Source organism: Granulicatella adiacens ATCC 49175 (assembly GCF_025150565.1).
Lineage (GTDB): Bacteria > Bacillota > Bacilli > Lactobacillales > Aerococcaceae > Granulicatella > Granulicatella adiacens.
The window spans coordinates 288,357-519,042 of record NZ_CP102283.1 but is presented as its reverse complement, the minus strand read 5'-3'; the positions used below and the strand labels follow the sequence as shown (position 1 = coordinate 519,042).

228 protein-coding genes, 1 tRNA gene, 2 pseudogenes and 4 other annotated features (2 of these 235 only partly in view) are annotated in these 230,686 nt (G+C 38.7%); of the genes and pseudogenes, 21 read left to right on the top strand and 210 right to left on the bottom strand.

Annotation, left to right across the window (positions count from 1 at the left end; translation table 11 throughout):
* Positions 1 to 213 carry the 3' portion of a response regulator transcription factor gene (locus NQ540_RS02675; protein ID WP_005607126.1) on the top strand. 396 nt of this gene lie to the left of the window's left edge, so 213 of the gene's 609 nt are visible here — the last part of the coding sequence; its start codon lies off the left edge, out of view; it ends in the stop codon at positions 211 to 213.
* Positions 214 to 342: 129 nt separating this feature from the next.
* Here the strand turns inward: NQ540_RS02675 and spxA are convergent, their stop codons facing one another.
* Positions 343 to 741 (bottom strand): transcriptional regulator SpxA, encoded by a 399-nt coding sequence (gene spxA, locus NQ540_RS02670; RefSeq protein ID WP_005607127.1) that lies wholly within the window; start codon positions 739 to 741, stop codon positions 343 to 345.
* A 295-nt stretch (positions 742 to 1,036) separates the two neighbouring features.
* Between spxA and trpS the strand changes: the two genes are divergently transcribed.
* A complete protein-coding gene (gene trpS / locus NQ540_RS02665; protein ID WP_005607129.1) occupies positions 1,037 to 2,032 on the top strand; it encodes a tryptophan--tRNA ligase in 996 nt (331 codons plus the stop codon).
* A 622-nt stretch (positions 2,033 to 2,654) separates the two neighbouring features.
* Here trpS and NQ540_RS02660 read toward each other — a convergent pair.
* The 9 genes from NQ540_RS02660 to NQ540_RS02620 form a co-directional block, all read right to left on the bottom strand.
* Positions 2,655 to 3,545, bottom strand: a complete 891-nt coding sequence (locus tag NQ540_RS02660; RefSeq protein ID WP_039849191.1) for an ROK family protein — start codon at positions 3,543 to 3,545, stop codon at positions 2,655 to 2,657.
* Between the two features lie 662 nt (positions 3,546 to 4,207).
* A complete protein-coding gene (gene eno, locus NQ540_RS02655) occupies positions 4,208 to 5,509 on the bottom strand; it encodes a phosphopyruvate hydratase (protein ID WP_005607132.1) in 1,302 nt (433 codons plus the stop codon).
* A gap of 86 nt (positions 5,510 to 5,595) precedes the next feature.
* Positions 5,596 to 7,125: a 2,3-bisphosphoglycerate-independent phosphoglycerate mutase gene (gene gpmI / locus NQ540_RS02650; RefSeq protein WP_005607134.1), complete on the bottom strand. Its 1,530-nt coding sequence runs from the start codon at positions 7,123 to 7,125 to the stop codon at positions 5,596 to 5,598.
* Positions 7,125 to 7,880: a triose-phosphate isomerase gene (gene tpiA / locus NQ540_RS02645; protein WP_005607135.1), complete on the bottom strand. Its 756-nt coding sequence runs from the start codon at positions 7,878 to 7,880 to the stop codon at positions 7,125 to 7,127. Before tpiA ends, gpmI begins: the two co-directional genes overlap by 1 nt.
* 30 nt (positions 7,881 to 7,910) lie before the next feature.
* Complete coding sequence (locus NQ540_RS02640; protein ID WP_039849192.1) at positions 7,911 to 9,101, bottom strand: phosphoglycerate kinase; 1,191 nt, start codon at positions 9,099 to 9,101, stop codon at positions 7,911 to 7,913.
* A 125-nt stretch (positions 9,102 to 9,226) separates the two neighbouring features.
* Positions 9,227 to 10,228, bottom strand: coding sequence for a type I glyceraldehyde-3-phosphate dehydrogenase (gene gap / locus NQ540_RS02635; RefSeq protein WP_005607139.1), 1,002 nt, complete (start codon positions 10,226 to 10,228; stop codon positions 9,227 to 9,229).
* Between the two features lie 28 nt (positions 10,229 to 10,256).
* Positions 10,257 to 11,276: a sugar-binding domain-containing protein gene (locus tag NQ540_RS02630; protein WP_005607141.1), complete on the bottom strand. Its 1,020-nt coding sequence runs from the start codon at positions 11,274 to 11,276 to the stop codon at positions 10,257 to 10,259.
* 142 nt (positions 11,277 to 11,418) lie between these two features.
* Positions 11,419 to 11,775, bottom strand: coding sequence for a helix-turn-helix domain-containing protein (locus tag NQ540_RS02625; RefSeq protein WP_083789012.1), 357 nt, complete (start codon positions 11,773 to 11,775; stop codon positions 11,419 to 11,421).
* 345 nt (positions 11,776 to 12,120) lie between these two features.
* A complete protein-coding gene (locus NQ540_RS02620; protein ID WP_039849195.1) occupies positions 12,121 to 13,749 on the bottom strand; it encodes an Ig-like domain-containing protein in 1,629 nt (542 codons plus the stop codon).
* A 182-nt stretch (positions 13,750 to 13,931) separates the two neighbouring features.
* On the opposite strand from NQ540_RS02620, the gene NQ540_RS02615 reads away from it, so the two are divergent.
* Positions 13,932 to 14,003 (top strand) — tRNA-Arg (locus tag NQ540_RS02615).
* Between the two features lie 137 nt (positions 14,004 to 14,140).
* Here the strand turns inward: NQ540_RS02615 and NQ540_RS02610 are convergent.
* From NQ540_RS02610 to hprK, 14 genes are all read right to left on the bottom strand, one after another.
* Positions 14,141 to 14,335: a hypothetical protein gene (locus tag NQ540_RS02610; protein WP_005607146.1), complete on the bottom strand. Its 195-nt coding sequence runs from the start codon at positions 14,333 to 14,335 to the stop codon at positions 14,141 to 14,143.
* Between the two features lie 491 nt (positions 14,336 to 14,826).
* Positions 14,827 to 16,779: a SpaA isopeptide-forming pilin-related protein gene (locus NQ540_RS02605; protein ID WP_005607148.1), complete on the bottom strand. Its 1,953-nt coding sequence runs from the start codon at positions 16,777 to 16,779 to the stop codon at positions 14,827 to 14,829.
* A gap of 154 nt (positions 16,780 to 16,933) precedes the next feature.
* Entirely contained in the window at positions 16,934 to 18,475 is a 1,542-nt protein-coding gene (locus NQ540_RS02600) for an ABC-F family ATP-binding cassette domain-containing protein (protein WP_005607149.1), read from the bottom strand.
* Between the two features lie 112 nt (positions 18,476 to 18,587).
* Positions 18,588 to 20,300, bottom strand: a complete 1,713-nt coding sequence (locus tag NQ540_RS02595) for an ABC transporter ATP-binding protein (protein ID WP_005607151.1) — start codon at positions 20,298 to 20,300, stop codon at positions 18,588 to 18,590.
* Positions 20,297 to 21,694, bottom strand: a complete 1,398-nt coding sequence (locus NQ540_RS02590) for an MATE family efflux transporter (protein ID WP_223429380.1) — start codon at positions 21,692 to 21,694, stop codon at positions 20,297 to 20,299. The genes NQ540_RS02595 and NQ540_RS02590 overlap by 4 nt, the downstream gene beginning before the upstream one ends.
* Positions 21,695 to 22,293: 599 nt before the next feature.
* Complete coding sequence (rpmG, locus tag NQ540_RS02585) at positions 22,294 to 22,446, bottom strand: 50S ribosomal protein L33 (protein ID WP_005607156.1); 153 nt, start codon at positions 22,444 to 22,446, stop codon at positions 22,294 to 22,296.
* Positions 22,447 to 22,557: 111 nt separating this feature from the next.
* Positions 22,558 to 27,948: a MucBP domain-containing protein gene (locus NQ540_RS02580; protein WP_005607157.1), complete on the bottom strand. Its 5,391-nt coding sequence runs from the start codon at positions 27,946 to 27,948 to the stop codon at positions 22,558 to 22,560.
* 41 nt (positions 27,949 to 27,989) lie between these two features.
* On the bottom strand, positions 27,990 to 29,015 hold the full coding sequence (locus tag NQ540_RS02575) for a branched-chain amino acid aminotransferase (RefSeq protein ID WP_005607159.1): 1,026 nt from the start codon (positions 29,013 to 29,015) through the stop codon (positions 27,990 to 27,992).
* A 21-nt stretch (positions 29,016 to 29,036) separates the two neighbouring features.
* A complete protein-coding gene (locus tag NQ540_RS02570) occupies positions 29,037 to 29,519 on the bottom strand; it encodes a hypothetical protein (RefSeq protein WP_005607161.1) in 483 nt (160 codons plus the stop codon).
* A gap of 179 nt (positions 29,520 to 29,698) precedes the next feature.
* Positions 29,699 to 30,637 carry a thioredoxin-disulfide reductase gene (gene trxB / locus NQ540_RS02565; RefSeq protein WP_005607163.1) on the bottom strand — a complete coding sequence of 313 codons (939 nt, stop codon included), beginning with the start codon at positions 30,635 to 30,637 and terminating at the stop codon, positions 29,699 to 29,701.
* Positions 30,638 to 30,733: 96 nt separating this feature from the next.
* On the bottom strand, positions 30,734 to 31,627 hold the full coding sequence (galU, locus tag NQ540_RS02560) for a UTP--glucose-1-phosphate uridylyltransferase GalU (RefSeq protein ID WP_005607165.1): 894 nt from the start codon (positions 31,625 to 31,627) through the stop codon (positions 30,734 to 30,736).
* A gap of 20 nt (positions 31,628 to 31,647) precedes the next feature.
* Complete coding sequence (locus NQ540_RS02555) at positions 31,648 to 32,667, bottom strand: NAD(P)H-dependent glycerol-3-phosphate dehydrogenase (protein WP_005607166.1); 1,020 nt, start codon at positions 32,665 to 32,667, stop codon at positions 31,648 to 31,650.
* Positions 32,668 to 32,679: 12 nt separating this feature from the next.
* Positions 32,680 to 33,537: a prolipoprotein diacylglyceryl transferase gene (gene lgt, locus NQ540_RS02550; protein WP_005607168.1), complete on the bottom strand. Its 858-nt coding sequence runs from the start codon at positions 33,535 to 33,537 to the stop codon at positions 32,680 to 32,682.
* A 13-nt stretch (positions 33,538 to 33,550) separates the two neighbouring features.
* Entirely contained in the window at positions 33,551 to 34,480 is a 930-nt protein-coding gene (gene hprK / locus NQ540_RS02545) for an HPr(Ser) kinase/phosphatase (RefSeq protein WP_005607170.1), read from the bottom strand.
* A 190-nt stretch (positions 34,481 to 34,670) separates the two neighbouring features.
* On the opposite strand from hprK, the gene NQ540_RS02540 reads away from it, so the two are divergent.
* Entirely contained in the window at positions 34,671 to 35,120 is a 450-nt protein-coding gene (locus tag NQ540_RS02540; RefSeq protein WP_005607172.1) for a DUF3290 domain-containing protein, read from the top strand.
* Between the two features lies 1 nt (position 35,121).
* The gene (locus tag NQ540_RS02535) at positions 35,122 to 35,754 is read left to right on the top strand and encodes a DUF421 domain-containing protein (protein WP_005607174.1); all 633 of its coding nucleotides are present in this window, start codon (positions 35,122 to 35,124) and stop codon (positions 35,752 to 35,754) included.
* Between the two features lie 62 nt (positions 35,755 to 35,816).
* Here the strand turns inward: NQ540_RS02535 and NQ540_RS02530 are convergent, their stop codons facing one another.
* The 5 genes from NQ540_RS02530 to NQ540_RS02510 all read right to left on the bottom strand — a co-directional run bounded on the left by NQ540_RS02530 (position 35,817) and on the right by NQ540_RS02510 (position 39,350).
* Positions 35,817 to 36,668, bottom strand: a complete 852-nt coding sequence (locus NQ540_RS02530; protein ID WP_233420212.1) for an IS3 family transposase — start codon at positions 36,666 to 36,668, stop codon at positions 35,817 to 35,819.
* Positions 36,647 to 37,201 (bottom strand): transposase, encoded by a 555-nt coding sequence (locus tag NQ540_RS02525; protein WP_005608245.1) that lies wholly within the window; start codon positions 37,199 to 37,201, stop codon positions 36,647 to 36,649. Before NQ540_RS02525 ends, NQ540_RS02530 begins: the two co-directional genes overlap by 22 nt.
* A 69-nt stretch (positions 37,202 to 37,270) precedes the next feature.
* The gene (locus NQ540_RS02520) at positions 37,271 to 37,609 is read right to left on the bottom strand and encodes a phage holin family protein (RefSeq protein ID WP_005607175.1); all 339 of its coding nucleotides are present in this window, start codon (positions 37,607 to 37,609) and stop codon (positions 37,271 to 37,273) included.
* Positions 37,609 to 37,905, bottom strand: a complete 297-nt coding sequence (locus tag NQ540_RS02515) for a PspC domain-containing protein (protein WP_039849196.1) — start codon at positions 37,903 to 37,905, stop codon at positions 37,609 to 37,611. The genes NQ540_RS02520 and NQ540_RS02515 overlap by 1 nt, the downstream gene beginning before the upstream one ends.
* Positions 37,906 to 37,910: 5 nt before the next feature.
* Positions 37,911 to 39,350, bottom strand: a complete 1,440-nt coding sequence (locus NQ540_RS02510; RefSeq protein WP_005607177.1) for a DUF4097 family beta strand repeat-containing protein — start codon at positions 39,348 to 39,350, stop codon at positions 37,911 to 37,913.
* Positions 39,351 to 39,568: 218 nt separating this feature from the next.
* Here NQ540_RS02510 and NQ540_RS02505 point away from each other — a divergent pair, with 218 nt between their 5' ends.
* Genes NQ540_RS02505 through rsmI form a run of 3 tightly spaced genes read left to right on the top strand, consistent with a single transcriptional unit; the run spans position 39,569 to position 41,521 of the window.
* Positions 39,569 to 40,333, top strand: a complete 765-nt coding sequence (locus NQ540_RS02505; protein ID WP_005607180.1) for a tRNA1(Val) (adenine(37)-N6)-methyltransferase — start codon at positions 39,569 to 39,571, stop codon at positions 40,331 to 40,333.
* Positions 40,330 to 40,653 carry a GIY-YIG nuclease family protein gene (locus NQ540_RS02500; protein ID WP_005607182.1) on the top strand — a complete coding sequence of 108 codons (324 nt, stop codon included), beginning with the start codon at positions 40,330 to 40,332 and terminating at the stop codon, positions 40,651 to 40,653. The genes NQ540_RS02505 and NQ540_RS02500 overlap by 4 nt, the downstream gene beginning before the upstream one ends.
* Positions 40,628 to 41,521, top strand: coding sequence for a 16S rRNA (cytidine(1402)-2'-O)-methyltransferase (rsmI, locus tag NQ540_RS02495; protein ID WP_005607184.1), 894 nt, complete (start codon positions 40,628 to 40,630; stop codon positions 41,519 to 41,521). Before NQ540_RS02500 ends, rsmI begins: the two co-directional genes overlap by 26 nt.
* 53 nt (positions 41,522 to 41,574) lie before the next feature.
* Here rsmI and NQ540_RS02490 read toward each other — a convergent pair whose 3' ends face one another.
* The 18 genes from NQ540_RS02490 to tetA(60) form a co-directional block, all read right to left on the bottom strand.
* Complete coding sequence (locus NQ540_RS02490) at positions 41,575 to 42,360, bottom strand: sulfite exporter TauE/SafE family protein (RefSeq protein ID WP_005607189.1); 786 nt, start codon at positions 42,358 to 42,360, stop codon at positions 41,575 to 41,577.
* Entirely contained in the window at positions 42,361 to 43,212 is an 852-nt protein-coding gene (locus tag NQ540_RS02485; protein WP_005607190.1) for a formylglycine-generating enzyme family protein, read from the bottom strand.
* 1 nt (position 43,213) lies between these two features.
* Positions 43,214 to 44,677, bottom strand: coding sequence for a manganese-dependent arylsulfatase (locus tag NQ540_RS02480; protein WP_039849197.1), 1,464 nt, complete (start codon positions 44,675 to 44,677; stop codon positions 43,214 to 43,216).
* A gap of 123 nt (positions 44,678 to 44,800) precedes the next feature.
* Positions 44,801 to 45,145: a DNA replication initiation control protein YabA gene (locus NQ540_RS02475; protein WP_005607192.1), complete on the bottom strand. Its 345-nt coding sequence runs from the start codon at positions 45,143 to 45,145 to the stop codon at positions 44,801 to 44,803.
* A 19-nt stretch (positions 45,146 to 45,164) separates the two neighbouring features.
* Complete coding sequence (gene holB, locus NQ540_RS02470) at positions 45,165 to 46,124, bottom strand: DNA polymerase III subunit delta' (RefSeq protein ID WP_005607193.1); 960 nt, start codon at positions 46,122 to 46,124, stop codon at positions 45,165 to 45,167.
* 1 nt (position 46,125) lies between these two features.
* The gene (locus NQ540_RS02465) at positions 46,126 to 46,455 is read right to left on the bottom strand and encodes a cyclic-di-AMP receptor (protein WP_005607194.1); all 330 of its coding nucleotides are present in this window, start codon (positions 46,453 to 46,455) and stop codon (positions 46,126 to 46,128) included.
* An 11-nt stretch (positions 46,456 to 46,466) separates the two neighbouring features.
* A complete protein-coding gene (gene tmk / locus NQ540_RS02460; RefSeq protein ID WP_005607195.1) occupies positions 46,467 to 47,114 on the bottom strand; it encodes a dTMP kinase in 648 nt (215 codons plus the stop codon).
* 423 nt (positions 47,115 to 47,537) lie between these two features.
* Positions 47,538 to 47,720 carry a DUF6903 family protein gene (locus NQ540_RS02455; RefSeq protein WP_065427280.1) on the bottom strand — a complete coding sequence of 61 codons (183 nt, stop codon included), beginning with the start codon at positions 47,718 to 47,720 and terminating at the stop codon, positions 47,538 to 47,540.
* Positions 47,717 to 49,957, bottom strand: coding sequence for a 1,3-beta-galactosyl-N-acetylhexosamine phosphorylase (gnpA, locus tag NQ540_RS02450; protein ID WP_005607197.1), 2,241 nt, complete (start codon positions 49,955 to 49,957; stop codon positions 47,717 to 47,719). The genes NQ540_RS02455 and gnpA overlap by 4 nt, the downstream gene beginning before the upstream one ends.
* A gap of 23 nt (positions 49,958 to 49,980) precedes the next feature.
* The gene (locus NQ540_RS02445; protein WP_005607199.1) at positions 49,981 to 50,859 is read right to left on the bottom strand and encodes a carbohydrate ABC transporter permease; all 879 of its coding nucleotides are present in this window, start codon (positions 50,857 to 50,859) and stop codon (positions 49,981 to 49,983) included.
* Between the two features lie 11 nt (positions 50,860 to 50,870).
* Positions 50,871 to 51,755, bottom strand: a complete 885-nt coding sequence (locus NQ540_RS02440; protein WP_005607200.1) for a carbohydrate ABC transporter permease — start codon at positions 51,753 to 51,755, stop codon at positions 50,871 to 50,873.
* 110 nt (positions 51,756 to 51,865) lie between these two features.
* Positions 51,866 to 53,215, bottom strand: coding sequence for a carbohydrate ABC transporter substrate-binding protein (locus NQ540_RS02435; RefSeq protein ID WP_005607201.1), 1,350 nt, complete (start codon positions 53,213 to 53,215; stop codon positions 51,866 to 51,868).
* A gap of 207 nt (positions 53,216 to 53,422) precedes the next feature.
* The gene (locus NQ540_RS02430) at positions 53,423 to 54,025 is read right to left on the bottom strand and encodes a YczE/YyaS/YitT family protein (RefSeq protein ID WP_039849198.1); all 603 of its coding nucleotides are present in this window, start codon (positions 54,023 to 54,025) and stop codon (positions 53,423 to 53,425) included.
* Positions 54,026 to 54,036: 11 nt separating this feature from the next.
* On the bottom strand, positions 54,037 to 54,216 hold the full coding sequence (locus tag NQ540_RS02425) for a hypothetical protein (RefSeq protein ID WP_005607204.1): 180 nt from the start codon (positions 54,214 to 54,216) through the stop codon (positions 54,037 to 54,039).
* Entirely contained in the window at positions 54,203 to 54,889 is a 687-nt protein-coding gene (locus NQ540_RS02420) for an NAD(P)H-dependent oxidoreductase (protein WP_005607206.1), read from the bottom strand. Before NQ540_RS02420 ends, NQ540_RS02425 begins: the two co-directional genes overlap by 14 nt.
* A gap of 1 nt (position 54,890) precedes the next feature.
* Complete coding sequence (locus tag NQ540_RS02415; protein WP_005607209.1) at positions 54,891 to 56,039, bottom strand: amidohydrolase; 1,149 nt, start codon at positions 56,037 to 56,039, stop codon at positions 54,891 to 54,893.
* Between the two features lie 156 nt (positions 56,040 to 56,195).
* Positions 56,196 to 57,935, bottom strand: a complete 1,740-nt coding sequence (gene tetB(60), locus NQ540_RS02410) for a tetracycline efflux ABC transporter Tet(60) subunit B (protein ID WP_005607213.1) — start codon at positions 57,933 to 57,935, stop codon at positions 56,196 to 56,198.
* Positions 57,932 to 59,671, bottom strand: coding sequence for a tetracycline efflux ABC transporter Tet(60) subunit A (tetA(60), locus tag NQ540_RS02405; RefSeq protein ID WP_005607214.1), 1,740 nt, complete (start codon positions 59,669 to 59,671; stop codon positions 57,932 to 57,934). Before tetA(60) ends, tetB(60) begins: the two co-directional genes overlap by 4 nt.
* 327 nt (positions 59,672 to 59,998) lie before the next feature.
* Between tetA(60) and trhO the strand changes: the two genes are divergently transcribed.
* Complete coding sequence (trhO, locus tag NQ540_RS02400) at positions 59,999 to 60,982, top strand: oxygen-dependent tRNA uridine(34) hydroxylase TrhO (protein ID WP_005607217.1); 984 nt, start codon at positions 59,999 to 60,001, stop codon at positions 60,980 to 60,982.
* Positions 60,983 to 61,267: 285 nt separating this feature from the next.
* Here trhO and glf read toward each other — a convergent pair whose 3' ends face one another.
* From glf to NQ540_RS02335, 13 genes are all read right to left on the bottom strand, one after another.
* Positions 61,268 to 62,377: a UDP-galactopyranose mutase gene (gene glf, locus NQ540_RS02395; RefSeq protein ID WP_005607219.1), complete on the bottom strand. Its 1,110-nt coding sequence runs from the start codon at positions 62,375 to 62,377 to the stop codon at positions 61,268 to 61,270.
* Between the two features lie 149 nt (positions 62,378 to 62,526).
* Positions 62,527 to 63,543, bottom strand: coding sequence for a glycosyltransferase family 2 protein (locus tag NQ540_RS02390; RefSeq protein WP_005607221.1), 1,017 nt, complete (start codon positions 63,541 to 63,543; stop codon positions 62,527 to 62,529).
* 139 nt (positions 63,544 to 63,682) lie between these two features.
* Positions 63,683 to 65,131, bottom strand: coding sequence for an APC family permease (locus NQ540_RS02385; protein WP_005607223.1), 1,449 nt, complete (start codon positions 65,129 to 65,131; stop codon positions 63,683 to 63,685).
* Positions 65,132 to 65,159: 28 nt separating this feature from the next.
* A complete protein-coding gene (locus NQ540_RS02380; RefSeq protein WP_039849199.1) occupies positions 65,160 to 66,578 on the bottom strand; it encodes a C69 family dipeptidase in 1,419 nt (472 codons plus the stop codon).
* 155 nt (positions 66,579 to 66,733) lie between these two features.
* Positions 66,734 to 66,985 (bottom strand): hypothetical protein, encoded by a 252-nt coding sequence (locus tag NQ540_RS02375; protein WP_005607227.1) that lies wholly within the window; start codon positions 66,983 to 66,985, stop codon positions 66,734 to 66,736.
* An 11-nt stretch (positions 66,986 to 66,996) separates the two neighbouring features.
* On the bottom strand, positions 66,997 to 67,356 hold the full coding sequence (locus NQ540_RS02370; protein WP_005607229.1) for a YbaN family protein: 360 nt from the start codon (positions 67,354 to 67,356) through the stop codon (positions 66,997 to 66,999).
* Between the two features lie 9 nt (positions 67,357 to 67,365).
* The gene (locus NQ540_RS02365; protein ID WP_039849200.1) at positions 67,366 to 67,644 is read right to left on the bottom strand and encodes a hypothetical protein; all 279 of its coding nucleotides are present in this window, start codon (positions 67,642 to 67,644) and stop codon (positions 67,366 to 67,368) included.
* A 164-nt stretch (positions 67,645 to 67,808) separates the two neighbouring features.
* Positions 67,809 to 68,987 carry a pyridoxal phosphate-dependent aminotransferase gene (locus NQ540_RS02360; protein ID WP_005607233.1) on the bottom strand — a complete coding sequence of 393 codons (1,179 nt, stop codon included), beginning with the start codon at positions 68,985 to 68,987 and terminating at the stop codon, positions 67,809 to 67,811.
* Positions 68,984 to 69,478: an Lrp/AsnC family transcriptional regulator gene (locus NQ540_RS02355; protein WP_005607235.1), complete on the bottom strand. Its 495-nt coding sequence runs from the start codon at positions 69,476 to 69,478 to the stop codon at positions 68,984 to 68,986. The genes NQ540_RS02360 and NQ540_RS02355 overlap by 4 nt, the downstream gene beginning before the upstream one ends.
* 152 nt (positions 69,479 to 69,630) lie before the next feature.
* Positions 69,631 to 70,638 carry a phosphate acyltransferase PlsX gene (gene plsX, locus NQ540_RS02350; protein WP_005607237.1) on the bottom strand — a complete coding sequence of 336 codons (1,008 nt, stop codon included), beginning with the start codon at positions 70,636 to 70,638 and terminating at the stop codon, positions 69,631 to 69,633.
* Positions 70,639 to 70,674: 36 nt separating this feature from the next.
* Positions 70,675 to 72,726: an ATP-dependent DNA helicase RecG gene (recG, locus tag NQ540_RS02345; protein WP_005607239.1), complete on the bottom strand. Its 2,052-nt coding sequence runs from the start codon at positions 72,724 to 72,726 to the stop codon at positions 70,675 to 70,677.
* Positions 72,727 to 73,708: 982 nt separating this feature from the next.
* Positions 73,709 to 75,394: a DAK2 domain-containing protein gene (locus NQ540_RS02340; protein WP_005607244.1), complete on the bottom strand. Its 1,686-nt coding sequence runs from the start codon at positions 75,392 to 75,394 to the stop codon at positions 73,709 to 73,711.
* A 37-nt stretch (positions 75,395 to 75,431) separates the two neighbouring features.
* Positions 75,432 to 75,794, bottom strand: a complete 363-nt coding sequence (locus NQ540_RS02335) for an Asp23/Gls24 family envelope stress response protein (protein WP_039849201.1) — start codon at positions 75,792 to 75,794, stop codon at positions 75,432 to 75,434.
* Positions 75,795 to 76,041: 247 nt separating this feature from the next.
* Here NQ540_RS02335 and rpmB point away from each other — a divergent pair, with 247 nt between their 5' ends.
* Entirely contained in the window at positions 76,042 to 76,230 is a 189-nt protein-coding gene (gene rpmB, locus NQ540_RS02330; RefSeq protein WP_006703478.1) for a 50S ribosomal protein L28, read from the top strand.
* A gap of 927 nt (positions 76,231 to 77,157) precedes the next feature.
* Here rpmB and NQ540_RS02325 read toward each other — a convergent pair.
* From NQ540_RS02325 to NQ540_RS02270, 12 genes are all read right to left on the bottom strand, one after another.
* Positions 77,158 to 77,547, bottom strand: a complete 390-nt coding sequence (locus tag NQ540_RS02325; RefSeq protein WP_005607249.1) for a bleomycin resistance protein — start codon at positions 77,545 to 77,547, stop codon at positions 77,158 to 77,160.
* A gap of 106 nt (positions 77,548 to 77,653) precedes the next feature.
* Complete coding sequence (locus NQ540_RS02320; protein WP_005607250.1) at positions 77,654 to 78,325, bottom strand: thiamine diphosphokinase; 672 nt, start codon at positions 78,323 to 78,325, stop codon at positions 77,654 to 77,656.
* Positions 78,326 to 78,336: 11 nt separating this feature from the next.
* Entirely contained in the window at positions 78,337 to 78,981 is a 645-nt protein-coding gene (gene rpe, locus NQ540_RS02315; protein ID WP_039849202.1) for a ribulose-phosphate 3-epimerase, read from the bottom strand.
* Between the two features lie 16 nt (positions 78,982 to 78,997).
* On the bottom strand, positions 78,998 to 79,888 hold the full coding sequence (gene rsgA / locus NQ540_RS02310) for a ribosome small subunit-dependent GTPase A (protein WP_005607254.1): 891 nt from the start codon (positions 79,886 to 79,888) through the stop codon (positions 78,998 to 79,000).
* A gap of 139 nt (positions 79,889 to 80,027) precedes the next feature.
* Positions 80,028 to 84,437 carry a GbpC/Spa domain-containing protein gene (locus NQ540_RS02305; protein WP_259912598.1) on the bottom strand — a complete coding sequence of 1,470 codons (4,410 nt, stop codon included), beginning with the start codon at positions 84,435 to 84,437 and terminating at the stop codon, positions 80,028 to 80,030.
* Between the two features lie 702 nt (positions 84,438 to 85,139).
* Entirely contained in the window at positions 85,140 to 86,327 is a 1,188-nt protein-coding gene (locus NQ540_RS02300) for an acetate/propionate family kinase (RefSeq protein WP_005607257.1), read from the bottom strand.
* A gap of 53 nt (positions 86,328 to 86,380) precedes the next feature.
* Positions 86,381 to 87,349, bottom strand: a complete 969-nt coding sequence (locus NQ540_RS02295) for a class I SAM-dependent methyltransferase (RefSeq protein WP_005607258.1) — start codon at positions 87,347 to 87,349, stop codon at positions 86,381 to 86,383.
* Between the two features lie 359 nt (positions 87,350 to 87,708).
* Positions 87,709 to 87,999: a 50S ribosomal protein L27 gene (gene rpmA / locus NQ540_RS02290; RefSeq protein WP_005607260.1), complete on the bottom strand. Its 291-nt coding sequence runs from the start codon at positions 87,997 to 87,999 to the stop codon at positions 87,709 to 87,711.
* Positions 88,000 to 88,021: 22 nt separating this feature from the next.
* Positions 88,022 to 88,354 carry a ribosomal-processing cysteine protease Prp gene (locus tag NQ540_RS02285; protein WP_005607262.1) on the bottom strand — a complete coding sequence of 111 codons (333 nt, stop codon included), beginning with the start codon at positions 88,352 to 88,354 and terminating at the stop codon, positions 88,022 to 88,024.
* Positions 88,355 to 88,359: 5 nt separating this feature from the next.
* Positions 88,360 to 88,668 carry a 50S ribosomal protein L21 gene (gene rplU / locus NQ540_RS02280; protein ID WP_005607264.1) on the bottom strand — a complete coding sequence of 103 codons (309 nt, stop codon included), beginning with the start codon at positions 88,666 to 88,668 and terminating at the stop codon, positions 88,360 to 88,362.
* 15 nt (positions 88,669 to 88,683) lie between these two features.
* Positions 88,684 to 88,759 (bottom strand) — a sequence feature (ribosomal protein L21 leader region).
* Between the two features lie 507 nt (positions 88,760 to 89,266).
* Positions 89,267 to 90,886 carry a chaperonin GroEL gene (gene groL, locus NQ540_RS02275; RefSeq protein ID WP_005607266.1) on the bottom strand — a complete coding sequence of 540 codons (1,620 nt, stop codon included), beginning with the start codon at positions 90,884 to 90,886 and terminating at the stop codon, positions 89,267 to 89,269.
* 14 nt (positions 90,887 to 90,900) lie between these two features.
* Complete coding sequence (locus NQ540_RS02270; protein ID WP_005607270.1) at positions 90,901 to 91,170, bottom strand: co-chaperone GroES; 270 nt, start codon at positions 91,168 to 91,170, stop codon at positions 90,901 to 90,903.
* A gap of 151 nt (positions 91,171 to 91,321) precedes the next feature.
* Between NQ540_RS02270 and NQ540_RS02265 the strand changes: the two genes are divergently transcribed.
* On the top strand, positions 91,322 to 91,585 hold the full coding sequence (locus NQ540_RS02265; protein ID WP_039849205.1) for a hypothetical protein: 264 nt from the start codon (positions 91,322 to 91,324) through the stop codon (positions 91,583 to 91,585).
* A gap of 73 nt (positions 91,586 to 91,658) precedes the next feature.
* On the opposite strand, the gene NQ540_RS02260 is transcribed toward NQ540_RS02265, so the two are convergent.
* On the bottom strand, positions 91,659 to 92,048 hold the full coding sequence (locus NQ540_RS02260; protein ID WP_005607274.1) for a DUF1310 family protein: 390 nt from the start codon (positions 92,046 to 92,048) through the stop codon (positions 91,659 to 91,661).
* Between the two features lie 293 nt (positions 92,049 to 92,341).
* Positions 92,342 to 92,710 (bottom strand): EXLDI protein, encoded by a 369-nt coding sequence (locus NQ540_RS02255; RefSeq protein WP_005607275.1) that lies wholly within the window; start codon positions 92,708 to 92,710, stop codon positions 92,342 to 92,344.
* 181 nt (positions 92,711 to 92,891) lie between these two features.
* On the opposite strand from NQ540_RS02255, the pseudogene NQ540_RS02250 reads away from it, so the two are divergent.
* Positions 92,892 to 93,080, top strand: a pseudogene (locus NQ540_RS02250) (tyrosine-type recombinase/integrase); the annotation flags it as partial.
* Between the two features lie 94 nt (positions 93,081 to 93,174).
* On the opposite strand, the gene NQ540_RS02245 reads toward NQ540_RS02250, so the two are convergent.
* The gene (locus NQ540_RS02245; RefSeq protein WP_039849269.1) at positions 93,175 to 93,804 is read right to left on the bottom strand and encodes a redox-sensing transcriptional repressor Rex; all 630 of its coding nucleotides are present in this window, start codon (positions 93,802 to 93,804) and stop codon (positions 93,175 to 93,177) included.
* A gap of 257 nt (positions 93,805 to 94,061) precedes the next feature.
* Here NQ540_RS02245 and NQ540_RS02240 point away from each other — a divergent pair, with 257 nt between their 5' ends.
* A complete protein-coding gene (locus NQ540_RS02240) occupies positions 94,062 to 96,011 on the top strand; it encodes an ABC-F family ATP-binding cassette domain-containing protein (protein ID WP_005607278.1) in 1,950 nt (649 codons plus the stop codon).
* A 91-nt stretch (positions 96,012 to 96,102) separates the two neighbouring features.
* Here the strand turns inward: NQ540_RS02240 and NQ540_RS02235 are convergent, their stop codons facing one another.
* From NQ540_RS02235 to uvrB, 5 genes are all read right to left on the bottom strand, one after another.
* Positions 96,103 to 97,848 (bottom strand): ABC transporter ATP-binding protein, encoded by a 1,746-nt coding sequence (locus NQ540_RS02235; protein WP_039849206.1) that lies wholly within the window; start codon positions 97,846 to 97,848, stop codon positions 96,103 to 96,105.
* Positions 97,845 to 99,575, bottom strand: a complete 1,731-nt coding sequence (locus NQ540_RS02230) for an ABC transporter ATP-binding protein (RefSeq protein ID WP_005607280.1) — start codon at positions 99,573 to 99,575, stop codon at positions 97,845 to 97,847. The genes NQ540_RS02235 and NQ540_RS02230 overlap by 4 nt, the downstream gene beginning before the upstream one ends.
* Positions 99,576 to 100,092: 517 nt before the next feature.
* Positions 100,093 to 101,085, bottom strand: a complete 993-nt coding sequence (locus NQ540_RS02225; protein WP_039849207.1) for an aspartate-semialdehyde dehydrogenase — start codon at positions 101,083 to 101,085, stop codon at positions 100,093 to 100,095.
* A 37-nt stretch (positions 101,086 to 101,122) separates the two neighbouring features.
* Positions 101,123 to 101,767 (bottom strand): MmcQ/YjbR family DNA-binding protein, encoded by a 645-nt coding sequence (locus NQ540_RS02220; RefSeq protein ID WP_005607282.1) that lies wholly within the window; start codon positions 101,765 to 101,767, stop codon positions 101,123 to 101,125.
* Positions 101,768 to 101,779: 12 nt separating this feature from the next.
* Positions 101,780 to 103,762: an excinuclease ABC subunit UvrB gene (gene uvrB, locus NQ540_RS02215; protein ID WP_005607283.1), complete on the bottom strand. Its 1,983-nt coding sequence runs from the start codon at positions 103,760 to 103,762 to the stop codon at positions 101,780 to 101,782.
* A gap of 181 nt (positions 103,763 to 103,943) precedes the next feature.
* On the opposite strand from uvrB, the gene rpsT reads away from it, so the two are divergent.
* Positions 103,944 to 104,198, top strand: a complete 255-nt coding sequence (rpsT, locus tag NQ540_RS02210) for a 30S ribosomal protein S20 (RefSeq protein WP_039849208.1) — start codon at positions 103,944 to 103,946, stop codon at positions 104,196 to 104,198.
* Between the two features lie 516 nt (positions 104,199 to 104,714).
* Here rpsT and NQ540_RS02205 read toward each other — a convergent pair.
* The 21 genes from NQ540_RS02205 to opp3b all read right to left on the bottom strand — a co-directional run bounded on the left by NQ540_RS02205 (position 104,715) and on the right by opp3b (position 127,343).
* Positions 104,715 to 104,993 (bottom strand): hypothetical protein, encoded by a 279-nt coding sequence (locus NQ540_RS02205; RefSeq protein ID WP_005607288.1) that lies wholly within the window; start codon positions 104,991 to 104,993, stop codon positions 104,715 to 104,717.
* A gap of 40 nt (positions 104,994 to 105,033) precedes the next feature.
* Entirely contained in the window at positions 105,034 to 106,053 is a 1,020-nt protein-coding gene (gene holA, locus NQ540_RS02200) for a DNA polymerase III subunit delta (RefSeq protein WP_005607291.1), read from the bottom strand.
* Positions 106,054 to 106,100: 47 nt separating this feature from the next.
* Positions 106,101 to 108,428 carry a DNA internalization-related competence protein ComEC/Rec2 gene (locus NQ540_RS02195; RefSeq protein ID WP_005607292.1) on the bottom strand — a complete coding sequence of 776 codons (2,328 nt, stop codon included), beginning with the start codon at positions 108,426 to 108,428 and terminating at the stop codon, positions 106,101 to 106,103.
* On the bottom strand, positions 108,425 to 109,069 hold the full coding sequence (locus tag NQ540_RS02190) for a helix-hairpin-helix domain-containing protein (protein ID WP_005607294.1): 645 nt from the start codon (positions 109,067 to 109,069) through the stop codon (positions 108,425 to 108,427). The genes NQ540_RS02195 and NQ540_RS02190 overlap by 4 nt, the downstream gene beginning before the upstream one ends.
* A gap of 59 nt (positions 109,070 to 109,128) precedes the next feature.
* Positions 109,129 to 110,172, bottom strand: a complete 1,044-nt coding sequence (locus NQ540_RS02185) for a SepM family pheromone-processing serine protease (RefSeq protein WP_005607297.1) — start codon at positions 110,170 to 110,172, stop codon at positions 109,129 to 109,131.
* Positions 110,159 to 110,692 carry a pantetheine-phosphate adenylyltransferase gene (gene coaD / locus NQ540_RS02180; protein WP_005607300.1) on the bottom strand — a complete coding sequence of 178 codons (534 nt, stop codon included), beginning with the start codon at positions 110,690 to 110,692 and terminating at the stop codon, positions 110,159 to 110,161. The genes NQ540_RS02185 and coaD overlap by 14 nt, the downstream gene beginning before the upstream one ends.
* Position 110,693: 1 nt before the next feature.
* Complete coding sequence (gene rsmD, locus NQ540_RS02175; RefSeq protein ID WP_005607303.1) at positions 110,694 to 111,269, bottom strand: 16S rRNA (guanine(966)-N(2))-methyltransferase RsmD; 576 nt, start codon at positions 111,267 to 111,269, stop codon at positions 110,694 to 110,696.
* Between the two features lie 505 nt (positions 111,270 to 111,774).
* Entirely contained in the window at positions 111,775 to 112,206 is a 432-nt protein-coding gene (locus tag NQ540_RS02170) for a NusG domain II-containing protein (protein WP_005607306.1), read from the bottom strand.
* Positions 112,190 to 112,645 (bottom strand): hypothetical protein, encoded by a 456-nt coding sequence (locus NQ540_RS02165; protein WP_005607308.1) that lies wholly within the window; start codon positions 112,643 to 112,645, stop codon positions 112,190 to 112,192. The genes NQ540_RS02170 and NQ540_RS02165 overlap by 17 nt, the downstream gene beginning before the upstream one ends.
* A gap of 159 nt (positions 112,646 to 112,804) precedes the next feature.
* The gene (locus NQ540_RS02160; RefSeq protein ID WP_005607310.1) at positions 112,805 to 113,725 is read right to left on the bottom strand and encodes an ABC transporter permease; all 921 of its coding nucleotides are present in this window, start codon (positions 113,723 to 113,725) and stop codon (positions 112,805 to 112,807) included.
* 18 nt (positions 113,726 to 113,743) lie between these two features.
* Positions 113,744 to 114,706: an oligopeptide ABC transporter permease gene (gene opp4B / locus NQ540_RS02155; protein ID WP_039849210.1), complete on the bottom strand. Its 963-nt coding sequence runs from the start codon at positions 114,704 to 114,706 to the stop codon at positions 113,744 to 113,746.
* Between the two features lie 2 nt (positions 114,707 to 114,708).
* Positions 114,709 to 115,653 (bottom strand): ABC transporter ATP-binding protein, encoded by a 945-nt coding sequence (locus NQ540_RS02150; protein ID WP_005607315.1) that lies wholly within the window; start codon positions 115,651 to 115,653, stop codon positions 114,709 to 114,711.
* Positions 115,653 to 116,654, bottom strand: a complete 1,002-nt coding sequence (locus NQ540_RS02145) for an ABC transporter ATP-binding protein (RefSeq protein WP_005607318.1) — start codon at positions 116,652 to 116,654, stop codon at positions 115,653 to 115,655. The genes NQ540_RS02150 and NQ540_RS02145 overlap by 1 nt, the downstream gene beginning before the upstream one ends.
* A gap of 310 nt (positions 116,655 to 116,964) precedes the next feature.
* On the bottom strand, positions 116,965 to 118,749 hold the full coding sequence (locus NQ540_RS02140) for an oligopeptide ABC transporter substrate-binding protein (protein ID WP_039849211.1): 1,785 nt from the start codon (positions 118,747 to 118,749) through the stop codon (positions 116,965 to 116,967).
* A 196-nt stretch (positions 118,750 to 118,945) separates the two neighbouring features.
* Positions 118,946 to 120,745, bottom strand: a complete 1,800-nt coding sequence (locus tag NQ540_RS02135; RefSeq protein ID WP_039849212.1) for an oligopeptide ABC transporter substrate-binding protein — start codon at positions 120,743 to 120,745, stop codon at positions 118,946 to 118,948.
* Positions 120,746 to 120,989: 244 nt separating this feature from the next.
* Positions 120,990 to 122,783, bottom strand: a complete 1,794-nt coding sequence (locus NQ540_RS02130; RefSeq protein WP_005607328.1) for an oligopeptide ABC transporter substrate-binding protein — start codon at positions 122,781 to 122,783, stop codon at positions 120,990 to 120,992.
* Between the two features lie 257 nt (positions 122,784 to 123,040).
* Positions 123,041 to 123,283, bottom strand: a complete 243-nt coding sequence (gene acpP / locus NQ540_RS02125) for an acyl carrier protein (protein ID WP_039849213.1) — start codon at positions 123,281 to 123,283, stop codon at positions 123,041 to 123,043.
* A 180-nt stretch (positions 123,284 to 123,463) separates the two neighbouring features.
* Positions 123,464 to 124,357 carry an ABC transporter ATP-binding protein gene (locus tag NQ540_RS02120; RefSeq protein ID WP_005607332.1) on the bottom strand — a complete coding sequence of 298 codons (894 nt, stop codon included), beginning with the start codon at positions 124,355 to 124,357 and terminating at the stop codon, positions 123,464 to 123,466.
* Positions 124,350 to 125,396, bottom strand: coding sequence for an ABC transporter ATP-binding protein (locus NQ540_RS02115; RefSeq protein WP_005607334.1), 1,047 nt, complete (start codon positions 125,394 to 125,396; stop codon positions 124,350 to 124,352). Before NQ540_RS02115 ends, NQ540_RS02120 begins: the two co-directional genes overlap by 8 nt.
* Positions 125,397 to 125,406: 10 nt before the next feature.
* The gene (locus tag NQ540_RS02110) at positions 125,407 to 126,399 is read right to left on the bottom strand and encodes an ABC transporter permease (protein ID WP_005607337.1); all 993 of its coding nucleotides are present in this window, start codon (positions 126,397 to 126,399) and stop codon (positions 125,407 to 125,409) included.
* A complete protein-coding gene (opp3b, locus tag NQ540_RS02105) occupies positions 126,399 to 127,343 on the bottom strand; it encodes an oligopeptide ABC transporter permease (RefSeq protein ID WP_039849214.1) in 945 nt (314 codons plus the stop codon). The genes NQ540_RS02110 and opp3b overlap by 1 nt, the downstream gene beginning before the upstream one ends.
* A gap of 147 nt (positions 127,344 to 127,490) precedes the next feature.
* Here opp3b and NQ540_RS02100 point away from each other — a divergent pair, with 147 nt between their 5' ends.
* Positions 127,491 to 127,808 carry a hypothetical protein gene (locus tag NQ540_RS02100; protein WP_005607341.1) on the top strand — a complete coding sequence of 106 codons (318 nt, stop codon included), beginning with the start codon at positions 127,491 to 127,493 and terminating at the stop codon, positions 127,806 to 127,808.
* Between the two features lie 40 nt (positions 127,809 to 127,848).
* Here NQ540_RS02100 and NQ540_RS02095 read toward each other — a convergent pair whose 3' ends face one another.
* The 15 genes from NQ540_RS02095 to NQ540_RS02025 all read right to left on the bottom strand — a co-directional run bounded on the left by NQ540_RS02095 (position 127,849) and on the right by NQ540_RS02025 (position 147,113).
* Positions 127,849 to 128,148 carry a YlbG family protein gene (locus NQ540_RS02095; RefSeq protein ID WP_005607343.1) on the bottom strand — a complete coding sequence of 100 codons (300 nt, stop codon included), beginning with the start codon at positions 128,146 to 128,148 and terminating at the stop codon, positions 127,849 to 127,851.
* A 12-nt stretch (positions 128,149 to 128,160) separates the two neighbouring features.
* Positions 128,161 to 129,375 carry an FtsW/RodA/SpoVE family cell cycle protein gene (locus NQ540_RS02090; protein WP_156780461.1) on the bottom strand — a complete coding sequence of 405 codons (1,215 nt, stop codon included), beginning with the start codon at positions 129,373 to 129,375 and terminating at the stop codon, positions 128,161 to 128,163.
* A gap of 12 nt (positions 129,376 to 129,387) precedes the next feature.
* Positions 129,388 to 129,660 carry a DUF1507 family protein gene (locus NQ540_RS02085; protein ID WP_005607346.1) on the bottom strand — a complete coding sequence of 91 codons (273 nt, stop codon included), beginning with the start codon at positions 129,658 to 129,660 and terminating at the stop codon, positions 129,388 to 129,390.
* A 714-nt stretch (positions 129,661 to 130,374) separates the two neighbouring features.
* The gene (locus NQ540_RS02080; RefSeq protein ID WP_039849215.1) at positions 130,375 to 132,576 is read right to left on the bottom strand and encodes a Tex family protein; all 2,202 of its coding nucleotides are present in this window, start codon (positions 132,574 to 132,576) and stop codon (positions 130,375 to 130,377) included.
* A gap of 130 nt (positions 132,577 to 132,706) precedes the next feature.
* Positions 132,707 to 134,170 carry an NCS2 family permease gene (locus NQ540_RS02075; protein WP_005607351.1) on the bottom strand — a complete coding sequence of 488 codons (1,464 nt, stop codon included), beginning with the start codon at positions 134,168 to 134,170 and terminating at the stop codon, positions 132,707 to 132,709.
* Between the two features lie 271 nt (positions 134,171 to 134,441).
* On the bottom strand, positions 134,442 to 135,290 hold the full coding sequence (locus NQ540_RS02070; RefSeq protein ID WP_005607353.1) for a MetQ/NlpA family ABC transporter substrate-binding protein: 849 nt from the start codon (positions 135,288 to 135,290) through the stop codon (positions 134,442 to 134,444).
* A gap of 107 nt (positions 135,291 to 135,397) precedes the next feature.
* Positions 135,398 to 135,652 (bottom strand) — a binding site (T-box leader).
* Between the two features lie 177 nt (positions 135,653 to 135,829).
* Entirely contained in the window at positions 135,830 to 136,777 is a 948-nt protein-coding gene (locus tag NQ540_RS02065; RefSeq protein ID WP_005607355.1) for a peptidylprolyl isomerase, read from the bottom strand.
* A gap of 179 nt (positions 136,778 to 136,956) precedes the next feature.
* The gene (locus NQ540_RS02060) at positions 136,957 to 137,736 is read right to left on the bottom strand and encodes a 3D domain-containing protein (protein WP_039849216.1); all 780 of its coding nucleotides are present in this window, start codon (positions 137,734 to 137,736) and stop codon (positions 136,957 to 136,959) included.
* Positions 137,737 to 138,114: 378 nt separating this feature from the next.
* Entirely contained in the window at positions 138,115 to 139,725 is a 1,611-nt protein-coding gene (locus tag NQ540_RS02055; protein WP_005607359.1) for an ABC transporter ATP-binding protein, read from the bottom strand.
* A gap of 110 nt (positions 139,726 to 139,835) precedes the next feature.
* On the bottom strand, positions 139,836 to 140,897 hold the full coding sequence (locus tag NQ540_RS02050) for a hypothetical protein (protein WP_005607361.1): 1,062 nt from the start codon (positions 140,895 to 140,897) through the stop codon (positions 139,836 to 139,838).
* Positions 140,894 to 142,084 carry an ABC transporter permease gene (locus NQ540_RS02045; RefSeq protein WP_039849217.1) on the bottom strand — a complete coding sequence of 397 codons (1,191 nt, stop codon included), beginning with the start codon at positions 142,082 to 142,084 and terminating at the stop codon, positions 140,894 to 140,896. The genes NQ540_RS02050 and NQ540_RS02045 overlap by 4 nt, the downstream gene beginning before the upstream one ends.
* Positions 142,085 to 142,120: 36 nt before the next feature.
* Entirely contained in the window at positions 142,121 to 143,005 is an 885-nt protein-coding gene (locus NQ540_RS02040; RefSeq protein ID WP_005607365.1) for an ABC transporter ATP-binding protein, read from the bottom strand.
* A 190-nt stretch (positions 143,006 to 143,195) separates the two neighbouring features.
* On the bottom strand, positions 143,196 to 144,311 hold the full coding sequence (rlmN, locus tag NQ540_RS02035) for a dual-specificity RNA methyltransferase RlmN (protein WP_005607366.1): 1,116 nt from the start codon (positions 144,309 to 144,311) through the stop codon (positions 143,196 to 143,198).
* Between the two features lie 15 nt (positions 144,312 to 144,326).
* A complete protein-coding gene (locus NQ540_RS02030; RefSeq protein WP_039849278.1) occupies positions 144,327 to 145,295 on the bottom strand; it encodes an asparaginase in 969 nt (322 codons plus the stop codon).
* 657 nt (positions 145,296 to 145,952) lie between these two features.
* A complete protein-coding gene (locus tag NQ540_RS02025; RefSeq protein ID WP_005607370.1) occupies positions 145,953 to 147,113 on the bottom strand; it encodes a hydroxymethylglutaryl-CoA synthase in 1,161 nt (386 codons plus the stop codon).
* A 229-nt stretch (positions 147,114 to 147,342) separates the two neighbouring features.
* On the opposite strand from NQ540_RS02025, the gene NQ540_RS02020 reads away from it, so the two are divergent.
* On the top strand, positions 147,343 to 148,533 hold the full coding sequence (locus NQ540_RS02020; protein ID WP_005607372.1) for a thiolase family protein: 1,191 nt from the start codon (positions 147,343 to 147,345) through the stop codon (positions 148,531 to 148,533).
* Between the two features lie 127 nt (positions 148,534 to 148,660).
* On the opposite strand, the gene NQ540_RS02015 is transcribed toward NQ540_RS02020, so the two are convergent.
* Positions 148,661 to 149,932 carry an Mbeg1-like protein gene (locus NQ540_RS02015; RefSeq protein ID WP_156780462.1) on the bottom strand — a complete coding sequence of 424 codons (1,272 nt, stop codon included), beginning with the start codon at positions 149,930 to 149,932 and terminating at the stop codon, positions 148,661 to 148,663.
* Between the two features lie 160 nt (positions 149,933 to 150,092).
* Here NQ540_RS02015 and NQ540_RS02010 point away from each other — a divergent pair, with 160 nt between their 5' ends.
* The gene (locus NQ540_RS02010) at positions 150,093 to 151,580 is read left to right on the top strand and encodes a DUF1846 domain-containing protein (RefSeq protein ID WP_005607375.1); all 1,488 of its coding nucleotides are present in this window, start codon (positions 150,093 to 150,095) and stop codon (positions 151,578 to 151,580) included.
* Between the two features lie 531 nt (positions 151,581 to 152,111).
* On the opposite strand, the gene NQ540_RS02005 is transcribed toward NQ540_RS02010, so the two are convergent.
* From NQ540_RS02005 to NQ540_RS01885, 25 genes and pseudogenes are all read right to left on the bottom strand, one after another.
* Complete coding sequence (locus NQ540_RS02005; RefSeq protein WP_005607376.1) at positions 152,112 to 153,182, bottom strand: ABC transporter substrate-binding protein; 1,071 nt, start codon at positions 153,180 to 153,182, stop codon at positions 152,112 to 152,114.
* A complete protein-coding gene (locus NQ540_RS02000; protein ID WP_005607378.1) occupies positions 153,179 to 154,015 on the bottom strand; it encodes an ABC transporter permease in 837 nt (278 codons plus the stop codon). Before NQ540_RS02000 ends, NQ540_RS02005 begins: the two co-directional genes overlap by 4 nt.
* The gene (locus NQ540_RS01995; RefSeq protein ID WP_005607380.1) at positions 154,012 to 154,824 is read right to left on the bottom strand and encodes an ABC transporter permease; all 813 of its coding nucleotides are present in this window, start codon (positions 154,822 to 154,824) and stop codon (positions 154,012 to 154,014) included. Before NQ540_RS01995 ends, NQ540_RS02000 begins: the two co-directional genes overlap by 4 nt.
* Positions 154,817 to 155,909: pseudogene (locus NQ540_RS01990) on the bottom strand (ABC transporter ATP-binding protein). The gene NQ540_RS01995 and the pseudogene NQ540_RS01990 overlap by 8 nt, the downstream one beginning before the upstream one ends.
* A gap of 22 nt (positions 155,910 to 155,931) precedes the next feature.
* Positions 155,932 to 156,474: a helix-turn-helix domain-containing protein gene (locus NQ540_RS01985; protein ID WP_005607384.1), complete on the bottom strand. Its 543-nt coding sequence runs from the start codon at positions 156,472 to 156,474 to the stop codon at positions 155,932 to 155,934.
* Positions 156,475 to 156,722: 248 nt separating this feature from the next.
* A complete protein-coding gene (locus NQ540_RS01980) occupies positions 156,723 to 157,565 on the bottom strand; it encodes an AraC family transcriptional regulator (RefSeq protein ID WP_039849218.1) in 843 nt (280 codons plus the stop codon).
* Between the two features lie 605 nt (positions 157,566 to 158,170).
* Positions 158,171 to 159,703, bottom strand: a complete 1,533-nt coding sequence (locus tag NQ540_RS01975; protein ID WP_005607387.1) for a metal ABC transporter solute-binding protein, Zn/Mn family — start codon at positions 159,701 to 159,703, stop codon at positions 158,171 to 158,173.
* A 151-nt stretch (positions 159,704 to 159,854) separates the two neighbouring features.
* Positions 159,855 to 160,451: a type IV toxin-antitoxin system AbiEi family antitoxin domain-containing protein gene (locus NQ540_RS01970; RefSeq protein WP_005607389.1), complete on the bottom strand. Its 597-nt coding sequence runs from the start codon at positions 160,449 to 160,451 to the stop codon at positions 159,855 to 159,857.
* A 124-nt stretch (positions 160,452 to 160,575) separates the two neighbouring features.
* Positions 160,576 to 161,301 (bottom strand): amino acid ABC transporter ATP-binding protein, encoded by a 726-nt coding sequence (locus NQ540_RS01965; protein WP_005607391.1) that lies wholly within the window; start codon positions 161,299 to 161,301, stop codon positions 160,576 to 160,578.
* On the bottom strand, positions 161,294 to 161,935 hold the full coding sequence (locus tag NQ540_RS01960; protein ID WP_005607393.1) for an amino acid ABC transporter permease: 642 nt from the start codon (positions 161,933 to 161,935) through the stop codon (positions 161,294 to 161,296). The genes NQ540_RS01965 and NQ540_RS01960 overlap by 8 nt, the downstream gene beginning before the upstream one ends.
* A 15-nt stretch (positions 161,936 to 161,950) precedes the next feature.
* A complete protein-coding gene (locus NQ540_RS01955) occupies positions 161,951 to 162,757 on the bottom strand; it encodes a transporter substrate-binding domain-containing protein (RefSeq protein WP_005607395.1) in 807 nt (268 codons plus the stop codon).
* 44 nt (positions 162,758 to 162,801) lie between these two features.
* Positions 162,802 to 163,018: a binding site (T-box leader), on the bottom strand.
* Between the two features lie 79 nt (positions 163,019 to 163,097).
* Positions 163,098 to 163,496 (bottom strand): hypothetical protein, encoded by a 399-nt coding sequence (locus NQ540_RS01950; RefSeq protein ID WP_005607397.1) that lies wholly within the window; start codon positions 163,494 to 163,496, stop codon positions 163,098 to 163,100.
* A gap of 108 nt (positions 163,497 to 163,604) precedes the next feature.
* Positions 163,605 to 164,555: a metal ABC transporter substrate-binding protein gene (locus NQ540_RS01945; protein WP_005607398.1), complete on the bottom strand. Its 951-nt coding sequence runs from the start codon at positions 164,553 to 164,555 to the stop codon at positions 163,605 to 163,607.
* Positions 164,548 to 165,381, bottom strand: coding sequence for a metal ABC transporter permease (locus NQ540_RS01940; protein WP_005607400.1), 834 nt, complete (start codon positions 165,379 to 165,381; stop codon positions 164,548 to 164,550). The genes NQ540_RS01945 and NQ540_RS01940 overlap by 8 nt, the downstream gene beginning before the upstream one ends.
* A complete protein-coding gene (locus tag NQ540_RS01935) occupies positions 165,374 to 166,108 on the bottom strand; it encodes a metal ABC transporter ATP-binding protein (protein WP_039849219.1) in 735 nt (244 codons plus the stop codon). The genes NQ540_RS01940 and NQ540_RS01935 overlap by 8 nt, the downstream gene beginning before the upstream one ends.
* Before the next feature lie 207 nt (positions 166,109 to 166,315).
* Positions 166,316 to 167,023, bottom strand: a complete 708-nt coding sequence (locus tag NQ540_RS01930; RefSeq protein WP_005607404.1) for a glucosamine-6-phosphate deaminase — start codon at positions 167,021 to 167,023, stop codon at positions 166,316 to 166,318.
* Between the two features lie 201 nt (positions 167,024 to 167,224).
* On the bottom strand, positions 167,225 to 167,347 hold the full coding sequence (locus NQ540_RS01925; protein WP_005607406.1) for a hypothetical protein: 123 nt from the start codon (positions 167,345 to 167,347) through the stop codon (positions 167,225 to 167,227).
* Between the two features lie 152 nt (positions 167,348 to 167,499).
* Positions 167,500 to 168,327 carry an ammonia-dependent NAD(+) synthetase gene (nadE, locus tag NQ540_RS01920; protein ID WP_005607407.1) on the bottom strand — a complete coding sequence of 276 codons (828 nt, stop codon included), beginning with the start codon at positions 168,325 to 168,327 and terminating at the stop codon, positions 167,500 to 167,502.
* Positions 168,328 to 168,337: 10 nt separating this feature from the next.
* Entirely contained in the window at positions 168,338 to 169,828 is a 1,491-nt protein-coding gene (locus NQ540_RS01915; protein WP_005607409.1) for a nicotinate phosphoribosyltransferase, read from the bottom strand.
* 130 nt (positions 169,829 to 169,958) lie between these two features.
* Positions 169,959 to 170,780 carry a rhamnulose-1-phosphate aldolase gene (gene rhaD / locus NQ540_RS01910; RefSeq protein WP_039849220.1) on the bottom strand — a complete coding sequence of 274 codons (822 nt, stop codon included), beginning with the start codon at positions 170,778 to 170,780 and terminating at the stop codon, positions 169,959 to 169,961.
* 165 nt (positions 170,781 to 170,945) lie between these two features.
* A complete protein-coding gene (locus tag NQ540_RS01905; protein ID WP_005607414.1) occupies positions 170,946 to 171,920 on the bottom strand; it encodes a hypothetical protein in 975 nt (324 codons plus the stop codon).
* Between the two features lie 151 nt (positions 171,921 to 172,071).
* Entirely contained in the window at positions 172,072 to 173,784 is a 1,713-nt protein-coding gene (locus tag NQ540_RS01900; RefSeq protein WP_039849221.1) for a phospho-sugar mutase, read from the bottom strand.
* Between the two features lie 87 nt (positions 173,785 to 173,871).
* Positions 173,872 to 174,804 carry a LysR family transcriptional regulator gene (locus tag NQ540_RS01895; RefSeq protein WP_005607420.1) on the bottom strand — a complete coding sequence of 311 codons (933 nt, stop codon included), beginning with the start codon at positions 174,802 to 174,804 and terminating at the stop codon, positions 173,872 to 173,874.
* A 103-nt stretch (positions 174,805 to 174,907) separates the two neighbouring features.
* Entirely contained in the window at positions 174,908 to 175,957 is a 1,050-nt protein-coding gene (locus NQ540_RS01890; protein ID WP_005607421.1) for a PTS sugar transporter subunit IIC, read from the bottom strand.
* Positions 175,958 to 175,977: 20 nt separating this feature from the next.
* Positions 175,978 to 176,925, bottom strand: a complete 948-nt coding sequence (locus tag NQ540_RS01885; RefSeq protein ID WP_005607424.1) for a 2-dehydropantoate 2-reductase — start codon at positions 176,923 to 176,925, stop codon at positions 175,978 to 175,980.
* Positions 176,926 to 177,022: 97 nt separating this feature from the next.
* Here NQ540_RS01885 and NQ540_RS01880 point away from each other — a divergent pair, with 97 nt between their 5' ends.
* Positions 177,023 to 177,907 (top strand): LysR family transcriptional regulator, encoded by an 885-nt coding sequence (locus NQ540_RS01880; RefSeq protein ID WP_005607425.1) that lies wholly within the window; start codon positions 177,023 to 177,025, stop codon positions 177,905 to 177,907.
* Positions 177,908 to 178,073: 166 nt separating this feature from the next.
* Here the strand turns inward: NQ540_RS01880 and NQ540_RS01875 are convergent, their stop codons facing one another.
* From NQ540_RS01875 to NQ540_RS01665, 43 genes are all read right to left on the bottom strand, one after another.
* A complete protein-coding gene (locus tag NQ540_RS01875) occupies positions 178,074 to 179,318 on the bottom strand; it encodes an aminopeptidase (protein ID WP_005607427.1) in 1,245 nt (414 codons plus the stop codon).
* Between the two features lie 44 nt (positions 179,319 to 179,362).
* Positions 179,363 to 180,112 (bottom strand): tRNA pseudouridine(38-40) synthase TruA, encoded by a 750-nt coding sequence (gene truA / locus NQ540_RS01870; protein ID WP_005607429.1) that lies wholly within the window; start codon positions 180,110 to 180,112, stop codon positions 179,363 to 179,365.
* A 50-nt stretch (positions 180,113 to 180,162) separates the two neighbouring features.
* Positions 180,163 to 180,960, bottom strand: a complete 798-nt coding sequence (locus NQ540_RS01865) for an energy-coupling factor transporter transmembrane component T family protein (protein WP_039849222.1) — start codon at positions 180,958 to 180,960, stop codon at positions 180,163 to 180,165.
* On the bottom strand, positions 180,950 to 181,825 hold the full coding sequence (locus NQ540_RS01860) for an energy-coupling factor ABC transporter ATP-binding protein (RefSeq protein WP_005607433.1): 876 nt from the start codon (positions 181,823 to 181,825) through the stop codon (positions 180,950 to 180,952). The genes NQ540_RS01865 and NQ540_RS01860 overlap by 11 nt, the downstream gene beginning before the upstream one ends.
* On the bottom strand, positions 181,801 to 182,652 hold the full coding sequence (locus NQ540_RS01855) for an energy-coupling factor ABC transporter ATP-binding protein (RefSeq protein ID WP_005607435.1): 852 nt from the start codon (positions 182,650 to 182,652) through the stop codon (positions 181,801 to 181,803). The genes NQ540_RS01860 and NQ540_RS01855 overlap by 25 nt, the downstream gene beginning before the upstream one ends.
* Positions 182,653 to 182,894: 242 nt before the next feature.
* Positions 182,895 to 183,275, bottom strand: a complete 381-nt coding sequence (gene rplQ, locus NQ540_RS01850) for a 50S ribosomal protein L17 (RefSeq protein WP_005607436.1) — start codon at positions 183,273 to 183,275, stop codon at positions 182,895 to 182,897.
* 32 nt (positions 183,276 to 183,307) lie between these two features.
* The gene (locus NQ540_RS01845; RefSeq protein WP_005607438.1) at positions 183,308 to 184,255 is read right to left on the bottom strand and encodes a DNA-directed RNA polymerase subunit alpha; all 948 of its coding nucleotides are present in this window, start codon (positions 184,253 to 184,255) and stop codon (positions 183,308 to 183,310) included.
* 69 nt (positions 184,256 to 184,324) lie between these two features.
* On the bottom strand, positions 184,325 to 184,711 hold the full coding sequence (rpsK, locus tag NQ540_RS01840) for a 30S ribosomal protein S11 (RefSeq protein WP_005607440.1): 387 nt from the start codon (positions 184,709 to 184,711) through the stop codon (positions 184,325 to 184,327).
* A 27-nt stretch (positions 184,712 to 184,738) separates the two neighbouring features.
* Positions 184,739 to 185,104: a 30S ribosomal protein S13 gene (gene rpsM / locus NQ540_RS01835; RefSeq protein WP_005607442.1), complete on the bottom strand. Its 366-nt coding sequence runs from the start codon at positions 185,102 to 185,104 to the stop codon at positions 184,739 to 184,741.
* 23 nt (positions 185,105 to 185,127) lie between these two features.
* Positions 185,128 to 185,241, bottom strand: a complete 114-nt coding sequence (gene rpmJ / locus NQ540_RS01830; protein ID WP_005607444.1) for a 50S ribosomal protein L36 — start codon at positions 185,239 to 185,241, stop codon at positions 185,128 to 185,130.
* A 35-nt stretch (positions 185,242 to 185,276) separates the two neighbouring features.
* Positions 185,277 to 185,495 carry a translation initiation factor IF-1 gene (infA, locus tag NQ540_RS01825; protein ID WP_005607446.1) on the bottom strand — a complete coding sequence of 73 codons (219 nt, stop codon included), beginning with the start codon at positions 185,493 to 185,495 and terminating at the stop codon, positions 185,277 to 185,279.
* 117 nt (positions 185,496 to 185,612) lie between these two features.
* Entirely contained in the window at positions 185,613 to 186,266 is a 654-nt protein-coding gene (locus tag NQ540_RS01820) for an adenylate kinase (protein WP_005607447.1), read from the bottom strand.
* 67 nt (positions 186,267 to 186,333) lie between these two features.
* Entirely contained in the window at positions 186,334 to 187,632 is a 1,299-nt protein-coding gene (gene secY / locus NQ540_RS01815) for a preprotein translocase subunit SecY (protein WP_005607449.1), read from the bottom strand.
* Positions 187,632 to 188,072 carry a 50S ribosomal protein L15 gene (rplO, locus tag NQ540_RS01810; RefSeq protein ID WP_039849224.1) on the bottom strand — a complete coding sequence of 147 codons (441 nt, stop codon included), beginning with the start codon at positions 188,070 to 188,072 and terminating at the stop codon, positions 187,632 to 187,634. Before rplO ends, secY begins: the two co-directional genes overlap by 1 nt.
* A 31-nt stretch (positions 188,073 to 188,103) precedes the next feature.
* The gene (rpmD, locus tag NQ540_RS01805) at positions 188,104 to 188,283 is read right to left on the bottom strand and encodes a 50S ribosomal protein L30 (protein ID WP_005607451.1); all 180 of its coding nucleotides are present in this window, start codon (positions 188,281 to 188,283) and stop codon (positions 188,104 to 188,106) included.
* Between the two features lie 13 nt (positions 188,284 to 188,296).
* Positions 188,297 to 188,797: a 30S ribosomal protein S5 gene (gene rpsE, locus NQ540_RS01800; RefSeq protein ID WP_005607452.1), complete on the bottom strand. Its 501-nt coding sequence runs from the start codon at positions 188,795 to 188,797 to the stop codon at positions 188,297 to 188,299.
* 21 nt (positions 188,798 to 188,818) lie between these two features.
* Positions 188,819 to 189,175, bottom strand: a complete 357-nt coding sequence (rplR, locus tag NQ540_RS01795) for a 50S ribosomal protein L18 (protein WP_039849225.1) — start codon at positions 189,173 to 189,175, stop codon at positions 188,819 to 188,821.
* A gap of 66 nt (positions 189,176 to 189,241) precedes the next feature.
* The gene (rplF, locus tag NQ540_RS01790) at positions 189,242 to 189,778 is read right to left on the bottom strand and encodes a 50S ribosomal protein L6 (RefSeq protein WP_005607455.1); all 537 of its coding nucleotides are present in this window, start codon (positions 189,776 to 189,778) and stop codon (positions 189,242 to 189,244) included.
* Positions 189,779 to 189,804: 26 nt separating this feature from the next.
* Positions 189,805 to 190,203: a 30S ribosomal protein S8 gene (gene rpsH / locus NQ540_RS01785; protein ID WP_005607457.1), complete on the bottom strand. Its 399-nt coding sequence runs from the start codon at positions 190,201 to 190,203 to the stop codon at positions 189,805 to 189,807.
* 32 nt (positions 190,204 to 190,235) lie between these two features.
* The gene (locus tag NQ540_RS01780; protein ID WP_005607459.1) at positions 190,236 to 190,421 is read right to left on the bottom strand and encodes a type Z 30S ribosomal protein S14; all 186 of its coding nucleotides are present in this window, start codon (positions 190,419 to 190,421) and stop codon (positions 190,236 to 190,238) included.
* A 27-nt stretch (positions 190,422 to 190,448) separates the two neighbouring features.
* Positions 190,449 to 190,988, bottom strand: a complete 540-nt coding sequence (gene rplE / locus NQ540_RS01775; protein ID WP_005607461.1) for a 50S ribosomal protein L5 — start codon at positions 190,986 to 190,988, stop codon at positions 190,449 to 190,451.
* A gap of 32 nt (positions 190,989 to 191,020) precedes the next feature.
* Entirely contained in the window at positions 191,021 to 191,323 is a 303-nt protein-coding gene (gene rplX, locus NQ540_RS01770; protein WP_005607463.1) for a 50S ribosomal protein L24, read from the bottom strand.
* A gap of 30 nt (positions 191,324 to 191,353) precedes the next feature.
* On the bottom strand, positions 191,354 to 191,722 hold the full coding sequence (gene rplN / locus NQ540_RS01765; RefSeq protein WP_005607465.1) for a 50S ribosomal protein L14: 369 nt from the start codon (positions 191,720 to 191,722) through the stop codon (positions 191,354 to 191,356).
* Positions 191,723 to 191,759: 37 nt separating this feature from the next.
* Positions 191,760 to 192,026, bottom strand: coding sequence for a 30S ribosomal protein S17 (gene rpsQ, locus NQ540_RS01760; protein ID WP_039849226.1), 267 nt, complete (start codon positions 192,024 to 192,026; stop codon positions 191,760 to 191,762).
* Between the two features lie 24 nt (positions 192,027 to 192,050).
* A complete protein-coding gene (rpmC, locus tag NQ540_RS01755; protein WP_005607469.1) occupies positions 192,051 to 192,257 on the bottom strand; it encodes a 50S ribosomal protein L29 in 207 nt (68 codons plus the stop codon).
* Entirely contained in the window at positions 192,247 to 192,681 is a 435-nt protein-coding gene (gene rplP / locus NQ540_RS01750; protein WP_005607470.1) for a 50S ribosomal protein L16, read from the bottom strand. Before rplP ends, rpmC begins: the two co-directional genes overlap by 11 nt.
* 2 nt (positions 192,682 to 192,683) lie before the next feature.
* Positions 192,684 to 193,346: a 30S ribosomal protein S3 gene (gene rpsC, locus NQ540_RS01745; RefSeq protein ID WP_005607471.1), complete on the bottom strand. Its 663-nt coding sequence runs from the start codon at positions 193,344 to 193,346 to the stop codon at positions 192,684 to 192,686.
* A 3-nt stretch (positions 193,347 to 193,349) separates the two neighbouring features.
* Complete coding sequence (gene rplV / locus NQ540_RS01740) at positions 193,350 to 193,706, bottom strand: 50S ribosomal protein L22 (RefSeq protein ID WP_005607473.1); 357 nt, start codon at positions 193,704 to 193,706, stop codon at positions 193,350 to 193,352.
* Positions 193,707 to 193,725: 19 nt separating this feature from the next.
* Positions 193,726 to 194,007: a 30S ribosomal protein S19 gene (gene rpsS, locus NQ540_RS01735; protein ID WP_005607475.1), complete on the bottom strand. Its 282-nt coding sequence runs from the start codon at positions 194,005 to 194,007 to the stop codon at positions 193,726 to 193,728.
* Positions 194,008 to 194,064: 57 nt separating this feature from the next.
* Positions 194,065 to 194,895, bottom strand: a complete 831-nt coding sequence (gene rplB, locus NQ540_RS01730) for a 50S ribosomal protein L2 (protein ID WP_039849227.1) — start codon at positions 194,893 to 194,895, stop codon at positions 194,065 to 194,067.
* A 43-nt stretch (positions 194,896 to 194,938) separates the two neighbouring features.
* Positions 194,939 to 195,229, bottom strand: a complete 291-nt coding sequence (rplW, locus tag NQ540_RS01725; protein ID WP_005607479.1) for a 50S ribosomal protein L23 — start codon at positions 195,227 to 195,229, stop codon at positions 194,939 to 194,941.
* On the bottom strand, positions 195,229 to 195,852 hold the full coding sequence (gene rplD / locus NQ540_RS01720; protein ID WP_005607481.1) for a 50S ribosomal protein L4: 624 nt from the start codon (positions 195,850 to 195,852) through the stop codon (positions 195,229 to 195,231). Before rplD ends, rplW begins: the two co-directional genes overlap by 1 nt.
* A 25-nt stretch (positions 195,853 to 195,877) precedes the next feature.
* Positions 195,878 to 196,510 (bottom strand): 50S ribosomal protein L3, encoded by a 633-nt coding sequence (gene rplC, locus NQ540_RS01715; RefSeq protein ID WP_005607483.1) that lies wholly within the window; start codon positions 196,508 to 196,510, stop codon positions 195,878 to 195,880.
* A gap of 25 nt (positions 196,511 to 196,535) precedes the next feature.
* The gene (gene rpsJ, locus NQ540_RS01710; RefSeq protein WP_039849279.1) at positions 196,536 to 196,844 is read right to left on the bottom strand and encodes a 30S ribosomal protein S10; all 309 of its coding nucleotides are present in this window, start codon (positions 196,842 to 196,844) and stop codon (positions 196,536 to 196,538) included.
* 422 nt (positions 196,845 to 197,266) lie between these two features.
* Positions 197,267 to 198,454, bottom strand: coding sequence for an elongation factor Tu (gene tuf, locus NQ540_RS01705; protein WP_005607487.1), 1,188 nt, complete (start codon positions 198,452 to 198,454; stop codon positions 197,267 to 197,269).
* A gap of 155 nt (positions 198,455 to 198,609) precedes the next feature.
* Positions 198,610 to 200,697 (bottom strand): elongation factor G, encoded by a 2,088-nt coding sequence (fusA, locus tag NQ540_RS01700; protein ID WP_005607488.1) that lies wholly within the window; start codon positions 200,695 to 200,697, stop codon positions 198,610 to 198,612.
* A 71-nt stretch (positions 200,698 to 200,768) separates the two neighbouring features.
* Positions 200,769 to 201,239 (bottom strand): 30S ribosomal protein S7, encoded by a 471-nt coding sequence (rpsG, locus tag NQ540_RS01695; protein ID WP_005607491.1) that lies wholly within the window; start codon positions 201,237 to 201,239, stop codon positions 200,769 to 200,771.
* A 42-nt stretch (positions 201,240 to 201,281) separates the two neighbouring features.
* Positions 201,282 to 201,695 (bottom strand): 30S ribosomal protein S12, encoded by a 414-nt coding sequence (rpsL, locus tag NQ540_RS01690; protein WP_005607493.1) that lies wholly within the window; start codon positions 201,693 to 201,695, stop codon positions 201,282 to 201,284.
* A 316-nt stretch (positions 201,696 to 202,011) separates the two neighbouring features.
* Positions 202,012 to 202,245 (bottom strand): DUF2922 domain-containing protein, encoded by a 234-nt coding sequence (locus NQ540_RS01685; protein WP_005607495.1) that lies wholly within the window; start codon positions 202,243 to 202,245, stop codon positions 202,012 to 202,014.
* Positions 202,246 to 202,366: 121 nt separating this feature from the next.
* The gene (locus NQ540_RS01680) at positions 202,367 to 202,558 is read right to left on the bottom strand and encodes a helix-turn-helix domain-containing protein (protein ID WP_223429381.1); all 192 of its coding nucleotides are present in this window, start codon (positions 202,556 to 202,558) and stop codon (positions 202,367 to 202,369) included.
* 46 nt (positions 202,559 to 202,604) lie between these two features.
* Positions 202,605 to 202,871 carry a hypothetical protein gene (locus NQ540_RS01675; RefSeq protein ID WP_039849228.1) on the bottom strand — a complete coding sequence of 89 codons (267 nt, stop codon included), beginning with the start codon at positions 202,869 to 202,871 and terminating at the stop codon, positions 202,605 to 202,607.
* Between the two features lie 174 nt (positions 202,872 to 203,045).
* Entirely contained in the window at positions 203,046 to 203,903 is an 858-nt protein-coding gene (fba, locus tag NQ540_RS01670) for a class II fructose-1,6-bisphosphate aldolase (protein WP_039849229.1), read from the bottom strand.
* A gap of 101 nt (positions 203,904 to 204,004) precedes the next feature.
* The gene (locus NQ540_RS01665) at positions 204,005 to 204,910 is read right to left on the bottom strand and encodes a hypothetical protein (protein WP_005607501.1); all 906 of its coding nucleotides are present in this window, start codon (positions 204,908 to 204,910) and stop codon (positions 204,005 to 204,007) included.
* 201 nt (positions 204,911 to 205,111) lie between these two features.
* Here NQ540_RS01665 and NQ540_RS01660 point away from each other — a divergent pair, with 201 nt between their 5' ends.
* Positions 205,112 to 206,359 carry a CapA family protein gene (locus NQ540_RS01660; RefSeq protein ID WP_005607503.1) on the top strand — a complete coding sequence of 416 codons (1,248 nt, stop codon included), beginning with the start codon at positions 205,112 to 205,114 and terminating at the stop codon, positions 206,357 to 206,359.
* A 53-nt stretch (positions 206,360 to 206,412) separates the two neighbouring features.
* On the opposite strand, the gene dltC is transcribed toward NQ540_RS01660, so the two are convergent.
* From dltC to NQ540_RS01620, 8 genes are all read right to left on the bottom strand, one after another.
* On the bottom strand, positions 206,413 to 206,643 hold the full coding sequence (gene dltC / locus NQ540_RS01655; RefSeq protein WP_005607505.1) for a D-alanine--poly(phosphoribitol) ligase subunit DltC: 231 nt from the start codon (positions 206,641 to 206,643) through the stop codon (positions 206,413 to 206,415).
* Between the two features lie 17 nt (positions 206,644 to 206,660).
* On the bottom strand, positions 206,661 to 207,812 hold the full coding sequence (dltB, locus tag NQ540_RS01650) for a D-alanyl-lipoteichoic acid biosynthesis protein DltB (protein ID WP_005607507.1): 1,152 nt from the start codon (positions 207,810 to 207,812) through the stop codon (positions 206,661 to 206,663).
* Between the two features lie 3 nt (positions 207,813 to 207,815).
* The gene (gene dltA / locus NQ540_RS01645; protein WP_039849230.1) at positions 207,816 to 209,294 is read right to left on the bottom strand and encodes a D-alanine--poly(phosphoribitol) ligase subunit DltA; all 1,479 of its coding nucleotides are present in this window, start codon (positions 209,292 to 209,294) and stop codon (positions 207,816 to 207,818) included.
* Positions 209,295 to 209,557: 263 nt separating this feature from the next.
* Positions 209,558 to 210,628: an LPXTG cell wall anchor domain-containing protein gene (locus tag NQ540_RS01640; RefSeq protein ID WP_039849231.1), complete on the bottom strand. Its 1,071-nt coding sequence runs from the start codon at positions 210,626 to 210,628 to the stop codon at positions 209,558 to 209,560.
* 150 nt (positions 210,629 to 210,778) lie between these two features.
* Positions 210,779 to 211,945 carry a M20 metallopeptidase family protein gene (locus NQ540_RS01635; RefSeq protein ID WP_005607511.1) on the bottom strand — a complete coding sequence of 389 codons (1,167 nt, stop codon included), beginning with the start codon at positions 211,943 to 211,945 and terminating at the stop codon, positions 210,779 to 210,781.
* Positions 211,946 to 212,289: 344 nt separating this feature from the next.
* Positions 212,290 to 213,153, bottom strand: coding sequence for a MetQ/NlpA family ABC transporter substrate-binding protein (locus NQ540_RS01630; protein WP_005607512.1), 864 nt, complete (start codon positions 213,151 to 213,153; stop codon positions 212,290 to 212,292).
* A 428-nt stretch (positions 213,154 to 213,581) separates the two neighbouring features.
* Positions 213,582 to 214,277: a methionine ABC transporter permease gene (locus NQ540_RS01625; protein WP_005607514.1), complete on the bottom strand. Its 696-nt coding sequence runs from the start codon at positions 214,275 to 214,277 to the stop codon at positions 213,582 to 213,584.
* A gap of 1 nt (position 214,278) precedes the next feature.
* Positions 214,279 to 215,325: a methionine ABC transporter ATP-binding protein gene (locus NQ540_RS01620; RefSeq protein WP_005607515.1), complete on the bottom strand. Its 1,047-nt coding sequence runs from the start codon at positions 215,323 to 215,325 to the stop codon at positions 214,279 to 214,281.
* A gap of 55 nt (positions 215,326 to 215,380) precedes the next feature.
* Positions 215,381 to 215,624 (bottom strand) — a binding site (T-box leader).
* A gap of 156 nt (positions 215,625 to 215,780) precedes the next feature.
* On the opposite strand from NQ540_RS01620, the gene tehB reads away from it, so the two are divergent.
* The gene (tehB, locus tag NQ540_RS01615) at positions 215,781 to 216,647 is read left to right on the top strand and encodes an SAM-dependent methyltransferase TehB (protein ID WP_005607516.1); all 867 of its coding nucleotides are present in this window, start codon (positions 215,781 to 215,783) and stop codon (positions 216,645 to 216,647) included.
* 49 nt (positions 216,648 to 216,696) lie between these two features.
* Here tehB and NQ540_RS01610 read toward each other — a convergent pair whose 3' ends face one another.
* From NQ540_RS01610 to NQ540_RS01530, 17 genes are all read right to left on the bottom strand, one after another.
* Complete coding sequence (locus tag NQ540_RS01610) at positions 216,697 to 217,263, bottom strand: hypothetical protein (protein ID WP_005607517.1); 567 nt, start codon at positions 217,261 to 217,263, stop codon at positions 216,697 to 216,699.
* Between the two features lie 123 nt (positions 217,264 to 217,386).
* Complete coding sequence (locus tag NQ540_RS01605; protein WP_005607518.1) at positions 217,387 to 218,160, bottom strand: hypothetical protein; 774 nt, start codon at positions 218,158 to 218,160, stop codon at positions 217,387 to 217,389.
* Between the two features lie 221 nt (positions 218,161 to 218,381).
* Entirely contained in the window at positions 218,382 to 219,074 is a 693-nt protein-coding gene (locus NQ540_RS01600; RefSeq protein ID WP_005607519.1) for an LrgB family protein, read from the bottom strand.
* Entirely contained in the window at positions 219,055 to 219,423 is a 369-nt protein-coding gene (locus NQ540_RS01595) for a CidA/LrgA family protein (RefSeq protein WP_005607520.1), read from the bottom strand. The genes NQ540_RS01600 and NQ540_RS01595 overlap by 20 nt, the downstream gene beginning before the upstream one ends.
* A gap of 298 nt (positions 219,424 to 219,721) precedes the next feature.
* Complete coding sequence (gene lysS / locus NQ540_RS01590; RefSeq protein ID WP_005607521.1) at positions 219,722 to 221,227, bottom strand: lysine--tRNA ligase; 1,506 nt, start codon at positions 221,225 to 221,227, stop codon at positions 219,722 to 219,724.
* Between the two features lie 94 nt (positions 221,228 to 221,321).
* The gene (gene dusB / locus NQ540_RS01585; protein ID WP_039849232.1) at positions 221,322 to 222,338 is read right to left on the bottom strand and encodes a tRNA dihydrouridine synthase DusB; all 1,017 of its coding nucleotides are present in this window, start codon (positions 222,336 to 222,338) and stop codon (positions 221,322 to 221,324) included.
* A gap of 230 nt (positions 222,339 to 222,568) precedes the next feature.
* Complete coding sequence (locus NQ540_RS01580; protein ID WP_005607524.1) at positions 222,569 to 222,886, bottom strand: hypothetical protein; 318 nt, start codon at positions 222,884 to 222,886, stop codon at positions 222,569 to 222,571.
* A gap of 27 nt (positions 222,887 to 222,913) precedes the next feature.
* Positions 222,914 to 223,192 carry a hypothetical protein gene (locus NQ540_RS01575; protein ID WP_005607525.1) on the bottom strand — a complete coding sequence of 93 codons (279 nt, stop codon included), beginning with the start codon at positions 223,190 to 223,192 and terminating at the stop codon, positions 222,914 to 222,916.
* A 15-nt stretch (positions 223,193 to 223,207) separates the two neighbouring features.
* Positions 223,208 to 223,519 carry a hypothetical protein gene (locus NQ540_RS01570; protein ID WP_005607526.1) on the bottom strand — a complete coding sequence of 104 codons (312 nt, stop codon included), beginning with the start codon at positions 223,517 to 223,519 and terminating at the stop codon, positions 223,208 to 223,210.
* Between the two features lie 16 nt (positions 223,520 to 223,535).
* Positions 223,536 to 223,814: a hypothetical protein gene (locus NQ540_RS01565; protein ID WP_039849233.1), complete on the bottom strand. Its 279-nt coding sequence runs from the start codon at positions 223,812 to 223,814 to the stop codon at positions 223,536 to 223,538.
* A 54-nt stretch (positions 223,815 to 223,868) separates the two neighbouring features.
* On the bottom strand, positions 223,869 to 224,159 hold the full coding sequence (locus NQ540_RS01560; protein ID WP_005607532.1) for a hypothetical protein: 291 nt from the start codon (positions 224,157 to 224,159) through the stop codon (positions 223,869 to 223,871).
* 13 nt (positions 224,160 to 224,172) lie between these two features.
* Positions 224,173 to 224,493 (bottom strand): hypothetical protein, encoded by a 321-nt coding sequence (locus NQ540_RS01555; protein WP_005607534.1) that lies wholly within the window; start codon positions 224,491 to 224,493, stop codon positions 224,173 to 224,175.
* Positions 224,494 to 224,510: 17 nt separating this feature from the next.
* Positions 224,511 to 224,981 carry a hypothetical protein gene (locus NQ540_RS01550; protein WP_005607536.1) on the bottom strand — a complete coding sequence of 157 codons (471 nt, stop codon included), beginning with the start codon at positions 224,979 to 224,981 and terminating at the stop codon, positions 224,511 to 224,513.
* 78 nt (positions 224,982 to 225,059) lie between these two features.
* Positions 225,060 to 226,040, bottom strand: a complete 981-nt coding sequence (locus tag NQ540_RS01545) for a ribose-phosphate diphosphokinase (protein WP_168160709.1) — start codon at positions 226,038 to 226,040, stop codon at positions 225,060 to 225,062.
* Between the two features lie 90 nt (positions 226,041 to 226,130).
* On the bottom strand, positions 226,131 to 227,510 hold the full coding sequence (gene glmU / locus NQ540_RS01540; protein WP_005607540.1) for a bifunctional UDP-N-acetylglucosamine diphosphorylase/glucosamine-1-phosphate N-acetyltransferase GlmU: 1,380 nt from the start codon (positions 227,508 to 227,510) through the stop codon (positions 226,131 to 226,133).
* Positions 227,511 to 227,645: 135 nt separating this feature from the next.
* Complete coding sequence (locus tag NQ540_RS01535; RefSeq protein ID WP_005607542.1) at positions 227,646 to 228,590, bottom strand: AEC family transporter; 945 nt, start codon at positions 228,588 to 228,590, stop codon at positions 227,646 to 227,648.
* A 12-nt stretch (positions 228,591 to 228,602) separates the two neighbouring features.
* Positions 228,603 to 230,225 carry a malolactic enzyme gene (locus NQ540_RS01530; protein WP_039849235.1) on the bottom strand — a complete coding sequence of 541 codons (1,623 nt, stop codon included), beginning with the start codon at positions 230,223 to 230,225 and terminating at the stop codon, positions 228,603 to 228,605.
* Between the two features lie 215 nt (positions 230,226 to 230,440).
* On the opposite strand from NQ540_RS01530, the gene NQ540_RS01525 reads away from it, so the two are divergent.
* A protein-coding gene (locus tag NQ540_RS01525) for a LysR family transcriptional regulator (protein ID WP_005607546.1) crosses the window boundary here: on the top strand, positions 230,441 to 230,686 show its start. Its footprint extends 645 nt past the window's final position; the window shows 246 of its 891 coding nt (coding positions 1–246); it begins with the start codon at positions 230,441 to 230,443; its stop codon lies beyond the right edge, outside the window.

Genomic DNA, 230,686 nt, shown 5'->3' with positions numbered 1-230,686 from the left:
AAGAAAACATTTGAGAAGAAATCAAGCGCTCATTTAAGCGAACGTGAAAATGAACTGCTCTATCTGGTTGCAGAAGGCTTTAACAATAAAGAAATCGCTGAGAAAATGTATCTCAGCGAAGGAACCGTTAGAAATTACTTATCCGCTTTACTCGAAAAGTTAGAGTTAAGAGACCGTACACAACTGGCTGTGTATTACTATAAAGAATTATAAAAAGGAACTTCAATTGAAGTTCCTTTTTTTACAAGCAGTTCGCTTGTGAATGATTATTTCCATCTTTTTCCAAATAACTAATTCATTTTGTGCACAAAAAAAGCCCTGAATTCTCCGGGCTAATTTTCTTTAAAAGTTGACTAAACGTTGAGCCATATCTAATTCATATGCTCGTACTTCTCTTGATAAGAAACGACGGATTTCGTCTTCGTTATATCCGACTTGGAATCTCTTTTCATCTAACATAATTGGACGACGTAGTAATCCTGGATTGTTTTGGATTAATGAAAATAGTTGATTCAAAGGGACTTCATCTAAATCGATTTTTAACTCTTGAAAGGCTTTAGAACGAGTTGAAATAATCTCTTCGGTGCCATCTTCTGTCATACGCAAGATGTTTTTAATTTCATCGATTGTTAATGGTTCTGAAAAAATGTTTCTTTCGGTGTACTCAATATTGTGCTCTTCTAACCAAGCTCGAGCTTTACGACATGATGTACAACTTGGTGAGGTATATAATGTAACCATTCGCTATGTCCTCCTTTAATATGATACTCTGGCTTTAATACGTGTATTATTATATATGATATATTAAAAAAAATCTATATGATTTTAGAAAAAATTTTTGATTTTCACAAACTTTTTGCAAAATTAATGAAAATTTTATTCTTTCAAAATAGTTTTCACTCGCTTTCATTCTGATAGAAACAGACTTTAGGAATTTGACTGTATTCACAATCCCTGAAAAATATTATTTTTATTTTTCATGAAAATCCCTTCAAAATAAGGTATAATAAAACTACAAACTTTAAGGAGCACTACTATGTCTAAAAAAAGAATTTTCTCTGGCGTGCAGCCTTCTGCAATTCCAACCATTGGAAACTATATTGGAGCTATGAAAAACTTCGTGGCACTGCAAGATGAGTATGATTGTACTTACTGTATCGTAAACCAACATGCGATTACCGTTCCACAAGATCCAAAAAAATTAAAAGAGCAAACTCGTTCGCTTGCAGCACTTTACCTTGCGATTGGTTTGGATCCCGAAAAATCAACCATCTTCGTTCAATCTGAAGTTCCTGCACACGCACAAGCCGCATGGATCGTACAATGTAATGTCGGCGTTGGTGAATTAGAACGCATGACGCAATACAAAGATAAATCTCAAAAGCAACAATCCGTTTCGGCAGGGTTATTAACCTACCCTCCGCTAATGGTAGCCGATATCGTTTTATATAATGCTGAAGTGGTCCCTGTTGGAGAAGACCAAAAACAACATATGGAATTAACACGTGACTTCGTTGAACGCTTCAACAGTCGCTATGGAAATGGCAACAAATTACTTGTGATGCCAGAACCCTTTATTCCAAAAGCAGGAGCTCGTGTCATGAGTCTTCAAACACCTACAAAGAAAATGAGTAAATCAGACGCAAACGTAAAAGAATACATCAGCATGCTCGATGAGCCCGCTGTGATTCGTAAAAAGATTAAGAGCGCGGTTACTGATTCAAGTGGTGTGATTGAATTCGACCCAGCTGAAAAACCTGGCGTATCGAACCTATTAACCATCTTCTCTGCTTTCTCTGGTGAAAGTATTGAATCATTAGTGGCACGCTTCAAAGGTGTAGGTTATGGCCAATTTAAAGAAGAATTAGCCGATGCCATTATCGCAGTTATGGAACCCATCCAAGAGCGTTATTATGAGTTGTTGAAATCTGATAAGTTAGATGAGATTTTGGATGAGGGTGCTATGAAAGCAAATTACGTAGCGAATAAAACACTACGCAAGATGGAAAAAGCGGTAGGCTTAGTGAGATAAACCAAGAAAAGTTATCTGCTGCCTTTCTAAAATAAAAAGAAAAGAGTCCTCTCGGACGTTATTATAATGACTTAAAAGGCTACACCGGGTTGAGCCACGGTCTCAACCCTACCGAGCTTCAAACAGATTCTAGAAGAATTCTCTTCAAGAATCTGTAATTCACATCGGTTGTAACCGCCATTAATGTCATTATAAAGGCCGAGGGGCTCTTTTTCTTTATGTACAAGTGAACTTTTCTTAGTTTATCTCCCATTGCAAAGAGAAGTAGGCTATTTAACAATTCTTGATAGGATCCACCTAAACCTTATAACGTTTACGGGCATTCTTTTTGATTATCTTTAAAACATCAGTTTTATTATTGAAAGAGTTATAGTGGGACACCGGTTCGAGCCTTATGTCTCTCACCTTTGAAACTTCAAAGGTGGAGTAAGGAAATCATTCCTAACTCCACCTAATTCACATTCAATGTGATTCCCCACTATCCTTTCAATAAACTGATGTTTTTTTGATAATCAAAAGGATTTCTATGAGATAAATTTACTAAAATAGTTTATCTCACACCGCGAAAAAGTTAAGGTAAATAAAAAAGCGCTAGGAAATCCTAGCACTTTTTATCGTTTGCTTATTCTACTACAAGAAGTCCCGCTCCAATAATTCCATTGTCTCCCTTAATGGTGGATGCTTTTATATTTTCTAAAATATGTTTTTGTTCGTGATGCAAGAGTTTTCCCAATTCCTCTTTAATCAATTCAATGAAGTCAGGATTGTAGTTTGAAACGCTACCCCCAAATACAATCACTTTTGGATCCAGAAGGCAAACCATTCCATGCAATGCACTTGCTAGGCCTTTTGCAGTCTCCTCAATGATTCTATTTGCCGCTTCTTCTCCAGATCTCCATTTTTCAAAAACATCTTTTGTAGTTAAGGCTACATCTTCATACAACTCTCTCCCTGTACGTTCAATAGCCACACCTGAACAAGCTCCCTCTAACGATTCTAAACATTCAAAGTACGGAACTTTTAGAAACCCAATTTCTCCTGAAAAACCTTCCCCGCGTAAAATCGTATTATTGACAATGTTAGTCGCTGCAATTCCTGTTGATACAGTGACATAACCAAACATGTCAGACGATTTTAAATGAAGTAATCGATATTCCGCATAGGCAGCCACTTTTACGTCATTGTCAATGCGTACTGGAATATCGCCGAATGTTTGTTTTAATCGTTCTACGACTGGAAAATTTGCCCAAGGAATATTATTTTGGAAAACAGCTACCCCATTTTCCACATCCACTTTCCCTGGCAAACCAACACCAATACCGTATGTATCTTGAATACGTAAATCATTTTCTTCGAGTACCTCTTGAATGAGTTGGACCACTCCCTGATACAAACCTTCTGCACTCGCAGTTTGGCTAGGTCTTTGAGAACGACTAACAATTTCTCCCTTCTCATTAATCAACGCAACAGCTACTTTTGTTCCCCCAATATCAACGCCAACTGCTACTTTCATCAAAACCCCTCCATTCATTTTGATTTCGTTTCTAAATTTATTTTACAATGAAATTCCCAAAAGCTCTTATCCTTTCTTGCGGTTTACTATAACTATTTTGCTCTCCTTCCAACATTTTGAAAAATGATAACCTGATTGATAGCCGTTTGAATATAGTGGAGTTTGTGATGGGGCACCGCCAAGAGCCTAGGTCTCTTGGTCTTTGAAGCTTCAAACGCGAAGTACGAAAAGTGTTTCTACTCCGCGTAATTCACATTCAATGCTATCCCCCATCACTCATTCCACTATAACGGCTATCCACGGTTATCATTTTTCAAACGTCCTCTTTATACTCTTCTCTTTACTGGAAAAAATAGGGTGCTTATTGACCAAGGATACGATACCAAAATATCCGTTTATAATGGATATGGTAGTGAGAACTGCATCAAATGTGAACTAGAGGGAGTTGCGAATGTATTCGCTACTCCCTCTTTGAAGCTTTGAAGCCGAAAGACCCTAGGCTTGAGGCGGTGCCTCACAACCATGTCCATTATGTAAAAACGGATATTAACCAGGTATCGTATCCTTTTCAACCAAAGGTTTTGAATGTTATTTAAAACCTCCCAATTTTTATACAAAAAAGGAGGGAAAGCAATCTGCTTTCCCTCCGTAATTCCTAGGAATTATTTATTTTTTAAGTTGTAGAACGCTGATAGACCTTGGTAAACAGCTAAGTCACCTAATTGATCTTCGATACGTAATAATTGGTTGTATTTAGCAATACGGTCTGTACGGCTTAATGAACCAGTCTTGATTTGTCCAGCGTTTGTAGCAACTGCAATGTCAGCAATTGTTGAATCTTCAGTTTCACCAGAACGGTGTGAAACAACTGCAGTGTAACCAGCTTTTTGAGCCATTTCAATTGCGTTGAATGTTTCAGTTAAAGTACCGATTTGGTTTACTTTGATTAAGATTGAGTTTGCAATACCTTGTTCAATACCACGAGATAAGATTTCAGTGTTAGTTACGAATAAGTCGTCACCAACTAATTGAACTTTACCGCCTAAACGTTCAGTTAATAATTTCCATCCATCCCAGTCGTTTTCGTCACAGCCGTCTTCGATTGTGATGATTGGGTATTTTTCAACTAATTCTGCTAAGTATTCTACTTGTTCAGCTGGAGTACGTTTAGCACCTTTTTCACCTTCGAAGATTGTGTAGTCATATACGCCATCTTTGAAGAATTCAGATGAAGCACAGTCAAATCCTAAGTAAACATCTTTACCAGGTTCTAGACCTACTTTTTTGATTGCAGCTAAGATTGTTTCTACAGCATCTTCAGTTCCTTCGAATGTTGGAGCGAAACCACCTTCGTCACCTACAGCAGTTACTAAACCACGGTCGTGTAAGATAGCTTTCAATGCGTGGAATACTTCAGCACCCCAACGTAAAGCTTCTTTGAATGTTGGCGCACCAACTGGTAAAATCATGAACTCTTGGAATGCGATTGGAGCATCTGAGTGAGATCCACCGTTAACGATGTTCATCATTGGTGTTGGTAATACTTTAGTGTTGAATCCGCCTAAGTATTGGTATAAAGGTTGATCTAAGTAGTCAGCAGCTGCGCGTGCTACAGCGATAGATACGCCTAAGATTGCGTTAGCTCCTAATTTACCTTTGTTTGGAGTACCATCTAATTCGATCATTAATTTATCGATCGCCATTTGCTCACGAACATCATAACCTAAGATAGCTTCAGCGATAATGTTGTTCACATTGTCAACTGCTTTTTGAACTCCTTTTCCTAAGTAACGAGATTTGTCGCCATCACGTAATTCAACTGCTTCGTATTCACCAGTTGAAGCTCCTGAAGGAACCATACCGCGTCCGAACGCTCCACTTTCTGTGTAAACTTCAACTTCGATTGTTGGGTTTCCACGTGAGTCTAGTACTTCTCTTGCTAATACATCTGTAATAAATGGCATGATTTATTAACTCCTTTAAATTTTATTTTGTACGTTATTATTTTAATCGAAAACCTATAGACTTTCAAGAATTCCTAAGGTTTTCTTTATTTTTCAATCAATGTTTCACCAGTCATTTCTGCTGGTTTTTCAACATTTAATAGATCAAGCATTGTTGGAGCAACGTCTGCTAAACGTCCACCCTCACGCAATGTAACACCTTTCTTCGTAACAATCACTGGTACTGGCACTGTTGTATGTGCAGTATGTGGTGTGCCTTCTGGTGTAATCATTGTTTCTGAGTTACCGTGGTCCGCAAAGATAATTGCGCTACCGCCTTTTTCAAGGATAGCATCCACGACTTTACCTAAGTTTTCGTCCACTGCTTCAATCGCTTTGATGGTTGGTTCTAACATTCCTGAGTGTCCAACCATATCTGGGTTTGCGAAGTTCAAGATGATGGCATCATTTTCATCATTGATGATTGAGTTGTATAATGCATCTCCTACTTCGTAAGCACTCATTTCTGGTTTCAAGTCGTAAGTTGCAACCTTTGGAGAAGGAATTAAAATACGGTTTTCGCCAGGGAATTCTTCGTTACGTCCACCATTCATGAAGAATGTTACGTGTGGATATTTTTCAGTTTCGGCAATACGTAATTGTGCAAGGCCTGCTTTAGATAACACTTCACCAAGAACGTTTGTCATTGGGATTGGTGGGAATGCTACTTCTGCATCCACGCTTGGATTATATAAAGTCATTGTCACAAATTTAACGTTTGTAGCACGTGCACCACGGTCAAAGTTTGTCCACTCTTTATCAGTGAACGCATTTGATAATTGGATTGCACGGTCAGGACGGAAGTTGAAGAAGATGATGGCATCATTGTCTTCTACTTTTGCCACTGGTTTGCCATCTTTAACGATTACTGATGGAATAACGAATTCATCTGTAACGTCTTTAGCATAGCTATCTTCGATAACTGCTTGTGCGCTTTCGAATTGTGGTCCTTCGCTATGAGCAATGGCATCATAAGCTAATTTCACACGTTCCCAACGTTTGTCACGGTCCATTGCATAGTAACGACCTGACACTGTTGCGATTTCTCCAACGCCTACTTCAGCTAATTTATCTTCTAATGTTTTGATGTAAGAAGGACCAGCTTTAGGGTCTACGTCACGTCCATCCATGAATGCATGAATGTACACTTTGTCGATTCCTTTTGCTTTAGCTGTTTCCACTAATGCTAATAAATGGTTGATGTGGCTGTGTACCCCACCATCAGATAATAATCCGAATAAGTGTAATGCAGAGCCATTTTCTTTTACGTGGTTAAAAGCACCGTTTAATGCTGGGTTTGATTCGAATTCACCATCTAAAATCGCTTTGTCAATACGAGTTAAGCTTTGGTAAACGATACGACCAGCACCGATGTTTGTATGACCTACTTCTGAGTTCCCCATTTGGCCATCTGGTAGACCTACATCTAATCCAGAAGCTTTTAATGTTGTATGAGGGAATTCGTTATAATAACGATCAAAATTTGGTTTTTTTGCTTGTGCAACGGCATTACCTTCAACTTCTGGTCTCCATCCGAAACCGTCTAAGATAATGATTGCAACTGGTGATTTTGCCATTATTTTACTGCCTCCAATAAAGCTAAGAATGAATCTGGTTGTAAGCTTGCTCCACCTACAAGAGCTCCGTCCACATCTGGACAAGCCATGTATTCAGCAATGTTTTCTGGTTTAACAGATCCACCGTATTGAACGCGGACTTTGTCAGCAACTTCTTGACCGAAGTCAGCTGCTACTACGTCACGAACAACTTTACACATTTTTTGAGCGTCATCTTGAGATGCTGATTTACCAGTTCCGATAGCCCAGATTGGTTCATAAGCAATCACTAATGATGATACTTGCTCGTTTGATAAACCTTTCAATGCTGCAGAAACTTGTCCACCTACGAATTCTGAAGCTTTTCCTGCTTCGTAAGTTTCTAATGTTTCACCACAACAAATGATTGGTGTTAAGCCGTTTCTGAAAATTGCATGTGCTTTTTTGTTAATATCTTCGTCAGTTTCATGGAAATATTCACGACGTTCTGAGTGGCCGATGACTACGTAGTGCACGCCCATTTCAGCTAATACTTTAGGTGAAGTTTCACCAGTGAAAGCACCAGCATCTTCAAAGTAGCAGTTTTCAGCAGCTACTTTTAATTCTGAACCTTTCGCATATTCTAATAAAGTGACTAAGTCCACTGCAGGAGCAGCGATAGCACTTTCTACGCGTTCGCCTGAAGGTAATTTACCAACAACAGCTTCCACAAAAGCTTGAGTTTCTTTTGGGTTTTTATTCATTTTCCAGTTTCCGGCAATAATTGGTTTACGCATATACACAACATCTCCTTTTAATATTTAAAATTATTTATCACTGATAGCAGCAACACCTGGTAGTTCTTTACCTTCTAGATATTCTAGAGAAGCTCCACCACCTGTTGAAATGTGAGTGAATTTGTCAGCGTAGCCTAGTGAGATTGCAGCAGCAGCTGAGTCCCCACCACCGATGATTGTAGTTGCGCCTTCAAGGTTCGCAATCGCTTCACATACACCGATTGTTCCTTTAGCAAAGTTTGGTAATTCGAATACACCCATTGGTCCATTCCATACAACCGTTTTTGCATCTTTTAAGTAGCTTGCAAATAATTCAACTGTCTTAGGTCCAATATCTAACCCTTCTTGATCTGCTGGAATCGCATCTGAAGCAACGATTGTAGCTACAGCATCGTTAGAGAATTCTTTAGCAACAACGTTATCGATTGGTAATACTAATTTGTCGCCAGCTTTTTCCATAATTTCTTTTGCTAATTCAACACGGTCTAATTCTAATAATGAAAGACCTACTTCACGTCCCATTGCTTTGAAGAATGTGTAAGCCATTCCTCCACCGATAAGAACTTTATCCGCTTTGTCTAATAAGCTGTTGATAACACCGATCTTGTCTGAAACTTTTGCTCCACCTAAGATTGCTACGAATGGACGTTCTGGGTTATCTACTGCGCCACCGATGAACTTGATTTCTTTTTCCATCAAGAATCCAGCAGCTGATTCTAATTGGCTAGCAATACCAACGTTTGAAGCATGCGCACGGTGAGCTGTACCGAATGCATCGTTAACGAATAAGTCGCCTAAAGAAGCCCAATATTTACCTAATTCAGGGTCGTTTTTAGATTCTTTCTTGCCATCTAAATCTTCGAAACGAGTATTTTCGAATAATAAAACATCGCCTTCGTTAAGTGCATTAATAGCAGCTTCTAACTTTTCTCCACGAGTTTCTGGAACGAAAGTCACTGGTTTTTCTAACAACTCAGATAAACGTTCTGCAACTGGACGTAAGCTCAATTTAGCTTTGTCTTCTTCAGATTTCACTTTACCTAAGTGAGAGAATAAAATCACTTTCGCATTGTGGTCAACTAAGTATTTGATTGTTGGCAATGCTTGAACGATACGGTTATCGTCTGTAATCACACCATCTTTCAAAGGTACGTTAAAGTCCACACGAACTAAAACTTTTTTGCCTTCAACTTGTAAGTCTGTAACGATTTTTTTAGCCATAAAATAGCCTCCTACATTTTTATTTGGAGCGAGTGCATTACTCACATTATGAAAACAGGGCGAGGAAGCGAATGCTTCCATCGCCCTGAGAAAATAGATACGATTAGCCAAATCTATAGTTTAAATTATAGTTTTGCAAAGTATTCTAAAGTACGAACTAATTGTGCAGTGTATGACATTTCGTTATCGTACCAAGCAACAGTTTTAACTAATTGTTTGTCGCCTACAGTCATTACTTTAGTTTGAGTTGCATCGAATAATGAACCATAAGTGATACCTACGATATCAGAAGAAACGATTGGATCTTCAGTGTAACCGTAAGATTCATTTGCTAATTCTTTCATAGCTGCGTTAATTTCTTCAGCAGTAACTGGTTTTTCTAAAACTGTTACTAATTCAGTTAATGAACCTGTTGGAACAGGAACACGTTGTGCAGCTCCGTCTAATTTTCCGTTTAATTCTGGGATTACTAATCCGATAGCTTTAGCAGCACCTGTTGTATTAGGAACGATGTTTACTGCTGCAGCACGAGCACGACGTAAGTCACCTTTTGCGTGAGGTGCGTCTAATGTGTTTTGGTCACCAGTGTAACCGTGGATTGTTGTCATTAAACCTTCAACAACACCGAATTTATCGTTTAATGCTTTAGCCATTGGAGCTAAGCAGTTTGTAGTACATGAAGCACCAGAGATAACAGTTTCTTTACCTGTTAAAATGTCGTGGTTTGTGTTGAATACAACAGTAGGAACGTCATTTCCACCAGGAGCAGAGATAACAACGCGTTTAGCGCCACCTTTTAAGTGTAATTCAGCTTTTTCTTTAGAAGTGAAGAAACCAGTACATTCTAATACGATATCAACGCCTAGTTCACCCCAAGGTAATTCTTCAGGATTACGGTTAGCAAGTACTTTAACTTCTTTACCGTTTACGCGGAAAGCACCATCTAACACTTCAACTTCACCGTTGAAACGTCCTTGAGTTGAATCATATTTTAACAAGTGAGCTAATTGCTTAGCGTCTGTTAAGTCATTGATTGCAACAACTTCTAATCCTTCCACATCTTGAATACGACGGAATGCTAAACGACCGATACGTCCGAAACCGTTAATACCAACTTTAACTGTCATATAGTTTTTCCTCCTAGGAATTTTTATTTTATTTTTTGCGGGTTACCCCGTTCAAAACCAACTCTGATGTCTCCTTGTCAATCACAAACCAGGTGCGATCTACCGGAGCTAATTTGGCATATGCTTTTAAAGCAGCTGCCTTCTCTTCGCCTTCCACAACGGCAATCGAATGTGGAATCGTAGATAAATCACTAAGATGCAGCCCTACTCGTGGGATTTTTAACACCACATTTCCTTCTGCATCGAAGAAACAACCGAACGCTTCGCCAATTGCTTTCTTCTCTTTTAACGTCGCCATTTGTTCTTCCAAGAGGCCACGTCTCTCTCCCATAATAATAGCACTTCCAACGCTATATAACAAACACTCCGCCTTTTTCATGAGGCCAATCGTCTTTGCGACGGAAGGTTCTTGCATTAAGGGCGTATAAGTTGCTTGTTGGACATGTTCTGGAACAAAGAGCGCTTCATGATGGGCACCAATTCCGGTTGCCATTTTTTCACTGACATTATTCGCCTGAATCAGCATCGAACCAAACATTCCCCCTCTTGCAGGAACAATCGTTAGGTCTCGGTTCACTGAAATCTCTTTTGTGAATCCTTCGCTGACACGGACCATCGTTTGACCACCCGTGATGGCAATAATGGAAGTTCCAAGCGGTAAAAGCACATCCATAATTTCTTGTACCAACTCAGATGTTTTTGCCGGATCATCTACAACTTTTACATACTGAACGCCTAAGGTTTTAGCCACCTTATGTTCCACCAGACTCATCTGAATAAAGTTGTTTTTTAAATCATCCGAACGTTCTAATATAAATTCGCCAATTTCCGTAAGATGCATTCCTGAGCCTTGCACTTCAATGAGGTCTAATTTCTTCATCGCCTCACATTCATTACGAAGTGTTCTCTCAGACATTTGGACCACTTTTGCAAGTGCCCTACGTCCAATGGGTTGATACGTTGCAATAGCTTGTAAGATACGAAAACGCGTTTGAAGTGCAACCCTGCTTTCTGGGACCAACAAATGAGATAGATTAAGATAATTCATCGAAACCTTCCTCCAATCGCTTCCTAATAGGGCCTAATTACGTCCCGCTATTTTTCTAGTATCTTTGAACGTCTATTGCTGAATACATGTATATTTTACCATAAAACAATAAAAATGCAACTATACGCATATTACAAATTGGTTAAGATCTATGATGCATAGGGACATATTTCGTCCCGATTTGCTTGTTAATCTTTTCATGGCAGGTTTCTCCGTCGTCCATCACAAAAGAAATTTCTAAATGGGCTCCGACTTTTTGAGCTATCTTCTCCAAATATAAAATCGAGGGATTATAGTGTCCTGAAACTAACCGTGACAAATGTGCTGGTTTTATCCCAACCTTTTCTGCAAACTCGGTACGAGAGAGTCCGGACACAAGTCTCAACTCTGTAATCCTTGCTGCCATTTCTTTTAGAGTAAAATCTAAATCTAAGTCTTTTTCGTAGTTCTCCCAATCGAATGACAAGCCTGCTATCGAACGCTTCAGATTTTGATCCATTTTTTAAAGCCTCCTCTTTAGTATATACAACTGGAATGTTCAATTTAGTCTTCGTTTTATTCCCCCACATTTCGAGTATCGCAGGACTTAATCCTTCCTTATCCAACAGCTTAAGAGCAGCAAGCATTTTTATCTTCTCTTTATACGGTCTACTATCCACAAACTCTAACGTTCTTGGGTCAATCTGATGTTCTATTTTCATATTTTTCCCTCCCACTTAAACATTACCATATTTGGTAATTACCATATATGGTAATGTTGCTCTCTTCGTATACTTTTTTGCTCTCTTTTCAACAAAAAAGACTGGAAATCATTCCAGTCTTTTATACAAATCATATTTTATTTTTAACGATTTACGTCTACGTCTTTACGATTCATTAAAATCGCAAATCCACCTAATACGCTAAGAGCACCTGCAATCGTAGTAAAAATAGTCGCAGAAGTTCCAGTTTTTGGAAGATCAGCTTCAGAAGTAGTCGTGGACTCTCTTGGCGTCACTGTTGTTTCTGTAGTAGATCCTTCAGTCGTACTAGTTTCTGTTGTTGTTGATGAAGATGTTGGCATTTCTGTTGTCGTAGATTCTGTTGTAGACTCCGTTGTCGTCGTTGAAGACGTTGTAGATTCAGTCGTTGTCGTTGGTGCTTCTGTTGTCGTAGTTGTGGTAGTTGTTGGCGCTTCTGTAGTCGTTGTTGTAGTTGTAGTAGTTGTAGTAGTAGTTTCTGGTTTATTCACTACCTCTTTATGAACAACGCCATTGGCTGCATCTGCTACGTTTACTGTAATCTCTTCCTCGGAGAGAACATATCCGGCTGGCGCTTTTGTTTCTTTAATCGTGTATTTTGGTTTGATTAAACTATCAAATGTTACAACGCCGTTAGCATCGGAAGTTGCGGTTTTCACTAATGTTCCTTCATAGTATAATCCGAATTCCGCACCTTGTAGTTTTTCACCAGTGTCTGATTTTTTCGTTAATTCCACTTTGAAAATATTACTTCTTGCATTACCACCATCTTCTTGGTAAACAATTTGAGCATCTGCTACCGATTTCCAACCCGTCGAATCTTCCATCGTAGCGTTGTTATTTAAAAGCATTCCATTTGCTGGAGCACCTAGTAAATCCACATCGTATTTTACATAGTAACCACGGTTTGGATTAAATGGTTTTAAACTCAACGTGAACGACTTGCCATCTGCTGAAAACTGTGGACTATAACTTGCTGTTACGTCTTCTTGATACCCTAGACGAATAGAATTGTCTGTTGTATCTGTATACCAAGTTCCAGATATCACTCTAAAGCTTGATTTATCAATCTTCGCATTTTCGTATTGAATTGTATCACCAATCATTATATCCGTAAAATTAAGATAATTTTGGTTAACATATATAATGTAATGTAACTTGCTATTATCGTTTGGATCTTGCCAACCAGATTTAGCGAAATCTTGAGGTTCCATTCCGGCAATCCCAGTATAATTGACAACTCCTGAATACATTGGAGTGTGGTTTACGGTTACTGTTAAAGGAATTTGTTGTGCTGTACGCGCTACATTGTGGTCGATACGAACCGTCATAGTGAAGTTCCCTGAGAAACTTGCACGCTGTGTTACATAGTTTGTAAAGGTTAATACAGCTTGTTTACTTGTAGAGTCAATGGTTGCATTCGCTACTACTTGTCCGTTCACATCACGAATTTCAAATGATTTTCCGACAAATATTACCTCTTCAGGCAATTGAATCGTTGCAGTATCTCCTGGCTGTACTTGACCATTATTAAATGCAAACTCTGCATTTAATCGAAAGTTCTCCCAAGAGCCAACGCCCTGTGTTAAAGGTTCTCCTTGGCTATTTTGTATATCTATTCTTGTAATCACATTATCCACAACCGCAGATTCTATTTTAGGTTGTTGAAATATTACAAAAAGAGCAACCAATAATGTCATTAAAAGAACAGTTAACTTCTTGTTTTTAATCATTTTTATCCCCTTTCTCCTTACTTTTTTCACAGATAATACGCTAAAAATTCACATAGATCTCAGGTGAAAAAAGAAAATTCAATTTAGAATAAATCTATTATACACGAATTTATTTAAAATTTAAACCCTCATCAAAACAAACTTGCATAACTCCTTAAAATTAGGTACACTATTATTCGAATGTCGCCTTAGTGTAGTGGATATCACATAAGATTCCGGTTCTTATAACAGGGGTTCGACTCCCCTAGGCGATATACTATAATGCTTCCTAGCGTTGCAAAACGTTGTAAAATCAATATTTACGTTTCCTGCTAAATCGTACAATAGTATAAAATTGAGTACAAAAAGAGTACAAATAAAGCGAGCTATCACTAGCCCGCTTTTTTAGTCTTCAATTATCCTGCTTTTGAAGCTGATCAGCATACTCGGTTAACAAGCATCCTGTTTTTATAGTCAAATTTTCGATTTTACGTTCACCTCTGACTAATCTTCCTAAAATAGATAAATTCACTCCAGTATCTTTATTAATTCGATATTGTGTGACATTACTAAGGAGCCATTCAATTTTATCTGTATCTACTTTCATATAATCTCCTACTTAAATATAAACCATATTATTAAGCTAATAAAGATAAGCCATGCAACAAATGCTTTCCAGTCGAATGCATGTTTAGTTATTTTGAAATTCAATTTCATTTTCTATTACTATATGATACAATTTCGTAAAGAAGTGAGGCTATTTGCCCCATTTGACTTCCCACTCGATTGTGAAGAATACTAAGTTTAGTTTGAAGGTTATTTTAGTTTTCTTCGTCTTGAGTGGCTTTTCTTTACCTTTTTTGTCCCATATTTTCTCCTTTCTTTATTTTTAATATGATGTTGCTTCCAATTATATTTTAAGTGCTTTAGTGTTACGTTGTAAACATTTTTTTAGTAATTTGAAAAACTACCAATTAAAGTAGGGTCAACTATTATTCTTCAAAATGGATTGCTCCCTTCTCGTATACATAGACCACATCGGCTCTACAGACATCCAATAAAAAAGAAGCAGAAATTTCTGCTTCTTTTTTTATTTATCTATTCTTTATTGAAAGCCTCTTTTTTTCTAAAGAAAAGAAGAGTTGTTGCTGAAAGAATTAGCATCATCGCTACCGTAACAGTATTTCCAACAGATGTTCCAGTATTTGGCAACTCTGAGTCCTTTTGAGAATCTTCCTTCGAAGTGTCCTCAGAAGGGATTCCGTTGATGACGCCTGAATTACTTGTTGAGTTTTGAGTAGTGTTTAGACTATCCGTTCTAGACTCCGTCGTAGTAACTGTTGTTGAAACAGATGTTGTTGTCGGAGCTTCCGTCGTTGTAGGAGCTACTGTTGTCGTTGGCGCTACTGTTGTCGTCGGTGCTTCCGTTGTTGTAGGCGCTACTGTTGTCGTTGGTGCTTCCGTCGTCGTCGGTGCTTCCGTTGTTGTTGGCGCTACTGTTGTCGTTGGCGCTACTGTTGTCGTTGGAGCTTCCGTCGTCGTTGGAGCTTCCGTTGTTGTAGGCGCTACTGTTGTCGTCGGTGCTTCCGTCGTTGTTGGAGCTTCCGTTGTTGTCGTTGTCGTAGTTGTCGTCGTAATTGGCTTATCTTTTAAGTTTAAAGACACCCCATCTTTTCCAAGAACCAATGTATATGTTTTGTCATCGATCTCATATCCAGCAGGTGCTTTTTTCTCTTTAATTGTAAAAGTTTGACCAACATATTTTGCATCAAATGCTTTTGAAGTAGCAATCCCTTTTTCATTCGTTGTTACTTCGAATTTTCCACCATCTGGATCTGTAATTTCATATACTGCACCAGCAACAGGGTTTAGTTTAAAGGTATCTACTTTTACAATTCGAATTTGATATGCAGTTGAAGCAACAATCGTCCCTGAATACAAAGAAGTGGCTGTTGCTTCAAAAGCAGTTCTTGTAACATTACTTCTTTGTGTTAATAATGTTCCATCTTGTTTAGCAAGTGTAATAACATTTTTTACCTTAGCACCATTATTTGGTGTCGTAGTATCATAAGTTACGTAATATTTTTGAGAACCATCTTTAAAAGTCACACTAAAATTCGTATAATTCTCATTCCAATTAACGGTATATTCGACCCCTTCTGTTAATAAAACCGAGTCTGACGGAGCAGCAGCCGTTCTATCTGTTATAGAAGGTGAACGGTACACTTTTAACGATTCTGGAATATATTGAATAGCTGCAACACTTGAGTCATTTGGTAAGTCATCGTTTAATACCAAGTTAGGACCGTTATCTTGACCTCCTGTATTTACACGAACTCTCCATCTTGAAAGAAACTGACCAGAACTTACTGAACCAATCTCTTTTAGCTTATCAGAAGTCCAAGAAATTTTTTGGGCTGTTCCCCCATTTTTCGCGAAATTTTCATATCCAACGGTTGGTCTTACTTGTTGTGTCGTTGTTGTATGGGTTTGTTCAAAAGTCGCTACTAACGACTTAGAATCTAATACTAATTTATGATTCGTAAGATCTTTTTTGTATAAAAAGTTTAGAGAGAAATTCCCAATAACATCTTTAACGACATTGGCACCCTTCGCTTTTAAGTAGTCATCTAGATTTTTAAGAGTAACTGTGATGGTACCCCCTTGTTCATCTCCATTATCGGTAAACTTCAAATCTGCAATGGTCACACCAGTAGTCGGATCGACTAATTCCATATCATTATTTCCATATAATGATACAGGTGCAGGAATATTTATTTTAAAATTATCCCCATTTGATAGATTTCCATTATATCTTGACAAATCAAAATTCATTCTCAAACGATATCCTTGATTCGTTCTTAATTGATACACTCCATCTTTGTCAGGTTCCAATGTATTGTCTAATTGATCTAATAAAGCAACTCCTGTCACTACTTTTTCAAGTTCTTTTACTTCTGAGGCAACGGATTGTTCCTTTGCTAAAAAAATTAATGAAAAGAGTGACATTACAGTAACAAATAACATGAGCCATTTTTGTTTTTGTTTCATATTTACCTCCCCTTCTATAAATAAACATAATAATATAGAATAATATACAATTTTATTAGAGTGAAGTCTATTGATATTATCTCGCAAAAAAGAGGTAAGAAGAATTTTCTCTTACCTCTAATCATTTTGAAACTAGTTTCTGTCTGTAGGATTCTTATAACGAAGAAAAATCCCAAATATCCGTTGCCAAACCTTCATAAAATTCTGGCTCATGGCAAACCATTAAAATGCTTCCCTTATACTCTTGTAAGGCACGTTTTAATTCCTCTTTTGCATCAACGTCCAAGTGGTTTGTCGGTTCGTCGAGTACGAGCACGTTTGACTCTTCATTCATTAACTTACAGAAGCGCACTTTTGCTTGTTCTCCCCCACTTAACACTTGCACTTGACTCTCGATATGTTTACTAGTTAAGCCACAACGAGCGAGCGCCGCACGTACTTCTGGTTGTGTCATCGATGGGAAAGTATCCCAGATTTCTTCTAAAGCAGTCTTACGGTTTCCTTTTGGCGTTTCTTGTTCGAAATACCCAAGATCAATGTAATCTCCACGTGTTACTTTTCCATTCAATGGCTTAATAATTCCTAATAAACTCTTGAGTAGTGTCGTTTTCCCAATCCCATTTGCACCGACGATGGCAATCTTTTGGCCGCGTTCCATTTCAAGATTCACATGCCCTGTTAACGGACGGTCGTATCCAATCACTAAGTCTTCGGCTTGGAAGATGTAACGCCCAGGGGCTCTAGAAGTCTTGAAGTCGAATTTTGGTTTTGGCTTCTCACTGGCTAATTCGATGACTTCCATCTTATCCAGCTTCTTCTGACGAGACATCGCCATATTACGTGTTGCTACGCGCGCCTTGTTCCGGTTTACGAAGTCCTTCAAGTCCGCAATCTCTTTTTGTTGACGGTTATACGCCGCCTCTAGTTGCGCTTTCTTCATCGCATACACTTCTTGGAACTGATCATAGTCCCCCACATAACGGTTCAGCTCTTGATTGTCCATATGGTAAATCAAGTTCACTACACTGTTTAAGAATGGAATATCATGCGAAATCAGAATAAATGCATTTTCGTATTCTTGTAAGTAACGTTTTAACCATTCAATATGTTCTGCGTCTAGGTAGTTTGTTGGCTCGTCAAGTAATAAAATATCTGGTTTTTCTAATAATAGTTTTGCCAGTAATACTTTCGTACGTTGACCACCACTGAGTTCACTCACGTCGCTATCCATCCCAAATGCTGCAACGCCTAATGCACGCGCCACTTCATCGATTTTAGCATCCAGAATATAGAAGTCATGGCTATCTAGTCGCTCTTGCAACTCGCCCACTTCTTCGAGCATCGCGTTCATCTCGTCTTCGCCGGCTTCTCCCATTGCCATATACAATTCATTGATACGTGCTTCTGCTACAAATAAATCGTCGAAGGCTTTTTGAAGGACACTGCGAACCGTCATTCCTGGTTCAAGCACCGTATGTTGGTCCAAGTATCCGACCTTTACATTTTTCGACCATTCGATTTTCCCTTCGTCGGGTTGTAATTGACCTGTCACGATATTCATGAAGGTGGATTTCCCTTCACCGTTTGCTCCAACGAGTCCGATGTGCTCCCCTTTTAATAGACGGAAGCTCACATCATTGAAGATGGCTCTTTCACCGAATCCGTGTGTTAATTTTTCTACATTTAAAATACTCATCAACGTTCTCCTTAAGTTTTCTCTGGGACATTGTATCATAGTTTGCGATAAATTCAAAAAAGCAAAAAGAAATACGGAGCAAGAAACGAATTCCTACTCCGCATTTTTTCTACTATTTAAATTGTGCTTTGTATAAAGCTGCATACGCTCCGTTTTTGGCGAGCAATTCTTCATGCGTGCCGTCTTCTGTTAATCCATCTTCTGTGACTACAATAATACGGTCTGCATTTTTAATCGTAGCAAGGCGATGAGCGATAATAAAGGTCGTTCTACCTTTTGCTAACTCGTCAAACGACTGTTGAATAAATTTCTCCGTTTGCGTATCGAGCGCACTTGTGGCTTCATCCAAGATTAAAATAGAAGGATTCTTCAAGAAGATACGAGCGATTGAGAGGCGTTGTTTTTGTCCCCCTGATAATTTCACACCGCGTTCTCCGATATGTGTATCTACTCCATCTTCTAAATCTTCAATGACTTCTTTCAGTTTCGCTTGCTCGATGGCACGGTCTACTTCCTCATCTGTTGCATCGAGTCGTCCGTACAAAACATTTTCGCGAATCGTTCCGTTAAATAGGAACACATCTTGTTGCACGATCCCGATTTGACGACGAAGCGATTGTAAGGTGAAACGATTGATGTTGGTCCCATCGACCAAGATTTCCCCTTCTTTTAAATCATAGAAACGAGGCAATAAGTTCACGAGCGTTGTTTTCCCAACTCCACTTGGCCCAACGAAGGCAACGGTTTGCCCTGGTTCAACCGTCAAGTTGATATGTTCCAACACCTTCTTATCTTCTTCGTATCCGAAACCAACATTTTTATATTCCACACGTCCTTCAAAAGCAGGCGCCGGAATCGCATCGGGTGCATCTTCGATATCGATTTCCACATTCATTAATTCTTTGAAACGACGGAATCCTGCGAACCCTTTTGGATACAACTCAATCATCGAGTTCATTTTATTAATTGGTCCCACGAACACATTGGCTAGTAAGATATATCCTACAAGTTCCCCCGGAGTTAAATCCCCAATCACCGTAAAGTACGCCCCCACGATTAAGCTGAAAAGATTAATACTACGCATTAATAGGTAGTTGAAACTACTACTTGTCCCCATTGTGCGATAGAACGCAATTTTATTCGAGCGATACTCTTGAATGAGGTCTTCGAAGAGTTGTTGCTCGTGACTTTCGTTTGCAAAGGCCTTCACTACGCGCATCCCGCTCAGTACATTTTCTAGACCAGCCGTATAGTTGGCTAATCCCTTGTAGATATTCCGGTTAATACGAGACATGCGACGATTAAATACCGCAAGAGCCACTGCAATAATCGGTACGAAGAAAATCGTCAATAGTGCAAGCGTTGGATGCACTTGGTACATTAAGAAGAATGAAGCTATCAAGGTCATAATTGCAATAAAAAATTCTTCTGGGCCATGGTGAGCTAATTCGCTAATATCGAATAAATCACTCGACAAGCGGCTCATCAATTCCCCGATTTTCATATTATCGAAAAACGAGAAGGATTGTTTTTGGACCTTCGCGAATAACTCACGGCGCATATCCGTTTCGATGTTTATCCCTAAAATATGCCCCATGTAAACTACAATAAAGTTTAAAGTCGTCGAGAAGGCATACAGCGCAAGTAACCCTGCCCCCACGAGTATAATTTGTTGCAAGTTTTGAGATGGTACGATGTTATCAATAACACTTCTCACCATCACTGGAAAGGCAAGCTCGAGAATGGCCACGATTACTGCACACGTAAAATCGAGTAAGAATAACTTCTTATAGGGTTTGTAATAATGAATAAAATCTTTAATCACGTTTTCTCTCCTTTCGCATAATGTAATGTACTCCAGTCTTTTGTCTTATAGACGATATGTCCATAAAGAACCGTTAACGCGTTTGATAATAACATGGCAATCCATACACCGGTAGCCCCGAGTGCTGTAAAGGCTCCGAGCACCCAAATAATTGGGAGGCGCAAGATCCAAAGACGTCCAACTGACATATTCATGGAATATTTCGTCACGCCACATCCTTGGAAGAATCCGTTGTACGCTGAAAATAAGCCCATGAAGAAAATAATAAAGGCGGTATAGTTTAAATACTCAACGGCATTTGCCCAAAGAACGGCATCGCTTCTGTCTTTAATAAAGATTCCAAGAATTGGAGATTGGAAGAAGAAGACAACCACACAGCCGACTGTTGAAATCATCAGCACCCATAGTAAAGCTCGTCTAAAGATGGCATGCGCACGGTCATAAAGCCCTGCCCCCATGTTTTGTCCGATAATGGCGGTTAGCGCCGCCCCGATTCCCATCTGTGGTTGCGTCAGTAAATCCGAAATACGATTCACCATCGAATACGCAGCAAGCACTGACGTTCCATAAGACTGAATCAATCCATTTAAAACCGTGAATCCTAATGCCGCTCCTCCATACCCAAATGCAGATGGCCATGCGACTTTGAGAATTTCTTTCATCACTTCTTTATCCACTTTGACATGTTTCAAATAGATTTGAATTTCCGATTCCTTACGAACAGCACGAATGGCAAGCACTAGTAACAACACTTTAGCAATGACCGTTGCCCATCCAGCCCCTTCAATTCCCCAGTTCAACCCGGTGAGTCCGACAAATGGAATGGTCGCAAAAATGAAGATAGGATCTAGAATTACATTTGAAATGGAAGAAGCCGCACTAATCATTGTAATCGTGCGTGTTCTTCCTTGTGCATTTAGCAAGGATTGATAGCCAAAGTAGCAAAAATCAAAGAAAAGTCCAATGAAGTTAATTTTCAAATACGATACGGATTTTGCTAAAAAAGTTCCCTCTGCGCCCATCCATTCCACGAATAGAGGTGCTAAGAAATATCCAATCACCGATAACAAGAATCCAAAGAAATACGTTAAAATCATCGCATTTCCCGCATAACGTTTGGCATCTCTGAACTTTCCTGCTCCAAAATATTGAGCAATGAGTGCGGTTGCTCCAACGCTTATCCCCATTCCAAGAGAAATAAACAAAAAATTCAACGGCCAAATAAACGCTGTTGCCGCAAAATCTTCTGCTGACAGTTGCGCCACATATAATCCATCCGTCAAATTGTATAAAGTCCGAATTAAATTGTTTATCATTAGCGGAGTCGCAATCGTTAAAATTACACGATTAATATGCCCCGTCGTTATAAAATTTTGTTTTTCCAAAATAATCACCTGTTCTAGTATACATGATATCCTCACCTCTGTGAACACATACCATGAACAATTGAACTTTTCTGCTTTTCTCTAAGAGTATAAATGCTCGCATTTAGGACATGGGATGTCTTCATAATAGTCGTAATAGGGCACCAGTTCGAGCCAAAGTCTCACGCCGGTACAACTATTGTAGCAACTATGGACTATTCAAATGATTCGCAAAAGACCTAAAGTCTTTTCAGTCCGTACGAAGCATCTACAATGTCGTTCTCGCCCCTCTGAGACAAAATTTCTAAATACGTTGTTCAAAGTAACAAAATGTAAAATCCAAAATATTAGGCACTACCTACTCTTTTTTATACAAGCAGGTCTGAAGAATCATTTGGCCCATAGTAGCAACAATAGCAAATGTAATCGATGCGAATTAGTAGGAGTTAGGAATTGATTCCTTACTCCTACTTTGAGGCTTGATAGGCTGTGAGACCCAAGGCTCACGCCGGTACAGCTATTGTAGCAACTATGGACTATTCAAATGATTCGCAAAAGACCTGCGGTCTGTTTACCAAAGCACAAAAAAAGAGTTAGGCACCAGCCTAACTCTTTGGAATTTCTCAAAATTATTTTTTAGTTTCTTTGAAGACAACGTGTTTACGTAATTTTGGAGAATATTTTTTTAATTCTAAACGCTCTGGATTGTTACGTTTGTTTTTGCTTGTTAAGTATAAACGTTCACCTGTTTCAGCACATTCTAATAAAATGTTGATACGCATGGATGACACCTCTCATTCAATTTATTTCATTAACTCATTGAGTTTCATACTGGTATATATTAACAAATGCCGTTCGCTTTGTCAATTCACAATACCAATGATTTTTGATTTTTATTTTCCTTCTTCCTCATCTTTTTTATGTGATTTCAGAAGGCCTAATCCCATTAATACACTAATGGCAGCAGAACTAAAGAATACACTATCTACTCCAGTTCCTGTGTTTGGTAATTCTTCTTTAGCACTTGACGGATTTGAAGGTTGAGAACTTGTAGTTACTTCCAAATGCTTCTTGAAAATATGAGTCCTATTTCCATCGTCATCCACTACCGTTTTCACATATTCATATCCTTCAATTTTTCCTTGCTCTTTTTCACCATCTTCTTTAGGTTTTAATACATTGTTATCTGTATCCACCCAAATCGTTGTCAATTGACGGTATACATTCACAACATCGCCGTTTTCTTTTGTCGTTGTTGACACCAGTTTGTATCCTAGAATATCTGTACCTTTTGTATCTGGATGTTGACCCTCTTTAGAAGGATGTAACTCTTTGCCATTAGTATCCACCCAAGTCGTAATTGTCTTGTGATATACATAAGTCACTTCTATAGGATTTTTTGTCGTAGTTCCAGTCTCTTCCCCTTTAGTTTTCGTCGGAATAAGAGTATACAGTACGACATCTTTTGTAATCGTTACTGGCTTATCAGATGTGGTGTCGTATTTTTCTCCAGTAGAAAGTTCTTTTTTCTCAACTTTATCTTGAAGAACATTTCCATCCTCATCTACATATTGAACTGTAATAGAAGTTTTCACTTCACGGTAAACATACGTTACATCGATATTTCCCTTAAGGACAATGCCAGAGACCTTATCTGCACCCTCTTTAGGAGCCTCACTAGATAATTCATAAGTCTTTCCATCTTCAGAAACAATTTCTTTCTCTCGATTTGGAGTCGTATCATATGGCGTTCCTTTAGAAGCTTGATCCATTATTTTTACTGAAGCCTTAATGGTCTTCCCTTCTATATCGACATAATGAACCGTCACAGACCCTTTCACTTCTTTGTAAACATACGTCACAACTTTATCACCTTCTACAGTTCCTGTTTCTGATGCAGAGCCTGCTTTAGGAGTAGTTGAAGTTAGTTCATACGTCTTTTCATCTTTTTCAATTTGTTGCGGACGAACCGTTTCGGTTGTCGTGTCGTAAGCCGCTCCTTTCGGCGTGTTTGCCGGAGTGATAACAGTATCTTCTTTTATCGGTTGACCATTTTCATCTTCATACTTCACCGTCACTGTTCCTGTGACTAGTTTGTATTCATACGTAATGGTTGTTGTTCCTTCCGTTAAGTTTCCTTTTTCGTTTGGAACAGCCTTTTCAACGAGTTGATATTCTTTTCCATCTTTTGTAATGGTCGATGGCTTTTGATCTGTCGTATCATACGTCGCTACAGTTCCGTTCTCATCTGAAATATAAGTAGATGGTGTATCTGTCACAGCGTCTTTAATCTCGTCCGAAGTCCCTTCAATAACATATTTAACAACGACTTCCCCTTTAGCACGTTCTTTATAGACATAGGTGACTTCTATTTCACCTTTAGCTACTTTTCCTTTTTCCTGTCCTTTGGTCAAACCTGGAACTAAATCGTAAAGCTTTCCATCTTCTGATTTGATTAGCGTTGGCTTATGGTCTGTAGTATCATAGTCCGAACCTGCAGAACCATTTTCAACATCTTTTACGGAAGCTTTGATGGTCTCCCCTTCTATATCGACATAATGAACCGTCACAGACCCTTTCACTTCTTGGTAAACATACGTCACAACTTTATCACCTTCTACAGTTCCTGTTTCTGATGCAGATCCTGCTTTAGGAGTAGTTGAGGTTAGTTCATATGTCTTTCCATCTTTTTCAATTTGTTGCGGACGAACCGTTTCGGTTGTCGTGTCGTAAGCCGTTCCTTTCGGCGTGTTTGCCGGAGTGATAACATTATCCTCTTTCAACGGTTGACCATTTTCATCTTCATACTTCACCGTCACTGTTCCTGTGACTAATTTGTATTCATACGTAATGGTTGTTGTTCCTTCCGTTAAGTTTCCTTTTTCGTTTGGAACAGCCTTTTCAACGAGTTGATATTCTTTTCCATCTTTTGTAATGGTCGATGGCTTTTGATCTGTCGTATCATACGTCGCTACAGTTCCGTTTTCATCTAAAAGATATGTAGACGGTGTGTCTATCACAGCGTCTTTAATCTCCTCCGAAGTCCCTTCAACAACATATTTAACAACGACTTCCCCTTTAGCGCGTTCTTTATAGACATAGGTGACTTCTGTTTCACCTTTTACGACTTCCCCTTTTTCCGCCCCTTTGGTGGCATCTGGCAATAAATCATACAACTTACCTTCAGGAGTCTTAATCAAGGTTAGTTTATGGTCCGTTGTATCATAAAGGTTTCCTACAGGGTCATTCGGTGTATCTACGACAGAGTCTTTGATTGTATTACCTGCTTCGTCTTGATAATTCACTTTCACAGAACCCGTTTGTACATAGACATGCGTTACATTGCCGTAAGGATCTTCTTCTGAACGAATGTACTGGACTCCTGGGAATTCTTTATCCGTTGAAGCTGCGAATTTCTTAGTAGCTTTCTTTTGTTCCACTAGATTTGCAACTTTATTTCCTGTCTTATCGAGAGCTACAAAATCTTCCGTCCAAATTCGTGGCGTCATTTGTACTGGATCTGACATGATGAACTTATCAAATCCTGACGCTTTCATTCCTACTTGCGTATATGCGACATCCTCCACTTTCAATGAATCAGTTGTCTTCACCGGTAAGATGAAATCATTATATTTCGGGAAATCATTTCCAGTTTGAACATATCTTACAGCTGTCACTTTGGAGTAATCGGAAACAGAATCCGTCCAAGTTAAGTGGTCATTATCTTGTGCACGATCTCTTGTGGGTTCATCAACTGTATACTGGACTTTAAAACCAGGAGCTGGAGTTACTGGACCTGTCAACAGTACATCATAAGTTGAGTTTTCAACACCTTTTCTCGGTAAATATTGAATTCCAACTCCTCCAGTAATAGAAGAATCATATGTGTTCATTAAAGTGGATTTAATCGTAAACTCTACATCCTTTTCCACATCCGTTTTATGAGAAGTGTAAGAGCCAATTTTATTAGAAGCACTGGTTTGAGAACCAAACGTTAAATGATTCGAAATCACATAAGTCTTTACGTTTTTTGTCGTTTCCTCATCTCCAGAAATCGGATTTCTTCCGTAAGTCGTTCGTCTAATTTCTTCATTCGCGCTTCCCCATGTTAAATACCAAGATAAATCATAGCGACCATCTTTCACATCTGGGCTTGTCGGTTTTAGTTGGAAATCAAATCTCCAAACATTATTCGCATCAAATCCAATTTCTGCAAAATCACTTAGCGCTCTAGTGTAAGTTCCACCAGACAGCGTTTCTCCAGTTTTAAGAGTCATCGTAAGCTCTGGTGGAATTGAAAATGTCACCATAGCATTGGCTTTTTCTACGATTTCATCATATTTTAACTTCACTAATTTATTAGAATTGTCTTTATAATTGGATGCTTCAATCGCAATTTGTTGAGAGTAAAATGGCGTTGAGGAATTTGTTGTATCCGTTCCCCAATAGTGTTTAGTATTTAAAATGACTTCTTGACGTTGGTATTTTGTAATAGAATTGCTCTTTCCATCTCCCATCGATATCGTATGATTCAGGGTAACAGGAGCTTTAGAAGGTAAATCTGCCTCACTCGTTGGTTGGAATCTCGTAAAGACTCTTAATCCTTTTGCTTGTGCAGCGGATAATTGCGTCATTTTTCCTGTCGGTCTTAAAATAATCCCCGAAATATTTTCCGGAAATGTTAAATTCGTAAATTTAAACAAATGGACGCTCGTAATTTTTTGCGTCGGATCATCTAATGAATACACATCAAAAGTCGCTTCATCATATTTTAAAGCCGATAAATTCACATCTAATCCTTGAATTTCATGAAAAATCGCTCTATATTTTCCAACGGTTTTCTTTTCATCAAATTTAATCACAATATCTGAGAGTTCCACAGACTTTCCTGAAGCATAGTCGCTCTCATCCATGGTAATTTCATCTCTATAAAAATCTTCAGTAGGATACTTATCAGATGCATTATACTCTTTTAAATCATTGACATACGAAGAGATTGATGCACTACCCACGCTATTTTCAGGATCTTGTGCACGTAACACTCCTGACGTATCAAACGTTTGAGTTGTCTTATATCCCATTTCATCAAGAGTATCTACTCTTGAAGTAATCGTCCAAGGTTTTCCAGAAGGAGATTTGAGCTCCTCTACCGTTCCGTAAGTAGAAGTATCAAAAGCCAACCCGGAAGTATAAACGTGAGTGAATAAGCGTTCCATTTTTGCATAGCCTTCACTCAGGTTTGCTCTACCAAAGTTTGAATTTGGCACTTCGCCTGCAGCATTGAAATAATGGTCACGAGTGACCGTATTCCCATTCTGCTTCCAACCATTTTTCTTGGAATCTTCAGTAATTTTAAATCCTTCAGGAACGGTTAAAGTAACTTTTTCAATTAACCCTGTAGTGTAATTTGGATGTTGCACTACGGAAAACGGGAGTGGAACTGAACTTTTCACTTTCCCATTAGAATCAAAACTTGTTAAATATTCCGTTTGCGTATACTTCATCGCCCAAAACTGAGGATCTGGCAGATTCGTCGTGAAGGTTTCAGTAACGCTTGTAATCACTTCCCCATTATCGACTAATTCATACGTTACATTGTAGGTTTGTCCCTGTGAAAGAAATTGAGCAAAGACCGTATTTTTAATAGAGAGTGCGTCTCCTGCTCTCACTTCACCTACACTAATTTTTGCTGTATACATTACGGTTGGGTCTTTAGCTTTATCAATTGGACTTGGAGTGTTTAAATAAGGAATTCTTTGTCCTTCCGTATTTGACGGAATCGATAAATTAATAATTTCATGCGGGTCATTACTCCAATACTTCACACGAAGTTCTGCATTCGGGCTTAAAAACTTTGGAGCCGTTACACCAATTGAAATGACAGACTGAATTTTTTGTTCATTATTTGTAATGATATGATCTGGATGAGACGGACTTTTTACCGTTAACGTAAACCCATCAGCTTTCGATTTACTACCTTCCTCCGCAGATCTTTTAGCCCTTGTTTTTGGTGCTTGAGTCTCTTCTGTTTGACTTGTTGTTGTAGTTACTTCTTCTGTTGTTTCAGAATGAGTCGTTGTTTCAACAAGGTCTTTTTCTTGAGTTGTTTGTTGAACATCCTTTTGAACTACTGTTTCAGTTGTTGTTGTCTTCTCACTATCGACTTCGCTAGAAAAAGCTACCGGACCAAAAAAGGCCATCCCTACTAAAACAGAAACTAAGCCACAATTTAATTTTCGAAGCGAGAACCTTTGTTTTTCATTCCCATTACCTTTTAAACTCATTAAAGCGATATCTCCTTTTTTTCTAAAACCCTAAGCTTCAACTACTCTACTTTTTGAATCCAACCTTCTGGAGCTTCTACGTCCCCATACTGAATTCCTACTAGTTCATCATATAAACGTCTTGTGACTGGTCCAACTTCTGTTTCTGAATAGAACACATGGAAGTCATCTCCATTTTGAATTCCACCTACTGGAGAAATAACTGCAGCTGTACCGCAGGCTCCTGCTTCAGCAAAAATATCTAACTGATCTACATACACATCTGCTTCTTTTACAGTCATTCCTAAACGGTGCTCTGCTAACCATAGTAATGAATATTTCGTAATACTTGGTAAGATGGATGGAGAGTAAGGGGTGATAAATTGATTATCTTTTGTAATTCCGAAGAAGTTTGCAGCTCCTACCTCTTCAATTTTTGTATGTGTCAATGGATCAAGGTAAATACAGTCACTGAAATGACGTTCTTTGGCTTCTTTACCTGGCAGCAAGCTTGCCGCATAGTTCCCACCGACTTTTGCAGCCCCTGTACCTACGTGTGCTGCACGGTCGTATTCAGAAACGATGAAGTTCGTTGGTGTTAATCCACCTTTGAAGTATGCTCCTACTGGCATTACAAAGATTGAGAAAATATATTCCGTTGCTGGACGAACCGCTACATTGTTTCCAACCCCAATCATGAACGGACGGATATATAAACTTCCTCCAGTTCCGTAAGGTGGTAACCATTGTTCGTTTGCCTTCACTACTTTTTTCACAGCTTCTACAAAGCGTTCTTCAGGGAATTCAGGCATAAGTAATCGACGGCAAGAACGAGCCATACGAGCTGCATTTTGATCCACACGGAATAAGTTAATGCTGCCATCTTTACAACGGTATGCTTTTAACCCTTCAAAACATTGTTGTCCATAGTGAAGTGCTGTCGCTGCTTCATCTACTTTTAATACATTATCTTCAATCAATGCGCCTTCATCCCACTGTCCATCTTTATAATAACTGATGAAGCGTAAGTCTGTCTTAATATAATCGAATCCTAAATTATTCCAATCTAAATTTACTGTATTTGTCATATTGACCCCTTCTTTCCTAAATTACTCGACTACTTTATATTCTCCGGTGAGACTATCCATCTCTTCTAGCTTATGGTCTTTAGCATGATATCTAAAAAAACCATAAATTGACGTCGAAGAACGTTCCTCATGTCGAATTTGTAAATCGATGGTATCACTTGTTTGAGCTTGAATAATAATGTCATAGTTCTCATCTAGAACGACTTTCTTTCTTTTTTCAATCTCTGCAATCGCTTGTTTCGCAAGTGTATTTCCACTTTTTTGTTCTACTGTAGTTTTTTGTTCTACAGTGGTTGTTTCAACCTTAGAAGAATCTGTTGTATCTGGAGATTTTGTCGTATTTTCTACTTTTTCTCCTTTGGCCTCTGTTGTTGAAGACTGATTATTGGAAATTTGAACACCCGGAGCAGAATTATCTGCTGTTTGTCCTGACCTATGTGAACAAGCTATTAATGTTAATCCCAAAAATGTAAATACTAGTCCTTTTATGATATTTTTGCTCATTCATACACCACCTTTCACATTTTTATTATTCTATCATAATTTTTCTGAAAAGTATTTCATTTCACATTATTGTAATTATATTGAAAAACAGACTATTTTATACTTTATAAATGGAACTCTTTTGCCGAAAAAAAGGTCCTATCATCGAATAAATGATGATAGGACCTTTCCCGTGAATATTATTGTTTTTCTTTAATTTCTTCCACGTAATTATAGACCATATGTCCTGCTTGTCCGCCATCTCCAACTGCTGTTGTGATTTGACGCAATGTTTTTTGACGAACATCGCCGACTGCAAAGATACCAGGAATAGAAGTTTCCATTTTCTCGTTTGTCACAATCCAACCTTCTGCATCTGTGATATTTAAGTCTTTAAATGGATCTGAAACTGGTAAAAGTCCCACATAGATAAAGACACCATCCGCATCATGAGTAGTTACTTCGCCTGTATTTACATCTTTTACGCGAACGCCTGTGATTTTAGAACCGTCTCCTACGAATTCTTCAACGGTTGAATTCCATAAAAAGTCGATTTTTTCATTGGCGAATGCACGGTCTTGCAATACTTTTTGTGCACGTAACTGATCGCGACGGTGAACGATAGTCACGCTTTTTCCGAATTGTGTTAAATACGTTCCTTCTTCAACCGCTGAGTCTCCTCCACCGATGACGAAGATTTTCTTATCTTTGAAGAATGCTCCATCACATACCGCACAGTAAGAAACCCCACGTCCGGCATATTCTTCTTCACCAGGAACTTCTAATTTACGGTGATAGGAACCAGTCGCAATGACAACTGCGTAAGCATAGTATGTTTTCTTGCCTGCAGTAATTACTTTAACGTCTCCGTCTAGTTCAATTTTGGAAACTTGGCCATAAGCATATTCTGCGCCGAATTGCATTGCACCTTTATACATATTGTCCGCTAATTCTGGCCCAGAAATTGTAGGGAAACCAGGATAGTTTTCTACATCTGAAGTGTTTAATAATTCTCCTCCAGGAACGCCTTTTTCTAAGATTAACGTTTTTAAATTCGCACGAGAAGTGTAAAGTGCCGCTGTCATCCCACCAGGGCCACTTCCGATAATGACCACATCATAAATTGTTCTTTCTTCCATCAGAGATTCTCCTTTTGTATAAACTAAGAGCGCTGAGACATAGTCCAACGCTCTCCTTCCATTTCAGTTTAAAATACGAACATCAATTGGGCAACTTTATTGCTCACTAGCATTTCCTTCTAGTTTCTTCCCTAATGCGATTACGTATTCTTTTAAGCTATCTTTGATTTCTGGATGTTCTAATCCAAATTCAATACTTGTCTTCATGAATCCAAACTTATCCCCCACATCAAAGCGTTCGCCTTTAAATTGCTTAGCAAACACTCTTTGGGTTAAGTTCAATGTATCAATGGCATCTGTTAATTGAACTTCTCCACCTGCACCAGGTTCTTGTTTTTCTAAAATCTCAAAAATTTCTGGTGTTAATAAATAGCGACCGATAATGGCTAAATTACTTGGCGCTTCTTCAGGGTTTGGTTTTTCAACGAAACGACGAACATTGTACAATCCATCTTCTACTTCACTTTCTGGATCGATAATTCCATATTTATACGTTTCTTCATGAGGCACTTCCATCACGGCAATATTTGAGGCATGAGTTCTTTCATAGCCTTCAATCAATTGTTTCGTTAAAGGAACTTCATCACGCATAATATCGTCTCCAAGCATGATTACAAAGGGTTCTCCACCGACAAAGGCTTTTGCTTGAAGTACCGCATCTCCTAATCCTTTTGGATACGATTGACGCACAAAGTACAAGTTAATTCCTGTTGTTTCTTGAACGAGTTCTAATAACTCTTTCTTTCCTTTGGCTTCAAGGTTTGACTCTAATTCGATGTTTGAGTCAAAATGATCTTCAATGGGACGTTTGCTCTTACCAGTAACAATTAAAATATCTTCAATTCCTGATGCTAGAGCTTCCTCTACAATATATTGAATCGTAGGTTTGTCCACGATTGGTAACATTTCCTTTGCCATCGCTTTAGTTGCTGGCAGGAAACGAGTTCCGAGTCCTGCAGCAGGGATGACTGCTTTTCTCACTTTTTGCATCTGTTTGTCCTCCGATCAGCTTATTGGTGTTCTTTGATGGATGCTTCTGATTTGTATTCACGACCCATTAGGCATTGAATTTCTTCGCGAACATCATGTCCTTTATATAACACATTGTATACAGCAGTTGTAATTGGCATTTCAATATTCTTTTCTTTTGCCAATGCATACACTGCTTTACAAGTTTCGACCCCTTCAACAACCATTCCCATATTTTCTAAAATCGTTGGAAGAGGAATTCCTTTCCCAATTTGATCCCCACATCTCCAGTTACGAGAATGAATACTCGTACAAGTGACAATTAAATCTCCTACCCCACTAAGTCCAATAAAAGTCAGCGGATCTGCTCCAAAAGCAACTCCAAGACGACTGATCTCTGTTAATCCTCTTGTCATCAAGGCCGCTTTTGCATTATCTCCATAGCCTAGACCATGAAGTGCCCCTGCTCCAACCGCAATCACGTTTTTAAGTGCAGCTCCCATTTCAACCCCAACGCAATCGGTATTCGTATATACACGGAAAAATGAATTGCTAAATAGTTTTTGCACATATTTGGCAGACTCTATATTTTCACACGCAGCAGTGATCGTCGTAATATCGCGTCTAGAAACTTCTTCTGCATGACTTGGCCCGGATAATACTACGATATCCTCGTAGCGATTACGGTCCAATTCTTCTGCTAAAATTTCTGAGATACGTTTATAGGTTTCCTGCTCCAGCCCTTTACTTGCATGAATGATCATCGGTTTATTCTTGAGCAGGTCATTTAATTGCTTAGCCACAATACGAATTGCTTTTGTTGGAAGTACAAATAAAATCGCATCCACATCTTTTACCGCTTCTGCTAAATCTAAATAACCTCGAATCGAAGGATCTAAGAAAACCCCAGATAAGAAATGTTCATTCGTATGGCGCTCATTAATTTCTTTAATTTGAGCTTCATTATTTCCCCAAAGTCGAGCTTCATGTTGGTTTTCTGCTAAAACCATCGCTAATGCAGTCCCCCATGAACCAGCTCCTAAAATGGCGATTTTTTTCATATCAAAACTCCTTTACACTTTTCCGAATAATATTGGAGATTGTGGATTATCGATAGAGACATAATCCGGAACCGCTGGAACTCGACGTCTTCTTACAATAATCAGACTAATTCCTAATAGGAATAATACGATTGAAACCAGTTGAGAAATTCTGATGACGTTAAACATCCAGAGGCTATCTGTACGCATTCCTTCGATGAAGAAACGACCAAATGAATACCAAATTAAATAGCCAGCCGCTATTTCTCCTACTTTTACCCCTTTTCGTCTGCGAAGGTAGAATAAAATAAGAACTCCAACAAACGACCAAAGCGATTCATATAAGAACGTTGGTTGGTAATAAGCTCCATTGATATGCATTTGTTCAATAATGAAGTTTGGTAAATGCAATCCTTCTAAGAAAGCACGGGTTGTAACCTCTCCATGTGCCTCTTGATTCGTAAAGTTCCCCCAGCGACCAATTGACTGAGCCAGCAATACAACAGGGGCCAAAATATCAAGAAGTAACGCAAAAGAAACTTTCTCTTTTTTAGCAAACCAATACACCGTTGCTGCCCCTACAATGACTCCCCCGTAAATTGCAATACCACCATGCCAAATTTGAATAATTTCGGCTGGATTTGCTAAATAATATTGCCATTCAAAAAGAATGTAATACAATCTTGCTCCAACAAATCCAAGAGGCACTGCCCAAAATACCAAATCAATGATAAAATCTTTTCGATATCCTTTTCTGGTAGCTTCCCTATCTGCTAAAGTCGTTGCTAAATAGATTCCAAAGGCAATAATAATGCCATACCATCGTACTTGTAATCCTCCAATTTCAAAAGCAATTGGATTAATGGTCAAAGCCATTTCTAATAAATTCATTTACTGTTTACTCCTAAACTTCTTTATTTTCTTCAATCAATTTAGATAATCGATTGGTAAAGTTTTCTGTAGCATCAAAGCCCATTTTTTTAGCGCGGAAGTTCATACAGGCTACTTCAAGAATAATCGATACATTTCGACCTGTCTTCACTGGAATACGAATTTTAGGAATTTCAACTCCTAAAATTTCGACATTTTCCATATTTCCACCTAATCGATCGTATTTCTTATCAGGGGTCCAATTTTCAAGATGAACCACTAAGTCTACTTGCTTAGAATCTAAAATAGCTCCTGCTCCAAATAGCGTCATCACATCAACAATTCCGACACCACGAATTTCAATCAAGTTATTTAAAATCTCTGGCGCTTCCCCGATTAAGGTAAGTTCATCATAGTGATACAGTTCTACACGGTCATCCGCAACAAGACGGTGTCCCTTTTGAACTAATTCTAAGGCCGTTTCTGATTTACCCACTCCACTTTCACCAGTGATGAGTAATCCAATCCCAAAGACATCTAGTAGTACCCCATGCATTGAGAAACGTTCAGCTAGTCTACCTTCTAAGAAATTTGTCACACTACTAGAAACCTGAGTCGTTTTTGAAGAAGCTTGTAAGATAGGAATCTTAGCTTTTTCTGCTGCTTCAATAAGCTCTTTTGGCGGTTCTAATTTACGAGAGATAATAAAACATGGCGTATCTGGAGTACATAAGAGCTCCATTACTTCATATCTCGCTTGCGAATCCATCTCATGCGCAAAAGACGTTTCAGTTCGTCCTAATAATTGAATTCTCTCCGATGGATAAAAATTAAAATAGCCGGCTAATTCTAATCCCGGTCTTGAAATTTCACTTGTAACAATCGGTCTATCTAAATACTCTTCTCCATGAATTGGTTTTAAGTGAATATTTTTGATTAACTCTTTCACCGTAACAGGTTTCATAACATCCCTCTTTTCTTCATTCCTTTCTACTATACCATATTTTAGCGCTTTCTTGTACGGTTTTAGATTTAATTAAACAATTCTCACTTCTATTTTCAATTCAATAACCAATAATCTAAAATCAAACTTTTTGCTATTTCCATGCATTTCTATATAATAAATTTCAGTTTCATAAAGGAGGAAACATAAAATGGTCTTTTATTCATATGATTTTTTAAAAAGTAAAGTACAACAAATCGACTATATTCAACTTGGATTGATTCTATTTGTCATTGCAGTTTTAGCAATTGCTCTCTACCGATATTTTAAAAACAAACAAGATACAAAATTCCGCGAATTAGCATTAATCGCAGTCATTGGTATTCTAATACTGGCTGGTTCTAAGATTTCTGAATTACAATCTTCTAAAAATTCAGAAAACCAATACTCTGGAGCTCTTCGTTTTGTCGAAACGATTGCTTCAGACTTACACGTCAATAAAGAAGACATTTATATTAATACAGAAGCCGCAAAAGATGGTGCCATTGTAAAAGTTGGGGACCAGTTCTATCGCGTATTAACAGGGGATAGCCCTGACCATTACCTGCTTGAAAAAATGGAAGTACATAATCCAAAAGTGACGATTAAGGAGGCTGAATAATTTGAACTTTTCATATATCGATGTCGCAATCAAACTTGCGCTTGGTCTATTATCATTAATTGTTGTTATTAACTATACAGGAAAAGGAAATCTGGCTCCTACATCTGCCAGTGACCAAGTTCAAAACTATGTACTCGGGGGAATTATCGGGGGTGTGATTTACAATCCATCCATTACAATCCTACAATACTGCATCATTCTATTAATATGGTTTGCTTTAGTATTATCACTTCGTTGGATGAAAACAAACAACAGTAAAGTGAAAAAAATGATTGACGGGGAACCATTACAATTAATTAAACGAGGAAAAATTGATGTTGAAAATGTCCGCCTAGCCGGTCTAACAGCACAAGAAGTAGCCTTTAAATTACGTGCACAAGGCGTCTACTCCATTCGTGATGTAAAAAGTGCCATTTTAGAGCAAAATGGACAATTAATTCTTACGAAAACTGGAGAAGAAAATCCAAAATATCCGCTCATTACAGATGGCGTTATTCAACATAACATTTTAGAAGTTATTGATAAAACTGAAGAATGGGTGACTGAACAACTTGCTGTCCAAGATATTCAAGATCCTTCTGAAGTATTTCTTGCAGAATACAATAACGGTCAATTGACGGTTGTAAAATATTAAATGGAATCAACAAAAAAAGCGCCTTTATGATATGTACCCAGAATCCTGGACACATTTTTAAATTAAGCTGAACACATGGATGTTTCCCTGTATAGAACAGGGGGCATCCATTTTGTTTTTTCTTGAATTCTTTTGTTATTGTAATAATCTATATATTCTTCCACAGCCGTTTGAAATTCCTTAAAGGTAGAATATTCCATTTCAAAACCGTAGAACATTTCGTTCTTCATTCTGGCGAAAAACGTTTCTATAATGCAATTATCATAACAATTTCCTTTTCGGGACATTGATTGAATAATCCCTCGTTCATTTAATGATCTTTGGTAAAATGCGTGTTGATATTGCCAACCTTGATCAGAATGGAGAATCAATCCATTAACATCAGGGAATTTTTTGAAAGCTCTATTTAGCATCCTTTGAATCTGTTCTAAGTCGGGGCTTAGAGAAAGATCATAGGAGATTATTTCATTAGTAGACATATCTAAGATTGGAGAAAAGAAACATTTTCCCCAAGAAAAAGTGAATTGAGATACATCTGTACTCCATTTTTGAAGAGGCCTTTTGGCCACAAAATCTCTGTTAATAATATTATCAGCAACTTTTCCAACACTACCACGATAAGAATGGTATTTTTGTTTAGGGCGTTTTCCAAACAAATCATTTATATGCATCAGACGTTGAATTCTTTTATGATTAACAACGTAACCTCTACGACGAAGTTCTTGGTAAATTCTTCTAACACCATATCTACCTTTATTTTCATGAAAGATTGTTTGGATTTCCAATAATAAATCCCCATTCTTTTCAGCCACAGCATCTACTTTATTTAATTCAAAATAATAAGTAGATTTAGCCATTTTCATCGCTTTAAGAAGATATTTTAGTTGGTATCCTACTTCTCGAAGTTCCTTGATGATCGCTGCTTTCGCGCCTTGAGAAGCGCAGCTTCCTGTTCTTTTCTCAAGGCTCTCAGTTTTTTTATAACAGCAATTTCAGCTTCTAAATATGCATTTCGCTCACGTAATCGAACTAATTCTTCTCGTTCGGATTCTGAAAGGTTACCAGTCACAGCCTTTTTATTCATAATAAGCTCCTTAGATAATGCTTGTCTACGTTTCTCATTCTTTAGACCATTATATCCATAAGTTAGGTACTTGTGAACCCAAGAACTTAATAATCCGCGACTAATTCCTGCTGGAAAAGAAACCTCTGAAAGAGTCTTCCCGTTTAAAACCTGTAGAATAAATGTCAATTTTTCTTCTGCTGTCCATTTTCTTTGCCTTTTAACGCGCTCTAATCCTTTAGGTCCGTGAATTTTTTCAATTTTATCCCAATCCAGTATTTTTCTTTGGAAACTCCTTTTCATAACTTTTTCAGGCGTTTCGGCCCATATTCCTTGTCGATATAATTCTACACATTTCATTTTGAATTCAAATGAGTAACGCATAATAAATACCCCCTTTACTGGTTTGTCCAGTAAAGGGGGTACATATCATTAAGGCGCTTTTTTGTTGCATTAATCTGTTAGATTTTCAACAAAGCGTTGGAAAATCGTTAATAGAATGCTCACCACTAAGGTAATCACCGGACTTGAAAATGAGAATCCCGGTCCGACAAACCATGATGTAATACTTAACATCATCGCATTTAACACAAAGCTAAAGCATCCAAACGTTACAATCGTTACGGGCAATGTTAAAAGGAATAAAATCGGTTTAACAAATAAGTTTAGTACCGCAAGCACGATACTTGCAATAAGCGCTGCTACCCAGTTTGTAACGTAAAACTGTGGAACAAACCATGCAATCACCAAAAATCCTAATGTATTAATGGCAATTTTTTTAGTAAATGACACTAAAAATCACTCCAATCATCATTATCCTCATCTTCTACTTTTCGAGCAGTTTTACGAGGACGATTATTTCTAGAAGTATAGTAGTAAGTATCTTGTCGATTACGACGACGGTACTCAGAACCCCCTTCTGGAATTATGATAGCAAGTAATATATAGAGGAAGATTGGAAAACCTGTCCAGCAAAAAATCAAGAATAGTACACGGACAATTGTTGGATCTACTTCAAAGTATTCCGCAATTCCTCCCATTACCCCACAAAAAATTCGGTTATTTCTGGATCTTCTCAACTTTTTCATTTTATTTATCCCTCTTTCTTACTATCTGTCTTTGATTGTAGCTGATTTACATGAATATTACCAGTTGTTGTTTCTGCAACTACTTGTGGCATAAATTCTTTTTGCTTACAAATCACTGCTGTTCTTTCTGTTAAATCTTTTCTTTGTTTAATAACTTCAAAGATCGTTTCATCAAAGTGGAGACTTCCTAGAGATGTTTCTAAATTCGCTTCTAATCCTAATTCTTCGGCTAAACTAATTTTTACATTCCCATTTGCTGTCTCAACATCCACTTTTTTCGTTTGTGGACTAGTAATTTCTACTTTAATATTACCATTTACCGTTTCAAATTTTGCTCCACGGAATTCTCCTTCTAAGCTAATATTTCCGTTCACCGTTTCAGAAACGATATCTTTAAAATCTAATTGTTCATATTTTAGGTTCCCATTGACAATTTCAGACTCTAATAAAACCCCTGTGACATCTTTTAGGAAAATATTTCCGTTATTACTTTCTAAGTAATAATCTTTCCCTTTTAATTCTTTTAGATGAAGCGTTGTGTTTAAGCCTTTCATCGAAACATAATCATATTCTTTTTCTGGTAAAGAGATGGTCCAATCGCAGTAAACTTGTTTACTCAAGCTCTTAATAAAGATGGTATCTTCATCTACCTCAACTTTTACACGGTCTCTAATATACGATTCCGCATCGAAATATTCTTCATCTTGAGAGGCTACTCGGCATTCTCCTTCAATTGTCATTTCATTTCCTGGAACTGACTTCACACGGATAATTCCATTTGCGACTTTAAAATCAAGGATACTTGCTTCATCAATGACTTGGTGGAAATGATAAGGAACTTTCTTACCATTTTTCGCTTGTGTATACGGTTTGTTGACTTCTACAGAGTTTATAACAGATTGAACAGTAGCTGCAATCGAATCTGTAAATTTAGCAGCCCATGAAGTAATGCTTCCTGCTGTTCTTCTTGTTTTTTCTTCCCAGTCTGTTTCTTGTACTTTCTTCTTCGCTTTTTGAATGGTTTCTTCCCATTCTTCTTTTTTCTTTGCCTTCATTTTTTCATCAGCCATTTTCTTTTCTTGAAGTAAGCTCTTATATTGATTACTTAATTGCTCCGCTTCTTCTTCTAATCGAACGAGTTCCATTTCTTCATCTACTGTTAACGATTCTAACTGGCTCGCTGTTCTGATTTCGTCGATTCGACGATCAATTTCTTTTGTTCGTTTTAAAATCGTCTGAATGGCTTCGTCTGTTTGATCACTTTCTGCTGAAAACTTAGTGAACGCACTCGCCACACCTTCCATAATAGAATCCAATTGACTTGTTGTAGGTTGTTCTTTCTCTTCTACTGCCTTGTCTCCCATTTTTTCTAAAAGGACCACTGCTTCTTCTGCTGAAATAATACCTTTATCTACTAGTTCTAAAATTCTATCTTTTTGGTTCATTGTTTTCTTCCCCCTTAAAATTTAGGCGTTTCTTGATTACATCCTTAGTGTAAAGGAAGTTAAAAATAAAAACATAGGTCCTAAGGTTGATTTTTATCCTAAACTTCTCTAAACCTAAAGTTGTATTCTAATTAAGTCTTCACTCTTTCTTTATCTTGCGCTACTGCTGTTTTGTTGATACACTTTGAATACAGTTTATAGTAGGAGTTGGAAGGAATTTGATAAAGAAGACCGTTACATTAAAATCGCATGAACGACTTGATCGACTCGAGAAAGAAAATATCGATATTATCCAAAGTCGCGAAGTGTTCTCTTTTTCTTTGGATGCCGTCCTTCTAGCGGATTTTGCAACTATCGCAGAGCGTAGAAAAGCGAACATCGTCGACCTCTGCTCAGGTAATGGAGCAGTAGCATTTCTACTTAGTCATAAAACCACTAATCCTATTACCGCTGTTGAAATTCAAGAACAACTCTATGATATGGCGATGCGCACCACTCAACTAAACGGTTTAGAAGACCGCATTACTTTTATTCATCAGGACATTCGAAATTTAAAAGGCATCATCCCTAAAGATTCGGTCGATTTCATCACTTGCAATCCACCTTATTTCAAGGTAAAAGAAACCAATCTGACAAATCTCAAGGAGGCCTATACGATTGCTCGTCATGAAGTGCACCTTCCACTAGAAGATCTACTTTCAACTATTTCTGGGCTTTTGAAGATGAAAGGAAAAGCCTATCTTGTTCATAGACCGGATCGATTGAGTGATATCTTAACAGAAGCACGACAACACAGACTGGAAGCTAAACGAGTCCAATTTGTATACCCAAAAGAAGGAAAAGAAAGCAATATTGTCCTTATTGAATTAATGAAGGACGGCCTTCCTGGTGGACTCAAAGTGTTGCCACCGATTACTGTTTTCAATGAGCAACAAGAATATACTGAAAAAATCAGAAGTATCCTCTGGGGGGACAAAGCATGAGTCAATTCTATATGTATGTTCTACTCTGCAAGGATCAAACCTTTTACACCGGTTATACCGTTGATTTAGAAAAAAGAATCGCAACGCATAATGCTGGTAAAGGTGCCAAATATACAAGGATGAGAACCCCCGTCACACTGCTCTATGCTAAAGAATTCGCCACAAAACAAGAAGCGATGAAGGCAGAAGCAGCGTTCAAAAAGTTCTCTCGCCCCAAAAAAGAAATATTTCTACAAACGATTGGCGCAAGTGTCACTCGTCCAGTGATTATCTATTTAGAAGGAGACAAGCAAGATGAGACAAAAGAGTTATCGGACTGAAGGAATTGGCAAACTTTTCCTTGTCCCTACTCCCATTGGAAACTTAGAAGATATGACATTCCGCGCTGTGAATACTCTACGAGATGTGGATTTAATTCTAGCCGAAGATACACGTCATACACAAAAATTACTCAACCACTTTGAAATTGAAACTCCGCAAAAGAGTTTTCATGAACATAATACGCAGGAACGCATCCCTCAAGTGATTGAGTGGCTCCAAGAAGGAAAAAAGATTGCACAAGTGAGCGATGCAGGAACCCCTTCAATCAGCGACCCTGGATTTGAACTGGTTCAAGCCTGTGTCGAAGCCTCTATTTCTGTCATCCCCCTTCCAGGAGCAAATGCTGGGATTACGGCTTTGATTGCCAGTGGACTCGTTCCACAGCCTTTTTACTTCTATGGATTCTTACCACGAAAGAAAAAAGAAAAAAATGAAACATTAGAACAGTTACGCACTCATAGCGAAACCGTCATCTTATACGAATCACCGTTTAGACTAAAAGATACGTTTTTGGCCATTCAAACTGTATACGGAGAAAGTCAACCCGTCGTTCTCTGTCGAGAGTTAACCAAAAGTTATGAAGAGTTCATTAGAGGTACTGCTTCTGACCTTGTTCTTTTACTCCAGGAAGAAGAACTGAAAGGCGAATGTTGTATTTTGATTGGTCATAAAAATCCTCAAGAAGTGACAACAGCACTATCTGGAGGTACTGAAGAGAACACACCAGACACTTCTCTTTCGATTACTCAACAAGTGGAATGGTTTATAGAGCACCAACAGTTATCACAAAAAGAAGCCATCAAAGCGGTCGCAAAACATCTTGGCCTCAAAAAACAAGACGTGTATAAGGAAGTTCATTCTCAGTAGAATGCTTCGACAAAAATACCGCCCAAGCACACACATCCTGCTTGGGCGGTATTTTATATTACGATAAATTTAAATACATTGAAAGCCGTCATGATAAGAAGAACCATCATTAGTCCTAAATAAAGTCTTTCAACCGTTTCATGGGTTAATCTGGCTTGAATTTTCGTTCCAATCCAACCACCTAGCACAGCAAATATCGCAATTGCTAGAATGATGAAGGAGACAGACTGATAGTTTTCGAATTCATAAATCACTGTTGTCATCTTCATCATTTGTGCAAAGAAAATCATCACAATTGAATAGGCCGCAGCTTCTTTTGCTTTCATGGAGAAGAAGTATACCATTAAAGCAATATTGAGTGGTCCCCCTCCGATTCCTAAATAGACAGAAATGATTCCAACGCATAGACCAATAGTGATAATGGCTATTAGATTCGAAACCGTTAATGTTTGAATCTTCTCTTTGTTCAGAGTGAATAAAATAATCCCTCCTAATAACACAAACAAAATGATGGATTGAGTGATGCTGACAAATTGATTCCCCATCATTTCAACAGCTTGGAGAAAGACAATATCTCCTATTTTCCCACCGATAATGGAGCCGAATGCCAGTCCAAATACAATGTGTTTATCCACTTGAAAACCTAATTTACTTCTCTTGTAAATAGAGACTAAGCACATTGTAAAGACCGCAACCGTAGAATACACGCTAATCATACTCGTCGTGTCCATTCCCACAACATCAAAGGCAGGTTTGATGATAATCCCACCGCCTAATCCGGTTATGGCTCCAATCATTGTGGCACATAAAACAATGATGCTATAAATAATGAGTTGCATTTATTGCCCTCCGAGCGGTCGAATACATCTAAATCCTAAATGACTCGCTGTAGAATTCCAAGGAGAACCATTTCTTGCTGCAACACGGTATCGATTGCAATAAGAACAATGACATAAGAACGAGCCACCTCGAATGGCATACTCTACCTCAAGATTTAGAGGAGCTTTGGCATTTGCCTCGATATCTTCAAAAGGAATCCCGCGATGGTTTATGCACCACTCCCATACATTCCCAATCATTTGATATAAGCCGTATCCATTAGGTTCAAAACTCTTTACAGGAGCCGTTCCTAAAAAGCCATCTAATTCACTATTTTGATTTGGAAACTCTCCTTGCCAAGTATTTGCATGGTATATTCCATCTTGTTCAAGTTCTTCTCCCCATGGATACTGAGTGGACGTTCCACCACGCGCCGCATATTCCCACTGCGTTTCGGTTGGAAGCCCAGCTCCAGCCCACTCGCAATAAGCCAACGCATCTTTAAGAGATACATGAACAACTGGATGATCTAATAGATTTTCAATCGATGACTCTGGTCCAAAAGGATGCTTCCAACAAGCCCCAGGAACCAACAGCCACCATGGAGAACCCGATACATGAGAATAGTTTTCTCTTTTCTCTGGAGAGACAAGCAAATGAAATACGTAAGAATCCCCGATAAGTTCTGCTGTTGTTTGATAGCCTGTCTCATCGACAAATCGTTTGAACTCTTCATTTGTTACAGTGGTCTCAGCCACTTCAAATGCTTGAACTTCTTTTATCACGCAAGGAGATTCGTGATCTTCAATAAATCCTCTATTTTCAGTATCCCCCATTTGGAAAGTGCCTGCTTTTAAAGGAATATAGTTCATGCTACTCTCCTCCTTTTAATGTAGACACAATTTTCTCTAATGGAACTGGGCAAAGTTTGCCCTCTTGAACGAATCCCTCTTCTCGTCCTTCCAAATAACGAGCGAGTTTCACTTTAAATTCGTGAATCAATGAAGTATATTTTTCTTCTGCAATCAGATTCCATTTTTCATTTGGATCTTCCGTCATATGGAATAATTGGAACTCGTTTGTCACAGGGAACCAGATAAATTTCCATTCATCGGTCAAAATATATTGGCTTGAATCAACGCCTAGGCTATGTTCACCGTGGAATTCGTTTCGCCATCCTGCAAATTCACCAAATAATAATTGACGTACACTCTTTCCATCGGTTTGTACGGTATTGCCTGTTGCCAACTCGACAAGTGAAGGGAATACGTCCTGAATCTTGATGAGTTGTTTAACACTCTTCTTAGTCCCAGCGATTAAGTTACCTGGGTCGAAAATGAATGCTGGAATTTTAATGCTTCCTTGGTATGGATATCCTTTTCTAAATAAATAATGTTCCCCTAATTGATCCCCGTGGTCACTCACAAACCAAAAAATCGTATTTTCTAATAAATCAAACTCTTCCACAGCTGTTAGGAAGCGACTTAATTGATTATCGATATGGGTGATTAACGCATAATATGCAGCAATCATTCGCTTTTGAGCATCTTTAGGAATTTTGCCACGTTTCGCATAGAGACTTGGAATTTTTTCTTCCAATTTTTCCCAGTTTCCGATATGTAAATCTAGATTTTCATCTAGCTTTTGCATATATAAATCAAAGAAGTATTGAGGAGGATTTAACGGCGCATGAGGTTTCTCAAACGACATCTTCAAGAAAAACGGAACGCTTGGGTCACGTCTCTTCAAGAAGCGAATACTCTCGCTAACAATCCAATTCGTTGGATGATATTTTTCTGGCCAATCAAATGGACGAACATCCCAAGAATTACAGTTTGCTCCATCATCAATGATATCCGCATCGCTTCCAAGTTCTTTTTTTATCCAGTCTAAATAATCACTCGAATGTTCAAATGTTTCTCCATACGCTTTATTGTACTTACGGTCGACATGTAAATACCCATCATGTAAGAGAACATGATCAAATCCTAATCGTTTACGACTTGGATACACATGCATTTTCCCGATACATTCCGTTTGATACCCTAAATCTTTAAAGGTTTGAGGAAGGGTGTTCGTATAGTTCCAAGGAACTTCATCCTCATAGCCTACACGACCATTCGAAGCTTGATCCATCCCTGTTAAAAGGGCTGCTCTTGCCGGTACGCAACTTGGTACGGGAGAATACGCATTTTCAAAGTTATAGCCCATACTAGCCATCATATCTAATGTTGGTGTAACCACTAAATCATCTTCGCGGTTTATCGACAATGCATCGGAACGCATTTGGTCCACGACAATTAAGATGACATTTGGTTTTTTATCTTGTCTTACCATCTTTTTTATCCTCCATCTATAAAACAAAGTCACTCTTATTATAACAAAAGAGCCTATCCTTCGATAGGCTCTCTTGATGACTTTATTGGTATTTTCTATGACTATCTTGCTTTCTTCCAAGATTTAATGTTCACCAAATAAGATTTCGGTGCAAAACATGCAATTCTCGTCATTTTCTCTACGTTTTCCATAATATAAATTACAAATATGGAACCCTTGATTATAAATATTCTCTAAATTAATCACAGATTGACTACGTTCTTTTTTCTCAACGACTTGATTCGAGATGTGCGTGCTTGAATTCATCGCATCCAAGCGATCTTTCAAGTGGTGATTTTCCATAATCAAATTATGATTTTCTTCTATGACCTTTTGTAATTCCAAAGAAATCTGCTCTAACTCATGCAGTTGCAATAATGTTTGTTTCGTTAATTTCTCAATTCGATCATATAACTGTCTATTTGGCATTCACGCACCTCCTCTTTCTTCATTTTGGGATTTGTAAAACCCATTGTTCTAATACGGCCTGAACTCCTACATTTGATTGTATTTTGGAGAGAGCCTTTGTCATTTTTTCATGTTCTTGAATCCATTGCTTCACACTCAGTTTTCCAGCAATGGTTTTTACGGTTGCTATCTTATCACTTTGAATCAGTTGCCCTTCTAGCCCTTGCGCACAAAGAAGTGCATCACGTATATAGAGTTGCAATAACGTTAAAAATTGCTCACTTTCCACTTTAGAAACTAACAGCGGAAGAACTTGTGATTGAATCGTAATAAAAGCCATCGCTCGATTCGTAAAGATACGAACAAACCAATTCCAACTTTCTTGACGGATTTGTCCAAAGCTTTCACTTTCAAGTAATAATAGGGCTTGATCGGCACTATTAGTTAACTGTGATACTAATTGAGCGGTCACATTAGAGGCCCCTTTTTCCTTTAAAAGGCCATTCACTGTGTCCTCTTGATTCGATTGAAACCTGATAATTTGACAACGAGATTGAATGGTAATGAGCACTTTGCTCAATTGCTCCGTCAATAAAATAAAGTGAATGTTTCCTGTCGGTTCTTCTAAAAATTTTAGTAAACTATTGGCAGCACCTGGAGTCAATGTATCTACCGCATGAATCACACAAATAATTGCACTCGATTCCATTGCTGTTTTGGTTAATTGTGACTTTAAGGCACGGATTTGATTTACTTTAATCGTCGTTCCTTCTGGCTCCACAACGATATAATCGGGAAAGTTTCCATGCTCAATTCGCAGACAATGTTCGCAAACCTGACAAGCACCTTCTCCAACGCTTCGATTCGTACAGTTTAGTATTTTAGCAATTTCTTTCGCCATTTCTGCTTTTCCAATCCCTTTTGCTCCTTCGAACAAATAGGCATGGCTGAATTGCAAATTATCAATGGTACGAATAAATGCTTCTTGCTTCTTTTTCATCTTAGAAACGTAAGAATGAGTCTACTGGTAAAACAAATACCGTAGCCCCACCTACTCGAACAGAAACAGGTGTAGCAATTGCGCTATCTAACATGCTATCAATATGAACAGGAGGAATTGTCATTTGTTCACGTGATTGGCAGTTTTCTTTAATGATGTCCAATGCTTCATCCACTCTTTCTTCTTCGATACCGATAAGGAAAGTTGTATTTCCTGCTCGTAGGAATCCCCCAGTTGTTGATAAACGAGTGGCACGAATATTAGCTTGTGCGAACTCATCTCCTAATAAATGTGCATCTTTATCTTGTACAATAGCAATTAATAATTTCATTTTTCATTCTCCTATCTTGTAAAATAATTTGGGTAACGTTCTACTAATACTTTGAAACACTCATTAACCACTTCTTCAATCGTTTGAGTCGCATCAATGGAAACCATTCTTTCAGGGTATTTCTTTAGTAATTCTAAATACCCTTCTCGAACCATCGTATGGAAACTCAATCCTTCTTGATCTAATCGGTCAAACTGACGATTGCCTCTTGCTTTATGAATTCGCTCTAAACCAACTTCGGCAGGCACATCTAAATACAGTGTCGTACTCGGCGAAAGTCCATCTGTGGCAAATCGATTCAGTTCAGCTACTTCCTCTACTCCAATCCCACGAGCAACCCCTTGATATACTAATGAACTATCTACAAATCGGTCACAAAATACAATGTTCCCTTTTTCCAAATTCGGTAAAATACGATCTTTTAAGTGCTGACGGCGTCCTGCTGCATATAAAATGGCTTCTGTTCTTTCGTCCATTTCGGTATTATTCACATCCAGAATCACTTTCCGAATATCTTCCGCGATACGACTTCCACCAGGCTCTCTTGTTGAAACGATATCCACTAAGGCATGTTTTTGTAACAAAGGAATCAGTTGATTGATGACTGTTGTTTTCCCAGCACCATCCGGCCCTTCCATTGTAATAAACAATCCTTCCATAGTTATCCTCCATCCCTTTCAATATCTTCTTTTTATTATACGCTATTTTCCTCTTATAATAAACCAAATTCCCATCAGATTTATCAGATTTCCATCCCACTTTCTTCGCAAGATACAATATTTAAAAGCACTGTGATTACGGAGAATCCTTGCTAGATTCATATAGTAGCAGTAAAAGGAAAAAGGATTAAAGGTGAATAAATGGGAGTTGGGGATTTATCCCTTACTCCCATTTTGAACTTTAAAGGTGAGAGACTACAGGCTCGAACCGGTCCCCTTTTACAGCTACTATAGAAGAATCTGCAAGGAATCGCAGTAATCACAAACCTTTGGTTTGCACTATTTTATTTTTAAATATTGTGTTTATGCACAAAAGAACAGGGGCTTGTTTGTAAACAAGCCCCTGTTCCTAGTTAAGTTTTATTACCGTTTCATCGATTTTGAGTACGGACGATTGTAATCCCATAGCAAGAGAAGTAATCCAGCTAAACCAACAAGCATTGTTGCAACGCCTTCTTTTCCAACCATCTGATGCCCCAAAATAACTACATAAAAGAATACCAACATCAATACGAAGCGGATCCAATTTTTTACTTTAGGATTCATGATATCTTCTCCCATCTAATTTCACTTGGCTCAAGTTCCACTGCTCTAGATACTCCTTCACCATCATAAACAAGTGTCGATTGTGCTTCATTCGTATTATTCACAATCGCATACACTCCTTTTTCAGGATAAGCATGTACTTCGACTAATGGATTACTTGCATACCATTTTGTTAATTCACTTTCTTTATTCGCTGCGTAGAATAACGCACGCATTAATAATCTTGTGTTTTCTGGTGTGTATGGAAGTCCTGCGATATAAACCCCACGACCTTTTCCGTATGGGTTCGCTGCAAGGTGGATTTCCCCGAATTCTTTTCCTTCGGCATTAGCTGGAAGAACGATTCCTTCTTCAACGCCTCCTGCGCTCACTTTCGGATTGCTAAACTCAAGTACTTCTGTTGCACTCGTTAAGCCATACACGTTTTTAATATTTTCCCCAAAGTCAATCTTATGAACATCTTCAATATCTTCGATAATAAAGTGCTCTTTCAATTCTTTAGTAAAATATTTATCTGTTGAAAGGCTATATCCCATTTCTCTTTCAACGCCCAAAATATCTCCAAGTTGGAAGAATCTTCCTTGGTGATGAACGGCTGTTGGTTCCCCAACTCCGATAAATCCTCCACCATTATACACGAATTCACGAATCCGTGTAATGAGTGTCTCATTCTTCCAAACCTCTCCACCGCTAAATGAAGTTCCGGCATCCCCCGCGTTGATGATGACATCGACACCCTCTGGAACTCCACCATGAATAATATCGTCAAAGCTGATAAAGCTTACGTCCACACTCGCGCCACTTAATGCTTCCATAATTCCAAGGTAAGAATAAATTTGTTTATATGGAAGTTCATGCGCTACCATGTGTGATTGCCATGTTCTTAAGCGTCCCCACGCGTTTAAGATAGCAACTTTCAAACCAGTATATGGTTTTGTATGTTTAACGATATCGTAGATTTCTCTAAATTCATCTGTTACATGTTCAATGTAGTCGACAAATTTAGGGAATTTGTATGCAAGACTTAAATAACCACCGTATCCGATACGGTCTACAGGGTTACGCATGATCGCACGTCTTGCGGATAACCAGTTTTTATTGGCTTCAATCGTAGGATCATTGCCTTCACGGAATACATCTGGGAAGAAGTATGGTAAGAATCTTCCTTCTGTATATTTTACGTGTGGAATATCTGAAATCATACGAAGAGTTGCTCCGCCGCCGACAGAACCAACCACTGCATCTAATCCGATTTGTTCGAAGTATGGTCCATATGGTTCAGTTCCAATCCAGTTATCTCCTAAGAACATCATCGCTTCTTTACCAGCATCGTGTACTTCGTCGACTAGTTTTTTGGCTTCTCTGGCAACAAATGCTTGAATGAAGTCGATATAGTCTAAGTACGCTTTACTTGGTGTACGGAATGTTGAGTTGTAATACCCTTCATCCACAATATCTTCGGCTCTTAAGCGATAGCCTTTTTCCTTGGCAAAAGCTTCTAGCGCTGCGACTGAAACGCTAGCACCATATCCGAACCAGTCCACAAATTTTTCTTTTCCTAAGTTGTTGAAAATCAATGTGAAATGATAGAAGAACGTTGTGAAACGAACCACATCTGTATCCGGATTCTCTTTTAACCATTGTTTTAAATAATCATGCATAAATTGATTTGAATGCGGTCCACGTACATCAAATGGAATATCATGAGGAACATCTCCCCAGTTATTCGTAATATGATTGTACATTTGTGTTGGATCCCAAATCGCATACACTAAGAACGACACGGTATATTCATGGAAAGGCTTTGTCCCTTGAATCGTAACCGTATTATTTTCTTGGTTAATCGACCAACGTTCTACCGGAACAACTTCTCCTGTTGTACGGTCAATGACTTCCCAATATTTTTTTGGATCATGCACATAATCTGGTTGAACTTGATCTTCAAAGTACCCTTCCATAAATGGAATCGTTAATGTTTCTTCTGTTGCTAACCAAAATTTAGACATTACGAAGATTTGTTGGCACTCTTCCATATAATCTTTAATAAAATCATTGTGATTTCGTGCTACAAAATACGTCGTATAAATTTTTGCATCTAATTGTTTGGTTGCCTCATCAAGCTTTGTCCCGTCACTATCACGAATGGCATCGGCACCCCAACGCTCGAGTAATTCTTTTGTTTGCTCTAAAAAATTAGATTCACTTGGTAGGGTTAAACGCCCTTTTGTTTTACCCATATACTCTCCTCCTGCGATGACGACTACTCTTTCGAGCCTCCCAATGTCATCCCTTGTGTTAATTTATTTTGAACTAAAATATATAAAATCAATGTTGGTAACATTACGATTACCATCCCTGCGTACATTTGACCATATTCCGCCGCACCACGTTGTGCTTGAAGTAAGTTCTTAAGTCCTACAGGAAGTGTTTGATTTTTACCTGGCATCAATGTCAAAGCAATAATGTATTCATTCCAGAAAGATAGGAAGTTAAACAAAATTACTGTGATAATACTTGGTCGTGCCATTGGTGTCATTACACGAAGCATTGTTGTGAAATATCCTGCACCGTCGATCGATGCTGCTTCTTCAAAGGTTGTCGGTAATGTTTTGAAGAAATTCGATAATAAATAAATCGTGAATGGCAATGATGTTGCTGCATAGACAACAGCTAAGACAAAAATATTATTTAGGAAGAAGCCGTTTATTCCGAGTCCTTTTAATCCTTTATCCCAGTCGAGTAACATTAAGAAGATTGGCACCACAATGTAGTTTACATTGATGAATAATCCGCCTTTTAACAATGAATTCACGAATCGACTTCCTGGGAATTTATAACGAGCTAATACATAAGAAGATGGAATCGCTACAACTACTAAAATAACCAATGCCAAAGCGGTAACAATAACGGAATTGAGCAAGTAATCTCCCATTTTCGCCTTATTCCAAGCATCTAAAAAGTTTTGCCAGTAGAAACCTTCTGGCAAGGTCCATGGCGAACCATAAAATTCTCTATTTTCTTTAATAGAAGCTAAGAAGACCCATCCGACAGGTACAATAATACTAATCGCTAATGTAATTAGCGCAACATAGATGAAAGCCTTATAAAGCTTTTCAAATGAACGTGTTTGTCCTTTCATGATCTCCCCTCCTAGTATTCAAGAATATCGCGTTTCGTAATGTGACTTACGATACCGGATAATCCAAATGAGAATATAAAGACAACTACCCCGATAGCCATACCGTATCCGTATGAAGAGTTTGTATAAGCTTGTTTGAACATGTAGCTTAAGAACACTTCCGTAGATCCGTCTGGTCCACCGTCTGTCAAGATTTGTACAAGTAAGAAACTTAAGTTAATCGTACTAATAATGAAGAATGTTAATGTTGTACGAATACTGTTCCAAATTAATGGCAATGTAACGTTAAAGAATTTTCCAATTTTTCCAGCTCCATCAAGGTCTGCAGCTTCATATAAGCTAGCTGGAATATTCGCCATCCCTGCCATGTACATTACCATGTAATATCCAATCGCTTGCCAAATGAGCGCGAATGCTAATGAATAAATAACAATACTTTGATCTCCAAGCCATAATCGATTCCATGCTTCTGGTAAAATCGCATTTAATAGACCTGCTTTTGGATCGTATACTGCTGATAAAATCCCTGCAATAACTACGATTGATAAAATATTAGGAATATAGAAAATGATTCTAAACAAATTATTTCCACGAATCTTTTCTGTTGAAAGAATCGCTGCAAAAACAACTGCTAATACAACTGTAAAGATCGTTACAACTACAATGAGTAAGATTGTATTTTGCATTGTTCTAAAGAAGTTTTCATCCATCCATAAAATTTTAAAATTATCTAAACCAACAAATTCCTTATTATTTGAAAATCCGCCCCATCTAAAAAGTGACATACGGAATACTTCAATTGTTGGATAAATCATGAACGTAAAAAATAAAATTAGTGCAGGTAATAAACACACGAGAATAAATAAATTTCTCTCTCTTTTTCTACGATTTTTCATCGTTCTGCCCTCTTTCCAACCATTTTTAGATAAAATGAGAGTGGGTGGAAGGAATTTTCACCCTTGAAAATTGCTTCGCATCCCACTCCTATTTAATTCTTTCTATCGAATTATTGAACTGCTGCTTTTAACTTTTGGCTAACTTCTTCAACAGATTTTTGCCATTCAGCAATTGTTTTTTGACCAGATGCTACAGAGTCAATTTGTCCATATAATGTATCCTTCATGCTTACACCTTCAACTGGTTTAGTAGCTACGAAGTTACCATTAATAACACCATCTACTTCATCTACAACTTTATATAATGCTTTCAATTCTTCTGGTAATTTTGCTGTTACGCCTTGAATTGGTTGTGCTGCATTGTATTTAGCAAAGATTTCAGCTGCTTTATCTGAGTACAAGAATGATAAGAATTCTTTAGCTGCTGCTTGATTCTTAGATTCTTTTGGAACCCAAATGTGTTCGAAGAATGAGTAAACGTAACGTTTGCCACCTTTTTCGATTGCTGGAGCAGCAGTCATAGCCCATTTGAAGCCATCAGCTCTAGGAGCTTTTGCCATTTCACCAACTACCCAAGTACCGTTAGGCATGAATAATGCTTTGTTGTCTAAGATTAATTGTTGGTTCTTAGTGAAGCTTTGTTTATTTGCATTTGCAACTGTTGAAGGTTCAACATTTGATAATAATGTTCCCATTGCTTCAAAAGCTTTAGTTGCTTCTGGAGAAGTGAATACACCAGTTTCATATTTCATTGCTTTGTTGAATAAATCAACACCACCAGCGTTTGCTAATAATGCTGGGAAGAAGCTATCTAAGTATCCTGTTGTTGGATAAGTGAATAGTGAAATGTTTTCTTTCTTAGCTTTTTCAGCTAATTCTTTCATACCAGCAACATCTTTTGGAACTTCCCAACCTTTAGATTTGAATAATCCTTCGTTGTAGAATAATCCTGTTGGAGCGTAGAACATTGGTGCTAAGTAGTGTTTTCCATCTCCATAAGGGTCAGTTACTGTAGATCCTAATACATTGTTTAATAATTTTTCAGAAACTTTTTTATCTTCGCCATATACTTTCATGTCGAATAAGTCTGTTAAATCAGCTAATGCTTTATCTTTAATTAAAGTTTCTGGTAATGCTTGTTTACGTCCTAATGCAAGCATTACGATATCTGGATAATCTCCTGCTTTCATTTGAGGCGTGATTTTATCTTCAATTTCTTTATCTTGAGTCAATTCCACTTTTACGTTTGGATTTGCTTCTTCATAAGCTTTGATGATTGCTGGCCACATTTCTGAACCATAACCACTTTCTAAAGCTGCTAATTTAAGAGTTGTTTTCTCTTTACTTTCTGCTTTAGTTGTTGAATCCGCCTTACTAGTGTTATTGCTGTTATTTCCGCAAGCTGCTAAAGTTACACTTGCTAATAACGCTGCACTTGATAGTAATACTTTCTTTTTCATGTTGTCTCCCCCTAGTTTCTATTACTTTTTAAGACATCTTCAGTTTACTATGGAAAAACCGCTTTCACAATAACTATTTTGCTTTCGACTTGTACTATTTTGCTGTCTTAGAAAACGATACCATCAAAATTTTCATTTTTCTTTTTGTTTATAAAAAATTAAATCCTATTTACAAGAGTACTCCTCCTGCAAATAGGATATGCTTTCTTATTTAATGGGAAGCAATTTTTTTAAAATCACCATTGTCTGGTCCATAATCACTCCACTAATTACTAGTGAAACAACTGGTCCAATCGTTGGCCATTGTCCCATAATAGCTGCGGTAATCACACAACTAGCATCAATTAAGAATTTGTTTCGTGGTATAGAGGTTTTGAATTTTTCGTGTAAAGCAAGAGTTGCGGCGATATAAGGCCCCACTCCAAGTTCTGCTAAGGCATAAACGGCACATCCTATGGCAATTAAGGCAATCCCTACAACCATCGCAATTATTTTTATGGTGATATCCATTTCGGCAAGTGCTCTAAAATCGAACAGGTCAATAAAGAAACTTTGCAAGAACATCCCTACAACCGTACCAAATCCAATATATCTCCAGTTAATACTGAGCGTAATCGCAAGAAATACAAGAGATACAATAATGTTACTCATTGCCATACTAACCCCAAAGGTGCGATTTAATCCTTCCCACACAAGAACGACAACGTCAGCTCCTAATGTACTCGAACCAGCCATCTTTGCGCCTAGCCCGATTAAAAAACAGGAAATGACTAATAAAACTAATCGAAGTCCTAATTTATCTTTTTTCAATCTCATTCTCCTTATTTAGACCAGTTTTCTGGACTCCACATCCGCCCATCTAACTCTCCATGTGCTTGTTCAATTCGTTTTGCTTGTTCTAAAAGAAGAGTTTTTGCCGCCACAAGCAAAGCGCGTTCTTTATATTCTTTTTCTTCCGCAATCCATGCATCAAGTAACCTGATCTTCTCAATAATCTCCATATTGACTCTCCTCCCAAGCACTCAGATGCATCTCGAGCTCCATTCTTTCGTCCTGGTTCTCTTTGATCCACTCTGCGATTTGTTCCCACTCGGCACCTTTCATTGATTGTGCACGTTCGATAAACCAATCTTCTGCATTTTTTAATGTTCCGTGATGTTCTTTCGTTACATATTGTAAATATTCCACGAGTAAGGCTTGTTTCGCCTCTTCCGTCTTATAATCAAATTGATGGACTTCAAAAATCGGTAAATACTTCCAACCCATTGCATTTGCTAACGCTTGGAATGGACGCATAAGTTCCGAAATCGTAAATTGCTCTTTCCCTCCTGCACGGAAGGCTTCTTCTTTCACCCCAAGTGTTACAACGATTCCGAGTTCTTTAATTTGCTTAGCAAAAGGCGCACTCTTACTCATCACCGTATCGATCCATTCCTTCATGACAGCAGGTGCTTGGTACCAATACATCGGGAATTGAAGAATGAGTCTTTTGGTTCCACTTTCTAACAGTGCTTTTTCTTCAGTCGCTCTTGTAAAATGAGGTTTTCTCTCACTCCATACTTCATCCATGTAGCGAATCGTTATAGCTTCTTCGCCTTTTAACGTTGCTAGGAAAAATTGTTGGCTCGATGAGGTTTGAATCGTTGGATGGCTAATGACCACCATTGTTTTCATATTACGCGTTTCCTTTCTGTGAAAGAACTTCTAAAAGTGCATTCGTATTGTCCACAAAATATTGAATCGCAAACGGTAATGCTGCATCATCCACCAAGAACGCTGGGTGATGCCATTCGCGAGGGCAACCTGTTCCAATAAAGACAAAACATCCTGGAACATGTTCCATATAATTGGCAAAATCTTCTGCTCCTAAAGTTACTTGTGGGGTTACCACTGTTGCAAATTTCTCAGTTGTACGTCTCACTACTTTTGTAATTTCTACGTCATTATGCACGACTGGCGGCGTTAAAATCCATTCAATACTTCCTTTTTGTCCATATACATCCGCTGTTTGAACAATCATCTTCTCGAATTGCTCCGTCATTTGTCGCTCAACTTCTTTATTAAAGGTGCGAATCGTTCCTTCAAAAAATACTTTCTCCGGAATCACATTCCATGTATTCCCTGCTTCGATATGCGATACGCTTAATACCACTGGTTCAAGTGGAGAAGTATGACGAGCGACAATCGCTTGGGCGTTAGCAATCACTTGGCAAGCCGTAACGATGGGGTCGTTTCCGTTATGCGGTGCTGCAGCGTGCGTTCCTACCCCTGTAATTTCGGCTTTAAACTGGCCGACTGCTGCCATCAGAGGTCCTTCCTTCACACCAATCGTTCCAACTGGAAGTTCTGGCTTATTATGGAATCCAATAATCGCGTCCACTCCCTCAAGCACGCCTTCAGAAATCAAAGCGCGTGCTCCTTGGTTACTTTCTTCGGCTGGTTGGAAAATAAAACGAACTTTCCCTTGTAATTTGTCTTCTTGAGCCTTTAATACTTGAATGGCTCCCAGCAAGCTTGCGGTATGGAAATCATGTCCACACGCATGCATCGCTCCTTCATTTTTCGAAGCATAATCTAATCCTGTTTGTTCTACAATCGGTAAAGCGTCGATGTCAGCACGTAAGGCTAATATTGGCCCCTCACCATTTCCAATTTCTGCGACGACTCCTGTTTTTGACTGTAAATTCCAACAGACAAGCCCCATCGCTTCTAAGGTTTCGCGTATATAGCGTGTTGTTTCAACTTCTTCTCCGGATACTTCTGGATACATATGTAAATGACGGCTGTGCGTTGTTGCACGTTCAATAACTTCTTTCGTAATCATACGTTCTCTCCTCAATCAGTTTCCTACACATTGTAACAAACTAAGAGGCGTAATGCACCATGAATTCCCTTGAAAAAACACTAAAAAAATAAAGTTGTTTGCAACGAAAGAAAAGACACTGTTTCAAAGGAAACAGCGTCTTATATTTTTTATACATTAGCCTTTTTGAAGTGCGACCATTTCGGCATATTGACCTTGCAGTTGAAGTAATTCATCATGCGTTCCACGTTCCACAATTTCTCCTTTATCCAACACAAAAATTTGGTCAGCATGAGCAATGGTAGAAAGTCGGTGAGCAATCATAAAGGTTGTACGCCCTTCTTTTACGACATTAATTGCATTCTGAATAATTTCTTCCGTCTCGGTATCGATATGCGAAGTCGCTTCATCTAAAATTAAGATTTTCGGGTCAAAGACGATCGCACGAGCAAATGAAATCAATTGACGTTCTCCGGAAGAAAAATCCATTCCTTTTTCCTTCACCTCGTAGTCGAGTCCCTTGTCACTCTTCGTGAGTAGATGGCCTCCGCCTACTTTAATGAGCGCCTCTTTAATCGTCTCAGGCTGAATCGATTCATTGTTGAGCCCTACGTTTGAAGCAATCGTTCCTGTAAAGAGGTACGGATCTTGAAGAACGATTCCCATCTCGCTTCGAACACTATGTCTGTTAAAGTCGCGTGTGTTTTTTCCATCGATGAAGATAGCACCACTCGTTGGATCGTAGAAGCGAAACAGTAAGTTCATAATGGATGATTTCCCTGAACCAGTATGACCGACAAAGGCCACCGTCTGCCCAGGTTCTACCGTGAAATTCAAGTGTTTCAACACAGGAACGTCAGGTGTATACGCAAAGCTCACATCTTTAAATTCAATCCGTCCTTCATCAAACGTGAAGAGCTCTTCTCCTGAATCCTCGCTTGGTGTATCCATTAATTCGAATACACGATCACCGGCAGCCATTGATTGTTGGAAACCTGATACGACATTCATAAAAGTTTGAATCGGTTCATATATACGGTTAATGTAGTCAATAAACGCATATAAAAGACCTGCTGAAATCCCGAGTGTTCCACCGATAAACTGCATACTGAAATAATAGATAACTCCAAAATGAGTAATGTTTCGAAGCATGCCGACAAGACTCCACGAGAAGTACGACTCAAGAATTAATTCCTTACGACCAATTTCTAGCCAAGAAGTTGCAGTTGCTTCATATTCTGAAACAATTTTTTCTTCTTTCTGGAAGGCTTGAACGATGCCTGCTCCTTGAATGCTTTCGTTTAATTGTCCACTCAACTGACTGTAGAGTTCACGATTTTCGGAATAGTATTTTTTCTGCTTCGTAGCAACGGTTCTCTGCCATAGAATCATCACAGGAACTAGGAATAATAATACGAGTCCTAGCGTTGCGTTTAATAAGAAAATGGTTATATAAACACCTACCAACATCACAATCGTACTGAAAAGCGTCGAAATCCCACTCACGTAGAAGTTTGCACGCACTGATTCTGTATCACTTGTAATTCTAGAAACCACTTTCCCAGCTGGTAAATGGTCGAAGTACGATACCGGCAAGGTTTGTACATGCTCGAACACTTCGTCGCGAATACGTTTTGCAATACGGTTTGAGAGAGTCCTCATATATACACGGTTTAAATAGGCCCCAGCAACTCCCACTAAGTTCACTGTCACGTATATACCAACCCATAAAAGTAGACCACCTGCTTTGAAATCATGCGCCTGCCCCATCGGAGTAATCACATTATCGATAATGTGTTTCGCAACGAGTGGCCCTGTTAAGGTTGCTCCTGTTGAGAGTAACAGGCAGAAGAGTCCAATCAGAACTCCTTTTTTCTCATAACGGAGGTAGCTTAATAATCGCTTCATCGTTCTCATTCGATTTCCTCCTCCATTTCTTGTGTGAGGTACTGTTCATAGTACCATCCTCGTTGTTCGAGCAGCTCCTCGTGGGTACCCCTCTCACTAATACGTCCTTCATTCATCACAATAATTTCATCCGCATGACGAATTGCAGAAAGTCTGTGCGCAGAAATGATATTCATACAACCTCCGCGTTCTTGTTGCAAGTGCGAGATAATTTCCCTTTCCGTTTTCGCATCAACTGCAGATAACGCATCATCCAATATTAAACATTCACGGTTGCGTAAGAAAGCACGCGCAATCGATAATCGTTGTTTTTGCCCTCCACTGAGCGATACCCCTTTTTCTCCGACCATCGTATCGAGCTCGTCTGGCATTCGTTTCACGTCTCCTTCAAAAGAGGCTAGCGTCAACGCTTCCCAAATTTCATCATCCGTTGCATCCTCTTTTCCGAATAACATATTCTCACGAATCGTGCGTGAGAAAAGTGTATGCTCTTGTGGTACATAGGCCAAATGCCCTGCCACCGTTTGACTATCGTAATCAATCAACGGTTCTGCGTTAATAAAGAGCTTTTCTCCTTTGTAGGGGAATTGGTGTAATAATTGCATCAAGAGCGTTGTTTTTCCAGAACCTGTTTTCCCCACGATTCCAAGAGTCTCGCCTTTTTTCAAAGTAAGATTAATTCCTTTTAATAAGGACGCCTCTTCTCCTGGATACGTAAAATGGAAGTCTTTAAACTCTATCGATTCAATCGTCTCGAGCGCTTTTGTTCCACCACGTTCGATGTCATCGTCATATCTTAATATTTCATTAATACGCTCGGTTGCCACTTTTCCGCGTTTGTAGTTCGTGATAATATCGCCAATCATAAACATCGGCCACATAATAGCCCCCATATACACTTGAAAGGCAATGACATCCCCGACGAGAATAGTCCCAGTCGATACTAAGTATCCACCGTAGAGAAGTGCAATGGTAAAGCTGATCATCATAAATAATTGTGCCAATGGAATAAAGCGAGATTCAATTTCTGACACAATGATATTTTGTTTCATAGCCTTTTTCGTTTTCGCACGAAACTCATCCATCATCGCATCTTCTTGCCCGTAAGCTCGAATGACGTAGGTACCGTCAATCATCTCCAGTACTTCATTATTTAATTGCGAAACTGCATTTTGTGCCTTGTTGTACTCTTCTTCGAGATCAAATCCCCATTTATACACGAGATATGAAAGGATTGGAAGTGGTAAAACCGCAACGATAGTCAGTGGCAACGAAATCGTTGTGACCATCATATAAATCGATACCGTCACCATCAATGTTGAGTTCATGAGTGCAAACATTCCGAACCCCATCATATCGCCAATCGTCATCACATCTTCACTGCTACGGGTAATAATATCCCCTGTTCTAAAATGCGCATAAAACGGAATTTTCTTCATCAAATTATTCTGCAATAATTTCACACGCAATTCCTTTTGCATTTCATAATAGCCCATAAAAATCAAATTTGTCCAAATACTCTCCGTAATATAGGCCACGAGAATAATCCCTACTAAAATCACGAGTTGCGTCCAGAGCCAATCGCCGTTCAGTTCACTCGCGACGATTTTATCGACTACTTGTCCCACAATTCTAGCGGGATAAACCGCAGCAATACTACTTGCAACCATCAATACAAAACTAACAAGATAGCGCATCGGATGTTTTTTTATAAAGCCTATCACTAATTTTATTAAATCGTTCATCGTTTTCCTCCATCAAAAAAAGCCGTCACCTTCCCCACGCATGGAAAAAGTAACAGCTTCATTCCTAATCTCATCTAAAAAAATGCGCTATAACTGAATCACTTGAATTGGAAGGTTCATCATTCTATTCACTCGTTTTTCTACTAAGTTGTTCATTGATTTCTCCTCCAATCTCTCAAAATTTTATGTTACATTTGAAATTATACCTTAAATCGCTGTCATGTCAATACCTTTCGAAGATTTTCACAATCGAATTCATTGATAATGGTTCTCAATACGGTTACAATAGAACCATTACAAACTAGAAAAGGATGAAAGAACTACAATATGGCAAAAGATATTCGTGTTTTACTTTATTATAAATACGTTCCCATCGAGAATGCGGAACAATTCGCTGCAGATCATTTAGCATTTTGCAAATCAATCGGATTAAAAGGACGTATCCTTGTCGCTGACGAAGGAATCAACGGGACTGTTTCTGGTGATTATGAAACTACTCAAAAATATATGGACTATGTTCACTCTCTTCCTGGCATGGAAGACTTATGGTTTAAAATCGACGAAGAAAACGAGCAAGCCTTCAAGAAGATGTTCGTTCGTTACAAAAAAGAAATCGTACACCTTGGTTTAGAGGACAACGACTTCGATAACGATATTAACCCATTAGAAACAACAGGTGCTTACCTTTCTCCAAAAGAATTCAAGGAAGCACTCCTTGACGAAAACACTGTTGTACTAGACACTCGTAACGACTACGAATACGACCTAGGTCACTTCCGCGGTGCAATCCGTCCTGACATTCGCAACTTCCGTGAATTACCACAATGGGTTCGCGATAACAAAGAGAAATTCATGGACAAACGTGTCGTTGTTTACTGTACAGGTGGAGTTCGCTGTGAGAAATTCTCTGGCTGGATGGTTCGTGAAGGCTACAAAGATGTTGGTCAATTACACGGTGGTATCGCAACTTACGGAAAAGACCCAGAAGTTCAAGGCGAATTATGGGATGGAAAAATGTATGTATTCGATGAGCGTATCGCTGTTGACATCAACCACGTAGACCCAGTGGTTATCGGGAAAGACTGGTTCGATGGTTCACCTTGCGAACGTTACGTAAACTGTGGTAACCCAGAATGTAACCGTCGTATCTTAGCTTCAGAAGAAAACGAAGACAAATACTTACGTGGTTGCTGCCATGAATGCCGTGTTCACCCACGCAACCGCTATGTACAAGAGCACAACCTATCACTAGAAGAAGTCGTTGCTCGCTTAGAAGCTATCGGCGAAGAACTAGATACAGTAAATGCTTAATTTGATTAAAATCGAAAAACATTTTTGGTTTGATTGATTGTGTATGGATTCCAAAGAATCTTGCGGATTTCATAGCCACAATAATGGGGAATCGTACTAAAGATGAATTAAAGGGCGTAGGGATTTATTCCTTACGCCCTTTTTGAAGCTTTAGAGGTGAGAGACTATAGGCTCGAACCGGTACCCCGTTATTGTAGTTATGATAAAATTCGCTAGGATTCGAAGGAATCAAATAACCATCACAACACAAAAACACCCTATATTTCATATAGGGTGTTTCTTCATTTACTCAAATTCATGTTTCACTGTTTCTAGTGCAGCGGCGATGACTTGATGCATATCGTAATAACGATACTGTCCAAGTCGTCCACCGAAGATGACTTGTGGAACCGTCTGTGCTAATTTTTTATACTGCGCATATAAGTCGTTGTTAACTTGATTATTCACTGGGTAATAAGGCTCGTCGCCCACCTTCCAATCGGCAGGATACTCACGCGTAATCACCGTTTTTGGCTGAGTCCCAAACTCGAAATGCTTATGCTCGATAATACGAGTGTATGGCGTTTCGCGGTCTGTATAGTTTACTACCGCATTTCCTTGGTAGTTTTCCACGTCCACGACTTCTGTTTCAAATCGCAATGAACGATATTCCAGCGTTCCAAGTTCATAATCAAAGAACTCGTCAATCATTCCCGTGAAGACGATTTTAGCACCACTATTTAAGTACTCGTCTTTTTTCGCGAAGAAATCAACATTCAACTCGACTTCGATATTCTCATGGTCCAGCATGGCTTCAATCATCTTCGTATAACCACCAATTGGAATCCCTTGATACGTATCGTTAAAGTAGTTGTTATCGTAAGTGTAGCGAACCGGCAGGCGGCGGATGATAAACGCTGGTAATTCTGTAGCCGAACGTCCCCACTGTTTCTCCGTGTATCCCTTAATGAGCTTGTAGTAAATATCTTCCCCAACAAGAGAAATCGCCTGCTCTTCTAAGTTTTCAGGCTCTTTGTCCCCCAAAACTGCACGCTGCTCAGCGATTTTCGCTTCGGCTTCTTGTGGCGTCACGACACCCCATAATTTATTAAAGGTATTCATATTAAAGGGCAAGTTGTAGATTTCTCCGTTGAAGTTGGCAACGGGTGTATTCGTATAGCGATTAAATGTCGCAAACTGATGCACGTAATCCCAAATCTTCTTGTCGCTCGTGTGGAAAATATGCGCACCGTATTCATGCACTTGAATGCCTTCCACTTCTTTTGTATAAATATTCCCCGCAATATGGTTTCTTTTCTCAATCACTTTTACTTTATAACCGCGTGTCGCTGCTTCATGCGCAAAAGTTGCTCCGAATAGTCCAGCCCCCACAACGATATAATCAAATGGTTTCATGTCGTTTCCCCATTTCTTGTTTAATCTTGTTTATTATACCATGGACGCAGGTTGCGTACCAAAATGATAAGGCGCTCTTCACGCAATTACCAAATATGGTAATGAACTAAAAAAACTACCAGACAAGAGCCTGGTAATAAAACGGATCTTTAGTTAAATCCGAAGAAACGTTGTGTCACTGTATAAATTCCATTCGAAAGTACTTGTACAGGTTTGTTCTTCGCCATTGTAATTCTACTTAGCACTGCTTGGCTAATCAGATGGAAGACTTCTGGATTTGCTTCCTTCAAATCCGACAGCAAAGCTTTCTTCTTCTCTTGATGCTCAAGTAGTCCACCCTTATTGAGTAGCGCACAAGAAATTACGGTTGTAATCTCTAAGTGATTTAATAAATATTTTTTCAAAACGGTCGGAAATTGCCATTCACTATGGTAGTTCGCCATCAGTAACTCGTTTACTCGAATTTGTTGGTCAATACGGCTAATCATCACTTTTTCATTAACTGATTGATCTTCACGACCGATAAAGTAACGGTAAAAATCTACATTCATATAGTATAATTTTTTGCTATATTGCAGTGGGACGAAAACAAATAAATTATCTACGTAGAAAGTATGCTCTGGCAACTGAAGTCCTGATTTACGAAGTAAGTTCATATTGTAAATGAGGGAGTGCATCATCATATATTTCCCACGACGAAGTGGCTTCGCATCATCCCAAGTAAACACTTGATTTTCAGGAAAGGCTGAAGTGTAGCGCATAATTTTCTTCGTTTTCGCGCCTTCTTTTTCGTAAACAAAGTTCGTAATGAACACATCTACTTCTTCCCCATTTTTTTCGAAGCGTCGTAATTGTTCTAAGATTTTTAGATAAGCACGCACATCTACCCAGTCGTCACTATCGACCACTTTAAAGTACTTCCCTGTTGCATTCGCCATCCCCGTATTCACGGCTCCACCATGTCCTTTATTCTCTTGATGAATCGCTCGGATAATCGTTGGATAAGCTGCGGCATATTGGTCAGCGATGCGAGCAGTGTCGTCTTTAGAACCATCGTTAATGATTAAAATTTCAACCTCTTCACCACCAGCAAGGAGCGTTTGGATAGAATAATGCATATATTCTTGAGAGTTGTAGCAAGGGACTGCAACGGTTAATAATTTCATGAGTTGTTCCTCTCGTTTCCAGTAAATTTATCTTCATTACTATACCATTTTTCTGTAAAATTGTCAGTTTGATACCCTATTACATTTTAAAAAAATAAAGCCCCCCTTTTCCAGAAGGAGGACTTTCTAAAACTCATTTTTATGCTTGTTGTTTTTGTTCTCTTCGTGCAATCCATGGAAGGACGAGTCCGAGTCCAAGAAGCGCAAATGGCATAATGATATTTGAAATTAAGACAAACCACCATTCAGATGGATTTTGCGCATAGTCCACTTGTGGCACCATTCCGAGAATACATGCAAATGCGGTGAAGGCAAAGCCCCAGAGTCCCATTAAGAATCCGAGTGTCTTATTGCTAATGTATTTATATTCGGCATTTTTATATCTGTCCCAATGACGATACAAGAACATAAAGGCGACAAATACCCACAAGAAGCACATTGGGGATACGATGGCGTTCAAGTTTGTCATCCATACTACGACTGTATCAATTTCCTTAAGCCCTAGTGCTGGCATGACAATTAATGCCCCTGTTAAAATTCCTGTAAGTAAGTATCCATTCTTTAATGTTCCGTTCTTTGTGCGTGTTCGAAGCCAGCGAGGAACATATTCTTTGTCAGCACTACCAAGGAAGATTTGAAGCGGCGCATCAATGGAGAGGGCTAGTGTAGCTGTTTGTCCGATAAATTGCGTCAATGCGTAAATCGTAACAAGAACATTCCCAATATTCCAATGCTTTCCAAGTACCGCAAACGCTTGGTAGGCCCCATTTCTCATTAAGTCCTGAGGAATATTGTTGCTATCGAAAATCATTCCCATCGCAAAGGATCCAAAGACCGCACAAATCCCCACCATGACCGCCATCGCAATCATTCCTTTTGGAAATTCCTTCGTTGGATTTTTTACCTTACGAACATAAGGAGACATAGACTCCGCTCCACCGACTGAGAAAACAAGAAGCGCAATCGTTGTAAAATAGGCGAAATCAAATTTTGGAATATACGTTTCAAGCTTATCCATATTCGCAGTCGCTAGTTGTAAATCCGGTTTAATGAGTGGAACACCCACGGCTAATAGGATGAACAAAATAGACATGACAAACATCGCACTCCCCGCAACTGTTCCTAAGAATTTCAATACCCGAATTCCTTTCGTTGAAACATAAAGAATGAAAAGAAAGAATGCTAGGCAGACCGCAACGAGTAGCGGAATCGGAAGTTCATCCACAATTCCTGAGTGTCCTTGGAATACCCAACCAAGCGCAATCAAAATCGTCTGCGGTTTTTGTGCTAAATACGGAATTTGAACCACCCAAAACGTCCATGCAGCAAAATACGCGAGTTTCTTCGTAGACGTATGTTTAATCCAGTCACTCACTCCTCCTTCGCTATCTTGGAAAGTCGAACCGAGCTGTCCAACCATCAATGAATACGGGATAAAGTAAATCACTAAAATAATCAACCACGATGTAATGACCACAATCCCTTGTTGGGCGAAGTTATTGACAACGTTCCCGAGCCCCCATACAAAATTAAATGCAATGAGAGCTATCATCAGCCAACTCAGTTGTTTTTCATTTTTTTCTTCCATGTTCTAACCTCCTAAACCCAACCTGCCATTAATCACTCACTGAATAGTGGTTGACCATTAAATTACTTGCACGAAGCAATACTTTATCGAGTAATGCAGCTGTCTTCTCTTCGATATAATCACTCATTTGTTGATTTTCCGCTTCGAAGTCGACTACTTCTCCTTTTTCAAGACGAGCATCTACTTGGGCAATCATGGCTTCTCCACGAGATAATGTATTCTTTTGATAACTTTCAATATCCGCTTGATGTTCCAAGTAATGCGCATCCGCAAGTCCTGCAATTAATCGGCTTGACCAGTAGAAGGAATCCGTTGAAACCTTCGCTGTAGTGTTGGCAAAGTACGCTGGAGTTGTTTCCACTTGCGTAAAGAAAGGAACGGCCGTCGTAAAAGGCATTGACCCATAAGAGACCCATTGAATCCCTGTTGTATCATGAGGACGATTTGGACGAATTTGTAGAATCGCCGTTTGACTCGTACGATTAATTCCTACCGTACGGAAACGACGATTGCTCTTCCCATCGCCTAAATTTCCATAAGGATCATAAGGAGTCATTTGGAAATGCGTACTCATCGATTCTTTCACATCTTCGACCGTAATTTTGCGATAAGGAACACGTGCCCATGGAATTTCGAAGCTTGTTGGAGATTGTTCCGCTTCAGGGTTAAACATGCGTTGAATATCCCAAGCACGAGGCGTGTTATAGAGACGGTCTTTATCTCGTTGTGAACCAAATGCATAACGTGGATTGAATGATTCCCCGTCAAAATTCAAATTGAGGTGGTGACGAATCATAAAGTCTTTCAAATCAGGGTCACACATAAAGTTTTCTTTATCCTCAAAATCAAAGAAGTCACTGCCGAGTTGGTTTGGATTTACGACATACGCATCATCGGGTACGCGGCGTGCCATCCAGTGATGTCCCCCGATGGATTCTAACCACCAAATTTCATTCACATCAGAAATCGCAATCCCGTTTGACTCGTATGTTCCTGCTGTTTCAAGGAAGTATCCAAGACGTTCGACCCCTTCGCGCGCCGTTTGAATATAAGGCAACACTAGAGTGAAGATGTCTTCTTCCCCAATCCCTGTTTCCACCAGCGGATCAGCCCCTAACACACGCGGATTCGTCGAAATCGTCTCTGTCGCACTGACAGCAACATTATAGGCGTTGATCCCAGCAGCTCCCCAAATCCCTTCATTATTGATGGCGTTTGGCATGGCTGTATAGCGAACTGGATTGTCCGGTAAGTCTGTTTCAAAGCCTGAAATCACTGCTTTATAGTGACGTGGTTGGTCTTCTGGACGAACGACAATGAATTTTTTTGGAGTAAACTCTCCATTACATGAATCTTCCGTACGGGCTACAAGCGTGGAACCGTCATAGCTAGCTTTCTTTCCAACAAGAATGGTTGTACAGGAATCATGTTCTTGGTCAAATCTCATAACAATTACCTCCATTTACTTTATTTCTACACTTAAATTATAGCCCTATTCGCACTTTTTCTCAAAGGGCTCCTCTCTATTTTTTTACTTAATTTCTTCCTAATGATAGGTAAAAAAAAGAACCTAGCGTAAACTAGATTCTTTTGGTTCTCATATTATTGTTTTCGTTTTCGATAAACCCATTCTGCGATGATAATTGTCGCTGCAATCACCCATAAAATGAGCACTGTTGTGAGAGCATACTGAATATTAAAATAAATAGCCGCAATGCATAAAATTAGCACTACTGCAATCACATAGCGTAAATTAAAAGGCGCTACTCGTTGCACATACCACCAGACAAAATCTTCATTTTCATTTCTTGTTACTTTATAATCTTCTATTAACGCCTTAAACTTCTCAACCATCTGAATCCCTCCTACTTTTTATCCGGAATCACCCAAAATAGATAGTAAGTAATAAACACTGTTAGTGCGGCTAGGCCAATTTTCACCCAAATAATTGGAGCAAAGTAAATAGAAATAGCCATTAAAATATAGATATAAATAATAATTTTCTTTTTACGACTACGCGCAATTGACTTCGTCTCACGGTAATCTGCGACATAAAGCTGGTATAACTTAGTTTTTTGAAACCATTCTTCAAAGCGCCTTGAACTCTTTGAGAAACAAAATACGGTTAACAAAAGAAAGGGAGTTGTTGGAAGTACCGGAAGGACAATTCCTAATAACCCTATTGCTAATGAAACCCAGGCTATCACAAAATAAATAATTCTCATTGGATTGTTCTATTCCTCCTTAGCTAATTGTGTCATTCTTCGTTGGATACAAAACTCGAGTACTTTAGTGAGTACATAGAGAACTCCAGCAAAATAGAAGAAATAAACAAAGTAACTCACGGAGACATTAACGGCTAGAAGAAAGGTCGCTACTAGCACAATCACCCAAAAAAACTTCAAGACGAACATCCATTTTTGCTTTTTCATCCATTGTTTGTCCGTTAATGTATGATCGCCTTTATCGAGTGCAATTATGGTATCAATAAACTTTGTAAAACGTTCTTTCAAGCGTTGTCTCCTTTCCTTTAAGTAAGCATAGTGTAGCATAGGATCTTTCTTTTATCAATTAAATTTTAATCATATTTTAATCAAAATTAAAAATACAACTACGCCTCTTAGGGAATCGATTTAAACGACTCCAAAAGTGGTGTAGTTGTAGTTTATTTTAATCTCTATTTTTCATTTCTTAACTTCGTAATGAAGTGCTCGATGCGATCTAACGCTGTCTTCAAATCTTCAATCGAATATGCATAAGAAATCCGTAGGAAGCCTTCACCAGATTCCCCAAAAGCGGTTCCTGGCACAACGGCTAAACGTTCTTCTTCTACCAAGCGCATAGCAAATTCTTCTGAACTTAATCCAAATTGAGAAATGTTTGGGAAGATGTAGAAAGCTCCAAATGGCTCAAAGCAAGGAATCCCTAAGTCTTTAAAACGTTTCACCAAGTAACGGCGACGTTGGTTGTAGCTTTCGCGCATCTCAACAATGTCCTCTTCAGAATTACGAAGCGCATCCACACCCGCATATTGGCTAAGCGTTGGCGCAGACATAATCGCAAATTGGTGAATTTTGTACATTTGTTCCATGATAGGCGCTGGAGCTAAGGCATACCCAAGTCTCCATCCCGTCATCGCAAATGCTTTTGAGAATCCTCCGATTAAAATTGTACGGTCACGCATACCCTCAATTTCCACAACGGAAACGTGAGGTTTTCCTGTGTATGTTAATTCTCCATATAACTCGTCTGAGACAACGATAATATCATGACGTTTTAACACATCGCAAACCGCTTCTAAATCTTCACGTTCCATAATTGCCCCGGTTGGGTTATTTGGGAAGTTCATTAGAATCGCTTTTGTCTTCGGTGTAATCACTGCTTCTAAATCTTCAGGTGTTAAACGGAATTGATTTTCCTCTTTTAACGGAAGAATCACAGGAGTTCCGTCGGCCATTGTAACCGCTGGGACATAAGAAACATAACCCGGGTCACAAATAATCACTTCATCCCCTGGGTTTAAAAGCACACGCATTGAAATATCAACGGCTTCACTTCCCCCAACAGTGATGACACATTCATGCATTGGATCATATTTTACTCCATGACGACCTTCTGTAAAAATACATACTTCTTCACGAAGCTCTTTTAACCCTGCATTGGCTGTATAGAATGTACGGCCTTCTTGCAACGCTTTAATCGCTTCTTGACGAATATGCCAAGGCGTATCAAAATCAGGCTCTCCAACCCCTAGGGAAACAATATCCTTGTATTCACTCGCCATATCAAAGAAACGACGAATTCCTGAAGGTTTCAAGTCCTTAATTTTATTATTTAACATATTTTCTAAATTCATGGAGTAACCACCTGACGTTTATCATCTGCTTTACCGACAAACATAGTGCCGTGATCTTTGTATTGTTTTAATACAACATGTGTTTTAGTAGATTGTACTTCTTCAATCACTGAAAGACGTGAAGATACGAAGTTTGCGATTTCACGCATTGGCGCTTTCTTTAATTGCACCATGAAATCATATCCGCCTGACATTAAGTACACAGCTTCTACTTCTGGGAAATGATAGATTTTTTCTGCAATACGGTCGAATCCTTTCCCTTTTTGAGGATTTACTTTTAATTCGATAATCGCTGAAACATTGACATTATCAGTTTTTTCCCAGTTGATTAATGTATGGTAGCCACAAATAACTTTAGCTTCTTCCATCTCTTTAATACGGCGTGTGACTTCTTCCACATCCATTTCTAATAGAGAGGCAATTTCTTCTGGAGTTAAACGACTATTTTTCTCAATTAATTTTAAAATTTGCTCGTTCACTTCTTTGAACATAGACTTTCCTCCTTCAGTTGCATTTGCAACATTTTGTACTTTCCCATTGTACCCTTTTTTTGTGAGAATTCCTAAGATTTTATTGCAGTTTTATGAAATTTATAATTTTCTATAAAAAAGCTCTCTTCCAATCAGAAAGAGAGCTTCATTCATTATTCCGCTGTTTGTTCAAAGTGAGCTACTAAGTCGTTGATTACTCCACTGGATACAATTGTATCGATTTGTTTCATCGCATGGTACACGCTATCTGCTTTTGAAGAACCGTGAGATTTCACGACTGCTCCCTTAAGACCAAAGAGCACCGCACCACCGAATTGTGAGTAGTCCAATGTATTCTTTAATCCGTAGAACGTATTCTTGAGTAAGAGCGCTCCAAGTTTTCCTTGGATACCTTGCCCTTTGATACCTTCTTTTAGAAGTTCCATCATCGCAAGCGCTGTTCCTTCGATTGTTTTCAATACGGCGTTTCCTGTAAATCCGTCTGTCACCACGACATCCGCAGCACCTGTTAAGATGTCACGAGCTTCCACGTTGCCGATGAAGTTTAAGCTATCATCTTCTTTCAAGAGTCCGTAAACTTCTTTTGCGAGTTCGTTCCCTTTTCCTTCTTCAGCTCCATTATTTAATAAGCCGACTGTTGGGTTTTCGTAACCAAGAACGTATTTTGAATAGTAGCTACCAAGAATACCGAATTGGTGAACATTCTTTGGTTTACATTCCGCGTTCGCACCTACGTCCATCATAATAAATTGACGGTTGTCTTTTCCAAGAACAGGCAACACTGGCATCAGTCCTGGACGGTCGATTCCTTTAATACGGCCAACCACTAATAAACCAGCCGTTAGAAGAGCCCCTGTATTTCCGCAAGAGAAGAGCGCATCTGCTTCTCCTTCTTTGACTGCTTTAGCTGCAACGACCATTGAAGCATCTTTCTTCGAACGAATCGCCTTAACCGGTTCGTCATCAGAGTTGATTTTTTCTGAACAGTGAATCACGCGAATATTTGGAAGTGATTCTTCCAAGCAGGCGTTCACTTTTGCTTCGTCTCCATATAATTGAAACTCGACTGTTGGCATTTCCTTTGCTGCAAGGACGACCCCTTGGACGATTTCTTTAGGAGCGTTATCTCCACCCATCGCGTCAATTGCAATTCTTACCATTGTTGTTCCTCCTCTTCTAGCCACGTGGCCCTGAAGTTATCCATTGATTTCTTTCGTTGTTTGTTCGATAAATGTCTTCATGCGTTTTGTCTCGGTTTTTTCTCCTGCTGGATCTTCCGAGGCATAAAGGATCGCATCTTTACGTGCTTGTTCTAGTATATCATAATCTCGTATTAAATCGGCAATCTTAAAGTCTGGAATACCGGACTGTTTCACGCCAAATACATCCCCAGAACCGCGTAGTTCCAAGTCTTTTTGACTGAGATAAAATCCATCTGTCGACTCGCACATAATGCGCATTCGCTCTTTCCCATTTTCAGTTTTTGGACTCGCCACTAGAATACACGTTGAGGCATGTTGGCCACGACCCACACGTCCACGCAATTGATGGAGCTGGGCTAAACCAAATCGGTCCGCATCCAGAATGACCATCACTGTAGCATTTGGTACATCCACTCCAACTTCGATGACCGTTGTGGAGACGAGCACTTGTAGGTTGTTGGCTTTGAAGTCCGCCATCACGACTTCTTTTTCGTCAGCTGGCATTTTCCCGTGTAAGAGTCCCACTTTGACGCGGTCTGAGAAATGCGCTGAAATCATGCGGTAAATCTCTTCAGCATTTTGCACATCAAGATGTTCCGACTCTTCGATTAAAGGCGAAATCATATAGGCTTGGCGCCCTTTTTGAATTTGTCGATCCACGAAGTCAAAAATTTGTTCCATTTCCTGCTCACGAACCCAAGTCGTCTTGATTGGCTGACGACCACGAGGAATCTCCCCAAGGATGGACGTATCCATTTCTCCAAAAGCCGTAATCGCAAGCGTTCTGGGAATTGGTGTCGCCGTCATTTGAAGCACATTCACGCCAGCTCCTTTTCCAGCTAGCGCCTGACGTTGCTGCACCCCGAAGCGATGTTGTTCGTCGATCACGACAAAAGCTAAGTCTTTAAAGTTCACATCTTGTTGGAACAAGGCATGAGTCCCGATAACGAGGTTTGCCTCACCACTCTCAATCGTTGCGAGTAACTCTTTTCGTTTCTTCTGCGAACGATTCATACTTCCGGTTAACAACACTGCTTTCAAAGATGTCCCTTGAAGGAGTTTTTCAATCGTCAGCATATGTTGTTCTGCCAATATTTCTGTAGGAACCATAAGGGCTGCTTGCTTGCCTGTCAGAGCCGTTGCGACCATGGCAATCGTCGCCACAATCGTCTTCCCGCTCCCTACATCCCCTTGCAAGAGACGATTCATCTCATAAGGCGCACGCAGGTCAAAGCAAATCTCATTCACGACTTTCTTTTGCCCATCGGTGAGTTCAAACGGTAGCGTCTGAATAAACGCCTTCAGTGCGGCATTATCATACAGTACCGCTTGCCCTTTTGTTTGCTGATGGCGCTTCTGACGCATCCATTGCAAGCGCAGTTGATATAAGAAGAGCTCCTGGTAGACGAGTTGGTATTGCGCACTCTGTCTTTCCAGTTCATCTTTTGGAAAATGCATTGCCCGTACAGCATCTCTATGCCCCATCAGATGGTGCGACGCCGTCAACTCCCCTGGTAGTACTTCTGGAATTTTATCTTCAAAACGATCCATCGCCGTTTGAACAAGTTTCAATATCGTCGCCTGCTTTAGCGATTTATTCGTGCGATAAACCGCCTCTACTTGGTCTCCTTCTTCATCCTCCACATTTCGGTTCGATAAGATTTTCATCCCCATCAAGGTAGAACGCTTTGCATCCCATTTCCCGTAGATAGCAATCTCTTCGCCTTGAACCACTTTATCTTTTAAATACGGTTGATTAAAGAACGCAACTTGGATGACTTGCTGGTCAATCGCCATGCGAAACGCTAACCGATTCTTCTTGAAGCCGTAGTAGCTGACAACCGGTTGCGTCGCTACTAGCCCTTTTAACGTGACTTTCTCTTGGTCCATGATGGTATTTACATCACGAATTTGAATATCTTCATAACGAAACGGAAAATGCGTTAACAGGTCATAAACTGTTTCGATTCCAAGCTCGGCTAATGGCTCTAATCGTTTTGGTCCAACGCCTGGCAAGACTTGCACACTTTGAAAGACTTCATTCATCCAATCACATCCTTTCTACTTTAATAAGTGTAATTCAAGTCCCGTTTAATCGTCAAGGGGAAGGAAAATGAGGGAGGAGTTAAGAAATTGTGCTAAATATTCCTTTCATCCTTTCGGATATCTTCATATTCGCGTGAATAGCTGTACCGGAAGGAGCCTACTGTCTCCTTTCCTCTCGAGCCTCAAACTGATACTAGGAAATTTTTCCAAGTATCAGTAATTCGCATCGAGTACGCTCGCTATTCATGCGAATATAGAATCCGAAAGGCTTTCCGGGAATATTTCAAGGCACTTCTCTTCTTCATTTTCCTTTCTCTCTCCTTGACTGTTACAGTGCAGGGAGTTTGGATGTGCTTTCCACAAAGTGCAGTCTTCCCAGTCTACATCGAGTAAAGCCCAAAAGAATCTTCGCTCCTTCAACTTTCCTTCCTCCCTCCTTGACCGATACAGTGCAGTGATTTTATATGTGCGTCCAACCAAATACAGAGCTTGCCCTTGCAGCACTACGATTCTTGAGGAGCACTCACTCAGTTCGTTATTTCCCATTCCGAGGCGAGTGAAGACTCAGACGCAAGCGAAATTTAGAAAGCACTCTCTATCAAAGCGAAATACCCTGATGTGAGCACGAAACCCAACCAGTACACTTACTTATTAATCGGCGAAGAAGCGAAAGACGGAGAAACTTACGGATTCTATCGAAATGGAAACTGCGCATGAAAAGCACACACCCTTCGCAGTCCCGGCCACCATATACATTTACTTATGTAAAAAAGAGTACAAAAATATCCTTACCGGATTCTATAGTCATCATCATAGCGACTAGTATTCGATGCGAATTACAGATGCTTAGAATTTATTTCTTAGCATCTGTTTGAGGCTCGAAAGGGACAAGACCAAGGCTTGTCCCGTTACAGCTTTAATGATGACTATAGAGTATATCCGGAAGGATATTTGTACTCTTTTTACTGTCTTTTACTCCTTATTATTCCACAGATAATAAGTAAGTGTATACTGGTTGATTTCCTTCATGGACTTCAACCTCTACATCAGGGTATTTCGCTTCAACAGCTTCCGTGATTTCTTCCACTTCGCTTGCGTCTGCATCTTCACCATAGATGATTGTTAGGATCTCTGAATCGTCGTTAATCATCTTATCAATCGTCGCAAGAGTTGCTTCCTTACGGTCCGCAATACTTACTAAAATCTTACCATCTACAATCCCCATGAAGTCGTCTTTTTTAATTTCAACGCCATCAATGTTTGTATCGCGAACAGCATTTGTGATTTGACCACTTGATACAAGAGCCATTTGTTCGCTCATTGCAGCTTGGTTATCCTCTAAGCTTGCCTCTGGGTTGAACGCTAATAATGAAGCTAACCCTTCTGAAATGGTACGAGTTGCAACAACAGCAACGGCAGCATCTTCAGATACTTCAGCCGCTTGGTTTGCAGCCATTTGAATGTTTTTGTTGTTTGGTAATACGATGACTTTTTCAGCATGTGCTTCTTTTACGGCTTGAAGAATATCTTCCGTACTTGGGTTCATTGTTTGACCACCGTTGATAATTGTCGTTACACCCATGCTCTTGAATAATTCTTGAACACCTTCACCTGCAGCAACCGCTACGATTCCGTATTCTGCTTTTTGTTTTTGCGCTGCTTCTTTTACTTTTGCAGTGTAGTCCGTTTTTAACACTTCTTCGTGTTGGAGACGCATGTTGTCTACTTTCACTTTCATTAATGAACCAAAGCGTTGTCCGTAGTTCATTACTTCACCTGGGCGCTCTGTATGCACGTGTACTTTGATGATTTCATCGTCTGCTACTACTAATAGAGAATCTCCAAGTTCGTTTAAGTAGTTACGGAAAGTATCGTAGTCGAAAGTATCTACGACTGTTTCACCTTCACCGATTTTCACCATGATTTCAGTACAGTAACCGAATTTGATGTCGCCTGTTGATACATGTTCGTAGTCAACGCCTGCTTCGTGGTGAGCCACTGAAGTCAAATCGATTTTATTGCTTTGTAATGATTGAACTGGAACGGCTTCCCCTGTTAATGCTTCGAAGAATCCATTGTAAATAAATACTAGACCTTGACCACCTGAATCCACTACGCCTACTTCTTTTAATACTGGTAGTAAATCTGGAGTTTTTGCTAAAGATTTTTCAGCTCCACGTAATACTGATCCCATTACTTCGATGATGTCGTTTGAAGTTTCTAGTTTGCGAACACCACGTTTTGCAGATTCACGAGCAACAGTAAGGATGGTTCCTTCAACAGGTTTCATAACGGCTTTATACGCTGTTTCCACACCGTTTGTAAATGCTTGGGCTAATTCTTCACCAGTGATGACATCTTTCCCCACAACCGCTTTAGAGAATCCACGGAATAATTGAGATAAGATAACTCCTGAGTTCCCACGAGCACCCATTAATAATCCTTTTGCTAAATCTTGCGCTAAATCCCCTACAGTTGTTGCTGTAGAGTTTGCAACACGTTCCGCACCAGATTTGAATGAGAGCATCATGTTTGTCCCTGTGTCTCCATCTGGAACTGGGAATACGTTTAATGAGTTTACAAATTCTGCATTTTCAGATAAACGCATTTCACCAATTTCCACCATTGCGCGGAAATCTTGAGCCGTAATAGTTTTCATAGTTGCCATATTTTTCTTACTTCCTCCTGACTAGAATCAACAAGCATTACGCTTCGATGATTTTAACTCCTTGAACATATACATTCACTGTGTTCGCAGAGAATCCTAACATTGTTTCTAAGTTGTATTTCACTTGTTCTTGTACGTTTCTACAAATTGCAGAAATCTTAGTACCGTATCCAACAATAATGTAAACATCAACCGCAACACCTTCATCTTCTTGACGGATTACTACACCACGAGAAAAGTTTTCTTTCTTCAAGATATCATTTAAGTTGTCACGAATTTGATTGCGGCTGGCCATCCCCACGACCCCATAGTTGTCTGTTGCAGCTCCACCAACAACCGTCGCAATGACTTCATTGCTCAGTTCAATTTGTCCATTTTCTGTTTGAATTTTTACTGTCATACGAATACCTCCCATTGAATGTATAAAGGTTTCTGCCTATTTTTAGACAGATTGACACATTATTTCTATACTATAATATCACATTCCTACACGATTACCTAGCTTTTTATCAATTTTTAAAAAGGGGTAAATCTCTATAACCGACTCACTTGCAATCTTACTTCAACTATGCTAAATTATTTAAGTATATGATTTAGTTCAAAATTATATCAGCTGATAATGAATTAAATAAAGGAGGAGAATGAAAATGGCTAAAGTATGTTATTTCACTGGACGTCGTTCTGAAACAGGTAACACTCGTTCTCACGCTATGAACGCTAACCGCCGTACTTGGAAACCAAACTTACAAAAAGTTCGTGTTTTAATCGACGGCAAACCTAAAAAAGTATGGGTTTCAACTCGTGCATTAAAATCAGGTAAAGTAGAACGTGTTTAATACAGAGCACTATTAAAAAGAGCTTAGGCGATATCCCTAAGCTCTTTTTGTTTATCTAAAAATAAATAAGCCGAAGGCTTAAAACAATAGTTTATGAATACTAGTCGCATTCCAAGCTGCTTGACGTTTTGGATAGCGGACATCATTGTAATGGTACCGGCAGGAGCCTAAAGTCTCCTTGCCTACCAAGCTTCAAACCAAGGCTAAGCGACCAGTCGCTAAGCCTTGGTAATTCACATTGGTTACTTCTCCATTACAATGACCGCTATCCGCCTCAAGCAACTTTTCATGCTTTATCATTGAACCTCAATTGTTTTAAGCCCCTCTTTTATAAAAAGAGCTTGGGAATCGCCTCAGTTTTATCTGCTTTAAACAGGGGCTCCTTTACCTGAGTTTAATATCTGGAAACCAAGGGACCATGGGTGGTGCTTTTCATGAGTTTAGAGGAATGTGCTTTTTTTGATTTATTTTTCAAAAAATTGGAGTTTGTGAAAAGGTTATAAGATAGAGGTTTGAAGCAGTCTCAAAGGAAAGAAATCTATTTTCATTATTTGTAAGTTTATCCATCTGTTGAGGTTTTATCCGCTAAAAAAAGCTTAGAGATAAGGATGATAGAGGTTCTATTATTAAAAAATAACGGTGAACGAAAAAATTCCGAAATTCACTTATAAGTGAATTTCGGAATTTCAACTAACTTTGTGAAAAAACATCGCACGAAAAGAATCATATCATTCATTTTTGGGTAAAGCATTTTGACAAACTAAGCGAAGAATATGGCCTTAATGGCTTTCAAATTTAAAATTAAGTCTCAAACTTAATGTGAATGGATTGCAATATAAATTGAAAATAGGCATGAAAAAAGACGATAGATTTTTGATTTTTCTATCGTCTTTGTGTTTTGTATTTAATTAGACAAACTGGTATTTGTTAATTTGTAAATCTCAACAAATACCCATTTGGATCTTGGATTAAAAACTCTATTTGCATTTCTTCTATTCCATTAACTTGATATATGTTTCTAGTTAGTTCTCTGTATAATTCTATATTCAAATTATTCACTAATTTATAAAGCTCTTCAATATCATCAACAGCTATTGAAAAATTTATTCCTCTTCCTAATGGATATACTAGTTCACCTATATTCCAACCATCATCGTGAATTTGTTCAAACATAAACTGACTATCTTGAAATGACATGAAAACAAATTTATCTTCAGTACGTTCATATTCAATTTTAAATCCTAATTCTCTATAAAATTTTTTAGTCCGTTCAATATCAAAAACTGACAATTCAGGAATCATCCTATTAAAATTCATGTTTCCTCCTCGACAAATTATAAATTCCCAGCTCTACAAGCGAAGGATTTAATTATTTTTTCTTTTTTGGTGTAGGTAATTCATCCTAATTGTGCGATGTTTTGTTTTATCTCCAATGATCTCGGGTTTGGGCGACTAGGATAAGTCCTTTTGTAAAGGAGATGGTCATCTTGTTACTTGTAAACTCATTGCTGACAAGTGCCACTGGGTATGCGTAGCTTTTTGAATCGAGGGTGTATTTAACATTTTGTAGAGTTAAATTTTCCACAGGAGTCATACTAATAAAGGAAAGGTACTTCGTAAAGTCCATCTTTTCAATCGTGTACGTGCCTGGCTGAATGAAATTCACGACATTCGTTGCATCCTCGAACACCACATACGGAATCAGCGGTGCTAAATCTGGTCGCATCATCGTCCACAAGGTACTAATTGCGTGGTCCACTCGTCCGCCAAAAGAACCGAGTACATGAATCGGTATACCTTCGTAATGCTCCTTCACCCATAACAAGGCTGCCTCAAAATCCGTATCGTCTTTTTCAGAAGGGAGCTGGACAATAGTACCTGCTGCTTCATGAATCAAGTCGCGCTGTTCTTTTGTGACAGAGTCAAAGTCCCCAATCGCTACTTCCATAGGAAGATGCTGATCTAATAACCGAAGAGCTCCACCATCGACGCCGACAAAGCAGAAGTCTTCATAGGCCTTACTGTATCGGTTTTTTAAGAGTGCCTTGATGTTTTCTTTGGTGTTGGGTCCTCCCAAGACAATCACAACTTCCATCTTCGTCCCTCTTATGCTTCTTTAATTGAATCAATCGCAGCTTTGATATCGTCTGCGTAGTATACATATGAACCGGCAACGGCAACGTCTACTCCTGCTGCAGCGCAAAGTTTCGCTGTTTCACCGTTCACTCCGCCGTCCACTTCGATTAAATAGTGATAGCCTTTTTCTTCGCGCAATGCGACTAATTCGCGTACTTTATCTAATGTTTCTGGAATGAATGATTGTCCGCCGAATCCTGGGTTTACTGTCATCACTAATACTAAGTCTACTTCGCTTAAAACTGCAGAAATGGCACTCACTGGTGTTCCTGGGTTAATCACGACACCAGCTTTTACGCCTTCTGCTTTAATCGCTTGAAGTGCGCGGTGAATATGTGGCGTTGCTTCCACGTGAACAGAGATGTAATCTGCTCCTGCTTTTGCAAATTGTGGAATGAAACGTTCAGGGTTTTGGACCATTAAATGGCAATCTAACACTAAATCTGTTACAGGGCGTAATCCTTCAACAATGTTTGGTCCTAATGTTAGGTTTGGAACGAATTGTCCGTCCATCGCATCAATATGAATCCAGTCTGCTCCTAATTTTTCTACTTTCTTAACGTCTTCTCCTAATGTTGCAAAATTTGCGCTTAAAATGGATGGTGCTACTTTCATGTTCTGTCTCCTCTGACTATTTTTTTCGTTTATATACTGGTTTTCTTTGGTCCAGTTCTTCATAGAAATTCAAATAATGGTCGTATCTCTCTTGCCAAATGTCTCCGGATTCCACTGCGGCAATCACTGAGCAATTTGGTTCATGTTGGTGCGAACACTCTCTGAATTTACATTCATGTTCTACTTCGACAAACTCTGGGAATAAATGTGGTAAGTCTTCCTTCTCAATCCCCATAAAATCAACCGTACTAAATCCCGGTGTATCCGCAATCCATACGCCCTCGATTTCATGAAGCGATACGTGACGGGTCGTATGACGCCCGCGCCCTAACGCGTTTGAGATCTCTCCCGTTTCTTGATTTAATTCCGGAATCATCTCATTAAGAAGCGTTGATTTCCCTACTCCAGATTGTCCAAGAAAAATCACTTTCTGACCTTTCAAAGCTTCTAGAAATGGCGTTTTATCGTTTATCACTTCTTGTCCAAAAAAGACAGGGTATCCGATTTTTTGATAATTTTTTCGGATCTCCTCAAGCTTTTCTAAACCTTGCGCTGTTAACAAATCCGTCTTGGTAACCATGATAATTGGATGCACATGTAATCCTTCAAGGTATACGAGGAAGCGGTCCACTAAATGCGTTGAAAATTCTGGTTCAACCGCAGACATCACAATAATGCCAACGTCGACATTGGCTACAGGTGGTCGGACTATTGTGTTTTTCCGTGGTAAGATTTTCGTGAGCGTTCCCTCTTGAAGATTACTACTTTCAAATTCAACCACGTCTCCTACTAGAGGCGATTGTCCTCTTTTGCGGAAAACTCCACGCGCACGAGTCTGATAAATTATTCCATCGGATTCAATGTAATAAAATCCACTCAGCGCTTTAATAATAACTCCTTGTGACATAAGTGCTCCTTAAAAGTGATTTATTCCTATTATAAAGGTTCTGAACGCTTGTTACAATTGATGTAAAATTTGACCGCCATTTCTCATGGAATAAAAGAACCCCATAAGTTAGAAACGAGTCTAACTTATGGGAATTCTATTAATGATTTGTCTTTTTAGAGCGTTTAAACACGAGTCCAAAAGCAGAAATACCAATTGCCCATCCAAATAAATTGAATACTTGTAAATCTTGGGCACTAGTTCGTGGAAGTTCAGCCTTAGGAACTTCCTCTTCTACTTTGTCTGGATCTTGCGGCAGTGTTAACTTCGGAAGATCATAGCTTGGCGCATCATTTGGCACCTCACCAATCACACCCTCTGGTAACTCTACACTTGGCGCGTCTTTTGGTTTTTCACCTACGACTAATTCGTAGTAGTGGGTTGTAATCCCATCTTCTACTTTAGTTTGTTTCGTAAAGTAGTATTTTTCACCTTGTAAGAAGGTTGGAGCTGGTTTCGTTCCTACGACCGTTTCCGCAATTTCTACTTCTTGATTGTTTTCAACCGTCACGAAACGAGTGATTTTCAACTCTTCCTTACGATTTGGATCTTCTAAAGGCTTCTCCCCTAACACTAAATCATAGTAATGAGTTGTGATGCCATCTTCCGTTTTCGTCTTCTTACTGAAGAAATATTTTTCGCCTTGTAAGAAGGTTGGCGCGGCTTGAGTACCTTCAACGGTTGGAGCTACTTCCACTTCTTGTTCATTTTCAATCGTTACAAAACGCGTCACGGCCTTTTCCTCTTTTTGGTTTGGCTCAACGGCAGGCTTGTCTCCCGTTACTAAATCGTAGTAGTGAGTCGTAATGCCGTCTTCCGTTTTCGTCTGTTTATTGAAGAAATATTTCTCTCCTTGTAAGAACGTTTTCGCAGCTTGTGTGCCTTCGACGGTTGGTGCTACTTCCACTTCTTGTTCATTTTCAATCGTTACAAAACGCGTCACAATTTTTGGAGAAGATTCATTCGGGTCACCATTAGGCTTCTCTCCCGTTACTAAATCATAGTAGTGGGTCGTGATGCCATCTTCCGTCTTTGTCTTCTTACTGAAGAAATATTTTTCGCCTTGTAAGAACGTTGGTGCTGGTTGAGTACTTTCAACAGTTGGCGCTACTTCTATCTCTTGTGAGTCTTGAAGCGTCACAAAGCGCGTCACTGCTTTTTCTTCTTTTTCGTTTGGCTCAACCGCAGGCTTATCACCTGTTACTAAATCGTAATAGTGAGTCGTAATGCCGTCTTCTGTCTTCGTTTGTTTATTGAAATAGTACTTCTCGCCTTGTAAAAATGTTGGCGCAGCTTGTGTTCCTTCGACAGTTGGCGCTACTTCTATCTCTTGTGAGTCTTGAAGCGTCACAAAGCGCGTCACCGCTTTTTCTTCTTTTTGGTTTGGCTCAACGGCTGGTTTATCTCCTGTTACTAAATCATAGTAGTGCGTCGTAATACCGTTTTCCGTCTTCGTCTGTTTATTGAAGTAGTATTTTTCGCCTTGCAAGAACGTTGGAGCTGGTTGAGTTCCTTCAACAGTTGGCGACACTTCGACTTCTTGTTCGTTTTCCAGCGTCACAAAGCGGGTCACCGCTTTTTCTTCTTTTTCGTTTGGCTCAACAGCTGGCTTATCACCGATTACTAAATCGTAGTAGTGAGTCGTAATGCCGTCTTCTGTCTTCGTTTGTTTATTGAAGTAGTACTTCTCACCTTGTAAGAACGTTGGGGCTTCTTGCGTACCTTCGACAGTTGGTGCTACTTCGACTTCTTGTGTGCCTTGAAGCGTCACGAAGCGCGTCACCGTTTTTTCTTCTTTTTGGTTCGGTTCAACTGGAGGTTTATCGCCTGTTACTAAATCATAGTAATGCGTGGTCACCCCAGAAACTGTAGTCGTAATGCCATTATAATGGTATTTTTCTCCTTGTAAGAAGGCTGGCGCTTCGTGGACTCCTTCCAATGTTGGAGAAATTTCTACTTCAGTTCCGTCTTGAACGGTAACAAAACGAGTAGTCTCTCTTTCTGTTGATTGAGTGTAAATTACATGGTATAGAACCGTTTGACTTCCATCACCCACTTCAACACCTTCTCCACCTGCGACTTCAACATTTTTTCCAGTCCATTGTGCTGGAATCTTTTTCTTATAATCTTCCATTAAATTCGCTGACTCAGGCCAGTACGCATTCGTTACCCCATAAAATGGATAGGCTGCTTTCCAACGAGTCGGTTTCCATCCAGATACTCTTGGATGAGGAACTTCTTTTGTCACTAAGCCAACAATCTGACGTTTTTCCCCTACCCGTTCTAATACTCCTTCGCTGTTCGGACGATAATTATAATATTCATACACATCATTACTCTCTTTCGCATTGACTCGCTCTCCGTTTCGAGTAATAAATAACTCCCCATTTTCATGGAAATTTCGGTATAATTCTTCCTGTTCGGCTTTTGTTAATAGTCCATCAAAATAGTAATCAGAGCTAGAATGGTGTTCTAGATCTTCTACTTTTAATTTAGTGTAAGTCTGTACATTACTTGGCGCAATTTCTCGACCTGTATCATCCGCATAAGTGATATGTTGATGGTATTCTGTCTTTTTCAAGACCTTATTAGGAACTTCCGCAATCCATCTTGTTGTTTGTACTTTCGGAACATTAATCAATTCATCGGGATCTGTTTCATCCCCTTCAGGCGTTGGAACATCTAATGTATCGTAGTTTAGATCCATTGAGACGTATTCTCCAGTTTTCCCAAAGGTCGTGCTGAAAGTAAATTGATTCGTTTTGCTTGCGACTGCTACCGTTCCGTAATACTTGGTTCTTCGGCTATTCTGCCATCCGTATTTATCAAGACTATCGCCTGCATAGTGGAAATGAGATCCATTTTCCACATACATATTATCGCCAACTGAATATAATTCATTTCCTTGGCGTGTAATAGAAGACCCTGGAATTGGAACAATTTCATCTTGTTCCCCGATTGTCACAGATTTCTTTTCGTCTATTTGTTCATAATTAAATATTGGAACATAAACGACATGCTCATATCCCTTATCTCTACTAATATGATAATGGCCTTTAACGACTCCTTGAGCATCCGTTTCAGGAATGACTTCTTCTGTTATTTCATCGCCTAAGATTGGTGTATGTGTTTCCGTCCATCCTTGCACTCGGTGGAACGTTACCTTTTGATTTTCGTCTCGACGATAGACGCTCCATTGCGACATATATGCTTGAGAATAATTCATATATTGATCTTCAATTTGATCATTGTATTGAATACGCGCCACTAATCCAGTAGGGGTATAGCTGTCTAAAACTTTACGACTGGTACCGTGCGTTAAATCACTAATCGCATATAAATTACTTCCTGTATTATTTACAATTTCGTGTCCATTTTCATCGTAGTAACGAATCTTCACATTAATCGTTAAAGGCTTATCTGTTGCACGGTCTGCCCCAGCTGTCACACTCAGTTTTCCACCTACATTTTTAATCCAAAGTAACGCTTTTTGCTCTTCGTAAGGGGAGCTAACCAATGTATACTCATGATCCATTCGAGTCACTTGCTTGCGTTCTCCATCAACGGTTAAATACGTACCTTCCAATCCTCGTTCAGAAACGGTGACAGGTTGCCCTTGTTTTAGTACCGCCACTTGTCCATTCGAATGTTCTTCTGGAGCATTTGCCGTTGTTTGCACATTTTTAAAGCTCAATTCGTCTAAACTATTAATATATTTTACAGCTTCTGCAGGATAATATTCTGAAGCGGTCACGATTGTTTTCGCGCCATACTCATATCCTCGAATTACTGTCTGATTTCTAACAGCTTGTCGTAGGTCATTTCCTTCGAATTGGTAACTTTGAAAATCTTCAAAAGCATGCTCATGTTCTTTTGATTCTCGTTCATATTGCAGACGATTTGAAATGCGATTCTTTTTATAATTTTGTAATCTTTCTCGATTATTTTCAATGAAATTTTCAATGATATTAGCTTCATATGAAGATTCTCTCGAAATATCGTCGGAACTGCTGACTACGCGATCGGTATATTCAATTTCAAATCCAGCTTTTTTCGCTTTCTCGATGGCATTATAATAAGCACTCGATAACCCGCTATTTGGAATATCATTCAAAACAAGCCGTTTAGTGGCCCCTTTTACCTCTACATCTCGAGGATCACTTACCCCTACATTTGTATACTCATTGGACTCTGGATATTCCCGGTTATCTTCAGGAATACGCGGAGTATTCGTACGATCTTTCTCCTGGTCTTCAGGACTCACCGGATCGAGATTTGGTCTTACTTGATTTGGTTGATCGTTTATAGATTTGCCCGGTTCTGGTCTGGCAACGGATTCTCTCAATTCCATTTCCGTCGTTTCGCTAGCTGAAGTCGTTGGCGTAACTTGTTCTGAAGGAACTTCATCCGCAGCAACTCCCGGAAGAAGTAGTAGATTTGCCCCAATCATGATTGAAAAAACACCTAGACTGGTTTTTCTAATCGAAAATTTTTCTTTTTTCCCTAACATTTCTTTATAACTTTTCAAGTGATTTCCTCCCATTTCTAAACTATTTTATAAAAATCCCCATCGAATCAATAACCCCTGATTCTCATCCTACCTTTTACGATTCAATCCAGTTCCCCCGTTCCCGAATAAACTATATATGTGATTCATTCACTTTAAGCAAGTGAAACTGTTTTTAAAAAATTCAATGAATCATTACACAAAATAAATTATTTTCACCAAATCTTCAAAAACACTAACAGTCCCATTTTAGTACAAATGCCTTTAAAATAAGAAATACTTTGCTTACAGCATAAAAAGGTTCCATAATTTTTAAGGTTAATGGAACTTTTCCACCCATCTTAAAAAATATAGAACCCTTTTAATTCAAAAATCTTTCCATTATTCCTAAAAAGCACTTGTAGCGTAGTTAACTGAGAAGGATTTACACAATCTCCTTTCAAGGCACTTGTCACGTACTAACTGAGGAGGATTTACGCAATCATCTGCTCCTTTGAAGAGAAACGGATAAACCTTGGATTTTATAGTAGTGATAGTAGGGAATAAGAATCGAAATGAAATAGAGCCCCACAGCGGATGTTCCGCCATGGGGCTCTTTGAATTCGATAGGTGAGAGACTACAGGCTCGAGCCGGTCTCCTACAATCACTACTATAAACAAATCCAAGGATTTAGAAGTTTCTCTTCAAACCTTCGGTTTGTATTATTATTTGCGTAAACGTTCGATGTCTCGCGCAATCTCAACCTCTTCATTAGTTGGGATGTTTAATACTGTAACTTTCGCACCTTCAGAAGAAATGATTGCTTCTGAACGAGTATCGTTACGCTCAGGATCGATATCGCAACCGAACCAAGTTAAACCATTGATGATACGAGAACGAATTGATTTAGAGTTTTCACCGATACCAGCAGTGAAGACGATTGCGTCCACACCGTTCATAACAGCAACATATTGTCCAATGTATTTTTGAACGCGGTCAACGAAGATTTCCACTGCAACTTTAGCATCTTCATTTGTTTTACTTGCAGCTTCAACATCACGCATGTCGCTTGATACACCTGAAATTCCTAATAGACCTGATTTTTTGTTTAAGATATCAACCATTTCGTTAACGTCTGTAATGTTTAATTTGTTCATTAAAAATGCTACTAATGAAGCATCGATATCACCAGAACGAGTACCCATTGTAACCCCTGCTAATGGAGTGAATCCCATAGAAGTATCTACAGATTTACCGCCATCAACCGCAGTGATTGAAGCACCGTTACCTAAGTGGCAAGTGATGATTTTTAATTCTTCAACTGGTTTACCTAACATTTCAGCAGCACGGCGTGAAACGTAGCGGTGGCTTGTTCCGTGAGCTCCGTATTTACGAGCTTTGAATTTTTTGTAGTATTCCATTGGAATGCTGTATAAGTAAGCTTTCTTAGGCATTGTTGTATGGAATGAAGTATCGAATACAGCAACACTTGTAATGTCTGGTAAGATGTGTTTGAATGCGCGCATTCCTACAGCTTCTGCTTTGTTGTGTAATGGAGCAAATTCTGCTAAGTCTTCTACTTGTTGGATAACAGTATCATCTACTAAAGCTGAATCTTTGAATAATTCTCCCCCAGCAACGACACGGTGACCAACACCAGTGATTTCGTCGAATGAAGAAATAATGTTTAAAGCTACTAATTGTTCTAATAATTTTTCTACCGCAACTTCGTGGTTTGGAATATCTTCTACCACTTCAAATTTTTGGTCGTCTCCATAGCTGATTGAGAAGATTGAATCTCCTAATCCGATACGTTCTACTAACCCTTTAGCCACCACTTCTTCTTGTGGCATATTAAATAATTGGAATTTCAAGCTTGAACTTCCTGCATTAATCGCGATTGATTTTGACATGCACATTCTCCTTTAATTTAAAATTAAGCCCGCATCTGGGTCTAACGGATTCATTATAACATTTCTTGTGCCCATTTTTCGAATGTTAGAGTGAATTTTCTGAATTTTTCTCTGTTTTTAAATTCTGGGATATCCCCTAGAAGGACTTGACTCACTTGTTTAGCAGCTTTCCCTCGTTTTTGTACAATAAGTAAAGACTTACTAAACTGCACATCTTTAAATAAATTGCGTGGGAATGCGAGCATTGCTTGTACATATGTTTCCTTTTGCAAGTAAGCCAGTAACGTTTCTCCTTCGACAGTCTCAAATAGATTTGTCGGAACGATGAATAATCCGATTCCAGCTTCCTTCAAATAACGAATATGCTGTTCGATGAGTAAATGATGGGCAAAAGAATGACCTTCTTCATTTTCTGTCTCAAAACGAGCAGCATTGGCATCAACTGGATAATATCCAATAGGCAAATCACTCACTACGAAGTCTTGAGGATCTACCAGTAAATCTTGTAATCCATCTTGCAAAGAAGTCTTCACATCCAATTGTTCTAATGCGAAGGCTTGTAAAGCTAAATGCACAAGCACTTCATCATTATCAATAGCCGTCCCTTGGGCAGTTTTACCAGCAGATTGTAGGAATAACAAAATTGTACTTAGTAAGTTCCCACTTCCTGCCGCAAAGTCCGCAATTTGTAGCGTCATATCTTTCTTCGTCATTTGGTCAATCATATACGCTACGAGTAAGCCAATCGCATCTGGAGTCATTTGATGGTTGGTTTGTAAGCCATCTTGTTTAGCAGCTTTCAAGAACGCGAATTGAATCATCCTGCGAATTTCTTCACTCGAATAACTTGTTAAATCTAATTGTTTATACGCTTTGTTTAATTCTTGGACCACTTCGTTACTTGGCAGGCCTTCGACTTGTTGCGCAGTGTTGTCATTGACAATATTTTGTAAGGTTTCCCCTAACGCTTCAACATTCGAATAGCCGATTTCTTGTTGAAGCAGCTCTACTGCTTTTGCCAATTCCTCGAACGCTTGAATTTCTTTTCCCGCTTCGATAAAAATCCCTCCTTCTATTTTTAAGAGTTTCTCTGCTTTGAATAATATGAAATAGGTTCATTCACATTTTTTGCTAACAAAACTACGCAGAACGTTCAGATTCTATAATAGTAATACTAGCGATGTACTCAATGTGAATGATTGACTCTGGAAATTCATTTCCTAGAGTCAGTTTGAAGCTTGAGAGGAAGGAAGACACAAGGCTTCCTCCGATACAGCTAGTATAGCAATTATAGAGAAATCTGGAAAGTTCGCAGTAGTTTTGTCACTTCTCAAATTTCCTAAAAAAAAGGATGTGACTGAATGTCACATCCTACTCATTATTATTCAGCAGCAACTACTGGATAAACAGATACTTGTTTTTTGTCACGGCCTTTACGTTCGAAACGTACGATTCCGTCAACTTTAGCAAATAAAGTATCGTCTCCACCTCTACCTACGTTTTCACCTGGATGGATTTTTGTTCCACGTTGGCGGAATAAGATTGAACCACCTGAAACGAATTGTCCATCAGCACGTTTAGCACCTAAACGTTTTGCTTGTGAGTCACGTCCGTTTGATGTAGAACCGCCCCCTTTTTTATGGGCGAATAATTGTAAATTCACTTTTAACATAGTTGTGCACCTCCTTGATTGATTATGCAACAGTTACAGCTAGAAAGTCTTGATATTCTGACTGAATATCTTCTAACCCTAGTAATAGACTATTTAATAAAATTTGAGTTGTAAGTTCTTGCTCTTTCGTCAAGTCCTCTACAACTTCCATATATAAGTAACCACCTTCAACCTCATCAACTTCGACAAACGGTTGATACCCTGCTAACTTTTCAATGCTGTTCACAGTTGTAATGGCCAGAGCCGATACCCCTGCGCAAACGATATCCGAACCATGTTCACTATAGTTTGCATGTCCAGTCATTTCAAAGGAAACAATTCGTTGGTTCTTTTTGTGTACAGTCACTTGAATCATCGTGATTAAGCGTTGATTGCGTCAATAACAACTTTTGTATAAGGTTGACGGTGACCTTGTTTACGGTGTGAGTCTTTACGACGTTTGTATTTGAAAGTTACAACTTTCTTTTGACGGCCTTGTTTTTCAACAGTTCCTTCAACAGTTGCACCTGCTACGAATGGAGCACCAACTTTAACGTCATCTCCACCTACAAATACTACTTCTTCGAAAGTTACTTTGTCGCCAGCTTCTGCGTTTAATTTTTCAACGTAGATTGCTTGACCAACTTCAACTTTAACTTGTTTTCCACCAGTTTTTACGATTGCGTACATATTGCACCTCCTATATTTTAGACTAAGACTCGCCAGTTTAAAGTGCCGATTCCGGTCTTTTGTACTCTAATCCGAGCGGTTGTAGCTGTGGTGCTTCACAATTACAACACGACTATTTTAGCAAAAATGTACGCCGCCGTCAACCATTGTGACTAGCCTCTTCGTAAGTTCCTTTTGAAACTTTTGAGGTGAGAGACTAGAGGCTCAAGCCGGTGCCTCATTGCAGTTACTATAAATAAACCCTTCAGTGTTCGAAGTTTCACCCACCATTTCTATTCCATCCTCTTTTTATAAAACAGTTCAAAACTGCTAAAAAAAGTGTTCAAAACGGAAAACACGAAGGATTTTATAATAGCAGTAATGGGAAATCGTATTAAATGCGAATTAATGGTCGTAGGAATTTATTCCGTACGACCATTTTGAGGCTTTAAAGTCGAGAGACTACAGACTCGAGACGGTACCCCATTACAGCTATTATAAATAAATCCTTCAGTGTTTGGAGTTTTGAACTTCGTTCACTTTTGTCGGGGAGCACCTTGCGGTGTTTTGTTATAAAAAGAAAAAGAGGGGTGAAAAACTTTCACCCCTCTTCCTTTGATTACATCATGCCCATACCCGGATCCATCCCTGGCATTGGTGGCGCTACTGGAGCTGGTTTATCAGCTACCACAGCTTCTGTTGTTAATAATAATGCTGAAACAGATGCAGCATTTTGTAGTGCAGAACGTGTTACTTTCGTTGGGTCAACAATACCTGCTTCAATCATGTTTACCCATTCATCTGTAGCAGCATTGTATCCAATGCCTTTTTCTTCAGATTTCAAACAAGCAACAATGACTGAACCTTCAAGACCAGCATTTTCTGCGATTTGACGTAATGGTTCTTCTAATGAACGAGATACGATTTTCGCACCTGTCGCTAAGTCGCCTTCTAATTCAAGAGCATCTACTACTTTTTGAACGTTCACAAGAGCGGTTCCCCCACCTGAAACGATTCCTTCTTCAACCGCTGCGCGAGTGGCGTTTAAGGCATCTTCAATGCGAAGTTTTTTCTCTTTTAATTCTGTTTCAGTAGCGGCACCGACTTTAATTACGGCAACCCCACCTGATAATTTAGCAAGACGTTCATGTAATTTTTCACGGTCGAAATCACTTGTTGTATCTTGTGCTTGTGCGCGAATTAAAGCAACACGGTTCGCGATTAAGTCTTTAGAACCTGCACCTTCCACGATTGTAGTGCTATCTTTAGAAACCACAACTTTACCAGCTGTCCCTAATTGCGCTAATGTTGCGTCTTTTAATTCTAAGCCAAGGTCTTCTGTAATGACTTGAGCTCCTGTTAACACAGCGATATCTTCTAACATCGCTTTACGACGGTCACCGAATCCTGGAGCTTTTACAGCTACCACGTTAAATGTTCCGCGTAATTTGTTTAATACTAATGTTGGTAAAGCTTCTCCATCCACGTCATCCGCGATGATTAATAACGCACGTCCTTGTTGAACGATTTGTTCTAATAATGGAATGATTTCTTGGATGTTTGACACTTTTTTATCTGTGATTAAGATAAATGGATTATCTAAAGTTGCAATCATCTTGTCGTTATCAGTTACCATGTATTGTGATAAGTAACCACGGTCAAATTGCATTCCTTCTACAACATCTAATTCTGTTTCAATCCCTTTAGATTCTTCGATTGTAATAACGCCGTCGTTCCCCACTTTTTCCATAGCTTCAGCGATTAATTCACCAACTTCAGCTGAACCAGAAGAAATTGCCGCCACTTGTGCGATGGCTTCTTTTGATTCGACTGGACGAGAAATGCGGTGTAATTCTTCAACCGCTGCTTTTGTCGCAAGTTCAATCCCTCGACGGATGCCTACTGGGTTTGCGCCAGCTGTTACGTTTTTCAATCCTTCACGAACGATGGCTTGTGTTAAAACTGTCGCTGTTGTTGTACCGTCACCGGCAATATCGTTTGTTTTGGATGCGACTTCAGCCACAAGTTTTGCACCCATATTTTCGAAATGATCTTCTAATTCGATTTCTTTAGCAATCGTGACCCCATCATTTGTAATCAGCGGAGACCCGAATGCTTTTTCTAATACAACATTACGTCCTTTTGGTCCTAATGTTACTTTTACTGTATTCGCTAAAACGTCCACACCGCGAAGCATGGCACTTCTTGCATCTTCTGCAAATTTAATATCTTTCACCATTGTGATATCCTCCTTTATTCAACAATTGCGATAATGTCTTTTTCTTTCACGATGATATATTCTTGACCATCCAATTTAACTTCTGTGCCTGAATATTTCTCGAATACGACTTTATCGCCAACCGCCACTTGACGGTCTTCTGCAGCAGTGAATTCACTTGTCGCGATTACTTTTGCAAATTGTAATTTTTCTTGAGCAGTGGTTGGTAGGAATAATCCCCCAGCAGTTTTTTCTTCTTGCTCTACCATTTGAATAACAACTCTATCTTTTAAAGGCTTTAACATATAAAATCCTCCTTTATCTATTTTAGCACTCGAAAACCATGAGTGCTAACTCATAGTTTTATAATACTCATTTGGTCAGGAAAAATCAAGAATAAATACTTGCTTATTTCTCAAGAATTATGTAAGATTTTGACAAGAAAGGATGATTGTGATGACACGAAAAAGTTTCTTTAGAAAACTATATTTTGAAATCATATTAGCCGTCCTCTTTATCTTTCTAGCAACGACGCATTATCCTGGAAATGGATTTGACTTTATCACATTATTCTGCTGTCTATTCGCAACGACAAGCATCGTAACAAGTATCAACATGCTTCGCACCTATAACGAGTTGAAAAAACTCGCCAACCTCATCGAGAAACTTCCCGATGACGAGGATTCACTAGACGATAAAGAACCAAAAGAAAAGCACTAATCACTGCATCAACGCAAACGATTAGTGCTTTTTATGTTTTTAATTCTTACTTTGTACGAAAAGTTCTCATTTCTTACTGCTTATTTTTTATCAAGTCTGAGACTTCCTTTGAGTATCCCGTTGAGGAATGTTCGAACTGTCCTGTATTTAGATTTTTAGTCAGACTAAAACTCATGCTTAATTTCTTATTGGAGTTTAAGTATATTTTAAAGTATATTCCTCCCATAGGGTTATGCTGAATAGACTCTACATCAATTTCATAGGACTCAATAGCTCCGCCTTCTTCCAACGCTTTGTTGTCTAAGTCTTTTAATTGATTTTCAATCGATTCCTTCACTTGCGCACTTTGAACTAAAGTGACCATTTCATGCTTCTTTACCAGATTCAACGTTACAAATCCACCGATGATTAACGCGATTACCGCAACGATTCCAAGCATTCCACTACTGAATTTCTTTTTCATTTTCTTCAGCCCCCTTATGCATTTAAAGGTTCTACTTGTTTTGTATAGTATATCATGAATTTTCGCATTTTTTGAATACTCTTATTTTTATACAAAAAGGTACTGGTCCTATGTCAAGATTTAGTACAAATTAAAATGAGAGGTTCTACCTGCTAAGATGCCAGAAGAACATTTGTCTTATTATAAAGTGCTTCAAGCTCGTTTCGACAAAGTGTAACAGTATAATTATCCAAGTTTCTTATAGATCAACCTGAAAAGGTTGCTTATATAATTAATTATAAGTAAATACAGTACTATATATCCAATCTTTCTACAATCTCTCCATTTTTTTCTTTCAGTATGAGCTTTTTAATAATCTTTTCATCAAGGTACTTTGAAAACGAATTTAAGTCCTGTGATACCTCAAATACGATATTTCGTTTCATTTCATTTGTATCAAAATTAGAATCATATTTTCTCTTATCACTCCAATAATTCCAATTCACATCTGTTCTTTCATAGTAAACATAATTTTTCTTTTTAGTACTATAAATCCTTTTAGAGGTCAATGTCTTTTTGTCTTCAGATGTAAATACATCAGAATACAGCTTTATTCCATAAAAAACTTTGTATTCGCTGATTTTATCATTGGAAACATTTAGTTTAATTTCTTCATAGTCCATCTTATGCTCACTCCTTATATTTAATTTTTTATGTAAAGCAGGTACTTTTTAAATCTTAATATTCAATATATTTTTTTCTTTTTATTCTAATACTACAAGTGTATAATATTTACAGCAAAAAGACAATTGGTCCTTTGTCAAGATTTAGTACAAATTAAATTGTATTAAAAATGGGTTCGAAATCATTTCTATTCATGGTTTTATGCACACTCATTGTAGCTTACATTTTGAAAGTGGCGTACCTATGAAAGATGTTCAAGAACGGTTAGGACATTCTGATATTCAAACTACTATGAATATCTATACACACGTAACAGAAAATAGCCGTGAAAATAGTGCTAAACTGTTTGCGAATTATGTGGGGTTTTAAAATATCTAAACACATACCTAAACATATTAGACAATAAAAAAGATAGGCATAATAGAAACCTTGTTATAAAGGCTTTTCTATCATGCACTATCTTCTATTTTTGATTATCGAGGAAATAAATTAGAGTTTGAAGTTCGTTTGTTAAGTCTACGTTTTGAACTCGAACGTTTTCTGGAGCATTTAATCGAATTGGTGTGAAGTTTAAAATGCCTCGAACATTTGCTTCCACAATACGATCTGCTGTATCTTGAGCTACATCTTGAGGAACGGTTAGAATCGCTACTTGAATTTGTTGAACTTTTAATTGTTCAATCATTTCATCCATGCTATATACAGGTACTCCTGTTTGAATCGTTCCGACGATATCAGGGTTCACATCAAATGCCGCACTGATTCGAACATTGTTGCTTTGGTGGAAATTGTAGTTTAATAAAGCTTGTCCTAATTTACCAACACCCACTAAAGCTACATTTGTTAAGCGATCTTGGTTTAACGTATGGCTGAAGAATTCCAATAAGTATTCTACATCATATCCATATCCACGTTTTCCTAAAGCTCCAAAATAAGAAAAATCACGACGAATCGTTGCGCTATCTACTTTTACAGCTTCACTTAATTCAGTTGATGAAATACGACGTTTTCCTGCATCATGCAAGAAACGTAAATAACGATGATAAATGGCCAAACGTTTTGCAGTTGCACGTGGCACTTCGATTTCTTTCATTTCTTTATAATCTTTCATGTCTATGACTCCTTTTCTTTTACATCCATGCGTATTCTATCACAACGATGTGAATTTTCACAAATACTTTGTTTACTCCTCACTTACTCCTATAAAATCCACTTATATACAGCAATGCTTGTACGATTTTATTCACAACCTATTGTTTGTGAATGTGAAAACAATCTTGGATTCTTTTCAATATTGTCCACCTCTTTTTTATGATAGAATGAGATGAATACTCACTGAAAGGACCTATCATGATACTACTACAAGGACAAGGACTCGCTCGAACTTTTGCAGATGAAGTCCTATTTGAAAATATTACGATTCATATTCAAGAAAATTCGCGGATTGCCATCGTTGGACGTAATGGTACCGGAAAATCAACGCTGTTAAAAATGTTGGCTGGTATCGAAGAACCTTCTCTTGGCTCTGTCTCAAAGAAAAAAGACCTATCCATCGGTTACTTAGACCAATATGCGGCCATCGATTCAACGAAAACCGTTTGGGAAGAAATGATTCATCTCTACGAAGACGTAGAAATTTTGAAGAAACAAGCACAGAAAGCGGCTGAACAACTCGGGAATCCCGACCTTCTTAGTGACCCTGCAGCCTACGAACTCGCCTTAAAACGCTATGACCAACTGCAAGAAGAATTGAACCAAAAGAACGCATATGGATACGAATCTGAAATCCGTACAGTGCTTCATGGATTCCGTTTCTATCCAGAAGACTATGACCAACCGATTCAATCGCTCTCTGGTGGTCAACGTACTCGTTTAGCCTTAGCGCGTATTTTATTAGAGAAACACGACTTACTGATTTTAGACGAACCGACAAACCACCTGGATATTGAAACCTTAACATGGCTAGAGGAGTATTTACGCTCTTCAAATTGCGCTCTTGTGATTGTATCCCACGACCAATATTTCTTAGACCGCGTGTGTAATGAGGTTTATGAAATCAGCCATAAAGCCTGTGAATATTATAAGGGAAACTACTCACACTATTTAGAGGAACGTGAACAACGCTATTTGCTCAAGCAAAAAGCTTACGAGAAGCAGCAACAAGAAATCCATGACTTAGAAGAATTCATCGCAAAAAACTTAGTGCGCGCCTCAACTACAAAACGCGCGCAATCCCGTCGTAAAAAATTAGAGAAAATGGAACGATTGGAGAAACCAAAAGGCGATCAACGCTCTGCTCGATTTGAATTTACCGTAGAACGCGAATCCGGAAACCAAGTATTACAAGTAAACGATGCTTATATTGGTTACGACCACGAAGCCTTGAGCGGTCCGATTTCCTTCCAAATTCGCAAGCGTGAAGCTATTGCCATTGTGGGGCCTAACGGAATTGGGAAATCAACCCTCTTGAAGTCGATTACGGGTGAACTTCCTTTAATCAAAGGCTCAATTGACTTAGGAGCTGGCGTTCAAGTTGGCTACTATGACCAAAACTTGGCTGGCCTTTCTACCAACCAAACAGTTCTAGAAGAGCTTTGGTCTCGTCACTCAACGATGCCCGAAAAAGATGTGCGTTCGATTCTCGGAAGCTTCCTATTCTCCGGAAGTGACGTTGAAAAAACAACCGCTCAACTCAGCGGGGGTGAAAAAGCCCGACTAGCCCTTTGCAAATTGTCACTGGAGCATGATAATTTCCTACTGCTCGACGAACCAACCAACCACTTGGATATCGACAGTAAAGAAGTATTAGAGGATGCCCTCATCGACTACGATGGTACGATTTGTTTCGTATCCCATGACCGTTTCTTTATCAACAAGGTCGCAACGGCCATTCTTGAAATCGAAGAAACAGGAAGCACACTCTACCTTGGCGACTACGACTACTATCTTGAGAAGAAACAAGAAAAAGAAGAACTCGCCGCACTGCAAGAAGCCAAGAGTGTTGAAGCAACAAGCGCTCAGCCGATGACAGAAGCCAAAGCTAGCTACCATGCCTCTAAAGAAGAGCAACGTCAAATCCGCACGCTCACTCGACGTATCGAGCAACTCGAAACAGAGATGCACGATATCGAAGAGGCGCTAGAACAAGTGCACGAGGCAATGACGCTGGAAGAAAACTATTCTGATCCAGATAAATCCGCTGCCCTCTCAACCGAAGAAGGTTCCCTTCTTGAACGTCAAGAAACGCTTCTCGCCAAATGGGAAGAAGCTTCTATAGCTTTAGAAGAATTTAATCAATAATCGTTTGAAATTATCATATATGATAATTTTCTACTTTCAGCCATTCAAAGAAGCGTAGACCCTTTTTATAGAGTCTACGCTTCTTTTTAGTTTAATGTTGCCACTGACTTTGATAGAGATTGTAGTAAAACCCACGTTGCTCCATCAAGCTGGCATGATTTCCTTTTTCAATGACATGTCCGTCTTTTAAGACAAGAATCACATCGGCTGTACGAATCGTCGACAAGCGGTGCGCCACAATAAAGCTCGTGCGCCCTTCCATCAAATGTTGGAAAGCTTCTTGAATCTTCAATTCGGTACGCGTATCGATGGAAGACGTTGCTTCATCGAGAATCAGCATATTCGGTTGTCCCATCATGACACGCGCGATGCAGAGCAATTGTTTTTGTCCTTGTGAGAAATCCCCACCGTCATCTGAAATCACCGTATCATACCCTTGCGGCAGACGGCTCACGAATCCATGAATATGGCAGAGTTTAGCGATGCGAATCATCTCTTCTTCGCTAATCGTCGGATTTCCCATCGTGATATTTTCACGCACCGTACCTGTTTGAAGCCATGTTTCTTGAAGCACCATTCCAAATCCATTTCGCAATGAATGACGGGAGATGTCTTCAATCGAATGGCCATCGATAGCTAATTTTCCACTATTAATCTCATAGAAACGCATCAATAAGTTAATTAATGTCGTCTTTCCGCTTCCGGTTGGACCGACAATCGCCACGCGTTGCCCTGGTTTGACATCCAGCGAGAAGTCTTCAATCAGCGGTTGGCCTTTCACATAAGAGAAGTCCACATGGCTAAATTCCACCACTCCATCAAAGGTTTCAGGAGAGACCGCACCTTCTCGTTCTGGACGTTCGGACGGTTGTTCCAATAGTTCAAATACGCGGTTGGCACAAGCAATCGCATTTTGAAGTTCGGTAATAACCCCTGAGATTTCATTGAATGGTTTCGTATATTGGTTGGCGTAACTGAGGAAGGCTGATAATTGACCGACCGTCACGCCACCGCTAATCACGAAGAACGCTCCGAACACGCCCACACTGGTATAGACGATGCTATTAACAAAGCGCGTTGCCGGATTGGTAATGCTCGAGAAGAAGATAGCTTTAAGCGATACATCCGTTAACTCCTTATTAATCACCGAGAAGTCCTCGATGACTTTTTCTTGTTGCTGGAAGGCCGTCACCACTCGTGTCCCCTCAATCATCTCATTCATATAGGCGGTTTGGTCTCCACGAATTTCAGATTGTTGTTTAAAGAAATGATAGGATTTTTTCGCGACAAAGCTAGCCATTACAAAGGATACTGGCGTTATCACCACTACCACGAGCGTTAGTGTCACATTCACGCTCAGCATAAACACTAAGGTTCCTAGTATCGTCATCACACCTGTAAACAACTGCGTGAATCCCATCAACAGTCCATCCGCAAATTGATCCGCATCCGCGATGATACGGCTCTCGATTTCTCCAGCTGGATGAATATCTAAATAACTGAGCGGTAATGTCTCGATTTTTTCAAGCGCGTCTCTACGAAGGTCACGCACAACCGAGTAAGTCATCTTGTTATTGCTAAGGTTCATAAACCACTGCGCAATAGCTGCCACTGCCGTAAAAAGTGCAATCTGCCATAGGATGGCAAATAGTCCTTCATAGAAGACTTGCCCGGTGTCCAGCATTTGGTCCACGGCTTCCCCGACTAATTTTGGAATCATTAACGTCCCAAATACATTCACACTTGCCAAAAGAATGGACGCTACAAAGTAAATTCGGTAGCGACGGATGTAGCGGAGGACTTTACGGACGGTTTCCCATTGAGTTTTCTGTCTCACGCTTCATCCTCCTTTGGAAATTGTGAATAGTAAATTTCTTGATAAATTTCGTTATTGGCTAATAGCTCTTCATGCGTGCCCTTGCCGACCAGATTCCCTTCATCAAGCACAAGAATTAAGTCTGCGTACTGCACAGAAGCCGCCCGTTGCGACACGATAAAGGTTGTTGGACGTGGCGTTTGGTTCTTGATGGCCTCACGTAATTTTGCATCGGTCGCAAAGTCTAATGCCGAAGCACTATCATCTAAAATTAAAATTGGTGCTTGTTTCGCAATCGCACGGGCAATCGTCATCCGTTGCTTTTGCCCACCTGATAAGTTGCGTCCATTTTGTTCAATGCCATAATCCAGTCCGCCTTCTTTCGTTTCAACAAATTCGCTGGCTTGAGCGACACCGAGTGCCTGTTCTACGACTTCACTTGAAGCAGATGCATATCCAAAACGGACATTGTCGGCAATCGTTCCACGGAAGAGTTGCGCCTTTTGCAAGACCATTCCGACTGCGCCACGAATCGATGCAAATCGGTAGTCACGAACGTTTTCCCCGAACACCTCTACACTTCCCTCGGTCGCATCATAGAAACGAGGAATCATATTCACAAGAGACGATTTTCCACTACCAGTCCCACCGATAACGCCGATGGTTTCTCCTTTTAACGCGGTAAAGGAGATATGGTTGAGCGCTGCATTTTGGTCCCCTTGATATGTCAGCGTCACGTCTTTAAACGCCACAGCCACCTCATTATCTGGATGAACGTCTTTGGTTCCTTCGACCATATCCGGTTCCATCGATAGAATATTGTCGATACGCTCAGCACTCGCAACGGATTTCGTCATTAACACGATAAGATTGGCTAATTTTACAAGTTCCACTAGAATTTGTGACATATAGTTTGTTAAGGCGATGACGTCCCCTTTTGACAACGTTCCTGTATCCACTTTTATCGCCCCACTATATAAAATGACGATGAGCGCTACATTCACAATCACAAACGTAATAGGGTTCATAGCTCCTGATAGAGCACTCACCTTTTGTTGCGCCTGATTCAACACTTCGGTATCTTCTCTAAACGACTGAATTTCTTTTTTTTCACGGTTAAATGCGCGAATCACACGAACACCCAGTAAATTCTCATGAACCAGACGCATAATCCGATCTAGTTGCCCTTGAACACGGCGATACATTGGAATCGTCCAATAAATAATCCCGAATACAACGACTGCTAAAATCGGCACCGTAATGGCAAACGTCCACGCCATTTCCACATTCACGACAAATGCCATCACAATCGCTCCGCCAACGATAAACGGCGAACGAAGCAACAGACGAAGCGCGATGTTTAACCCGTTTTGCACGAGATTCATATCACTCGTCAAACGTGTCAGTAAAGTGTCATTCCCCAGCTCATCCAGTTGCGAGAAACTGAAGTATTGAATTTTTGAAAAGAGCGCCTGTCTCACGTCCGCTGTAAATCCAGTTGCCGCTTTAGCAGCATAATATTGGGCCGTAATGGACACGACGACCCCTAAAATCCCTAGGACGATTAAAATAGCCCCTTGACCAAGGATTAAGGAGGTATCTTGGTTTCCAATCCCTTTGTCAATGATGACTGCCATTATAAGCGGTACTAATAACTCCAAAATTGCTTCGAATAATTTGAATAAAGGTGCCAATATTGTTTCTTTCAAATATGGCTTTAAATAAGGTTTTAATTGATTCACAATCATACTTCCTTTTACATCAATAGTACTTTTATTGTATCACAATTTATGCCGTGCAAAAGCAGAATCCCTCGATTCCTGTTTTTGATAATAAGAGATGTAACAATTATATTACGTAACAAAAATGTGACATTCACTTTTAAATTTCTAAAAATGCATCATTTAGAATACGTATCATAAATGATATATCAAGTTATTCCATCTTCAAGGAAACCTTTTTTAACCTAACCGTTTGGTCTAGTGGAGTAAATAATCATTAGAAGACTGGGCAACTTTTGCTTATTAGAAAGCTGATTACGAAAAATCTTACGGATTCTATAATAGCCATAACGTGGAATGGCATTAAATGCGCAAAAGGGAGCGTAGGAATTTTATTCCGTACGCTCCCTTTGAGGCTTTAAAGGTGAGAGACCTAGGCTCGAACCAGTGCAACGTTATAGCTATTATGAAGATATCCGAAAGGATTTGGAGTAATCAACATTATTCACTATACTGTCAGCCAAGTGCCCAGTCTTCTATTTCATTATTTACGTAAATTGTGCGCTTCAATGTACTCCGCAATTTGGATAGCATTGCTCGCAGCACCTTTACGAATATTGTCGCCCACACACCAGATGTGGAAGCTGTTTGGTTGTGAAATGTCACGGCGAATACGTCCCACGTACACTTCATCATGTCCAGTTGCTTGTAATGGTGTTGGATACACATTTTCCTCAGGTTTATCTAATACGATTACGCCTGGTGCTTTTGCTAATAATGCACGAATTTCTTCCGGTGTTGTATCTTTTTCGAAAGTCACATTGATTTCTACAGAGTGTGAGTTATATACAGGTACACGCACACAAGTGGCTGTCACAGCTACATCGTCTGACAAGCCAAGAATCTTGCGAGTTTCTTGAATCATTTTCATTTCTTCTTTTGTATAGCCATTTTCTAAAAATACATCGATATGAGGCAATACATTATTGTAAATTGGGTGTGGGTAGTTTGTTGGAGCCTCCCCTTTTTCCCCGTTTCTTAAATCGTTAATCCCTGCTTGTCCAGAACCTGAAACAGCTTGGTAAGTTGTATAAGCCACACGTTTTAATCCAAATGCATCATGCAATGGACGTAATGGCACTACCGATTGAATCGTTGAGCAGTTTGGATTTGCAATAATTTTGCGCTCTAATGTTGGTGCGTTACATTCCGGTACGACTAAATCAATCTCTGGATCCATTCTCCATGCGCTTGAGTTATCGATGACAATCACGCCGTCATGTTCTGCGATGGGCGCAAATTTCAATGAAGTGCCGCCTCCTGCTGAGAAGATGGCGTAGTCAATATCACGCTTGAAGGAGTCTTCCGTTAATTCTTCGACTACATACTCTTTTCCTCTAAACTGTAGTACTTTTCCTGCTGAACGTGCTGATGCAAGTAGATATAAGTGGTCTACTTGTAAATCACTTTCTTCTAAACGTTCAATCATTTTTGTTCCAACGACCCCTGTCGCTCCTACAATTGCAATATTTACCATAAAAAAATCTCCTTTTGCTAAAACGCTATGTTGAAAATTATAACGAACCTCTTTTAGAAAGTAAAGAATTGTCTTTCTTTGCAACACATTTGTAGCTGAAATAAATACACTCTTTGATGAGTGCTTCATCTGTGCATACATTCAGCGCAATTGAAATCCAATGCTTTTTATTCATATGATACACTTCAAAGAAACCTTCATTCGTTAATAGCTTTTCCTTCGTGTCTGGATCAATTTTCACATTCAAGATTAACACTCGCTCTTCACTTGCAACCCCTAATTTATGGAACGGGATTTCCGTCATCAAGGCATAGCACTTTCCTTGCTCTTCTACTCTAAACATCGTCGCTGAAGACCTTTTGAACGGTTGAGAACTAAAAGGGACAATATTGCAATGAATCCAATCCGTCCATTTTTCCTTTGTGGCGCTCAGTTCTCCTTGAAGAGGATGAATCCACTTCGTCGCTATTTCACCGGCTTCTTCTCGAAGAGCTTGGGCAATACTACTTCCTGTTGTTTCTACATCAAACAAAGTGTATCGTTCATTAAACTCATCTAAAACAATGATTTCTAATCCTTTTTCTTTTGTGGCACTGACAATATAGAAGGAGAAACCTTCTATATTGCTAAGAATTGTTTCTCCTTCATGTTCTGTCAGGTCTTCTTTTAAATTCCATTTCATTGAATAAACCTCTTATAATTTATACTCAGCTCTTAGCTCTAAAATCACATCACGCAGATCAGCCGCTTTTTCGAAATCTAGTGCTTTGGCAGCTGCACGCATATCCAATTCAAGCAACTCGATGGCTTCGCGTCTTTGTTCTTGCGACATTTTCTTGAAGTCTTTTGCGGTGCTTGGAGCATCTTCTTTTTCCACTTCATGTGTAATCGCGATTAAATCACGAATATTCTTCACGATGGTCTTCGGAACGATGCCGTGTTCTTTATTGTATGCCTCTTGGACACTACGACGACGGTTTGTTTCATCAATCGCTCTTTGCATAGAGTCAGTAATCTTATCGGCATACATAATCACTCGGCCATTCGCATTTCGTGCGGCACGTCCAATCGTTTGGACTAAAGCTCGCTCACTACGTAGGAAGCCTTCTTTGTCAGCATCTAAAATCGCCACTAGAGAAACTTCTGGTACGTCTAAGCCTTCACGAAGTAAGTTGATTCCGACCAATACATCAAATTCTCCTAATCGCAAGTTTCGGATGATTTCAGTACGTTCCAATGTCTTAATATCACTATGAAGATATTTCACTTTAATACCTACTTCTTCTAAGTAATCCGTTAAGTCTTCAGACATCTTCTTCGTAAGCGTCGTAATAAAGACACGCTCATTACGTTCGACTCGTAAATTAATTTCACTAATTAAATCATCAATTTGACCTTTGATTGGACGTACTTCCACAGGCGGATCGAGCAAACCTGTCGGACGAATGATTTGCTCAGTAACTTTTGGCGTATGTGCTAATTCATATGGCCCTGGAGTCGCCGAAATATAAATAATTTGCGGAACTTTTGCTTCAAACTCTTCAAAGCGTAACGGACGATTATCTAGCGCACTTGGCAATCTAAATCCGTACTTAATTAATTGCTCCTTACGAGCACGGTCCCCATTATACATTCCACGAATTTGAGACATTGTAATATGAGACTCATCCACCACAAATAGTGCATCTTCTGGGAAGAAATCAAGCAATGTATACGGTGGTTGTCCTGGCTTTCTTCCATCCATATGGCGAGAGTAGTTTTCAATCCCATTACAATATCCCATCTCTAGGAGCATTTCAATATCGTAATTGGTTCTTTGCTCTAATCGCTGCGCTTCAAGCAACTCATTATTGTCCCTTAATTCTTTTAAGCGGAGGGCGAGTTCTTCTTTAATCGTCGAAACCGCCTTAGAGATTTGGTCTTCATTCGCGACAAAGTGCGTTGCCGGGAAGATTGGGACATGCTCTACCGTTGCCTTAATTTCTCCTGTTAACACATCTACTTCTTTAATCGCTTCGATTTCATCTCCAAAAAACTCGATTCGAAATGCCGTCGCATCATGTCCAGCGAGGAAGATTTCGACGACATCTCCTCGAACTCGGAATGTTCCCCTTCTGAAATCATAGTCATTGCGCTCAAACTGCATTTCAACTAAACGACGAAGTAATTCATCTCTTTCTATTTCCATTCCTTCACGAAGAGACAATACATGGTCACGGTAGTCTTCTGGATTTACCAACCCGTACATAGAAGATACGGAAGCAACTACAATGACATCTCTTCTTTCCAAAAGCGCGCTTGTAGCAGAGTGACGCAACTTATCGATTTCATCATTGACACTGGATTCTTTTTCAATATAAGTATCACTAGAAGGCACATAAGCTTCTGGTTGGTAGTAATCATAATAAGAAACAAAATATTCTACAGCATTGTCTGGAAAGAATTCTTTTAACTCTCCATATAATTGCCCTGCTAATGTTTTATTATGAGCTAGCACTAATGTCGGTTTATTCACTTCTTTTATCACATTAGCAATCGTAAATGTCTTCCCAGTACCTGTCGCACCAAGAAGTGTCTGTTCTTTAACGCCCTTATTAAGCCCCTCCACTAATTCCTGGATGGCCTGAGGTTGATCTCCTTGTGGCGTATACGGAGCCACTAGTTTAAATTCATTCATACCTTCACCTCTTTTTTCGATTCTTTTCCATTATACCATCAATAAACAATATTTACCGCCAGCTTGCACCCTCCCAACCCTATACCTTGCTTGCATTTCATACTGGACTTTTGTATAATAGTCCGTGTTGGAAACAACTGATCAGTGATTATACATGTAAAATGAAAGAGGGGTGAACCCATTGCCAAATATCGCATCACAAATCAAACGTGTTCGTACTAACAAAAAGTCAACACTAGCAAACAACTCACAAACTTCTGCTATGCGTACTGCTATCAAAAAATTCGAAGCTGCAGTAGCTGAAGGTGCTGAAAATGCTGAAGAATTATTACGTGCTGCTCACAAAGCAATCGACGGAGCTGCTTCTAAAGGATTAATCCACAAAAACAAAGCTTCTCGTGACAAATCACGTCTTGCTGCAAAATTAAGCAAATAATAATTAGCCTGAGAATTGATCTCGGGCTTTTTTTATGCTCTGAAATAGAAGTGGTGCTTCTTGTTGGTTGGGTAAAATCCTTACGGATTTCTTCAAGGTAGATTTCTTTATCGGATAAACTGAAAAGAATCAGTTTTGTTATTGAAAGAGTTATAGCGGGGCAACGGCTCGAGCCTAGGTCTCTCGCCTTTAAAGCCTCAAAGCAGGAGTACAGAAGGACTTCCTACTCCTGCTAATTCGCATTTAATGCACTTCCCCGCTATTCTTTCAATAAACTGATTCTTTTTTGTTTATCCTCCATTTAGATTTTACCCGTAGAATCCGTAAGAATTTTACCCCTATGCTTGATTTCAGAGATAAAAAAGAAGTCCGAACAATAGGACTGCTCCGGGAAAGTAAAAAGTGCCCGGGGGATATGAAGTTGCTAGGAAAAAATGGCCTGAACAATGTGAAGACTCCGGGAAGAAAAAGAGAGTGCCGGGGAAGGAGGATTCCTCTCCTGGCACTCTGCTTCTGTTAGACAGATAAGTCATCGATAAATTGTTTGGCTTCGGCTAAGCCCATTCCTGTTTCGTCACGTAAGTCTTTGATTGCTTGAATAAGACGACCGTCGCGTTTTAATGTACGTAAGTGTTCTTCTAGTTCTTCTGGGATATACTCTACTTGTTCGTTAGATGAACGATTAGTATTCGAATAAGAACTTTCTCTATTAGAAACATTGTTTGTTTTTACCTTTACATAACTTAGTAATACGAACACTGCAACTGCAGCGATAATGATCATCATTGGGGTCATACATATTCCTCCTTGTTGTATTATTGAATTTTATTGTTTGCTACGCGCAAAACTGTAAGATAAACCATTCCAGTTGCATCTCTTTAATGCCTACACTCGTCTTTAGAGCATATTCTGTGTCGACCAATTGCATAAAGGCCTTTTCTAAAAGCGGTAACCCAAATCTTCTAGATTGTTGCAGGGCAATCTTCACACGGTACGGATGTACGCCCAGTGTCTTTTGGATTTCCGGCTCTTGATACCCTTCTCTTTTCAAGTAGGACACTTGAAGCAATAATCGAAACTGTCCTAAAAGAATCGCATTCATCTTCAAGGGGTCTTCTTTTTGTAGTAACATATCGTGATAGATTTGGAGCGCCTTGACTCCTTCTTTTTTCAAGATAGATTCCCCAAGTTCAAAAATATTCTGTTCCAATGTTTTAGCGACTAAACTCTCGACTAATTCCAGTGGAATCATTTTTGTATCAATGGAAGCAATCATCAGTTTATCCAATTCTTTCATACTATTCGTTAGTGAATATTGCGTTTTAACAAGTAAGGTCTCCAGCGCTTCTTCTTGGATTGAGTACTGGTGGTTACGTAATGAATCTCGAATATACTGTTTAACATCTCTCTCTGTTAGTTCACTAGCGTCTAATAAAACCGCCACTTTCTTTAACTGTTTCACGATTTTCTTTCGTTGATCCAACTTATCATACGGAGCAAAGAATACCATCACAGAACTGTCCATTGGATTTTCTAAATAGGCTTGCAACCTTTCTAATTGATGATCCATTGATTTTTTCTCTTTTTCCCCTGTAAAAAAGCTTGGATTATCAACCAGTACTAATCTTCTCTCTCCAAAAAAAGGAACCGACTCTGCATCTTGAATAGCTGTTTGAATAGAGACTTCCTCCATATTGAATCGTCCCACATTCAAGTCTTGATCTTCAGGAGCCACAATGGTCTCTAAAAACACTTTCCGCGCAAGTTCTTGTAAATAAGGTTCTTTTCCTTGAACTAAATAAACCAGATTCACTTGCCCGTTTTTAATGCGATCGAGTTGTTTCTCAAATTCCATCTTTCCGCCTCCTATCCTTTAAGTTTATCTTGAAACGTGGGCTTTGTCTATTCTTTCAATTTTTGACGTTTTTTCGAGAGTTTCGTAGAAATTTCGATCTTTTCTTTTCTAAAATCAAGACGAATTTGTCCATCTTGATCCGTTCGGAAAATATGAGCGTGTATTCCATTTAACCTTCCTATCGTCTCGATTGAAGGATGGCGATAACGATTATTCTTCCCGCAAGAAACCAAAGCAACAGAAGGGGAAGCTTTTTGTAACAATGCTTCGCTTGTAGACGTTCGGCTTCCATGATGCCCCACTTTTAAAATAGAAAAATGCAAGTTGGGAGTGTCTTTTAGAATATTGTCTTCTACTTTTTCAGAAGCATCTCCCGTGAGTAACACGGTATGCTTTTGAATCGTTAGAAGAGCTACAATTGAATCATCATTTTCTCCTTTGGAAGTGTCTTTGGGCCATAGAATTTGCCACTTCATTTGGTTCCATTTCCACTCATTTCCAGAAGAAACCAACTTCCACCGTATGGACGGATAGTCCCTTTTCAGTTGTTGCATCAATGGAATCTTCTCCATCCCTTTTCCAATCACTATTTCTTTAATTTTAACCTGTTTTGCAATTGCTTGAAGATTCCCGACATGATCTTCGTCTCCATGGGAAAGCATTACTTGCGACAATTCTGAAAGTCCTTCTGCTTGAAGAGCAGGAATGACGGTTGTGTCTCCTTGGGGTTTTCTCTTGCACCTTTTCCATTCTTCTTTGGAGGCAAAATCGCTCAATCCACCCGTATCGATTAATGTCGCTTGATTCCACCCTGGACCCATTACTAAAATCGAATCCCCTTGCCCAACATCTATCAATATTAGCTCAGTTCCCCAATGATAAGGAACTTCCACCAAAAGTAAAATAAGAGTCCCTAGACAAAAAAGTCCTTTTTTAACCGTCATCTTCCTTCGTTCAAATAGCACTAGCGCGAAAGAAAGCAGCAAAAAATAAACACCCCACTCCCATGGTTCCCAAATGCCAAATGTAAACTTTGTAAAGGTGAACTTCTGACAAAAGGTTAATAGTTGAGTGAGGGCAGAAAGAAGTGCTTCTCCCAGAAAGCAAATGATGTCCACTAAATTCCCCCACCCCGATAATACCGCAAGTAGATAAATCGTTAATAGTGGGAATAGAACCCCTTCAAACAATAGCGAAAACAACGCAGTAAGGACGATGCTAAAGGCATTCCAATAAAAGAAATACTGACAGACGAGTGGCAGAGCCATAACACTTACTCCTATTGGAATCCATAATGAAGCGTTGACTTTAGGAAGCACACTCTTTTGCCATTTGGATAATAGAAGAATCACTGCGCTAAGAGCATAACTTAATTGAAAAGCGACATTCCAAAGAATTCCTGGCCAAATGAGGAGCGATACGACAAGCATCCCTAAAAGGCTCCATAGTTGAGAGTGATGACGAAGAGGCGTCCATCGTTTCAAAAGAATCGAGAGGATCACCATTCCAATCGCGCGTGTCCCACTAATGCCCCATCCGATGACAAACCCATAGAACAGCACAAAACACATTAATACACCATCTGTTTTCTCGCGAGTGATTCCGCATCTCCAGAAAAACTTTTGCAGAACCGAAACCATTAACGAAATATGAAGCCCCGAAATCGCTAATACATGAAGAATCCCAAGTTGTTTGTACCTTTTCCAAACTTCTTCATCAAATCCTGATTTATCCGCAAGCAGCAATGCTAATGTATATTGTTTGACCTGATTTTCCTCCTGCATGCGCACTTGATGTAGCAACCAGAAACGAAGATTTTCAATAGATGCACAGATTCCTTTGACGGCGACTTTTCTACTTGAAAGACTCTCAATTTTGAAAGAATGAAGAATCCCCAAACTCAAATAGTGATTTTTCGCATCGAAATTCCCTTTATTTCTAGCTGGTTCGATTTCCTCAATACTTCCTTCGACAGATACCTTTACCACATGATCCAGTTCTAGAAATTCCTTTTGCTCCTCTTCCGAAGTAAGAGTATAGCGAAAAAATACTCTTTCACTCTGTCCTTCAGCTTCTAGAAGAGCACTTCCGGTTAACAAATCCCCATTCACTTTGAGCTGATGGGGATTTAATATCATTTGCCCATGGAGAGACTGTGAAGGGTGAAAAGGAGTTTGTGTAATAGCCTGGATATAATAAAATGAGCGAATAGAAAAAATTCCAACGACCATTAGACCCATTACTTTTTTTCGTATTGATTGTTCACGGATAAAGCCAACTATGATGAGCAGTAAAGGAAGAAACCATCCCACTTTCCCGACTGAAAAAACAACCATCGCCATCCCAATCACGCTTGCAAGAACAAAGTAAATCATTGGACAATCACTCTTTCTTGAAAGGATTCATATAATTTCTTTCCAATCCCTCTCACTTTCATAAGTTCTTCTTTGTTTTTAAAGGAACCATTTTGCTTTCGATATTCTATAATGGCTTCTGCCTTTTTCTCCCCAATCCCTTTTAATGTCTTCAATTCTTCAACGGTTGCCGTATTAATATTGACTTTGCCTTCTTTTCCAACTTCCTTTTTTTGAGGCGTGGGAGTTTGAGCAAGCTCCGAATTTACTTCTTCTCCCTTTTTCGGGACTACAATCACCATTTGATCCTCTAAGAGTTGAGCTAAATTCAACTTTTGATCATCTGCCAATGGAGTGAACCCTCCTGCAGCCTCAATAAGATCTTTCACCCTATTTTCTACTTTCATTTGATAGACTCCGGGGTGGTGAACTTCTCCTTTTACATCGACATAAATGACGGTCGAAACAGTTGTTTTATCTTCTACTTCTTGATGAAGAATGGTTGTCTCCGATAGGGATGCGGTAACTTCTTCCACCTCTTCCCCTTGCCGACTCATCCAAAAAAGCCCCATCCCGATAATGAGGCAAACAAATAAAACACTCCCTTTTACTTTCCAATTCATTACTTCCCATTTATTTCTCCATGTATCAAAAAAAGCCATTTTTCTCACTCCTTAAAAAGATTGCTCCAATTAAAGATATGAGAAAAATGACTCTCCTGTTATAGATTTTTTAGAATCTCAATCGCTTCTTGTAAAGTTTTTACAGGGTAGATTTTAATATCTGTTCCTAACTTTTCAGCTGCTTCTTTTACTTCTTCGTAATTTGTCTTGATATCTGGATAACGCTCACGCATCTCATCCGTAATTTCATCATCCGGTGCTAGGAAAACAGTAGCGCCAGCTTCAATCGCAGCTACCAATTTCTTATCAATCCCACCGATTCTCCCAACTCTTCCGTCCAGTTCAATCGTTCCCGTCCCAGCAATATTATGCCCTTTTTTCAAATGGCTGTTTGTAATTTGATTATAGATTTCAAGCGTGAACATTAAACCTCCTGAAGGGCCACTGACACCATGAGGATCAAATTCAATCGACGGATCCGAAGTTACGTCTTCATCAATCTCTCCATCAAATCCTAAACGAATTCTACCGGTACGACTGTTCATTTTTAATTGCTCTCGTATGAGTTGAGGCTTTCCATCGCGTTTGACCATCAGCGATAAATAATGACCGGGCTTCAGTGAAGAAAGATAATCTTGTAGTTCTTCAAGACTTTCATCCGTATTTTCAAGTCTCTTTCCATCAATTGTTTCAATGATATCGCCAACTTTTAATTTATCACGGAAATTAGAATTTTGATCCACTCGAGTGACAAAGATACCGTTGACTTTACTTTCTACTGACTTTCCAGCTGTTTCAAAGGCGACACGAACTGCTTTTGAACGAGCATTTCGCATACTGAACTCTTGTAATTGATTATATTCTTCTGGAGTATAGTTTCCAAATACTTTTTCTTCAGGTAAAATCTCATGATGTTTGAAAAATTGTTTTAAAGAAGTTAGGACGGTTGCTTGTTCTACATAGACAGTCAGCACTCGCAGCGTCCCCTCCTCTTCATCTTTTGTCCCATTGACCGTTAGAAATTGAGATACATCTTCAGCCGTTCCGGGAGATTCAATGACGTAAGGAATGGGAATAAATGAAATAATCGCTAACAGAATAACTGTTAAAATAATATAAAAAAATTTCTTAGACTTCGACATTTGTAATCTCCTCATCCATTCTAATTTTTCGTTCTGGCGCATCCTTATACTTTTCTTCTAAGGCGCGTTTCACAACTTCAGGGACAAAAGGACTGACATCCCCACCAAAACGTGCCAATTCTTTCATCATCGAAGAGCTTACAAAGCGATATTCTTCCTTACTGAGCAAAAGAACCGTTTCAACTTCCCCATTTTGAACACGGTTATGGGATGCAAGAGTCGCTTCATATTCGAAGTCAGTTGCGTTTCGAACCCCGCGCACAAGAACGCTAGCTCCTAACTGGACCGCCGCCTCTACCGTTAATCCTCCACTTACGGCCACCACTCTGGCATTGGGTACATGCTCAATCACTTTTTCAACCAGTGATTTTCGCTCATCTAAAGAAAATAAATAATTTTTCTGAACATTATGCGATAAAACCACAATCACTTCATCGAAGAGCTCACCACTTCGCTCGATAATATCTAAATGCCCATTTGTAATCGGGTCGAAGCTTCCTGCTACTACCGCTTTTCTCATATTAAGCCTCCTCTTCGTCGGACGCACGGTCAAAGAACACTAAGGCTGTAATTCCGTACTCCACGAGCTTATATTGCTCAAATTCTAAAATTCGTTCTGGAAGTTGCACTTCCTTATCTACCTCGCAGACAATCACGCAGTCCGAGGAAAGAAGGTTGAGTTCTTGCAACTGCTCAATGTCTTTTACAATTTCTTGCAAGCGATACGGTGGATCCATAAACACCAACTCGAACGGTTCAAACGCAGGGTCACTTGCAATGGTTTTGAGTCCTTGTTTCACGTTTTGTCGTTTTAAATGAAATTGCTCTGGTGATTTTGTAATCTCGATATTTTGCTCGATCGTCTTTTGTGCAAGGCGATTGTTCTCGAATAGAAACGCACGGTCCATCCCACGAGAAACGGCCTCGATGGCGACGGCTCCGCTTCCACTGTACATATCAAGCATGACTCCTCCGTCAAAATAACCGCCCAAAATATTGAAGAGCGATTCTTTTATCTTGTCTGTCGTCGGACGAGTATTTTGGCCCGGTACTGCCTTTAAGCGTCTTCCGCCAAATTCTCCTGAAATAATTCGCACAGTGCATTCCTCCTTATTTCACTATAATACCATATTCCAGCGCTCTTTCGTGAGTTTTTTATAAAATAATGGGTAGCTTCTCTTCTATAAAAATAATTCTGTATGAATTTAATAATGACGATGATTCGAATCCTTGCGGATTTTTTTATAATAGCTGTAATGAGGCACCGGCTTGAGCCATGGTCTCAAGCTCTTTCAAGATTCAAACGTACTCTAGAAAATAAATTTTCAAGAGTACGTAATTCACTTTGAATGCTATCCCCCATTACTGCTATTATAAAATCCGCTTGATTCTCCTCATCGTCTACTTCATAGAGAATATCTTACTAGTAAGATATTCTTACTCAAAAACTCCGAAATAGGCTTGGGTTATAAAAAATGCACTGTTTGATTTTAGTCTATTTGGCAAACGCTAAGGCAACGGGCAAAATGCTCTCCTCCTTGGAACGGGAACTGTCGAGAAATCAAAAAAGTCCGCTACATACATAGCGAACTTTCCATTGCTTTATAACGGAATAATGGTGTCATTATCACTATTGGCAGGTTCGGTTGAGACAATCTCAATCATCAGCCCATGTGGCAAGCAAATACTTGTCTGACCCGGTTTGGAAATCCAGCCCGTATTCACAGCAATCTGATCGGGGCTATTATCCTCTTTATCTCTAATTCTAGTTCCATCAACTTCGATAATATTATATTGATTATCATGAGGTTCAAAATAAAACTCTTCACGAGGCGTATTTTCGCTCAACTCGATACGCTGAACCTCCTCCCCATCAATGGTAATGATGGCATATATCTTAGCTTCTTCTTTAACGGTTGCTTGTTGGTAAGCATAAATTGCATTTGGTAAAAATGATAAGACCAATAAAACGAGCACAATAATAATGTCGTATGGCTTTATCAAATCGGAATACTTCTTAAATATCGTTCTCATCCTTTAACTCTAATAATGTTCTTCGTACTTCTGAGGCAATTTTTGAACCCATCACGAGTAATTCATACAAAGTGAAAGTTTCAAATGGAGTGACTCTTCCCACATAGCGAATAAAAAGTTCACCGTCTGGGTCCATGAGTAGCGTATAGTAAGCTACTAACTCCTGGTTTAAGCGATTAATGGTAAAAAGCACATCGAATAAATCTAAGCCTAAGTCTTTCCCATTTCCGATTCCTTCATAAGTGATTTGGTAATCGGTACGGTCCTGGCTGTCATCAAACACGACGCTAAACGGGAACTCATCATCTTCTTCTGAATACAGACCCAGAAACGCAATTCCGTCATTGCCTAAATCTTTCTTATCCAGTTTCAATTCACGGTTCTTTAATACCGTTTCAAATGATTCACTTACGTACATCGTGGCCACTCCTTTCGCCATTTGTATCCTCTATTTTACTAGATTCCCATCTATTTCACAACCAAACATCGAAATCCTACACTTTTCTTCTCTATTAGGTACGAAAAAATTTTCTATTTGGCCTTTTGTGTACAAAAAAAGAGACTGAAGTTTCCTTCAATCTCTTTTGCTGTTTTATGATTAACCTAAACGTTGGCGAGAATCCGCTGCACGTTGTAAGGCTTGACCAACATAGTTGATACATAACATCATGATTAAGATTAAGATTGTGGCTGGTAACCAAACCCATAATTTGTTTTCAATGATGTCCGCATTTTTCGCTGCAGAGATTAATGTACCAAGTGATGGTGTTGTAAATGGTAAACCGAAACCTAAGTAAGTTAACCCTGTTTCAATACCAATGTTCCCTGCTAAACGTAAGATTAAGTTAACGATAATTAATGAACTTAAGTTTGGCAAGATTTCACGGAACATAATTCTAAAATCGCTAGACCCTAGTGTTTTAGACGCATTTACATAATCTAAGCTTGCTTCTTGAAGAGTACGTGTTCTGAATAAACGTGCAGAACCTACCCAATAGAAGGCTGTCATGATAAATACGAAGTGGAACATTGTATAGTTTGGAATTACTGTTACGAATACGATGATAATCATCAATGTTGGTAAAATCATGATAAAGTCAACGACACGCATAATCGTTGTATCCACCCATTTACCATAGTAACCAGAAATCAAACCAACAAAGATACCAACGATACAAGTAAGAATCGTTACTGAGAAGCCGATTAATACTGAATTACGAGCCCCGATAATTAATAAGGCTAAAACGTCACGACCACTTTCATCTGTCCCTAATAAGTGAGCATTTGTTGGTGCTTTATAACGACCTAAAATGTTTACTTTAAGAGCTGTATCTTCATTAATAAACATTGGTCCAATAAAGATAACTAAGAAAATTAACACTAATAAAATTAATGCTGTTAAGGCAATTTTGTCTTTTAAAAACTCCCGTACAATAACCTGAAAACCAGCAGGCGGTGTAGATACGGTGCTTTCTTCAACGACAGTTTCTTCAACTGTATTTACATTATTTTGCTCCATTTGCTACTCCTCCTTTTATTATTGTACACGGACACGTGGGTCTACAATACTCATAATAATATCTGATAATAGCGTACCTAAAAGTGTCGCTGTACCAAATAGTAATAGTAACGCTAAGATTACTGAGTAGTCACGTCCTGTAATAGATGATACGAATAAGTTCCCCATCCCTGGATATGAGAAGATGTTTTCGATAAACACAGAACCGCCGATTAAACCAGTGAATTCATATCCTAAGAAAGCTGCAATCGGTAAGATTGAGTTACGGAAGATGTGGCGGTTGAACACAATATTTTCAGGAACCCCTTTCGCACGTGCAGTACGAACATAGTCTTGACTTTTCGCATCGATAACCCCTGTACGTAAGTATTGAATCGTACCAGTTGTCGAAAGAATCGCCATCGTAAACGCTGGTAAAATCATATGATGGAATTTGTTCATATAATAACTCATTGTTCCGGCAACTACATCTGAATCGACAGATCCACGAGTTGGGAACCAGCCTAATGTATAACCAAATAACCATAATAATACTAAGGCGAATACGAATACTGGGATTGAGTAAGTAATAAAGGTATATACTACGATTGCTTTATCAGCCCAAGTATTTTGGTAACGACCTGCAATCATCCCTAATGGTAATGCGATTAAGTAAGTTAGAATCATCGTTAGTAATGATAACCATACTGTGTTACCAATACGTTCACCGATTAATTTCGTTACTTCATATTTGTAAGTATAACTTTGACCGAAGTCTCCGCGGAATGCTTTTGAAATCCAGTTCCAATATTGAACAGGAAGCGGATCATAGAATCCGGCTTTCACACGTAAAGCTTCAATTGTATTTGGATCCGTTTCTGGAGTAATTAAACCTGTAAATGGATCCCCTGGCATCATCTTCGCGATTAAGAATGCTAACACACTAAGGATGAAGATTTGTGGCAACATCAATAACACACGACGTAAAATGGTTTTCCACATAATTATTTTCCTCCTTTTGGATTTAATGCAACAGCATGTGTGCCTGAGATTTTTTGTAAGTCGAATACACGACCATTTTCATCATAATAAAGTTTTTGATTTTCTTGATAGAACTTTTCAGCTTCTTTACGACGAAGTTTGTTTGCTTCACGGTTTTCTGGATCGATTACCGGAATCGCAGACAATAGACGTTTTGTATAGATGTGTTGTGGATTTGCATAAATATCTTCAGCACGTCCAGTTTCAACGAAACGTCCACGGTACATGATGAATAACTCATCACACATATGTTTTACAACCCCAAGGTCATGGGAAATAAATAAGTAGCTTAAGTTGAACTCATCTTGGATACGTTTCATGTAGTTTAACACTTGCGCTTGTACAGATAAGTCTAACGCTGATACTGGTTCGTCGGCGATGATTAAACGAGGGTTACTTGCTAAGGCACGAGCAACACCGATACGTTGTCTTTGACCACCTGAGAACTGGTGTGGATATTTTAATAATGCTTCTTCAGATAATCCGATAATTTCCATTAATTCGATAACACGTTTTTTCTCTTCTTCTGGAGATAAACGTTCGAAGTTTCTTAATGGTTCAGCTACGATATCTAAAATACGTTTTTTAGGGTTAAAACTTGATAGTGAATCTTGGAAGATCATTTGTACGTTACGGTTATAGTCTGAAGTACGACGACGTGCTTTGTTTGTTACGTCTTGCCCTTCGTAAATGACTTTACCGCTTGTTACGTGTTCTAGACCAATAATCGATTTACCGATAGTTGATTTCCCAGAACCTGATTCTCCAACAAGACCGTAAGTTTTCCCTTCTTCAATTTCAAGTGACACTCCGTCAACCGCATAAACATGATCCGTTACTCGGTTAAAGAAGCCACTACGAATCGGATAGTGAACTTTTAAATCTTCAATGGTTACAAAACCGCTCATTATGCTTCCTCCCCTTCAAAATGGAAATGTTTATAACATGTACAACGAACGAAGTGATTTGGCCCAACTTCATGAAGTGTTGGATCTTCTTCATGAGCGTCCGCTGAAATCCACGGAATACGTGGAGCGAAACGGCAACCTTTACGTGGTAATTTTGGTAATGGTGGCACTGTTCCTTTGATTACGTGTAATTCTTGACCTTCTGAACCCGCTTGTGGGATTGATTGTAGTAATGAACGAGTATAAGGATGTTGTGGGTTTGTAAATAATTCAGCAACTGGTGCCACTTCTACAAATTGTCCAGCATACATCACGGCTACACGGTCAGCTGTTTCTGCTACTACCCCAAGGTCGTGAGTGATTAAGATGATTCCAGATTCTGTTTCTTTTTGGATATCATTTAATAAGTCTAAGATTTGCGCTTGGATGGTTACGTCCAATGCAGTTGTTGGTTCATCGGCAATGATGATTGGTGGTTTACATGATAATGCAATCGCGATAACCACACGTTGACGCATCCCACCTGATAATTCATGTGGGTATTGTTTGAAAGTACGTTGTGGGTTTGGAATCCCTACTTGTCCTAACAATTCTAATACACGTTCTGTACGTTCTTTTTCATTTAAATCTGTATGATAATAAAGAGCTTCATCGATTTGAGCACCAATCGTCATCAAAGGATTTAATGAAGCCAATGGATCTTGGAAAATCATTCCGATATCATTTCCGCGAATTTTGTTATATAACGCTTCATTTAAGTTTACTAAATTCACATCATTATAAATAATGTCTCCAGTAATCTTTGTGTTGTTTTTATTGTGTAATCCCATGATAGTTGTCGCTAATGTAGATTTCCCACATCCTGACTCCCCAACAATGGCCAAAATTTCATTCTTTTCTAATGTTAAAGATACATTATCTACTGCATCATAAAAATCATCTTTGATACGGAAACCAACGTGCAAGTTATTGATTTCTAATAGTGGCTTATCAATTGTCAAATCCGATTCCTCCTTATTTTTTGTTGTGTAACTATTTGTATTTTAAAATAATAAACATTGTTTCTATTATACGTTGCTTCCAGCTCGAATGCAAATTGTAAGACAATTCCAGCGCAAATACAACGTATTTTTAGTTTACCATGAATTAGGCTCGAATGCTATTATTTATGAGCAAAAAATTAACTTTTCTCATGTTATTTTAATTTTGATTCATTCTAAAAAAAGAAACAAAAATCTTCCAATTGATCTTCCTTTTAATGCTTTGGGTGTAGGAACAAAAAAGACTGGCTGAGCCAGTCTTTTCGAAACCTTATTTCGCTGCTGTATCACTCGTTAATTCGATTTGATATAGAGCTGATTTTTGACTACCTAAGTTAACATCGAAGTATTTCACACGTTTGTTAACAGCAGTAATCGATTCTCCGACTAACGTTGGGAAGATAAACGCTTTATCATGAACGTATTTTTGCCATTCTTTGTAGAACTCAATGTTTTTCGCTGAGTCAAAGGCTTCTGTTGAACTGATTTTCTTCATGATTGCATTTCCTTCTGGATCTACATAACGTTCGAAGTTAAATTTCGCTGTTTCCCCAAACAATCCTTCTGGGTTTGGATCGTAACCTGTTGACCATCCTGCTGCAAACACATCGATTTCTGGATCATCCGCTTGGATTTTATCATAGAATGAGTTCAATTCAATCGTACGTCCTGTGTACAGTTGAACGTCTAACCCGATTTCTTTCCACCAGTTTAAGTATTGTTGTACTAATGATTCGTTGGCTTCGTCACGTGTACGAGCGGCAAAAGTAATTTTCAACTTAGAACCGTCTTTGTTTTCACGAAGTCCATCTCCATCCACATCTTTATATCCTGCTTCATCCAATAATTGTTTCGCTTTTTCAGGATTGTAAGTAAATCCTTCTTGGTCTTTATTATAAACATCTTTAAAGAACGGAATGATAATAGAATTTGAGGCATGTTGTAATCCGTTATACAAGTTTTGACCCGCTGCTTCAACATCTAGTGCATACGCCATCGCTTGACGTAGGTTTGCATCACTCATTTTTGCATTTGGATCTGTTACATTTTTACCTGCAGCATTATCATATTTTCCTAAGTGGAAACCGATATATTCATAGGCTGATTCTTGTGAACTTAAGAAAGTCACATTTGTTAAATCTTTATAAGCTTCATATTGCGCGTTTGGCATTGTCGCGATATCGTAATTCCCAGCTTTCATTTCTGACACGATATTATCTGGTGAAACGACTTCCATTACGACTTTATCAACTTTTGCTACACCTTTATAATAGTGTTCATTTGGAACGAGTGTTACAGATTCACCGGCTACAATAGAATCAATTTTGAATTGTCCAAGACCAACGAATTTTTTACTACGAACGTAATCACTTTGTTCCCACTCCGCTTCAGGAATGTCTTTGAAGATATGTTTCGGCATAATATAAGCAGAAACAGAACCACCGGCTAATTGCATTGAAGGGCTCATTTCTTTGAAGTGAATTTTCACCGTGTAATCATCCACTTTTTCAAGACCTGAAACACTATCTGCTTTTCCATTGTGATAGTCTTCCATCCCAACGACATTTTTAAAATCACCGTCGTAACGAACACCTGTATAGTCTTTATTTCCGATGGCTTGATAAGCGAAAATATAGTCATCGATTGTCACTGGTTGGCCATCAGACCATTTATACTCTTTTGAATTTAAAGTGACCGTTGCTGTTTTATTCTCAACATCAAATTTAATACTTGCTAGACCCGTATTGGTTAATTTACGGTTCTCATCATATTCAAACATGCTTTCATCTATAAGACCCCCGATAGTTGAATCAGTAGTGACTTGAGACAACTCATCTGCAAAAATCCCAGAAAACGGTGATGAAGATACGATAGCATATTTTAATGTGCCACCTTTAATCGGCGTGCCTTCATGAGTGACTTCTGATGCATACTTCGTTTTGGCTGTACCGGCTTCAGTACTTGTTGTCGACGAACTACTATTATTTCCGCCACAAGCAGCTAAAGTTAAAGCTGTCGTTGCAGAAAACAAAATCATCATTTTTTTCTTGTTCATATTCATTCTCCGTTCTTTTATTTTGCTCTTATTTCGAATCCATAAATTTATGTTGGGATTATAATACTTGATTTTTTATCAAATTGCAAGTGTTTTTTAATCTTATTTTAATTTTCATCATTTTTTACTCATTTTTGAAAAAAGTTTTCAAAAACAAAACAAGCCTAGGAAATTTCCTAGACTTGTCTTCATTTTATTATTTTGCTCCATCTTCAGAAGTCAATTCGATTTGGTAAACTTGAGATTTAGAACCACTTGTTGCAATTGAAGTGTCATAATATTTCACACGTTTATTTACAGCAGTTACACTGTCCCCTACTAAAGTTGGAATCATGAAAGCTTCATCTTTAGCATATGCTTGCCATTCTTTGTAGAACTCTTTATTTTTCGCATCGTCAAAAGCGTCTGTTGAAGAAATTTTCTTCATGATTTCAGTACCTTTTTCATTTACATAACGAGAGAAGTTAAATTTAGCTGTTTCACCAAACAAGTTAGATGGGTTTGGATCATAACCTGTTCCCCAACCACCAGCGAACATATCGATTTCTGGATCATCTGCTTGAATTTTAACGTAGAAGTTATTTGATTCAATTGTACGCCCTGTATAAAGTTGTACATCTAAACCAACTTCTTTCCACCAAATTAAGTATTGTTGGATTAATGATTCATTCGCTGCGTCACGAGTACGAGCAGCAAAGTTAATCGTTAACTTAGAACCGTCTTTATTTTCACGGATTCCGTCACCATCAACATCTTTATAACCAGCTTCATCTAATAATTGTTTCGCTTTCTCTGGGTTATAAGTAAATCCTTCTTGCTCTTTGTTATATACATCTTTGAAGAATGGTAAGATGATAGAGTTTGTACCATAGTTCAATCCGTGATATAAGTTTTCTCCAGCTGAATCGATATCTAATGCATAACCGATTGCTTGACGAAGAGCAGGATCGCTCATTTTCGCTTTTGGATTCGTTACGTTTTTACCTTGTGATTTATCAAATGTTCCTAATTTGAATGAAATGTATTCATAAGAAGGCGCAAATGAACTTAAGAATGTTACGTTTGTTAAATCTTTGAATGCTTCATATTGAGCACTTGGCATGCTTGCGATATCGTAGTTTCCAGCTTTCATTTCTGAAACGATTGAGTCTGGAGAAACTACTTGCATCACCATTTTATCTACTTTAGGACGACCTTTATAGAAGTTTTCATTTGCTTTTAAGGTTACAGATTCCCCTGGCACGATTGATTCAATTGTGAACGGTCCTAAGCCGACTACTTTTGTACCGCGTACATATTCACTTTGTTCCCAATCTTTAACTGGAATATCTTTGAAGACATGTTTTGGCATTGTGTATGCTGGAATCGCTCCACCTGCTAATTGCATAGAAGGTAACATTTTTTCAAAGTGAATTTTCACTGTATAATCATCCACTTTTTCCACACCAGAAATCTTATCTGATTTGCCTTCGTGGAAGTCTTTCATTCCGACAATGTTTTGGTAACGGTCGTTGTAACGAGAACCAGTGTAGTCTTTGTTACCGATAGCTTCGATAGCGAAGATATAGTCATCGATTGTGAATGGTTGTCCATCTGACCATTTATAGTCTTTCGCATTTAAAGTGACAGTCGCTGTTTTTCCTTCAACGTCTAATTTTAATGAAGCTAAACCTGTATTCGTTAACTTACGGTTTTCATCATATTCAAACATTGATTGGTCTACTTGACTTGCAATCGATGAGTCAGTAGTGTTTGTTGATAATTCATCAATGAAAATACCACTGAATGGTGAAGCCGCTACTAAAGCGTATTTTAATGTTCCGCCTTTAATTGCAGTTCCTTCATGAGTAACTTCTGCATTAAATTTTGATTTTGAACTTGCTTTTGCTGGTTCAGATGAAGTGTTTCCACTATTTCCATTATTAGCATTCCCACATGCTGCTAATGTTAGTGCTGCCGCTGCAGCTGATAAGAATAATAAGCTCTTCTTTTTCATTTTTCCTCCACTCTCAGACTTCGAGTCCATCCTAACTTCAGATGAATTGTCTGACAAATTAATTCTTGATGTTAATTTTAACAGAATTTTAATTATTTGCAAGAAAAATCTATATTCTTTTTTAACTTTATTTTAAGTACCTGATTTGGACTATATTTCATTAAGAACTCTTTTCTTTTTAAACTTCTTTTTATACAAAAAAAGACCTTGCAAAAGCAAGGTCTTAAAATAAGATTTCATTCAATTATTTATCAGCAACACCAGTATCAGAAAGTAATTCTACTTGTTCCCATCCAGATTCTTTACCTTGAGCAATATCTACATGTTTAACACGTTTGTTTACTGCTGTTAATGAGTAAGTGTTGAAACGTGGAACTTGGAATGGATTTTCGAATACAAATTTTTGCCATTGTTTGAATAATTCAACACGTTTAGCTTGATCGAATGAAGCTTCAGAAGCGATTTCTTCGATTAACTTGTTGTGTTCATCGTTCACATAGTGTGAGAAGTTGAAACGAGCTTTTGGTCCGTATAATCCATCTGGGTCAGGGTTGTAACCAATTGTGAATCCACCTAACCACATATCGTAGTCATCCGCATATTTTGTTAATTTTTCAGCGTATGCGTTAAATTCTAATGCACGGCCGTTTAATAACTCTACGCGTAGACCAACATTTTTCCACCATTCGATGTATTGTTGAATAACAGCATCATCTGTTTGGCTACCTACTGGCACTAATAATGTGATTGTTAATGGTTTTCCTTCTTTGTCTTCAACATAACCGTCTCCATCAGTATCTTTGTATCCTGCATCCGCTAAGATTTTTTTAGATTCTTCAGGGTTGTATGTGAATCCTGGGACTTCTGATTTATCCGCATAGATTTCACCAAAGAATGGTGTTAATAATGTATTTGCTGCAGTACGTAAACCTTGGTAAGTTTCGTTAGCTACTTGTTCATTATCTAATGCATAAGCGATGGCTTTACGTAAAGCTGGATCACTCATCTTCTTAGAAGGTTCAAATACATGTTCAGCTTTTTCTTTATCATAGTGACCCATATTGAAACCAATGTAAGAAATACTGTTTGTGATGTCACCAATTAATGTGATATTTGATAAGTTTTTATAAGCATCATATTGGTCTGAAGGCATTTTAGCGAAGTCATATTTACCAGCTTTCATTTCTTGAACGATTGAATCTTGAGATACGATATCTGCTTTTACGCCGTCCACTTTAGGTTCGCCTTTATAGTAGTATGGGTTTTTCTTGAATGTTACAGACTCCCCTGGAACTACTGTATCGACGATGAATGGTCCATTACCCACAACTTTAGTACGAGCTGCATCTGAAGTTACTGCTTGTTCATAAGTCATATCTTTGAAAACATGTTTTGGCAAGATACTACCCATAATAGCATTTCCACCTTTTTCTAAAGCTGGATACACTTCTTTCAAGTGGATTACAACTGTTTGGTCATCCACTTTTTCAAGTCCTGAGATTTTATCTGCTTTTCCTGCGTGGAATTCTTCCATACCAACAACATTTTCAGCATTTTCATCGTAACGAACTCCGTCATAGTCTTTACGCCCGATAAATTCATAAGTAAAGATATAGTCATCGATTGTTAAAGGTTGTCCATCTGACCATTTGTAGTCTTTAGAACGTAATTTTAATGTTACAGTTTTCTTTTCTCTGTCTAAAGTGAATTCCATCATACCGCCATCTTTTTTGATGCGTTGGTTTTCATCGAATTCGAATAAGTTTGCAAAAGCAAAATCTTCTAATGCACCGTCGGCATTATCAATTGATAGTAATGGGTTGATTAACCCTTTAAATGGTGAGTCAGATACAATCGCATAGTTAATTGTTCCACCTTTTACAACTGTCCCTTCATTTGATACTTCCGTTGGGAATTTACGTTCTGATGCTTTTGCAGCAGACTCCCCACTAGCGTTATTCGCTTTGTTGTTATTACATGCAGCTAAAGTTACTAAAGAAGCAGCACCTAATAAACCAGCAATTGCTTTTTTGTTCATGTGTTTCCCTCCAACTTTGGATTTGTTTTTAGAATATCTTAAATATTACTCTTATTCCCATGTCACTGCAACCTTAAACCTTATTCTCATTATATTTTTATTTTTCTATCATTTTTTTTTAATAATAAAGGCCTCTCCGTTTCAATATTTTGTACATATTATGTAGAAAAAGTCTTTAATTTGTGAACATCATGAATATTTTATTTCTTTGTTAATAAAAAAAGGATGGTAGACAATCCTACCATCCTTTTTGAATATTAAGCTTGATGTTCAGTGATATAATTCACTGCGTCTCCAATTGTTGTGATGTTTTCTGCATCTTCATCAGAAATTTGAATTCCAAATTCATCTTCTAATTCCATAACTAATTCCACGACATCTAGTGAATCTGCGCTTAAGTCTTGTTGGAATGTCATGCCTTCCGTTACGGTTGAAGCGTCAACGCTAAAACGGTTTGCAATCAATTGAGCTACTTTATCAAAAACCACTTGATTTGACATAACTTTCTCTCCCTTCTCATTAAGGTTTCCTAGGAGGAAATGCAATCAAATCCTCAAACCTTATTCATCCGCATTCGAAAGCGGACTATCTATTAATTCAGATAGTACTGTTATTTTACAGAATTCTACCAAAAATGTCTATACCTTCCATAAAAAGTACGATTTTCCTCTATTTCTTCATTATCTTAAAACGAAATGACCGGGTTCCACTTCTTGCAGAGTAGCATTCTCATCGAAATCTTCACCTTTGTAAACAATCCGTTTTCGATTTTTCTCTTCACGAGGATCGGGTAGAGGAATAGCGGATAGCAAACTCTTCGTATAGGCGTGTTGTGGATTCGTATAGACACATTCCGCAGAGCCCATTTCCACAATACGGCCACGATACATGACAGCAATCCGGTCACTAATATATTTCACCATGGATAAATCATGGGCAATAAAGAGATAAGTAAGTCCTTTTTCTTTCTGGAGCTTCTTTAGCAAATTCACAATTTGTGCTTGAATGGAAACGTCTAGTGCAGAAATCGCCTCATCACAAACGATGAATTTTGGATTTAAGGCGAGCGCCCTGGCAATCCCGATTCGTTGACGTTGACCTCCTGAAAATTCATGCGGATAACGGTTGGCATGTTCTCGGTTTAGCCCCACTGTTTCTAGCAACTCATCAACCATTTTGTTTCGCTCTTCTTTTGTGGCGGCCAAATGATGAATATCAATACCTTCTGCAATAATATCACGCACCTTCATCCGGCTATCTAGTGAAGCGTAAGGATCTTGGAATATCATCTGCGCTTCTTTTCGAAACTCAAGAAGTTCCTTCCCTTTTGTTAGTGTCGCAATATCTTTCCCTTCAAAAAGGATTTCCCCATCTGTCGGTTGGTATAGGCGTAACAATGCTCTTCCTGTTGTTGATTTTCCAGAACCTGATTCTCCTACTAACCCGAAAGTTTCTCCTTCGTATATGTCAAAGGAAATATCATCAATGGCTTTTACGGCATTTTTCTTTGTGCCAAAATACTGCTTTAAGTGTTTCACTTCAACCAGTTTCTTCTTTTCAGTTGTATTAGTCATTAGACGCACCTCCTTCTCCAAAAAAGATTTTACGTCTTCTCAAAATCTCCTCAGGCATATCTACTTTTGGCGCACGTGGGTCCAAAAGCCAAGTAGCTGCAAAATGCGTCTTAGACACTTGAAACATTGGCGGTTCTTTTACTCGGTCGATTTCAAGCGCGACATCGCTACGAAGTGCAAAGGCATCTCCCTTAGGTGGATCTAATAAATCTGGAGGTGAGCCCGGAATCGCGTAAAGAGTATCTCCGGTATGTAAAGTCGGCATCGAACGAAGGAGGCCCCATGTATACGGATGTTGAGGATTATAGAAAACTTCATCAGAAGTTCCGACTTCAACAACTTTTCCTGCATACATGACAGCAACACGGTCTGCGACATTGGCTACAACTCCAAGGTCATGCGTAATAAAGATGATAGCCATTTGGAATTTACATTGCAATTCTTTTAATAACTCTAGAATTTGTGCTTGAATCGTCACATCTAGAGCAGTTGTTGGTTCATCGGCAATTAAAATATCAGGATTACATGCGAGTGCAATTGCAATCACAATCCGTTGACGTTGCCCACCAGAAAATTGGTGAGGATATTGCTTCATCCGTTCTTTCGGATTTGGAATTCCTACAAGCTCCAATAATTCTTCTGCACGTTGATACGCTTCTTCTTTTGAAGCTTTTTCGTGTTTAATAATCACTTCCGCAATTTGTCGTCCAATTTTCATGGTTGGATTCAAAGAGGTCATTGGATCTTGGAAAATCATCGCAATCTCTTTCCCGCGAACAGATTGCATTTCACGTTCACTTTTTTCTAAGAGATTCTCCCCTTTAAATAGAATAGAACCTTCTTTCACCATCGCGTTGTTCGACAACAATTGCATCACGCTTTTAGCAGTCACACTTTTTCCAGAGCCAGATTCTCCCACTAAAGCTAGAGTTTCCCCTTTTTGCAGGGTAAGATTAACTCCACGAATCGCTTGTACTTCTCCTGCGAAAGTTTTGAAGTGGATTCGTAAGTTTTCAATAGATAAAATTGTTTCGCTCATTCGAATCCTCCTAATCTTTCATTTTCGGGTCAAATGCATCACGAAGTCCATCTGCTAACAAGTTAAAGCTAATCATTAAGACACAGAGGACTCCTGATGGGAACCACATTAAGTTTGGATAAATACGGAATGTTTTATATCCTCCATTAATCAGCGAACCGAGTGAAGCATCCGGAACTGGAATCCCAATTCCCAAGAAGCTTAAGAAGGCTTCAAAGAAGATTGCTGAAGGAATTGAAAACATGGTTTGAATAATAATCAAGCCTGCCATATTCGGTAGTAAATGCTTAAAGGCAATTTTCCAAAAGCTTTGTCCTAAAGAACGAGAAGCTAAAATATATTCAAGATTTTTTAGTTTTAATGTTTGCGCACGGACAACACGAGCCATTGTTACCCAACTTGTAAACCCAATCGCAACGATAATCGAAACGAGACCTGGTTTCATCACTAATAACATTAAAACAAGAATAATTAAGTTTGGAATTGCTGAGATAATTTCTAAGAATCGTTGCATAACGGTATCTACCCGTCCTCCAAACCATCCAGAAATAATTCCGTAAGTCACTCCAATAGTAATATCAAACAAAGCAGCAGCAAAGGCAATAATCAAAGAAGTTTGTGTCCCGTATAAAACACGTGAAAATAAATCTCTTCCTAAATTATCTGTTCCAAAATAGAAGTTGACACCTTCAGGAACTCCTTGTTGCGCATAGACATCTATACCATTTCGAAGACCACTAAAAAGTCCAGGAATACGAGCAGGTAAATTCGCAAATTGCGCATTTTGTTCCAGAGGATCAAACGGAGCAATCACTGGAGCCAAGATAGCTAGCAAAATAATCGCTATTACGATGACTAGAGAAAATACAGCCCCTTTATTTTTCGTTAATCGTCTCCAAGAGTCTTGTAAAAAGTTTAAAGACGGAGAAGCGATTTTTTCTCGGTCAGCTGTACGACTCAAATCTACTCTTTGGAATAAGTCTTTTTCAGTTACTTCTGCCATTATACTTCCCCTCCTTCATCTGTAATTCGAATACGAGGATCAATCCAAGCGTATAGTAAATCGACCATTAAAATCACAAATACTAACAATGTTGAATACAACATTGTTACTCCCATAATCGTTGGATAGTCATTTGTTAAAATCGACTTCACGAATTGCTCCCCGATACCAGGGATAGAAAAAATATTTTCAATAACCATCGATCCTGTCATCAATCCTACGAGCATCGGTCCAAGAATCGTCACGAGTGGAATAATTGCATTTCTAAAACCATGTCGAAATGCCACTTCAAAACGACTTAATCCTTTTGCTCTAGCAAGTTCAATATAATCCGAATGTAACACTTCTACCATTTCCGTTCTCACGAAACGAGCCGAATCGGCAATCGGAGAAATCGAAAGCGCTAATGTCGGTAAAATTGAGGAAACAAAACCTTGATTCCATAAAGCAATTGGGAAAATAGGGAATATCACCCCAAACAACAATTGTAAAACAACAGCGAACACGAAACTTGGAACAGAACGACCGATAATCGCAAAGAACGTTGCTAGTGTATCCACCCAAGTATTTTGTCTCATGGCTGCCACCATCCCTAAGAGAGACCCCACAATCGTTCCAAAGATCAACGCTTGGAATCCGAGTTGGAAAGAAGGTCCTACTCTAGAGAAAATCAAATTCGCTACCGTCGAATTATATTGAAAAGATTGTCCAAAATCTAAACGGAATAAACCCGTAATATAAATCCAGTATTGAACGAATACGGGTTTATCTAAACCATACTTCGCATTCATAATTTCAAGTTGAGCCTGAGTTAGTTGCTCCTCATTTGCGTATGGAGACCCTGGCAATAGTTTCATTAAAAAGAACGTAATTGTCGCAATTAAAAATAGTGTTAAAAACATGTAAAAAACACGTTTTGCGATATATTTAAGATAGTTTTTCAACCTTACACCTCCATTATTTATCTTCTAATTCTGTTTCATCATACTATCTAAAGAATTAAAGTTTCAACTAATTAGTTTCACAAAAGAAATTGCGCTTTTTTAAATGTTCTGGTACATTGTAGAGAATCAATGAAAAGGAGCAACTTTATGAAATTTGATTTTAAACAAATCGGAATCTTTTCCGGTAGCATCATTCTTCTTTGTGCACTATTCGTGAGCGTCACCAGTGGCTTCTCCTTTCTACACTTTAGCAACGCTTTATTTATGTGCGCTTTAGTGTTCTTAATGCTAGGCCTTTTTGCCTACTTAAGTCGTACAGACTTTTTGAAATCATTCTCTCGTCGTCTCTCTTCAGAAACAGAAGGGAAAAAATGGATTGTTTTCTCCTATTCTTCTGTGATTCTTTTTCTAGTAGTGGCTACTATTCTTGGGACACTATCGATCTTTATCGGCCTCTTTTTATAAATGACAAAAATCCGTGTACAAAGTGAGTACACGGATTTTTCTATAGTCTCTCTGAAGCTTTTTGTTCAGCTTTCTCTTTTTCAATTTCTTCTCTTAATTCTGGAAGAATCTGAGTGAAATCCATTCGAATTTCTTTTCGAAGAGAAGGCTCAACTTTACGAACAAAATGGAAATTAGATAAACGTTCCATCACACTTTCTACTTCATCTTTGTTCACATATAAGTAGATATATTTCAAACGCTTTGAAATATAATGAATATTTCCAAATCGCTTCAATTGTTTAATTGGTTTCAATGTATACAACCAAACAACGAGTGCTTGTCTTTCTTGTTGTTCCATTCTTTCTCCCTTCTACATCGCTTTTAATTCTATTGGTTGTTGTTCTTCTTCTGGAATTGCTTCTTCTTTTGGAGGAGTTGGTTCTTTTTGCTTTTGATCATTTCGAATAGCCCAAAGCACAAAGCCCACCCCTACACTAGAGGCTAGGAAGCTAGATCCTCCATAACTGATAAGTGGCAGTGGAACCCCTGTTAACGGTGCAAATCCGACTAGCGCCCCAATATTAATTCCGGATTGGATTAAAAATAAAATCGCTACTCCATAACATAAGTATTTTGCAAACAAGCTTCTACACTTGTTTCCTTTATAAATCATCGCAATAATGAACCCTACAATTGCCAGCATCAAGACAAAAATAACAACAAACCCAAGTTCTTCCCCAACAATAGCCAAGATAAAGTCCGTATGAGCTTCTGGAAGGAACCCCGTTTTTTGAACAGAATTTGATAAACCTGTTCCAAACCAATTTCCTCTAGATAATCCTAGAAACCCTTGAATGGATTGATATCCAGAACCTGTTGCATCCGACCACGGATTATGAAAAGATGTAAAACGACTGACTTGATAGGCTTTTAGTCCGATTTTTTCAAAAACAGACGAATCTAAATACGTAATTCCATATAGAAGCGCAAAAACTGCACCCCAGGAAGCTAATGCACGATTAGAAACACCCGTCATTAACCCTAGTAAAAGGGCCACTGCAACAACAATTATCCCCGTCCCTAAATCGGGTTGAAGCATAATCATTCCAAAAAGGAAGATAGTGACAGCAGCTGGGACTAAATAGAATCTCCAATCTCGTTTACTTCTTTCATTCTTACTATATAAATAAGCAGAAATCCAAATTACAAATAGTTTTACTAATTCTGACGGTTGCAAATTAAACACTTTTAAGTTAATCCAACTCTTTGCCCCATTTATTCCTTTCGTAAATAATACGACAACCAGTAGAATAAAAATGACCCCAAATGTAGCGCCCATCACTTTTTCGCTCTTCATCCATTTCTCTGGAAGAATGGAAATTCCTATCGCCAATAGCACCCCAAGGACGATATATAAGAGCTGTTTTACCATAAACGCTTCGGAGTTTCCTTGATTGACTAAGGCATAATAACTACTTGCACTATAGACCATTACGAGACCAAATACAGAAAGCAGTACATATAACCCCATGATTAGCGGATCTACTTTTAGGAGGCGTTTCATTTTTTCATGAAAATTTAACACGAGAGACCTCCTCTACTTTTGGTACGTTTCTTCATAGATTTGGGTATACATATCATTTAAAGCATACTCCAAATCCGCCATAATTTTATGTCCTTCATTTGCATGGATTAAATCCATCGCTACAGCAAATTCTACTTGTTTTGATAAACCAAATAATTGTGTGTCGATAATCTCTTCGAAAGCAGGGCATTTCGCCAAGCAAAGATGTGTTTTTTGTTTTGAAATCAGTTGATAGATTTGTTTTGCATTTTCTGTCAACTGAACTAAAGCAGGATTTTGAGTCATCTCACATTCCCCTTTCCGTTATGCATATACTATTCTAGTATACTTGCATCCATAAAAAAATACCACTAATGCAAGTGGAATTTACTGAAAATTTAGAGTTCGCTTTGGTGCGTGTTCTTTATAACAAAAATGATTCCGCCTTTCCTAACGGATGTCTTCATCACTGTAACGTTGCACCGGTTCGAGCCCCTAGGTCTCTCACCTTTAAAGCCTCAAACTGGGCGTACGAAATAAATTTCTACGCCCTGTAATTCGTTTTAATGCGTATCACGTTACTCTGATTATAGAATCCGTTAGTCTTTGCGGAATCATCTTTATACAGCAAATTATTTTTTGTATTCTACTTTTTAGTAGTTTTTCTGTGCAAGTAACTAAAAGAGAATTCTATCTTTCCATCTAGCTAAAACTGTGCTAGTACTAACTCTTATTTATGGTTGTACAGAAAATCTTTTATGGAGCTCTTACTAGGAATTGCCATACACGCTTCCTTTCCACTAAGGCATCTCTATGACGAAAACAAAAAAAGCTATTACGAAGTTCTGCTCGGAATCTATAGTAGCAACAATAGCGAGGGTAATCTATGCGAATAAGGGACTCTGGAAATTTATTTCCTAGAGTCCCTTTGAGGCTCGATAGGTGATGAGACGTAAGGCTCACACCGATACAGCTATTGTCGCTACTATGAAGACTTCCGTCAGAACAAAGTAATAGCGTCTAACTATTTTTATTTTCCGGTCCAATCATAGAGAGGCCGACACGACCTTTCTTAAGGTCTAGCTCCGTCACCCACACTGTTACGATATCGCCAACCGCAACGACATCACTTGGATGTTTCACGAAGCCTTTTTTCAATTTCGAAATATGCACAAGACCGTCTTGTTTCACACCAATATCGACGAATGCGCCGAAGTCCACTACGTTACGAACGGTTCCTTCGAGTTCCATTCCTACTTGTAAGTCTTCCATCTTCAAGACATCGCTTCGTAAGATTGGGCCTGCGACTTCCTCACGTGGGTCACGTCCTGGTTTCAATAATCCATCCATCACTAATTCCAGTGTTTCTTGTCCGATGCCAAATTCTTCTTTTAATTCTTTAGTATTCAGTCCTTTAAGTGCTTCTTCCAACTCTGGTGAACCAAGTGCTAATTTTTCAGCATTGGCTTTTTTCAAAATGGCTATAGCCACATCATAAGACTCTGGGTGAATATCGGTACCATCAAATGGGTTTGTTCCATCGATGATTCGCAAGAACCCAACCGCTTGCTCGTAAGCTTTTGGCCCTAAGCGAGGTACTTTCTTCAATTGCGTACGGTTTGTGAACTTGCCGTTTTCGTCACGGAAAGTGACCACGTTTGCTGCGGTTGTTTTCGTTAATCCGGCAATGTGCTCTAAGAGAGCGGCACTAGCCGTATTCACATTTACCCCAACCTTATTCACGGCTGTTTCAACGACAAAGTCTAACTGCTCATCTAATTGTTTTTCTGGAACATCGTGTTGATATTGTCCAACACCAACAGCTTTTGGATCTATTTTAACGAGTTCTGCTAATGGATCTTGCAAACGACGAGCGATGCTGACTGCTGAACGCTCTTCGACTTGGTAATCAGGGAATTCTTGACGGGCGATATCGCTGGCAGAATAAACTGACGCTCCTGCTTCGCTGACGATGGTATACACAACTTTGCGTGGGATTTGTCGTAATTGTTCCGCCACAAATTGTTCAGATTCACGGCTAGCCGTTCCGTTCCCAATCGCCACAAGTGTTACTCCGTATTGTTCCACGATGCGACGGAATTGTCCGCCTGCTTGAGCGCGTTTTGCTTCTGAAGCTCCTACGTGAGGATAAATCACAGACTTGCCAAGCACTTTTCCTGTTTCATCGATAACCGCTAATTTACATCCTGTACGGTATGCTGGGTCGAGTCCTAAGATGACTTGACCTTTCATTGGCGCTTGTAATAATAAGTTCTTTAAGTTCTCACCGAAGATGGCAATCGCTTGAGTTTGTGCCTTTTCACTGAGTTCATTACGGATTTCGCGTTCGATGGCTGGTCCGATGAATCGTTTGTAGCTTTCTTCAATCGCGCCTTCGACAATCGGTGCAGATGGTGAAGATGGATTTTTGATTTTCTCTTCTTTAATCTTTGTAAGAGGATTTGTCACGTCGACTTCAATCGTCACGCGAACTACATCTTCTTTTTCTGCACGGTTTAAAGCAAGCACGCGGTGAGGAACGATGGATTTCACTGGTTCTTCGTAGTCATAGTACATTTCGTAGACTTTTTTCTCGTCGAGCTCTTCCTTCTTCACGACAGATTTCACGACACCGTTCTTTTGCGTAAATTGACGTAATTGTTTACGGTATTTTGCTTCATCGGAAATCCATTCAGCGATAATTTCTACGGCACCGTTAATCGCATCTTCGACCGTTAGAATTCCTTTTTCTTCATTGATAAACGTCGCTGCTTTTTCTTCTACAGAATCCTTTGTCGTCATGAGTAACCATAATGCGAACGGCTCTAGTCCGGCTTCTTTTGCAATCGTTGCCTTCGTACGGCGTTTTTGTTTGTACGGACGATAAATATCTTCTAATGCCGTTAAAGTTGTCGCCTTGCTTAATGCAGCCGTAATTTCAGGCGTGAGTTTGCCTTGTTCGTCAATCAGACGGCTAATTTCTTCTTTTCGTTTTTCGAAGTTTTCCAAATAACGTTGGCGTTCTTCGATTTCACGAATTTGCACCTCATCTAAAGAACCAGTTTGGTCTTTACGATAACGCGCAATAAACGGTACCGTATTGCCATCTTGCAAGAGGCCTAATACCGTATCGATTTGTTTTGGTTTATATTGAGTGAGTTCTGCCTTCACAAGCGCTACGGAACGCTCGTAAGCAGTGATTTCAGTTGTTTGTTCTGTCATAGTCAACTCCCTTTCTGTCTTCTCTATCCTATCATGAAATAAAAGGAAAAGCACCTAAGCAAAAATGCCTAGGTGCCTGATTATGGCTAAAGTTTAAAAAGGTTTGTTCACTTTCAGCTGATTTTGATTCTTATAGAAGAGCTAAAATAATGAAGTTAAGGATGAATAATCCTGTAGCGACCCATAAAATTGGGTGAATGTCTTTTGATTTACCAGTAATGACTTTCACTAAGCAGTAGAAGATGAATCCTGCTGCGATACCGTAGGAGATACTGTAGCAAAGTGCCATAAAGATACCTGCAAAGAATGCTGGAATCGCTTCGTCCAATTCGTCCCATTTCACATCAGCAAATGAAGAAAGCATCATCACCCCAACGATAATTAACGCTGGTGCTGTCGCTTCTGCAGGAACGATGCCCACGAATGGTGCTAATAAGGTTGATAATAGGAATAGACCTGCTGTAACGACTGCTGTTAAACCAGTACGTCCACCTGCACCGATTCCGGCTGCACTTTCAACATAAGTTGTAGTGTTAGAAGTACCAAAGACAGCCCCGATAGAAGTCCCAATCGCATCTGCGAATAAAGCCTTATCCATCTTAGAAGAGAATCCAGATCCGTTTTCAAGTTGACGTTCGTCTTCTTCAGAGAAGATACCCGTTTTACGACCTGTCCCGATGAACGTTCCAAGCGTGTCAAATGTATCCGATAAGCTGAATGCGAAAATCGTCATTAATACTAATGGCAAGCGCGCTGGATCAGAGAAGAGTTTCACGATTCCTTCTGAACCAAAAGCGGCCATAAAGGTTGTGCCTAAATCGTTGAACGCAGCTCCTAGTGAGTTACTTTCAAAGCTGACTTTTGATAAATCCACAACGCCCATTGGGATGGCTAAAAGTGTCGTTAACACAATCCCGATAAGAATGGCCCCACGAACTTTTTTCAATAATAAGAATACGGTGATAATTAAACCGATAACTGCAAGGAGGGCGCCTGGAGACGTGAAGTTTACAAGAGATGGAACGATTCCACCGTTTGAATTCACGCTGAACACGCCGCCTTTGTATGCTTCTGTTGCGACATTATACGCAGCACCATTTACTTGAGTAATCGTTTTTGAATCAGAAAGGAATTCTAATAGGTTGGCGTTTTTTAAACCGATATAAGCGATGAAAATCCCAATCCCGCCCCCGATGGCATGTTGCATACTGACCGGAATGGCTTTAATAATCATCTTACGAACTTTAGTTACCGTAATGAAAATGTTGAATAAACCACAAATAAATACCATTGCTAATGCTTCTTGCCAAGTGAATCCAAGGCCGAACACAACTGTAAATGTAAAGAACGCATTCAACCCCATCCCTGGTGCTAATGCGTAAGGAACGTTTGCGAAAAGACCCATCACTAATGTGCTGACAACTGTTGCGATAATCGTTGATAAGAAGACCGCTTGGAATGGCATTCCTGTTTTACTTAGAATGTTCGGATTGACAAAAATAATGTAAGACATCGCGAAAAATGTCGTTAACCCTGCCAAGAATTCAGTAGTCACCGTCGTGCCGTTCTCTTTCAGTTTAAAAAACTTTTCCATTATATTTCGAACCCCTTTATAAAAGAATGAGTGATGAATTTAGTATACAGAAAACTTAATAGAAAAACAATATAAATATCGAACTATTTTAAACATCATTTATTTTATTGTTCGTTATTTTGTTTAACGTATTTATTTTATAGCTTTTATAAGTAAATAGAATTCATGATTTATCGAACATTAAACTACATCATCCATTTTTCTCTATAGTTTTTAAACTATAGAGACAACAAAAAAGAAGCAGCCCAAAGCTACTTCTTTCTATACTTGATTATTTTTCAGATTTCCAAACTGGGAAATATTGTCCAGGACCGATTTCATCCATTTTTTTAGCAACATCGTCTGTTTGGTATAATTCAACGATTTTTTTATAAACTGGGTTGTCTGCATCTTTTCCATTCACAACGATAATGTTATAACGATCTTTTGGAATCGTATCTAAATGGTTTGCATCTGTAAAGATGTTATCTTCAATCTTCAATCCAGCATCTTGAGCCATTGAACCATTGATAGAAGCTGCATCCACATCTTGTAACATTTGAGGAGCTTGAGCAGATTCTGCTTCGATGATTTCTAAATTACGAGGGTTGCTTGTAATATCTGCTAGTGACGCCTTTGTTCCAACGCCCTCTTTCAATGTAATTAATCCTTCAGTTTGTAGCGCTACTAATGCACGACCTTGAATCGCTACCTCTTTAGGAACTAAAACTTTAGCTTTCTCAGGTAAATCTTTTAATGATTTATATTTTGTTGAGAAATAGTATAAAGGTGTGATGAAAGTTGTTCCGATTTCTTTTAAATCGCTCCCTTTATCTTTGTTCCATTGCGCTAAGTATGCACGGTGTTGGAAGGCGTTCATTTGAACTGAACCTTCTTCTAAAGCTGTATTTGGTAAAACATAGTCGTTCATTTCTACAACTTCGATATTAATGTTTTCTTTCTTCGCCTTTTCAGCAACATAATCCCATAATTCATGGGCTGCACTTCCGACAACTGCAACTTTAACCGTTTGAGCTGCTTCAGTAGTAGCTTCCTTTACTTCTTCTTTTGATGTTTGACTGCCACATGCAGCTAATGTGATCGCCGCAATTGCCGTTAAAAATAAGTGTTTGATTTTCATTGTTTTTCCTCCAATAATTGTATTTATTATTTTTCATCAACCTGTATTGTCTACCCATTCCCCCTCATTTTTTCGAACACAATAAAAAAATCCTCTGCCCAAAATGGACAAAGGACGATCATTTCAATAATACCGTGTTACCACCTTTATTCGTTCATTCATCACTGAATAAACCTCAATCGATTCCATTGATTCTTCTTTGAAATCGTGTCGCTATAACGGGCGCCCCGTACTTTCCTTACTTCACAAGCTCAAAAAGTCCACTCAATGGCCATTTTCATCTTCTTATCACTACTTGGTTTCACCAACCCCAAGCTCTCTACCAATGCCTCAAAGATTACTTTCCATCTCATCGCGTTATAGATTGAATTATACAGCTATTCTCTAATATGTCAACGGTTATCTATGAAGTAAAGACACTTTTTAACAGAAAAGACACTAAAAACACAAATCTGCTCATAAAAAATCCTCGAGAAGCTATTTTAAATAGCCCCTCGAGGAAAATTTCGTTTTCGTTATCAGCAAATGCTGTATAAGAATTATTTAGAAGATGTTGTTGTTGAATCAGCTGCATCTAAGAAGTTCTTCAATGCATTTTGTAAGCTTTCATCAGAAATCTTCACGTCAGCACCTTTCAATAAATCCACCATTGTTTGGTGTAAGTATGCTGAATCTTTTAATTTTGCTTGTAACATTTCATCTTCCATTTGAGATTTCACTTCATCAAATGGTTTCTTCTCACCTTTGTCTAACATCTTAATAATGTGGTAACCGAATTGAGTTTCAACTGGAGTTTCTGTGATATCTCCTACATTTTTCAAGTTGTAAGATGCTTCAGAGAACTCTTTCACCATATCTGAACGTTTGAAAGGTCCGATTTCTCCACCTTTAGAAGCTGTACCTGTATCGGCAGAGTTTTCTTTTGCTAATTCTGAGAAATCAGCGCCATCTTTTAATTTTTGAATTAATTCTTCTGCTTTTGCTTTTGCAGCTGCTTTTTCTTCATCAGAAGCGGTTGCTTTAGCAGCAATCAAGATATGTTGTACTTTGATTTGGGGTTCCCACTCATCGTAGTATTTTTTAATATCTTCATCTGTAAATGCTGCAGCCTTTTTAACAGCAGCCGTCATTAATTTGTTTAAGTAAATAGTTTGACGGTATGCATCTACTGAAGCGATTCCGCTTTGTTTCAAAGCAGCTAACATGCCGTTTTCACCACCATATTGAGCTACTAATTTAGCAACTTCTTGTTCAGCATCTTCTTTTAATTTTTTAGAATCTTCTACTGATCCTTCTAACACTTTTGTTAAGACTAAACGTTGTAAAGTTTGTTCCCCAACGGTATCTTTCATTGCATTCACAAATTCTTCTCTTGTCACATTACCATATTTTGTAGTAGCAATTGTTTCTGAATTCGTATTATTTGAGCAAGCTGCTAATGCTAAAGTTGAAGCAAGCACTAACATTCCTGTGAATTTTTTCTTCATAAAATTCCCTCTCCTATTGGTTTCTTTTTTAATCGATGGTATTAATATACCATAGTTCTAAACTCTTTCCTAGTTTTCTAGTCAGGTCTTACCTTTTCTTAACTTTCTTTTGAACTAAAAAAGAGCCGGGTCTAGTAAGCCCGACTCCTCAAAAAGTTAAGTTAAGTTCTATTCAGTGATTATTGTAATACTCGAATAGTAATTGTACGACGTCCGAAGTTATAAACATCATTTAAATTCACTAAGTGAACGTCAATTCTGTTTCCGTAAATCGCGCCACCTGTATCTGCAGCACGGAAAATACCGTAACCTGGAATTTCAACATATGATCCTAATGGAATGACACTTGGGTCAACCGCAATCACATTTGGTTCATTCACAAGGTTTGTTCCATCAGCAGTGTAGCTTGATAAACCAGCTTCATTATATGAATAAGCAGTAGCTTCTACTGTTAAGTAGTAGCCCTTTTGGCTTGATGAAGCAGCTTGAGTCGTTTGAGCAGCTTGTGTTGTTTCAGTTGCTTGAGTTGCTTGTGCAGTCTCATTGCTTGCTGAAGTTGTTGCTTCTGACTTCTCTACTTCTTTAACTTCTTTGTTATCTTGAACACGGTAAGAATGTTCTTGAGAGCCATTATTGACAGTCACTTCTTTTTGGTCTGCTGAGAAGCGTAATACTGTTCCTGGGTAAATAAGGTTCGCATTTTGAATCTCGTTTACTTGAACAAGTGAATCTAGTGAAGCGCCTGTTGCTTCAGAGATTACTGATAAAGTATCTCCCCATTTAATTGTGTACTCTTGTACCCCTTTGTCATCTTTTTTCACATCTTGTTTTACTTGTTCAACAGTACGTGCTGTCCATTCTACTTCATTTGCACTTGCTGAATTTGCTGTAAAACCTGCATAGCCAAATAGTGCAATTGATGCTGTCACCATCATCAATTGTTTCTTGATTGGTTTCATATTTTCCTTTCCGACTTTTGACTCTTTTATAGAATTCAAAAATCTCGTTCGCATAAATTTTTTGAGCCGCGAACTTAATGAATGCAATTATGTTACCATGAAAAAAAATGAAAGTGTTGATTTTACGCCCTTTGTTAAGGTCACTTAATTTTTTTGACTTTTTCTGATGTTATTATTACAAACAAATGACAAGAACATATGTTTCTGCAATATTCGATATCTTCCTGTAACGTTTTCGTAGAACTTTCTTAGATTCTTAGTCATATTTTTTTCATTTATTACATCATTTTTGGCTCTTTTCAAAGAAAAAATCGCATTAAATCGAATATTACATTAAAAAACCTTCCTATTTAACAGTAGGAAGGCTCTTCATTTTCTTTAATTTACATGATTCAACTCACTCATCTGAATCGTTTGATCGATTGTTTCTTTCAAGTCTTCAGGAAGATGGTGCGTTACCCATAGGACTGTCACGCTCTTATCTTCTAGGATTGGTTTCAATACTTCAATGGTTGTCTTTTCGTCTAAGTTGGAACTAACTTCATCCAGCAAGAAGACTTTTGGTTTTTTTATGAGTCCACGCGCGAAGGCAATGCGTTGCAACTGACCGCCGGATAAATTTGAATCGCCATCGCCTAGAACGGTATCTAATCCTTGTGGCAAGTTTCGTACAATGGTTGCGAGTCCAACTTTTTCAAGAGATTCCCAAACTTCTTCGTCCGTATACTCTTCTGTGAGCGTTACGTTTTCGCGAATATTTGTTGTGAAGATATGTGGCTTTTGGGCGATATAGACCATTTGACGATATAACTCATCATAGGATTGTTTCTTCACATCGACCCCAGCAAATTTCACTTCTCCTAAATACTCAGTTAATTTAGCAGCGATAATATTTAATAGCGTTGATTTCCCTGTTCCGCTTTCACCAGTAATCGCGTATTTTTGTCCTTCGTTGAATCCAAGAGAGACATGATTTAAAATCACCTTTTCTCCGTAATTGAAAGAGACGTCTGATACTTCAATTAACGTATGAGAATCTTCTTTATCTACATTCTCATTATTTTGCGCAGACTCAAGTAGTTCATATTTTTCAAATAGAGGAGCTGTACTTTTAATCGAACCGATTTTTTGACTGATATTTCCAAGCACATTAAAAATGATTCCGCTAAGGCCTGTTGTAGCAATGATACTACCGATACTTACTTCTCCGATATAGGCTAGATATCCTGTTAAAACAAAGACAGAAACTTGGCAAAATAAATTACTAATTCCACCACTTACAGCAACTTTTGCCATTGTTTTACTAAAATCTCGTTGTGTATCTCCAACTTTGACAGATCTTTCATGGATTTTATGAGTCAAATAGTTCAACTTTCTAAATACGAATAAAGTATCGTATCCACTTAATAAGTCCGAAACATGTTTTGAAAAATGCTCATTTTCTTCAGATGTTTTCATCGTTTTAGCTGTTAACTCTCCGGAAAACAATGCGGGTAATACCGCCATCAGAACAATACAAAAAGCCGTTAATAATACAATAGACCAATGATACATAAATAGCGCTACCGCAGAAAATACAGCAGAGATGGCTCCCCCAACGACTTCAACCGTGGGAGTAAAAGCTTTTGTTCTAATTTGTTCCATATCGCTTGTAAACCAAGAAATATAGGTTTGACTATTTTTCTCATAAAAGCGTTCATAAGAAGTATTTTTTATGGCATGACTAATTCGATCTCGTAACCAAGTAACTACCTTTTGTTCAAAGAACGCTTGATAGCGAATCAACATATAGGTAAACAACAAATATAAAGCAAAAATTGCGACTAAAAGAATCGTCTCACGGATAAACCCGTTCATATCCATTTTTACTAAATAGTCTAAAATCTCTGCATTGACAATACTTGTTAATAATTGAGAGGTCGCAATTAATGTTAAAATCGCAATAGTCACGAACACCTCTTTTTTAAATTTTTGGAAAATCACCTTCATCTAAATCTCTCCACTTCAAATTATTATGCTCATAGTTTAACATCGTCTTAATCCAATGTGTATAGGACTTTGGACGGAAAATAAAAGAAAAGTGAGGATTTCTTAGTTCCTCACTTCCTTATATTTTTTAGTCTTATGCCAATAAACAAAATGGAGAAGGCCACTCCTACAATAGCTCCTATCACAAGCGGCACTCCCTGTTGTAGAGCTGGTAACACACTAATCGGTAAAATAGTCCCTAAAGAATATCCTCCAATAGTCAAATAGCCAAGGATAAAGAGGACAATCGTCGATACCATCGTATCTTTAATCAAAGAAAAGAGCAGCATCTGTGCAATGAATAACCCAATAATTGCTAACAATGGATATCCAATCGCTAATAGGAATCCTTGAATCGCTGAAATAAAGATTGTTTCCCCATTTGACACATACGATACAGGGAACAGAAAAACATTCTCTTGAATTAGGATTCCATAAGCCACAACAGGCAGAATCACCAGCAGACTAGGAAAAGCATAAAAGTATTTCAAAGAATAGAGCGTTTCTGTCAATAATTCTTCTTTATTAGAAATCGGCACTACTTCTAGTAGCGTTCGGTGCCGTTGTTTTCTTTCTAAATATCCCCCTACTTGCACAAGGAAAAAGAAGACAAGGATACCGTAACCAAGAAGTTGGAAAATCGTCTGTATAAAATCACCATACTGGTAATAAGTTTGGTAGGATATCTCTTTTCCAACTAAATAATGGAATAATTGAACTTTAGCTTTAATTTGCATAGGACTCTCTAACGAATCCGCCCATTCTTCTGGGATACGACTTAGAAGAGATTCCACCAATTCCAATCGTTTTTCATAAATCGGAATCAGCCGCTCCGTTTTCCCCTTCACTGTATAAATCCCATTTTCTTGCGCATAGGTTTGGTAAAGAGCCTGGAAAGTAGTATCCATCTCTTTCTTTGTATCTTCATCAATTGTCACCTGGTTCTCAAATGAATCTTTCAGATTATCTATCTGAGCAAATTGTCGTTCTATCACATCTCTTAAGGCCGGTTTCCCTGTAACGCGATGATATCCAATGACAAGCGTCGCAACCACTAAAATAAGAAGCGGTATCTTATAGAAAAAGCCTCGTTTTTTTAAATGCATTCTATCTAACTGAACCCATCTACTCATACCGAACCCCCTCGTCTCTGACGCTCTTGCCAACAAGAAGTTCCAACCGTAAATAAGAAGAACACGAACGCTCCTACAAGTAAACTGGCACATCCGTTTGAAATCGTAAATGTACCTGTCGCATAAAAATCATCTTTCATTCCTTGAATGACAGAGCCAAAGTTCACATAGTACAGTGGCAACTTGTCTGCAAAAGAAGGATAAATCTTCATAGAACGGAAGATAGGCTCTGCCCAAATAACCATCAGCCCTGCGATGAACCCTACCATCTTATTTCTACTCAACTGATTACACCATGCGACAAGATTGATTAAGAATAGGAGCACACACGCTGCAAAGAGTAGGACGATTCCGATAAATTGTAATGGAAGCATGAGAACCTCCTCATCCCCACGAAATACAAGTAACAGCGAAGTGAAGGTGTCCCAGCCAAAAGATAAACTCTGTACTAAGAAAACTACAAATAAAACAAGAATTACAAGCGCCATGTTTACCAACCAGTAACTACTCATCTTTTGTAATAAATATTTCCACTCACGAATCGGCTTCACCGCTAACATACTACGATGCTTCCAATCATCTAACAGAATAGGACTGATAAATAGTAGCAAGATTGAAAATAGAACTGGTAACCAATACATCATTGGTTCCGTATATCTTGTCCATTCCATCCAAAAAATCCGATTCTCCATTTGTAAAATGTCGTCTAATTGATAGCGACCCTGCTCCTCTAAAGAACGAAATTCCATTAAATATTGTTTAACATTCTTATACTCTAACTGTTCCTGCTTACTAGGATTAAATCCAATTGTATTGTAAATCGGAAGGGGCGATTGTTCTTTATCTCTTAATTCAAGTCGCAACTCCCAAAAATGAATCTGTTCTTTTAAATAGGTTTTATAATCTTGCTTTTGAAACGCTGTTACTGAACGATGATAAGCAACTGCATCCTCTAACCATTTTTCCTCTGTTTCCGTTAAACTTCTTTTCTTTGCTTCCTCTTCATATTCATTGATTAGTATCAAATGAATTTTATCTCCTTGATTTAAAGTGCTATTCAAAAGTTCATTGAGAGAAGATTTTTGTTGAAAATTCATCACAAGAAAAACAACCATCAGCAATACAAAACCGATGAACTGAATTTTCATTAATCGATTTCGAACAATCAACAGTAATTGTGTTCTCATTCTAGTTTCTCCTCTCTTTTTCAACTTTCGATTGTATTATCCGTACAGTTCTTTATAAAGGGCGTAACAACCTTTTGCTCCAATCTTAATTTCACTACATTGATGGATGTTTTCTAGTATCCACTTCCATTTTTCTTTTGGAAGCTCCCCATCCGTAAGGTGAATGCTAAGCTGTTTTCCTTCGCGATTCATCATTTCTACTTCTCTTGGAAATTGCTCTACAAACTTTTCGAAATACTCTTTTGAAATAAAAGTCAATTGAAGTGTATCGATGCCTTCTTTTTGCGGTGAATATTCCAAGGCAATTCGTTTCTCCTTCATAAAATAAATCTTGTCGGCAATCGAATCGAGATTGTTCAGCAAATGAGAGGCCATCACAATCGTTTTTCCTTCATCTCGTAACTGTCTCAACACTTTAGAAATCAATTCCACATTATCAGGATCTAACCCGTTCATCACTTCATCCACAAGCATGTAATCTGCTTTTGTAACTAGCACCAATGCAAAACAAAGGCGTTGCCGCATCCCGAGTGAATATCCGCCCACTTTTTGATGAATATAGCCTTCCATTTTTAACTGCTCTATCACAGTTTGAACAGTTCCAGAAGCTACCTTCCACATCGAGGCATAGAAATTCAAATGCTCGATTCCATTTAACTCATCGTATAATTCAGATTGATCCGGCATCTTCACGATATGCTGTCTCATAAATAATGTGTCGCTTGTATAATTCTTCCCTTGATAAGATACCGAAATACCGTTATTTCTTAAATGTCCAGATAGTATTTGGATAAGCGTAGATTTTCCTACACCATTTGGTGCTACTAGCCCAATAATCTGAGACGATGGAAGATGCAAGTCAATCTGATTTAGAATCTCTTTTTTCCCATATGAAAAATTTTGAATATGAACTTCTAACATTCGAGCGACTCCTTTCCTTATTGGATTACTTTACATTTGTTACCGCTTCCTTTATTGATATTATAGCAAATTTTTCTTTTAAAAATAGATTTTTTTAGTATTATTCAATCAAAATCCTATAAAAATATTTGCTATTATTTGATTTTTACAGAAAAAACCACACCCATTCAGGTGCGGTTCATCTATTTCATTATACTTTTGTTTTTTCAGCGCGGTCACGTTTCATTTGACTTGAACGTAATTGTCCGCAGGCTGCTTCGATATCATGTCCGAATTCTTTACGAACAACACAGTTGATGTGGTTTTTCTTTAGGACATCGTAGAAGGCGACTACGCGTTCTTTTCCACTACGTTCGTATTGATCATGTTCACGAACTTTGTTATAAGGAATTAAGTTCACGTATGAGAGACGTTTCTTGTCCGCAAGAAGGTCCGCTAGTTGTTGCGCTTGTTCCACCGAATCATTCACGTGATCGAGCATGATGTACTCGAAGGTTACACGACGATTGGTTTTAGCAATATACTCATTAATCGCATCCATCACGACTTCGATTGGATATTTACGGTTGATACGCATGATACGAGAACGGGTATCGTTATCCGGCGCGTGAAGTGACAATGCGAGGTTCACTTGTAAGCCTTCGTCAGCAAACTCGCGAATTTTTGGAGCCAGACCACTTGTAGATACAGTGATATGACGAGCCCCAATTCCAAGCCCTTTATCAGAGTTGACCACTTTCAAGAATTTAATCACGTTATCATAGTTATCGAATGGTTCCCCAATTCCCATAACAACGATATGGCTGACACGGTCCCCAGGAGACACTTCGTCTAAGGTCCGTTGTACGTGCATGACTTGCGCTACGATTTCTCCAGCAACAAGGTCACGTTGTTTTGCGATAATTCCGCTGGCACAGAAAGTACATCCGATATTACATCCTACTTGTGTCGTCACACAGATGGATAATCCGTATTCCTGAGGCATTAATACCGTTTCGATTAAGAGGCCGTCTGCTAATTCAAAGAGGAATTTACGTGTTCCGTCTGTTGATTGTTGTTTGATACGTTCGTTTAACACTGGGAATGTGAACTCTTCTTGTAACTCTTCAATCAGTGCTTTTGGTAAGTTTGTCATTTCTTCAAAACTGGTTACACGTTTGCGGTAAAGCCAGTCCCATAATTGTCCTGCTCTGAATTTCTTTTCGCCTTTTGCTTCAAACCAAGCGGTAAGATTTTCTAGTGGCATGCCGTAAATAATCGGTTTTCCTTCATATTGACGAACCATTCGTCCTATTTTTCTAACCATTTCTATTCCTCTTTCCTATACTTGAAATGCTCTAACGATTGTTTCTCTATTCGCATGAGCGCTTAATAACACCGATAATTTTACACGAGCCTTTTGTCCGCTCAGCCCTGTAGTGAAAATTACCCCTGCTTCACGTAGCTGTTTGCCTCCGCCAAGATAATTATATACATCGTACGTCACACCGTTAAAGGCACGGGATACGAGCACGACTGGAATTCCTTTATCCAAGCAACGTTGCAATCCAGGAAGTGTCGTTGGCGGTAGATTCCCTGCCCCAAGAGCTTCGATGACTAATCCGTTGGCATCTGAATCGGCAATGGCATCAAATAACATCGAATCCATTCCAGCATACGCCTTCAATAAGTATACCTTATCCACGAGTTCTTTAATTGGATAGTATTCATGATGTAAGAATTTTTGGAAGTAAATAACTTCACTCTTTGACACTAAGCCAAGCGGTCCAAAAGTTGGTGTTTGGAACGTCGCAACATTCGTAGTATGTGTTTTTGTCACATACGTTGCTGCATGGACTTCATCGTTCATCACGACAAGAACGCCCTTATCCACACTCTCTGGACTCGTTACCGTAATAATGGCACTGCGTAAGTTCGCTAATCCATCTGCCCCGATTTCATTGCTGGAACGCATCGCTCCGGTTAAAACAATTGGGAAGGTTCCATCTGTTGTTAACTCTAAGAAATACGCGGTTTCTTCTAAAGTATCCGTTCCGTGAGTGACCACAGCTCCGTCAAAACCATCCTTTTGTGCTTGGACGATTCTCTTTTGAACTTCCAACATTTTTTCTTCCGTCATATGTGGGGATGGTAAGTTAAATAAGTCCTCTACAACGACACTTGCGATAGGCGCAAAAAGAGTATCTGAGTTTGTTAATGGGTTTGTTCCTGTTGGGGTTACGCTGCCCGTTGAGCGATCTTCACTCATGGCAATCGTACCACCAGTGTTGATAACGATGATTTTCTTCATGGTGCTACTACTTTCTTTCATTTTCTCTTTACATAGGATACCATAAAATCGCAAAAACTGACTATAAAATACGCACAAAAAAGTGATACCTTTGAATCCTTGCGGATTTTATAATCGCTGTTACAGGGCACCGGTGCAAGCCTTGGCCTTGCACCTTCGAAGCTTCAAACTCGGAGTACGGGACAAGTCCCTACTCCGCCTAATTCACATTCGATGCAACCCCCTGTTACTGCGATTATAAAATCCGCAACTTTCTTCGGTATCACTTTTTGTGTATTTTATTCAACCTCCTTATAAAAAAATGAAAAAAAGTGTTTCACCACTCATTTAAAAGGATGCTGTGCGAAGTGTTAGAAAGTGCATCCCACCGGGGTTTCCGAAGCTTTTTGGTGGTTCGAATCGGGTAGAATCTGAAAAATTTTTTGATTTTTATCGGAATTTTTACTATAATTTTCTACATTTGTACTTTTAAACCAAAAGCCAGCTGTTGAATATACCGCTAAAAACCGCATCATTTCAACGTTTATATTTTACTTTTAATTTTAAAATTCGAAATGTAACATATATGCTACTGTAGCATATATGCTACATTTTTATTTTTGCAGTCTTGCACTCAATAAAAAACCGTAACCTTGGAGGCTACGGTCGGTTGTTTGATTATTTTATAGTATATTGTCTTTCGTGATTTTTAACTCCTGTGAGTGTCACTGGGCTATTGTCTTCACGTGTGAAAGTTTGTTCACCGCTAGAATCGACAACTTCCATAAAGATTTCTTCGTATTCTTCAACGGTTAACATTTTACGGTTTTCAAGCAAAGCCTTATGTTCCGCAATATGCAATTGATTTTCGAATCCTTCAACTAATTCCCCAGCAAAGAATTCCCCAACTGCTCCTGAACCATAGCTAAAGAATCCGATGCGGTCTCCAGCTACTAGCACAGAACTGTTTTCTAATAGCGAAATAAAACTTAGGAATAATGATCCTGTATAAATATTTCCGACATGACGGTTATAAATAGACGCTTCTTGGTATCTTGCCGTGAAACGTTCTCTTTCTTCTTCGCTCATTTCTTCTAAGAACGGTTTGAAAGCTTTCATCCCCATCTTCGTATACGGTAAGTGGAAACAAATGGCCTCGAAGTCCGAAAACTCGCAATGAGTCTTTTCTTGATAGTTCTTCCACACTTCAGAGAAGAAACGGATGTATTGTTCATTTGAAAATTGACCATCTACTAATGGATAGGCTTCATAGTTTGGTCTCCAAAAGTCCATTACGTCATCCGTAAACAAGCTTGTTTCATTGTCTAAAACTAATAAACGTGGTGACTCAGAAACAACCATGGCTACCGCACCAGCTCCTTGAGTAGGTTCTCCACCTGAATTCAATCCATATTTAGCGATATCACTAGCAATGACCAATACTTTTGAAGAAGGGTTTAATGCGATATGCCCTTTTGCTAATTGAAGGGCTGCTGTTGCCCCATAACAAGCGTGCTTTAATTCTACGCTTCGAACACGGTTAGATAACCCTAACATTCGTTGCATATAAACTGCAGCTGATTTCGATTGATCAATTCCCGTTTCTGTTCCAAATAAAATCATATCAATAGATTCGCGGTCAGCATCATCAATAATCGATAAAGCTGCATTTGCGGCTAAAGTCACGATGTCTTGTGTGACTGGAGCTACTGCCATTGTAGACTGTCCAATACCAATCGTGTATTTAGCTGGCTCTACTCCACGAGCAACTGCCAATGTTTCCATATCCAGTGCAGTTGGTGGCACAAAAAAGCCAATCTTATCTATTCCTATATTCATTGTTGTTCTCCTTTACGAAAAAGCCCTAACCACATGTTGGGCTTCTTGTTCTATCTTAGCAACAACTATACTAGCAAAAAATTGCCGTCTGGACAATTGAATTTACTATTTGTTCTATAATTTAAACAATTCTTTACTATTTAGAACGTTTAAAAATTAGGTTTTAGAGGCAAAATCTTATAAAATAGTGGAGATGAAAGTGAATCTACTATAGAAAGGAATCAAAGATATGAACGGAAATGATATTGTCATTGTCAGCGCCACACGGACTGCCATTGGTAAATTCGGAGGTCAATTTGCTACAACCTCTGCGATTGAATTAGGAACAGCGGTAGCAAAATCCGCTATCCAAAAAGCCAAATTATCTCCCGACCAAATTGATACAGTGATTTTCGGAAATGTTTTACAAGCTGGACTTGGCCAAAACCCTGCTCGACAAGTAGGATTAAAAGCAGGTCTACTCCATTCTAGTACAGCCTTAACGGTCAATGAAGTTTGTGGTTCTGGATTAAAAGCCATTATTCTTGCAGCACAATCCCTTCGACTAGGAGATGCTAAAATCGTCTTAGCGGGCGGTATGGAAAATATGAGTTTAGCACCTCATTTATTACAACAACGCTTTGCTCCAAAAAACGGACCAGTTACTTTAGTCGATTCATTATTTAATGATGGGTTAACAGACGCCTATTCAATGGACGCGATGGGCATTACCGCTGAAAACATCGTTGAAAAATACGGATTTACACGCGAAGAACAAGACGCTTTCGCTGTGGCTTCTCAACAAAAAGCTGCTAAAGCACAAGAAGAAGGACATTTCGAGAAGGAAATTACTCCAGTCGCAGTCTTCAATCGCAAGACAAAATCTGACGACTTCAAAGATAGCGATGAATTCACCCGTGCAAACACAACACTGGAAAGTCTTTCTGGATTAAAACCCGCCTTCAAAAAAGACGGAGTGGTTACTGCTGGAAACTCTTCAGGAATCAATGATGGAGCCGCTTGTGTTATCATGACCACTCGCGAATATGCCAAAGAAATGAATCTACCTATTCTAGCAACTCTAAAAGGATATGCAGAAGCAGGTGTAGATCCTGCAATCATGGGGATTGGACCTATTCCAGCTATCGAGAAATTAGTAGCACGCACCCGTATCCCGCTTGAAAAAGTGGATATCTTCGAACTGAACGAAGCCTTTGCGGCACAAAGCATGGCTGTCATTAAAGACTTGAAAATCCCAACTGAAAAAGTAAATCCATTTGGTGGGGCAATTGCACTAGGTCATCCAATCGGTGCTTCTGGTACACGTATTGTTGTCACACTGATCAATGCTCTAGAGCAACTAGATAGTAAACTCGGCATTGCTTCACTTTGTGTGGGCGGCGGCATGGGCGTTGCCATCGCAATTGAACGCGAAAAATAATAGAAACAAAGAGAGCTGCCCAAAAATCACTTATAAGTGAATTTTGAGCAACTCTCTTTCTCTTCTTTTTTCCTTGGAAGAACGAAGAAAAGAAATCAATTTAAAGATTCGAAGTAAAGCTGTAACTTTATTTCTCTTCGTGTTTCTTTTGTTCGTGTCGCTGTTGATAGTATTCTCGAATCTCTTCATTCTCCTGGCTTGCCTGATATGTAATTGAAATCCCTTCTTTTTTCCAATGAATGCTCGTTAAAATATCATCCCAGCTCGGAAATTCGACGTTAAATGTATCCGCAAAACTAATAGAAGCTCTCCATACATCGAAGCGAGTCTGTAGTAAAAGTAACGCTACTCGAGTGAGTAGTTCACGTTTTTCTTCATCCATTTGCCCTGCAGCTTTGAAGAACTCCTGAACATAATGCATAAATTTGCCAAACACATCATTAATCGTATCTAAACCAATCGTAAAAAGAAGCTCGAAGAACACGTCCCAGAACAGTTCTAGTTCTTCATCACTCACTTCTTCAGTCCATTTTTTAAACGTTTGGTCATTTAATTGACTGTTTTTTGTCAGCTGATCCATCGTTACAAATTGTCCATTTTCAATTTCCCATGTCAAAGCGCTATGTTGTAGAGCAGCAAAGGCATTACTTTTAACGATAACATAAGGAATTTCAGATTCCAAAAGTAATCCTACCAAAGCGTCTTGAGGAATGTAACGCATCGCTAACGGAACCACTGCGTGATAGCCTTCCGTTTCTAAAATTGAACGGTGTAATCCTGGAGAATCAAAACAGAAGATTTTCCCTAATCTCGATTGAACTTCTTTCTCTTGGGTAGAGGCAGCGTATAAGGCTAGATTTCCTCCTTTTGAATGTCCTGACAAAAGAATTTCCCCATCAAACAACTTCGCCTGTTGTTCCAAATATTCCTTGGCATCTTTATGCGCTGGAATAATTGGAGAATACGTCATCATAAAGTCCTCTTTCCAACCAATCAACGTTTCATCTGTTCCACGGTAAATCACGATGCGCACGTTGGGCTTGATTTCCACTGTAAATGCAGCGAATTGTTTCGTAATATCTGAGTCCACTTCGCTCTTCATCCCAAAAAACTTAAGGGATTGATATCGTTTCGCTTTTCCAATTTCCTGCGTTAAATCGACTCTTTCTTGCGTAATCATCATCGGATTATCTCTCAATAATCTCTCCGCATTTTCCCCCATATAGTGAGCAATCTCTTCAACCGTTGAAAATTCTTTTCCACTCATATCTGAAGAAACGATTTCTTCTAGAGGTGAATATCCTAATTCCGTTAAGACAAGGGCGTCAATTTCAGAGAAAGGTCTCTCATCAAACGAGTCCTTTCCAAACTCTTGTACATAATCCATCATATTTTTCATTGAATCGTCCTCCATTAATTTGAGTGAGTCCAATACTATTTTACTCTGCCCTTATACCACTTGCAACTCTTTTTCCTATAGGCTTTTTTTGCTGATTTTGTATAGAATTCCCCCTCCTTTTTATGCTATACTACTGAAATGAATTGAAGGGGGTTGTCGTATGAAATTAGGATTTGATAGTGAGAAATATCTAGAAGAACAAAGTCAGTTCATTCTTCAACGGGTGAATGCCTATGACAAATTATATTTGGAATTTGGTGGCAAACTAATTGGTGATTTCCATGCAATGCGAGTATTACCTGGATTTGACCCAGACGGAAAAATCAAATTACTCCACCGCCTAAGAGACAAAGCAGAGATTATCATCTGTGTATACGCTGGTGATATTGAACAAAACAAGATTCGCGGTGACCTTGGAATCACTTATGATCAAGATGTTCTACGCTTAATGGACGACCTACACTATTGGAACCTCAAAATCAATAGTGTCCTCATCACACGATACACAGGGCAACCTGCTGCTACTCAATTTAAAAACTCCCTTGAGCGACGTGGTATCAAAGTGTATACGCATGGCTACACAGAAGGGTATCCTATGGACGTGGAAACCATCGTGAGTGACGCAGGATATGGCGCAAATGAATTTATCGAAACAACACGTCCTCTTGTCGTCGTAACAGCTCCTGGTGCTAACAGTGGAAAACTAGCAACCTGCTTAAGCCAGCTTTATCACGAAACCAAACGCGGTCGCCGTGCAGGATACTCTAAATTTGAAACCTTCCCTGTATGGAATTTACCGCTCAACCACCCTGTTAACGTGGCGTATGAAGCAGCTACTGCCGACTTAGAAGATGTGAATATGATTGACACTTTCCACCTTGCGCATTACGGCGAAACAACGGTGAACTACAACCGAGATATTGAAGCATTCCCTCTATTACGTCGTATTTTGACGAAGATTTACGGTGACGCTCCAATCCCTTACAACTCTCCAACAGATATGGGCGTGAATCGCGTTGGATTTGCTATCACTGATGATGAAGTCGTTCGCGAAGCTTCTAATCAAGAAATTATTCGCCGTTACTATGCCGGTCAATGCGACTACAAACGGGGTATTGGAACTTTAGAAGCGGCTCAGCGCGGTAAATATATTATGGAAGAATGTGGCCTTTCTGCAAAGGATCGACCCGTCGTAGCTGTTGCCCTTGAAAAAGAGAAAGAAGTCAACACTCCGGTCGTTTCACTCCAATTACCAACTGGAAAAATTATTACAGGTAGACAAACAGACACGATGACTGCTAGCGCTGCTTGCTTACTCAACTGTATTAAAGAACTCGCAGAAATCGGAGACTCTATCCATCTCCTACCTCCAGTGATTTTAAACGCCATTGGCCAACTCGGACAAGACATCCTCAAACACCAACGCCGTTCGCTAGACAGTAAGGAAGTTCTCATTGCGTTAAGCATTTCTGCTGTAACTAACCCTGCTGCAGAAGCTGCAAAAAATCAATTACAAAACTTACGCAACTTACAAGCACATAGTACGGTCATCTTGCAAAAAGCTGACGAAGAAACCTTCCGAAACCTCGGAGTTATGGTCACTTGCGAACCAAAATTCGCCGGCACAAATCTTTATTACACAAACTAGCCTAAGCCCTCGTCCATTTGGACGAGGACTTTTTTGTTGGCACAATCATTATCCTAGCACCCTTCCCAGCACTTCACCGGTTCCCCTAGCTATCCCTAAGACCTATTAGCCTTTCCAACACCTCTTTTCAGAAGCAGAATCCTAAAATTCCGCACACTCTCTCTTTTTCATAAAAACCTTCGTTCCATTGAAATTCTCCTTTTAGGATTAGTTTCTATTTCAAAAAATCTATAAAAACGAAGAACTCCCCGGATTCTATGATAGTAATAATAGCGAGTGTAATCGATACGAATTAGTGACTCTAGAAATTTATTTCTTAGAGTCACTTTGAGGCTCGATAGGTGATGAGACGTAAGGCTCACACCGGTACAGCTATTATCACTATCATGAAGATATCCGAGGAGAGTTCGTAGTTTTTATAACTTTTTGATACTCCTAACTTATTTCTCTGCACAAGAATTTCAACGGAACGAAGTTCCTCATTTATTATTTTTATGCACAAAAAAAGTCGAGAGCGTGTCTCGACTTTTCTTAGTTTCTAAAGATTTTGGCTTCTAAGAAGAAATCGTTGTAAAGGCCTAATAGGTCGGTTCCTAAGTTTTCGTAAACCTCCATCTTACTCATCGCCTCTTCTGTCGGATAAAAACTCTCATCCGAAGTAATATCTTCCGGCAATAATGCTAGCGCATCTTTATTTGGAGTGGCATATCCTACATATTTCGCATTTTGAGCCGCCACCTCGGGACGCAACATGAAGTTGATAAACGCATAGGCGCCTTCCTTATTACCCACTGTTTTTGGAATGACAATATTATCAAACCATAAATTCGTTCCTTCGCTTGGAACTACGTAGGCGAGGTTTTCGTTTTCACTCATCATTTTGGATGCCTCTCCTGAGAACGTCACCGCAATATTTGCTTCTTCTTGAATCATATATGTCTTCATTTCATCCGCAATAATGGCTTTTGCATTTGGCATTAAAGTCTTTAGGAACTTACCTGCCTCTTTCACAATGGTTTCATCTTTTTCGTTTAAAGAGTACCCTTGTGTTTGAAGTGCGATTCCCATCATTTCACGAGCACCGTCAATGAATAAAATCGAATCTTTAAATTCTTCCTTCCATAAATCTCTCCACTCACTAATGGTTCCTTCTGGATAGACATTTTTATTGTATACAATCCCTAGAGTTCCCCAGAAATAAGGAATACTATACGTATTATCTGGGTCAAAAGACTGATGAAGGAAACGTGGATCAATATGTTCGATGCCTTTGATTTTTGAATAATCTAATTTCTCTAATAAATTCTCTTGGACCATTTTATGAATCGTATATTCACTTGGAATAGCGACATCATAATTTGTTCCACCTTGCTTAATCTTGGTTAACATGGCTTCGTTCGAATCAAAGGTTTCATAGATAACTTTATATCCTGTTTCCTCTTCGAATTGAGCAATCAATTCTGGATCAATATAGTCTCCCCAGTTATAAACGATAATTGTTTCTGGGCTTCCAGCTGTCGCAGTTTCAAAGTTCTTACGAACTCCAAACAGCACAAGACAAGAAACTAAAATCGCTCCGATTAAGATCGTTAGTCGCTTCATAATGTGACTCCTTTCAATAAGTCACTCTCTGCATTCTTCCCATTTAATCGTTTTTGTTGGAACTTCTGAATGAAGTAATAGCCAATTACAAGAGATAAGGAGAATAGGAACATCAATGTACTTAAAGCATTGATTTCTAAACTAATCCCTTGACGTGCACGTGAGTAGATTTCAACGGCAATCGTTGAGAATCCATTCCCCGTTACGAAGAATGTCACTGCAAAGTCATCTAGCGAATACGTGAAGGCCATAAAGAATCCACTCAAAATTCCTGGTGTAATCGATGGCAATACGATGCGTGTTAACACTTGAGAACTGGTTGCTCCTAAGTCACGAGCAGCCGTAATCATTGATGGATTCATTTCAGATAATTTTGGTAAAACCATTAACACGACAATTGGAATGTTAAAGGCGATATGCGCAAGTAATACAGACATAAATCCGAGTTTAAATCCTACAACTGTGAATAGAATCAATAAACTTGCCCCGATAATAACATCTGGCGATACCATCAAAATATTGTTAAATCCTAATAGTACTTGCTTACGACGGTTTGAACGGATGTAATGGATCATGATGGCTCCAAGCGTTCCAATCACTGTCGCAATGAGTGATGATAATAGCGCAAGAATCAGTGTATCGAGCACAATCCCGATTAAACGCGTATCCGCTAGAACTGCTTCATAATGCTTGAAAGTAAACTCTTCAAAACCATTCATGCTTCCAGCACTGTTAAAGGAGTAAAAAATCAAGTAAAAAATAGGCGCATATAAGACGACAAATACAAACACTAAGTAGAGATTACTCCACTTGTTATTATTTTCTAATTTCATTCGGATACGCCTCCTTTTTTACGATCTCTTGTCACAAACATTAAAATAATCATCGCTACGATTAATACCACGCCGATGGTTGAACCCATTCCCCAGTTTTGCGTTACGAGGAAGTGTTGCTCAACGGCTGTACCCAGTGTAATCACGCGGTTTCCTCCAATTAAACGAGTCAACATGAAGAGTGAAAGTGATGGGATAAATACAGCTTGTACACCACTTCGAACCCCATTCATTGTTAATGGGAAAATCACACGTCTGAAAGTATCCCATTTCGTCGCTCCTAAGTCACGGCTTGCCGCAATCAGAGAACCTGGCAATTCTTCAATAGAGTTGAAGATTGGCAAAATCATAAATGGTAACTCGATGTACGCTGCTACCGTTAAGAAACTGAAGTCTGTAAACAAGAACTCTTGTGGTGCAATTCCAAATAAGGAAAGGAATTGGTTAACTGTTCCTGTTTGACTAAAGATTCCAATAAATGCATAGGCTTTTAATAAGAGGTTAACCCATGTAGGCAAAATAATTAATAAGAGCCATAATTGTTTATGTTTTGTACGACTAAGGAAAAGCGCTGTTGGATAACTAATTAGCAATGTCACTAGAGTGACTAGAAATGCATACCAAACAGAATTGAACGTCATTTCTAAATAGTTCCCTGACGCAAAATAGTTCGTGTAGTTTCCAAGCGTTACTTGTCCATTGATGTCGAAAAATGATTTATAAAAAATCATTCCAAGTGGTGTTACTACGAATAATAACAACCAAATAAAGTATGGAATGGAAAATATGAAACGGGATTGTTTAGTCATTTTCTTCTACCTCGTCTTCGTAGCTTTCTAGACGAGCATCGAAGTCTTCTTCACTTTCTCCAAAACGCATTACGTGGATGTCTTGTGGTTCAAAGTATAAGCCCACTTTAGATCCTACTTCTGCTTTACGAGTAGAGTGAATCATCCATTCATTGCCATTTTCGTCATAGCAGATGATTTCGTAGTGAACCCCGCGGAATAATTGAGTATCTACTTCAACCGTTAATTTCCCTTTTTCAATTGTCGTTAACGCTAAATCTTCTGGACGAATCACGATTTCAACTTTTTCATTTGGACGCATTCCGGCATCGGCACACTCGAATTCTTTTCCAACGAATTCTACAAGGTAGTCTTCCTTCATGACCCCATCAACGATATTACTTTCACCGATGAAGTCCGCAACGAAACGGTTAATTGGCTCATCGTAAATATCGACTGGTGTTCCTGATTGAATAACTTCCCCTTTACTCATTACTCATCGCTAACGCTTCTTCTTGGTCATGCGTTACGAAGATAAATGTGATTCCTAAACGTTGTTGTAATTCACGAAGTTCATATTGCATGTCTGTACGAAGCTTTAAGTCTAACGCTGATAATGGCTCATCAAGTAGAAGTACTTCTGGTTCATTAACAAGCGCACGGGCGATAGCCACACGTTGTTGTTGTCCACCAGACATTTGTGAGATTTCACGGTTTTCATAGCCAGATAATTGCACCATTTTCAATGCTTCCGCCACTTTTTCTTTAATGATATTTTCTGGTGTTTTCTTTAAACGTAAGCCAAACGCGATATTTTCGAACACATTCATATGTGGGAATAATGCGTAGTCTTGGAAAACAGTGTTCACTTTACGTTTGTTAGGTGGAAGTTTTGTAACGTCCTCCCCATTTAAAGTTACTTTTCCGTTTGATACATCTGTAAATCCAGCAATGATACGTAAGATTGTTGTTTTACCGCATCCTGAAGGCCCTAGTAATGTATAGAATTTTCCTTTTTCGATTTCGAAATTAATATTTTTTAATACATGAGTATCCTCATAAAATTTGTTCACATTCTCAAATGAGATAATGGTGTTGTTTGACATTGCTAGCACCTAACTTTCTTTATTATAAATAGGAATCTGTTGCCACGACTAACACTTTAGAAGTCGTTTTACCGGCATTACTAATTTGATGTTTGGCTTTTGCCTCGAAATAGAACGATTCTCCCTTAGAAACTATTTCGACTTGTTTTCCGACTTTGACTTGAATGGAACCTTCAAGTACATACCCAAATGTCTCTGACAGTGACGGTTGGAATGTTTTATACGCTCCCCCAACTTGAAACTCCAGAATCACGGGTTCCATCTCATGCTCATTCGAATCAGGGTTGAGCCATGTCACCGTTGTATGGTGTTTAGCATCTTCCATCATCGTCATATCTTCCTCACGGTAAATCGTGAGTGCTTCTTCAGGACCTTCATCAAAAAAATCTGCAGCAGGGCATCCTAATACTTCTAATATATCGAAGAATGTATCCATGGATGGCGAGCTCAAATCATTTTCTAATTGCGAAATGTATCCCTTTGACAAATCTGTTCTCTCCGCTAACTCTTCTTGCGTTAAACCCTTTTGAATTCGCAAGGCACGCAGTTGATGTCCGATTTCCATTGTCTTCTCCTTTTAAACTAATTGTTTACTAACACAAAGAGTATTATACATTAAGTTTAGTAATAGTCAACCGAAAGAACCTGAAAAAACAGATTTTTTTAGAAGTTTTATTTAGCTTAAGATTGCTATTTTGGCAGATATTTATTAGGGGAGATAAAGAGCCCAATTATCATATATGATAATTTTATAGAAAATAAAAAAATCAAAATTAACTTAAAAGTTAATTTTGATTTTTCTTTTTATTCATTTTAAGCTCTTACAATCGGAATCCACAATTCCATTTTATAATCAGGACTCGCCATATCTCCTTCATAATAATATTCAAAGTCCGGAGCTCCTGAATGCATATAACCGTGCTCTGGCATAAAGACCTCCATTGCGTATTTCCATCCTTGATGAATACACTCTGGAACCGGACCTGTTAGTTCAATAATCGCATACTCTGCTTCTGGAACCTCAATAATGTCGAGACCAAGCTCCTCTGCTTTTTTTGAATCTGTAATCACATATCCCGCTAAATAATTAATCTCGCTTGGATCTTGAACATCATGACACATCCCTACACTCTCTCCAGTTCCAATCTTAGCTAATTGTTCATGAGAGTATCTTGAATAGAACTCTCCCCATACACTTGGGCAAAGCGACGAATTGATGTTTTGTTTATTCAGACCTGCCACCGTAAAGGCTTTTTTGTTTTCTATTTTGATATTCATACTTCTTCCTCCTTTGACACTCAATGCCAATTGCAATCGTGAAACAATTTTGAACGGTTTCCCATGTCGTACTTCTGAAGGAGAAAATCCATGAAAATTTTTGAATGCCGCTCCAAATGAGTCTGAAGTTTCATAACCAAATCTAAATGCAATATCTATAATTTTTTCATTAGAATCTCGTAACACAATCGCAGCTTCTGTTAATCTCCTACTTCTAAGATAATCAGAGAGCGTGGTCTGCGTTAGGATTGAAAATAGCCGGCTAAACATTGGATAAGAGTATCCCGATAAGGTTAAAATTCTCTTTTCATCAATATCTTCTTCTAGAACGGTCTCAAGATAATCAATGGTTCGATTAAAAGAATGCATCATATTCATCTTCATTCCTCCTTCAACATTATTCTAAACCTTTCTTTTTAAACATACCCTATATTTTTTGTACAAACTATCACTGGATTTGTTACTTCTATTATTTTCAATCATATTATACTAAATCATTGAGCAGGAAAATAGTAGACCGTCTGTATAAACCAAAAGGGATTCGACATGCGAATCCCTTTTGGTTTTGATGAAGTTAAACTTGGGTGCGACCACTCACCCTCACATCCTGTTTAGTTGAGTTCGGGCTCGTAGCTTTCGCGTTCCTTTCCGATAATTATCCGCACGTCCTTTTAGGACGCTTGCGTTAATTTCGGTAAAGGGTCGAAAGCTGACCACTCGCCCTCACATCCTGTTTTTAGTTGAGTTCGTCTTCGCAGAAATCGCGTCCACTTCCCAAACCATACGCACATCGTTTTTACGATGCTTGCGTTGGTTTGGTCCAGTGGTCGATTTCTAACCGCGAAGACTCACATCCTGTTTAGTCGATCTCGCAATCGCAGAAATGGCGTGCGTTTCCCGAAACATCCGCAGAACGTTTCACGTTCCTTCCGGTGTTCCGGTCCAACGTTCCATTTCTGAACGCGATTGCTCGCATCCTGTTTTTAATGAGCTAGCATTTCTTGTGCGATTTCTAATCCGCTTAGTTTTGTTGGGTAGTATGTTGGCCAGTTATCCATTTCTTCTAATAGTTTTTCTTGGCTTTCATTTCCCATGAAGATGTGGAAGTGCTCAGCTTTTACTGGAGCGATGTTATGGTCACTAAACTGAACGTATTTTGGTGCACCTTCTACAGGTGTTACTGCTTCAAATAAGAAACGAACTCCGCGATTTCCTTTTTTATAAGTAAGAATCTTATAGCCAACATATTTATATTCAGCTTTGACCGTTGTTCCGTCTTCTTTTTTGAATTCCATTGTTTTATCAGTGATATTGATATTCGTGATATCTGATTTATATCCCTTAGTATAGTAGTCTTTGAATTCTTCTTTTGTCATTGTCTTTTTCAATTTTGCTTTATAATCAAAGACTTGGTCTAAAGTTCCATCGACTAAATAAGGATAAACAGATTGCCATTCCCCTGCATAATCCGATAATGTACGATCTTTCACGGCACTATCTTCAAAGTATCCATTATGAACTGTCTTGTTATCTGTCGTTTTTTCAGGTTGGATGTCTTTTCCTGGTTGATCTGTTGTTTTCTTCAAGGCTGCAAGATTTTCGCGCATTACTGAAATATAGTCTTCGCCTTTATCCATTTGCTCTTTCGTAAGAGACTCAATTGGATTTAAGACCGCAAGCTCAACACCTGTCTCATCGGCTAATGTTTTCGCAATTTTCTCAGATGCATTCTCTTCGAAGTAAATCACTTTAATGTCATTTTCTTTAACATATTTTGTTAATTCTGCTAGACGTGAAGCACTTGGTTCAGCTTCAGGTGAAATTCCTGTAATTCCGACTTGGTTGAGATTGTAATCTAATGCTAAATAACGGAACGCCGTATGTTGTGTCACAAAATTCTTTTGTTTCGCATCTTTAAATGCATTTGTGTAGTCATTATGCAGTGCTGTTAATTTTTCAATATACGCATTGGCATTCTTTTCAAATACTTCTTTACGATCTGGGAAAGCTTCGACTAATTGTTTTGTAATGGTTTGAACCATTTTAATCGCGCGTTCTGGAGATAACCACACATGCGGATCATATTCATGACTATGGCCTTCTTCCGAATGGTCATGATCATGTTCTTCTTCCTCTCCACCTGGTAGTAATACCATATCTTTTGTTGCACTAATTGGTTTTACTTTACTATCAGAGAGTGTCTTTAATACGGTTGGAATCCATGTTTCCATATATTCACTGTCATAAACTAGCGCATCCGCTTCACTCATTTTCGCAATTTCTTTGGCAGAAGGCTCGTAATCATGAGGTTCTACCCCTGCTCCAATCACTAGAGATACGTCTGCTTCATCCCCAACAATATTTTTGGTAAAGTCATAGATTGGATAAAACGTTGTTGAAATTTTTAGTTTTCCTTGTTTGGTTTGACTACTTGAAGTGTTTGAATTATTCGTAGCGCATCCAGCCACAACCAGTAAAAACAACATCAGAAATCCAATAAAGGTCGTTTTTTTCATGATAATTTCTGTCCCCTTTTCTTAAATCGTAATTCTTACGTTTTGTATTGTAGCACCTCACGAGATTCATTGCAAGGATTATTTTCTGAAAATGATTCGAGTGAAACGAACGCATCATATACTAATCAATTATGAGTAGCATTTTTGAACTTCACGATAACACCTCGATATATGAATAAATTTTATCGGTGACTTTAAATAGCTTTGCATAATGCATCAATTTTTGATAGTTTACCGAGTACTTTTGGAAGTATATTTTGAACGCTTGTGCAATCAATTGGACATCCATTTTATATACTGGACGTAAACACTCTACTAAAGTTCTTTCTATTTCATATATACGTATTCGTTGTCCTTTTTGACGTTCGATTTCTACAATGCCCACATCAAAATTTGTTCGAGTCACAACAGGTTTCACTTCTTGTGATTGTTTAATAACCGAAGTGTTCACTCCGTACGGAAACATCATCGTTTTATCAAATGGCACTGTTAGAGACAATCCATGTAACCACAATGCTGTATCAAGTGCATATATGCCTTTTGGATTTCTTAATTGTACTAAATACCAGTCATCCATATAATAATCTGCCATCCCATACAAACCATTTCCGAGAGGTTCTAGTACCTGTTGCACAATCATTTTCCGATATGTACGGTAGCTTAACCCGGCTTCTTTTACTTCACGATAAGATAGAATGCCATTATTCTTTTTTAAATACTCCAGAATTTCTTTTTGCTTTGGATTCATTCTTTCATCTCCTAAAACGTAAACATTTTACTAACAGGTTGTAATAATGTTAGCAAAATGTTTACCTTTTTTCAACCCACAAAAAAGCCTTATCCACATCATCGCAGATAAGACTTCTCCTCTATTAGATTAATACTTTCGATAAGAACGATTGTGTCCGTTCCATTTGTGGATGTTCTAGGACCTCTTTTGGATGACCTTCTTCTACAATCACACCACCGTCCATGAAGATTAGACGCGTTCCTACTTCACGGGCAAATCCCATTTCGTGCGTTACGACAACCATGGTCATACCGCCTGCTGCGAGTTCCTTCATCACGCCTAGCACTTCACCGACCATCTCTGGGTCTAGCGCTGAAGTAGGTTCATCAAATAAGAGCACATCCGGTTCCATCGCAAGCGAACGTGCGATTGCGATTCTTTGTTTTTGTCCCCCAGATAAGGAGTTCGGATACACATCCGCTTTATCGGCTAGGCCCATTTTCTCCAGAAGCTCGTGCGCTTTTTGTTCCGCGACTGCTTTGTCGACTTTCTTCAATTGGATGGGTCCAATCGTGATATTTTCTAATACGGTTAAATGCGGGAATAAATTGAAATGCTGGAATACCATTCCTAAGTGTTGGCGTACTCTATCGAGGTCCACCCCTTTTCCATTGATGCATTGGTCTTTGAAGAACACCTTCCCGCTAGTGGGCTCTTCTAATAAATTTAGGCAACGTAAGAAAGTGGATTTTCCTGATCCAGAAGGCCCGATAATCACGAGCACTTCTCCTTGTTCGATATGGGTTGTAATCCCATTTAAAACTTGCTTGTCACCATATTGTTTTTTAATCGATTCTGTTCTAATCACTGGCTTGTAACTTCCTTTCTAGTTTGTCCATAAAGAATGCTATCGTCGTTGTCATGACAAAGTATAAGAACGCCGTCATTAATAATGGGATGAACACCGTAAAGGTTGCCCCACGAACCGTATCCGAGCTGTACATCAAATCATGAATCCCGATTAGAGATACGATGGAGGTTTCTTTAATTAAGGTTGCAAATTCATTCCCAATGGCTGGTAAAATATTCTTCATCGCTTGTGGCAAGATAATTTGGCGCATCGCCATTCCTTTCGGCATCCCCATCGAACGAGCGGCTTCCATTTGTCCTTTATCCACTGATTGAATCCCACTACGGATAATCTCCGCGATATAAGCTGTTGTATTTACGGATACCGCGATGACTCCTGATAAGAAATCATTTAAATCAAGAATGGTCGCTAGTCCAAAATAGACTAAGTACAATTGAACTAATAGAGGAGTTCCACGAATAATATCAATGTACACTTTCGCTGCATTCGATAAAACCTTATGAGAACTCAAACGAGCAAGAGCCATTAGAGTCCCACAGCCAACCCCTACTACGACTGAGAAAAACGAAAGCAAAATCGTTGTTGTCGCCCCTTCTATAAACAGAGGCCAATATTTGATGATTAATTCCATATTTTTTCCTTCTTTCTATTCAGACATTAAATTCGTATTGCGAATAATCGATTCTTTCAGTTTTCCTGAGGCTTCCAATGCATCGAGTACCTCTTGAACTTTTTTAAGGAAGACTTCATTCCCTTTTTGTGCGACTGCCGCAGTTCCCGCATCTTCACTTGGAATCTCAACAGAAGCCACTGTCAAGTCACTATTTGCTTTCACAAATTCATCAGCCGCAATATTATCCATAATCACAGCGTCTAGTTTTCCTTGTTGAAGTGCTAAAATCAAAGTAGGATTCTTTGGTTGAGAGGTCAAATTGGCACCCGTTAATGTATCCTTCACGATTCCCTCTTGCGAAGTTCCTTTTTGAGCTCCAACATTTGCTCCATCGAAAGCATCAATCGTTGTATATTTATCCGCATCCGTCTTCTTCACAACAGCGACCATATGGGAATCATAGTAAATATTAGAGAACGCCACTTCCTTACTTCGCTCCTCAGTAGGGGTAATTCCAGCGAGAACTAAATCTACTTTTCCAGCTTTCATCGCCGCAATTAAGAAATTAAATTCCATTTCTCTAATTTCCACTTCTACTCCTAAAGCTTCCCCGAGCGCGTTAGCAATATCGATATCAATTCCCACTACGGAATCTTTACCATCTTTCACATAATGCCATTCAAAAGGGGGATAGTCAGCGGTCGTCCCGATAACAATTTTCTTCTTCGTATAAATTCTATCTAATACTGCTGACCCTGTACTATTTTCTATTGTTGGTTGTTGGGTACATGCTGCCAGTAAGCCCATTACTAACATAAGCATTGCGATAATCTTCTTCATTTGAAACCTCCTTATAAAATAAAAACGCCCCTTATGCTAAACGCATAAGAGACGATGTCTGTCGTGGTACCACTCTAAATTTGACGGGGAATTGCTTCCCGATCCTTTTGCTTGATAACGCATGTCCTGCGAAGATAGATACTAATTTCTCCATCTTTTCTACAAAGTGCGCTTCCAAAATTTCTAATCCGATGAGCTTCCACTCTACCTCATCTCGCTTTCGACGCCAAAATTCTGTACTCTCTTTGTCAATGAATTTAAGTATTTAAGTTGTTTTGTATTTTAGACCTATTTTTTTGGATTGTCAATTGAAAAATGAGAAAATCATTAAAATATGGTTTTATTTTCTTTCATGCTCCCTACTCGTCTCAATCTTTTCTTGCAATTTCCACCCAATCACCCAACCAATGACAAGCATATAGTTTTCAATTGCCCCAACGAGATTGACGAAGGTAGCTCCCTCCAAATAAGCAAGAAGATGATTCGTACCAATCCCTATTCCGCCGACTATTAGTGCTCCTAAAACGACTCTTAAATAAAACCAATCATACTTAACATTAACGGCGACTAAAATTATCAAAACTGCCAAATTCCAAAATCCAATTTCTCGTTGCCAACCAACTGCAACTCCGTATCCCGAGTGAGCCCCCATCACTTCTGGAAAGAAAATTTGATAAATCATCGCGCCTCCCATCGCTACTAATAGTATTATAAACAGTACTCTTAAAAATTTGTTCATCTTCCTCACCTCGTCATTCTTTGCTTGATTTTTATCTGATTTTCAAAATAAAAGAGCCCCCAGATTCTATCCAACGAATCGAATAGAAATCTAAGAAGCTCTTCTTGATTATTTGCTTAAACCTTCGATAATTTTATCTAGGTTCCATTTCATCATGCTGTAGTAGCTGTCTCCATCTTTTCCTGCTTCTGCAATAGAGTCAGTGAAGATTGTTGAGAAAATTGGTAGACCAGTTTCTTGAGAAACAGTCTTCATTGGACGGTCATCCACACTACTTTCTACGAATAATGATGGAACTTTTGACGCACGTAATTGACGTACTAAGTTTGCGATTTGTTCTGGAGTTCCTTCTTCTTCTGTGTTGATTTCCCAGATATACGCTGATTTAATATCATAAGCTTTAGAGAAGTACTTGAAGCAGCCTTCACTTGTTACGATTAAACGTTTTTCTTCAGGAATTTTTGCGATACGTTGTTTAGCATCTTTATCTAACGCTTCTAGCTTTTCAACATAAGCTGCTAAATTCTTTTCATATGTTTCTTTGTTCTTTGGATCTTTTGCAATTAATTGTTTTGCAATGTTTTTAGCATAAATCACACCATTTTCGATATTTAACCATGCATGAGGGTCTTCTTTACCTTTTTCATTTTCCCCTTCAAGATAAATTACATCAACACCATCACTTACTGCAAAATAGTCTTTATCTGCAACTTTACCTGCATTTTTAACCATTTTTGTAAACCATGCATCTTCAGCATTTTCTAAGTTAATTCCATTATAGAAAATCAAGTCTGCTTTTTGAACCTTTTGAACATCTTCTGGTAATGGTTCATACTCGTGTGGGTCTTGCCCTACTGGAACGATACTATGTAAATCCACTAAATCTCCAGCGATATTTTTTGTCATATCATAAATAATAGAGTTTGTTGTCACTACTTGTATTTTTTTGTTTTCTGCCGTTGCAGATGTCGTTTGAGAACTATTCTCTTTACCAGTAGCGCATCCTGCAATCCCTAAGACAACAAGAGTAGCTACTAAAAGTTTCTTTATACTATTCATGAGATTTCCTTCTTTCTCTTTGTTTTGGTGAAATAATAAAGCTTACGACAAAAAGTGCTGCTGCTGTTAATACGATGGTTGACCCAATAGCGATGTTAAACGTATATCCAATAAACAATCCTAATATGGATGATAATGAACCAAATATCGCGGCTAAAATCAGCATTATTTTTAGACGATTTGAATATAAATACGCTGTTGCTGCAGGGGTAATTAGTAGTGCCACAATCATGACTGTCCCTACACTTTGCATTGCCGTAATGGATACTAGTGCTAATAGGAACATCAATAAGTAATGATAAAACTGTACGTTCATCCCTGTAGATTGAGCGAAAACTGGATCAAAACTCGTTACTTGTAATTCTTTAAAATACGCTAAAATAACGACGACTACAATCACGCTCACCACCAATGTAATGAGTAAATCAATATCTTGTACGGCTAAAATATTCCCGAATAAAATATGGAATAAGTCTGTTGAACTCTTCGCCACACCAATCAAAATAACTCCCAACGCTAAAAACGAACTAAAAGTAATCCCAATAGCGGTATCGCCTTTGATAGTACTATTTTGATTCACAAACGCAATTAGGAATGATGCTAATAACCCGAACACGAGGGCTCCGATAAAGAAGTTAATGCCTAAAATATACGACAACGCTACACCCGGTAATACCGCGTGAGAGATAGCGTCCCCCATTAATGACATTCCTCTTAGAATGATGAAGCATCCTAAAATTCCGGCAACCGCACCAATCACGACTGCTGAAACAAACGCATTTTGTAGGAAATGGAATTCCATTAATCCTTCAAAGAAATTATGCATGCTGCTCACCCCCTTGTGGAATATACACACTACCGCCGTATACATCATCTAAGTATTTCTTAATGAATACGTCTTCTGTTTTCCCAGAGGCTACAATCGCGTGTTTGACAAGAATCACCTGGTCAAAGTATTCTTTCACCTTCGATAAGTCATGGTTGACCATTAAAATAGTCTTTCCTTCCTCTTTCCATTTACGGATAATCGTCATAATGACTTTCTCACTAAGCATATCAATCCCTACAAATGGTTCATCAAGGAAAATATATTGTGCTTCTTGAACCATACAACGTGCTAATAATACACGTTGGAATTGACCACCAGAAAGAGCCCCGATTTGGCGAGATGCTAAATCAGTTAATCCCACTTCTTCAATGGCTGCATCGACCTTTTCCCAATCTTCTTTCGTCAATCGTTGCAATGGTTTCTTTTTAACAGTTCTTCCTAAAGCAACACACTCACGAATAGTGATTGGAAATGTAAAGTCAATCTGACTCTTTTGTTCGACATAGGCGATTTTTTGTAATACTTTTTTTGTGGGTTCTCCATCAATCAGAATTTCTCCTGATGATTGAATCAGTCCTAATATTGCTTTTAATAATGTTGATTTACCTGCACCATTTGGCCCGATAATCCCGGTAATAGAGGGTCCTTCAATGGTTGCATTACAATCTTTTAACACATGTGGTTGCATCGCGTATGATACCCCAATATTTTTAATCGTAATCAATGAATTCATCCTCTCAATTTATGTAGATTCTATATTTATTAGGTTACCCTAAAAAAATAATTTCGTCAAGTGTTTTTTTAGGTTTACCAAAAATTTTTCAGAAAATTTATGAAAACAAGCCTTTACCCCTTAAATCAGCTGATTATCTCTCTTTTAAAAGCGCAAAAAGGCGCCTTCCGTTGCCCGGAAGACACCCTATCAAACTCTTTATTTTGTTAATAATGCTGCAGCTGCTTCATCACAAATCACAGTCACTTTTGGATGTTTTTGTAAGATACTTGCTGGAACCTCTTCTGTAATTGGGCCTTCTACTAAGCCTTTAATCGCATGAATTTTCTTAGGTCCGAATGCAATTAATACAATTTCTTTTGCATCCATAATTGATTGTAAGCCCATTGAGTAAGCATAGCGTGGCACATCTTCTTCCTTTTCGAAGAAGCGTTTGTTCGCCTCAATCGTTGACTCTGTTAAATGAACTTTGTGCGTACGTTGAGTGAATGGTGTTCCTGGTTCATTGAATCCAATATGTGCGTTACTTCCAATTCCCAATAATTGTAAGTCCACTGGATTTTCTTGAAGAATGCGTTCATAGCGTTCTACTTCCGCATCGACATCTTTGGCTAATCCATCTGGTAAATAGCTATGTTTGAATGGTTTTGCATCGAATAATTGCTCTTTCATAAAATAATGATAGCTATGTTCATCTGTTGGCGCTAATCCCACATACTCATCTAAGTTTACTGACACTCGATCTGAAAAATCTAAATCACTATTTCTTAATAATTCATATAACCCAATTGGACTTGATCCAGTTGCCAACCCAAATACTTGCGCCCCTTCATTATAGGCACGTTTAAACACCTCGAAAGCTGCTTTTGCTCCCTCTTCTTGAGTTTTTACAACTATAACTTCCATATTACTACCTCCCTGAATTCCCTTTCATAAGGGATTAAAAAAAATACTTGAACGATTGCTCACCTTCTATTCTAACAAAAATTCAGACTTGTTTAAATACCTAAATTCATTTTAGTTTATAAAATCTTCCCTATCTTACCGTAGAAATTCCTCTTTACGATAAAAAGAGGAGAGTTTCCTCTCCTCACTTTTTGAAACATCCTACAAGCGGTTCCCTCTCTCAAGCTCATGACGAACCGCTAATCGAACGACCCAGTAACAAGCGTAGATAAAGACTCCTGCTAGTACGATTCCTCCAAGAATCACTGGTAATCCTACATCCATATAGAGCACCTCCAATGAGACTCAAACCTTTTAAAACCGACAACTTTACATGTTTAACATAGCACTTTTCAACATAAAGTCAATAGGTGTTCTTCTGATATTAAACAAATACACCAACTGAATGTCAGTTGGTGTAGTTTAAAGTTTATTTTTTATTTCCAAAAATCATCGTAAATTGTAATTGGTAAGTGACGTTTATGTTCGGTCTTTCGATACCAATTTTCAATCGTCTCTGCTGCTTTTTCGTTGATGTCTTTTCCTTCGAGATAATCATCAATCTCTTCGTAAGTCACCCCTAGCGCTACTTCGTCTGGCATCGATGGACGATCCTCTTCTAAGTCTGCCGTTGGAACTTTCAAGTATAAATGCTCTGGAGCACCCAGCACTTGTAACATCGCACGGCCTTGACGTTTATTAAGACGCCATAATGGAGTGATATCCGCAGCTCCGTCCCCGAATTTCGTATAGAAACCTGTTACCGATTCTGCCGCATGGTCTGTCCCGATAACGGCACAACCCGTTTGACCTGCAATCGCATATTGAGCCACCATGCGTTCACGTGCCTTGATATTTCCCTTATTGAAGTCTGAAATTTCCATTCCAAGTTCTTCAATACTACGTTCAGACGCATCTACTGCATCCTTCACGTTCACGCGAAGCACATCCGTTGCCTTCATAAAGGCAATGGCGTCCATGGCATCTTGTTCATCTGCTTGCACCCCATAAGGAAGACGCACGGCATAGAAACGATACACTTTTTGGTCTTGCTCTTCATTCAATTCATTAATCGCCATTTGTGCGAGTTTCCCAGCAAGCGTTGAGTCTTGTCCGCCGCTAATTCCAAGGACATACCCATTCAAGAATGGGTGCTTTACAAGATACGCTTTTAGGAAATCAACGGTTTTACGAATTTCTTCTTCAGGATTAATCACTGATTTCACACGAAGCGTTTCGATAATCTTTTGTTGTAATGGTCTCATAACGTTCCCCTTACTTTGCGTTTTCTTTGGCCAACTGTTCTGATTTAAGACGCACTTCTTCTCTGATTTCCGCAATACTTGCCAATTTTTGGTCGTATGTCTTTTGAGAGAGGTCGACTGGATATTGCTCTGGGTTCAAGATACGTTTGTATTCGTCCCATAACGCTTCGATTTGCTCGTCTTTATACGCTTTAATTTCTTGAAGTGTTGGTAATTCATACACTAATTTTCCGTTATTGAAAATCGGTTGTAAAATTGGACGCGCTGTGAAGTCCGTCACTGTTTTATTAATATAAGTGTAGACTGGATGGAACATAAAGAGTTCATCTAATTGATCTGGGCGTTCATCCCATAATGCGATGTAGTCCCCTTCAGATTTTCCGTCTGAATTACGTGTAATACGCCATACTTGCTTCTTACCAGGTGTAGATACTTTTTCCGCATTGTTTGAAATCTTCATTGTATCCACCATTACGCCGTTTTCGTCTTCGATACTTACAAGCTTGTACACACAGCCAAGCGCTGGTTGGTCATATGCTGTAATTAAACGAGTCCCGATACCCCAGACGTCGATTTTAGCGCCTTGCATCTTCAAGTTGAGGATTGTTTTTTCATCAAGGTCACTTGATGCGTAAATTTTCGCTTTTGTAAATCCAGCTTCATCTAATTGTTGACGAACTTTTTTCGACATATAGGCCATGTCACCACTGTCAATACGAACGCCTAAGAAATTAATCTTGTCGCCGAATTCTTTGGCTACACGGATGGCATTTGGAACACCAGATTTCAAGATATCATACGTATCGACTAAGAATACGCAGTCACGGTGACTCGTGGCATACGCTTTGAACGCTTCATAGTCATCACGGTACGCTTGTACTAATGAGTGGGCATGTGTTCCAGAAACTGGAATGCCAAACATCTTGCCGGCACGAACGTTACTTGTCGCATCACATCCACCGATGTACGCTGCACGTGTTCCCCAAATCGCCGCATCTAATTCTTGCGCACGACGAGTACCGAATTCAAGTACTGGATCGTCTCCAGAAACCATACGTACACGGCTCGCTTTTGTTGCGATCAGCGTTTGGAAGTTCACGATATTTAATAAAGCTGTTTCGATTAATTGACATTCAGCAAGCGTTCCTTCAACTTGAACAAGTGGTTCGTTCGCGAAAACGAGTTCTCCCTCTACGGCAGAGCGGATGCTTCCTTTGAATTCGAAGTTTTCTAAGTATGCTAAGAATTCTTCTGGATAATGTCCAAGTCCACGTAAATATTCAATATCTGTTTTTGAGAAACGTAATTGTTCAATAAAGTGGACAATGCGTTCTAGTCCCGCAAAAATTGCATAACCATTTTCAAATGGTAACTTTCTGAAATACGCTTCGAAAATGGCTTTCTTCTCAGACACGCCTGTTTCCCAATATGTTTTCATCATATTAATTTGATATAGGTCTGTATGTAGTGTTAAACTATCATCTTTATAAACTGAGTTCATCTATCGATACCCCTTTTTTATTGTAATTACATCTTTATTTTACACCAGTTCTGGACAATTGTACATGGATGGAGACTTGAAGAAAAAAAGCAAGTCCTTGGTTAGACTTGCTTTTTGCTCTATTTATTTTTTATAGTTCTAAGAATCCTTCGTGCGGAGTCATATGGAAGTATTCCGCAATTTCTTGTAATTGCGCATCTGTAATTTCTTGTAGGATTTTTCCACCTTGTGCACCGACTTGAGAGTAAATCATCGCTGCTTTTTCGATGACTTCAATTAATCCATATGTTTCATCCAGAGTATCGCCTGATGCAAATAATCCATGGTGTGGCCAAATCACCGCTCTAAACTCTGCCATTTTCGCAGCTGTTGCTTCCCCAATTGCGTTCGTTCCTGGTGTCATATAAGGAATCACGCCGATTCCTTCTGGGAAGACAACGATGGATTCCGCTTGCATTTTCCAAAGAAGTCTTGATAAATGACGTTCGTCTAATGGTTGTGTGAAGCTTAATGCGATAAGGTTTGTTGGGTGGCAATGGAAGACCACTTTATGATTTGGGTTCACTTTGAGTCGTTCGATATGGCTCATTAAGTGGCTCGCGAATTCTGAAGTTGGTTTTCCGCCATCTTCAAATCCCCATAGCAATTCTGCTTTTTGTCCGTCTTCTGAAATACGAACCAATCCTAAATCAAGAAGCGGTTGGTTTGTCACGTTTCTGAAGTAACGTCCTGTCCCTGTTACTAAGTAATAGTAACCCGCATGTGTTGAAGCATCGAATCCTAAATCGAGAACACGTTTCACTTCTTTTACGTCTTCATAACCTTCTACTTCGCTCGCTTCCAAGCGTACTGACACGTTCCCGCCATTACGTTCATCCCAATAACGTAAGTACGATTCTTTTGTCAGTTCACATAATTTTTGTACTGCTGGTGATTCAATAAATTTTGTCATTTTCAATTCTCCCTTAATTTCTTTTTGATAACACTTGTTCTTCGTATGCTTTGACTTCATTATACCATGCTAGTCCGACTGGAACACCATTGATTTTTAAGTTGTTTAGACAAACAAATAACCGGTAACACTCCTTGAGTATTACCGGTCTTTCTATATTTGGCTTTATTCGAATTTTCCTTTATTCGCTTCGTTCGCTGTTTTCAAGTCAATTTGAAGAAGGTTCGCTAAGTTTACGTCATCAATCGTTGCTTTTCCTTTATCATCCACTTTAATTGCTAAATAGTGCGTATTTCTTGGAAGATAATCCATGCCTTCTAAGTTCACTCCCAAATTCGATTTAAACCCTAGGGCTGCTAATCGATAAATTAACTTAAGCAAGAGAGCTTTAGAAAAATCAGATTGCCCTATCTTTTGAGATTCCTGGATTAACCCTTCAAAGAAAGCTTGATTGTCTCTTTGATAACTTGCTTGTACTTCATATTGATAGAGATCTACTTTTGGAGCTTGGAATTTCAAATACACGGTATCCCCATCGACTTTGTAATCTTCCAGTGTGTATGCTCCTGCTTTCCCTAGTGAGTTTGTATTTACTTTTAAATACATGGGACCATAAACTTTAATAGGATAAGTAACACCTTGAAACTCTATTTCTGCATCATTAGAGAAGGTTGGTCTGGATTCTGTCAACATCTTCACCATATACCCATTCCATAGTTTATCAAAAAATTCTTCTTGATTAGAGGTCGTTGTAGCATGTAAAAGTGCATCAAAATTTTCTTGATTTACAAAGACAGCGTCCACTAATTTTAATGCTTCTTGGACTTTACTATCTGTAATGCCCTTTTTCTTCTCTGCAAGATCTTCTGCCGCTTTTTTCACACGATTTAAAGGCATTTTTACAGTTTTGCCACTATAAGATTCTACATACGTTTGTTCGTAATTCGTTAACGGAGGCATTTTAGCGTCCCAATCAAAGGAAGCCGCTGGACCAGTAACATCATTTTTATGATAAACAGTATCTTGCTTTTGAGCTTGAGTGGTTTCACTTGAAGTAGATGGAGTAGCCGAGCACCCTGCAATGACGAATGAACAGAATAGCGAGCTCCCTACTAGCAATAATTTAATTTCTTTTTTCATTGTGTTCTCCTTAAAACTTTTAAAATAGCGATTTTTGAAAGCTTGTTTATATGAATTTCATTATAGCATACTCCTTTGATTCTCAAAACTTTCTTTCTAAAACTCTCAAAAAAAGCACTCCTACAAATGTAAGAGTGCTCTACTTCATTCATTATTGTAATTTTTCTAAGTCGGCTTGTAAGGCTGCAACTTTTTCTTTTGCAGATTCTTCGCTTTCCGCTTTAGCACCGATGTAGAACTTGATTTTTGGTTCTGTACCACTTGGGCGAACCGCAATCCAAGAGCCATCTTCTAAGATATATTTCAATACATTAGATGTTGGAAGTCCGATTTCAGTAACAACTCCATTCGCATCTTTTTGTTCGTTTACTGCAAAGTCTTGTGCGAATGCTACTTTCAATCCTCCAAAGCTTGTTGGAACGGAAGCGCGTAAGCCGTCTAATAAGGCTTTGATCTTTTGTGGCCCTTCTAAACCAGCTACTGTCACAGAAATTGTTTTTTCTAAGAAGTAACCGTGTTTTGCATATAATGCTTGAAGTCCGTCATATAAAGTCTTGCCTTCGTTCTTGAAGTGTGCTGCTACTTCTGTTAGTAATAACACTGCTTGAACCGCGTCTTTATCACGAACGAATGATTTCACAAGGTATCCATAACTTTCTTCGAAACCGAACATGAAAGTATGTTCTCCAGTTTCTTCGTCGTGTTGGATTTGTTCTGCAATGAATTTGAATCCTGTTAATACATTCATCATTTCAGCGCCATAGCTTTTAGCAACGGCTGTTGGAAGTTCGCTACTTACGATTGATTTCACGACAAGCGCGTTACTTGGAAGAGTTCCTGCTTGTTGGTGAGCATATAATAAGTAATCCACTAAGATGGCCGCGATTTGGTTTCCTGTAATTACTTGGTAGCTTCCATCTGGTAAGCGTACGGCAGCCCCCATACGGTCCGCATCAGGGTCGGTGGCTAATAATACATCAGCGCCTACTTTTTTCCCTAGTTCTACCGCATACTCAAATGCACCTGCTTCTTCAGGGTTTGGAGATTTAACTGTTGAGAAGTCTCCATCTGGCACCGCTTGTTCTTCAACCACATGCAATCCTTTGAAGTTTGCTTGTTCTAATGCTTTTTCTACAAGCATTAAACCAGTACCGTGTAACGGTGTATAAACGACTGATAATCCTTCTACATCGCTAAGAAGTTTTGGATTTACAGAGACTGTTTTGATTTCTTTTAAGTACGCATCATCCACGTCTTTTCCGATAATCGTTACAAGCCCTGATGCTTCTAATGCATCATCATCTAGCACTTCGATTTCAAGTGGATTTGCCACTTGACGAACGTATGCAGTTAAAGCATCTGCATCTTTTGGAGGCATTTGACCGCCGTCTTCACCGTATACTTTATATCCGTTGTAGGCTGCTGGGTTATGACTAGCTGTAATCATAATTCCGGCAAATGTATGTAAGTGACGTACCGCAAATGATAATTCAGGTGTTGGACGTAAGCTTTCAAATACATATGACGCAATACCGTGAGTCGCTAGTGTACGTGCAGACTCCATTGCGAATTCTGGTGAAAAATGACGTGAATCGTATGCAATCGCTACCCCACGTTTTTTCGCTTCTTCCCCGTAACTCTCAATTAAGCGTGATAATCCTTCTGTTGCCTGACGCACTGTGTAAGTGTTCATGCGATTAATCCCTGGTCCAACAATTCCACGCATTCCCGCAGTACCAAACTCTAATGGTGTATAGAAGGCTTCCTCTTTTTGAACATCATCCATTGATTGTAATTGCACCTTTAATCCTTCTTCTAGTGCATCAAAAGATTCCCATAATTTTGCTGTTTCTTTCCAACTCATTTGCATCCGTCTCCTTCTATTGAGTATTTCTGTCTTACCTTCTTTTATTATCCCCGATTTTCCGAATAGTTTCAACCTCTTTGTGAATTAAAAATCAAGATTTTGAACTTCAAAGCCGTATTCCTGAATATGTGTTTTTAGCATGTGCAAGAATCGCTCTGCTTCCTTCGATAATTTTCGTTGATCGTGTTGTAAGATTCCCAGTTCCATCGTATCTTCTACGTCCAGCGGCACCGCAACAATCTTATCATCGTTTAGCTTGCTACTAATAATCCCTGAACTAATCGTATATCCATTTAATCCGACCATTAAGTTAAAGATGGTCGCTCGGTCACTTACCTTAATGCTTTTCTTATGCTCCATCGTGCTGAGGATTTCTTCTGAGAAGTAGAATGAGTTTTCTTCTCCCTGTTCATAGGATAAATAAGGATAGTCTTCTAATTCTTCTAGCGTAATGCTCTCTTTTTCGGCAAGTGGATTTTGCGTACTTAAGAATACGTGCGGTTGTGCCGTGAAGAGTGGCGTGAAGACTAAGTCCTTTTCTTTGAATAATTTTTCCATGACTTTGCGGTTGAAATCATTCAAATACAAGACGCCAATCTCACTCTTATAATTCGTTAAGTCTTCTAAAATATTTTGTGTTTCTGTTTCACGAAGCGTGAATTGATATTCGTCTCCGGCTTCCTTTTGAATAAAATCTACAAAGGCATGGACCACAAAGGCATAGTGCTGAGCGGATACTGAGAATGTTCGTTTCCGTTTCGTTTGTCTTTTGTATTTTTCTTCCATCAAATTCACTTGATCGAGGACTTGACGAGCATATACTAGAAATTCTCGTCCTTCTGCCGTCAAAGTAATTCCCGTATTTCCACGTTGAAAAAGCGTAATATCCATCTCGATTTCAAGTTCACGAATGGCCTTCGACAAACTTGGTTGGCTGACGTATAACTCTTTAGCCGCCTCATTCATCGAACCTTTTTCAGCAATTTTTTCAAAATAAATGAGTTGCTGAATTCTCATGCAACCACTCCCTTCTATTAGATTTATTGTACCATCTTCTTTGGAAAATAAAAATAAACTCCTCCATGCAATTACATGAAGGAGCCGATAGGAATTCTGTTGATTAGTCTTGGAATTTGAAGACTACTGAAGAATCGTATAGTTTTAATACTTTTTCAAATACAAGCTTGCTTGCAATCGCAGCAGCAATTGGAACAGCTAACCATACAATAGCAGCTAATCCAACATTCAATCCTGCATCAATAGAAGCTAATGGTCCTACTAAACCAACAAGACCGAATCCAGCAGATTGTGGAGTACCACTTACTGAGAAGAGCGCTACAGGAATCGCTGAAAGAATTGCTGTCGATAAACATGGAATCAAGATAACTGGATATTTGAATAAGTTTGGCATCATTAATTTCATTGCTCCTAAAGCAATCGCTAATGTTACCCCTGATTTATTCACTTTCCATGAATGAACTACTAATGCTACAGCGGTTGCAGCAACCCCCATTGCAGCAGCCCCGGCAGACACACCGTTTAACTGAATCGCTAAACCAATCGCTACTGTAGAGATTGGTGAGATGATTAAAAATGCAAATGAACAGCAGATTAAGATAGACATCAAAATTGGTTGTAATGTTGTGAACTCGTTGATCACTTGACCAATCGCTGCAGTAATCATTTTAACGTATGGTAAGAGTAATAGACCGATAAACGCAGATCCAACCCCAACGACGATTGGCATTGCAACCACTGCTGTTGAACCAAATTTATCTTTAATGAGCATCAACATCCCCACTGCAATCGCTGCAGTCACCATTGTGTTAATTAGGTCCCCTGTTCCGGCACCTACATAAGCTTTTAATTCAGCATTATAAGTCACAACCCCACTTGCTACAAAGCAGGCACCCGCAGTTACCATCATTTCCATTGGTTTAAATCCAAATTGTAAAGCGATTAATCCACCAATGATAAGGGGCGTTGCTAATTGAAAAATTACTGCAATTTGTGTAATTGTTACAGCAATTGGATATTGACTAAAATATTTTAAGATTGCAGATAAAACAGCGTTTGGAATTAGACCAACAATAACCCCTAATGCTGTTCCTGATAAGATTTTATTAATAAAGACTTTTCCAGTCATTTTTGTTTGAGCCTGAGCTTCCATAATTTCCCCTCTTTCTTGAGCTATTTTGCTCCTAAAATTTGTTCTTTACAATGAACCAAAGCCGTTAGAAAAGCACAATATGGTGTTGGTACTCCATATTTTTCACCTTTACGAACAACTGCACCATTAATATAATCAATCTCCGTTAAACGATTATTTTTATTTAAGTCTTGATACATAGATGGATAGTGAAGTCCAATTGTCTTACAATTATAACAATTACTTTCGATATATTCAACAATTTCTGAAACATTTATTTCGATATTTTCATTTTTTGCAACTTCTGCAAATTCTTTCACTATATTTTCAACAATCATATGAGCATCTGTAGTAGATCCAAACTCATACATATTACTTAATAAAATGGTACATAAGCCATTCATTGTACCATTGACACAAGCCTTCTTGTAGATGGCATATAGGATATTCTCTGAATAATTAGCATTTAATCCTGCGCTATTCAATACCTCGACAATTTCAAGCGCTCCTTTTTTTGCATCGTCAGTATCCACTAAGTTCTTCAACGCGACTGTTCCACTTCCGAATAATTTCACTCGACCTGGGCCTTCCATTCCCGCAGTCCACATCGTATTCCCTATAAAGATATTTTCTTTAGGAACAAACTGTTCGATGACTTCTTCGTGACCAATACCATTTAGTAAGCATAGCACTTTAGTCTTCTCATGAATAACAGGTTTCAAATCATTGAGCATTTTTTCTAATTGCATCGCCTTTGTAAATAGAATGATCAAATCACTTGTAGCAGACTCTGTTACTTCACTTTGAAGTAGCGCTGGTAATTTGACAATCACTTCTTCACCATTGAAGTTTGCCTTTAATCCCTCTTTTTGAATGGCTTCTACATGATCTTTCCAACCATCTACTAGTACTACTTCGTGCCCCGCGTTATGCAACATCAATCCGAAACGACTTCCCATTGCGCCAGCACCAGCTATTGTTATTTTCATCCTTATTCCTCCTTAATTTAAATAGACATTGCTTCTCATTTTTTTCTTTGATAAAATAATGTGTAAGATTTCACTTAAATGACGAGGAGACATTCAAATGGATATTAAACACCTACAGTACTTTGTAAGTATTGTTGACCATGGGGGATACTCCCCAGCTGCACGCAGTTTATTCATCACACAACCTACCCTTTCCCAAACCATTAAAAAATTAGAATCTGAATTGCATACTCCCCTTTTTATTCAGCAAACAAACGGAATCTGTTTAACGGATGCTGGACAAGTCCTATACGAAGATGCGAAAAAAATTATTTTACAGTTAGAAGAAACTGTTCAAAAAATTCAAAAGTTAAATCGCCCGCAAAAAGAAACGATTCGAATAGGTCTCCCAACTCTTTTTGCCATTAAATTAATGCCAGTATTCTCAAGATTTATGATGTCACACCCAACTGTTCATCTAACAATGATTCAAGGTGGATCTAGAGAACTACAAACAGCTCTCGTCAATGGCGAAATTGATCTTGGAGTTCTTTCGTTTCCAAAGATTGAAACCGATATTTACCTTGAGCCTTTTCAAAAAGATTTTTTAGGATACCATGCTAGTATCGTCGTCCCGAAAGGGCATCCGTTTGAACAGGCCTCCTCACTCACTTTTGAACATCTCAAAAATGAACGTTTCAGTACTTTATCAAGAAACTTTATGTTAGGAAAACTACTTCATACTCGTTCTAGAGACTTTGGATTTGAGCCTCATATTGTTTATACAGATGATAATTGGGAAGTTTTGCTAGCTAGTTTAACGACCTTTAATTCCATATGCATTATGGCCCATGAGTATAAAGATTTTTATTCTGATGATTCACTTACTTGGATTCCTCTAGATGATAAGAAGAGTTTCTTCCCGATTGGAGTGGCGTATCTCCCAAATCAAACTTATTCGCAAAATACAATTGAATTAATAGAATTATTGCGAGATTTGTAAGCTTTTATCTCTATTTATTGTACAATGTTTGTGATTTATTTACCAATTGAGTTTTTTTATACCTCTATAAGATTTTTCTATAGTCTTCTTACTAAAAAAGGACATCAGGCTTAGGAGAACTCCTAAACTTGATGTCCTTTTATGTTGGGTTTAATCTATATTTTTACTAAATTGCCCAGTCTCCGTTGCGGAAGATTGGAACTACAGTACCGTCTTCACGAATACCGTCTACATTCATTTCTGGTCCACCGATCATGAAGTCCACGTGTACATCCGAACGGTTTAATCCAGCTTCTCTTAATTCTTCTTCAGTTTCGAAGTTTTCGCCACCTTTAACACTTGTAGCATATGCTGAACCAATTGCTAAGTGGTTTGATGCATTTTCATCGAATAATGTATTGAAGAATGTAATGCCTGATTGTGAGATTGGTGATGGGTCGCTTACTAGTGCTACTTCACCTAATCCACGGGCACCATTGTTTTCGAATACTAAGTCTTTCATTACTTGGTCGCCTTTTTCAGCAGATACTTCTGTGATTTGACCGTCTTTGAAAGTCACTTTGATGCCTTCGATAATGTTACCGTTGTAGCTTAATGGTTTTGTGCTTGATACATATCCGTCAGCTACGCGGAAATCTGGAGCTGAGAAGACTTCTTCTGTTGGCATGTTTGCGATGAAGTGTTCTCCTTGAGCATTGATACTTCCAGCACTTTCCCAAACATGGTTTTTTGGCATTCCTAGAGTTAAGTCTGTCCCTGGTGCAGTGTAGTGTAATTTCACGAATTGTTCTTTGTTTAAGATGGCTGCTTTTGCATCTAATTTTTCTTCGTGCTCTTTCCATGCTGCCACTGGGTCGTCAGCATATACTCGACAAGTTGTAAAGATTTGATTCCATAATAAATCTACAGCTTCTTCTGTTGATGTTGCTTCTGGGAATACTTTTTTAGCCCATGCGCTACCTGCTGCAGCTGCTACTGTCCAGCTTATTTTATTCGATTGACCTGCAAGACGCATTGGTTTTAAAGCAACACTTGTAGCTTTCATTGATTTTGCAAGACGACTTGTATCTACTCCATTTAATGCATCTGGATCTCTAGAAACAATGCTTAAACGACTTGCTTTATGATCTAATAAATAGTGCATTTCTTGTACTTTATATTCTGGAACAGTCGTAATACGATCTTCCGCAGCATATAATAAACGGTCACGGTTGATTTCATCATCACTCCATTGAACGATAACTTCGCTTGCTCCTAATTGATAAGCTTCTTTAACTAATAAACGTGCAAAAGGTGCTTGTTCCACTTCTGCATAAATTACTACAGTATGTCCTGGTTGAACATTAATTCCTGTAGACACTAGTAATTTTGCATATTTTTGTAAATTTACATCAAAATTTTCTAATACCATATTGACACTCCTTTTAAAATAACTATCTTCATCCTATCATATTTTTAGTCGAAATTCTTATAAAACACTTCATCTAAGTATAACCCATGAGAAGGTGCCGTTGGACCTGCTGCATTTCGGTCCATGGCTTCTAAAATCTGTTTCATCTCTTCGACTTCTCGTAACCCATCTCCAATTTGAAGCGCCGTTCCAACTAAAATGCGAACCATATTGTAAAGGAAACCTTTACCCTCAAAAGTGAAAATTAATTCATCACCGTTTCTCTTCACTTCTGCTTTTGTTACAACGCGAACTTTGGAGTCTTTATCGCTTTTTGTCGAACAAAAACTTGTAAAATCATGTTCACCAATCACTGCTTCAAAAGCCTTGTTGATGCGGTCTACATCGGTTTTGAATGGATGATGCAGCTCATACTGACGAAGAAACGGACTCTGCACCTGTGCAGTCGTTACTTTATAAATATATCGTTTCCCAGTCACACTATAGCGCGCGTGAAACTCTTCAGAGACCGCTTCTGCAGAAACAATCCGGATTGAAGTTGGTAATAAACTATTCATCGCACGAACAAGTGAGTTGGCCTCTATGCGTTTTGGGTAATCGATATGAACCACTTGACCATTGGCATGAACACCAGAGTCTGTCCGGCCAGATCCACTAACCGGAATATATTGTCCCTTCGTCATCTTCTTCAGTGCCTTATTCAGTTCTGCTTGAATGCTATTTCCATTCTCTTGCACTTGAAATCCAACATAAGGCGTTCCATCATATTGAATCGTGAGTTTATATCGCTGCATCCTTTTCCCTTCTTTCAAAAAAGAGCTTGACAAGTCAAGCTCCTTATTTTTTATGCTTTAAATACAAATAATAAAATTGTTACAACCACAAGGGATAATCCCGCAATTGCATCACGCATATCATAGTTCAGAACACGGTACTTACTACGTCCGTCTCCTCCTTGATATCCACGTGCTTCCATGGCTGTAGCTAAGTCTTCTGCACGATTCAATGAGCTCACAAAAAGCGGAATAAGAATTGGAATAATCGCCTTCATTTGTTCAAAGAGATTTCCTTCTCCAAAATCAACCCCACGAGCTCGTTGCGCGTTCATAATTTTTTGTGCTTCATCCATTAGGGTTGGAACGAAACGTAGCGCAATCGATAGCATTAACGCAACCTCATGTACTGGAAACTTCACAATAGAAAGAGGCTTCATTACGGCTTCAATCGCATCTGTTAACTGCAAGGGTGCAGTTGTTAGCGTTAAGAGCGTTGAGAATGAGATAATTAATACAAAGCGTAAGAAAATGAATACCGCGTTAATAATCCCCTCGGAAGTCACTTGGAGGAATCCCCATTTAAAGTAAACTTCCCCTCCACTTGTGAATAGAATTTGAAGTGCTACTGTGAATAGAATAACCCAAATTAATGGTCGAATTCCTTTCCAAAAAAATCCTAAGGGAATCTTTGACAACAGTAACGCCACGAGTGTATAGGCAATTAATAAGCCATATGTTACCCAGTTATTGGCCAAGAAGATGACTAATACAAACGCAAATGTTCCAATTAATTTCGTTCTTGGATCTAGTTTATGAATCCATGAGTCTCCTTGTAAATAACGTCCTAATATTAATTTATCGAGCACTTGCTTCACCTCCTAAATTAGAATGTGAAACCAGTAAATCCGCTAATTGATCTAATGTCATTGGGCGTTCTTCGGTTGAAAACCCTTTTGCTTTTAGCTTCTCAACAAATTGAATGGTAGAAGGAAGGCCTAATTGTTTTTCTTGAAGCCAATGTGCATCTGCGAACACTTCTTCAGGCGTACCAGTTTTTACAACAGTACCTTTCTCACAAACAATCACGTAATCCGCATAGTCACTTACATCATTCATTTGATGGGTTACAAGAACGATGGTAATCCCTTGCTCTTTTTGCAAGGAGGAAAACATCTCCATCATTTCTTTACGACCTTTGGGATCTAGTCCCGCAGTTGGTTCATCTAGCACTAACACCTCAGGCTGCATCGCTAATACTCCTGCAATAGCAACACGGCGCATTTGCCCTCCAGATAAATCAAACGGAGACTTTTGTAAGACGTCTTCAGGAAGTCCCACAATTTTCAGTGTGTCTTTGGCAATTTGATTAGCCTCTTCCTCACTCACTCCAAAATTCTTTGGACCAAATGCAATATCTTTCTGAACGGTTTCTTCAAAAAGTTGTGCTTCAGGAAATTGGAATACAATTCCTACTTTTTTTCGTAGAGGTTTAAGATCCTTATTGCTCGTTTGAGCATCTACTATACGTTCCCCTAAGGCAACTGTTCCTGTAGTAGGTTTTAATAAAGCATTCAAGTGTTGAAGAATCGTCGACTTTCCTGAACCAGTATGACCAATGATTGCAGTGTACTTCCCAGAAGGAATTGCAAAATTCACGTCATATAATGCTCGTGTTTCAAAGGGAGTGTTTGCTTGGTATGCGAAATTTACTTCGTTAAAACGGATGTCCATAACCACTCCACCAATCCTTCCTCATCTAAATACTCCTCAGGGACATTTATTCCTCTTTCACGAAGAGCTTCTATCAGTTTCTCAGCAAAAGGAACATCTAATCCTTTTTCAACTAGTTTGGTTCCTAATTTAAAAATTTCCTTTGGAGTCCCGATTTGTTGAATTTGACCTTGCTCCATCAAAACAACTCTGTCTGCTTGAGCTGCTTCATCTAAATCATGCGTAATAGAAATAACAGTAATCTTCTTTTCTTTATGAAGCTTTTGAATCGTCGAAATCACTTCTAAACGCCCTTTTGGATCTAACATCGATGTTGCTTCATCCAAAATAATTACTTCTGGTTCTAATGCGGTTACTCCCGCAATGGCTACTCTTTGTTTTTGCCCACCTGATAAGCGAGCTGGTTCTTTCGTCCGGAATTCAGACATTTTCACCATTTCAAGAACTTTGGTTACACGTTCGAGCATTTCCTCCCGAGGAAGTCCAATATTTTCCAACCCAAAAGCAATATCATCTTCCACAGTAGTCCCCACGAATTGATTATCAGGATTTTGGAAGACCATTCCAACTGTTCTTCTTGCATCAAATACTGTCTCTTCAGTTAACGTCTTCCCATTTACAACAACAGATCCTGTATTTGCTTCAATCAAACCATTCATAACTTTGGCCAAAGTAGATTTCCCTGATCCATTATGACCAATAATTGCTAACCATTCCCCTCTTCGAATTTCTAGTGAAACTCCTGCAAGGGCTTCTCTGGCATCGTCTTCATGATAACGATAATGAATATCTTCTAACTCAATAATAGTCTGATTCAATAACGACACCCCTTTCCTTATTCTATGTATGATTAAAAAAAATATGTATAAAATAAAAAAACACACTTTAATACGATGAAGTGCTTCCCCGCCAAGTGAATGACGGGAAGGCAACGAGCTAGACTAAATAATCAAGGAAAGAATAAGGCTACCATTCAGTAGCCTCAGACTTCCCATCTTACAAAGCAAGATGATTATTACCATCATGACGCTCTTTTCAACCATCGAAAAGTGTTCGATTGAATGTTATATTAAACTAATTCAATGATAACCATTGGTGCAGCATCGCCACGACGAGGTTCTGTTTTAAGAATACGAGTGTATCCACCTTGACGTTCGTTGTAACGAGAAGCTAAATCATTAAATAATTTTTGCAACGCTGTTTCAACAACGATTTTTTCGCCTTCTTCACGAACATCTGCAACTTCGTTACGAACAAATGCAGCTGCTTGACGACGAGCATGTAAGTCACCACGTTTACCTAAAGTAATCATTTTTTCTACAGTAGAACGAATTTCTTTAGCACGAGCTTCAGTAGTAACGATACGTTCGTTAATAATTAAGTCTGTTGTCAAGTCACGTAGTAACGCTTTACGTTGTGAACTTGTACGTCCTAATTTACGATAAGCCATTTTATAATATTCCTCCTTCTTAAGAGTTTCTATTAGTCTTCACGACGTAAGTCTAAATTTAAATCGATTAGTTTTTGTTTTACTTCTTCAAGAGATTTACGACCTAAGTTACGAACTTTGATCATTTCAGCTTCTGATTTGCTTGTCAATTCATGTACTGTATTAATTCCAGCACGTTTCAAGCAGTTATAAGAGCGAACTGATAAATCTAATTCTTCAATAGTCATTTCAAGAAGACGTTCTTTTTGAGTTTCTTCTTTTTCGACCATGATTTCCATAGGAAGTGCTTCATTTGTTAAGTTAACAAAAATATTCAAGTGTTCTGTTAAAATACGAGCTGCTAAACTAATAGCATCTTGAGGTGCGATAGAACCATCTGTCCATACATCAAGAGTTAGTTTATCATAAACATTTTTTTGACCAATACGAGTGTTCTCTACTTGGTAGTTCACTTTACTAATCGGAGTATAAATAGAATCAATTGGAATAACACCAATTGGCATATTTTCAGATTTATTGTAATCAGAGCGAACATACCCACGACCATTTTTAGCGTTCATACGAACATGGAAGTGATGACCTTCTGCTACTGTACAAATGTATAAATCAGGGTTTAGAACTTGAATGTCGCTATCGTGTTTGATATCGCCTGCAGTTACAACTGCTGGTCCTTTAACATCAATTTCTAATACTTTATTTTCATCTTCACTGAAAGATTTAAGCGCAATTTTTTTAATGTTTAAAATGATTGCAGCTACATCTTCAACTACGCCATCTATTGTTGAAAATTCATGTAAAACGCCATCCATTTGGATATCTGTTACTGCAGTACCAGGGAGTGACGATAATAAGATTCGGCGTAATGAATTCCCTAAGGTAGTACCATAACCGCGTTCAAGTGGCTCAACAACGAATTTACCAAATTTTGCATCTTCGCTGACTTCAATCGTCTCAATTTTTGGTTTTTCAATTTCGATCATGTTTTTTACCCCTTTCAAAACGTTCGTTCAATGTGCGATTGTCCGACAAAATTCAACAATAACAATCCATTACACACGACGGCGTTTTGGAGGACGACATCCATTATGAGGGATTGGTGTTACGTCACGAATTGCTGTCACTTCTAAACCTGTAGCTTGTAATGAACGAATAGCAGCTTCACGACCTGAACCAGGACCTTTAACAGAAACTTCTACAGTTTTCATTCCGTGCTCCATTGAACCTTTTGCAGCAGATTCAGCAGCCATTTGAGCAGCAAATGGTGTTGATTTTTTAGAACCTTTAAATCCTAAAGCACCTGCAGAAGACCATGAAACAGCATTACCATGAACGTCTGTAATCATAACAATTGTATTATTAAATGTTGAACGGATGTGTGCTACACCAGATTCAATATTCTTTTTCACGCGGCGTTTGCGTACAACTTTCTTTGCCATGAAGAATTAACCTCCTTCTTCTCTAAATTATTTTTTCTTACCTGCAATAGCCTTAGCTGGGCCTTTACGAGTACGAGCATTATTTTTTGTATTTTGTCCACGAACTGGTAAACCACGACGATGGCGAACTCCACGGTATGAACCGATTTCCATCAAACGTTTGATGTTCAAGTTCACTTCACGACGTAAGTCACCTTCAATTTTTAGTTTATCCACTTCAGCACGGATACGGTCTAACTCATCATTCGTTAATTCGCGAACACGAGTATCTTCATTAACATTAGCAGCAGCTAAAATTTGTTTTGAAGTAGTAATACCGATACCGTAAATATAGGTTAAAGAAATAACAACACGTTTTTCACGTGGAATATCCACACCTGCAATACGAGCCATACTAATGAGTACCTCCTTATATATTATCCTTGACGTTGTTTATGTTTGGGATTTTGACAAATCACCATAACTTTACCATTGCGTTTAATAACTTTACATTTTTCGCAAATTGGTTTTACTGATGCTCTAACTTTCATTTAAGTTCCCTCCTCTATTTCATTAACGGAGTCCATTATTTAAAGCGATACGTGATTCTTCCACGCGTTAAATCATACGGTGATAATTCAACCGTAACTTTATCGCCTGGTAAAATTTTAATGTAGTGCATCCGGATTTTTCCAGATACATGCGCTAAAACCTCATGACCATTTTCAAGTTCGACCTTGAACATCGCATTTGGTAATGTTTCATTAACAATACCTTCAATTTCAATTACGTCTTCCTTTGCCATGTCTTATCCTCCTTACTTGTAATAAGTTTTTACGGATTATTTGACGGACTTCTACCGTTATCTAACTTTCTAAGTATACCATTTCAGCTACAATAAATGCAAGATAACAGGCAGAGTCTAGCGAGGTTCACCCATAATTGATTGAATCGTTTGGAATAGATTGTCAATTCCACTTTCGCCATCTACATTACGTAATATGCCTTTTGCTTTATAGTAGTTTAAGATTGGTTTTGATTGTTCGATATTAATTTGAATTCGATTTTCCACTGTTTCAGGCTTATCGTCTTCACGTTGGTAAAAATCGTGAGACCCACAACGATCACATGTTCCTTCTACTTTAGGTGGATTATTTGTTTTGTGATATGTTGATCCACAGTTACGACAAATAATTCTTCCTGTTAGACGTTGCATTAAGATCTCAGGGTTCACTTCAATATTAATCACTGCATCAATTGAGCGATTTAAATCTTCCATGATTTTATCAAGTGCTTCCGCTTGAGCTTGAGTACGTGGGAAACCGTCCAATAAGAATCCTTTTTCTGTATCGGCTTGTTGTAAACGTTCCTTTACAATGCCGTTTGTTACTTCATCAGGTACTAATTCGCCTTTATCCATAAATGATTTAGCTTTAAGACCTAATTCAGTTTGTTGTTGCATAGCAGCACGGAACATATCTCCTGTTGAAATATGTGGAATTCCGTATGTAGCAACAATCTTTTCAGCTTGAGTGCCTTTACCTGCACCAGGTAAGCCCATTAAAATAATGTTCATAGTTGCCTCCTAGAATCATAACTGAGGAACTGACAAAACGCATTACTGCATCTTGTCAATTAATCTGTTATTCCTCAATAAATCCTTTATACTTACGTTTGATCGTACGACCTTCAATTTGACGGCTGATTTCTAAAGCAACCCCGACAACGATTAGAAGGTTTGTACCACCTAGCATCAATCCTCTTGGTAAGTTCCACAATGCTGCAGCCACCATAGGAAGAATTGAAATACCTCCTAAGTAAAGAGCACCTACTGTACTCAATCGTAGTAATGTACTTGAAACAAATGATTCAGTATCTTTACCTGGACGAACACTTAGGATGTAACCACCAGATTTTTGTAAGTTTTCTGCTACTTTCTCAGGGTTAACCTGAACGAAAGCATAGAAGAATGTAAATACAACAATTAACACTGTGTATAATGTTGCACCAGCAGGCTTAGTAAAATCAAAAATGTTAGTTGCAATTTGGTACCAGCCAGACTCACTATGATCATTAGCATAAAGACTTAAAATCGTTGATGGTAATGTCATGAATGAACTAGCAAAGATAACAGGAATTACCCCTGCAGAGTTGATTTTTAATGGTAACCAAGATGTTTCACTTGAACCTGTTGCACGTTTTGAGTAGGAAATTGGTAAGCGACGTTGTGCTTGTTCAATATAAACTACTAACATAACGACTAAAACAATCGCTACAATCAATGCAACCGTGAATCCTATTGCACGATATAATTCAGTGTCTGCACGACCTTGAATTTGTTTTACATAGAATTCATAAATATCATGCGGCATTCTTGCTACGATACCTGCGAAGATTAGAACAGAAACACCATTTCCAATCCCCTTAACGGTTATCATGTCCCCTAACCATGTAAGGAACATTGAACCAGCTGTTAACACAAGCGCAATCATTAAAAATGTTTTAATTCCTGGATTATTAATTAAGCCGTAATTTGACCAAACATTAAATCCGAATGAAATTGCATAAGCTTGGAAAAATCCAATAACAATTGTTAAATATCTCGTTGCTGTATTTAATTTACGACGACCTACTTCACCTTGTTTAGACCATTCAACGAATGTCGGTAAGAGATCCATTTGTAACAATTGAACAACAATCGAAGCAGTGATATATGGTGAAACCCCCATTGAGAATAATGAGAAGTTTGATAAAGCACCACCGCTAAATGTATTTAACAACCCGAAGATTCCTGTAGTTGCAAATGTTTGGATTGCTCCAGCATTTACACCAGGAACCGTTACTTGTGATCCAATACGAAAGATAATTAGAATCATCAATGTGAATAATAGACGATTTCTAATTTCCTTCATTTGAACAGCATTTTTTAGTAGAGTGAACATTAGATCACCTCTACAGTTCCACCTGCAGCTTCAATAGCTTCTTTTGCTGCTTGCGAGAATTTATTTGCTTTTACAGTTAACTTACGTTCAAGTTTACCATTAGCTAACACTTTGATACCGTCTTTTTCGTTTTTAACGATACCAGCCTCAACTAGTACAGCCGCAGTTACTTCTTGACCATCTTCAAAACGATTTAATGTTTCAAGATTTACAACTGCATATTCTTTACGATTAATATTTTGGAAACCACGTTTTGGAATACGACGGAATAATGGAGTTTGTCCACCTTCGAATCCTAATCTAACGCCACCGCCTGAACGAGCTTTTTGACCTTTGCTTCCGCGTCCAGCAGTTTTACCATTTCCTGAACCTTGACCTCTACCAACACGGTTACGTTCTTTACGAGAACCTTCAGCTGGTTGTAATTCATGAAGTTTCATGTTCTGGGCACCTCCTCTTATAAGTTTTAAATTAAACTTCCTCAACATCCACTAAATGTGAAACTGTGTTAACCATACCTTTAATTGCTACGTTAGCTGGTTTAACAACTGTTGAACGAATTTTTGTTAAGCCTAATGCTTTACAAGTATCGATTTGGTTTTGAGGACGTCCAATCAAGCTTTTCTTTAAAGTAATCTTTAATTCTGCCATTATAATGTCCTCCTTATCCTAAAAGTTCTTCAACTGATTTGCCACGTAAAGCAGCAACATCTTCAACACGTTTTAATTGTTTTAATCCTTCGATTGTAGCACGAACCATGTTAACTGGTGTGTTAGAACCTAAAGATTTTGAAGTTACGTCTGAAATACCTGCTAATTCAACAACGGCACGAACTGGTCCACCTGCAGCAATTCCTGAACCGGCTTGAGCTGGTTTTAACAATACGTTACCACCGCAGAAACGACCGATAACTTCGTGAGGAATTGTAGAACCACTAGTTGGAACTTCAATAAGGTTTTTCTTAGCATCTTCAATAGCTTTACGAATAGCTTCTGGTACTTCTTGAGCTTTACCAGTACCGAAACCAACATGTCCATTATGGTCACCGACAACTACTAAAGCAGCAAAACGTAAACGACGTCCACCTTTTACAACTTTTGTAACGCGGTTAATCGCAACAACACGATCTTCTAATTCTAAGTTTCTTGCATCAACATTAACCATGAATTGTGGATCCTCCTTTTCCTAGAATACTAGTCCATTTTCACGTGCTGCTTCAGCTAAAGCTTTTACACGTCCATGGTATAAGTATCCACCACGGTCAAAGACTACTTTCTTAATATTTTTTTCAAGTCCGCGTTCTGCGATTAATTTACCTACAGCAGAAGCTTCCTCAGTTTTTGTTCCGTTTTCTACATTAGTATCTAAAGTAGAGGCACTTGCTAGCGTCACACCCGCTACGTCATCAATTAATTGAGCGTAGATGTTTTTGTTAGAACGAAAAACGTTCAAGCGTGGGCACTCAGCAGTACCAGAAATTTTGCGACGAACACGTGCGTGACGAGTTTGACGCACTTTATTTTTGTCTGGTTTTGTAATCACAATTTTCACCTCTTATTATTTAATTATGCTGCATCAAGCGCAACAAAAGGTAAATAATCACTAAAATTATTTACCTGTTTTACCTTCTTTACGACGTACAAATTCATCAACGTAACGAATTCCTTTACCTTTATAAGGTTCTGGAGGACGTACGCCACGAATGTTAGCAGCTAATTCGCCAACTTTTTGTTTGTCATAACCTTTAACGATTACTTTTGTATTTGAAGGAACTTCGATTTCGATACCTTCTTCTGGAGTGAACTCCACTGGATGAGAATATCCAACGTTTAATACAAGGTTTTTACCTTGTAATTGAGCACGATACCCAACCCCGATTAATTCCAATTCTTTTTGGAATCCATCAGTAACACCAACTACCATGTTGTTGAATACTGCGCGAGTTGTTCCGTGGATTGTTTTGTTTTCTTTTGAATCATCTGGACGAGTGAATACTACTTCACCTTCGCGTTGTTCTAAAGAAATGTTTTGGTTGAATGTATAAGTTAATTCACCTTTAGGACCTTTTACAGTAACTGTATTGTCCTTTAAGTCTACTGTTACTCCTGCAGGAATAACGACTGGTTTATTTCCGATACGGCTCACTTGGCTGCACCTCCTTATTTACTAGATTACCAAACGTATGCTAGAACTTCTCCACCTACGTTTTTAGCTCTTGCTTCTTTATCTGTGATAACACCTTCTGATGTTGACACAATTGCAATTCCTAAACCATTTAATACTTTAGGAACTTCACCTGTTTTAGCATAAACACGTAAACCAGGTTTAGAAATACGTTTCAATCCTGTGATTACACGTTCGTTATTTTTTCCATATTTCAAGAACACTTTCATGATGCCTTGTTTACCATCTTCTTCAACTGAGAAATCTTTGATGAATCCTTCAGATTTTAAGATGTTTGCAATAGCAACTTTCATGTTTGATGACGGAACTTCTAGTGATTCGTGACGAACCATGTTCGCGTTACGAATACGAGTTAAGAAATCCGCGATTGGATCTGTCATAACCATTAATGAGTACCTCCTTTATCAAGTAGTAATGATTACCAACTTGCTTTCTTCATTCCTGGGATTTGCCCTTTATAGGCAAGCTCACGTAAACAAATACGGCAAAGTTTGAATTTACGATAAACTGAATGTGGTCGACCACAACGTTCACAACGAGTATATTCTTGAGTTGAATATTTTTTTGGACGTTTGTTCTTTGCGATCATTGATTTTTTAGCCAAACTACTCGCCTCCTGTGAGTTTAATTTTTATTTTTGGAAAGGCATTCCAAGTTGAGTTAATAATTCTTTTGCTTCTTCGTCTGTATTAGCTGTTGTTACGATAACAATATCCATACCACGAACTTTGTCTACGCGATCGTAGTCAATTTCTGGGAAGATTAATTGTTCTTTAACACCTAATGTATAGTTACCGCGTCCATCAAAAGATTTTTTAGAAATCCCACGGAAGTCACGTACACGAGGTAATGAAACTGTTACTAACTTGTCTAAGAAGTCATACATACGTTCACCACGTAGAGTAACTTTAGTTCCGATTGGCATACCTTCACGTAAACGGAAACCAGCGATTGATTTCTTCGCAGTTGTTACAACTGGTTTTTGACCAGAGATTAATGTTAACTCTTCAACTGCTTTTTCTAAGTTTTTAGCGTTAGATGTTGCATCACCAACACCCATATTAATAACGATTTTTTCTACTTTTGGTACTTCCATAATTGATTTGTAGTTAAATTTCTCAACTAATGAAGGTACTACTTCGTTTTTGTATTTTGCATTTAAGCGATTCATGCAGGATGGTCCTCCTTCCTCAAATTACTGAATTATGCTTTATTACGACCTTTAGGTACACGTACCTTTTCACCGTTTTCTACTTTAAAGCCTGTACGAGATGCTTTACCTGTAGTTGGGTCTACGAACATTACGTTTGAAACATGAATTGGAGCTTCCACTTCAACGATTCCCCCTGTTTGGTTCGCTTGAGATGGTTTTTGATGTTTCTTAACAATGTTAACACCTTCAACGATTACACGGTCTTTCTTAGGAAAACTTTTTAAGATTTTTCCTTCTTTACCTTTGTCTTTACCTGAGATTACTTTTACGATATCACCAGTTTTAACGTGCATGTGTTACACCTCCTTCGATTTTGATGAGAATTATAATACTTCTGGAGCTAATGAAACGATCTTCATGTAGTTGTTATCACGTAATTCACGTGCAACTGGTCCAAAGATACGTGTTCCACGAGGGCTCTTGTCATCACGAATGATTACACATGCATTTTCGTCGAACTTAATGTATGAACCGTCTTTACGACGTGCACCTGATTTAGTACGAACGATTACAGCTTTAACGACATCCCCTTTTTTAACAACTCCACCTGGTGTTGCTTGTTTAACGGATGCAACGATTACGTCACCGATATTAGCTGTTTTGCGGCCAGATCCGCCTAGAACTCTAATTGTTAACACTTCACGAGCGCCTGAGTTGTCAGCCACTTTTAGTCGAGTTTCTGTTTGAATCACTATTGGTTCCTCCTTTCAAATGTATACACAATTGAAATTAAATAATTACTGCTTCTTCAACAATTTCAACTAAGCGGAAACGTTTTGTTTTTGACAATGGACGAGTTTCCATAATCTTAACAATGTCCCCAACTTTTGCTGAGTTATTTTCATCATGAGCTACAAATTTTTTCGTATATTTAACACGTTTACCGTAAGTTGAGTGACGTTTGTAAGTTTCGATTGCAACTACTAACGTTTTGTCCATCTTATCTGAAACAACGCGTCCTTGATATACTTTACGTTGGTTACGTTCTACAGTCATGTTCATTGCCTCCTTTGCTGATGATTATTTTTGCAATTCTTCTTGACGCAATGCAGTCTTGATACGCGCAATTTGTTTACGTACTTCACGAATGCGTGCTGTACCTTCTAATTGCCCAGTAGCAAGTTGGAATCGTAAGTTGAATAGTTCTTGTTTTAATTCATTTTCTTTTTCAACAAGTTCAGCAGTGGATAACCCTTTAAGTTCTTTCTTAAGTTCATTAACCTTCATTCGATTCACCACCATTTTCTTCGCGTTTCACAAATTTTGTTTTAACTGGCAATTTGTGTGATGCCAAACGTAAAGCTTCGCGTGCTACTTCTTCTGATACGCCAGCGATTTCGAACATCACTTTACCGCGTTTAACTGGTGCTACCCAACCTTCAGGTGCCCCTTTACCAGAACCCATACGAACCCCGATAGCTTTAGCTGTGTATGATTTGTGAGGGAAAATTTTGATCCATACTTTCCCACCACGTTTCATGTAACGTGTCATAGCGATACGTGCTGCTTCGATTTGACGGTTTGTAATCCAGTGAGATTCTGTTGCTTGTAAACCGTATGTACCGAATACTACTTCTTTACCACCTTTAGCTTCCCCGCGCATTTTTCCACGGAACTCACGACGGTGTTTTACACGTTTTGGTACTAACATGTTTATTTCCCTCCTTTCTCAGAGTTTTTGTTCTTTCTTGTTGGTAATACTTCATCACGGTAAATCCAAGTTTTAACACCTAATTTTCCGTATGTTGTATCTGCTTCTTCCCATGCGTAGTCAATGTCCGCACGTAATGTATGCAATGGAACAGTTCCTTCTGAATAGCTTTCAGAACGAGCGATATCAGCACCGTTTAAACGACCTGAAACCATAGTTTTGATTCCTTTAGCACCAGCGCGCATTGTACGTTGGATTGCTTGTTTTTGTGCACGACGGAAAGCGATACGACGTTCTAAGTCGCGAGCGATTCCTTCAGCAACTAATTTAGCGTCTAAATCAGGTTTTTTGATTTCAACAATGTTGATGTGAACTCGTTTACCTGTTAGTTTGTTTAAGTTTGTACGTAATTTATCTACTTCAGATCCACCTTTACCAATTACCATACCTGGTTTAGCTGTGTGGATTGAAACATTAACACGATTAGCAGCACGTTCAATTTCAATAGTTGAAACGCTAGCTTCGTTTAATTGTTTACGGATATAATCACGGATTTTTAAATCTTCATGCAAGAATTCTGCGAAATCTTTTTCTGCGTACCATTTTGAATCCCAGTCACGGATGATTCCGACACGCATTCCTAATGGATGAATTTTTTGACCCACTGATTATCCCTCCTTCTTCTCTGATACCACTACAGTGATGTGGCTTGTGCGTTTTAAGATTTGTGAAGCTGAACCTTTAGCACGTGGACGGAAACGTTTCATTGTTGGTCCTTCGTTCACGTAAGCTTCACTTACATATAAGTTTTCAACATCTAAGTCGAAATTGTGTTCAGCGTTAGCAATTGCAGACATTAAAACTTTTTCTACGATTGGTGATGCAGAACGTGGTGTGAATTTCAAGATTGAAATTGCGTCACCGATTTTTTTACCTCTAATTAGATCGACAACAAGGCGAGCTTTACGAGGTGCAATACGAACTGTTTTAGCAACTGCTTTAGCAGATGTGATTTGTTCTGACATTTTTCAAGTCCTCCCCTCGTTATTTGCGTTTAGATTTCTTATCGTCATTCACGTGACCACGGTATGTTCTTGTAGGTGCAAATTCACCTAATTTATGTCCTACCATGTCTTCTTGAATATAAACTGGAACATGTTTTCTGCCGTCATATACAGCAATTGTTTGTCCAACAAAGTTTGGGAAAATTGTTGAACGGCGTGACCAAGTTTTGATCACAACTTTTTTGTCGCTACCTTGAGCAGCTTCAACCTTTTTCATCAAATGTTCATCGACGAAAGGTCCTTTTTTCAAACTACGACCCATTACGGAAATCCTCCTTCCAAGAATTTAATAGAATCAGATTTGTTATCTAGTTATTAATTATTTTTTACGACCACGAACAATAAGCTTGTTAGAACGAGCTTTCTTGCTACGAGTTTTGTATCCAAGAGCTGGTTTGCCCCATGGAGATACAGGTGTTGGACGTCCGATAGGAGCGCGACCTTCACCACCACCGTGTGGGTGATCGTTAGGGTTCATTACAGAACCACGAACTGTTGGGCGTTTACGTTTCCAACGAGAACGTCCTGCTTTACCGAAGTTAATTAATTCGTGTTGTTCGTTACCAACTGTACCAACTGTAGCACGGCAAGTTGAAAGAATCATACGAACTTCACCTGAGTTCAAACGAACTAAAGTGTATTTACCTTCTTGACCAAGTACTTGAGCACTTGTACCAGCTGAACGAACTAATTGTCCGCCTTTACCTGGTTTTGTTTCAATGTTGTGGATCACAGTACCAACTGGAATGTTTGCTAATGGTAAAGCATTACCTACTTTAATATCAGCATGTTCTCCTGATTCGATACGTTGTCCTACTTGTAAACCTTTTGGAGCAATGATATATGCTTTAACACCATCTACATAGTGAATTAATGCAATGTTTGCTGTACGGTTTGGATCGTACTCGATTGAGTGAACGACACCTTCAACGTTATCTTTGTTACGTTTGAAGTCGATCACACGGTAAGCACGTTTGTGTCCGCCACCTTGGTGACGTACAGTGATTTTACCTTGGCTGTTACGACCAGCGTTGTTTTTTGATGATTCCAACAAAGTTTTTTCTGGTGTTGACTTTGTGATTTCGCTGAAGTCATAACCTGTCATATTACGACGGCCGTTTGAGGTTGGATTATATTTTTTAATCGCCACGTCTATTTCCTCCTATTATAATAGTAGTTTTTCATTCTGAAGATTAAGCTTCTTCAGCGAATAATTGAATATCTTTTGAATCTTTTGTAAGCTTCACAATTGCTTTACGACGTTTGTTAGTGTAACCACCGTAGCGGCCAACACGTTTGAATTTAGCGCGTACGTTTAAGATGTTAACTTTTTCAACTTTAACACCAAAAATTTCTTCTACGGCTTGACGTACTTGAATTTTGTTAGCACGTACATCAACTTCAAAAGTGTATTTCTTTTCGTCAGTAGCAAGCATTGAAGCTTCAGTAATGATAGGGCGTTTGATTACGTCACGTGCATCCATTATTGAAGTCCCTCCTCTACTTTAGAAAGAGCTGCTTTTGTGAATAATAGTTTGTCGTTGTTTACAACGTCTAATACAGTAACATCTGTTTCGTCAACGATTGTTACGTTTGGAATGTTACGAGCTGATAATAATGCGAAATCGTTTGAAGATTCTACAACTACTAACACTTTTGTATCTACGTTTAAGTTAGACAATACTTGTGCAAACTCTTTAGTTTTTGGTGCGTCAAATTGTAATGCTTCCACTACAACAAGCTTGTTATCCAATACTTTTTGTGATAATACTGATTTAATCGCTAAGCGACGTACTTTTTTAGGTAATTTGTAACTATATGAACGAGGTGTTGGTCCGAATACAATACCTCCGCCACGCCATTGTGGTGAACGGATTGATCCTTGACGAGCACGACCAGTTCCTTTTTGGCGCCATGGTTTACGGCCGCCTCCGCTTACTGCACTACGGTTTTTAACAGCGTGTGTTCCTTGACGTAATGAAGCGCGTTGCATGATTACTGCGTCGAATACTACATTTTCATTTGGTTCAATTCCGAAGATATCTGAGTTTAATTCGATTTCTCCGTTTGTTGTTCCATCTTGTTTAAATAATGTAACTTTTGTCATTCTCTCGTTCCTCCTTCCCTATTTATTATTTAGATTTAATTGCTGTTTTAATTTCTACTAATGATTTCTTAGATCCAGGTACGTTACCTTTGATTAAGATTACATTGCGTTCTGCATCGACTTTCACTACTTCTAAGTTTTGAATAGTGATACGGTCGCCACCCATTTGTCCAGGTAATGCTTTACCTTTGAAAACGCGTGATGGGAATGATGCTCCACCCATTGAACCAGGACGACGGTGGTAACGAGAACCGTGAGCCATTGGTCCGCGAGATTGTCCATGACGTTTGATAGCACCTTGGAAACCTTTCCCTTTAGATGTACCTGTTACGTCAACGATGTCTCCTGCTTTGAATACATCAACTGTAATTTCTTGTCCTACTTCGTACTCGCTAAGCTCGACATTGTTGAATTCACGAATGAAGCGCTTAGGAGTAGCATTTGCTTTTGCTACATGACCTTTAGCAGGGCGATTTGATAAAACTTCACGTAAGTCGTCGAAACCTAATTGAACAGCTTCGTAACCGTCGTTTTCGATTGTTTTTAATTGAAGAACAACGTTTGGAGTTACTTCAACTACTGTTACAGGAATAAGTTCACCTGCTTCTGTAAAGTATTGAGTCATCCCTACTTTTTTGCCTAAGATTCCTTTGGTCATGGTTACACCTCCATTTTTCTATTTATTATAATTTGATTTCGATGTCAACACCGCTTGGTAAGTCAAGCTTCATTAAGGCATCAACAGTTTTTGGCGTTGGATTAACGATGTCGATCAAACGCTTGTGTGTACGCATTTCAAATTGTTCGCGAGAATCTTTATATTTGTGAGTCGCACGAATAACTGTGTAAAGCGATCTTTCTGTTGGCAATGGAATTGGACCAGCTACGCTAGCACCAGTTCTTTTTGCTGTTTCTACGATTTTTTCCGCTGATTGATCAAGCGCACGATGTTCGTAAGCTTTCAAACGGATACGGATTTTTTGTTTTGCCATTGTCTTTCCTCCTTCGTCTAATGTTGTCATAAGACTAGCTCCACGCGAATTTCCGACTTAACCCTTTCGTGGCAAAGCGTCCGGGCGTGTCGCAACCTCTCGTTTCATAGCTCCCCTTCCTAATTTAAGAGGGGGGTATGCTGCTTCAAAATTTACATTCCTCTGCGGCACTTTTAATAGTATACAAGATTCTCTTTTTGATTGCAAGTGAAAACCGTTGATTTAACAACATTTATTTATGCACACGCGCCCGTGTGTTTCATTTTGGTTTAAAACCTTTACAAATGTTGTTAAATCAACGTTTTTAACTGTTTAGCCTTATTTTTGATTTCCGCTTCCAATTGTCTGACATTTTATTTTAAAAAAATTTAATAAAAAAAGACTATCCAAAAAGGATAGTCTTGAAAATTTAATTTAAAAAATTATTTTTCGATAGCAGCTACTGAACCAGCACCTACAGTACGTCCACCTTCACGGATAGAGAACTTAGTACCAGCTTCAATCGCTACTGGGTGAATTAATTCAACTTCCATAGTTACGTTATCACCAGGCATTACCATTTCAACGCCTTCTGGTAACACACAAACACCAGTGATGTCTGTTGTACGGAAGTAGAATTGAGGACGGTAGTTAGAGAAGAATGGAGTATGACGTCCACCTTCTTCTTTAGTTAATACGTAAACTTCAGCTTTGAATTTAGTATGTGGAGTGATTGTTCCTGGTTTAGCAAGAACTTGTCCACGTTCGATGTTGTCACGTGTAACACCACGTAATAATGTACCAATGTTATCCCCTGCTTCAGCGTAGTCTAACAATTTACGGAACATTTCAACACCAGTTACAGTTGTTTTTGAAGTTTCTTCTGAAATACCAACGATTTCAACTTCGTCACCAACACGAACTTGTCCACGTTCAACACGACCTGTAGCAACAGTACCACGACCTGTGATTGAGAACACGTCTTCAACTGGCATCATGAATGGTTTGTCAACGTCACGTTCTGGAGTTGGAATGTATTCGTCAACAGCAGCCATTAATTCTAAGATTTTTTCTTCGTATGAAGCGTCGCCTTCTAAAGCGCGTAAAGCAGAACCTGCAACAACTGGAGTGTCATCGCCTGGGAAATCGTATTCTGATAATAAGTCACGAACTTCCATTTCTACTAATTCTAATAATTCTTCATCGTCAACCATGTCAACTTTGTTTAAGAATACAACGATGTAAGGAACACCTACTTGACGTGATAATAAGATGTGTTCACGTGTTTGAGGCATTGGACCATCAGCTGCAGATACTACTAAGATAGCACCATCCATTTGAGCAGCACCAGTGATCATGTTTTTAACGTAGTCCGCGTGTCCTGGGCAGTCAACGTGAGCATAGTGACGAGTGTCTGTTTCGTACTCAACGTGAGAAGTGTTGATTGTGATACCACGTTCGCGTTCTTCTGGAGCTTTATCGATTGAACCGTAATCTTGAGCTTGCGCGAAACCTTTCTTAGCTAAAACAGTTGTGATAGCAGCAGTTAATGTTGTTTTACCGTGGTCAACGTGGCCGATTGTACCAATGTTAACGTGTGGTTTTGAACGGTCAAATTTTTCTTTTGCCATTTAAATGATTCCTCCTATTAATTGAGTTTTGTTAGATTCTATAACAGTATCTACCGATTGTAATTATACCAAAGAACTCTCTTAAAAATCAACTGGTTATGACTGACATAACCAGTCGATAGCGTTCATTTGGTAGTTATCAAATGGGGAGGAGATTATTCTCCGTTACCGCCATTTTTCTTGATGATTTCTTCTGCAATGCTCTTAGGAACATCTTCATAGTGGTCAAATGTCATACTGAAAGTACCACGACCTTGTGTTGCAGAACGTAATGTAGTTGCGTAACCGAACATTTCTGATAAAGGAATCATACCTTTAACGATTTGTGCGTTACCACGAACTTCAGAACCTTCAACACGTCCACGACGAGCGTTAACGTGCCCCATTACATCTCCGAAGTATTCTTCAGGAACTGTAATTTCAACAGCCATCATAGGTTCTAAGATAGCAGGTTGAGCTTTCTTAGCAGCAGCTTTCAATGCCATAGAAGCGGCAACTTTGAAGGCTGTTTCAGATGAATCGACATCATGGTAGCTTCCATCATAAAGTTTAGCTTTGATGTCCACTAATGGATAACCAGCTAATACACCGTTTTCCATAGCGTCTTTCAATCCAGCTTCAACTGCAGGGATGTATTCACGAGGAACTACCCCACCGACAATAGCATTTTCGAATTCGAATCCAGCACCTTCTTCGTTAGGAGTAAATTCAATCCATACGTGACCGTATTGACCTTTACCACCTGATTGACGAACGAATTTACCTTCAGCTTGTGTAGAAGCACGGAATGTTTCACGGTAAGATACTTGAGGAGCACCTACGTTAGCCTCTACTTTGAACTCACGACGCATACGGTCAACGATGATATCCAAGTGTAACTCACCCATACCAGCGATAACTGTTTCACCAGTTTCTTGGTTAGTGTAAGCGCGGAATGTTGGATCTTCTTCTGCAAGTTTTTGTAAAGCAATACCCATTTTATCTTGGTCAGCTTTTGATTTAGGTTCAATAGCAACCTCGATAACTGGATCAGGGAATTCCATTGATTCTAAGATAACTTCAGCTTTTTCATCACATAATGTGTCCCCTGTAGTTGTATCTTTAAGACCAACTGCAGCAGCGATGTCTCCTGAGAATACTTCTGGAATTTCTTGACGAGAGTTCGCGTGCATTTGTAGGATACGTCCTACACGTTCACGTTTACCTTTCGTTGAGTTTTTAACGTATGAACCTGATTGTAAAGTACCAGAGTACACACGGAAGAATGTTAAACGACCTACAAATGGGTCAGTCATAACTTTGAAGGCCAATGCTGAGAATGGTTCTTCATCAGATGAATGACGTTCTACTTCTTGGTCTGTGTTAGGGTCTACCCCTTTAATTGAAGGAACATCTAATGGAGATGGTAAGTAGTCAACTACTGCATCTAACATTAATTGTACCCCTTTGTTTTTGAAGGCAGAACCACATAATACTGGGTAGAATTCTACCGCACATGTAGCTTTACGGATAGCTGCTTTTAATTCAGCTTCTGTAATTTCATCACCTTCTAAATAGCGTTCCATTAATTCTTCATCAGTTTCAGCAACTGCTTCCACTAATTTTTCACGCCATTCTTCAGCTAAGTCTTGTAAATCTTCAGGGATATCTGTTTCTTGGATATCTGTACCTAAGTCATTAGTATAGATTTCAGCTTTCATTTTAATTAAGTCAATGATACCAGTGAAGTTGTCTTCAGCTCCGATTGGTAATTGAATTGGGTGTGCATTTGCTTGTAAACGTTCGTGGATTGTACGTACTGAGTATAAGAAGTCAGCACCGATTTTATCCATTTTGTTTGCAAATACGATACGTGGAACTCCGTATGTTGTAGCTTGACGCCATACAGTTTCTGTTTGAGGTTCTACCCCAGATTGAGCATCAAGTACAGCTACCGCACCATCTAATACACGTAGAGAACGTTCTACTTCAACTGTGAAGTCCACGTGCCCTGGAGTGTCGATGATGTTGATACGGTGGCCTTTCCATTGTGCTGTTGTAGCAGCAGATGTAATAGTGATACCACGTTCTTGTTCTTGTTCCATCCAGTCCATTTGTGAAGCTCCTTCGTGAGTTTCACCAATTTTGTGGATTTTACCAGTGTAATAAAGTACACGCTCAGTCGTTGTAGTTTTACCTGCATCGATGTGGGCCATGATACCGATATTACGAGTATTTTCAAGAGAGAATTCTCTTTTTGCCATCTTCGTTCTACACCTCTTTCTATATTTCTAACAATAAGTGAGACCAAAAAGGTTTAAAAACCTTTTTTATCTTACCAACGATAGTGAGCAAACGCTTTGTTCGCTTCAGCCATTTTATGTGTATCTTCACGTTTCTTAACAGAAGCACCAGTGTTGTTCGCAGCATCCATAATTTCTTTAGCTAAACGAACTTCCATTGTGTCTTCACCACGTAGACGTGAGTAGTTTACTAACCAACGTAAACCTAATGTAGTACGACGGTCTGGACGAACTTCCACAGGAACTTGGTAGTTAGAACCCCCTACACGACGAGCTTTAACTTCAAGAACAGGCATAATGTTTTTCATAGCTTGTTCGAAAACTTCCATTGGATCGTTTCCAGTTTTTTCTTTAACGATATCAAATGCGTTATATAAGATTGTTGCAGCTTTACCACGTTTTCCATCTACCATTAAACGGTTGATTAAACGAGTAACTAGTTTTGAATTATAAATTGGATCAGGTAATACATCACGTTTTGCGACAGGACCTTTACGAGGCATTTATAATCCTCCTTTCATTTAATGAGTGTTTTATTTTAAAAATTATTTTTTAGGACGTTTTGTACCGTATTTAGAACGACCTTGCATACGGTTGTTAACTCCTGCAGTGTCTAAAGCACCACGAATGATATGGTAACGTACCCCTGGTAAGTCTTTTACACGTCCACCGCGGATTAATACAACGCTGTGTTCTTGTAAGTTGTGACCAATACCTGGAATGTACGCAGTTACTTCGATTAAGTTAGATAAACGTACACGGGCATATTTACGTAACGCTGAGTTAGGTTTTTTAGGTGTCATAGTACCTACACGAGTACATACACCACGTTTTTGTGGAGAGTTTGTATTCGTTTGTGATTTTTTGAAACTGTTATAGCCTTTACCTAACGCTGGAGAAGCTGATTTCTCAACTGCTGATTTACGAGGTTTACGGACTAATTGGTTAATAGTTGGCATTAAGCTCTTCCTCCTTCCCTAACGGGTTCTTCTTGGTCCACACTTCCGGGCGGACCATTTTTTGTTAAAAATTAAAAGACATCGCTGTCTCATAAAATGGCCTTCTTACCAGTCAGCACGACTGATTTGATTACTTATCAGGAATCAGGTATAAAAGCACCTCTAATAGAATAGCATTTCTCCTTCAACACGTCAAGAATTTTCTTAATAGAAATACTGCCTTTTTATTTGGCGCAATGTATATAGAAGAAACGCACTCCACAAATAAATATCCACCGGCTTAGCCGGTGGATATTTATTCGATTATTTATTGTTGTTAAAGAAAGACATCCACTCTCCGCGTCTTATAATAAGCATCTCTTCGGCCTTCATACAATTGTACTCCGTCTTTTTCAAAAAGTTTAGCTCCTATAATACTCTCCATTGCTATATTAGCTGAATCCTTCTTCAATTTATCCTTAGGACGTGAAATAATCAGGTTCTTTGTTTTTCTGTCACTCCCTTTGAATCGTAAATGCAGTTTCTTCTCAACAAATGTATGATGTGTCATAATTTTTCCTCCTCATTTCTATTCATAATCTAATAAGTCTTACACTTATAAAAACAAATTTAGGAGTTAAATTGCTATGCTCTAAGAGATTTTCTCTGTGAACAATTGTAATTTTGTAATGCTACTTAGGCAGTTTTTTCTTTTTTACTTTCACTTCTACATCATATCCACATCGATAAGCTAAATCCAACAGAGTAAGAATAGTTGGATTATGGTCTCCGCTCTGCAATCTCGAAAGATTTGATGCTTTAAGGTCGACTTCTTTTGCAAAATCTTCTAAGGAAAGTCCTGTCACTGTTTGTAGCTTAGTCATTTGTAATGCAACTCGCTGCTTCATTATTTCCTTTTCTAAATCATACTCAAACGTCGGATATTCTGATGAAAGCTTGCAAAGTTTTGAAGTTAGGTACGTCCCCATCGTCCATCTCCTCCTTAACATTTTTCGAAAGATTTATTAACAATCCCTGTTTTCCTTTATACCATCGTCCCCATTTTTGAATCATTTCTTCTGTTAATCCGTCTTCTTGCAGTATTTTTAATATGGCTGCATACTTTACTTTTTCTTCGTATGAATACTCATCTAGCTGATCTACCATATCTTTTTCGATTTTAAACTTGCGCTTCATCTCTCCCACCTCCACACCTTAAAATTATCATATATGATAATTATCACATATGATAATTTTGCTTTTTTATAGTATTATTTTGCTCAAATAAATATCCACCGGCTTAGCCAGTGGATATTTATTGGTCTAATTAAAAAGAGACAGGCGAAATCGCCTGCCTCCAAATAGTGTTGATTAAGCTTTTCCTGTTGAACCGAAGATGTCCATTGTTTCTTTTGTAATCTTAACGATTGCATCGAAACCAGGTTTGATGATTTTACGTGGGTCATAAACACCAGCATCTGCATTTAATTTAGCACGAACTGCTGCTGTCCATTGTTGTTGTAATTCAGTGTTAACGTTGATTTTAGCATGTCCACGTTCGATTGCTTTTTTAATTTGGTATTCTGGAATACCTGATCCACCGTGTAATACTAATGGAGCACCTGTAGCTTCTGAGATAGCTAACATTTCATCGAAACCTAATACTGGTTCACCTGAGTAAGTTCCGTGAACTGAACCTAAAGCTGCTGCTAAAGCATCGATGTGAGCTTCTTTAACCATACGTACACATTCGTTTAAGTCAGCGTAGTTGATTCCTCCAGTTACGCCATCTTCAGTACCACCTACAGTACCTACTTCAGCTTCAACTGAAGCTCCTTTTGGATGTGCATACGCTACAACTTCTTGAGTTAATGCGATGTTTTCATCGATTGGGAAGTGAGAGTGGTCAAACATTACTGAGCTGAATCCAGCGTCGATGTATTGTTTACATACTTCTACTGAAGAACCGTGGTCTAAGTGTAATGCTACTGGAACAGTGATGTCCATTGAATCTAATAACGCATTTACCATAGCTGAAACAACTTTTGGTCCACCCATGTATTTACCAGCACCTTCAGATACACCTAAGATAATTGGTGAGTTAGCTTCTTGCGCTGCAGTTAAAACGGCTTGTGTCCATTCTAAGTTGTTGATGTTGAATTGACCAACAGCGTATTTGCCTTCTTTTGCTTTTTGTAACATTTCAGTCATGCTTACTAAACGACTCATGTTTTAGTTCCTCCTTGATGCTTACAGCATTTATTTTTAACGGTTTTATTATAGCGTATTTCCTTTTATTTTTCCACCTTTTGTTGTTTTGTTACAGTTTCTTAAGGTTTAGGAACTTTTGGTTGCGCTATCTTTTTTCGAAACATTTTATATAAGACGAATCCAGCAACCACTATACTTACCACAGCAATGGAATACTCTTCCCACGGAACAACAACGCCATTCGGTCTTGCATCGCCATTCGTCGAAACTAACTGGTGTTCCCTAGTAAACTCGCGCACTATTTCTTTAGCCTCGTTGAACGGATAGAACTGATCAAGAGATAGCTCACCTTTTACATTTGAGATACCTCCTTCTATTAAAGGAAACTCATGAAACATCACTTGGTATTCCCCATCAACTTTTATAAGCACTACCGGAATTTGTAGTTCTTTGGGCACAACAAACAAAATCTTTTCAACATTCAAGTTTTCCCTAGCAATCACTTCTTGTGCCACTTTCACAATTGAATGCTTATTTTTCTCATAAGTACTCACATACGCAACCGTCCATTTTCCTTGTGAGTGAATCAGTTTTTCTCCTTCTTCTTTTGTCAAATATCCCTGCTTCACTTTGTTTTCTATTTCCGACAAATTGGTTGGACCACCTATATAAAGATGTGCCTCTTTCTCCAATGTAGGGTTCTTAATTGGAACTACCCATTTATAGTTACTATCAGTTATGGTACGTTCAATTTCTTCACTATCTAGCTTCTTTTCATCTTTAAACAGCGGTACGTCATAGTATGTCTCGACAGCATGTTCAAAATCAACACCTTCTATATGTTCGTCCCCATCACGAGACATGTTAAGAATTTCTTCTTCTAGATGAATGATCTCATCTTTGGAATGAATCGAGGTTACCGCATCTCCATACACACTAGCGAATCTAAACTGCACTAGTACTAAAATTATTAAAGCAGTAAAACAACAAAAAATTCTTAGCAGACATCTATTTAACTTATGCATTATCCTACTCCCTCCCTGTAATGTTTTCCTACAACAAAAACTATCAAGTACTGCTTTCAACCAAATTATATAGCTATCAGCTGAGTAATTCTAGAGGGTATTGTGATTAAATTATTTATTTTCATATATTCTAAAATTAGCATTTAATTAAGAATTAATTCGGAGTATAATACAGTTACAACAGGTATTGGAGGGGAATCCATGAGAGGTAATTCACAGAACGACAAAATCAAGCGAATGGAATTTTACGGAATTTGTATCTTATCTGTATTTACGATTGCAGCAGGATTTCTTACACGCCCTTCCGCACAAGAAAGGTTAGAAACTGTTCAAACCGCGAAAACATCCGCTGAGCAAAATCAAGAGGCTAACGCTACACCAAATAACCCTCACTCTCCAACAACGAATAAGCAAGTTGCACGTATTACCGCAAGTGGGGATATGCTCTATCACGATATTGTTTATGGCAGCGCGTTTGACGGGAATTCGTATGATTTCAAAAATGACTATGAACAAATTACGCCACTCGTATCCAGCGCAGATCTTGCGATTGGGGATTTCGAAGGAACCATTAATCCAAATGAACCTCTTGCTGGATATCCACTTTTTAATGCGCCGGAAGAAGTAATCCAAAGTATTAAAGACGCCGGATACGACGTACTCGACTTAGCGCATAATCATATTCTCGATACAGGCATCGAAGGTTTGAAATACACCGCCAACGCCTTTCGTAAAAACGGTCTTGATATCTTCGGGGTAAAAGTCGATCCATCAGAAGGCATTCTTGTAAAAGAAGTCAATGGTATTAAAGTGGCTATTCTTGGATTTGCGTATGGTTTCAACGGAATCGAAGTTACACTCACCGACGAAGAATATAATAACCACTTATACGATTTGAATATGCAAAAGGTGAAACAGCTCATTCAACGCGCTGAAGAAATTGCTGACTTTACGATTGTGTTGCCACAAATGGGAGAAGAATATCACCTTCAACCAACACAAGGACAAATCGATACGTATCATCAAATGATTGAATGGGGTGCGGACGTGATTTTTGGTGGACATCCACACGTTATTGAACCAACTGAAACCATCACTAAAGACGGTGAAAAGAAATTTATCATCTACTCGATGGGGAATCTCCTTTCGAACCAACGCGTTGAAACCTTGGAAAATATCTGGACCGAGCGTGGTGTGATTATGGATATCACGATTGAAAAAGAAAACGGTAAGACGACCCTCACAAGCGTTAAGGCTCATCCAACATGGGTTTCACGAACTGAAATCGACCGCAGCTTTATGGAAGGACCTGCTTACGACTATCAAGTCTTTCTCGCTGAAAACTATATGCCAGGAGGACCTTTGGAGCATACCGTAGACAAAGAAACGCTTGAGAGAATTCAATCCGCTTATACCGAAGTAAACGAACTTTTAAACATTAAATTTTAAACACTCAAAAAGGCGCCTCCTACCTTCTAGGAAGCGCCTTTTACGATTTCAAATTAAGCTACACGTTCTGAAACGTATTTAATAATTTTATTTGGAGTATCGATTTCTTCATAAGTAACTTCTGTTGGAGCCACTTCGATACCGAACTCTTCTAAGCGAACAAGCAGTTCAACGAAAGCTAATGAGTCCATTAACCCTTCTTCTTTTAAGTTAATGTCTTTATCTTCGTATACTACTTCATCTTCACAAATTTCTTCTAGAATTTCTAAAATTCTTTCTTCCATATTTTTCTCCTACTTTCTTATATCAATTTACGGGCCCACTCAGACATTTTCCCTGAAAAAATCAAGAACCCAAACATCACTAAGTGCATCGTTATTATCCAGCTAATCACTTTATACCAGGTCTTATTCTTATTTTTCTTATAAAACTTCGATTTTTTCTGATACCACTCGAATGCTGCCATTAAGATTCCATGATAGAATCCATAAGCAATATAGTTCAATGTAATTCCATGCCAGAATCCCATAAAAGTCATGTTAATCATATAGGCAACCATTGCTGTCGTCAAGCGTTTTTTAAAGATTTTTTTTCGCATAAATCTCATAACAATACGAGAGAATACAAAATCCCTCAACCATGTAGATAGCGTAATGTGCCAACGATTCCAGAAATCTTTAATATCCACACTAATAAACGGAATGTTAAAATTCATTGGTGTTTCAATTCCAAGAATATTACTTGCTCCTACTGCCATCAGACTATACCCTGCAAAATCAAAGAATAAATATGCGGTGTATAAATACATATAAATAACGAAGAAAGAAAAGTCTTTATATCGAATGGATGTCATTTGTTGAAACACCATTCCAGAAATTACAAGCTTATAAAATAGTCCAAGAACCAGTCTAAAAATGCCTGTTCCCGCTAATTCTAAATACTCATCCTTTGTTCGTTGCTTTTTCCAATCTTCTAAGAATCTGCGACTGCGATCAATCGGTCCTGAACTTAGCGCAGGGAAGAACAATAGGAAGTGCACGTAATCTAGCGGCCCCATTGGTTTTTCGATTAACCCATCATAAATTTCAATAATGATTTGGATTAATTTAAAAGTCATGTAGGAAATACCTAAAAATCCAAGTCCCGAAATCTTAAATACAGCGAGAACTTTAACTAAAACAAGCGGTAGTCCTGCAAGAAAAATCATAAGAATCATTGTTTTCTTATGCTCTTTGAACTTCACACTCAGATGCATCAGTATATAACCTACTAAAACATAACCTATGATAGAGCCAAGATGCATAGGATTTTCTGCGAAAACGAAATAAACCATCAACGTAGAAAATACTAACGATAGATAGTAAGTAGATTTTTGAAAGACATTCATTATGAACGCTATTATAAGAATGAATCCCAGTGTCATAAAGAAGGATAGGCCTTCAAAATAATGCATCGACTACACAAGCTCCTTTAATTGTTTTTTATCAATCTTCCCGTTATTGTTTAACGGCATTTCATCTAAGAAAACGACTTTCTTAGGAATCATATATTCCGGCACATGTTGTGCTAATTCTTTTTTGACTAATTTAACCGTTTCAAAACGTTTTTCAATCGGTTCGTTATAGACTACAAACGACGTAATAGACTTCACTTTACCATCTGCAAAAGAAGGCACGGTAGCCGCTTGACGAATTTTTGGATTTTTCAATAAATTATTATCAATATCTTCTAATTCAATCCTGTGTCCATGCAATTTGATTTGGAAATCAATCCGTCCTTCGCAGAATAATAACTCTCCTTCGAAATGCCCCACATCTCCTGTTCGATAAGCACGCTCACCATCCACCTCAAAGAAATGCTTCTGATTCATTTCAGGATTTTCATAATATCCTTTCGCAACTGTATTGCCATAGATAATAATCTCTCCGCTATTTTCCCCATCAATCAAAACCGTCGTTCCTGGTTTAACAACTCCTACTGGCAAGTTATCAGGATAACGTTCCACTAATTCTTTTGTAAGTGGCATCCATGTGACCATTACAGTAGATTCTGTCGGTCCATAAGTATTTACGACTTCTGCTTTCGGGAATCGTTCCATTAATTTTTCTACGGTAGAACTAAATAATTTTTCTCCACAGAAAACAAATTGTTCCAGTTCAGGGAGCAAGTCTCCATTAAAACTTGGATCCGCCAAACACATTTCTGCAAAAGATGGCGTCGAAATCCAAACAGTCGCTTTTGATTCTTCTAAAGTTTTGAACAATACTTTAAAATCTTGTAAATGCTCTTTATCGATCTGAATCAGCGGAATGTGCATATACAATGCTGGCCATAAAGACATCACTGACAAATCAAAAGAAAATGGTGGATGCCCTAAGAAGACTTGAGGTCCTTTTCCATCATAATAAGCTGTATACCAATCTAAGAAGTGGTTTAAGTTTGCATATGTAATAGAGACACCTTTAGGCTTCCCTGTACTTCCGGAAGTGAAAATAATATAAAAAATATCTTCATCCTTCACATAATGTTCCTTAGAAACACGTTCTTTAGTTTTGGTAATGATTTTTTTAGCCTCATCTACTGTCATTATTGGCGTATCTAGTTCAATTGCCTCACTCACCAAAACGATTGGGCTCTTTACTGTTGCAGCAATATCTCTTACGCGATCGATTGGAGTGTTGACATCCACGGGGCAGAACGCTCTTCCGGATTTAACACAAGCTAAGAAGTACACAAGCATAAATGGATGCTTATGGCCATAAACCACAATCGGAGATTTATCCTCTTTATAAGTTTCATTTAAATAAAACGCCAACTTATCAGAGTACTCCCATACTTGTTTAGCTGTTAGTTCTTCTTCCTGCATTAAGTCGTGCTTATAAATCACTTTATCTAGTTGTGTATTTTTTTCTAATTGTTCTAATAAACGTGCCATCTTTTTCTCCCTTGAACACCTTTTCAAATTCTCTTTCTGAAAAACAATTGCCCTTGTTTTCATTACAAAAAGGATTATAGCATACTGGTATATACTTTCATATGAAATTTGGGTAAAAAATATAGATTTTTACTTTTTCTTAATAGCTTGCATGACTGTATTTTAACTGTTTCATTTTTTCTCAAAAAAACAAACTCTTAGACACACTGAATCGAAGGTATCTAAGAGCTTGCATGAGTGATTAAATTTAGGTAAATGAAAAATTATTTTTCTTCTTTAGCTTTTCTGAACCCAAAGATTGTTCCAAATCCAGCTACAATCGCAACTACTGCAGCCACTAAAGTATTATTTGATGTTGTACCTGTATTTGGTAATGTTTCTGCTTGTTCAGATTTTACTTGAGCACCTGGAACTTTTGCTTCTTTAGCGTCAGAGGCAGAAGTTACTTGTCCATTTTGTGCATTAACCGCAGCATTAGCATCAGAGTTTTGTGCATTCCCCGCATTTGTTTGTGTCGTTACTGCTGATGTAGCTACTGTTGTTACAGCTTGTGTTGTTGATGCTTGTGTTGTCGCAACCGTTGTAGCTTGTGTCGTTGGCGCTTGTGTTGTCGCAACTGTTGTAGCCTGAGTCGTTGGTGCTTGTGTTGTCGCAACTGTTGTAGTTTCTGTCGTTGGCGCCTGTGTTGTCACAGCGGTTGTAACCTCAGTCGTTGGTGCTTGTGTTGTAGCTTCTGTCGTTGGTGCTTGCGTTGTCACAGCGGTTGTAGCTTCTGTCGTTGGCGCTTGCGTTGTCACAACTGTTGTAGCTTCTGTCGTTGGCGCTTGTGTTGTTGTATTAGCTTGAGGATCCAATTTCTTCAACTCTTCTTCAACCTTCGCAACTTCTTTATCAATGTCTTCCATTTCTTTTTGGAAACCAGCTAAATCTGACTCTGCTTGAGCAACTGTGTCATCGTAGTCTGTTTGAGCTTCTTTCACTTTTTCTTCTAAAGCGGTGATTTCGCTTTGAGGTTTTCCTTCTGCTTTTGCTTGTTCCAACTCTTCTTTTGCTTGTTCTAGTTTTTGAGTTGCTTTATCAACGGCATCATTTACTTCAGCCACTAATTCTTCAACTTCTTCTTTTTGTTTTTTCAACTCTTCAAGTTTTTGGGCTAATTTTTCTTCAGCAGTCGGATTTGCTTTTTGTGCACCGGCATCACTTTGTGTCGTTTCTGCAGCTTGAGTAGTTTCTTCACTTGCTTCAGCAAAAATGCTAGGCAAATTCGTTACTACAGCTGTTCCCAATACTCCTGCTGAGACAATTCCCGCCAAAATTAATTTTTTCTTACCCATATATATTTCACTCCAATTATTTTTCAGTCTTTTTGCATTATACATCACTAACTTTTCAAAAACAATGCTTAGAACTTAAGAAAGTTAGTTTTTTCTATGAAAACTACTTCTACTTTATACAAGATACTCCAATCGTTTTGTAAATTGTTCTTAGGACAACCGTTGTAAAATATAATTTACCTCACAAGAAACACCTACAGACAGGATACTCTCATCGATATCAAATTTTTCATGATGATGTCCAAATGAACTTTCTTCACTTGAACTAGACCCTAAAAGACCATAGACACCTGGTTTATCAACTAGATAATCTGCAAAATCATCCGCTCCCATTGACATATCGTATTCCTTCAAAACTTGATGAATTCCTTCTACTTCTGAGACCGCTTTTTGAAATTCCAACGCTAATTCTGGAGTATTAATCACAGGTGCAGCTGCATCATACCAATCAATTTCAAATTCGCAGCGATTGATTTCGGCTACTCCACGCGCAATACGTGTAACGGCCTCTTTTAAATGCGCTCTCGTCTCATGACTGAACGCTCGAATAGTCCCTTCCAGTTCAGCATCATTCGCAACGATATTATAACGAGTTCCTGCATTTAGTTTTCCAATCCCAACAACCGCACGATCTCCTGGATTTATTTCTCTTGCAACGATTGTTTGAAGTGCAACCACTGTCTCGCTAGCCGTCACCAAAGCATCATGCCCTAAATGCGGACGTCCTACATGAGCACTTTTACCAGTAATTTTAATTTTAAAAATATCACATGAAGCATTTACAGGGCCTCCTTGAACGGCAAACGTTCCAACTGGTAAACTCGAATTCACATGAATCGCAAATGACTCATCGATATCATCGATTTGACCTGACGCCACGAATTGTTTTGCTCCTGCGCCAATTTCTTCAGCCGGTTGAAAGGCGATTTTTACCGTTCCAGAAAAGGTGTCTTTGATGTCGTTCAATAATTTAGCTGTTCCTAGCCCCATTGCTGTATGTGCATCATGTCCACAAGCATGGTTTAATCCTGGTCGTTTTGAAGCATACGGTTTTTCGGTGCAATCAGGGAGTTCTAAAGCATCGATATCAGCACGAAGCAATACTGTTCTCCCTTCTCCTTTACCACCTTTAATAATAGCTAAAGTACCTGTCTCCCCAACTTTTTCAAATGGTACCCCAAATGAAGTAAGTTCCTTTTGTATAAAAGCTGCGGTCTCAAATTCTTTTAAGCTTGATTCAGGATTTTCATGTAGATGTCTTCTCGTTTTTACGAGATACTCTTGTAATTTAGACGCTTTTTCTTGAATACCACTCATTTTATTTTCCTTCTTTCATTGAATATTGAATAAAGAGGCATGCTAAGCACGCCTCTCTCATTTTATTTTTTCGAAATATAACATGTAAGTTACATTTTGTAGTTGAGTTCGGGCTCACAGGACCGACGTCCACTTCCTGATATGTCCGCACGACTCGTTTCGAGTCCCTTGCGTCATATCAGTCCACTGGTTCGGCCCTAAGCGTTCGCCCTCTCATCCTAGTTGTAGTTGAGCTCGCCATCGCAGAAATGGCGTGCGTTTCCTGAAACGTCCGCACGACTCGTTCCGAGTCCCTTACGGCGTTCCAGTCCAACGTTCCATTTCTGAGCGCGATGTCTCACATCCTAGTTGTTTAATTTAGCTTTTTCCCAAACTGGTACGTTCGCACCTTTTGAAACTTCTTCAATTTTCTTAGCAGTTTCTGGTGATTGGTAGTATTCTACGATTTTTTTGTAGACTGCATTGTTTTCGTTACCTTCTTTAACAGCGATTACGTTGTAGTAAGGTTGTGAAGAATCTGTAATTTGTTCGATGAAGATAGAATCTTTTGTAGGTTGGAATCCAGCTTCTACAGCGAAACCATTATTGATTAATGAAGCAGCGACATCATCTAAAGCACGAGCTGTTTGGCCAGCAGGTAATTCTTTGATTTGAATGTTTTTAGGATTTTCAACGATGTCATCTTTTGTTGCTAAAGTGTTGTTAGGATCTTTTAATTTAATAACGCCAGCAGCGTGTAGTAAACGTAATGCACGTGAGTTGTTTGAAGTGTCTTCAGGAATAGCGATTGTATCCCCATCTTTTAATTCACTTACATCTTTAATTTTTTTAGAGTAAATTCCCATTGGCGCAATTACTGTATATCCAATTGGTTTGATATGTGTTCCTTGTTCTTTGTTGAAGTTTTCTAAGTAAATAATTGTTTGGAAAGAGTTCAAGTCAACATTTCCATTTTCTAGTGCTTGGTTAGGTTGTACGTAGTCAGTAAATTCTACTAATTCTACTTCAATACCTTCTTTTTCTTTCAAGCGAGCAATAACGTCATCCCAAACATCGTGGTTACCAGCATTAACTCCTAATTTTACTTGTTTCACTTCTTTTTTTGCTTCTGTTGAAGCATTGCTTCCTGAGTTAGATGATTGAGCAGCTCCACATGCTGCTAAAGTTAATGCTGCCGCTGCAGCTACAAATAATTTTTTAATGTTCATTTTATTTTCCCCTTTTGAGTTAGTTTATTTTTTGGGTGCGATTGGTCGCATCCTGGAGTTGAACTCAGGCTCGTAGCTTTCGCGTTCCTTTCCGACAATTATCCGCACGTCCTTATCGGACGCTTGCGTTAATTTCGGTAAAGGGTCGAAAGCTGACCACTCGCCCTCACATCCTGTTGTAGTTGAACTCGGGCTCACAGGTCCGACGTCCATTTCCTGATATGTCCGCACGACTCGTTCCGAGTCCCTTGCGTCATATCAGTCCAATGGTTCGGCACTGAGCGTTCGCCCTCGTATCCTGTTGTAGTTGAGTTCGGAAAAGCAGAAACGACGTCCACTTCCCGAAACGTCCGCAGAACGTTTCACGTTCCTTCCGGCGTTTCGGTCCAGTGATTCGTTTCTAACCGCTTTTCCTCACATCCTGGTTGTTATTTAGTGGCTTTTTTCTCTAAATAGTCACCGATTGCTTGGGTGATAAATACTACGATCAGCATGATAAGTGTCGATACGACGATAACATCTCCTTGGAATCGACTGTATCCTCTGGAAATAGCTACGTTCCCGATTCCACCGGCACCAAAGGCTCCTGCCATAGTCGTTAATCCGATTAAGCTGATGATTGTTAATGATCCTGCACGAATCAGACTTGGTAGTCCTTCTTTTAAGTACACTCTGAAAATAATTTCAAGTGGTGTACATCCCATCGCAACGCTCGCTTCAATAACCCCTTTATCTACTTCGGTTAAGGCTAGTTGCACCTGACGAGAGAAGAATGGTACAGTCGCGACGACTAGAGGGACGATTGCCCCTGGAATACCAATGGTTGTTCCGATAATAAAGCGAGTAAATGGAATTAATAACATCGCTAAAATAATAAATGGTATCGAACGGAAAATATTCACGATTTTATCTAGTATTAAATAGACAAATTTGTTTCCAAGGATATTCCCCTCACGTGTCACTACTAATGTCACACCTAAGGCAATCCCTAAAATTCCAGCGATGAAACCAGAAATTCCTACCATTATTAACGTATCCATCGTAGCTTTTATAATTTCTTCCCAAACTCTGGCATCAATATTTGGAAACCAAGATTTAAAATCTATCAATTCTAATACATCCATCCTAAGCACCTCCCTTTGACTCTTCTAAGACATCAACTGAAACACCTTGTTCTTTGATGTAAGAAAGTGCATTTTCAATCCCAGATTTTTCTCCTGATAGTCCCACTAATAGTGTTCCTACTGGTGTATCTTGAATAATCTCAACATTGGCAAACAAGATATTCGCTGCCACTTGGAATTGAGTCGATAGTTTTGTAATTAATGGCTCTCCAGTTGAAGCTCCTACAAAAGATATCTTCACTAAGTAGTCGCCTTCTTGTAGATTCAATAACTGCTCATGCGAAAGCACCGTTTCAATTCCTTGGTTGATATGAGTCGCTGTATCAATGAAGTCTTTTGTTAAGTCGCGTTCTGGGTTTGTAAAGATTTCAAGAACGCTTCCTTGTTCAATCACTTCGCCCTCCTCCATAACCGCTACTTTATTACAAATTTCTTTTACAACTTGCATCTCATGCGTGATGATGACGATGGTAATACCTAATTGTACATTTACTTTCTGCAATAATTCCAAAATCGAATAAGTTGTTTTAGGATCTAGCGCACTCGTTGCTTCATCACAGAGCAATACATCTGGGTCATTGGCTAACGCTCTGGCAATCGCGACACGTTGTTTTTGTCCCCCAGACAGCTGACGAGGATAACTGTTGACCTTATCTTCTAAACCTACCAATTCTAATAGGGATAGTACTTTTTGTTCAATTTCTGATTTGGTTTTCCCTGATTTTTTTAATGGAAAAGCCACATTATCAAATACTGATAAAGTATTCATCAAATTGAAATGTTGGAAAATCATCCCAATTTTCTTACGAGCTGCACGTAGTCCTTTTGGTTTCAACTTTAGTAAATCAACACCGTTTACCACCACATTCCCTTTGGTAGGGCGTTGGAGAAGATTAATCGTTCGCACTAGCGTACTTTTACCAGCACCACTATATCCGATAATCCCATAAATATCTCCTGGTTCCACATGCAAAGATACATTTTTTACTGCATTGACTACTTTTACACCTTGTTTAAAAGTCACGTCAATGTTCTCTAATTTAATCATGTGTTCTCCTTTCTTTTAAGCAAACAAAAATCGCCCTCCTACTAACATGAGTTAGCAAAAGGACGAGTCAAATTCCCGTGTTACCACCTTTGTTCATAGCATTCTCACAAATCCTATCTCCATCTGTTAAACAGGTCTCCTGTTTAACGAGAAGCTGTATCGGGCTTTCCCGTAACCGTCTAATGATTCGACAATTAACACTCAAAGGCCATCTTCAAAGTTGCAACCAATATCTCTTTTCACCAAACCGAGACTCTCTAAAAAGGATTCACTTCTACTCTCCTTATCACCGTGCGTTATAAGCATGAAACTAGGATAGCAACAATTCATATTCTAGTCAATTATCGCTTTTCTATCACTGGTTATAACTATTAGCTATAACGGAAATCTCTTTAGTTTTTCAACTCCTCTTTTTTTAGTACAATAATCCTATCACCATTGAAAGGAGACTATTTATGAGCCTCGATTTAATCCCATATAAAACAATGCCAATTTGGACGGCTAGCACTTTACCCGCACCCTTTCAAAAAATGCATAATACAAAAGTTGGAACTTGGGCGCGCTTAACCATTCTAGAAGGAGCCCTTACTTTTTATGAACTCGATGGAGAAGGAAATGTTCTTTCTGAGCATCTGTTTACAAAAGAATCCGACATTCCTTTTGTTGAACCTCAAGCTTGGCACCGGGTCTCCCCTGCTAGCGACGACTTAAGATGCTATTTAACTTTCTACTGTACTCCAGAAGATTATTTTTCTAAAAAATACGACTTAACAAGAACTCATTCGGAAGTCATTGAAGCTGCTCCGAAATTTGAAAAAGGACCGATCCTTGACCTTGGTAGCGGCCAAGGAAGAAACAGTCTCTATTTAGCCAAAAAAGGCTTTGAGGTTACCGCATTAGATATCCAAACCATGAGTTTAGCTCATCTCCAACAAATTGCCGAGGAGGAGGGGCTAGCTATTCACGTGGAGCCTTATAATATTGAAAGTGCGGACATCCCTGGCGGACTTTATAACGCCATCATTTCCACTGTAGTTTTGATGTTTCTAAATCCCGATAGCATTCCAGATGTCATTGAAAATATGCAATCTCATACAGCCCCTGGAGGATATAATCTCATTGTCGCAGCGATGTCTACCGAAGATGCCCCTTGTCCTGTGAATTTTCCAAAGACCTTTGCAACTGGTGAACTCAAAGAGTATTACAAAGATTGGACCTTCCATAAATATAATGAAGATTTCGGACAATTACATAAATTGGACGAACATGGAAATCGGATTCGGATGCGCTTTGTAACGATCCTCGCTCAAAAACCAAAATAATATTCTAATCCAAACAAAAAGAGGCTGGAAAACCAGCCTCTTTGTCATATTATTCAATATAAAGTGTTTTATCTTTTAAGCGGAATTTTGTGTCTGCAGTGATTGTTTCACCCGTTAATACGAGAACATCTTCCCCTTTTTTAGTTTCATCGACTACACGCCATTCGCCATCTTTTTTCACAACTAAAACATTGTAGTTTTGGTTACGATCTTGGTCATTCGTTGGAATTACATGAGCATCTGTTACACCTGCTAATTCAACCGCTTGATCCACATTGCTATCTTTCACAATTAAAAATTTGCCATCTAATTTAACAATGTTATATCCATCTTCAATTTCTTTATTCATTTCAGCATTTTTTAATTTTTCAATGCCTTTAGCAATATTTCCAGCCTTTTTCGCAGCATCTTTTAACTGTTCACTAAGCTTATTTTTCGCATCTTCATCTATTTTTTTTGTTGCTTCTTGTACAGCTTTTGCATTTTCGATTTGCTGTTGTTGTACTCTATTTCTTTCTTGTTTTGCTTCATATCTTCTATAACGATTGTACGCAAAAACTACAATAACGATAATCGAAATGATAATTCCTAACCATTTTCTTGCTTTTGATTCCATGTATTCTTCACTCCTAGTAAAATATAATATAAGTATAACATACCTAACTCTTTTAAGTAAATATATTCATTCCACAAAAAACACTTTGCAAAACTAAGTTTGCAAAGTGTTACCGTGAATCATTTACTGTGTTGGTTCTGTAGAAATACCACTTGTGTCTGGCGTTTGAGGCGTCATTACCTTTGGAACCAAGTCAACCGTAAATGTAGTACGGCCGTCACTCCAAGGGACACCATATACTCTACCTGAGTAGACCCAATCCTGCTTGCCTTCTTCAAAGGCTTTTGAAGACTTATCTAATTCATCTCTCATATATTGGATAGCCTCTTGGTAAGTTTCAAAATTTTTATTACTATTTCCTAATGGAATTAAAGGATAAGCTTCTGTCGTTACTTCCGTAGTTTCCGTAGTTGCAACTGTAGAAGTAGACGTTACAACGTCTCTTTGAACAGTCGTTGACTCGGTTGAAGTGACCTCGGTTGATTCCTTTGTTTTTGGCAAGGATTTTTCAGTGGTTGCTGTCTCCTGACTTGCTGCGACAACTGCCTTTGTTTCTTGATTTGGTTTTTCAGGAAGTACTTTCTTTTCTTCTGTGGTTACAGCTTCTGTCGTTGGAACTTCTACCGTTAATGTAGTCGAAGGCTCTTCAGACCTCTTTTGAGCTACTTCTTTTTTTTCTGATTTCTCGGAATGATTTGGAGAATGTGACGATGTGGCATCTGTCGTTTGCATTTCTACAACTTGAGTTACTTTTGGCAAGGGACTCAAATCCTGAGATAGCGCATATACTCCAGCAAGCATTGCTAATGAAACTCCTAATGTAATTCCTAATTGACTCGCTAGGCCCAACGATTTGAAAGCTTCTTGAATTTTAATAAAAATTGTCTTAATCGTCATTATTTATTCTCCTTTCCGTTTTTATTTAAACCATTATATCATAAATTTCATCATTTCAGAACGAAAAAACCATGATATCACAAATTACATTATTGTTACAACAATATTTCTAAGTCATTTGTGAAAAAATTTTTCGGAAAAGATTTCGAATTTCTGGCCTTTTTTCAGTAGAACCACTTTATCAAAAAGCATTAGAAAGTAAGTAGAAAAACTGTTACATACTATAAAAAACCTACAAAAATCTGAGCCCCTACTAATGTAATAATCCCAGAAATCACAATCGATAGACTGCTCATGGCTCCTTCAATCTCACCAATTTGCATCGCTCTTGCAGTCCCAATCGCATGAGAAGAAGTTCCAATCGCAATCCCCTTAGCAACTGGGTGCGTAATATTAGCAATCTTACAAATCCCCTCGCAAAACATATTTCCTAGAACTCCAGTAATAATAATCACTGCAACTGTAATCGTCACATATCCGCCGGTCTCTTGAGATAGTCCCATTCCGATAGCTGTCGTAATTGATTTTGGAAGAAGCGTAACATACTCTTCATGTGTCAATTGGAAAATGAAAGAAAGAAGCCACACTGTACAAAGACTTGTTAGAACTCCTGATAAAACTCCGAAGAAAATTGCTTTCTTATGTTTCTTTAATAACTCTAACTGCTGATATAAAGGAATCGCTAAACAGACGGTTGCTGGTGTTAAGAAGTAACTTAAATTATCTGCACTTGCATAATAACTAGCGTAGTCAATACGGAATACATTTAAAACGATAATTACGAATACAATCGCCACCAACAATGGATTAAAAATAGGCCATTTATAGCGATCTCGAAGGAATACACCAATTTCAAAACCTAGGATGCTAATTACAATTCCAATCGTCGCTGAATTAATGGCTAGTTGATTCATGGTCTTCCTCCCTTTCTAAAATAAATTGGGTTACTTTTCCAGATACAATCATGACTACGATTGTCGTAATCACAGTAATAATCGATACGGGTAAAATAATTCTTTCCAATTGCCCCCAAGACTCAATAATTCCAACAGCTGCGGGAATAAACATTAAAGCCATAATTTCAATTAAAAACGTCCCCGCTTGGTACACACGATCTAGTTTGATAAAACCTGTCATTAAGAAAACCATCATTAATACTAATCCGTAAATACTTGCTGGAATCGGAAATGGCAAGAGATATTTTAAAATTTCACCTAAGCAGGTTACAAACATAATCCAACCAAATTGTTTAAAGAATTTCATTATTAACTCCTCTAGTTTAAAAGCACCCTATCCAAGTCATAGAGCTCGAATAGGGTGCTTTCATCTTTTTAAATCTATAAAACTACCTACGAAAGAATACTCTCTTCCAACTTTTTTTCATAGTATAATCAAATGTTTAGAAAGTCAACTACAACCCTGTGAACATTTGTTACTTTCAGTGTTCTAAATCTGACCTGTTTACTTGAACCACTTTTCGAAATTATCATATATGGTAATTGCAGTTATACAAAAAATACCCCGTCTAAGGCGAACCTTAAACGGAGCACTAAGTTTGATATTAGTCTAAGTTTTTCATGGTTGGGAATAATAAGACGTTACGGATGGATTGGCTGTTTGTTAGTAACATGACTAAGCGGTCAATCCCGATTCCTACCCCACCTGTTGGAGATAAACCATATTCCAACGCTTGGATGAAGTCTTCATCGTGCGGATGCGCTTCGTCGTTCCCAGCAGATTTTTCTTCTACTTGTTTCATGAAACGTTCACGTTGATCGATTGGGTCTGTTAACTCTGTGAAGCCATTTCCGTACTCTTTCGTACAGATGAAGCATTCGAAACGATCTGTGAAACGTGGGTCTTCATCGTTTTTACGCGCTAGTGGAGATACTTCCACTGGATGTCCGTAGATGAAGGTTGGTTGGATCAATGTTTCTTCAACGAATGTTTCGAAGAATTCGTTCACGACATGTCCAAATGTCATTGAATCTTCGACTTTCACGCCTTTTTCTTTCGCGATGGCGCGTGCTTCTTCGTCAGTCATATGTGGCCAGAAGTCAACACCTGTTACTTCTTTAATCGCATCTACCATATGAATTCTCTTCCATGGAGCTTTTAATTCCACTTCATGTTCGCCATATGGAACTAATGTTGTTCCTAGTACTTTTTCAGCAACGTCTGAAATGATTCCTTCTGTTAAATCCATGACATCTTTGTAGTCTGTGTAAGCTGTATAGATTTCGATTGAAGTAAATTCAGGGTTGTGAGTGGTGTCGATTCCTTCGTTACGGAAAACACGTCCGATTTCGTATACGCGTTCCATCCCACCAACGACTAAACGTTTTAAGTGTAATTCTGTAGCGATACGCATGTATAATTCCATGTCTAACGCATTATGGTGTGTGATAAACGGACGAGCGTTTGCCCCACCTGCTAATGTGTGAAGTACTGGAGTTTCAACTTCTAAGTAATCACGGTCGTCTAAGTAACGACGTATTTCACGGATGATTTTACTACGGGTTACAAAACGGTCGAAGCTGTCACGGTTACTAATTAAGTCTAAGTAACGTTGACGGTATTGTTGTTCTACGTTTGTTAATCCGTGATATTTATCAGGAAGTGGACGAAGCGCTTTTGTTAAATGAACGAATTGTTCAGCTTTAACAGATAACTCACCAGTGTTTGTGACCATAACAGTCCCTACAACACCAACGATGTCTCCTAAGTCTGCTTTTGTGAAGACTTCGTACGCATCATCTCCAACAGCATCTTTACGTACGTAAATTTGGATTTGGCCTTTGCCGTCTTGAATGTGAGCAAAACCGGCTTTCCCTTTTCCACGTTTTGTCATCATACGTCCAGCAATTTGAACTGTTACAGGCTCTTGTTCACTAAGAGATTCTTTTGTAGCTCCTTCAAATTGTTTATGGATTTCTTCAGTTGTATTTTTTTGTTTGAATCCAGTACCGAAAGGATCGATTCCTTTTTCGCGTAACTGACTCATTTTTTCACGACGAACTTGTAATTGGTCATTTAATGTTTCTTGTGTTTCTACTTCGAAAGACACGTTTGTTCCTCCTTTGAACGGTGCTTGTTCTTCATAACTCTTCTTATTGTACCAAAAGAAGAGGCTTTATTGAAAGTATTTCAAGGCTTTTTGCTTAAATTTCTGCCAAGCGTTGTTTTTGACGTTCTTCACGTTCTAAATGTTCTACCACAAATTGGTCTAGTAAGGCTTCTACCGTTTGTAAATTCTCAGCTTCGTTAATGGCTACTTTTGTTTTCGAGGCACGTGGCACTCCTTTTAAGTAATAGCCTGCAAGCTTGCGGAATTCTTTCGTTGCGACCGCTTCGCCTTTAAGGTTCGCAAGACGTTGTAAGTGTAATTTCGCAATTTCGATTTTCTCTGGAACGGTATTTTCTGGAAGCAATTCGCCCGTTTCTAAGTAATGAACGGTTTGACGAATCATCCAAGGGTTCGCTAAGGCAGCACGTCCAATCATAACGCCATCTACGCCTGCGATGTCAATCATGCGTTTTGCATCTTCCGGGCTACGAACATCTCCATTCCCGATTAAAGGAATGCGCGTTAAGTTCTTCTTCACTTCGCCAAGGATTTCCCAGTCGGCTTTCCCGTCATACATTTGAACACGAGTACGGCCATGCATCGCAACCGCACTTGCACCGGCATGTTCTGCAGCTAGCGCATTCTCAACCGCATATAAATGCTCGTGGTCCCATCCTGTACGCATCTTCACCGTCACAGGTTTGTCCACTGCGTCTACAACCGCTGCTACCATTTCGTATACCTTATTTGGGTCTAACAGCCATTTCGCTCCGGCTTCTGCCTTAATCACTTTGTTTACTGGACATCCCATATTGATATCGATAATCGCCGCTTCTGTGTTTTCAGCCACGTATTTCGCCGCTTCAACTAAAGTATCTTTATTTCCGCCCATGATTTGAACGCTCAGTGGATACTCGTTTGGTTCGATATGAAGCATGCTTAATGTTTTTTCATTACGAAATTGAATCCCTTTGTCGCTGATCATCTCACATACCACTAAACCAGCACCAAATTCTTTTACAGTGACACGGAATGCTGAGTTCGAAATCCCAGCCATTGGGGCTACAACTACACTATTGTCAATTTGAATATCTCCAATTTTAAAACTCATTTTTTTCTCCTTTTTCAATTTGATTCGCATCTTGGCAAATCTTCGTTACGTATTTATAGTGATAATCGTAAAGAAGTCACTGATTAACAAGAACATCCCTTACGATTACCACTATCCATCTAAAAACACGAGCTGCAACCCCCATAGTGAGTGCGACTCGTGCGCTATGTTCACTTATTTCTTGCCGGATTATTGTACCATAACCCGCGTCAACTTGCATTTGTTTCCTCTTAATAAAAGAGTCTCATCGAAAGCAGCAAGTACGTAATGAGAAATCCACCCGTTAAGAGTAACTGCCATCCCGTTTCGTTCACTGTTTTTAGTTTAAACGAAATCCAACTAAACAATGAGAAACTGAGAAGGCCCTCCACTGCCGCCACTGCTAGAATATACAGCATAAAAAGGAGCATTCGACCATCTGGTAAAAAATAGTTTTCCATCGCTAACATCGTAAAGAAAACTAGGACCCATGAAATCCACATCAAGACAGTAGCGACTTTATGCATTTTTAATAACCCTGGTTGTTTTTCAAAACGTCGTGCTTCCATTAACCTCTTCCTCCTAAACCTTTTTTATCAAAATCTAATTACTCCCGTGAATAACAATAACAAAAAGGTACTCCAAGCGCCTGTGAGCAGTAGCTGCCACCAAGTGTCTTTAACCGATTTTTCTTCTACCGCAATTAAAACATACATCAAGAAACTCACAAACGTCATGATCATGAAAATCGGCATAATGAAGATGGCAATCAATAGCCCTCCTGGAACGCCACGACTGGTCATGAAAATCCATTGTGGCACTAACCCGATCCACATCAAGACTTCTGCGATATTCTTTGTTTTCTCTAGTTTCATTCAAAACCTCCAACATTATCGAATAGTTTGTTTCTGAATTTGTTTGGCAAGCGATTTTGGAGCTAGCGACAAGAAACAAATGGCAATTCCAAATAAGAACACCACCAACCCAATCACTTCAAAAACGCTATTGAACTGCGAAAACACACCGAGCATGAATGCAAAAATAATGACAGAAACACCGACCTTACGAACAGCCTTTGCAATTGCTCTGTAATAATCTTCAATCGTTTCAGGTGTAACCGATGTATATTGCAACTTTACAAGTTCCTGACGTGTTTTTCTCCAATAATTCAACCCCATCCAGAAGGTCCCGCCGATGGTCATCGCTATTTGTTTCCTCTTAGAGAATGATTTTTATCAGAACGAGTACATAGGCGACGAGAAATCCTCCGGTCAAAGCTAATTGCCATCCTGTTTCTGCAAATGATTTTTTCTGAATCGTAATCCATGAAAACAAAAGAAAGGTAATCAAAAAGAGGATCCCCGCAATAATTAATCCCAGAGTCATCACTCTGAATTCATTACTAGAGGGTAGGATATACGAACCCATTAGCAACATTGTTGTAAAGACAAACACCCACGCTGTCCACATAAATCCATTAGCCCACTTACGTAACATCCCTATCATCTTCTCATGATTCTATTGTTGGATTATAAAAGATTTTTCCTGTTTTTACCCGATGGCTTGTGTGTAAAGTAATGCTTCATACCCTAACCACAAGCTCATAATGAGTAGTTGTCCCCACGTATTTTTAAACGATTTTTCTTCATACGAAATGTACAAGAACAATAAAAGACTGAGAATAACGCTTAGAATTAAAAATGGTAAGACTAATAAAATGAGCCCCATTCCAATTCCCATGCCAACTCTCCTCGTAATAGGGGAAAACAACAAAATCCATTGCGTTAATAACCCAAACCACATCAAGTTATTTGCGGTCTTCTTTAATTTTTCAATTTCCATAATTTTCTTTCCCTTACTTAATAGGTATTGTATTTGACGGTAACTGAATAACGCCGGATACATTTAAAATAACAAAAGTAGTCCAGAGAAGAATAAATAACATTATCCAACCTGTGTGTTTTAATGATTTTTCAGCAATTGAAATCCTTAAAAACTGTAAGAAACTAATGCCTACTAACATCAATCCGATAGGGAACAGGATGAACACGATGAACGCAGCACCATATCCTCCACCATACTCATAATGAGGTAATAAAACCATAATATAAGTAAGCACTTGAGGTGCCATTCCTATCAAAAACAATCTCCAAGCATTTCTTCTCTTCTTATCCATGCATTATCACCTCGATACTATTTTTGACTCTGTTTTAAAATTTGTTTTGCTAGCGATCTAGGGACTAGCGACAACAAACAGATGACTAACCCAAATAATAAAGTCGCTTCCGCAATAACGAATAACTCAGGGATAAAGTGTGATAAGATTCCTACTATTAGAGATGCGATTCCTATCGAAATCCCTACTTTAAAAATGGCCTTTGCTTTTATTTGATAATATTCTTCGAGCGCTTCGGGCGTTTTTTCTTTGGCCTTGAGGATGGCTACATTCTTTATAGTTGATTTCCAATAATCTACACTCATTAGAAAAAATCCTCCAAGAGTCCCCAATGAAAAAAAGAACAAAATACCATTTTCAATAAGACTCTTCCCTTCAAAATAAGGAATATCTGGATTCTTTTCATGTAAAAATACCATCGTCAGAATCAACCCTATAAAAGAAATCAAAAATATCCATCCTGAACGGTTTCTTTTTTCTTTCTCCATTATAGCCTCCTTTGGTTCAGTATATAGAAAAACGAGCCGAGACCCTAGCCTCGGCTCATTTATTTTAACAATTCTTTATTAATCTAAAATAGTAAATTTCTCAATAAACAACGGACTCACTGAACGGTTTTCGTGAATACGACGAATTGCTTCCGCCATTAATTGGTCCACGCTGATTTGAACAATTTTTCCACCTGTTTTTTCTGCAGGCACTTCGATGGAGTCTGTTACAACTACTTCTTTAATCACTGAGTCGTTAATACGCTCTAGCGCTGGCCCAGATAATACAGCGTGCGTACAGCAAGCATATACTTCTTCCGCACCTGCATCTTTAATCGCTTGTGCTGCAAGAGTAATGGTTCCAGCTGTATCAATCATATCGTCGATTAATACGGCAACTTTCCCTTTGACTTCCCCGATGATATTCATCACTTCTGCCACGTTTGCTTTTGGACGACGTTTATCCACAATCGCGATAGGAGCGTGTAAGAACTCAGCCATTTTACGAGCACGAGTTACTCCACCATGGTCAGGAGAAACAACAACGATATCTTTGTCTTTAAAGTTATTTTCTAAGAAATGGTTTGCAAGTAGTGGAGCTCCTAATAAGTGATCCACTGGAATATCGAAGAAGCCTTGAATTTGAGCAGCATGTAAATCAAGTGTTAACACACGATCTGCTCCCGCTTGAGTAATCATGTTCGCAACTAATTTTGCGGTAATTGGTTCACGAGATTGTGCTTTACGGTCTTGACGAGCATATCCGTAGTAAGGAATTACAATATTAATTGTTTTTGCACTTGCACGGCGCAAAGCATCTACCATAATTAATAATTCCATTAAGTTATCATTTACTGGATAAGAAGTTGATTGAACGATGTAAACATGGCATCCACGAACACTTTCATCGATGTTGATTTTAATTTCTCCATCACTGAATTGTGTCACAGACACTTTACCAAGTTCTAAACCTACTTCTTCAGCGATTTTTTCTGCTAAAGGACGATTTGAGCTTAAAGCGAATATTTTTAAATTAGGATCGGAATAATGTTCCACAATGATAACCCCCGAAGTTTATTTTATAGTTCTATAATACAGTTTTTTGCCTAATATTTGAATAATTTTGATAAACTTTTTTCAAAAAATTTTTTAATCTTTTTTTCCTGATGGTAATTTTGAAGCGTAATCCTCTTTGTTCACTTGACGACTACGAGCAATGGCTAATGCTCCATTTGGAACATCTTGGGTAATGGTTGAACCCGCAGCAATGAACACGTCATCTCCAACTGTTACAGGAGCTACGATATTCGCATTACATCCAATGAATACATGGTCTCCAATTGTTGCACGGTGTTTATTTTTTCCGTCGTAATTTACAAACACTGTTCCACAACCTACATTGATGTCTTTTCCAAGGTCTGCATCTCCGACATACGTTAAGTGCCCTACTTTCGTATCTGCACCAAGCGTTGAGTTCTTCACTTCCACAAAATTCCCCACATGAACACGTTCGCCTAATACAGAATTTGGACGTAAGTGTGCAAATGGACCTGCATTGCTGTCAACTTTCATATGAGATTCTTCGATGTTCGCTGCTACCAGACGAACGCCGTCTTCAAGAATGCTATCACGAACCACGCTGTGTGCTCCGATGAAACAGTTTGATCCGATGACTGTTTTCCCTTTTAAGACAACACCTGGTTCAATCACAGTGTCCGCACCGATTTGAACGGTTGATTCGATATAAGTTGCTTCCGGATCAATTAAAGTAACCCCATTACGCATATGTTCTTCGTTGATACGAAGGCGCATGTATTTCTCCGCTTTTGAAAGAGCTACACGGTCGTTGACGCCCATTCCTTCGTCGAAATCTTTCATTGGGTACGCAGAAACGACTTCTCCACGTTTCTTCAAGATTTCTAATACATCTGGTAAGTAGTATTCACCTTGAGCGTTGTCGTTTCCAACTTCGTGTAGAGCGCTGAAAAGAGCTACGTTATCAAAGCAGTAAGTCCCTGTATTGATTTCTTTCACTTGTTGTTCTTCAGGAGTTGCATCTTTTTGTTCTATATTTTTAAGAACAGAACCGTCTTTATCGCGAATTACGCGGCCGTATCCTGTTGGATCTTGGGCAATCGCTGTAAGGATCGTTGCCTTAGCCCCTGTGCGTTCATGCTCCTCCATTAACGCTGAAAGAGTTTCGCTTGTTAATAATGGAGTATCTCCACAGATGACAATCGTTGTGCCTTCTTTTCCTTGTAAGAGAGATTCTGCTTGCAAAACAGCATGTCCTGTTCCTAATTGTTCTGCTTGGACGGCATAAGAAACACGGTCTCCAAGGTGGTTTTGCACCATTTCAGCACCATGTCCAACAATCGCTACGATTTCTGTTGCTCCAGTTTTTTCAACTTGGTCTACAACGTGCTCTACCATTGGTTTTCCGCAAACGGGATGCATTACTTTGTAAAGGGAAGATTTCATACGAGTTCCTTTACCTGCCGCTAAAATAATTCCGAATTTTTGTTTCATAATAAGCTCCTCGCTCTTTGAATTTCTACCTTCTAATAGTATAGTACAATACCGTTTTTTTCAAGAAAACTCTGACTACAAGGAATCTTTTGCCCATAAAAAAAAGGGTCCCAGCATTTTAGCCGGGAAACCCAGTTATCCAATAATGGTTTGAAGAATTGGGATGACAATAACAAATAGAACTGTACTTAAAGTCACGATATTCGTTGAGAATTCGACATCTCCATCTCCTTGGTTTGCTAAGATTGGCAATACCGCTAAGGCTGGTGTAGCAGACTGAATCATAAAGGTTTGATATTCTGCATTTACCATACTAGGCGCCATTAATTTCAAAACTAGAAACATTAATACAGGCGCAACAATAAATCGACCTATTAGCGCTACCATACTATCCTTATCAAATTGAATCGTTTTGATACCTGCTTTAGCTAACACTATTCCGATATACACGAGTGAAAGCGGAGTTGTTAACCCTCCTATATATCCCAATGTACTAGACACAAAACTTGGGAGTGGAACATTGATTACTAAAAATACTACAGAGACAATAAATCCAAGTAATGGAGCTGGAAGTAATCTCTTCCAATCAAAATGCGATTTTTGTTTTTTCTTTCCATCTTTACTATCACTTGTCATTAAAAAGACACCTAATGTCCAAGTGGAAATTGTATTCGTAATATAGTAAATCAAGAAGTATGCTAATGCATCATCCCCAAATAATGCAACATTTAACGGCAAGCCAATAAAAATTGTATTTGCATTGACAAATGTATTAATGACAGTCCCTCTTCGACCTGGAGCCACTTTAAAGGCTTTGACACTTAAGAAGGCAACCATATATCCAAGTGCAAAAGCTATAAACGTATAGATGAGTCCTCCAGACAAGCTCATCAATTTTTCTAGTGTTAAATATTTTAACACGGAAACAAAAATCGATACTGGCATTGCTACATTCATAATGAGTTTAGATAAATCATTGCCAAAATCATTATGGAACAAGCCTTTTACTTGTAAGAAGTATCCAAGCACAATTAGTGCAATAATTGGAACAATGGACTCAAGAGATGTTAAAAATAACATCTACATCGCCTCCTAATATTTTGGTGTCCATCTAAATTCACGAACTGCTTTTTCCATATCTTGTTCAGCAGCGCGAGCTAAGCCTTGTTCCTGTGCTTTTTTAGCTACAGCTGTTGCCACTTTCAATGATACTTCATTGACGTATTTGAACGGCGGTAATACTGGTGCTCCTGGTTTTGTAATATCAACGATGCCATTTACAGCATGAGCTGCTGCACCAATCATTTCATCGGTTAATAGACTCGCCTCCGAAGCCAACATTCCTAATCCAAGACCAGGATAAATCAACGCATTGTTTGCTTGACCAATTACGTAGTTTACTCCGTTGAACTCAACATCATCTGAAGGAATTCCTGTTGCAACAAATGCTTTTCCGTTAGACCATTCAATGATATCTTTTGCTGTTGCTTCTGCTAATTTTGTTGGGTTAGACAATGGGAAGATGACAGGACGTTCTGCATTTTCACACATCGCTTCTACAACTTCTTTTGTAAATGTATTCGGTTGAGTTGAAGTTCCCACTAAGATGGTTGGTTTCACAGTTTTCACTACTTCTAATAAATCTGTTAATTTATCTGCGTTAGCAAAATCGCTACGTTTTTTCGCAAATGGTCGTTGTTCAGGTGTTAAATCGTCCATATCATCGAATAACAATCCTTGTTTATCCACCATGAAGAAACGTTTATAGGCTTCTTCTTCGCTTAGACCGTCGACAACCATTTCACGAAGGACACGAGAAGCAATCCCTGCCCCTGCAGTACCACCACCGTAGCATAAGTACACTTGATCTGTTAGTTTTTCACCCGCAATATCCATTGAGGCAAACACCCCACCAAGAGTTACAATTCCTGTTCCTTGGATATCATCATTGAAGGTTGGAATTTGAGTTTTGTATTTGTTTAAAATATTGGCCGCGTTGCCACGTCCGAAGTCTTCCCAGTGTAAGTATAATTTAGGGAAAAGGCGCTCTGCCGTTTCAACAAATTGGTCAATAAACGCATAGTAACGGTCCCCACGAACACGCTCATGACGGTTTCCTAAATAGTTAGGATCTTCTAATAGACTTTGACGATTTGTACCGGCATCAATCACTAAAGGCAGAACACTTGCTGGATCGATGCCAGCCGCGCCTGTATAGACCATTAATTTCCCTACAGAAATATCTACACCGTTTGTACCCCAGTCACCAATTCCAAGAATTCCTTCCGCATCAGTTACGACGATTAAACGAATCTCACGGTCTCCTGCAGCGTTTTTCAATGTTGTTTCAATATTTTCTGGGTGATTAATATCTAAGTAAGCCGCATATTGAGGGTCCACAAAAAGTTCACTGTAGTTTTCGATAGTGTCCGCAATCGTTGGATCATACACGATTGGATTAAATTCTTCTAAATGTTGTGAGAATAAGTAATAAAATAACGTACGATTTGTATTGAAAATTTCCATTAAGAAAAGACGTTTTTCAAGGTCACTCCCTTTTTGGTGCATATGCGCATATGTTTGCGCTGCTTGTTCTTCTAACGTTTGAACGTAAGGTGGTAATAATCCTACCAATCCTAATTCTTGACGTTCTTCTTGTGTAAATGCTGTCCCTTTATTTTTAAAAGGGTCATTTAAAATTTGGTGTCCACGCATGGTGATTCCTCCTATAAAATAGTCATCTGCAAAATGGCGTTTCATTGCCATTGACGCTTTGTTTAAGAGCATAAAAAAACGGAGACAAAAAAGTTTATCACCAATAAACTCTATCTCCCCATCCTGTGCTCCCTATTGACATTTTAAAGATTCCCTTTTAGCATAGTCAAATAGAGGATGTGTTATAATTTTTTTAAATATGAGGAGTCTTACTGATGAAACTTCAACAACTCAAATACTTTAATGCTCTATGCCGTTTAAAATCTTTTTCAAAAGTAGCTTTAACTTTCAAAGTCAGTCAACCTACTGTCAGCTACGCCATTAAATCATTAGAAGAAGATCTCGGTGTGAAGCTTATCCTACGAAACCAATCTCATACAGATGTGTCTCTTACTAAAGAAGGCGAACTTTTTAGAAAGTATTCACTCAATGCTCTACAACAACTGGACATGGGAATAACA

Coding starts and splice junctions, on each gene's coding strand:
- spxA (WP_005607127.1), bottom strand. CDS start 741: ATGGTTACATTATATACCTCACCAAGTTGTACATCATGTCGTAAAGCT.
- trpS (WP_005607129.1), top strand. CDS start 1,037: ATGTCTAAAAAAAGAATTTTCTCTGGCGTGCAGCCTTCTGCAATTCCA.
- NQ540_RS02660 (WP_039849191.1), bottom strand. CDS start 3,545: ATGAAAGTAGCAGTTGGCGTTGATATTGGGGGAACAAAAGTAGCTGTT.
- eno (WP_005607132.1), bottom strand. CDS start 5,509: ATGCCATTTATTACAGATGTATTAGCAAGAGAAGTACTAGACTCACGT.
- gpmI (WP_005607134.1), bottom strand. CDS start 7,125: ATGGCAAAATCACCAGTTGCAATCATTATCTTAGACGGTTTCGGATGG.
- tpiA (WP_005607135.1), bottom strand. CDS start 7,880: ATGCGTAAACCAATTATTGCCGGAAACTGGAAAATGAATAAAAACCCA.
- NQ540_RS02640 (WP_039849192.1), bottom strand. CDS start 9,101: ATGGCTAAAAAAATCGTTACAGACTTACAAGTTGAAGGCAAAAAAGTT.
- gap (WP_005607139.1), bottom strand. CDS start 10,228: ATGACAGTTAAAGTTGGTATTAACGGTTTCGGACGTATCGGTCGTTTA.
- NQ540_RS02630 (WP_005607141.1), bottom strand. CDS start 11,276: ATGAATTATCTTAATCTATCTCATTTGTTGGTCCCAGAAAGCAGGGTT.
- NQ540_RS02625 (WP_083789012.1), bottom strand. CDS start 11,775: ATGGATCAAAATCTGAAGCGTTCGATAGCAGGCTTGTCATTCGATTGG.
- NQ540_RS02620 (WP_039849195.1), bottom strand. CDS start 13,749: ATGATTAAAAACAAGAAGTTAACTGTTCTTTTAATGACATTATTGGTT.
- NQ540_RS02610 (WP_005607146.1), bottom strand. CDS start 14,335: ATGAAAGTAGATACAGATAAAATTGAATGGCTCCTTAGTAATGTCACA.
- NQ540_RS02605 (WP_005607148.1), bottom strand. CDS start 16,779: ATGAAACAAAAACAAAAATGGCTCATGTTATTTGTTACTGTAATGTCA.
- NQ540_RS02600 (WP_005607149.1), bottom strand. CDS start 18,475: ATGAGTATTTTAAATGTAGAAAAATTAACACACGGATTCGGTGAAAGA.
- rpmG (WP_005607156.1), bottom strand. CDS start 22,446: ATGCGTATCAACATTTTATTAGAATGTGCTGAAACAGGTGAACGTTTA.
- NQ540_RS02580 (WP_005607157.1), bottom strand. CDS start 27,948: ATGAGTTTAAAAGGTAATGGGAATGAAAAACAAAGGTTCTCGCTTCGA.
- NQ540_RS02575 (WP_005607159.1), bottom strand. CDS start 29,015: ATGACAAATACAGTAAATTTAGATTGGAATAATTTAGGATTCGATTAT.
- NQ540_RS02570 (WP_005607161.1), bottom strand. CDS start 29,519: ATGAGCAAAAATATCATAAAAGGACTAGTATTTACATTTTTGGGATTA.
- trxB (WP_005607163.1), bottom strand. CDS start 30,637: ATGGAAGAAAGAACAATTTATGATGTGGTCATTATCGGAAGTGGCCCT.
- galU (WP_005607165.1), bottom strand. CDS start 31,627: ATGCAAAAAGTGAGAAAAGCAGTCATCCCTGCTGCAGGACTCGGAACT.
- NQ540_RS02555 (WP_005607166.1), bottom strand. CDS start 32,667: ATGAAAAAAATCGCCATTTTAGGAGCTGGTTCATGGGGGACTGCATTA.
- lgt (WP_005607168.1), bottom strand. CDS start 33,537: ATGAATTTATTAGAAATGGCTTTGACCATTAATCCAATTGCTTTTGAA.
- hprK (WP_005607170.1), bottom strand. CDS start 34,480: ATGAAACCTGTTACGGTGAAAGAGTTAATCAAAAATATTCACTTAAAA.
- NQ540_RS02540 (WP_005607172.1), top strand. CDS start 34,671: ATGGTCTTTTATTCATATGATTTTTTAAAAAGTAAAGTACAACAAATC.
- NQ540_RS02525 (WP_005608245.1), bottom strand. CDS start 37,201: ATGCGTTACTCATTTGAATTCAAAATGAAATGTGTAGAATTATATCGA.
- NQ540_RS02515 (WP_039849196.1), bottom strand. CDS start 37,905: ATGAAAAAGTTGAGAAGATCCAGAAATAACCGAATTTTTTGTGGGGTA.
- NQ540_RS02510 (WP_005607177.1), bottom strand. CDS start 39,350: ATGAACCAAAAAGATAGAATTTTAGAACTAGTAGATAAAGGTATTATT.
- NQ540_RS02500 (WP_005607182.1), top strand. CDS start 40,330: ATGAGTCAATTCTATATGTATGTTCTACTCTGCAAGGATCAAACCTTT.
- rsmI (WP_005607184.1), top strand. CDS start 40,628: ATGAGACAAAAGAGTTATCGGACTGAAGGAATTGGCAAACTTTTCCTT.
- NQ540_RS02490 (WP_005607189.1), bottom strand. CDS start 42,360: ATGCAACTCATTATTTATAGCATCATTGTTTTATGTGCCACAATGATT.
- NQ540_RS02485 (WP_005607190.1), bottom strand. CDS start 43,212: ATGAACTATATTCCTTTAAAAGCAGGCACTTTCCAAATGGGGGATACT.
- NQ540_RS02480 (WP_039849197.1), bottom strand. CDS start 44,677: ATGGTAAGACAAGATAAAAAACCAAATGTCATCTTAATTGTCGTGGAC.
- NQ540_RS02475 (WP_005607192.1), bottom strand. CDS start 45,145: ATGCCAAATAGACAGTTATATGATCGAATTGAGAAATTAACGAAACAA.
- holB (WP_005607193.1), bottom strand. CDS start 46,124: ATGAAAAAGAAGCAAGAAGCATTTATTCGTACCATTGATAATTTGCAA.
- NQ540_RS02465 (WP_005607194.1), bottom strand. CDS start 46,455: ATGAAATTATTAATTGCTATTGTACAAGATAAAGATGCACATTTATTA.
- tmk (WP_005607195.1), bottom strand. CDS start 47,114: ATGGAAGGATTGTTTATTACAATGGAAGGGCCGGATGGTGCTGGGAAA.
- NQ540_RS02455 (WP_065427280.1), bottom strand. CDS start 47,720: ATGAATCCTAAAGTAAAAAATTGGATCCGCTTCGTATTGATGTTGGTA.
- gnpA (WP_005607197.1), bottom strand. CDS start 49,957: ATGGGTAAAACAAAAGGGCGTTTAACCCTACCAAGTGAATCTAATTTT.
- NQ540_RS02445 (WP_005607199.1), bottom strand. CDS start 50,859: ATGAAAGGACAAACACGTTCATTTGAAAAGCTTTATAAGGCTTTCATC.
- NQ540_RS02440 (WP_005607200.1), bottom strand. CDS start 51,755: ATGAAAAATCGTAGAAAAAGAGAGAGAAATTTATTTATTCTCGTGTGT.
- NQ540_RS02435 (WP_005607201.1), bottom strand. CDS start 53,215: ATGAAAAAGAAAGTATTACTATCAAGTGCAGCGTTATTAGCAAGTGTA.
- NQ540_RS02425 (WP_005607204.1), bottom strand. CDS start 54,216: ATGGAGATTATTGAGAAGATCAGGTTACTTGATGCATGGATTGCGGAA.
- NQ540_RS02420 (WP_005607206.1), bottom strand. CDS start 54,889: ATGAAAACAATGGTGGTCATTAGCCATCCAACGATTCAAACCTCATCG.
- NQ540_RS02415 (WP_005607209.1), bottom strand. CDS start 56,039: ATGATTACGAAAGAAGTTATTGAACGTGCAACAACGCACAGCCGTCAT.
- trhO (WP_005607217.1), top strand. CDS start 59,999: ATGGCAAAAGATATTCGTGTTTTACTTTATTATAAATACGTTCCCATC.
- glf (WP_005607219.1), bottom strand. CDS start 62,377: ATGAAACCATTTGATTATATCGTTGTGGGGGCTGGACTATTCGGAGCA.
- NQ540_RS02390 (WP_005607221.1), bottom strand. CDS start 63,543: ATGAAATTATTAACCGTTGCAGTCCCTTGCTACAACTCTCAAGAATAT.
- NQ540_RS02385 (WP_005607223.1), bottom strand. CDS start 65,131: ATGGAAGAAAAAAATGAAAAACAACTGAGTTGGCTGATGATAGCTCTC.
- NQ540_RS02380 (WP_039849199.1), bottom strand. CDS start 66,578: ATGAGATTTGACCAAGAACATGATTCCTGTACAACCATTCTTGTTGGA.
- NQ540_RS02375 (WP_005607227.1), bottom strand. CDS start 66,985: ATGGTTGAGAAGTTTAAGGCGTTAATAGAAGATTATAAAGTAACAAGA.
- NQ540_RS02370 (WP_005607229.1), bottom strand. CDS start 67,356: ATGAGAATTATTTATTTTGTGATAGCCTGGGTTTCATTAGCAATAGGG.
- NQ540_RS02360 (WP_005607233.1), bottom strand. CDS start 68,987: ATGAATTTAGAAAATATGTTAAATAATAAAATTAAGGACTTGAAACCT.
- NQ540_RS02355 (WP_005607235.1), bottom strand. CDS start 69,478: ATGTTCAAAGAAGTGAACGAGCAAATTTTAAAATTAATTGAGAAAAAT.
- plsX (WP_005607237.1), bottom strand. CDS start 70,638: ATGGTAAGAATTGCAATTGACGCGATGGGTGGAGATAACGCTCCTAAA.
- recG (WP_005607239.1), bottom strand. CDS start 72,726: ATGAATGAAGTCTTTCAAAGTGTGCAAGTCTTGCCAGGCGTTGGACCA.
- NQ540_RS02340 (WP_005607244.1), bottom strand. CDS start 75,394: ATGGCAACTATGAAAACTATTACGGCTCAAGATTTCCGCGCAATGGTG.
- NQ540_RS02335 (WP_039849201.1), bottom strand. CDS start 75,794: ATGACAGTAAAAATTCAAACAGAAAATGGACAAATTGAACTGAGCAAT.
- rpmB (WP_006703478.1), top strand. CDS start 76,042: ATGGCTAAAGTATGTTATTTCACTGGACGTCGTTCTGAAACAGGTAAC.
- NQ540_RS02325 (WP_005607249.1), bottom strand. CDS start 77,547: ATGAATTTTAATAGGATGATTCCTGAATTGTCAGTTTTTGATATTGAA.
- NQ540_RS02320 (WP_005607250.1), bottom strand. CDS start 78,325: ATGGAAGTTGTGATTGTCTTGGGAGGACCCAACACCAAAGAAAACATC.
- rpe (WP_039849202.1), bottom strand. CDS start 78,981: ATGAAAGTAGCACCATCCATTTTAAGCGCAAATTTTGCAACATTAGGA.
- rsgA (WP_005607254.1), bottom strand. CDS start 79,888: ATGTCACAAGGAGTTATTATTAAAGCGCTGAGTGGATTTTATTACATT.
- NQ540_RS02305 (WP_259912598.1), bottom strand. CDS start 84,437: ATGTTAGGGAAAAAAGAAAAATTTTCGATTAGAAAAACCAGTCTAGGT.
- NQ540_RS02300 (WP_005607257.1), bottom strand. CDS start 86,327: ATGTCAAAATCAATCGCGATTAATGCAGGAAGTTCAAGCTTGAAATTC.
- rpmA (WP_005607260.1), bottom strand. CDS start 87,999: ATGTTAAAAGTGAATTTACAATTATTCGCCCATAAAAAAGGGGGCGGT.
- NQ540_RS02285 (WP_005607262.1), bottom strand. CDS start 88,354: ATGATTCAAGTGACTGTACACAAAAAGAACCAACGAATTGTTTCCTTT.
- rplU (WP_005607264.1), bottom strand. CDS start 88,668: ATGTACGCAATCGTAAAAACTGGTGGAAAACAAGTTAAAGTTGAAGTT.
- groL (WP_005607266.1), bottom strand. CDS start 90,886: ATGGTGAAAGATATTAAATTTGCAGAAGATGCAAGAAGTGCCATGCTT.
- NQ540_RS02270 (WP_005607270.1), bottom strand. CDS start 91,170: ATGTTAAAGCCTTTAAAAGATAGAGTTGTTATTCAAATGGTAGAGCAA.
- NQ540_RS02265 (WP_039849205.1), top strand. CDS start 91,322: ATGACACGAAAAAGTTTCTTTAGAAAACTATATTTTGAAATCATATTA.
- NQ540_RS02260 (WP_005607274.1), bottom strand. CDS start 92,048: ATGAAAAAGAAATTCAGTAGTGGAATGCTTGGAATCGTTGCGGTAATC.
- NQ540_RS02255 (WP_005607275.1), bottom strand. CDS start 92,710: ATGGACTATGAAGAAATTAAACTAAATGTTTCCAATGATAAAATCAGC.
- NQ540_RS02245 (WP_039849269.1), bottom strand. CDS start 93,804: ATGAAAGAAATCGAAGTGCCACGTGCAACTGCAAAACGTTTGGCCATT.
- NQ540_RS02240 (WP_005607278.1), top strand. CDS start 94,062: ATGATACTACTACAAGGACAAGGACTCGCTCGAACTTTTGCAGATGAA.
- NQ540_RS02230 (WP_005607280.1), bottom strand. CDS start 99,575: ATGATTGTGAATCAATTAAAACCTTATTTAAAGCCATATTTGAAAGAA.
- NQ540_RS02225 (WP_039849207.1), bottom strand. CDS start 101,085: ATGGTAAATATTGCAATTGTAGGAGCGACAGGGGTCGTTGGAACAAAA.
- NQ540_RS02220 (WP_005607282.1), bottom strand. CDS start 101,767: ATGAAATGGAATTTAAAAGAAGACCTGACAGAACATGAAGGAGAAACA.
- uvrB (WP_005607283.1), bottom strand. CDS start 103,762: ATGAATGAATTTAAACTAGTGGCTCCGTATACGCCACAAGGAGATCAA.
- NQ540_RS02205 (WP_005607288.1), bottom strand. CDS start 104,993: ATGACCCCAATGATGATCATTATCGCTGCAGTTGCAGTGTTCGTATTA.
- holA (WP_005607291.1), bottom strand. CDS start 106,053: ATGGAATTTGAGAAACAACTCGATCGCATTAAAAACGGGCAAGTGAAT.
- NQ540_RS02195 (WP_005607292.1), bottom strand. CDS start 108,428: ATGATTTACTTTGTTCTTGCAAGCGTGATTGGGATGGCGATGGTTGTT.
- NQ540_RS02190 (WP_005607294.1), bottom strand. CDS start 109,069: ATGGCTTTTTTTGATACATGGAGAAATAAATGGGAAGTAATGAATTGG.
- NQ540_RS02185 (WP_005607297.1), bottom strand. CDS start 110,172: ATGTCGAAGTCTAAGAAATTTTTTTATATTATTTTAACAGTTATTCTG.
- coaD (WP_005607300.1), bottom strand. CDS start 110,692: ATGAGAAAAGCGGTAGTAGCAGGAAGCTTCGACCCGATTACAAATGGG.
- NQ540_RS02170 (WP_005607306.1), bottom strand. CDS start 112,206: ATGAGAACGATATTTAAGAAGTATTCCGATTTGATAAAGCCATACGAC.
- NQ540_RS02165 (WP_005607308.1), bottom strand. CDS start 112,645: ATGGCGAAAGGAGTGGCCACGATGTACGTAAGTGAATCATTTGAAACG.
- NQ540_RS02160 (WP_005607310.1), bottom strand. CDS start 113,725: ATGGAGCAAAATAATGTAAATACAGTTGAAGAAACTGTCGTTGAAGAA.
- opp4B (WP_039849210.1), bottom strand. CDS start 114,706: ATGTGGAAAACCATTTTACGTCGTGTGTTATTGATGTTGCCACAAATC.
- NQ540_RS02150 (WP_005607315.1), bottom strand. CDS start 115,653: ATGAGCGGTTTTGTAACCATTGAAGATTTAAAAGTTCACTATCCGATT.
- NQ540_RS02140 (WP_039849211.1), bottom strand. CDS start 118,749: ATGAACAAGAAAAAAATGATGATTTTGTTTTCTGCAACGACAGCTTTA.
- NQ540_RS02135 (WP_039849212.1), bottom strand. CDS start 120,745: ATGAAAAAGAAGAGCTTATTATTCTTATCAGCTGCAGCGGCAGCACTA.
- NQ540_RS02130 (WP_005607328.1), bottom strand. CDS start 122,783: ATGAACAAAAAAGCAATTGCTGGTTTATTAGGTGCTGCTTCTTTAGTA.
- acpP (WP_039849213.1), bottom strand. CDS start 123,283: ATGTCAAATCAAGTGGTTTTTGATAAAGTAGCTCAATTGATTGCAAAC.
- NQ540_RS02120 (WP_005607332.1), bottom strand. CDS start 124,357: ATGACTAATACAACTGAAAAGAAGAAACTGGTTGAAGTGAAACACTTA.
- NQ540_RS02115 (WP_005607334.1), bottom strand. CDS start 125,396: ATGAGCGAAACAATTTTATCTATTGAAAACTTACGAATCCACTTCAAA.
- NQ540_RS02110 (WP_005607337.1), bottom strand. CDS start 126,399: ATGGCAGAAGTAACTGAAAAAGACTTATTCCAAAGAGTAGATTTGAGT.
- NQ540_RS02100 (WP_005607341.1), top strand. CDS start 127,491: ATGAAATTTGATTTTAAACAAATCGGAATCTTTTCCGGTAGCATCATT.
- NQ540_RS02095 (WP_005607343.1), bottom strand. CDS start 128,148: ATGGAACAACAAGAAAGACAAGCACTCGTTGTTTGGTTGTATACATTG.
- NQ540_RS02085 (WP_005607346.1), bottom strand. CDS start 129,660: ATGACTCAAAATCCTGCTTTAGTTCAGTTGACAGAAAATGCAAAACAA.
- NQ540_RS02080 (WP_039849215.1), bottom strand. CDS start 132,576: ATGACAGAACAAACAACTGAAATCACTGCTTACGAGCGTTCCGTAGCG.
- NQ540_RS02075 (WP_005607351.1), bottom strand. CDS start 134,170: ATGGAAAAGTTTTTTAAACTGAAAGAGAACGGCACGACGGTGACTACT.
- NQ540_RS02070 (WP_005607353.1), bottom strand. CDS start 135,290: ATGAAAATCAAACACTTATTTTTAACGGCAATTGCGGCGATCACATTA.
- NQ540_RS02065 (WP_005607355.1), bottom strand. CDS start 136,777: ATGAAGAAAAAATTCACAGGAATGTTAGTGCTTGCTTCAACTTTAGCA.
- NQ540_RS02060 (WP_039849216.1), bottom strand. CDS start 137,736: ATGAAACCAATCAAGAAACAATTGATGATGGTGACAGCATCAATTGCA.
- NQ540_RS02055 (WP_005607359.1), bottom strand. CDS start 139,725: ATGAAGGTGATTTTCCAAAAATTTAAAAAAGAGGTGTTCGTGACTATT.
- NQ540_RS02050 (WP_005607361.1), bottom strand. CDS start 140,897: ATGAGTAGATGGGTTCAGTTAGATAGAATGCATTTAAAAAAACGAGGC.
- NQ540_RS02045 (WP_039849217.1), bottom strand. CDS start 142,084: ATGAGAACACAATTACTGTTGATTGTTCGAAATCGATTAATGAAAATT.
- NQ540_RS02040 (WP_005607365.1), bottom strand. CDS start 143,005: ATGTTAGAAGTTCATATTCAAAATTTTTCATATGGGAAAAAAGAGATT.
- rlmN (WP_005607366.1), bottom strand. CDS start 144,311: ATGGTTAGAAAAATAGGACGAATGGTTCGTCAATATGAAGGAAAACCG.
- NQ540_RS02030 (WP_039849278.1), bottom strand. CDS start 145,295: ATGAAGAAAATCATCGTTATCAACACTGGTGGTACGATTGCCATGAGT.
- NQ540_RS02025 (WP_005607370.1), bottom strand. CDS start 147,113: ATGAATATAGGAATAGATAAGATTGGCTTTTTTGTGCCACCAACTGCA.
- NQ540_RS02020 (WP_005607372.1), top strand. CDS start 147,343: ATGAACGGAAATGATATTGTCATTGTCAGCGCCACACGGACTGCCATT.
- NQ540_RS02015 (WP_156780462.1), bottom strand. CDS start 149,932: ATGAAAAATATGATGGATTATGTACAAGAGTTTGGAAAGGACTCGTTT.
- NQ540_RS02010 (WP_005607375.1), top strand. CDS start 150,093: ATGAAATTAGGATTTGATAGTGAGAAATATCTAGAAGAACAAAGTCAG.
- NQ540_RS02005 (WP_005607376.1), bottom strand. CDS start 153,182: ATGAAGCGACTAACGATCTTAATCGGAGCGATTTTAGTTTCTTGTCTT.
- NQ540_RS02000 (WP_005607378.1), bottom strand. CDS start 154,015: ATGAAATTAGAAAATAATAACAAGTGGAGTAATCTCTACTTAGTGTTT.
- NQ540_RS01995 (WP_005607380.1), bottom strand. CDS start 154,824: ATGACTAAACAATCCCGTTTCATATTTTCCATTCCATACTTTATTTGG.
- NQ540_RS01985 (WP_005607384.1), bottom strand. CDS start 156,474: ATGGAAATCGGACATCAACTGCGTGCCTTGCGAATTCAAAAGGGTTTA.
- NQ540_RS01980 (WP_039849218.1), bottom strand. CDS start 157,565: ATGAATATGATGCATTCTTTTAATCGAACCATTGATTATCTTGAGACC.
- NQ540_RS01975 (WP_005607387.1), bottom strand. CDS start 159,703: ATGAAAAAAACGACCTTTATTGGATTTCTGATGTTGTTTTTACTGGTT.
- NQ540_RS01970 (WP_005607389.1), bottom strand. CDS start 160,451: ATGAATCCAAAGCAAAAAGAAATTCTGGAGTATTTAAAAAAGAATAAT.
- NQ540_RS01960 (WP_005607393.1), bottom strand. CDS start 161,935: ATGGAATTAATCATCAAATATTGGCCTCTGTTTATAGAAGGGGCGACA.
- NQ540_RS01955 (WP_005607395.1), bottom strand. CDS start 162,757: ATGAAGAAGATTATCGCAATGCTTATGTTAGTAATGGGCTTACTGGCA.
- NQ540_RS01950 (WP_005607397.1), bottom strand. CDS start 163,496: ATGAACAAATTTTTAAGAGTACTGTTTATAATACTATTAGTAGCGATG.
- NQ540_RS01945 (WP_005607398.1), bottom strand. CDS start 164,555: ATGAATAGTATAAAGAAACTTTTAGTAGCTACTCTTGTTGTCTTAGGG.
- NQ540_RS01940 (WP_005607400.1), bottom strand. CDS start 165,381: ATGCATAATTTCTTTGAAGGATTAATGGAATTCCATTTCCTACAAAAT.
- NQ540_RS01930 (WP_005607404.1), bottom strand. CDS start 167,023: ATGGAAGTTATAGTTGTAAAAACTCAAGAAGAGGGAGCAAAAGCAGCT.
- NQ540_RS01925 (WP_005607406.1), bottom strand. CDS start 167,347: ATGGATGTAGGATTACCAGTGATTCTTGGAGGAATCGTACTAGCAGGA.
- nadE (WP_005607407.1), bottom strand. CDS start 168,327: ATGAGACCATTACAACAAAAGATTATCGAAACGCTTCGTGTGAAATCA.
- NQ540_RS01915 (WP_005607409.1), bottom strand. CDS start 169,828: ATGAACTCAGTTTATAAAGATGATAGTTTAACACTACATACAGACCTA.
- rhaD (WP_039849220.1), bottom strand. CDS start 170,780: ATGACAAAATTTATTGAATCACCAGCAGTACAAAAATTATGTGAACTG.
- NQ540_RS01905 (WP_005607414.1), bottom strand. CDS start 171,920: ATGAAAAAAGAAATTAAATTATTGCTAGTAGGGAGCTCGCTATTCTGT.
- NQ540_RS01900 (WP_039849221.1), bottom strand. CDS start 173,784: ATGAGTTGGAAAGAAACAGCAAAATTATGGGAATCTTTTGATGCACTA.
- NQ540_RS01895 (WP_005607420.1), bottom strand. CDS start 174,804: ATGAGAATTCAGCAACTCATTTATTTTGAAAAAATTGCTGAAAAAGGT.
- NQ540_RS01890 (WP_005607421.1), bottom strand. CDS start 175,957: ATGGAAGCTCAGGCTCAAACAAAAATGACTGGAAAAGTCTTTATTAAT.
- NQ540_RS01885 (WP_005607424.1), bottom strand. CDS start 176,925: ATGAAAATAACAATAGCTGGTGCTGGCGCAATGGGAAGTCGTTTCGGA.
- NQ540_RS01880 (WP_005607425.1), top strand. CDS start 177,023: ATGGATATTAAACACCTACAGTACTTTGTAAGTATTGTTGACCATGGG.
- NQ540_RS01875 (WP_005607427.1), bottom strand. CDS start 179,318: ATGGTATTAGAAAATTTTGATGTAAATTTACAAAAATATGCAAAATTA.
- truA (WP_005607429.1), bottom strand. CDS start 180,112: ATGCAGCGATATAAACTCACGATTCAATATGATGGAACGCCTTATGTT.
- NQ540_RS01860 (WP_005607433.1), bottom strand. CDS start 181,825: ATGGACATCCGTTTTAACGAAGTAAATTTCGCATACCAAGCAAACACT.
- rplQ (WP_005607436.1), bottom strand. CDS start 183,275: ATGGCTTATCGTAAATTAGGACGTACAAGTTCACAACGTAAAGCGTTA.
- NQ540_RS01845 (WP_005607438.1), bottom strand. CDS start 184,255: ATGATCGAAATTGAAAAACCAAAAATTGAGACGATTGAAGTCAGCGAA.
- rpsK (WP_005607440.1), bottom strand. CDS start 184,711: ATGGCAAAGAAAGTTGTACGCAAACGCCGCGTGAAAAAGAATATTGAA.
- rpsM (WP_005607442.1), bottom strand. CDS start 185,104: ATGGCTCGTATTGCAGGTGTGGATATTCCACGTGAAAAACGTGTTGTT.
- rpmJ (WP_005607444.1), bottom strand. CDS start 185,241: ATGAAAGTTAGAGCATCAGTAAAACCAATTTGCGAAAAATGTAAAGTT.
- infA (WP_005607446.1), bottom strand. CDS start 185,495: ATGGCAAAGGAAGACGTAATTGAAATTGAAGGTATTGTTAATGAAACA.
- NQ540_RS01820 (WP_005607447.1), bottom strand. CDS start 186,266: ATGAACATTATTTTAATGGGCTTACCTGGTGCAGGTAAAGGCACTCAA.
- secY (WP_005607449.1), bottom strand. CDS start 187,632: ATGTTCACTCTACTAAAAAATGCTGTTCAAATGAAGGAAATTAGAAAT.
- rplO (WP_039849224.1), bottom strand. CDS start 188,072: ATGAAACTTCATGAATTACAACCAGCTGAAGGTTCTCGTAAAGAACGT.
- rpmD (WP_005607451.1), bottom strand. CDS start 188,283: ATGGCAGAATTAAAGATTACTTTAAAGAAAAGCTTGATTGGACGTCCT.
- rpsE (WP_005607452.1), bottom strand. CDS start 188,797: ATGGTTAATGTTGATGCAAGAAACTTAGAATTAGAAGATCGTGTTGTT.
- rpsH (WP_005607457.1), bottom strand. CDS start 190,203: ATGGTTATGACAGATCCAATCGCGGATTTCTTAACTCGTATTCGTAAC.
- rplE (WP_005607461.1), bottom strand. CDS start 190,988: ATGAATCGCTTAAATGCAAAATACAAAAACGAAGTAGTACCTTCATTA.
- rplX (WP_005607463.1), bottom strand. CDS start 191,323: ATGCACGTTAAAACTGGTGATATCGTAAAAGTAATCTCAGGTAAAGAC.
- rpsQ (WP_039849226.1), bottom strand. CDS start 192,026: ATGACTGTAGAACGTAACCAACGTAAAGTATATCAAGGACGCGTTGTT.
- rpmC (WP_005607469.1), bottom strand. CDS start 192,257: ATGAAGGTTAATGAACTTAAGAAAGAACTTAAAGGGTTATCCACTGCT.
- rplP (WP_005607470.1), bottom strand. CDS start 192,681: ATGTTAGTACCAAAACGTGTAAAACACCGTCGTGAGTTCCGTGGAAAA.
- rplV (WP_005607473.1), bottom strand. CDS start 193,706: ATGTCAGAACAAATCACATCTGCTAAAGCAGTTGCTAAAACAGTTCGT.
- rpsS (WP_005607475.1), bottom strand. CDS start 194,007: ATGGGTCGTAGTTTGAAAAAAGGACCTTTCGTCGATGAACATTTGATG.
- rplW (WP_005607479.1), bottom strand. CDS start 195,229: ATGGATGCACGTGACGTAATCAAACGCCCTATCATTACTGAAGCTTCA.
- rplD (WP_005607481.1), bottom strand. CDS start 195,852: ATGACAAAAGTTACATTATTTAAACAAGATGGAACAACAAACGGAGAA.
- rplC (WP_005607483.1), bottom strand. CDS start 196,510: ATGACCAAAGGAATCTTAGGCAAAAAAGTAGGGATGACTCAATACTTT.
- rpsJ (WP_039849279.1), bottom strand. CDS start 196,844: ATGGCAAAACAAAAAATCCGTATCCGTTTGAAAGCTTACGAACATCGT.
- tuf (WP_005607487.1), bottom strand. CDS start 198,454: ATGGCAAAAGAAAAATTTGACCGTTCAAAACCACACGTTAACATTGGT.
- fusA (WP_005607488.1), bottom strand. CDS start 200,697: ATGGCAAAAAGAGAATTCTCTCTTGAAAATACTCGTAATATCGGTATC.
- rpsG (WP_005607491.1), bottom strand. CDS start 201,239: ATGCCTCGTAAAGGTCCTGTCGCAAAACGTGATGTATTACCTGATCCA.
- rpsL (WP_005607493.1), bottom strand. CDS start 201,695: ATGCCAACTATTAACCAATTAGTCCGTAAACCTCGTAAATCAGCAGTT.
- NQ540_RS01685 (WP_005607495.1), bottom strand. CDS start 202,245: ATGACACATCATACATTTGTTGAGAAGAAACTGCATTTACGATTCAAA.
- NQ540_RS01680 (WP_223429381.1), bottom strand. CDS start 202,558: ATGACTAAGCTACAAACAGTGACAGGACTTTCCTTAGAAGATTTTGCA.
- NQ540_RS01675 (WP_039849228.1), bottom strand. CDS start 202,871: ATGAAGCGCAAGTTTAAAATCGAAAAAGATATGGTAGATCAGCTAGAT.
- fba (WP_039849229.1), bottom strand. CDS start 203,903: ATGAGTCGTTTAGTAAGCATGACTGAAATGTTACAAAAAGCAAAAGAA.
- NQ540_RS01665 (WP_005607501.1), bottom strand. CDS start 204,910: ATGCATAAGTTAAATAGATGTCTGCTAAGAATTTTTTGTTGTTTTACT.
- NQ540_RS01660 (WP_005607503.1), top strand. CDS start 205,112: ATGAGAGGTAATTCACAGAACGACAAAATCAAGCGAATGGAATTTTAC.
- dltC (WP_005607505.1), bottom strand. CDS start 206,643: ATGGAAGAAAGAATTTTAGAAATTCTAGAAGAAATTTGTGAAGATGAA.
- dltB (WP_005607507.1), bottom strand. CDS start 207,812: ATGCATTATTTTGAAGGCCTATCCTTCTTTATGACACTGGGATTCATT.
- dltA (WP_039849230.1), bottom strand. CDS start 209,294: ATGGCACGTTTATTAGAACAATTAGAAAAAAATACACAACTAGATAAA.
- NQ540_RS01640 (WP_039849231.1), bottom strand. CDS start 210,628: ATGGGTAAGAAAAAATTAATTTTGGCGGGAATTGTCTCAGCAGGAGTA.
- NQ540_RS01635 (WP_005607511.1), bottom strand. CDS start 211,945: ATGAGTGGTATTCAAGAAAAAGCGTCTAAATTACAAGAGTATCTCGTA.
- NQ540_RS01630 (WP_005607512.1), bottom strand. CDS start 213,153: ATGAACATTAAAAAATTATTTGTAGCTGCAGCGGCAGCATTAACTTTA.
- NQ540_RS01625 (WP_005607514.1), bottom strand. CDS start 214,277: ATGGATGTATTAGAATTGATAGATTTTAAATCTTGGTTTCCAAATATT.
- NQ540_RS01620 (WP_005607515.1), bottom strand. CDS start 215,325: ATGATTAAATTAGAGAACATTGACGTGACTTTTAAACAAGGTGTAAAA.
- tehB (WP_005607516.1), top strand. CDS start 215,781: ATGAGCCTCGATTTAATCCCATATAAAACAATGCCAATTTGGACGGCT.
- NQ540_RS01610 (WP_005607517.1), bottom strand. CDS start 217,263: ATGGAATCAAAAGCAAGAAAATGGTTAGGAATTATCATTTCGATTATC.
- NQ540_RS01605 (WP_005607518.1), bottom strand. CDS start 218,160: ATGACGATTAAGACAATTTTTATTAAAATTCAAGAAGCTTTCAAATCG.
- NQ540_RS01600 (WP_005607519.1), bottom strand. CDS start 219,074: ATGAATCAACTAGCCATTAATTCAGCGACGATTGGAATTGTAATTAGC.
- NQ540_RS01595 (WP_005607520.1), bottom strand. CDS start 219,423: ATGAAATTCTTTAAACAATTTGGTTGGATTATGTTTGTAACCTGCTTA.
- dusB (WP_039849232.1), bottom strand. CDS start 222,338: ATGAGTTTTAAAATTGGAGATATTCAAATTGACAATAGTGTAGTTGTA.
- NQ540_RS01580 (WP_005607524.1), bottom strand. CDS start 222,886: ATGGAAGCACGACGTTTTGAAAAACAACCAGGGTTATTAAAAATGCAT.
- NQ540_RS01575 (WP_005607525.1), bottom strand. CDS start 223,192: ATGAAACTAGAGAAAACAAAGAATATCGCAGAAGTCTTGATGTGGATC.
- NQ540_RS01570 (WP_005607526.1), bottom strand. CDS start 223,519: ATGACCATCGGCGGGACCTTCTGGATGGGGTTGAATTATTGGAGAAAA.
- NQ540_RS01565 (WP_039849233.1), bottom strand. CDS start 223,814: ATGTTACGTAAGTGGGCTAATGGATTTATGTGGACAGCGTGGGTGTTT.
- NQ540_RS01560 (WP_005607532.1), bottom strand. CDS start 224,159: ATGGAAATTGAAAAATTAAAGAAGACCGCAAATAACTTGATGTGGTTT.
- NQ540_RS01555 (WP_005607534.1), bottom strand. CDS start 224,493: ATGGATAAGAAGAGAAGAAATGCTTGGAGATTGTTTTTGATAGGAATG.
- NQ540_RS01550 (WP_005607536.1), bottom strand. CDS start 224,981: ATGGAGAAAGAAAAAAGAAACCGTTCAGGATGGATATTTTTGATTTCT.
- glmU (WP_005607540.1), bottom strand. CDS start 227,510: ATGAAACAAAAATTCGGAATTATTTTAGCGGCAGGTAAAGGAACTCGT.
- NQ540_RS01535 (WP_005607542.1), bottom strand. CDS start 228,590: ATGTTATTTTTAACATCTCTTGAGTCCATTGTTCCAATTATTGCACTA.
- NQ540_RS01530 (WP_039849235.1), bottom strand. CDS start 230,225: ATGCGTGGACACCAAATTTTAAATGACCCTTTTAAAAATAAAGGGACA.